The 230,686-nt window shown below is 43.2% G+C and carries 204 protein-coding genes, 1 tRNA gene, 1 other RNA gene, 1 pseudogene, 2 riboswitches and 1 other annotated feature (1 of these 210 cut by a window edge); of the genes and pseudogenes, 81 read left to right on the forward strand and 126 right to left on the reverse strand.

From position 1 onward, the window contains the following. The first annotated feature begins 105 nt into the window (after positions 1-105). Both ACOSVQ_RS03000 and ACOSVQ_RS03005 read left to right on the forward strand, forming a co-directional pair. Positions 106-789 carry a TVP38/TMEM64 family protein gene (locus ACOSVQ_RS03000; protein ID WP_491981119.1) on the forward strand — a complete coding sequence of 228 codons (684 nt, stop codon included), beginning with the start codon at positions 106-108 and terminating at the stop codon, positions 787-789. A gap of 1 nt (position 790) precedes the next feature. Continuing rightward, entirely contained in the window at positions 791-1,102 is a 312-nt protein-coding gene (locus ACOSVQ_RS03005) for a DUF7577 domain-containing protein (protein ID WP_491981120.1), read from the forward strand. A gap of 7 nt (positions 1,103-1,109) precedes the next feature. On the opposite strand, the gene ACOSVQ_RS03010 is transcribed toward ACOSVQ_RS03005, so the two are convergent. The 4 genes from ACOSVQ_RS03010 to topA form a co-directional block, all read right to left on the reverse strand. Then, complete coding sequence (locus ACOSVQ_RS03010; protein WP_491981121.1) at positions 1,110-1,916, reverse strand: alpha/beta fold hydrolase; 807 nt, start codon at positions 1,914-1,916, stop codon at positions 1,110-1,112. Between the two features lie 148 nt (positions 1,917-2,064). After that, positions 2,065-3,531 carry a glycogen synthase GlgA gene (gene glgA, locus ACOSVQ_RS03015; RefSeq protein ID WP_491981122.1) on the reverse strand — a complete coding sequence of 489 codons (1,467 nt, stop codon included), beginning with the start codon at positions 3,529-3,531 and terminating at the stop codon, positions 2,065-2,067. After that, on the reverse strand, positions 3,521-4,738 hold the full coding sequence (gene glgC / locus ACOSVQ_RS03020; protein ID WP_491981123.1) for a glucose-1-phosphate adenylyltransferase: 1,218 nt from the start codon (positions 4,736-4,738) through the stop codon (positions 3,521-3,523). The genes glgA and glgC overlap by 11 nt, the downstream gene beginning before the upstream one ends. A 330-nt stretch (positions 4,739-5,068) precedes the next feature. Next, on the reverse strand, positions 5,069-7,699 hold the full coding sequence (gene topA, locus ACOSVQ_RS03025; protein ID WP_491981124.1) for a type I DNA topoisomerase: 2,631 nt from the start codon (positions 7,697-7,699) through the stop codon (positions 5,069-5,071). Between the two features lie 417 nt (positions 7,700-8,116). On the opposite strand from topA, the gene ACOSVQ_RS03030 reads away from it, so the two are divergent. Further along, the gene (locus ACOSVQ_RS03030) at positions 8,117-8,365 is read left to right on the forward strand and encodes a DUF2498 family protein (protein WP_491981125.1); all 249 of its coding nucleotides are present in this window, start codon (positions 8,117-8,119) and stop codon (positions 8,363-8,365) included. A 35-nt stretch (positions 8,366-8,400) separates the two neighbouring features. Here the strand turns inward: ACOSVQ_RS03030 and aroA are convergent, their stop codons facing one another. Beyond that, entirely contained in the window at positions 8,401-9,681 is a 1,281-nt protein-coding gene (aroA, locus tag ACOSVQ_RS03035; RefSeq protein WP_491981126.1) for a 3-phosphoshikimate 1-carboxyvinyltransferase, read from the reverse strand. 135 nt (positions 9,682-9,816) lie between these two features. Next, the gene (locus tag ACOSVQ_RS03040) at positions 9,817-10,272 is read right to left on the reverse strand and encodes an outer membrane lipoprotein (RefSeq protein WP_491981127.1); all 456 of its coding nucleotides are present in this window, start codon (positions 10,270-10,272) and stop codon (positions 9,817-9,819) included. 29 nt (positions 10,273-10,301) lie between these two features. Here ACOSVQ_RS03040 and aat point away from each other — a divergent pair, with 29 nt between their 5' ends. From aat to infA, 3 genes are all read left to right on the forward strand, one after another. Then, positions 10,302-11,033, forward strand: a complete 732-nt coding sequence (gene aat / locus ACOSVQ_RS03045; protein WP_491981128.1) for a leucyl/phenylalanyl-tRNA--protein transferase — start codon at positions 10,302-10,304, stop codon at positions 11,031-11,033. A 3-nt stretch (positions 11,034-11,036) separates the two neighbouring features. Then, positions 11,037-11,738 (forward strand): arginyltransferase, encoded by a 702-nt coding sequence (locus tag ACOSVQ_RS03050; protein ID WP_165311690.1) that lies wholly within the window; start codon positions 11,037-11,039, stop codon positions 11,736-11,738. A gap of 80 nt (positions 11,739-11,818) precedes the next feature. Continuing rightward, positions 11,819-12,037 carry a translation initiation factor IF-1 gene (gene infA / locus ACOSVQ_RS03055; protein ID WP_001040192.1) on the forward strand — a complete coding sequence of 73 codons (219 nt, stop codon included), beginning with the start codon at positions 11,819-11,821 and terminating at the stop codon, positions 12,035-12,037. Between the two features lie 142 nt (positions 12,038-12,179). On the opposite strand, the gene clpA is transcribed toward infA, so the two are convergent. After that, the gene (gene clpA / locus ACOSVQ_RS03060) at positions 12,180-14,450 is read right to left on the reverse strand and encodes an ATP-dependent Clp protease ATP-binding subunit ClpA (RefSeq protein WP_491981129.1); all 2,271 of its coding nucleotides are present in this window, start codon (positions 14,448-14,450) and stop codon (positions 12,180-12,182) included. Between the two features lie 35 nt (positions 14,451-14,485). After that, the gene (clpS, locus tag ACOSVQ_RS03065) at positions 14,486-14,806 is read right to left on the reverse strand and encodes an ATP-dependent Clp protease adapter ClpS (protein ID WP_165311692.1); all 321 of its coding nucleotides are present in this window, start codon (positions 14,804-14,806) and stop codon (positions 14,486-14,488) included. A gap of 516 nt (positions 14,807-15,322) precedes the next feature. Here clpS and cspD point away from each other — a divergent pair. After that, a complete protein-coding gene (cspD, locus tag ACOSVQ_RS03070; protein WP_042481960.1) occupies positions 15,323-15,544 on the forward strand; it encodes a cold shock domain-containing protein CspD in 222 nt (73 codons plus the stop codon). A 131-nt stretch (positions 15,545-15,675) separates the two neighbouring features. Here the strand turns inward: cspD and ACOSVQ_RS03075 are convergent, their stop codons facing one another. Further along, positions 15,676-17,904, reverse strand: coding sequence for an NADP-dependent isocitrate dehydrogenase (locus ACOSVQ_RS03075; RefSeq protein WP_491981130.1), 2,229 nt, complete (start codon positions 17,902-17,904; stop codon positions 15,676-15,678). A gap of 315 nt (positions 17,905-18,219) precedes the next feature. Between ACOSVQ_RS03075 and rluE the strand changes: the two genes are divergently transcribed. Then, positions 18,220-18,924 (forward strand): 23S rRNA pseudouridine(2457) synthase RluE, encoded by a 705-nt coding sequence (gene rluE, locus ACOSVQ_RS03080; RefSeq protein WP_491981131.1) that lies wholly within the window; start codon positions 18,220-18,222, stop codon positions 18,922-18,924. A 76-nt stretch (positions 18,925-19,000) separates the two neighbouring features. Further along, positions 19,001-20,188 carry an alginate lyase family protein gene (locus tag ACOSVQ_RS03085; protein WP_491981132.1) on the forward strand — a complete coding sequence of 396 codons (1,188 nt, stop codon included), beginning with the start codon at positions 19,001-19,003 and terminating at the stop codon, positions 20,186-20,188. On the opposite strand, the gene thiD is transcribed toward ACOSVQ_RS03085, so the two are convergent. Continuing rightward, entirely contained in the window at positions 20,180-21,004 is an 825-nt protein-coding gene (gene thiD, locus ACOSVQ_RS03090; protein ID WP_491981133.1) for a bifunctional hydroxymethylpyrimidine kinase/phosphomethylpyrimidine kinase, read from the reverse strand. The genes ACOSVQ_RS03085 and thiD overlap by 9 nt on opposite strands. 82 nt (positions 21,005-21,086) lie before the next feature. Further along, positions 21,087-21,184: riboswitch (TPP riboswitch) on the reverse strand. Between the two features lie 110 nt (positions 21,185-21,294). Here thiD and ACOSVQ_RS03095 point away from each other — a divergent pair. Further along, positions 21,295-21,370, forward strand: a tRNA-Lys gene (locus tag ACOSVQ_RS03095). Positions 21,371-21,401: 31 nt separating this feature from the next. Here ACOSVQ_RS03095 and hisIE read toward each other — a convergent pair. The 9 genes from hisIE to ACOSVQ_RS03140 all read right to left on the reverse strand — a co-directional run bounded on the left by hisIE (position 21,402) and on the right by ACOSVQ_RS03140 (position 30,509). Then, complete coding sequence (gene hisIE, locus ACOSVQ_RS03100) at positions 21,402-22,013, reverse strand: bifunctional phosphoribosyl-AMP cyclohydrolase/phosphoribosyl-ATP diphosphatase HisIE (protein ID WP_042481952.1); 612 nt, start codon at positions 22,011-22,013, stop codon at positions 21,402-21,404. Further along, positions 22,010-22,783 (reverse strand): imidazole glycerol phosphate synthase subunit HisF, encoded by a 774-nt coding sequence (gene hisF / locus ACOSVQ_RS03105; RefSeq protein ID WP_102941652.1) that lies wholly within the window; start codon positions 22,781-22,783, stop codon positions 22,010-22,012. The genes hisIE and hisF overlap by 4 nt, the downstream gene beginning before the upstream one ends. Next, on the reverse strand, positions 22,765-23,502 hold the full coding sequence (hisA, locus tag ACOSVQ_RS03110) for a 1-(5-phosphoribosyl)-5-[(5-phosphoribosylamino)methylideneamino]imidazole-4-carboxamide isomerase (RefSeq protein ID WP_102941651.1): 738 nt from the start codon (positions 23,500-23,502) through the stop codon (positions 22,765-22,767). Before hisA ends, hisF begins: the two co-directional genes overlap by 19 nt. Before the next feature lie 54 nt (positions 23,503-23,556). Continuing rightward, complete coding sequence (hisH, locus tag ACOSVQ_RS03115) at positions 23,557-24,174, reverse strand: imidazole glycerol phosphate synthase subunit HisH (protein ID WP_165311698.1); 618 nt, start codon at positions 24,172-24,174, stop codon at positions 23,557-23,559. After that, positions 24,174-25,247 carry a bifunctional histidinol-phosphatase/imidazoleglycerol-phosphate dehydratase HisB gene (hisB, locus tag ACOSVQ_RS03120; RefSeq protein ID WP_491981134.1) on the reverse strand — a complete coding sequence of 358 codons (1,074 nt, stop codon included), beginning with the start codon at positions 25,245-25,247 and terminating at the stop codon, positions 24,174-24,176. The genes hisH and hisB overlap by 1 nt, the downstream gene beginning before the upstream one ends. A 13-nt stretch (positions 25,248-25,260) precedes the next feature. Next, entirely contained in the window at positions 25,261-26,301 is a 1,041-nt protein-coding gene (gene hisC, locus ACOSVQ_RS03125) for a histidinol-phosphate transaminase (RefSeq protein WP_491981135.1), read from the reverse strand. 5 nt (positions 26,302-26,306) lie between these two features. Then, a complete protein-coding gene (gene hisD / locus ACOSVQ_RS03130) occupies positions 26,307-27,614 on the reverse strand; it encodes a histidinol dehydrogenase (RefSeq protein WP_491981136.1) in 1,308 nt (435 codons plus the stop codon). 5 nt (positions 27,615-27,619) lie between these two features. After that, the gene (hisG, locus tag ACOSVQ_RS03135; RefSeq protein ID WP_491981137.1) at positions 27,620-28,516 is read right to left on the reverse strand and encodes an ATP phosphoribosyltransferase; all 897 of its coding nucleotides are present in this window, start codon (positions 28,514-28,516) and stop codon (positions 27,620-27,622) included. 53 nt (positions 28,517-28,569) lie between these two features. After that, positions 28,570-28,706: a sequence feature (His leader region), on the reverse strand. Positions 28,707-28,907: 201 nt separating this feature from the next. Next, positions 28,908-30,509: a Na+/H+ antiporter NhaC family protein gene (locus ACOSVQ_RS03140; RefSeq protein WP_491981138.1), complete on the reverse strand. Its 1,602-nt coding sequence runs from the start codon at positions 30,507-30,509 to the stop codon at positions 28,908-28,910. A 115-nt stretch (positions 30,510-30,624) separates the two neighbouring features. Beyond that, a riboswitch (Lysine riboswitch) is annotated at positions 30,625-30,807 on the reverse strand. A 402-nt stretch (positions 30,808-31,209) separates the two neighbouring features. Here ACOSVQ_RS03140 and ACOSVQ_RS03145 point away from each other — a divergent pair. After that, the gene (locus ACOSVQ_RS03145; protein WP_491981139.1) at positions 31,210-31,620 is read left to right on the forward strand and encodes an H-NS family histone-like protein; all 411 of its coding nucleotides are present in this window, start codon (positions 31,210-31,212) and stop codon (positions 31,618-31,620) included. Between the two features lie 95 nt (positions 31,621-31,715). Here ACOSVQ_RS03145 and ACOSVQ_RS03150 read toward each other — a convergent pair whose 3' ends face one another. Next, positions 31,716-33,020 (reverse strand): inosine/guanosine kinase, encoded by a 1,305-nt coding sequence (locus ACOSVQ_RS03150; RefSeq protein ID WP_491981426.1) that lies wholly within the window; start codon positions 33,018-33,020, stop codon positions 31,716-31,718. Between the two features lie 284 nt (positions 33,021-33,304). On the opposite strand from ACOSVQ_RS03150, the gene mnmA reads away from it, so the two are divergent. The 3 genes from mnmA to purB all read left to right on the forward strand — a co-directional run bounded on the left by mnmA (position 33,305) and on the right by purB (position 36,579). Continuing rightward, positions 33,305-34,429: a tRNA 2-thiouridine(34) synthase MnmA gene (gene mnmA, locus ACOSVQ_RS03155; protein WP_491981140.1), complete on the forward strand. Its 1,125-nt coding sequence runs from the start codon at positions 33,305-33,307 to the stop codon at positions 34,427-34,429. A gap of 11 nt (positions 34,430-34,440) precedes the next feature. Next, positions 34,441-35,058, forward strand: coding sequence for a high frequency lysogenization protein HflD (gene hflD, locus ACOSVQ_RS03160; protein WP_491981141.1), 618 nt, complete (start codon positions 34,441-34,443; stop codon positions 35,056-35,058). 150 nt (positions 35,059-35,208) lie between these two features. After that, on the forward strand, positions 35,209-36,579 hold the full coding sequence (gene purB, locus ACOSVQ_RS03165) for an adenylosuccinate lyase (RefSeq protein WP_491981142.1): 1,371 nt from the start codon (positions 35,209-35,211) through the stop codon (positions 36,577-36,579). A gap of 56 nt (positions 36,580-36,635) precedes the next feature. Here the strand turns inward: purB and ACOSVQ_RS03170 are convergent, their stop codons facing one another. The 9 genes from ACOSVQ_RS03170 to htpX form a co-directional block, all read right to left on the reverse strand. Next, complete coding sequence (locus tag ACOSVQ_RS03170; RefSeq protein WP_491981143.1) at positions 36,636-37,166, reverse strand: DUF3833 domain-containing protein; 531 nt, start codon at positions 37,164-37,166, stop codon at positions 36,636-36,638. Then, positions 37,163-37,738, reverse strand: coding sequence for a chalcone isomerase family protein (locus ACOSVQ_RS03175; protein ID WP_491981144.1), 576 nt, complete (start codon positions 37,736-37,738; stop codon positions 37,163-37,165). The genes ACOSVQ_RS03170 and ACOSVQ_RS03175 overlap by 4 nt, the downstream gene beginning before the upstream one ends. Further along, positions 37,668-38,213 carry a DUF2878 domain-containing protein gene (locus ACOSVQ_RS03180; RefSeq protein ID WP_491981145.1) on the reverse strand — a complete coding sequence of 182 codons (546 nt, stop codon included), beginning with the start codon at positions 38,211-38,213 and terminating at the stop codon, positions 37,668-37,670. The genes ACOSVQ_RS03175 and ACOSVQ_RS03180 overlap by 71 nt, the downstream gene beginning before the upstream one ends. Positions 38,214-38,215: 2 nt before the next feature. Beyond that, complete coding sequence (locus tag ACOSVQ_RS03185; RefSeq protein WP_491981146.1) at positions 38,216-39,457, reverse strand: class I SAM-dependent methyltransferase; 1,242 nt, start codon at positions 39,455-39,457, stop codon at positions 38,216-38,218. After that, positions 39,451-40,233: a DUF1365 domain-containing protein gene (locus ACOSVQ_RS03190; protein WP_491981147.1), complete on the reverse strand. Its 783-nt coding sequence runs from the start codon at positions 40,231-40,233 to the stop codon at positions 39,451-39,453. The genes ACOSVQ_RS03185 and ACOSVQ_RS03190 overlap by 7 nt, the downstream gene beginning before the upstream one ends. Further along, positions 40,233-41,510, reverse strand: a complete 1,278-nt coding sequence (locus ACOSVQ_RS03195) for an NAD(P)/FAD-dependent oxidoreductase (protein ID WP_491981148.1) — start codon at positions 41,508-41,510, stop codon at positions 40,233-40,235. The genes ACOSVQ_RS03190 and ACOSVQ_RS03195 overlap by 1 nt, the downstream gene beginning before the upstream one ends. 12 nt (positions 41,511-41,522) lie before the next feature. Beyond that, on the reverse strand, positions 41,523-42,248 hold the full coding sequence (locus tag ACOSVQ_RS03200) for an SDR family NAD(P)-dependent oxidoreductase (RefSeq protein ID WP_491981149.1): 726 nt from the start codon (positions 42,246-42,248) through the stop codon (positions 41,523-41,525). After that, positions 42,245-42,664, reverse strand: a complete 420-nt coding sequence (locus ACOSVQ_RS03205; RefSeq protein ID WP_491981150.1) for a nuclear transport factor 2 family protein — start codon at positions 42,662-42,664, stop codon at positions 42,245-42,247. The genes ACOSVQ_RS03200 and ACOSVQ_RS03205 overlap by 4 nt, the downstream gene beginning before the upstream one ends. Positions 42,665-42,867: 203 nt before the next feature. Then, positions 42,868-43,734: a protease HtpX gene (htpX, locus tag ACOSVQ_RS03210; RefSeq protein WP_165311715.1), complete on the reverse strand. Its 867-nt coding sequence runs from the start codon at positions 43,732-43,734 to the stop codon at positions 42,868-42,870. Between the two features lie 280 nt (positions 43,735-44,014). On the opposite strand from htpX, the gene ACOSVQ_RS03215 reads away from it, so the two are divergent. Next, positions 44,015-44,188 (forward strand): hypothetical protein, encoded by a 174-nt coding sequence (locus tag ACOSVQ_RS03215; RefSeq protein WP_165311716.1) that lies wholly within the window; start codon positions 44,015-44,017, stop codon positions 44,186-44,188. 107 nt (positions 44,189-44,295) lie between these two features. Here the strand turns inward: ACOSVQ_RS03215 and bioD are convergent, their stop codons facing one another. The 4 genes from bioD to bioB are packed head-to-tail and all read right to left on the reverse strand — an operon-like array spanning position 44,296 to position 47,978. After that, on the reverse strand, positions 44,296-44,991 hold the full coding sequence (gene bioD, locus ACOSVQ_RS03220; protein WP_491981151.1) for a dethiobiotin synthase: 696 nt from the start codon (positions 44,989-44,991) through the stop codon (positions 44,296-44,298). Further along, entirely contained in the window at positions 44,988-45,791 is an 804-nt protein-coding gene (gene bioC, locus ACOSVQ_RS03225; protein ID WP_491981152.1) for a malonyl-ACP O-methyltransferase BioC, read from the reverse strand. The genes bioD and bioC overlap by 4 nt, the downstream gene beginning before the upstream one ends. Continuing rightward, complete coding sequence (gene bioF / locus ACOSVQ_RS03230) at positions 45,788-46,942, reverse strand: 8-amino-7-oxononanoate synthase (RefSeq protein WP_491981153.1); 1,155 nt, start codon at positions 46,940-46,942, stop codon at positions 45,788-45,790. Before bioF ends, bioC begins: the two co-directional genes overlap by 4 nt. Then, positions 46,926-47,978, reverse strand: a complete 1,053-nt coding sequence (gene bioB / locus ACOSVQ_RS03235; protein ID WP_491981154.1) for a biotin synthase BioB — start codon at positions 47,976-47,978, stop codon at positions 46,926-46,928. The genes bioF and bioB overlap by 17 nt, the downstream gene beginning before the upstream one ends. A 214-nt stretch (positions 47,979-48,192) precedes the next feature. Here bioB and bioA point away from each other — a divergent pair, with 214 nt between their 5' ends. Continuing rightward, positions 48,193-49,473: an adenosylmethionine--8-amino-7-oxononanoate transaminase gene (bioA, locus tag ACOSVQ_RS03240; RefSeq protein WP_491981155.1), complete on the forward strand. Its 1,281-nt coding sequence runs from the start codon at positions 48,193-48,195 to the stop codon at positions 49,471-49,473. A 44-nt stretch (positions 49,474-49,517) separates the two neighbouring features. Here the strand turns inward: bioA and nirD are convergent, their stop codons facing one another. The 14 genes from nirD to ACOSVQ_RS03310 form a co-directional block, all read right to left on the reverse strand. After that, positions 49,518-49,859: a nitrite reductase small subunit NirD gene (gene nirD / locus ACOSVQ_RS03245; RefSeq protein WP_491981156.1), complete on the reverse strand. Its 342-nt coding sequence runs from the start codon at positions 49,857-49,859 to the stop codon at positions 49,518-49,520. Positions 49,860-49,861: 2 nt separating this feature from the next. Further along, positions 49,862-52,342 (reverse strand): nitrite reductase large subunit NirB, encoded by a 2,481-nt coding sequence (nirB, locus tag ACOSVQ_RS03250; RefSeq protein ID WP_491981427.1) that lies wholly within the window; start codon positions 52,340-52,342, stop codon positions 49,862-49,864. A 14-nt stretch (positions 52,343-52,356) separates the two neighbouring features. Continuing rightward, a complete protein-coding gene (locus ACOSVQ_RS03255) occupies positions 52,357-53,184 on the reverse strand; it encodes an ABC transporter ATP-binding protein (RefSeq protein ID WP_165311723.1) in 828 nt (275 codons plus the stop codon). Positions 53,185-53,196: 12 nt separating this feature from the next. Continuing rightward, entirely contained in the window at positions 53,197-54,165 is a 969-nt protein-coding gene (locus ACOSVQ_RS03260) for an ABC transporter permease (RefSeq protein WP_491981157.1), read from the reverse strand. Between the two features lie 93 nt (positions 54,166-54,258). Next, a complete protein-coding gene (locus ACOSVQ_RS03265) occupies positions 54,259-55,641 on the reverse strand; it encodes a CmpA/NrtA family ABC transporter substrate-binding protein (RefSeq protein ID WP_491981158.1) in 1,383 nt (460 codons plus the stop codon). Positions 55,642-55,931: 290 nt separating this feature from the next. Further along, entirely contained in the window at positions 55,932-56,519 is a 588-nt protein-coding gene (locus tag ACOSVQ_RS03270; protein WP_165311726.1) for an ANTAR domain-containing response regulator, read from the reverse strand. A gap of 152 nt (positions 56,520-56,671) precedes the next feature. Beyond that, positions 56,672-57,628: a glycosyl transferase family protein gene (locus ACOSVQ_RS03275; protein WP_491981159.1), complete on the reverse strand. Its 957-nt coding sequence runs from the start codon at positions 57,626-57,628 to the stop codon at positions 56,672-56,674. Between the two features lie 40 nt (positions 57,629-57,668). Beyond that, complete coding sequence (gene cobA, locus ACOSVQ_RS03280) at positions 57,669-58,547, reverse strand: uroporphyrinogen-III C-methyltransferase (protein WP_491981160.1); 879 nt, start codon at positions 58,545-58,547, stop codon at positions 57,669-57,671. Between the two features lie 10 nt (positions 58,548-58,557). After that, positions 58,558-61,179: a nitrate reductase gene (locus ACOSVQ_RS03285; RefSeq protein ID WP_491981161.1), complete on the reverse strand. Its 2,622-nt coding sequence runs from the start codon at positions 61,177-61,179 to the stop codon at positions 58,558-58,560. A gap of 274 nt (positions 61,180-61,453) precedes the next feature. Further along, positions 61,454-65,254 carry a polysaccharide lyase family 8 super-sandwich domain-containing protein gene (locus ACOSVQ_RS03290; RefSeq protein ID WP_491981162.1) on the reverse strand — a complete coding sequence of 1,267 codons (3,801 nt, stop codon included), beginning with the start codon at positions 65,252-65,254 and terminating at the stop codon, positions 61,454-61,456. A gap of 260 nt (positions 65,255-65,514) precedes the next feature. Continuing rightward, a complete protein-coding gene (gene serS / locus ACOSVQ_RS03295) occupies positions 65,515-66,822 on the reverse strand; it encodes a serine--tRNA ligase (RefSeq protein WP_491981163.1) in 1,308 nt (435 codons plus the stop codon). A 102-nt stretch (positions 66,823-66,924) separates the two neighbouring features. Beyond that, positions 66,925-68,274, reverse strand: a complete 1,350-nt coding sequence (locus tag ACOSVQ_RS03300) for a replication-associated recombination protein A (protein ID WP_491981164.1) — start codon at positions 68,272-68,274, stop codon at positions 66,925-66,927. Positions 68,275-68,298: 24 nt separating this feature from the next. After that, complete coding sequence (gene lolA / locus ACOSVQ_RS03305; RefSeq protein WP_491981165.1) at positions 68,299-68,895, reverse strand: outer membrane lipoprotein periplasmic chaperone LolA; 597 nt, start codon at positions 68,893-68,895, stop codon at positions 68,299-68,301. Between the two features lie 124 nt (positions 68,896-69,019). Next, positions 69,020-69,640 carry an SEC-C metal-binding domain-containing protein gene (locus ACOSVQ_RS03310; protein WP_491981166.1) on the reverse strand — a complete coding sequence of 207 codons (621 nt, stop codon included), beginning with the start codon at positions 69,638-69,640 and terminating at the stop codon, positions 69,020-69,022. Between the two features lie 243 nt (positions 69,641-69,883). Between ACOSVQ_RS03310 and dusC the strand changes: the two genes are divergently transcribed. Continuing rightward, positions 69,884-70,834, forward strand: a complete 951-nt coding sequence (gene dusC / locus ACOSVQ_RS03315) for a tRNA dihydrouridine(16) synthase DusC (protein WP_491981167.1) — start codon at positions 69,884-69,886, stop codon at positions 70,832-70,834. 8 nt (positions 70,835-70,842) lie between these two features. On the opposite strand, the gene ACOSVQ_RS03320 is transcribed toward dusC, so the two are convergent. The 6 genes from ACOSVQ_RS03320 to yfbV form a co-directional block, all read right to left on the reverse strand. Continuing rightward, the gene (locus ACOSVQ_RS03320) at positions 70,843-72,306 is read right to left on the reverse strand and encodes a sensor domain-containing diguanylate cyclase (RefSeq protein WP_491981168.1); all 1,464 of its coding nucleotides are present in this window, start codon (positions 72,304-72,306) and stop codon (positions 70,843-70,845) included. Between the two features lie 180 nt (positions 72,307-72,486). After that, positions 72,487-74,337 (reverse strand): maltodextrin glucosidase, encoded by a 1,851-nt coding sequence (gene malZ / locus ACOSVQ_RS03325; RefSeq protein WP_491981169.1) that lies wholly within the window; start codon positions 74,335-74,337, stop codon positions 72,487-72,489. A gap of 133 nt (positions 74,338-74,470) precedes the next feature. Continuing rightward, entirely contained in the window at positions 74,471-75,265 is a 795-nt protein-coding gene (locus tag ACOSVQ_RS03330) for an ABC transporter ATP-binding protein (protein WP_491981170.1), read from the reverse strand. Next, complete coding sequence (locus ACOSVQ_RS03335) at positions 75,262-76,206, reverse strand: ABC transporter permease (protein WP_491981171.1); 945 nt, start codon at positions 76,204-76,206, stop codon at positions 75,262-75,264. The genes ACOSVQ_RS03330 and ACOSVQ_RS03335 overlap by 4 nt, the downstream gene beginning before the upstream one ends. A gap of 64 nt (positions 76,207-76,270) precedes the next feature. Next, positions 76,271-77,236 (reverse strand): ABC transporter substrate-binding protein, encoded by a 966-nt coding sequence (locus tag ACOSVQ_RS03340; RefSeq protein WP_491981172.1) that lies wholly within the window; start codon positions 77,234-77,236, stop codon positions 76,271-76,273. A gap of 330 nt (positions 77,237-77,566) precedes the next feature. Next, the gene (gene yfbV / locus ACOSVQ_RS03345; RefSeq protein WP_491981173.1) at positions 77,567-78,019 is read right to left on the reverse strand and encodes a terminus macrodomain insulation protein YfbV; all 453 of its coding nucleotides are present in this window, start codon (positions 78,017-78,019) and stop codon (positions 77,567-77,569) included. 359 nt (positions 78,020-78,378) lie between these two features. On the opposite strand from yfbV, the gene ACOSVQ_RS03350 reads away from it, so the two are divergent. Beyond that, the gene (locus ACOSVQ_RS03350) at positions 78,379-79,575 is read left to right on the forward strand and encodes an acetate kinase (RefSeq protein ID WP_491981174.1); all 1,197 of its coding nucleotides are present in this window, start codon (positions 78,379-78,381) and stop codon (positions 79,573-79,575) included. Between the two features lie 139 nt (positions 79,576-79,714). Further along, positions 79,715-81,859 (forward strand): phosphate acetyltransferase, encoded by a 2,145-nt coding sequence (gene pta, locus ACOSVQ_RS03355; RefSeq protein WP_491981175.1) that lies wholly within the window; start codon positions 79,715-79,717, stop codon positions 81,857-81,859. Positions 81,860-81,904: 45 nt separating this feature from the next. Here the strand turns inward: pta and ACOSVQ_RS03360 are convergent, their stop codons facing one another. From ACOSVQ_RS03360 to ACOSVQ_RS03405, 10 genes are all read right to left on the reverse strand, one after another. Beyond that, a complete protein-coding gene (locus tag ACOSVQ_RS03360; RefSeq protein WP_491981176.1) occupies positions 81,905-82,849 on the reverse strand; it encodes a glutathione S-transferase family protein in 945 nt (314 codons plus the stop codon). Between the two features lie 118 nt (positions 82,850-82,967). Continuing rightward, complete coding sequence (locus ACOSVQ_RS03365) at positions 82,968-84,356, reverse strand: hypothetical protein (protein ID WP_491981177.1); 1,389 nt, start codon at positions 84,354-84,356, stop codon at positions 82,968-82,970. Positions 84,357-84,507: 151 nt separating this feature from the next. After that, positions 84,508-85,500, reverse strand: a complete 993-nt coding sequence (gene oppF / locus ACOSVQ_RS03370) for a murein tripeptide/oligopeptide ABC transporter ATP binding protein OppF (RefSeq protein WP_491981178.1) — start codon at positions 85,498-85,500, stop codon at positions 84,508-84,510. After that, positions 85,497-86,468 (reverse strand): ABC transporter ATP-binding protein, encoded by a 972-nt coding sequence (locus ACOSVQ_RS03375; protein WP_491981179.1) that lies wholly within the window; start codon positions 86,466-86,468, stop codon positions 85,497-85,499. The genes oppF and ACOSVQ_RS03375 overlap by 4 nt, the downstream gene beginning before the upstream one ends. Positions 86,469-86,485: 17 nt before the next feature. Continuing rightward, positions 86,486-87,388, reverse strand: a complete 903-nt coding sequence (gene oppC, locus ACOSVQ_RS03380; protein ID WP_491981180.1) for an oligopeptide ABC transporter permease OppC — start codon at positions 87,386-87,388, stop codon at positions 86,486-86,488. Between the two features lie 12 nt (positions 87,389-87,400). Further along, entirely contained in the window at positions 87,401-88,321 is a 921-nt protein-coding gene (gene oppB, locus ACOSVQ_RS03385; protein ID WP_102942686.1) for an oligopeptide ABC transporter permease OppB, read from the reverse strand. 115 nt (positions 88,322-88,436) lie between these two features. Continuing rightward, complete coding sequence (locus ACOSVQ_RS03390) at positions 88,437-90,068, reverse strand: ABC transporter substrate-binding protein (protein ID WP_171138743.1); 1,632 nt, start codon at positions 90,066-90,068, stop codon at positions 88,437-88,439. Between the two features lie 533 nt (positions 90,069-90,601). Further along, on the reverse strand, positions 90,602-91,840 hold the full coding sequence (locus tag ACOSVQ_RS03395) for an NAD(P)/FAD-dependent oxidoreductase (protein ID WP_491981181.1): 1,239 nt from the start codon (positions 91,838-91,840) through the stop codon (positions 90,602-90,604). A gap of 25 nt (positions 91,841-91,865) precedes the next feature. Continuing rightward, on the reverse strand, positions 91,866-92,933 hold the full coding sequence (locus ACOSVQ_RS03400; protein ID WP_491981182.1) for a methyltransferase: 1,068 nt from the start codon (positions 92,931-92,933) through the stop codon (positions 91,866-91,868). Positions 92,934-92,961: 28 nt separating this feature from the next. Then, complete coding sequence (locus ACOSVQ_RS03405; protein ID WP_491981183.1) at positions 92,962-93,351, reverse strand: hypothetical protein; 390 nt, start codon at positions 93,349-93,351, stop codon at positions 92,962-92,964. Positions 93,352-93,429: 78 nt separating this feature from the next. Between ACOSVQ_RS03405 and ACOSVQ_RS03410 the strand changes: the two genes are divergently transcribed. The 18 genes from ACOSVQ_RS03410 (at position 93,430) to cscK (ending at position 109,883) form a co-directional block, all read left to right on the forward strand. Beyond that, the gene (locus tag ACOSVQ_RS03410) at positions 93,430-94,155 is read left to right on the forward strand and encodes a beta-ketoacyl synthase chain length factor (RefSeq protein WP_491981184.1); all 726 of its coding nucleotides are present in this window, start codon (positions 93,430-93,432) and stop codon (positions 94,153-94,155) included. Next, positions 94,152-94,922 carry a lysophospholipid acyltransferase family protein gene (locus ACOSVQ_RS03415; protein WP_491981428.1) on the forward strand — a complete coding sequence of 257 codons (771 nt, stop codon included), beginning with the start codon at positions 94,152-94,154 and terminating at the stop codon, positions 94,920-94,922. Before ACOSVQ_RS03410 ends, ACOSVQ_RS03415 begins: the two co-directional genes overlap by 4 nt. 10 nt (positions 94,923-94,932) lie before the next feature. After that, positions 94,933-95,193, forward strand: coding sequence for a phosphopantetheine-binding protein (locus ACOSVQ_RS03420; RefSeq protein ID WP_491981185.1), 261 nt, complete (start codon positions 94,933-94,935; stop codon positions 95,191-95,193). Positions 95,194-95,209: 16 nt separating this feature from the next. Then, positions 95,210-95,467 (forward strand): acyl carrier protein, encoded by a 258-nt coding sequence (locus ACOSVQ_RS03425; RefSeq protein WP_491981186.1) that lies wholly within the window; start codon positions 95,210-95,212, stop codon positions 95,465-95,467. Continuing rightward, entirely contained in the window at positions 95,467-96,024 is a 558-nt protein-coding gene (locus tag ACOSVQ_RS03430) for a COG4648 family protein (RefSeq protein ID WP_491981187.1), read from the forward strand. The genes ACOSVQ_RS03425 and ACOSVQ_RS03430 overlap by 1 nt, the downstream gene beginning before the upstream one ends. Positions 96,025-96,030: 6 nt before the next feature. Further along, positions 96,031-97,395, forward strand: coding sequence for an AMP-binding protein (locus ACOSVQ_RS03435; protein ID WP_491981188.1), 1,365 nt, complete (start codon positions 96,031-96,033; stop codon positions 97,393-97,395). A 25-nt stretch (positions 97,396-97,420) separates the two neighbouring features. Continuing rightward, complete coding sequence (locus ACOSVQ_RS03440; RefSeq protein ID WP_491981429.1) at positions 97,421-97,795, forward strand: ApeI family dehydratase; 375 nt, start codon at positions 97,421-97,423, stop codon at positions 97,793-97,795. After that, positions 97,782-99,491 (forward strand): glycosyltransferase family 2 protein, encoded by a 1,710-nt coding sequence (locus ACOSVQ_RS03445; RefSeq protein WP_491981189.1) that lies wholly within the window; start codon positions 97,782-97,784, stop codon positions 99,489-99,491. The genes ACOSVQ_RS03440 and ACOSVQ_RS03445 overlap by 14 nt, the downstream gene beginning before the upstream one ends. Continuing rightward, positions 99,469-101,013, forward strand: a complete 1,545-nt coding sequence (locus ACOSVQ_RS03450; RefSeq protein ID WP_491981190.1) for an HAL/PAL/TAL family ammonia-lyase — start codon at positions 99,469-99,471, stop codon at positions 101,011-101,013. Before ACOSVQ_RS03445 ends, ACOSVQ_RS03450 begins: the two co-directional genes overlap by 23 nt. An 8-nt stretch (positions 101,014-101,021) precedes the next feature. Then, positions 101,022-101,468, forward strand: a complete 447-nt coding sequence (locus ACOSVQ_RS03455) for an acyl-CoA thioesterase (protein WP_491981191.1) — start codon at positions 101,022-101,024, stop codon at positions 101,466-101,468. After that, a complete protein-coding gene (locus ACOSVQ_RS03460) occupies positions 101,465-102,091 on the forward strand; it encodes an outer membrane lipoprotein carrier protein LolA (RefSeq protein ID WP_491981192.1) in 627 nt (208 codons plus the stop codon). Before ACOSVQ_RS03455 ends, ACOSVQ_RS03460 begins: the two co-directional genes overlap by 4 nt. Next, on the forward strand, positions 102,063-104,447 hold the full coding sequence (locus tag ACOSVQ_RS03465) for an MMPL family transporter (protein ID WP_491981193.1): 2,385 nt from the start codon (positions 102,063-102,065) through the stop codon (positions 104,445-104,447). The genes ACOSVQ_RS03460 and ACOSVQ_RS03465 overlap by 29 nt, the downstream gene beginning before the upstream one ends. Continuing rightward, complete coding sequence (locus ACOSVQ_RS03470; protein WP_491981194.1) at positions 104,444-105,058, forward strand: DUF3261 domain-containing protein; 615 nt, start codon at positions 104,444-104,446, stop codon at positions 105,056-105,058. The genes ACOSVQ_RS03465 and ACOSVQ_RS03470 overlap by 4 nt, the downstream gene beginning before the upstream one ends. Before the next feature lie 10 nt (positions 105,059-105,068). After that, a complete protein-coding gene (locus ACOSVQ_RS03475) occupies positions 105,069-106,256 on the forward strand; it encodes a beta-ketoacyl-[acyl-carrier-protein] synthase family protein (RefSeq protein WP_491981195.1) in 1,188 nt (395 codons plus the stop codon). Further along, positions 106,249-106,713: a hotdog family protein gene (locus ACOSVQ_RS03480; protein ID WP_491981196.1), complete on the forward strand. Its 465-nt coding sequence runs from the start codon at positions 106,249-106,251 to the stop codon at positions 106,711-106,713. The genes ACOSVQ_RS03475 and ACOSVQ_RS03480 overlap by 8 nt, the downstream gene beginning before the upstream one ends. After that, positions 106,710-107,435 carry a 3-oxoacyl-ACP reductase FabG gene (fabG, locus tag ACOSVQ_RS03485; RefSeq protein ID WP_491981197.1) on the forward strand — a complete coding sequence of 242 codons (726 nt, stop codon included), beginning with the start codon at positions 106,710-106,712 and terminating at the stop codon, positions 107,433-107,435. The genes ACOSVQ_RS03480 and fabG overlap by 4 nt, the downstream gene beginning before the upstream one ends. After that, complete coding sequence (locus ACOSVQ_RS03490) at positions 107,432-108,661, forward strand: beta-ketoacyl-ACP synthase (RefSeq protein ID WP_491981198.1); 1,230 nt, start codon at positions 107,432-107,434, stop codon at positions 108,659-108,661. The genes fabG and ACOSVQ_RS03490 overlap by 4 nt, the downstream gene beginning before the upstream one ends. Positions 108,662-108,962: 301 nt before the next feature. Beyond that, the gene (cscK, locus tag ACOSVQ_RS03495; RefSeq protein ID WP_491981199.1) at positions 108,963-109,883 is read left to right on the forward strand and encodes a fructokinase; all 921 of its coding nucleotides are present in this window, start codon (positions 108,963-108,965) and stop codon (positions 109,881-109,883) included. A gap of 144 nt (positions 109,884-110,027) precedes the next feature. On the opposite strand, the gene ACOSVQ_RS03500 is transcribed toward cscK, so the two are convergent. Both ACOSVQ_RS03500 and ACOSVQ_RS03505 read right to left on the reverse strand, forming a co-directional pair. Next, a complete protein-coding gene (locus tag ACOSVQ_RS03500; RefSeq protein ID WP_491981200.1) occupies positions 110,028-111,668 on the reverse strand; it encodes a glycoside hydrolase family 32 protein in 1,641 nt (546 codons plus the stop codon). A 191-nt stretch (positions 111,669-111,859) separates the two neighbouring features. Next, on the reverse strand, positions 111,860-112,846 hold the full coding sequence (locus ACOSVQ_RS03505) for a LacI family DNA-binding transcriptional regulator (protein WP_491981201.1): 987 nt from the start codon (positions 112,844-112,846) through the stop codon (positions 111,860-111,862). 252 nt (positions 112,847-113,098) lie between these two features. On the opposite strand from ACOSVQ_RS03505, the gene ACOSVQ_RS03510 reads away from it, so the two are divergent. Beyond that, on the forward strand, positions 113,099-114,538 hold the full coding sequence (locus ACOSVQ_RS03510; protein ID WP_491981202.1) for a sucrose-specific PTS transporter subunit IIBC: 1,440 nt from the start codon (positions 113,099-113,101) through the stop codon (positions 114,536-114,538). Between the two features lie 76 nt (positions 114,539-114,614). Here the strand turns inward: ACOSVQ_RS03510 and ACOSVQ_RS03515 are convergent, their stop codons facing one another. From ACOSVQ_RS03515 to ACOSVQ_RS03550, 8 genes are all read right to left on the reverse strand, one after another. Then, complete coding sequence (locus ACOSVQ_RS03515; protein WP_491981203.1) at positions 114,615-114,986, reverse strand: DMT family protein; 372 nt, start codon at positions 114,984-114,986, stop codon at positions 114,615-114,617. A gap of 137 nt (positions 114,987-115,123) precedes the next feature. Then, on the reverse strand, positions 115,124-116,392 hold the full coding sequence (locus ACOSVQ_RS03520) for a sensor histidine kinase (protein ID WP_491981204.1): 1,269 nt from the start codon (positions 116,390-116,392) through the stop codon (positions 115,124-115,126). Next, complete coding sequence (locus ACOSVQ_RS03525) at positions 116,389-117,081, reverse strand: response regulator transcription factor (RefSeq protein ID WP_491981205.1); 693 nt, start codon at positions 117,079-117,081, stop codon at positions 116,389-116,391. The genes ACOSVQ_RS03520 and ACOSVQ_RS03525 overlap by 4 nt, the downstream gene beginning before the upstream one ends. Positions 117,082-117,329: 248 nt before the next feature. Beyond that, a complete protein-coding gene (locus tag ACOSVQ_RS03530) occupies positions 117,330-119,465 on the reverse strand; it encodes a TonB-dependent siderophore receptor (protein WP_491981206.1) in 2,136 nt (711 codons plus the stop codon). 120 nt (positions 119,466-119,585) lie between these two features. Continuing rightward, positions 119,586-120,482 carry an AraC family transcriptional regulator gene (locus ACOSVQ_RS03535; RefSeq protein ID WP_491981207.1) on the reverse strand — a complete coding sequence of 299 codons (897 nt, stop codon included), beginning with the start codon at positions 120,480-120,482 and terminating at the stop codon, positions 119,586-119,588. Positions 120,483-120,641: 159 nt separating this feature from the next. Then, positions 120,642-122,177, reverse strand: coding sequence for a multidrug efflux MFS transporter permease subunit VceB (vceB, locus tag ACOSVQ_RS03540; RefSeq protein ID WP_491981208.1), 1,536 nt, complete (start codon positions 122,175-122,177; stop codon positions 120,642-120,644). A gap of 8 nt (positions 122,178-122,185) precedes the next feature. After that, positions 122,186-123,382: an HlyD family secretion protein gene (locus ACOSVQ_RS03545; RefSeq protein ID WP_102942658.1), complete on the reverse strand. Its 1,197-nt coding sequence runs from the start codon at positions 123,380-123,382 to the stop codon at positions 122,186-122,188. A 20-nt stretch (positions 123,383-123,402) separates the two neighbouring features. After that, the gene (locus tag ACOSVQ_RS03550) at positions 123,403-124,791 is read right to left on the reverse strand and encodes an efflux transporter outer membrane subunit (RefSeq protein WP_258004341.1); all 1,389 of its coding nucleotides are present in this window, start codon (positions 124,789-124,791) and stop codon (positions 123,403-123,405) included. Positions 124,792-125,065: 274 nt separating this feature from the next. On the opposite strand from ACOSVQ_RS03550, the gene ACOSVQ_RS03555 reads away from it, so the two are divergent. The 4 genes from ACOSVQ_RS03555 to ACOSVQ_RS03570 all read left to right on the forward strand — a co-directional run bounded on the left by ACOSVQ_RS03555 (position 125,066) and on the right by ACOSVQ_RS03570 (position 129,479). Continuing rightward, positions 125,066-125,668 carry a TetR/AcrR family transcriptional regulator gene (locus ACOSVQ_RS03555; protein WP_102942657.1) on the forward strand — a complete coding sequence of 201 codons (603 nt, stop codon included), beginning with the start codon at positions 125,066-125,068 and terminating at the stop codon, positions 125,666-125,668. A gap of 192 nt (positions 125,669-125,860) precedes the next feature. Next, positions 125,861-126,556 carry a pirin family protein gene (locus tag ACOSVQ_RS03560; RefSeq protein ID WP_112404331.1) on the forward strand — a complete coding sequence of 232 codons (696 nt, stop codon included), beginning with the start codon at positions 125,861-125,863 and terminating at the stop codon, positions 126,554-126,556. A gap of 235 nt (positions 126,557-126,791) precedes the next feature. Next, the gene (locus ACOSVQ_RS03565; RefSeq protein ID WP_491981209.1) at positions 126,792-128,228 is read left to right on the forward strand and encodes a 6-phospho-beta-glucosidase; all 1,437 of its coding nucleotides are present in this window, start codon (positions 126,792-126,794) and stop codon (positions 128,226-128,228) included. Between the two features lie 228 nt (positions 128,229-128,456). Next, a complete protein-coding gene (locus ACOSVQ_RS03570; protein WP_491981210.1) occupies positions 128,457-129,479 on the forward strand; it encodes a LacI family DNA-binding transcriptional regulator in 1,023 nt (340 codons plus the stop codon). A gap of 110 nt (positions 129,480-129,589) precedes the next feature. Here ACOSVQ_RS03570 and ACOSVQ_RS03575 read toward each other — a convergent pair whose 3' ends face one another. The 5 genes from ACOSVQ_RS03575 to ACOSVQ_RS03595 all read right to left on the reverse strand — a co-directional run bounded on the left by ACOSVQ_RS03575 (position 129,590) and on the right by ACOSVQ_RS03595 (position 136,168). Next, entirely contained in the window at positions 129,590-130,768 is a 1,179-nt protein-coding gene (locus tag ACOSVQ_RS03575) for a sugar transporter (protein ID WP_491981211.1), read from the reverse strand. Between the two features lie 202 nt (positions 130,769-130,970). After that, positions 130,971-132,182: an anaerobic glycerol-3-phosphate dehydrogenase subunit GlpC gene (gene glpC, locus ACOSVQ_RS03580; protein ID WP_491981212.1), complete on the reverse strand. Its 1,212-nt coding sequence runs from the start codon at positions 132,180-132,182 to the stop codon at positions 130,971-130,973. Further along, positions 132,179-133,519 (reverse strand): glycerol-3-phosphate dehydrogenase subunit GlpB, encoded by a 1,341-nt coding sequence (glpB, locus tag ACOSVQ_RS03585; protein ID WP_491981213.1) that lies wholly within the window; start codon positions 133,517-133,519, stop codon positions 132,179-132,181. Before glpB ends, glpC begins: the two co-directional genes overlap by 4 nt. Beyond that, entirely contained in the window at positions 133,516-135,186 is a 1,671-nt protein-coding gene (gene glpA / locus ACOSVQ_RS03590) for an anaerobic glycerol-3-phosphate dehydrogenase subunit A (protein ID WP_491981214.1), read from the reverse strand. The genes glpB and glpA overlap by 4 nt, the downstream gene beginning before the upstream one ends. 220 nt (positions 135,187-135,406) lie before the next feature. Further along, complete coding sequence (locus tag ACOSVQ_RS03595) at positions 135,407-136,168, reverse strand: DeoR/GlpR family transcriptional regulator (protein ID WP_491981215.1); 762 nt, start codon at positions 136,166-136,168, stop codon at positions 135,407-135,409. A 469-nt stretch (positions 136,169-136,637) separates the two neighbouring features. On the opposite strand from ACOSVQ_RS03595, the gene glpK reads away from it, so the two are divergent. The 13 genes from glpK to ACOSVQ_RS03660 all read left to right on the forward strand — a co-directional run bounded on the left by glpK (position 136,638) and on the right by ACOSVQ_RS03660 (position 153,805). After that, positions 136,638-138,149, forward strand: a complete 1,512-nt coding sequence (gene glpK, locus ACOSVQ_RS03600) for a glycerol kinase GlpK (protein ID WP_491981216.1) — start codon at positions 136,638-136,640, stop codon at positions 138,147-138,149. 240 nt (positions 138,150-138,389) lie between these two features. Continuing rightward, entirely contained in the window at positions 138,390-138,947 is a 558-nt protein-coding gene (gene ahpC / locus ACOSVQ_RS03605) for an alkyl hydroperoxide reductase subunit C (RefSeq protein ID WP_171138770.1), read from the forward strand. Between the two features lie 199 nt (positions 138,948-139,146). Further along, positions 139,147-140,715: an alkyl hydroperoxide reductase subunit F gene (ahpF, locus tag ACOSVQ_RS03610; protein ID WP_491981217.1), complete on the forward strand. Its 1,569-nt coding sequence runs from the start codon at positions 139,147-139,149 to the stop codon at positions 140,713-140,715. A gap of 257 nt (positions 140,716-140,972) precedes the next feature. Beyond that, positions 140,973-141,695 carry an AzlC family ABC transporter permease gene (locus ACOSVQ_RS03615; RefSeq protein WP_491981218.1) on the forward strand — a complete coding sequence of 241 codons (723 nt, stop codon included), beginning with the start codon at positions 140,973-140,975 and terminating at the stop codon, positions 141,693-141,695. Then, a complete protein-coding gene (locus ACOSVQ_RS03620; protein ID WP_165311789.1) occupies positions 141,685-141,999 on the forward strand; it encodes an AzlD family protein in 315 nt (104 codons plus the stop codon). The genes ACOSVQ_RS03615 and ACOSVQ_RS03620 overlap by 11 nt, the downstream gene beginning before the upstream one ends. 132 nt (positions 142,000-142,131) lie before the next feature. Then, the gene (locus ACOSVQ_RS03625; protein ID WP_491981219.1) at positions 142,132-142,968 is read left to right on the forward strand and encodes a helix-turn-helix domain-containing protein; all 837 of its coding nucleotides are present in this window, start codon (positions 142,132-142,134) and stop codon (positions 142,966-142,968) included. 22 nt (positions 142,969-142,990) lie between these two features. Further along, positions 142,991-143,623, forward strand: a complete 633-nt coding sequence (locus ACOSVQ_RS03630; protein ID WP_491981220.1) for a LysE family translocator — start codon at positions 142,991-142,993, stop codon at positions 143,621-143,623. A 177-nt stretch (positions 143,624-143,800) separates the two neighbouring features. Beyond that, positions 143,801-145,717: a methyl-accepting chemotaxis protein gene (locus ACOSVQ_RS03635; RefSeq protein ID WP_491981221.1), complete on the forward strand. Its 1,917-nt coding sequence runs from the start codon at positions 143,801-143,803 to the stop codon at positions 145,715-145,717. A gap of 299 nt (positions 145,718-146,016) precedes the next feature. Continuing rightward, positions 146,017-147,897 carry a methyl-accepting chemotaxis protein gene (locus tag ACOSVQ_RS03640; protein ID WP_491981222.1) on the forward strand — a complete coding sequence of 627 codons (1,881 nt, stop codon included), beginning with the start codon at positions 146,017-146,019 and terminating at the stop codon, positions 147,895-147,897. Positions 147,898-148,133: 236 nt separating this feature from the next. After that, complete coding sequence (gene tssI / locus ACOSVQ_RS03645) at positions 148,134-150,194, forward strand: type VI secretion system tip protein TssI/VgrG (RefSeq protein WP_491981223.1); 2,061 nt, start codon at positions 148,134-148,136, stop codon at positions 150,192-150,194. Next, the gene (locus ACOSVQ_RS03650; protein WP_491981224.1) at positions 150,191-150,967 is read left to right on the forward strand and encodes a DUF4123 domain-containing protein; all 777 of its coding nucleotides are present in this window, start codon (positions 150,191-150,193) and stop codon (positions 150,965-150,967) included. The genes tssI and ACOSVQ_RS03650 overlap by 4 nt, the downstream gene beginning before the upstream one ends. Next, entirely contained in the window at positions 150,964-153,063 is a 2,100-nt protein-coding gene (locus ACOSVQ_RS03655; RefSeq protein ID WP_491981225.1) for a phospholipase effector Tle1 domain-containing protein, read from the forward strand. Before ACOSVQ_RS03650 ends, ACOSVQ_RS03655 begins: the two co-directional genes overlap by 4 nt. Further along, complete coding sequence (locus tag ACOSVQ_RS03660; protein ID WP_491981226.1) at positions 153,053-153,805, forward strand: DUF2931 family protein; 753 nt, start codon at positions 153,053-153,055, stop codon at positions 153,803-153,805. Before ACOSVQ_RS03655 ends, ACOSVQ_RS03660 begins: the two co-directional genes overlap by 11 nt. Before the next feature lie 165 nt (positions 153,806-153,970). Here ACOSVQ_RS03660 and ACOSVQ_RS03665 read toward each other — a convergent pair whose 3' ends face one another. From ACOSVQ_RS03665 to ACOSVQ_RS03695, 7 genes are all read right to left on the reverse strand, one after another. Next, a complete protein-coding gene (locus tag ACOSVQ_RS03665; RefSeq protein WP_491981227.1) occupies positions 153,971-155,038 on the reverse strand; it encodes a YjhT family mutarotase in 1,068 nt (355 codons plus the stop codon). A gap of 14 nt (positions 155,039-155,052) precedes the next feature. After that, on the reverse strand, positions 155,053-156,210 hold the full coding sequence (locus ACOSVQ_RS03670; protein WP_491981228.1) for an N-acetylneuraminate epimerase: 1,158 nt from the start codon (positions 156,208-156,210) through the stop codon (positions 155,053-155,055). Between the two features lie 201 nt (positions 156,211-156,411). Then, positions 156,412-157,248 carry a MurR/RpiR family transcriptional regulator gene (locus ACOSVQ_RS03675; protein ID WP_491981229.1) on the reverse strand — a complete coding sequence of 279 codons (837 nt, stop codon included), beginning with the start codon at positions 157,246-157,248 and terminating at the stop codon, positions 156,412-156,414. Positions 157,249-157,373: 125 nt separating this feature from the next. Further along, positions 157,374-158,270, reverse strand: a complete 897-nt coding sequence (locus ACOSVQ_RS03680; RefSeq protein WP_491981230.1) for a dihydrodipicolinate synthase family protein — start codon at positions 158,268-158,270, stop codon at positions 157,374-157,376. A gap of 37 nt (positions 158,271-158,307) precedes the next feature. Beyond that, a complete protein-coding gene (gene siaM, locus ACOSVQ_RS03685) occupies positions 158,308-159,591 on the reverse strand; it encodes a sialic acid TRAP transporter large permease SiaM (protein WP_491981231.1) in 1,284 nt (427 codons plus the stop codon). A 5-nt stretch (positions 159,592-159,596) separates the two neighbouring features. Then, on the reverse strand, positions 159,597-160,106 hold the full coding sequence (locus tag ACOSVQ_RS03690; protein ID WP_491981232.1) for a TRAP transporter small permease: 510 nt from the start codon (positions 160,104-160,106) through the stop codon (positions 159,597-159,599). 65 nt (positions 160,107-160,171) lie between these two features. Then, entirely contained in the window at positions 160,172-161,137 is a 966-nt protein-coding gene (locus tag ACOSVQ_RS03695) for a sialic acid TRAP transporter substrate-binding protein SiaP (protein WP_491981233.1), read from the reverse strand. 232 nt (positions 161,138-161,369) lie between these two features. Between ACOSVQ_RS03695 and ACOSVQ_RS03700 the strand changes: the two genes are divergently transcribed. Genes ACOSVQ_RS03700 through nagA form a run of 3 tightly spaced genes read left to right on the forward strand, consistent with a single transcriptional unit; the run spans position 161,370 to position 164,080 of the window. Further along, positions 161,370-162,092, forward strand: a complete 723-nt coding sequence (locus ACOSVQ_RS03700; protein WP_491981234.1) for a putative N-acetylmannosamine-6-phosphate 2-epimerase — start codon at positions 161,370-161,372, stop codon at positions 162,090-162,092. Further along, on the forward strand, positions 162,080-162,943 hold the full coding sequence (locus ACOSVQ_RS03705; RefSeq protein ID WP_491981235.1) for an N-acetylmannosamine kinase: 864 nt from the start codon (positions 162,080-162,082) through the stop codon (positions 162,941-162,943). Before ACOSVQ_RS03700 ends, ACOSVQ_RS03705 begins: the two co-directional genes overlap by 13 nt. 3 nt (positions 162,944-162,946) lie before the next feature. Continuing rightward, positions 162,947-164,080, forward strand: a complete 1,134-nt coding sequence (gene nagA / locus ACOSVQ_RS03710; RefSeq protein WP_491981236.1) for an N-acetylglucosamine-6-phosphate deacetylase — start codon at positions 162,947-162,949, stop codon at positions 164,078-164,080. Positions 164,081-164,194: 114 nt separating this feature from the next. Here the strand turns inward: nagA and ACOSVQ_RS03715 are convergent, their stop codons facing one another. The 3 genes from ACOSVQ_RS03715 to ACOSVQ_RS03725 form a co-directional block, all read right to left on the reverse strand. Beyond that, complete coding sequence (locus tag ACOSVQ_RS03715; RefSeq protein ID WP_491981237.1) at positions 164,195-164,848, reverse strand: peptidoglycan DD-metalloendopeptidase family protein; 654 nt, start codon at positions 164,846-164,848, stop codon at positions 164,195-164,197. 516 nt (positions 164,849-165,364) lie between these two features. Further along, positions 165,365-167,584: a nuclease-related domain-containing protein gene (locus ACOSVQ_RS03720; RefSeq protein ID WP_491981238.1), complete on the reverse strand. Its 2,220-nt coding sequence runs from the start codon at positions 167,582-167,584 to the stop codon at positions 165,365-165,367. Positions 167,585-167,943: 359 nt separating this feature from the next. Beyond that, a complete protein-coding gene (locus tag ACOSVQ_RS03725) occupies positions 167,944-168,867 on the reverse strand; it encodes a LysR family transcriptional regulator (protein ID WP_491981239.1) in 924 nt (307 codons plus the stop codon). Positions 168,868-168,987: 120 nt separating this feature from the next. Here ACOSVQ_RS03725 and ACOSVQ_RS03730 point away from each other — a divergent pair, with 120 nt between their 5' ends. From ACOSVQ_RS03730 to ACOSVQ_RS03740, 3 genes are all read left to right on the forward strand, one after another. After that, on the forward strand, positions 168,988-169,440 hold the full coding sequence (locus ACOSVQ_RS03730; RefSeq protein ID WP_491981240.1) for a nuclear transport factor 2 family protein: 453 nt from the start codon (positions 168,988-168,990) through the stop codon (positions 169,438-169,440). A gap of 29 nt (positions 169,441-169,469) precedes the next feature. Beyond that, positions 169,470-170,426, forward strand: a complete 957-nt coding sequence (locus ACOSVQ_RS03735) for an LLM class oxidoreductase (protein WP_491981241.1) — start codon at positions 169,470-169,472, stop codon at positions 170,424-170,426. Positions 170,427-170,530: 104 nt separating this feature from the next. Beyond that, a complete protein-coding gene (locus ACOSVQ_RS03740; protein ID WP_491981242.1) occupies positions 170,531-171,112 on the forward strand; it encodes a DapH/DapD/GlmU-related protein in 582 nt (193 codons plus the stop codon). Positions 171,113-171,425: 313 nt separating this feature from the next. Here ACOSVQ_RS03740 and ACOSVQ_RS03745 read toward each other — a convergent pair whose 3' ends face one another. The 7 genes from ACOSVQ_RS03745 to ACOSVQ_RS03775 form a co-directional block, all read right to left on the reverse strand. Beyond that, positions 171,426-172,631, reverse strand: a complete 1,206-nt coding sequence (locus tag ACOSVQ_RS03745) for an EAL and HDOD domain-containing protein (RefSeq protein ID WP_491981243.1) — start codon at positions 172,629-172,631, stop codon at positions 171,426-171,428. Between the two features lie 798 nt (positions 172,632-173,429). Beyond that, the gene (locus ACOSVQ_RS03750; RefSeq protein ID WP_491981244.1) at positions 173,430-174,026 is read right to left on the reverse strand and encodes a tyrosine-type recombinase/integrase; all 597 of its coding nucleotides are present in this window, start codon (positions 174,024-174,026) and stop codon (positions 173,430-173,432) included. 426 nt (positions 174,027-174,452) lie between these two features. Further along, a complete protein-coding gene (locus ACOSVQ_RS03755; protein WP_165310238.1) occupies positions 174,453-174,653 on the reverse strand; it encodes a hypothetical protein in 201 nt (66 codons plus the stop codon). 535 nt (positions 174,654-175,188) lie between these two features. Beyond that, the gene (gene cspE, locus ACOSVQ_RS03760; protein ID WP_099079008.1) at positions 175,189-175,401 is read right to left on the reverse strand and encodes a transcription antiterminator/RNA stability regulator CspE; all 213 of its coding nucleotides are present in this window, start codon (positions 175,399-175,401) and stop codon (positions 175,189-175,191) included. Positions 175,402-175,799: 398 nt separating this feature from the next. Then, the gene (locus ACOSVQ_RS03765) at positions 175,800-176,699 is read right to left on the reverse strand and encodes an NAD(P)-dependent oxidoreductase (RefSeq protein WP_491981245.1); all 900 of its coding nucleotides are present in this window, start codon (positions 176,697-176,699) and stop codon (positions 175,800-175,802) included. Between the two features lie 80 nt (positions 176,700-176,779). After that, entirely contained in the window at positions 176,780-177,316 is a 537-nt protein-coding gene (locus ACOSVQ_RS03770; RefSeq protein WP_491981246.1) for a Crp/Fnr family transcriptional regulator, read from the reverse strand. A 237-nt stretch (positions 177,317-177,553) separates the two neighbouring features. Then, positions 177,554-178,171, reverse strand: a complete 618-nt coding sequence (locus ACOSVQ_RS03775; RefSeq protein ID WP_491981247.1) for a LysE family translocator — start codon at positions 178,169-178,171, stop codon at positions 177,554-177,556. 166 nt (positions 178,172-178,337) lie between these two features. On the opposite strand from ACOSVQ_RS03775, the gene ACOSVQ_RS03780 reads away from it, so the two are divergent. Next, positions 178,338-179,261, forward strand: a complete 924-nt coding sequence (locus ACOSVQ_RS03780; protein WP_491981248.1) for a GlxA family transcriptional regulator — start codon at positions 178,338-178,340, stop codon at positions 179,259-179,261. A 543-nt stretch (positions 179,262-179,804) separates the two neighbouring features. Here the strand turns inward: ACOSVQ_RS03780 and ACOSVQ_RS03785 are convergent. The 4 genes and pseudogenes from ACOSVQ_RS03785 to ACOSVQ_RS03800 form a co-directional block, all read right to left on the reverse strand. Continuing rightward, positions 179,805-179,897, reverse strand: a pseudogene (locus ACOSVQ_RS03785) (TnsA endonuclease N-terminal domain-containing protein); the annotation flags it as partial. Between the two features lie 121 nt (positions 179,898-180,018). Further along, positions 180,019-180,115, reverse strand: an RNA gene (gene ffs / locus ACOSVQ_RS03790) — signal recognition particle sRNA small type. A 146-nt stretch (positions 180,116-180,261) separates the two neighbouring features. After that, the gene (locus ACOSVQ_RS03795) at positions 180,262-182,268 is read right to left on the reverse strand and encodes a diguanylate cyclase domain-containing protein (protein WP_491981249.1); all 2,007 of its coding nucleotides are present in this window, start codon (positions 182,266-182,268) and stop codon (positions 180,262-180,264) included. Between the two features lie 129 nt (positions 182,269-182,397). Continuing rightward, entirely contained in the window at positions 182,398-183,135 is a 738-nt protein-coding gene (locus tag ACOSVQ_RS03800) for a VP0952 family biofilm-associated protein (RefSeq protein ID WP_491981250.1), read from the reverse strand. Positions 183,136-183,188: 53 nt separating this feature from the next. On the opposite strand from ACOSVQ_RS03800, the gene ACOSVQ_RS03805 reads away from it, so the two are divergent. Then, entirely contained in the window at positions 183,189-183,491 is a 303-nt protein-coding gene (locus tag ACOSVQ_RS03805; protein WP_491981251.1) for a DNA base-flipping protein, read from the forward strand. A 38-nt stretch (positions 183,492-183,529) separates the two neighbouring features. Here ACOSVQ_RS03805 and ACOSVQ_RS03810 read toward each other — a convergent pair whose 3' ends face one another. Then, positions 183,530-183,964: a YbaY family lipoprotein gene (locus ACOSVQ_RS03810; RefSeq protein ID WP_491981252.1), complete on the reverse strand. Its 435-nt coding sequence runs from the start codon at positions 183,962-183,964 to the stop codon at positions 183,530-183,532. Between the two features lie 267 nt (positions 183,965-184,231). Here ACOSVQ_RS03810 and tesB point away from each other — a divergent pair, with 267 nt between their 5' ends. After that, positions 184,232-185,092 (forward strand): acyl-CoA thioesterase II, encoded by an 861-nt coding sequence (tesB, locus tag ACOSVQ_RS03815; RefSeq protein WP_491981253.1) that lies wholly within the window; start codon positions 184,232-184,234, stop codon positions 185,090-185,092. A gap of 215 nt (positions 185,093-185,307) precedes the next feature. On the opposite strand, the gene ACOSVQ_RS03820 is transcribed toward tesB, so the two are convergent. After that, positions 185,308-185,772 (reverse strand): Lrp/AsnC family transcriptional regulator, encoded by a 465-nt coding sequence (locus ACOSVQ_RS03820; RefSeq protein ID WP_491981254.1) that lies wholly within the window; start codon positions 185,770-185,772, stop codon positions 185,308-185,310. Between the two features lie 119 nt (positions 185,773-185,891). Between ACOSVQ_RS03820 and ACOSVQ_RS03825 the strand changes: the two genes are divergently transcribed. After that, entirely contained in the window at positions 185,892-186,959 is a 1,068-nt protein-coding gene (locus ACOSVQ_RS03825; RefSeq protein ID WP_491981255.1) for a PLP-dependent cysteine synthase family protein, read from the forward strand. A 145-nt stretch (positions 186,960-187,104) separates the two neighbouring features. Then, complete coding sequence (locus tag ACOSVQ_RS03830; protein ID WP_491981256.1) at positions 187,105-187,572, forward strand: AraC family transcriptional regulator; 468 nt, start codon at positions 187,105-187,107, stop codon at positions 187,570-187,572. A gap of 115 nt (positions 187,573-187,687) precedes the next feature. Here ACOSVQ_RS03830 and ACOSVQ_RS03835 read toward each other — a convergent pair whose 3' ends face one another. Next, positions 187,688-188,002 (reverse strand): DUF1244 domain-containing protein, encoded by a 315-nt coding sequence (locus tag ACOSVQ_RS03835; protein WP_491981257.1) that lies wholly within the window; start codon positions 188,000-188,002, stop codon positions 187,688-187,690. Between the two features lie 136 nt (positions 188,003-188,138). Continuing rightward, positions 188,139-189,011: a Tim44 domain-containing protein gene (locus ACOSVQ_RS03840; RefSeq protein ID WP_491981258.1), complete on the reverse strand. Its 873-nt coding sequence runs from the start codon at positions 189,009-189,011 to the stop codon at positions 188,139-188,141. A gap of 196 nt (positions 189,012-189,207) precedes the next feature. On the opposite strand from ACOSVQ_RS03840, the gene ACOSVQ_RS03845 reads away from it, so the two are divergent. From ACOSVQ_RS03845 to ACOSVQ_RS03855, 3 genes are all read left to right on the forward strand, one after another. Beyond that, positions 189,208-189,807: a TetR/AcrR family transcriptional regulator gene (locus tag ACOSVQ_RS03845; protein ID WP_491981259.1), complete on the forward strand. Its 600-nt coding sequence runs from the start codon at positions 189,208-189,210 to the stop codon at positions 189,805-189,807. A 9-nt stretch (positions 189,808-189,816) separates the two neighbouring features. Continuing rightward, positions 189,817-191,688, forward strand: a complete 1,872-nt coding sequence (locus ACOSVQ_RS03850; RefSeq protein ID WP_491981260.1) for an MFS transporter — start codon at positions 189,817-189,819, stop codon at positions 191,686-191,688. Between the two features lie 129 nt (positions 191,689-191,817). Continuing rightward, positions 191,818-192,744, forward strand: coding sequence for a YeiH family protein (locus tag ACOSVQ_RS03855; RefSeq protein ID WP_491981261.1), 927 nt, complete (start codon positions 191,818-191,820; stop codon positions 192,742-192,744). 68 nt (positions 192,745-192,812) lie between these two features. On the opposite strand, the gene ACOSVQ_RS03860 is transcribed toward ACOSVQ_RS03855, so the two are convergent. From ACOSVQ_RS03860 to ACOSVQ_RS03890, 7 genes are all read right to left on the reverse strand, one after another. After that, on the reverse strand, positions 192,813-192,980 hold the full coding sequence (locus ACOSVQ_RS03860; RefSeq protein ID WP_491981262.1) for a hypothetical protein: 168 nt from the start codon (positions 192,978-192,980) through the stop codon (positions 192,813-192,815). A gap of 151 nt (positions 192,981-193,131) precedes the next feature. Continuing rightward, positions 193,132-194,574: an o-succinylbenzoate--CoA ligase gene (menE, locus tag ACOSVQ_RS03865; protein WP_491981263.1), complete on the reverse strand. Its 1,443-nt coding sequence runs from the start codon at positions 194,572-194,574 to the stop codon at positions 193,132-193,134. After that, positions 194,571-195,566, reverse strand: coding sequence for an o-succinylbenzoate synthase (gene menC / locus ACOSVQ_RS03870; protein ID WP_491981264.1), 996 nt, complete (start codon positions 195,564-195,566; stop codon positions 194,571-194,573). Before menC ends, menE begins: the two co-directional genes overlap by 4 nt. Before the next feature lie 129 nt (positions 195,567-195,695). Next, on the reverse strand, positions 195,696-196,562 hold the full coding sequence (gene menB, locus ACOSVQ_RS03875) for a 1,4-dihydroxy-2-naphthoyl-CoA synthase (RefSeq protein ID WP_491981265.1): 867 nt from the start codon (positions 196,560-196,562) through the stop codon (positions 195,696-195,698). Next, a complete protein-coding gene (gene menH, locus ACOSVQ_RS03880; protein ID WP_491981266.1) occupies positions 196,555-197,373 on the reverse strand; it encodes a 2-succinyl-6-hydroxy-2,4-cyclohexadiene-1-carboxylate synthase in 819 nt (272 codons plus the stop codon). Before menH ends, menB begins: the two co-directional genes overlap by 8 nt. Next, positions 197,363-199,075 carry a 2-succinyl-5-enolpyruvyl-6-hydroxy-3-cyclohexene-1-carboxylic-acid synthase gene (gene menD / locus ACOSVQ_RS03885; protein ID WP_491981267.1) on the reverse strand — a complete coding sequence of 571 codons (1,713 nt, stop codon included), beginning with the start codon at positions 199,073-199,075 and terminating at the stop codon, positions 197,363-197,365. The genes menH and menD overlap by 11 nt, the downstream gene beginning before the upstream one ends. After that, complete coding sequence (locus ACOSVQ_RS03890; RefSeq protein WP_491981268.1) at positions 199,072-200,379, reverse strand: isochorismate synthase; 1,308 nt, start codon at positions 200,377-200,379, stop codon at positions 199,072-199,074. Before ACOSVQ_RS03890 ends, menD begins: the two co-directional genes overlap by 4 nt. A gap of 215 nt (positions 200,380-200,594) precedes the next feature. Between ACOSVQ_RS03890 and ACOSVQ_RS03895 the strand changes: the two genes are divergently transcribed. The 4 genes from ACOSVQ_RS03895 (at position 200,595) to ACOSVQ_RS03910 (ending at position 204,930) form a co-directional block, all read left to right on the forward strand. Continuing rightward, positions 200,595-201,809, forward strand: coding sequence for a pyridoxal phosphate-dependent aminotransferase (locus ACOSVQ_RS03895; RefSeq protein ID WP_491981269.1), 1,215 nt, complete (start codon positions 200,595-200,597; stop codon positions 201,807-201,809). A 154-nt stretch (positions 201,810-201,963) separates the two neighbouring features. Then, positions 201,964-202,548, forward strand: a complete 585-nt coding sequence (yfbR, locus tag ACOSVQ_RS03900; RefSeq protein WP_491981270.1) for a 5'-deoxynucleotidase — start codon at positions 201,964-201,966, stop codon at positions 202,546-202,548. A 178-nt stretch (positions 202,549-202,726) separates the two neighbouring features. Beyond that, complete coding sequence (locus tag ACOSVQ_RS03905; RefSeq protein WP_491981271.1) at positions 202,727-203,497, forward strand: substrate-binding periplasmic protein; 771 nt, start codon at positions 202,727-202,729, stop codon at positions 203,495-203,497. A gap of 83 nt (positions 203,498-203,580) precedes the next feature. Then, positions 203,581-204,930 (forward strand): anti-phage deoxyguanosine triphosphatase, encoded by a 1,350-nt coding sequence (locus ACOSVQ_RS03910; protein WP_491981272.1) that lies wholly within the window; start codon positions 203,581-203,583, stop codon positions 204,928-204,930. Positions 204,931-204,934: 4 nt separating this feature from the next. On the opposite strand, the gene ACOSVQ_RS03915 is transcribed toward ACOSVQ_RS03910, so the two are convergent. Beyond that, complete coding sequence (locus ACOSVQ_RS03915) at positions 204,935-205,537, reverse strand: tRNA-uridine aminocarboxypropyltransferase (protein ID WP_491981273.1); 603 nt, start codon at positions 205,535-205,537, stop codon at positions 204,935-204,937. A gap of 2 nt (positions 205,538-205,539) precedes the next feature. Here ACOSVQ_RS03915 and rrtA point away from each other — a divergent pair, with 2 nt between their 5' ends. After that, a complete protein-coding gene (gene rrtA / locus ACOSVQ_RS03920) occupies positions 205,540-206,106 on the forward strand; it encodes a rhombosortase (protein WP_491981274.1) in 567 nt (188 codons plus the stop codon). A 14-nt stretch (positions 206,107-206,120) separates the two neighbouring features. On the opposite strand, the gene ACOSVQ_RS03925 is transcribed toward rrtA, so the two are convergent. Further along, positions 206,121-207,422, reverse strand: coding sequence for an NtaA/DmoA family FMN-dependent monooxygenase (locus ACOSVQ_RS03925; RefSeq protein ID WP_491981275.1), 1,302 nt, complete (start codon positions 207,420-207,422; stop codon positions 206,121-206,123). A gap of 163 nt (positions 207,423-207,585) precedes the next feature. Then, the gene (gene sohB, locus ACOSVQ_RS03930; RefSeq protein WP_491981276.1) at positions 207,586-208,644 is read right to left on the reverse strand and encodes a protease SohB; all 1,059 of its coding nucleotides are present in this window, start codon (positions 208,642-208,644) and stop codon (positions 207,586-207,588) included. 89 nt (positions 208,645-208,733) lie between these two features. Between sohB and ACOSVQ_RS03935 the strand changes: the two genes are divergently transcribed. The 4 genes from ACOSVQ_RS03935 (at position 208,734) to ACOSVQ_RS03950 (ending at position 214,829) form a co-directional block, all read left to right on the forward strand. Next, the gene (locus ACOSVQ_RS03935; RefSeq protein ID WP_491981277.1) at positions 208,734-209,477 is read left to right on the forward strand and encodes a YciK family oxidoreductase; all 744 of its coding nucleotides are present in this window, start codon (positions 208,734-208,736) and stop codon (positions 209,475-209,477) included. Between the two features lie 132 nt (positions 209,478-209,609). Further along, positions 209,610-210,296, forward strand: a complete 687-nt coding sequence (gene imuA / locus ACOSVQ_RS03940) for a translesion DNA synthesis-associated protein ImuA (protein ID WP_491981278.1) — start codon at positions 209,610-209,612, stop codon at positions 210,294-210,296. A gap of 2 nt (positions 210,297-210,298) precedes the next feature. After that, positions 210,299-211,696: a Y-family DNA polymerase gene (locus ACOSVQ_RS03945; RefSeq protein WP_491981279.1), complete on the forward strand. Its 1,398-nt coding sequence runs from the start codon at positions 210,299-210,301 to the stop codon at positions 211,694-211,696. A gap of 61 nt (positions 211,697-211,757) precedes the next feature. After that, positions 211,758-214,829 (forward strand): error-prone DNA polymerase, encoded by a 3,072-nt coding sequence (locus ACOSVQ_RS03950; protein WP_491981280.1) that lies wholly within the window; start codon positions 211,758-211,760, stop codon positions 214,827-214,829. An 86-nt stretch (positions 214,830-214,915) separates the two neighbouring features. Here ACOSVQ_RS03950 and ACOSVQ_RS03955 read toward each other — a convergent pair whose 3' ends face one another. Then, a complete protein-coding gene (locus tag ACOSVQ_RS03955) occupies positions 214,916-215,857 on the reverse strand; it encodes a chemotaxis protein CheV (RefSeq protein ID WP_491981281.1) in 942 nt (313 codons plus the stop codon). Between the two features lie 86 nt (positions 215,858-215,943). Further along, a complete protein-coding gene (gene mlc, locus ACOSVQ_RS03960; RefSeq protein WP_491981282.1) occupies positions 215,944-217,161 on the reverse strand; it encodes a sugar metabolism global transcriptional regulator Mlc in 1,218 nt (405 codons plus the stop codon). 333 nt (positions 217,162-217,494) lie between these two features. Here mlc and pyk point away from each other — a divergent pair, with 333 nt between their 5' ends. Continuing rightward, positions 217,495-218,940, forward strand: coding sequence for a pyruvate kinase (gene pyk / locus ACOSVQ_RS03965; protein ID WP_491981283.1), 1,446 nt, complete (start codon positions 217,495-217,497; stop codon positions 218,938-218,940). Positions 218,941-219,012: 72 nt separating this feature from the next. Here pyk and ACOSVQ_RS03970 read toward each other — a convergent pair whose 3' ends face one another. Then, on the reverse strand, positions 219,013-220,197 hold the full coding sequence (locus ACOSVQ_RS03970; protein ID WP_491981284.1) for a patatin-like phospholipase family protein: 1,185 nt from the start codon (positions 220,195-220,197) through the stop codon (positions 219,013-219,015). 18 nt (positions 220,198-220,215) lie between these two features. Beyond that, a complete protein-coding gene (gene cydH / locus ACOSVQ_RS03975; protein WP_491981285.1) occupies positions 220,216-220,305 on the reverse strand; it encodes a cytochrome bd-I oxidase subunit CydH in 90 nt (29 codons plus the stop codon). Positions 220,306-220,988: 683 nt separating this feature from the next. Here cydH and ACOSVQ_RS03980 point away from each other — a divergent pair. Both ACOSVQ_RS03980 and ACOSVQ_RS03985 read left to right on the forward strand, forming a co-directional pair. Further along, the gene (locus tag ACOSVQ_RS03980; RefSeq protein ID WP_392479643.1) at positions 220,989-222,449 is read left to right on the forward strand and encodes a sodium-dependent transporter; all 1,461 of its coding nucleotides are present in this window, start codon (positions 220,989-220,991) and stop codon (positions 222,447-222,449) included. After that, entirely contained in the window at positions 222,449-222,541 is a 93-nt protein-coding gene (locus ACOSVQ_RS03985; protein WP_112403926.1) for a MetS family NSS transporter small subunit, read from the forward strand. Before ACOSVQ_RS03980 ends, ACOSVQ_RS03985 begins: the two co-directional genes overlap by 1 nt. Positions 222,542-222,610: 69 nt before the next feature. Here ACOSVQ_RS03985 and ACOSVQ_RS03990 read toward each other — a convergent pair whose 3' ends face one another. From ACOSVQ_RS03990 to fabF, 9 genes are all read right to left on the reverse strand, one after another. Continuing rightward, positions 222,611-223,327, reverse strand: a complete 717-nt coding sequence (locus tag ACOSVQ_RS03990) for an SDR family oxidoreductase (protein WP_491981286.1) — start codon at positions 223,325-223,327, stop codon at positions 222,611-222,613. A 138-nt stretch (positions 223,328-223,465) separates the two neighbouring features. Next, entirely contained in the window at positions 223,466-223,870 is a 405-nt protein-coding gene (locus tag ACOSVQ_RS03995; protein ID WP_491981287.1) for a hypothetical protein, read from the reverse strand. A gap of 164 nt (positions 223,871-224,034) precedes the next feature. After that, on the reverse strand, positions 224,035-225,465 hold the full coding sequence (ptsG, locus tag ACOSVQ_RS04000; RefSeq protein ID WP_491981288.1) for a PTS glucose transporter subunit IIBC: 1,431 nt from the start codon (positions 225,463-225,465) through the stop codon (positions 224,035-224,037). 444 nt (positions 225,466-225,909) lie between these two features. Next, positions 225,910-226,677, reverse strand: coding sequence for a TatD family hydrolase (locus tag ACOSVQ_RS04005; RefSeq protein WP_491981289.1), 768 nt, complete (start codon positions 226,675-226,677; stop codon positions 225,910-225,912). Next, the gene (gene holB / locus ACOSVQ_RS04010; protein WP_491981290.1) at positions 226,668-227,648 is read right to left on the reverse strand and encodes a DNA polymerase III subunit delta'; all 981 of its coding nucleotides are present in this window, start codon (positions 227,646-227,648) and stop codon (positions 226,668-226,670) included. Before holB ends, ACOSVQ_RS04005 begins: the two co-directional genes overlap by 10 nt. Positions 227,649-227,684: 36 nt before the next feature. After that, the gene (gene tmk, locus ACOSVQ_RS04015; RefSeq protein ID WP_491981291.1) at positions 227,685-228,320 is read right to left on the reverse strand and encodes a dTMP kinase; all 636 of its coding nucleotides are present in this window, start codon (positions 228,318-228,320) and stop codon (positions 227,685-227,687) included. Continuing rightward, positions 228,320-229,333 (reverse strand): endolytic transglycosylase MltG, encoded by a 1,014-nt coding sequence (gene mltG, locus ACOSVQ_RS04020; protein ID WP_491981292.1) that lies wholly within the window; start codon positions 229,331-229,333, stop codon positions 228,320-228,322. The genes tmk and mltG overlap by 1 nt, the downstream gene beginning before the upstream one ends. Further along, complete coding sequence (gene pabC / locus ACOSVQ_RS04025) at positions 229,330-230,133, reverse strand: aminodeoxychorismate lyase (protein ID WP_491981293.1); 804 nt, start codon at positions 230,131-230,133, stop codon at positions 229,330-229,332. Before pabC ends, mltG begins: the two co-directional genes overlap by 4 nt. Before the next feature lie 79 nt (positions 230,134-230,212). Next, on the reverse strand, positions 230,213-230,686 hold the 3' portion of the coding sequence (gene fabF, locus ACOSVQ_RS04030) for a beta-ketoacyl-ACP synthase II (protein WP_491981294.1). Its footprint extends 771 nt past the window's final position; only the last 474 of its 1,245 coding nucleotides appear in the window; its start codon lies off the right edge, out of view; its stop codon occupies positions 230,213-230,215.

Here is a 230,686-nt window from a genome sequence, read left to right on the forward strand (position 1 = left end):
ACCAGTGAAAACCAAAGTGAAATTTAAAATCGACTTTGCGTGTCTTATTCTTCATATATGAAGAAGGATTAAATCAAAATTTGTCCGTCAATGTTGGAGCGAAAGATGAGTCGTAAACTTTTACTGGGTTTGATGTTAGTAGCCTTGGTCGTAGTACTTGGAATAGAGTTTAGTCAATATTTGACACTCGAATATGCAAAAGCTCAACAAGCGTCACTATCTCAGTTTATCGACGAAAACTTAGTTTTATCGGCGTTAATTTACTTTTTTGCTTATGTCGCTATTACTGCATTTTCTATTCCCGGCGCTGCTGTCGTTACTCTTCTCGGTGCAGCTCTGTTCGGATTCTGGTTTAGCTTGCTCTTGGTGTCATTTGCGAGCACGTTAGGCGCTACTCTTGCCTTTCTTAGTAGCCGCTATTTGCTTCGTAGTTGGGTGCAACAGAAATTCAGTGACAAACTCACAGCGATAAATGCAGGAGTTAAAAAAGACGGTGCCTTTTATCTTTTTACACTGAGACTCATTCCGGTATTCCCGTTTTTCCTCATAAATCTTCTAATGGGACTAATGCCGATTTCAACCGCTCGTTATTATCTCGTGAGTCAGTTAGGTATGCTCCCTGGAACGGCAGTTTATCTGAATGCTGGCACTCAACTAGCAGAAATAAACACACTGGCAGGGATCGTTTCACCTACCGTATTGCTCTCATTTGCATTGTTGGGTGTGTTTCCATTTCTAGCCAAATGGGGACTATCTAAATTCCAGAAAACGACGGTAACTAACGAGTAATATGAAGATATTCATAGCTCAGCACCCTGCCGAAGCACATATTGTTTGCGATTTATTACGCCAGCAAGACATACGCTGTGAAGTGCGTGGGGACACGCTTTTTAGTGTTCACGGAGAAATTCCTTTTGATGAGGCCTCTTCACCTTATGTTTGGCTACTGGATCTGAACTGCATTGAGCTGTCAAAAAGCATCGTAAATGACTTTTTGAAACCAACACATCAAAATCAGCCTGATTGGCTCTGTAAGCATTGTGGAGAGTATAATGGGCCACAATTCGGACTGTGTTGGAATTGTGGCTCAGAGAGTGAATAGAAAGGTTTTAAGCGTTAATCATTAATTGCTTGTTGATAAACTCAATGGAAACTCGGTTAAACACCTCTGGCTGTTCGATATTGCAGACATGACCGCAGTTGGGGATTTCCCATAACTCGCTTTTCTCATGTAGTGCCACCATATCTTTCACCGGTTGGATGAACATGTAATCACGCTCCCCCATCAAATACAGGGTGGGTATCGGCAATTCTTTGTCACGAAAGTAACGCATCATAGGATTGATTTCGGCAGTCAACGTAAACCAACGTTTGAACTCTTTCTGACAGAGCTTCTTAGCTTCTCTCACAAACAAGTTACGTGATTGCTTTTGGCTTCTTTGAGGCATAACGATGTAGGCAAACAGGCGATAAAGCCACATGTACGGTACAAAGTTTTTACTCATATGTCCGAGCTTAACCAAAATTTGCGAACGCACATTTAGCCGAGTTACAGCGCCGCCTAAAACCATAGAACTCACTCGTTCGGTAGCAAGTTCAGCAAGATTACGCACAATGATGGTTCCAAGGGACATCCCAACAAAATGGGCTGATTGAATCTTTAAGTGATCGAGCACTTTCAATACATCTAATGTTACTGACTTAAATGTATATTTATTGCTGATTAAATCTTTGATGAGCTGTGGGGATTTACCATGCCCACGTAAATCGACAAACAACAAATTAAAATGCTGCTTATACGCTTTAATTTGCTTGAACCAAATGGATGAACTGCCTCCTGCACCATGAACAAATACCACCCACTCCTGACTGGTTGGGTGATGGTAAGTTTTATGAAAAAGCATGCTTTGGGGCATCGATACCACTTAATGTTGTATGAAACTGATGCGCGAAGGGTATCACAAACCGACCTTCCAAGGAGATTAGAGTTGTTAAAAAATGCCACTCTACCTCGACTGGATCAAAAACAGAGCGCTAAGGCTCTGTTTTTATTAATCGACATATCTAGTCAAAAATTGCGTAGTTATACATTTTCACGTATTCCAGTGCAGATTCTTTCCAACTGAAGTCACATCTCATCGCGCGCTGCTGAACTTCTAACAACAAATCTGGATGCTGCAGATAAAACAGTAATGCTCGTTGCATAGTGATCAGCAAAGCCTCTGGAGACGGCTCTTGAAAGCCAAAACCGGTCGCCTCATTTGGATATTTGTCATAGTCCAAGACAGTATCTTTAAGTCCACCGACTTCACGCACAATCGGCAACGTTCCATAAGCCATACTGTAGATTTGGTTTAAACCACAAGCTTCAAACTCCGACGGCATTAAGAAGAAATCTGATCCCGCTTCTACAAGGTGAGCAAAGCGGTTGCTGTATGCTTCAACAAATGCAAATTGCGTTGAATGTGAGCTCGCGATCTTATGTAACTGAGCAGCAACTTCCGGTTCCCCTGTTCCCACAATCACGAGCTGAACATCGTTACGTAGAAACTTCTCCAAAATTGGAAGGATGTAATGAAACCCTTTTTGATGAGTAAGTCGACACACCATACCGAATAACGGAACATCGCGTTGCGGAAGCTGTAACTCTTCTTGCAATACTTTCTTGCTCGCAGACTTACCCTTCTTCAATGATTTCGCTTCATCAGAGTAGACTTCAGGCAAGTAGATATCTGTTCTTGGGTTCCACTCGCTATAATCACAGCCGTTAACGATGCCATGTAAATCACGGGCACGACGCACAAAGTCATCAACCAAACCATGAGAGCCAAGAGGAGTAAGAAGCTCTGACGCGTAATTCGGGCTTACCGCATTGACTTTATCTGCAAATGCAATACCTGCTCTAAGCATACTGATATGGTCGTGACCATACTCAAGAAACTCCATTCCCGATAAATTAAGTTCTGGAATGACTTCTAGCTGATGATGAGAAAATATGCCTTTAAACATCGCATTGTGAATCGTGATTACACTTTTCACACCAGTGAAGTAAGGGTCGTTTCTAAAACGAGTTTTAAGAAGAAAAGGAACCAATCCCGTATGCCAGTCATTGGCATGGATAATATCTGGTCTAATTCCTAACTTGGGCAATACATCTAAACAGGCTGCTGAGAAAAAACCAAAGCGTTCTCCGTTATCCGGATAAGCTTGGTTGTGTTCAGCATAGAGTTCAGGGCGGTCAAAATACGTATCGCAATCAATAAGGTAGACTGGCACACCCTCAAGTTCTCTTTGACGAACTTGATAGCGAATATGTGGCCAATGAGTAAGCTCAGTTTCGAGAATCACTGGCGAAGAGTCTTTTTCTGGCACGCTACGGTAACCAGGCAAAACTATAGCGACTTGGTGGCCGAGTTCCAGCAGAGCTTTAGGCAGAGCCTTGGCTACATCAGCCAAGCCTCCACTTTTTACTAATCCTTGAGCTTCTGAAACGGTGAACCACACATTGAGTTGTTCCTTTCTAGAATCCAACTTTCGTTCCTTTTGCAATGACAACGATTCCGTCGTCAGACACGTGGAATCGTTGTCGGTCCAATTCTAAATTTTCACCAATGATAGTGCCGGGAGCGATTTCAACGTGTTTGTCGATGATCGTGCGCTTGATTGAGCACCCCGCTCCTATTTTCACATCACCCAAGATAACAGATTCACTAATCAAAGAGCCAGCCGCAATATTACTTCTGAATCCTAAAACTGATTTGTAAATGGTTGATCCTTGTATATAACTACCGCCGGAAATCAAACTGTCAGTGATTTTAACTCTACGCTCACCAGAATCAACAAATGTCGCGGGTGGTAGAGGAGGATAATAAGTATGCAACGGCCAACTACGGTTATACAACGAGAAAGGTGGATTTTTATCTAGCAAATCCATATGTGCTGCCCAATAGGAATCGATCGTACCGACATCTCGCCAATAAGTTGTTTGTATTTCACCTTTGATTTTGTTTTGAGAGAAGTCGTATACATACACTCCTCCATTTGGAAACATCTTAGGAATGATGTCCTTACCGAAGTCATGACTTGACGCAGTATTGGCAGCGTCATCACGCAGTTCAGCGCAAAGCACACACGATTTGAAGATGTAATTGCCCATTGAAACCAAACACCACTCAGGTTCGCCCGGTATGGATTTAGGATTGGCAGGCTTCTCTTCAAAGCCAATCATTTTGCCGTCGCTATCGACTTCAATAACACCAAATTTGGAAGCTTCACTTCGTGGCATTCGCAATGCAGCCACAGTCAATTTAGCTTCCTTTTGACGATGGAAATCCAACATTTGACGAATGTCCATTTTGTACACGTGGTCAGAACCAAAAATACAGACATCTTCAGCGCCCGATTGCTCAACAAACACAATGTTTTGGTAAATAGCATCTGCCGTGCCTTCATACCAACGTTTACCATCACGCATTTGTGCCGGAATTATGTCTATAAAGCGGTTAGTAATGCCGGTGACATTCCAACCTTTTTTCATATGCAGATAAAGCGACTGAGACTTAAACTGAGTTAAAACATAGATTCTCATTAAGTCTGCATTAACAAAATTATTTAGGGCAAAATCGATCAGCCGGTAGCTGCCACCGAAAGGCACTGAAGGTTTCGAACGCGTTTCAGTTAATGGCATCAGGCGAGCTCCTTCGCCGCCAGCCAAAATCATTCCTAATACACCAAACATATATAACTCTCCATTTTATAATATTGACGTCTACCTTGATTATTTGGGGGGGACAAGGCAGCGTTGTCGACAAGCACGTTTGCGATGCATGGTCTGACCACATACAGCAACAGGTTACATATCGATGATTCATTTATATCAGGAGATGGTGATTAAAAGATGACACTCTCATACATTAGTTAAGAGTAATATTCTAAAATATGATTACACGCACATGTCACAAGGTTTTTATTACACAAACTAGACAATAACCTTTCCACGACCTATCTGTCCCGTAAAGAAAAAGGGTAGCTTTCGCTACCCTTTTTGGTTTTGTTCCAAAGACATCAACTAAGCATTTTTACGCTTATCTGTTATGTCCCATTTGCCATCGATATAAAGCGCAGTCCAACCAGATGGCTTACCATCATTTTCAGTTCGAACGTAGTGCTCTTTGCTCTTACGGCTAAAACGAACCACCGCAGGACGGCCATCCGGATCTTTCGCTGGCGCTGTTGCTAAATAGTGGAATTTCTCTGGAAGACGTTCTTTATACTTAGCCAGTTCTTCAACTAGTGGTGCGCGAGTTTCGCGAGATTTAGGGAAGTTACTTGCCGCAAAGAACAGACCAGAAGCACCGTCTCGAAGAACGAAGTAAGCATCCGAGTTTTCACATGGTAATTCAGGGAAATGCACTGGTTCTTCTTTTGGTGGAGCAACTTCACCATTACGAAGAATCTTACGAGTGTTTTTACACTCGTCGTTTGTACAACCCATGTACTTACCAAAGCGACCGTTCTTAAGCACCATGTCTGAGCCACACTTATCACACTCAACCACAGGGCCATCATAGCCTTTAACTTTGAACTCGCCTTCTTCGACGATATAACCATCACAGTTCGGGTTGTTACCACAAACATGAAGTTTACGTTTATCGTCAATCAGGTAAGCATCCATTGCTGTTTCACAAATCGGACAACGTTTCTTCGCACGAAGAGCTGCCGTTTCCACGTCCTCTTCAAGAACATTGATTATGCCTTCTTCGCTGCCTAAGTTAATCGTTGTCTTACAACGTTCTTTTGGTGCTAGTGCATAACCAGAACAACCAAGGAATACACCTGTAGACGCTGTACGGATACCCATTGGGCGCGAACAAGTTGGGCAAAGAATGCTGGTTTCCACGATATGATTTGGTTTCATACCGCCATGGTCTTCTTCTTGCTCTGCTTTTTCTAAATCTGTGCTGAAATCGTTAAAGAAGCTATCAAGCACTTCTTTCCAGCTGGTTTCACCTACCGCGATTTGGTCGAGTTTCTCTTCCATGCGTGCGGTGAAATCATAGTTCATCAGGTCGTCAAAACTCTCATCTAGACGGTCAGTAACTATCTCGCCCATTTTTTCTGCGTAGAAACGACGCTGTTCAACCTTTACATAACCACGGTCTTGAATGGTTGAGATGATTGAAGCGTAAGTCGATGGACGTCCAATGCCACGTTTCTCAAGTTCTTTAACCAGTGCAGCTTCGGTATAACGAGCTGGCGGCTTAGTAAATTGCTGTCTTGGGTCTAGTTTTTCAAGTGCAAGTTTATCGCCGACTTTTACAGCAGGAAGAATCTGATCTTCGTTTTTGCCCATAGGACGTTGAACACGAGTCCAACCGTCAAATTTTAGAATACGACCTTTCGCTTTAAGCGTGTACTCAGCAGCTTTTACACTCACTGTCGTTGAATCGTATTGAGCATCCGTCATTTGACAAGCAACAAACTGGTTCCAAATCAGTGCATACAGTTTATGAGCGTCCGCTTCCATACCTTCTAGGTCTTCAGCTTTTACATCCACACTTGAAGGACGAATGGCTTCGTGCGCTTCTTGAGCACCTTCTTTGCTACCGTATACTTTTGCTTGAGCCGGAAGATATTGCGCACCAAATTCTGAATCAATATAAGCACGAACTGCATCCACAGCTTCTGTACTCAAGTTGGTTGAGTCAGTACGCATATAAGTGATGTAACCCGCTTCATAGAGACGCTGAGCCAACATCATGGTCTTCTTAACACCATAACCTAAGCGAGTACTTGCCGCTTGTTGCAGAGTCGATGTAATGAATGGTGCGCTCGCCTTACTGCTTGTAGGACGATCTTCACGTTTACAGACTTCATAAACCGCTTTTTGTAACGTCGCCACAGACGCCATTGCGTCGGCTTCGTTTGTTGGTCTGAACGCGACACCGTCTTTCTGCGCTACTTCAAGACGGAACTCTTCTTTGGTCGGCGTTGTGGTGTCCGCGTGAATATCCCAGAACTCCTCTGGAACGAATGCCTTAATCGCACGCTCACGCTCAACAAGCAGCTTTACAGCTACTGACTGTACGCGACCAGCAGACAAACCACGAGCCACTTTCTTCCACAACAAAGGTGAGACCATAAAGCCCACTACACGGTCCATAAAGCGGCGTGCTTGCTGCGCATTTACGCCATCCATGTTCAGGTCTCCCGGTTTTTGGAAGGCTTGTTGGATCGCGTTCTTAGTAATTTCGTTAAACACTACACGTTTGTATCGCTCTTCATCGCCACCGATGATCTCACGAAGGTGCCAAGCGATAGCCTCTCCCTCGCGGTCCAAATCGGTTGCGAGATAGACGTGGTCTGCATCTTTCGCAAGTTTTTGTAGCTCAGCTACGACTTTCTCTTTACCTGGCAGAATTTGGTAATTTGCTTCCCAATCATGGTAAGGGTCGATACCCATTTTTTTGATTAGGGCGCTACGCTCTTTCTCCTTTTTAAGGCGAGCTTTTTCTTCTACGCTGATATTTTTTGATACCGCGGCAGCTTTTTTGGCAGCAGTTGTTGCAGTACTTTGACCTGCAGTTGGTAGATCGCGGACATGACCGACACTAGACTTAACAATGAAGTCTTTACCAAGGTATTTATTAATTGTTTTCGCCTTGGCTGGTGATTCCACTATAACGAGTGATTTACCCATAATTTGACTCAAATGCCCTTAATCACTATGAAAACGCTCTTTCAAACGGCGTTCTACATGGTTGCTTCTTTTTTTACTATCGAGCCGAACAACAAGAAGATCAACTTGTTTTTTTAAAATCCTTTTTATTTGCTCGACAAATCGACGAATTGTGCTTCTACGTTCAAAAACCCGCACATACTAGAATGGCTTGTTGCTAGGTGCGACTGTAAACGAATTAAATATGGAGCAAATCACAAAAAGTGCAATTTCACAAATCCAACCATTTCTGTTTTTGATCATGGAATTGAGCGCTTGTCACATTAGACTTCCAGACAAGTGAGCAGCAACTTGCTGAGTTGACAACTGGCAGTTGTTCGCCATTTAATGCCCAGCAGCAACTCAGCTTTAGATTTCGTTTTATGAGGTAACACACTAATGAATGACAAAAAAACCGTCAGTGAGTTTGAGCTTTTGCTTATCGCGAACCAGTTAATCCAAGACCATGAACAGTATTTCGAAGGATTACGGGCAGACAGCGTTGTAGAAAAAGATGATGTACTAGTCTTCAAAGGTAACTACTTTCTCGATGAGAAAGGTTTACCAACAGAAAAAACGACAGTGGTATTTAATATGTTCAAATACCTAGCTCATCAGCTTTCTAAAGAGTTCAGCGTTGAAAAATAATAAAAGCCTCTAAGGAGGCTTTTATTTCAATGAGTTTAATGACTCAGACTTGCAAACTTCTCGAAGTAATCAGGGAAAGTTTTCGAAGTACATTTCGGGTCATTAATTGTCACAGGTGTATCACTCAGTGCAACTAGTGAGAAGCACATCGCCATACGATGATCGTCATAAGTGTCAATCGCGGCGTGGGTTAGCTTAGCTGGAGGAGTGATAATGATGTAATCCTCACCCTCTTCCACTTCTGCCCCCACTTTACGTAGTTCTGTAGCCATAGCTGACAGACGATCTGTCTCTTTGACACGCCAGTTATATACGTTGCGAATCGCTGTGGTACCTTTTGCAAACAAAGCGGTGGTAGCAATCGTCATCGCAGCATCAGGGATATGGTTGAAGTCGAGGTCAACTGCATTGAGTTCACCGCGACGAGAGATAACGTAATCATCACCCCACTCAATTTCTGCACCCATTTTTTCCAGAGCATCAGCAAACTGAATATCGCCCTGAATACTCTTCTTGCCAATCCCAGTAACTTTAATTTCACCACCTTTAATCGCGGCAGCAGCAAGGAAGTAAGACGCCGAAGATGCGTCGCCTTCCACTAAAAAGTTACCCGGTGATACGTAAGTTTGGCCTGCTGGAATCAGGAACTCTTGATAATCACGGTTTTCCACCTTAACACCAAACTGCTCCATAATGTGCAATGTGATATCGATATACGGTTTTGAAACCAATTCACCAATAATCTTGATGGTAATGTCGCCTTTCGCAAGCGGTGCTGACATCAGAAATGCTGTTAAAAACTGACTTGAAATTGAACCATCAATTTCAACAGTACCCGAATCTAAACCTGTGCCTTTAATTCGTAATGGCGGAAAGTTTTCATTCTCCAAATATTCAATACTTGCACCAGCTTGACGCAGAGCATCCACTAGATGACCTATTGGACGCTCCTTCATGCGAGGCTCGCCAGTCAATACATAGTCACCAGCGCCTAAACACAGTGCAGCTGCTAACGGGCGCATTGCGGTTCCCGCGTTACCCAAAAACAGTTCTTGTGCTTGATCTACAGTAAACGGCTTACCAAGACCTTCCACTTCACACACTGTTTTATCGTCTGATAGACGATATTGAACGCCGAGTTTAGTGAGAGCGTTCAACATATGACGAATATCGTCACTGTCGAGCAAATTAGTGAGACGCGTTGTACCTTGAGCTAATGCAGCCAATAACAATGCGCGGTTTGATACACTTTTCGAACCTGGGAGATTCACTTCTCCACTGATTTTTTGAATCGGTTGTAACGTAAGGCTTTCCATTAATGCTGTGTTTCCTTGCACCGCTCTCATATCTCTATTTATTTGGAGCGATGTAAAATTCTTCGTATTGGCAGACTAACGAAATTCAACCATGAAAACTAGCCTAAATCTGCCGTCTCAGTGAATTTTTAGCCATCACATTTCTTTGTCCACCCGAACACCATCATCGAAGTATAGGATTCGGACTTTATCATCTTTGGAAAACAGCATTTTAGGGTCAACATCTTGGATAACGTCTATCCATTTTCCCTCTTTGGTTTCTATGAGTAATTCGACCAAGCGATACTCAATACTGTATGAACGATTAGCACTATGATGGGCAATGCTTCCTCCGGCTATTGCACCAACCGCAGTTGCTACTTCTCGTCCATGTCCATCTCCAAATTGATTACCGATGACTCCACCCACAACAGCACCAAGTAGTGTTTCCCAGCCGTTGGCTTTTGATTGAAAGATATCTTGCTGACTGATGTAGCGAACACTCTCTACGGTTCCAAATACCACCTCGTTCACAGCCCGTGCTTGATTACGTTGATAAGCAGCATTGGCAAACAAGGGAAAAATCAATATGATCCATAACCACTTTTTCATTTTTTCTCCTAAATAACGATGGGGTTTCAATGACGATCTATCTCCCTGAGCTGGCTCCTAATGATTTCAGTTTCCCTTCTCCTTACGAAGCATTAGAAGATCCAAATGGTTTGCTCGCTTTTGGAGGAGATCTCAACCCAAACCGAATTTATAACGCATATAAAAATGGGATTTTTCCTTGGTATGGTCCCGGAGAACCCATCCTCTGGTGGAGCCCTTCACCGCGAGCCGTGTTTAATCCTAAGACATTCAAACCCGCTAAAAGTGTGAAAAAATTTCAACGCAAGCAACAATATTCCGTCAGCATCAACCACGCCACTCAACAAGTCATTGATCTCTGTGCTGCAACTCGCTCTGCTGATCAAACGTGGATTCACCCTGAAATGAGAGCGGCATATGGAATGCTAGCGCAACAGGGTAAATGCCACTCCGTTGAAGTATGGCAAAATGATGCGCTTGTAGGCGGATTATACGGCATCCAGATGGGGCAAATTTTTTGCGGCGAATCGATGTTCAGCATTCAAACAAACGCTTCCAAAATCGCTTTATGGTACTTCTGCGAACACTTTGCAAAGAACAAAGGACAGCTCATTGATTGCCAAGTAATGAACCCACATCTCGCTTCGTTAGGCGCATTTGAATTGCCACGTGACGAATTCATCAATTCATTGCTATCTTTTAGAGATAAAACAGTAAAACAAGAGTGTTTCAAACGCCAGTGGCTCAGCATTACAGATAATCCTGAGTCTGTTGAGGAGTGAAGCGTGAGTTCTGATATACACCAAATTAGAATTGGCCTAACCAACAACCATCCATGCAGTTATCTTAAAGATCGTATGGAACGTGTGGCTGTAGCGCTGGATAGCAGCATGCAGTCCGATGAAAATTACGAAATTCTTCTTGCCAATGGTTTTCGCCGAAGTGGCGACACAATATATAAACCTCATTGTGACACGTGTAGCGCCTGCCACGCATTACGAGTGTCAGTTCCTGGCTTCACGCCAACCAAAAGCCAGAAACGGTTGATCAACAAAATCAAACAGCATTTGACATGGGAACTCAAACCGAAGCTAGATGAAAACTGGTTTTCGCTCTATGCCAAATACATAAAGGCACGCCATAGCGATGGAACCATGTATCCACCACAAAAGGATGAGTTTGATAAATTCGCTAATTCTCAGTGGCTGAATACCCAATTTCTTCATGTCTATGAAGATAAACGCCTCATAGCCGTCGCTGTCACGGATATTCTCCCTAATAGTGCGAGTGCGTTTTATACTTTTTTTGACCCAACTTCTCCGTTGTCTATCGGTACTCTTGCGATTCTGATTCAATTGGAATACTGCAAAAGTAATCATAAACAATGGCTTTATTTGGGCTATCAAATCGATGAATGCCCTGCAATGAACTATAAAGTACGCTTCCAACGCCATCAAAGGCTAGTAAATCAGCGTTGGCAAGGGTAGAATACGCCCCAACTTTACTTATTTAACATTCAACGGTGAGATATGCCGTTGATTTGCGCCACATTTCTAAAGAGGATTAAATGGCTAAAGAAGACGTAATTGAGATGCAAGGCACTGTCCTTGATACTCTTCCAAACACAATGTTCCGTGTTGAGCTTGAAAACGGTCACGTAGTAACGGCTCACATCTCAGGTAAAATGCGTAAAAACTACATTCGTATTCTAACGGGTGACAAAGTTACTGTTGAGATGACTCCATACGACCTATCGAAAGGCCGCATCGTCTTCCGTGCTCGTTAATCTCTGATTTTCGAATACAACAAAAAGCGGAGCTAAATGCTCCGTTTTTTGTTGCTGTTCTTAGATTCAATTAGCTGTAAAACAGTAATAAAAAAGCGCATTTAAAATGCGCTTTTCTGTATCTAAAAATAATTACTCGGTTCTAGTGTAGAACTTCCTCTTTAGCGCCCAAGTATTCAAACGTTAGATGGTCATCTTTCAGAGCGACTTTCACTGTACCGCCGTCAACCAATGCGCCAAACAATAACTCATTAGCCAATGGTTTCTTCAACTGTTCTTGAATCACTCGTCCCATAGGACGTGCCCCCATTTCACGGTCATAGCCTTTCACAGCTAACCAGTGACGAGCATCTTCTGAAACTTCCAGCGATACACCGCGAGCATCCAACTGAACTTGCAGTTCAACAATAAATTTATCAACTACTTGGTGAATCACACTTTCATCCAAACTGTTAAACCAAATAGTGTGGTCTAAACGGTTACGGAACTCAGGAGTAAACACTTTCTTAATCGCTGCCATGGCGTCGTGGCTGTGATCCTGTTGAATCAAGCCAATGGATTTCTTAACTGTTTCTGCAACCCCCGCATTGGTTGTCATCACGAGGATGATGTTACGAAAATCAGCTTTACGACCATTGTTATCAGTAAGTGTACCGTTATCCATTACCTGCAGTAGCAAGTTGAAGATATCAGGGTGCGCTTTTTCGATTTCATCAAGAAGCACAACAGCATGTGGATTCTTAATAACCGCATCCGTTAGCAAACCGCCTTGGTCATAACCAACGTAACCTGGAGGTGCACCAATCAAGCGGCTCACCGAGTGACGTTCACCATATTCAGACATATCAAAACGTAGTAGCTCAATGCCTAATAGTTTAGAAAGCTGAACCGTAACCTCTGTTTTACCAACCCCTGTTGGCCCAGCAAATAAGAATGAACCGACAGGTCGGTTGTCTGCACCCAATCCCGCACGAGTAAGCTTGATGGATTCAGTCAATACATCAATGGCATCGTTTTGTCCGAATACCAACATCTTCATTTTCTGATCAAGATTTTTCAGAATGTCTTTATCAGATGAAGAAACGGATTTCTCTGGGATACGAGCCATTTTTGCAACCATGGATTCGATCTCAGCCACACCGACGGTTTTCTTACGTTTGCTTGCTGGCATCAAACGAACACGAGCACCTGCTTCATCGATGACATCAATCGCTTTGTCAGGTAAGTGACGTTCATTTATGTACTTAGCAGACAATTCTACCGCTGCACGAAGTGCTTTGTTGGTATAACGAACATCATGGTGAGCTTCGTATTTTGGTTTCAAACCCATCAAAATTTTGGTGGTATCGTCCAACGAAGGTTCTACAACGTCAATTTTTTGGAATCGACGAGACAGTGCTCGTTCCTTTTCAAAAATATTGCTGTATTCCTGATAAGTGGTTGAACCGATACAACGTAATTTACCGCTACTTAGTAGAGGCTTAATCAAGTTCGCAGCATCCACTTGACCACCAGACGCAGCACCTGCACCGATAATGGTATGAATTTCATCGATAAAGAGAATTGCATCTTTCTCTTTTTCTAGCTGTTTGAGAATGGTTTTAAAACGCTTCTCGAAATCACCACGATATTTGGTTCCCGCTAATAGCGAGCCGATATCCAATGAGTAGATAACGCTGTTCTGAATCACTTCAGGAACCTGACCTTCAACGATTCTCCAAGCTAAGCCTTCTGCAATTGCAGTTTTACCAACACCAGCTTCACCTACTAACAATGGGTTGTTCTTGCGGCGACGGCACAGCACTTGAATCGTACGTTCGAGTTCTTTGTCACGCCCAATCAAAGGATCAATCTGACCTTGCCCCGCTAACTGGTTCAAGTTAGTTGCAAAACTCTCTAATCTTTCATCTGCTGGTGAATCTTCTGAACTTTCGGTACCGAATGAATCAGAAGACGAATCTTCGCCTGAACTACTCGATGCTTTCGTGATTCCGTGGGAAATGTAGTTAACGATATCCAAACGACTAATGTCGTTCTTTTTCAATAGATATGCTGCGTGAGATTCCTGCTCGCTGAAAATGGCTACCAGCACGTTTGCACCAGTGACTTCACTACGACCGGAAGATTGAACATGGAACACTGCACGTTGCAGCACGCGTTGGAAACTGAGCGTTGGCTGAGTTTCTCGGGTTTCGTCGTTATCTGGGATGAGAGGGGTTGTTTGATCAATAAATACGTCAAGCTCTCGACGCAAAACGTCAATGTCTGCCTGACAGGCCAATAATGCTTCCTTCGCTGCATCGTTTTCTAACAATGCAAGTAGGAGGTGCTCGACGGTCATGAATTCATGTCTTTTGTCTCGCGCTCGAGCGAACGCGCCGTTTAGACTAGACTCTAGTTCTTTGTTAAGCATAAGGCCTCCTTAAAGAACAACCACGTCTGCGAATGTTACGCTTTTTCCATCGTACAAAGCAGTGGATGCTCGTTTTCCCGTGCGTACATTGTCACCTGAGCAACTTTCGTCTCTGCAACTTCTGCAGTAAACGTGCCACAAATTGCTTTCCCTTCATAATGAACTCTGAGCATCACTTGTGTCGCTTTTTCTATGTCCATAGAGAAGAAGCGTTCAAGGATTTCTATCACAAAATCCATCGGCGTGTAGTCGTCATTATTCAGTATAACGTTATACATCGACGGTGGTTTTGTTGCTGTTTTCTCTAGCTCCAGTAGATCTGAGTCTGGAGTTACCCATTCGAAGTTTTTACTCATGATGGCCGTATTTAGGAGTGTTTCTCTTAAAAATGTCTCTTCTCTTAAAAAGTCATCACTTACTGATAACCTAAGGTGCTGTCAGTGAAGGTGAAAAACAATCCTTACTTAGAGACTAATGCAGCAATTGTATCGCTGCAAATAAAACATTGCTATTCACAATCGAGTTTATTCTAAACGTTCAAAAACTCGTCACCTTTCTGTAACACTATTCGTACTAAAGTCTAAAATCGAGCCAATCATAAGTGGCACAAATACTTGTCGCACGATTGATATCAAATGGAATAGGGTTATCTTAAAAGTGATTTGCTTATAAAAGTATGCATTTTTATACCATTATCCTATTGACTGTGCTCAATCATTGACTACATTGGTCAAATAGTGACTAAAAATTTGGCAGCGGCTGAATCGATATTCACTAATAGGAGTGATCACCATCAGATTTTCTGATAATGGATATTAGAGTGAATTTCTCCGTAACAACATCAGTAACAAAATGCATGAGGGACGTATAGCATGGCTACAGGTACAGTAAAATGGTTCAATAACGCCAAAGGATTCGGATTCATCTGTCCAGAAGGCGAAGATGGAGACATTTTTGCTCATTATTCTACTATCCAAATGGATGGCTACCGCACACTTAAAGCGGGACAGCAAGTAGCGTATGAAGTTGAACAAGGACCTAAAGGTTACCACGCTAGTAGTGTCGTACCTATTGAAGGGCAACAATCTAAATAGTTCGCTGCCGAATAAATCATTACCGATAATTGACCTGATGGTTGCTTAAAAGATAAAGATTTATTAATTAATAGATATGAAAAACCCGCCAATCGGCGGGTTTTGTATTTTCATTTGAATCGCTTTGAATATTACACGCGATCTACAATACTATTTAGTGTTGCACTTGGGCGCATTAAGCTAGAAACCAATGCATCATTAAGTGCATAGTAACCACCTAAATCACCCGCTACACCTTGTGCACCGTTTAGTTCAGCCACAATCTTCTCTTCGTTAGACAGTAGCTTCTCAGCAACAGGAGTAAACTCAGCTGCTAGATCTGCATCTTGAGTTTGTGCTGCTAGAGCTTCAGCCCAGTACGCCGCCAAGTAGTAATGGCTACCACGGTTATCCAGTTCACCCACTTTACGAGAAGGTGATTTGTTCAGGTCTAGGAATTTACCCGTGGCTTTGTCCAGAGAGTCAGCCAGCACTTGCGCTTTCGTATTGCCAGTCACCACACTTAGATGCTCCAAAGAAGCAGCAAGCGCTAAGAATTCACCAAGAGAGTCCCAACGTAAGTGGTTCTCTTTTTGAACTTGTTGAACGTGCTTAGGAGCTGAGCCACCAGCGCCCGTTTCAAACAGACCACCACCATTCATTAGTGGAACGATTGAAAGCATCTTAGCTGAAGTACCTAGCTCAAGAATTGGGAACAAGTCTGTTAGGTAGTCGCGTAGTACGTTACCTGTAACAGAAATAGTGTCTTTACCTTCTTTAATACGAGCTAGAGAGTATAGCGTTGCGTCTACTGGAGAAAGGATCTTGATCTCTAGACCAGAAGTATCGTGATCAGGTAGATACTGATTCACTTTCTTAATCAGTTCCGCGTCATGAGCACGAGCTTCATCTAACCAGAATACCGCTGGGGTTTTGGTTGCACGTGCACGGTTTACCGCAAGCTTAACCCAGTCTTGGATTGGAGCATCTTTAACCTGACACATGCGGAAGATGTCACCAGCTTCAACTTCTTGCTCTAGAAGCACTTTACCTGCTGCATCAACAACACGTACCGCACCATCGGCGTCTAAAATGAATGTTTTATCGTGTGAGCCGTATTCTTCCGCTTTTTGCGCCATTAGACCTACGTTAGGTACGCTACCCATTGTTGTAGGGTCAAATGCGCCATGTTCTTTACAGAACTCGATAACTGCTTGGTATACACCTGCGTAACAACGATCTGGGATCATCGCTTTGGTATCTTTCTGCTTGCCATCGGGACCCCACATTTGACCAGATGAACGAATCATTGCAGGCATAGATGCATCAACGATAATGTCACTTGGTACGTGTAGGTTCGTGATACCGCGGTCAGAATCAACCATCGCTAGTGGCGGTTGGTTTGCATAAACCGCTTGTAGTGCAGCTTCAATTTCATCGCGTTGAGCTTCTGGCAATGCTTGGATTTTTGCGTAAACATCACCTAGACCGTTATTTACATCAACACCTAGTTTCTCAAATACTTCACCGTATTTGTCGAATACTTCTTTGTAGTAAACCTTAACTGCATGACCAAAAATAACAGGGTCTGATACTTTCATCATGGTCGCTTTCATATGAAGAGAAAGCAGCACGTCTTGTTGTTTTGCGTCAGCAATTTCTTTTTCGAAAAACTCAACTAGCGCTTTCTTGTTCAGTACGCTTGCATCGATTATTTCTTTGTCTTTCAGTGCAAAAGGTTTTTTCAGTTCTTTAGTTGAACCGTCTTTACCTACGAACTGAATAGAAACCTGCGTTGCTCCGTCAACAGTGACTGATTTCTCGCTACCGAAGAAATCTTTATCACTCATGCTAGCAACGTGAGATTTAGAATCTGCAGACCAAGCACCCATTGAGTGTGGGTTCTTCTTCGCATAGTTTTTCACTGATGCTGGCGCACGACGGTCAGAGTTACCTTCACGTAGTACTGGGTTTACCGCACTACCTTTGATTTTGTCGTAAGTTGCTTTAATTGCTTCTTCTTCGTAAGTCGCAGGCTCTTCTGGGTAATTCGGAAGTGCAAAACCTTTATCTTGAAGTTCTTTGATAGCTGCTTTTAGCTGAGGAACAGATGCCGAAATGTTTGGCAGTTTGATGATGTTCGCTTCAGGAGTTTGAGCAAGTTCACCGAGTTCCGTTAGAGCATCACCAATACGCTGATCTTCTTTCAAATGCTCTGGGAAGTTAGCAAGAATACGTCCTGCTAAAGAAATATCGCGAGTTTCGATCTCAATGCCCGACGATGCTGTAAATGATTGGATAATTGGCAGCAATGAATATGTAGCAAGTGCTGGGGCTTCGTCAGTGATTGTATAAATAATTGTAGGTTTATTTGTTGGCATGAACTTTCCCTATTTGTTCTAACAACACACGGGCATGTGTTGTGTGAATGTACGGCTCAAGCGGGAAACATCCCAAACTTGGGCACGATAGTCTCACTCTTTCCTTTTTGTGTTCGAATAACTTCTATGTGCGAACAACCATAATGAGTCTTCGATGCAGTCCTTGAGTGAAGATCGTTATAATTAAACAAAATTAGGATAATAGTCTATCATCTTGTCGTTTATCCTATTTCTGGGCGCGCAAATGATAGCGCAAAACCGAGTTTCAGAAAACTTTCAAATACACTTCATTTACATTTTTGCAAGGTAGTTAACATGTCATCCAGCTCGCGTAGAAGCCCTGCTAACGCTTCTCACCCGACAAGCTCTCACTCAAAGAAGCCGCGTTTTAAACAAAGTAATCGCACAGCGTCTGGTCGCCCTGCAAATCAACAGCGAACACGTAAAGCTACCGACCAAAAACCTAAAGTGAGCCCAGAAGATCGTAAAGTCATTGTTTTTAATAAACCTTATGACACATTAAGCCAGTTTACCGATGGTGAAGGTCGTAAAACGTTGGCGGATTTCATCCCTGTAAAGGACGTGTATGCCGCGGGCAGACTGGATCGAGACAGTGAAGGTTTGATGGTGTTAACCAACGATGGAATCTTACAGGCAAAGCTCACTCAACCGGAATCCAAATCAGCAAAAACTTATTGGGTGCAAGTTGAAGGGGCGCCTTCTGAGTCAGATTTAGAAAAGCTTAGACATGGCGTCACTCTGAAAGATGGACCAACTCTTCCTGCAAAAGTGATGGTAATGGATGAGCCGCAACTTTGGGAACGAAATCCCCCAGTACGTTTTCGTGCAGCTATTCCAACGACTTGGTTAGCCATTACGATTATTGAAGGTAGAAATCGTCAGGTAAGGCGCATGACCGCGCACATCGGCTTCCCTACCCTTCGTTTGATTCGTTATTCCATGGGTAATATTGAACTTGATGATCTTCAACCCGGTGAGTGGAAAGAGATTCGTTTATAACGGCTTGAAAAAGTCTCTCTGACAGTCTGTTCAATCAAAATCAACAAACCCGAAATCGAAAGGAAGAGGATATAAGATGTTTAAACGCTTGGCTTTGCTTTGTGTACTTGTATTCTCTTCCACTGTTCAAAGTACGGTTTCCGAGAACACTCTTACCCCTATCAGCTACGATATTCAGGTTCTTGAGAACAACAAGAAAGACTTGCAACACCTAAATCAACCTTTCACCACTCTTATTCGCAGAGCCGATAAAGCATTAGCTAATCCCGTTGACCCTGTGACTAACAAGACGTCGATGCCTGCCAGTGGCGATATACACGACTACTACAGTTTTGCTCCTTATTGGTGGCCAAACCCAGACACCGAATCTGGTTTGCCTTACATCCGCAAAGATGGCGAATTCAATTTGGAAACCAAGAGCTCTGCTACCGATATGCAAAGGCTCACCACTTTTGCTAACAATGTAAAGTTATTCGGATTGGCTTACTACTTCACCGACGATCAAAAATACGCAGATAAAGCGATTGAACAGCTCCGAGCATGGTTCATCAACTCGCAAACCAGAATGAATCCCAATATGAATCATGCACAAGCGATACCCGGTCGAGTTAACGGGCGTGGTATTGGCATCATTGATAGTCGCGTGTTAATTGGCGTTGTTGACGCTGTTGAATTGATAAAACCAGCGCTCAAAGAAAAAGATTATCAAAGCATTGTTGCTTGGTTTACAGAGTTCAATCACTGGTTGGTGTCTAGTGCTAATGGTATGGATGAAGAAAAGCAGCACAACAATCACGGAACTTGGTATGACGCTCAAGTAGTAGCGTTTTCTTTGTTTACCCACCAACCCGATATCGCCAAACAACGTTTGCAAATTACGAAAGCCAAGCGAATTGCAAACCAATTTGACCAAGACGGAAAACAAGATGCGGAACTCGCACGCACTCGCCCTTGGCACTATTCCAATTTCAACTTGCAGGCATACAGCTTACTCGGTATCTATGGAGAAAAGCTTGGGGTAGATATTTGGGGTTATCAGACAAATGGTATCGCTCTTGAAAATGGCTATCGGTACATAGCCCAATACGCCATTGCACCTGAACTATGGAGCCTAAAAGAGTTCAAAAACATCAACCCAAGCATATCGTATTCGAACATGCTGTATGCCAGCCATGCTTATGCTGACCCAATATTTAAAAAAGCGGTCACTAAGCTCAGCCAATCCAAAGAGAACCAATCAGACATAGCGAATTTACTATTTTGATTGATGCAACATAAAGAAATGATCCACAGGACCTCGCCCCTGACCAACACTTAACTTATCTGCGCTTGCTATGGTTTGAATGATGTATTGTTTAGCATGAGATACCGATTGCTGAAGGTCATACCCCTGCGCAAGAAACGAAGCAATTGCCGATGACAAAGTGCAACCCGTCCCGTGCGTATTGATGGTATCAATTCTCTCTGCGCTTAATTGATGAATCTTCTTCTGAGTGATAAGCAGGTCATCACTGTAAGATGACTGCTCTAAATGCCCACCTTTTAGTAATACTGCTGAAGTACCTAACTGCCGTAGAGACAAAACCATATCGTTAATTTCATCAGCATTATTAGGTTCGTCTAGACCAGTCAAAGCAGCCGCTTCAGGAAGATTAGGGGTAATAATGTCTGCAATAGGCAGCAGACATTCTTTCAGACTGGATATCGCGCTTTGTTTCAGCAACAGGTCACCGCTGGTTGCCACCATGACTGGGTCTAACACGATAAATTGTGGTCTGTATTGACGAAGCTTATCTGCAACCAAATGGATGATGTCGCTATCCGCTAACATACCAATCTTAACAGCGACAATATTTAGGTCTCCAAACACCGCATCTAGTTGGCTCTCTATATGTGCTAGAGGAATGGGTAGAATGTCAGTAACACCTAAGGTGTTTTGCGAAGTGATAGCCGTGATAACGGATGCCGCATAAGCACCTGTAGCAGAAATGGCTTTAATATCGGCTTGAATGCCCGCTCCGCCGCCACTATCTGAACCAGCAATGGTAAGAACGACAGGAATTAAACTGGATTTATACATAACTGTTCCTTCGGGGTATGACATACAGGAACAGACTCGCGCGCTCACATCTGAAGAAGATGGCAACACGAGAAATTCAATCGGGATGATTGGATTAGTTCCCTACGTCAGTATTAACTGAATCAGGTTCAACGGGTCTCGCAATGCGATCTCAGCCTTATGGCTCCCCGACTAATGGCGGACAGAATAACAATTATTTTGTCAGTTATGCAATTTATTACGAGCGCAGAGAATAAGTTACGTAATAGCGTCTATACTTTGCTGAGTAGAATTACACCGTGAGAACAAGTAGGCCGTTAACTCAGTTGGTAGAGTAGTTGACTCTTAATCAATCGGTCGCGGGTTCGAGCCCCGCACGGCCTACCAAAACGTTCTCTTCAGCTAATTAAAGCTACCCTTACTTGTGACGCTCTTTGAGCTTATTAATCACATCACTCATTGATAAACCTTGGTCTTGAAGTAAGACGAGCAAGTGATAGATCAAGTCCGCAGACTCACAAACTAATTCCGCCTTATCGCCCGACGTCGCCGCAAGTGCGACTTCAACGCCTTCTTCGCCCACTTTCTGCGAAATGCGTTTGGTGCCACGCGCATAAAGACTAGCGGTGTAAGAGGAGTCTGGATCGGCACTCTTGCGGGCAGCCAATAGCTGCTCAAGTTGATGAAGCCACACCATTTGTGACTCCTCTTGTGCATCACCATCCCAACAAGTTGTTGTGCCAGTGTGACACGTTGGGCCAATCGGATTTACTTTTACCAGCAAGGTATCTTGGTCGCAGTCCAAAGCAATATTTTTCAATTGCAACACGTTGCCAGAGGTTTCTCCTTTGGTCCATAGACGCTGCTTGGTGCGCGAATAGAAAGTGACTTGTTCTGTTTCCAATGTTTTCGCTAGTGCTTCTTGGTTCATGTACCCCATCATCAGCACTTGGCTTGAACCAAAGTCCTGCACAATCGCAGGAACAAGACCATCAACCTTTTCCCAATTAATTCGTTCCGCTAGGCTCATAGTCTCACCTCAACCGCTTGTTGTTTTAAATATTGCTTGAGTTCACCAATATTGATGATTTGTTTGTGGAATACCGACGCTGCTAACGCACCATCAACATTCGCTAATTTAAACGCATCTGCGAAATGCTCCATAGCACCCGCACCACCAGACGCAATCAAAGGTACGCGACATACAGATCGAACCATATTCAGTTGCTCTAGGTCGTAACCGTTACGTACACCGTCTTGGTTCATCATATTTAATACGATTTCACCCGCGCCACGTTTTTGCACTTCTTGAACCCAATCTTTGGTTTCCCACTTGGTTGCTTTAGTACGCGCTTCATCACCAGTGAACTGGTAAACCTGATACTTGCCCGTCTCTTTATCAAAATAGGAGTCGATACCTACAACGATACATTGCACACCAAACTTATCCGCTAGATTGGTGATCAGGTCTGGATTCGCTAATGCTGGCGAGTTAATCGATACTTTGTCCGCTCCGAATTCGAGGATGCGAGCAGCATCTTCGGCTGATTTAATACCACCAGCGACACAGAAAGGAATGTCAATTACCTCTGCAACTCGCGCAACCCAGCTTTTATCCACCACACGACCATCACTGGATGCGGTGATATCGTAAAACACCAACTCATCTGCGCCCTCTTCCGCATAACGTTTTGCTAGCGGAACGATGTCTCCGATGATTTCGTGATTGCGGAACTGCACGCCTTTCACAACCTGTCCGTCACGAACGTCCAAACAAGGGATTATACGTTTTGCCAACATGCGAACGCCTCCTCAGTGGTGAATTTACCATCCAGTAACGCACGACCAACAATCACGCCAGCCACACCACTACCTTTCAGCGCTTCAATATCCGCTAAACTACCGATACCGCCTGAAGATTGGAACTGAACCTGTGGGTATTGTTTGCAAAGGTCAACATACAGCTCAACGTTAGAACCGGCTAGCGTGCCGTCACGGGAAATGTCTGTGCAGAGTACATGTTTCAAACCGACGGTTAGATAATCGTCAATCAGTGCTTCGATGGTGACACCTGAATCTTCCTGCCAACCGGAAATCGCCACTTTGCGTGTACCGTCAGCATCGATGTTAATATCCAGCGCTAGCACAATTTTTTCTGCGCCGTATTTGGTCATCCAACCTTTCACTAGTTCAGGTTGTTTAACAGCCGTTGAACCAACCACAACACGCTGCGCGCCTGCTTCGAGCAGGTCAACCACGTCTTGCTCGCTGCGTACACCGCCACCAATTTGAATATTGGCTGGCGTACCTGCCAGTAATTTTGCAATCAGGTCTAACTGGCGAGCACTGGTATCTTTTGCGCCCGTTAAATCCACAAGGTGTAGCCAGTCAGCGCCAGCTTTGTTGTATAAATTGAATTGTTCAACTGGGTCGACTTTATATTCTGTCACTTGGCCGTAATCACCCTGATAGAGGCGTACAACCTGACCTTCAATTAAATCTAATGCGGGAATAATCATTTCTGTTCCTTATTCGACTTGCCGCTTTATCGCTTACAGCTTCCGTCTATTTTTTTAGAGCTCTAGGAAGTTCTGAATTAACTTAGAACCGGCTTTTGATGAACGCTCTGGGTGGAACTGAACACCGTAATAATTGCCATTTTGAATCGCTGCGCTAAATGGATTTCCGTAGTCACATTCAGCAATGGTGTAGTCACCTACAGGCATTGCAAAGCTGTGTACAAAATAGAAGTACTCGCCCTCTTCAATATCTTTGAAAAGAGGGTTGCCAGCTTTAGCCGAAACGGTATTCCAGCCCATGTGAGGCAATGGCAAATCACCGGTTTGCATTAAACGAACTTCACCTTCAACCAAGCCCAGACATTCAACGATATCATCCGCTTTCTGTCCTTTCTCTTCAGATAATTTACCTAGTAACTGCATACCTAAACAGATCCCTAGTAGCGGTTTATCTACCTTTGCCACCAGCTCAATAAGGTTACGCTCTTCAAGGTTCTTCATCGCTTCGCTGGCTGTTCCTACACCCGGTAAGAACAGCTTATCCGCAGCAAGAACCACTGCTGGGTCTTTTGAAATCGTCACTGGATAGCCCAAACGTTCAATGGCAAATTTCACTGAAGAAACGTTGGCACAACCCGTATCGATAATGACAACTTTTTGTTCATTCGCCATTAGAGAACCCCTTTGCTGCTTGGCAACTCATTTCCTTGTACTTGAATAGCCTGACGCAGTGTACGACCAAACGCCTTAAATAAGCTTTCAATGATGTGGTGGTCATTCTCACCAGTAGAAGACAAGTGCAGAGTGCACGCGAGTGTGTCAGTCAAAGAACGGAAGAAGTGGTAAACCATCTCTGTGGATAAATCGCCTACTTCTGGGCGACTGAACTCAGCGTCGAATTTCAAATATGGGCGACCTGACAGGTCTAATGCACATTGCGCCAAACATTCGTCCATTGGCAGTGTAAAACCAAAACGACCAATACCACGCTTATCGCCTAAGGCTTCTTTAATCGCCTGACCAAGTGCCAAAGCGGTATCTTCAACGGTGTGGTGGTCATCGATGTGCAAGTCACCATCCACTTTGAGCTTCAATTGGAAACCGCCGTGAGTCGCGATTTGATCAAGCATGTGGTCAAAGAAACCTAAACCCGTTTCGATTTGGTTACCGCCAGTCTCATCAAGATTAACTGCAACCTGAATGTCCGTTTCTTTGGTTTTGCGAACCACTTTTGCAGTGCGAGCTTTTACTGTTAGGTCTTTGACGATTTGTGGCCAGTTCATCGTTTCTGGATTGTACTGAATACCACGAATAGCCATGTTCTCTGCTAACTGTAGATCTGTAAGACGGTCACCAATCACAACCGATGATTTAAAGTCAACTTTGCCGCCTTGAAGGTAATCTTTCACCATACCTAATTTAGGCTTACGGCAAGAGCAGTTGTCTTTTTCAAAGTGAGGGCAAATCAACACATCATCAAACTTCACCCCTTGAGACGAAAAGATATCCATCATCATGTTGTGTGGAGCATCGAAGTCTTCTTGCGGGTAGCTGCTTGTGCCTAAACCATCTTGGTTAGTCACCATTACCAAACGGTAGCCTGCATCTTGCAGAGTCAACAAACTTGGGATAACAAAAGGTTCCAGTTTAAGTTTATCTAAACGGTCAACCTGAAAATCCACCGGTGGCTCAACAATCAAAGTGCCATCACGGTCGATAAAGAGAATTTTCTGTTGGGTGCTCATTGTAGAATCCTTTCTATTGGTAGTAGTTACGAATAAACGCGACGGTCTTTTCGCACTCTTCTCTATTGCCTACGCTAATACGCACACAATCTTCAATCGGTGAATTACGTAAAATAATGCCTGAATCCCATGCTGCTTTGAACAAAGCATCACCGTCTGGGAACTTAACTAACAAGTAGTTACCCCACCCTTCAAACACTTGCACACCACTTATCATGGACAGACCCACTTGCATATATGCACGGTTAGCGTTTAGGTCGAGCACTTGGTATTTTGCACGAGCAAGTCCTGCTTCAGACAATGCTTGAGTAGCGATTTCCGCAACAGGTACAGGTACTGGGTATGGTGCGATAACTTTTAGCAGCACATTGATCAACTCTTCATTAGCAAGAGTAAAACCACAGCGAAGACCTGCAAGAGCAAACGCTTTGGATAGCGTACGTAGGATCGCTAAGTTTGGATACTGTGCCAGCAAATCAACCGTAGATGCTTCTGGGCAGAAATCGATATAAGCCTCATCCATCACGACAATCGCGCGGTCTTTGGTCATCTCTAACAAAGAAACAATATCTTCACGTTTAACGAGATTGCCAGTTGGGTTATTTGGGCTACAAACAAACACCAACTTAACGTTTTCTAGGTTGGCTTCAATGTTGGCTAAATCTAGCTGCCACTCTGCAGTCAGTGGTACTTTCTTACGTTCAACACCAATAGTTTCTGCGCTGATTGCGTACATACCGTATGTCGGCGGGCAGAACAAAATCGCATCTTGGTTTGGTTCGCAAAATGCACGCACCAATAATTCAATGCCTTCATCAGCACCACGAGAAGTTAACACTTGCTCTGGTTTTACACCTGCGTATGACGCATACGCGTTGATGAGTTCAGGTGGCTGGCATTCGCTATAACGGTTTAAGCGAGCAAAATTTGTTTTGTATTCGTTGTTGAATGGCGATTCGTTAGCGTTTAGCCACACATCACCGCTTCCGCCAATGCGACGAGCAGAAAGATAAGGCGTTAATTGCTGAATTTGTTTACGAGCGAGTTTTTCCATGATGATTACGCCTTTTGTCCTTTATCAGTAAGGAGTTTCTCTATGCGGATAGTAACGGCACGTTTGTGTGCGTCTAAACCTTCCGCTTCTGCCATTTTTACAACTGTTGGAGCCAGTGATTTCAGACCGTCTGCGCTTAGCTCTTGAACTGTCATACGCTTACTAAAATCTGCCAAACCTAAGCTAGAATATGTGCGAGTGTAACCGTAAGTTGGTAGTACGTGGTTAGTACCTGATGCATAGTCACCTACCGATTCTGGAGACCAGTCGCCCAAGAAGATAGAACCTGCATTATCTAACAATGGAACAAGCTCACGAGGGTTCTTAGTCTGAACAATCAAATGTTCAGGACCGTAATAGTTAGAAATTGAAACTGCTTGGGTCAATGACTCTGCAATAATGATTAAGCTTGAAGCAAGCGCCTTTTGTGCAGTATCTGCGCGCGATAGCGACTTCAGTTGTTTCTGAACAGCATCCGCTACTTTATCGGCAACCACAGGTGATGGAGTCACTAGCACTACCTGAGAATCCGGACCGTGCTCAGCTTGGCTTAGTAAGTCAGCTGCAATGAAATCTGCGTCCGCAGTGTCGTCTGCAATCACTAATACTTCTGATGGACCTGCTGGCATGTCAATCGCAGCGCCACGGAAATCCTTGCTCACTTGACGTTTAGCTTCCGTTACATACGCATTGCCTGGACCAAAAATCTTATCCACTTTCGCTACGCTTTCAGTACCATAAGCCATCGCAGCAATCGCCTGACCACCGCCGACATTGTAAACTTCATCGATTTTACAAAGCTTAGCGACATAAAGAATTTCATCAGCGATTGGAGGTGGTGAGCAAAGAACCACTTTGCGACAGCCTGCAATTTGCGCTGGCACACCAAGCATCAATACGGTTGATGGTAATGGCGCGCTACCACCTGGAATGTACAAACCCACTTTATTGATAGCGCGAGTCACTTGCTCGCATACCACGCCAGGCATAGTTTCAACTTTAATAGGAGCCGGCTTTTGAGCCTTATGGAACTTGGTAATGTTGTTATAAGCCACTTCTAACGCTTGCTTCATTTCGTCATCAAGACGCTCACAAGCAGCATCGATTTCTTCCGCAGAGACGCGAATCGATTCTGGCTTACATTTATCAAATTTTTCAGTCAACTCTAACAGAGCCGAGTCACCTTCCGCGCGAACCTTTGCAATAACCTCTGCCACTGCCGCTGTGATGTTTGCACCTTCAGCGATAGCTGGGCGTTCCAATACAGAATCTTGCTGAGTTTCACTTAGCGATTGCCAAACGATCGTTCTCATCAGGGTTACTCCATCATCTTTTCAATTGGTAATACAAGAATAGAACTTGCACCAAGCGCTTTTAGCTTTTCCATTGTTTCCCAGAACAAGTTTTCAGCACTGACTAGGTGTACCGCTACGCGGGTTTTATCTGCAGAAAGTGGTAGTACGGTTGGGTCTTCCGCTCCAGGCAATAGCGCTGTGATTTGAGGCAACTTCTCTACTGGTGCGTGTAGCATGATGTATTTCGATTCTTTCGCTTGCTGCACGCCATTCATACGAGTTAATAGACGGTCAATCAAGGCTGCTTTATCAGGTGCAAATTCACCAGTACGTTGAATCAGTTTCGCTTTCGATTGGAAAATCACTTCCACTTCTTTCAAACCGTTTGCTTCAAGTGTAGCGCCTGTTGAAACTAAATCTGCAATCGCGTCTGCAAGGCCTGCACGAGGAGCAACTTCCACCGAACCTGTAAGCATACAAGTGCTGAAATCAATGCCACGCTCAGCCATGTACGCTTTGAGAAGTTGAGGGTAAGTGGTTGCAATACGTTTGCCTTTAAGATCCTGTGGTCCGTTGTATTCCACATCTTTATCAATGGCGATAGAAAGACGACAGCCGCCAAAGTCCATACGACGAAGGTCAACGAAATCGCTTGGTTGGTTTAAAGCAATACGGTCGTAGCGAGTTTCTTCTAACACGTTCTCACCAACAAAACCTAAATCAACCACACCATCCATGATTAAACCTGGGATATCGTCATCACGAACAAGAAGCAGGTCAATTGGCATATTTAGTGAGTGAACCACTAAGCGCTCACCCATCACGTTAAACTTAACACCACACTTTTTCAGTAAGTCTTGGCATTCGTCACTCAAACGACCTTTCTTCTGGACGGCAATTCTTAGGCGTTGTGTTTGCATTACATTCTTCCTTCGTAAAATATTGAAATCTTTAAGTTTTAATTAAGCTAGATAGTAAAAAACCCTTGGGAGATTGGTCTCCCAAGGGTCTAAAATCTTAAAAATACTTTGATTTAACCACCGGGAGATTCCTGTCTCCCGGGTATGCGTACATCTCCCGAAAGACTCTTAGGGATGATGGTGATGATGAATGTTCATTACAAAATTACGCATACTTAATTACACCGAATGTGTTCACTGGATTGCTTTCAACACTATCTAAGCTCGTCTCATTTTTCAACAAAAAATTTCACTTTTTGTCATCTTTTTCTTACTGCCGTTTTTTAAGCGTAAAAAAGGAGGCCTAAGCCTCCTTCAATCAATCGATATATCAGCTATCTGCTATCAACGATCAAGCCGCTTTACAGCTCAACATCTTTGATTTCGCTAGTGTGCTGAAAACAAAGCACACTGCAATGAATGCTGCCGTAGAAGCTGCTAGAGAAGCTAGCACAGATAGAGTCATACCAAGAACAACGAAACCAACACAAGATACACCAGCAACTGCTAAGGCATATGGAAGCTGAGTAGAAACGTGGTCAATGTGATTACAACGAGCACCCGTTGAAGACAAAATGGTTGTATCTGAAATTGGTGAACAGTGATCACCAAATACTGAACCCGCTAATACCGCACTCAACATTGGCAGCATTAATGCGATTTCAGTTGCACCAGCCATGTCGCCTGCAATTGGTAACATGATACCAAACGTACCCCATGACGTACCTGTTGAGAACGCCATAATGCCTGACAGTAGGAACAAAATAACTGGCAGCCAGTGTGGGTCAATATTGCCTTGAGCTAGAGATGAAAGGTACGCGCCCGTTTTCATGTCACCGATAACTGAACCAATTGTCCACGCGAAAACAAGAATTAATATCGCACCAAACATCGACTTAGCACCAATCCAAAGCGTACGTGCAATTTCAGTGATAGCGATTCCTTGTTTAACCACAGTGAATAGAGCAACCGCTAAACCAACTAAACCACCGTAAATCAGTGACGTACCAACATCGGTATTTTCAAACGCACCAAGCACATTGAACGCTTTACCATCGGCTGCCAGTGATTGGCCACCTGTGTAAAGCATAGAGCCGATGGTTGCGATAATAAGTAACACGATAGGGTAAATAAGGTCTGACACTTTACCCTTTTCGCTTTCACGGATATCAAGTTCATCGTTTAAATCACGAGCTTGCTCGTCATTCTCAGACATATCATCATCGAAACCTTGGCCCTGAGAAGCATTGATTTCGTGTTGGCGCATCTGACCAATATCCATTTGGAACCAAACAACGGCGAACACCATTAATAGTGCAAATACCGCATAGAAGTTCATAGGAACCAAACGAAGGTAAGCACCAAGCGCAGAATACTCAGTGATACCGTGTGATACTAGAATGCCACCAATGATGGTCATAATGTACGCGCCCCAGCTTGAAGCAGGCATAACAACACACATTGGTGCAGCAGTAGAATCTAGGATGTAAGCCAGTTTAGCGCGTGAGACGTAAAAACGGTCAGTAACAGGGCGAGAAATTGAGCCAACCGCTAAGCTGTTGAAGTAGTCATCAACAAAAATGAAAACACCTAAGAATGCAGCCAATAGCTTAGAACCACGCTTGCTTTTTACGCGAACCTGAGCCCATTCTGCAAATGCTCGAGTACCGCCAGAAAGCGTCAACAACGCAGTCATCATACCCAACAGCAATAAGAAGCCAACGATACTCATGTTCCAAGTATTCAGACCGCCATCTTCAATGAAGACGTTTGTAACTTTTGTGCCGATATAACCAATCGCATCACCTACTGAATAATCAGCAAGCAATAAAGCACCAAGTGCGATACCCATACCTAAAGACACCAGTACGCGGCGAGTAATAATAGCGAGGCTCAACGCCACTAATGCTGGGATTAGCGACAAAGGAGACGATGCAAAATCTAATAAATTCATGATCTTCAAAAACCAGTAATATTTCGGTTAGAGATCTACTGCAGACAAATCACATCGAAAAAATCAATGCGATTAATGTTGAACTAAGCGAAAGGGAAGTGAACACTCCACCCAACCCTACAGTAGCGCTCCATAGTTTAACAACAATATAGACTATGGCAGTGTTGCCCCTATTCGATGACAACCCCAGCTAGCAGCTTGATGGACGCACTAACTTCGGCGATATGGCCTTTCTCCGGTATTCATTGGCATCACCCCAATACTGGATACTTATCAATATCGCTCCTCTACGTCGGAGATAGAACAATTACCTACGCAATCTAGAAACTGCGTGATTATTAAACATACTCCGCTTTAGGTGTGACGTATTGTACTTAACAAAACTGTCAATGCAACATAGAATTTCATTTTTCATTACAACTAATATTCACAACATCAATGAATGCTATTTCATAAAGTAAATAGATACATTTTCAACTGAGATAAGCATTAATTGTATACATACGTTTTTAACCTGTTACTCTCTGCATCCAATATTTCCTTTCTCTTTATAAGGCTTAGATAAATCAAACTAAGCTTATTACCACTACAGTGGTATTTTTTTTATTATTTACATTAATATTGCGTTAATTTTATTGTAAGAATAAATCACACGGTTTATTATTAAGCCGTTAATTATTTAATTAAACAGGATTAAGAAATGTCGGAAATCACTAAAACTCTATTAAATATTCGTAGTCTACGTGCATTTTCACGCGATCTAACTTTAGAGCAACTTGAAGAAGCGCTTGATAAATTAACGATCGTTGTTGAAGAGCGCAGAGAATCTGAAGAACAAGAACAAGCGGCTCAAGCTGAACAAGAAGCAAAATTAGCAGCAATTGCTGAACAAATTGCTAATGACGGTATTGATGTTGAAGCGTTAATTTCTGCTCTTGCTGGCGAAACAAAATCTAAATCAAAAGCAAAAGGCAAACGCGCACCACGTCCAGCAAAATATAAATACATGGACAACGGCGTAGAAAAAACTTGGACAGGCCAAGGCCGTACACCTTCTGCAATTCAAAAAGCATTAGATGAAGGTAAATCTCTAGAACAATTCGAAATTTAATTTTCTAGTTTCTTAAAAAAAGGCTCCGATATCGGAGCCTTTTTTATTAGCATTATTCAATCCAATGAAAGAATAATGCTATTTAACGAATACCGTTATCTTTCCCAGTATGCTTCTTCTAAGCTGTCTTCACGTTCTGGAAGACCTCGTGATAAGCGAGGAGAATGCTGAGCTAGCACTTCATAACTTACACGGTTTGCGTATTTACATACTTGTGAAAAAGAAGAATACGTTAAGAAATTATGCTGATGTTTACTTGAGTTTGGCACATTACCTTTATGGTATTTATTCGCAGCCATATCATGAAGTAAAGCTGACAACGCAGCATCACCTGCACCATTGGTGTTCTTAATTTTTTCTGGTCCACCCATATAAGGCGATATATGAGAATAAACCCGTGTCGGATTTTCGCAGCTAATTCTTGTTGCTGGTCGGCTAAATTCGAAGCGATTAAACTCAGGAATTGAACCAGGTAATAATGGTAAAGAAGTCTCTCTTTTACTTTCTTCTTCTGTATAGCCCGCCATATATAAACCAATTGGTCCAGCAGTACATAAAACTAAATCAACCCAATCTAATGCTTTGTCTGATGCCATTAATGGATCTGTTTCACCGGTTAATGCTTCCGCTTCATCTTCATTCATTGCAACAACAGAAACATGTTCACGTAAGAATTCTTGCCAATATTGAGGATCATCTTGAATTACAAATTTTGTTCCTAATGTTAATACCACTGGAACGTCATATTTTTTTGCATATTCAATTGCACGCATTGTTGCTTGCGGCATAGGGTCACCTTCTTTACAACGAACCAAATATGCAGTGATCACCAATGCTGAAGCATTTTTAAATATTTTTTCTGGGATATTGTCAGGGTGAAGTTTATTCATTTGGCCTTCACTAATTGCAAAAGTACGTTCTCCGTCTTCTGTAATTAATGCAAAACAACGCCCAATTGCGCCATCTACACCTTGCAGATAATTTAAATCCATGCGGCTAGAGGTATTACACAAATAGCGATAACCGTAGCTGCCGATTTTAATATCTTGGCTCATCACACCGAGTAGCGTAGAACGGTCGTCCGCTAGCACGGAATAATTGTGCAACGTATTACCAATAGTTCCGCCCGCGAACTCATTCTTGATCAGTCCGTTTTGCTTTAGTTCGTTGTATAAAGCTTCAGCTGTCTCATCATCTATAACTAGTGAATGTCCTTTGCTTAAGCCAAAACGTTCAATAAGTTCAGAATCCACTCTTGCTTCAATATCAACCAATGTTTGATCAATACCGATAATGTGTGTACGCGATAACTTCTTATTATCTTGCGCTTGGATGACTAATGGATCGCGTGCATTAACTGGAAAGTAATGCTTTGACTTACGTTGGCCAGGAAATTTCATAACGTTTAAATAGGTGCGTGAGAAGAAAAGAGCCGGAATTTTACCTTGCGTGCAATAAGGCAGCAACTCAACTAAAGATAGCAAACGTTTTCGTTGAAAAGTTTTTTACACAACTCTTTTTACAACGAAAGTAGATAACGATTACATTTCGATTTAGCACATCAATAAACCGAGATTGCTGTTTAATTGCACCAATTTAGAAGTGTGATTGCAGTCTCGGATCTGTCCTCAAAAAAGTCTTTCTGTTAGAATCTGCGTCCAAGTCAATCAAGTGGTATTAAGTCATGTCAGATAACCGCAACGCAAACAGCCAAAAGAAAGTCATAGTAGGCATGTCAGGTGGCGTTGATTCTTCCGTTTCAGCATATCTTCTTCAACAGCAAGGCTACCAAGTAGAAGGCCTTTTCATGAAGAACTGGGAAGAAGATGATAACGAAGAATATTGTACAGCAGCAGAAGATCTTGCTGATGCTCAGGCTGTCTGTGACAAACTTGGTATCTATTTGCACACCATTAATTTCGCGGCGGAATATTGGGACAATGTATTCGAATATTTCCTAGAGGAATACAAAGCAGGTCGTACTCCGAACCCAGATATCCTTTGTAACAAAGAAATTAAGTTCAAAGCATTTTTAGAGTTTGCAGATGAAGTGTTAGATGCAGACTACATTGCTATGGGTCACTATGTTCGTCGCACCTTCACAGAAGACGGTGAAAAGCCACAAATGCTACGTGGTAAAGACAACAACAAAGACCAAAGCTACTTCTTATATACACTGAGCCACGAACAAGTTGCACGTAGTTTATTCCCAGTGGGTGAGTTAGAAAAACCTGAAGTTCGCCGTATTGCGGAAGAACAAGGTTTAATCACTGCGAAGAAAAAAGATTCAACCGGTATCTGTTTTATCGGTGAGCGCAAATTTACAGACTTCTTGTCTCGCTATTTACCTGCTCAACCGGGTAAAATCGAAACCCCTGAAGGTAAAGTTATTGGTGAACATCAAGGCCTTATGTACCACACACTAGGTCAACGTAAAGGCTTACATATTGGCGGTCAAAAAGGCGGCGGCGGTAACGAAGACCCATGGTACGTAGCAGAGAAAGATCTCAAACGTAACGTGCTAATTGCAGTACAAGGCGCAGACCATCCTCTATTGAAGTCTTACGGTTTGATGGCGTCGCAACTACATTGGGTAGATCGTACTCCGGTTAAAGAGGCGTTCCGCTGCTCAGTGAAGACACGTTATCGTCAAACTGACATCCCTTGTACCGTTATCCCCGTTGATGACAACAACATCAAGGTGATGTTTGATGACCCACAAGTAGCAGTTACCCCAGGACAGTCTGCTGTTTTCTACCAAGGCGAAGTATGTCTAGGTGGCGGCATTATTGAACAACGTATTTGTTAAGGAGTATTTACGTGGCTAACACAATTTATGACCGAACTATCGCATTTGCTGGAATTTGCCAAGCTGTCGCTTTAGTGCAAAAAGTAGCGAAAGACGGTTACTGTGATTCAGACGCGTTTGAAACTTCACTGCGTGCCATTTTGGCAACTAATCCAAGTAACACTATTGGTGTTTTCGGTAGCGAAGCCGATTTGAAAGTTGGCCTTGAATGTCTAGTCAATGGTATCGATAGCACGCCAACAGGCAGTGCTATTACTCGTTATATCATTAGTTTGTTGGCTCTTGAGCGTAAACTTACTAGCCGCAGAGATGCTATGTCTCAACTTGGCGATCGTATCCAAATGATTGAACGTCAAGTAGAGCACTTTGATTTGCTTGATGAGCAGATGATTAGCAACTTAGCGAGCGTGTATCTAGACGTGATCAGCCCAATTGGTCCTCGCATTCAAGTTGCTGGTACACCAGCAGTACTACAACAAACATCTAACCAACAAAAAGTTCGTGCACTACTATTATCTGGTATTCGTTGCGCGGTACTTTGGCGCCAAGTAGGCGGTCGACGCCTCCACCTTGTCTTCGGACGTAAGAAAATGGTGGATCAGGCCAAGATTCTGCTGGCCAGAATGTAATCATTAGCTCGCACATTGCGAGCTAATTTTTTTGCTCCTCATTTTAGAGTAGAACAGACCTTGCGCAAACGTTTGCGCAATATTCGTGACAATTGCCATTGATACTGGTATAAAGCACACGAAATTTAGAAACCAATTCAGGAGAACATCATGGAACTGTCAGCATTGACTGCTGTTTCACCAGTAGACGGCCGTTACGGCAGTAAAACTATTGCATTACGCAGTATTTTTAGTGAATTTGGCTTACTTAAATACCGTACTATCGTTGAAATCCGCTGGTTACAGAAGCTTGCAGCAACAGCTGAGATTGCAGAAGTTCCTGCATTCAGTGAAGAAGCAAACCAATTCCTTGATAGCGTTGCAGCAAACTTCAGCGAAGCAGATGCACAACGAATCAAAGATATCGAACGCACAACTAACCACGACGTAAAAGCGGTTGAGTATTTCTTAAAAGAGAAAGTTGCTGGCGTTCCTGAGCTTCACGCAGTTAATGAGTTCATTCACTTTGCATGTACTTCTGAAGACATCAACAACACTTCTCACGCTCTGATGCTTAAAGAAGCACGTGATACGGTTATTCTTCCTGAAATCCGTAACATTATTGATGCAATTCGTGGTCTAGCGGTTGAATACCGTGACATCCCTCTTCTGTCTCGTACACATGGTCAACCAGCGTCTCCGTCGACTATGGGTAAAGAGATGGCGAACGTTGCATACCGTATGGAACGTCAGTACAAGCAGATCGCGAACGTTGAAATTCTTGCGAAAATCAACGGTGCAGTTGGTAACTACAACGCTCACCTTTCTGCATACCCAACACTTGATTGGCACAAATTCAGCGAAGAGTTCATCACTGAATCTCTTGGCGTAACTTGGAACCCGTACACAACTCAAATCGAACCTCACGATTACATCGCTGAGCTATTTGATGCTGTAGCGCGTTTCAACACAATCCTTATCGACTTTGACCGTGACGTTTGGGGCTATATCGCTCTAGGCCACTTCAAGCAAAGAACGATTGCAGGCGAAATTGGTTCTTCAACTATGCCGCACAAAGTTAACCCAATCGACTTCGAAAACTCAGAAGGTAACTTGGGTCTAGCTAACGCTGTATTTACACACCTTGCACAAAAACTGCCTATTTCTCGCTGGCAACGTGACCTTACGGACTCAACAGTACTACGCAACCTAGGTGTAGGCGTTGGTTATGCAATCATTGCGTACACGTCTACTCTGAAAGGTATTAGCAAGCTTGAAGTTAACCGCGAAGCGTTATTGGCTGAGCTTGATAAGAACTGGGAAGTTCTCGCTGAGCCAGTACAAACGGTTATGCGTCGTTACGGTATTGAGAAACCATATGAGAAGCTAAAAGAGCTGACTCGTGGTAAGCGTGTAGATGGCGAAGCAATGCGTAACTTTATCGATGGTCTAGAACTGCCTGAAGAAGAGAAAGCGCGTTTAAAAGAAATGACGCCAGCAAGTTACATCGGTCAAGCAATCGAGCTAACTGATAAGCTATAAGCTGTAATTCGATTAAGTAAGGGAGGCTCTGCCTCCCTTTTTATTTACTATGCGTTTTATTGACTCTTTTCGAAGAACAGCGTTACCTGCCCCACTTCTATGCCAAACTTTTTAATCTTGGTGATGTTAAAAACCCGAGTCGCATCTTGTCTATATAGCCAATCATCAAAAGTGACTTCAATTTCACCATCGTCGGTTTTCAACAAGAAGTCATATCGCCACTGAAGTGCATTCCCCACTTCCTGTCCTATCGCATCACCAATCACATCATCGGCGCGTCCAATATAAAAACCGTTTGAAGAGCGTTGAATAGTCCACACTCGCTGGCTCTGTTCACCATCGGCAAAGATAAAATCCTCCGTCAGTGTTAGCGTATTGCCCAGTACCTTTCCCTCGATGTCGACTTCAAAGCGACGAGTCTGTTTATCGGTGTAATCTTGGACCATACCCCAAGCTTTGGTTGTTCCGTTGAAGTAACCGAACAAGTCAAAACTAGGCTCATTTTGCTTGTAATCTTCAAGCTCGGCACTGCAACCAACCAATGTCGCCAACATTGCCGTAAAGAAAAACACTCTTATCGGTTTCATGGTCTGTTCATCCCTAACAATTGCTCTCTCAGATGTTGATATTCCGTCTTAGGCGACAGCCAAATTGCCAAAAATGCATCGTTGAGCGACTCATCTGAAATAGTACCAACCACATGTTGCTCTCCATTTTGAGCAATATAGGTAAACTCTCCTGCACTTCCATCAGTGACGTAAACCAACTTCTCGCCTGTTTTTACACTCGGGAAGATTGCACTTAGCATCGGAATCCAAACATCAACTTGACCTTGGCTATAGCCTTGTTTTTGCCACTGTTCTTCAGTTGCTTCGATTAATTGTTGGCTGCTGATGTCTCTCAAATATCGAATTTCAAGCGCAATAGGATGAGGAGAAATATCCCCGACCTGCTGATACACACCATTGGGCGAACGAAGCTGAGAAGAGTAAATATCGAGCCACAACCATGATAAGGTCGCCTGCCCGACAATAGGCCATTGTTGCCACTGACCCATCACCTCTTTTGAAAGACCCGCCGCGTTTGCGTTAACGCTGACGAGTACTGTTTGCGTCAGGAGTGCTGACGTCAGAAACATTGTTCGAAGTTGAGTAATCATTAGCAAACATCCTCATGATTAACCAAGTTACACCACACCATTGCAGGGCAATAAACAACAAAGCCCCAGCCAGAGGTAATGAAAATTCAACAGCTGAAAATCGATATCCAGCCCAATAGCTTAGTGCTCCACCTAAGCCAACCAAAAACATGACCCAAACTTTCGGGTATTGCGCTAATTTAGGCACCCACTCTCTTGCATACCAGACGAATACAAACCAAAGCACCGCTAGCCATAAGGGGACGTGGGCGCTTTTGAACACTAGCAACCCTACTGCGCTGTTAAACGAGTCGAGTGCGACTCCTCCAATCCCCAGCAGAAGAATTTTGCCAATGTCCTCTTGCCTGCTATATGCCGCGTAACACAACGTGACCACACCGAACCCCAGAGTCAGCCACTGCCAGCTCTCTTGTCCTAGCACCGCCAGAAACCAGATGAGCTGGAACCAGAGTGAAACGACAAATAGGCGGTTCAAAATTAGCCTCGTTGAAGCGTCATGTGGATTGTGCTTATAGAGCGAGCATTAAAGCCGCCCTCGCAATAACAGAAGTAATAACGCCACATACGAATAAAACGTTCGTCATACCCCAAGAGTGATACTTGCTCTAAAGACTGTTCAAAGCGCAATCGCCAATCTTTTAACGTCTGGGCATAATCCAAACCCATGTCGAACACATCTCTGGTTATAAAATCACTGTGCTGTGTAGCCGTTTGAGTGAGAACCGTCACCGATGGTAAGAAGCCGCCCGGAAAGATGTATTTCTGAATAAAATCAACGTTATTGCTGTAATAATCATAACGTTGGTCTGCGATAGTTATCGCCTGTATTGCCATCAGTCCTTTCGGCTTCAAAAGTGACTGACACTTTTTGATGTATGACTTGAGATATTGTTTCCCAACCGCTTCAATCATCTCAATTGACACCAATTTATCGTACTGCCCTTCCAACAAGCGATAGTCTTGTTTTAACAAGGTGACGCGGTCACCTAATCCAGTTCGTTCTATTTGCTCTTTCGCATAACTGAATTGTTCTTCAGATATGGTGGTAGTAGTAACCTTACAGCCATAGGTTTGTGCCATGTATATCGCCATCGCCCCCCAACCCGTGCCAATTTCTATCACGTGGTCAGTTGGCTGTAGTTCTAACTGCTGACAGAGACGTTCCATTTTATTGAGCTGAGCTTGCTCTAGAGAGTCATTTGGCGAGGTGTATAAAGCACTTGAATAGAGCATTCTCTTATCAAGAAAGGTTTTATACAGCTCATTGCCCAGATCGTAATGTGCTTCGATGTTTTCTTTCGCTTGATCGATCGAGTTTCGATTAAACCAGTGTCCCAATTTATACGCCCATTGAGTCAACCAACTGCTGCGTTTTTCAATTCTGTCCAACGCAGTCATGTTTCTTCCCATCAACTCCATTAATGCCGTTAAGTTAGGGCTATCCCACCAGCCGTCCATATACGCTTCTGCCGCTGCAATGCTGCCTCCTTTCAATAGGCGAGCATAAAAATCTGGATGTTTAACCCAAATAACCCCATGTGGCTCGTCTTGTTTTTTATGACCAAAGTTCTGCTGATTTGAGGTCTGTTCGGTAAAAGACTCCACAATCGTTAAACTACCAACATCCAAGTACTGCAAACATTTAAATGCAACGTTACGAGCGCTTTTCTGCCACGCAGATAAGCTGATTGGCATATCCATGGAAGTCACATTTAGCATTGCGTATTCTCCTTACTACGATTGTTCTCTTTCTTATTGAATGTGTTCGGATGGTCGTAAATTGGTACACCCTTGACCCACAGTTTTAGTGCGTGCCAATAAATTCCTAATGTCACTTTTACCGCCATGATTGGCGTTTGAACTAACAACGAAAGTAAGCGTTTGGTTGAAAAATCTTTAGCCTTCATCGCCAAGGTGGCATCGAACGCTTTTTCTTCCCGATGACACTCTAAATGCACCATTAACGACTCATTTAACGGTTTCAATTTCCAATGATATTGCTGATCTATTGGGTTGAACGGCGACACATGAAATGCTTTGTCATGCTGCCAGTTTTTTCCATCATTTCCTGTCTCTACGGGAATTGCGTAGTAATGGCGTTCATTCCATGGCGTATTGCTTACTTCCGCTAGCAGATAACGCCATTCTCCTTTCATGTCATAAAGATAGTAAAAATTTACTGGGCTGAAATAGATACCCATATATCTCAGGTGAACAACTGCGAAAACTTTTCCTTCTACGCGCTCGCCCGTTAACTCATAGACTTTGTTCTGTACCGACTGTTTGAAGTCACCATCACCCAGATAATCTTCACGGCGCAACCTCGCCCAATGCCACCATTTTTCTCCAAGTCCCCATACCTTTTGAGATAGATCTTTCCATTCGTCCAAATCAATGCATGGCATAAACAAGGAATAGGTCAGCTCATGTCTCTTAGGTGTATAACGTCTGTGTCTTACACTCCCGACCAGTAGCCGACTGTTAAGCGCTGACATTATGCTGCCCCTTTCATCTTAGCTTGATTGGCTTGTTCGATATTGGTTACCACGTCCAACGCACTTCGTACGCCATCCTCATGGAAGCCATTGTGCCAATAAGCGCCGCAGAACCATGTATGATTCGCTCCACTGATTTCTGACTTACGTTGCTGAGCTTGTATCGATTCTTCAGTAAATACAGGGTGGTGGTATACAAAACTGCGCAGAATCTTAGTTGGGTCTATATAATTCCCACTGTTTAGAGACACACAGAACGTCTCTGGCGCGTCAATATGCTGCAATATATTCATGTTGTAAGTGAGTGAAGGTAAATGAGAGTCTTGCCCTTCATCACCTCTTAGCCAGTAGTTCCATGATGCCCATGCCGCTTTTCGCTTCGGCAATAATCTCGTATCTGTATGAAGAATGACTTCATTAGCTTGATAACCAAGCTGAGACAGAATTTGCTGTTCTGGTTCGCTTGCATCTTCCAGCATGGAAAGTGCCTGATCACTGTGACAAGCAAAAATTACTTCATCAAACCACTCCGTTTTCCCCAAACTTGTCACTTCAACGCCACCAGCCACACGCTTAACTTTGTCCACTGGCGAACTGGTGCGAATTTTTTCTTTGAACCCTTTGGTTAAAGGTTCTATGTAAGAGCGAGATCCACCTTGAATGACATTCCATTTCGGGCGATTACTAATATCCAATAAACCATGATTGAGGAAAAAACGAAGGAAAAACGTTAAGGGAAAAGCTCGCATATCCGCTAAAGACGATGACCAAATTGCTGCGCCCATAGGAAGAATATAGTTTTCACAGAAGTAGTGAGAAAAACCGTGATAGTTAAGAAACTGCCCAAGTGTTTGTAAATTTATTTCCGAGTCTTTGGCTTCTTGCTTTGCCAATTTATTAAAACGAAGGATCTCCGAAATGAAGTGATAGAAACGAGGGTTCAACCAGTTACGCTTTTGGGCGAACAATGTCATTACCGTATGACCGTTGTACTCAAGACCCGTTGCATCATTGCGCACACTGAAACTCATCTCGGTAGGCGTTGTTTCCACACCCAACTCACTCATCAACTGAATAAAATTGGGATAAGTGCGATCGTTATAAACAATAAAACCAGTATCGACGGCGTATGTTTCGCCGTTTAGCTCAATATCCACAGTCGCTGTATGCCCGCCAATATAGTCATTAGCTTCAAATACGGTAATGTCATGTTGCTGGTGTAAGTAGTAGCCGCAAGATAAACCAGAAATACCAGTGCCGATAATCGCAATCTTCATCTTATTTTCCTTTTAAGACTTAAACAGCAAACCCGTAATAGCGTGTTGCCATGAGTAAGGTAGTGCACCTAGTGCTCTTAAAATCCACGTAAATCGTTTGGGGAAATAAATATTCGCTAGACCTTTATCTAAACCATTTTGAATCGCTTTCGATGCTTGTTCCACGGTGATGAGCATAGGCATCGAAAAAGTGTTCTTTGCCGTAAGAGGCGTATCGACAAAACCAGGGAAAATGGTGGACACTTCTACTCCTCTCTCACGCCAATCCAGACGCAAAGAACGGGCGATGTATCCTGCTGCGGCTTTTGACGCACCATAAGCTTCGGCTCTTGGCAAAGCGAGCTCACTGGCAATAGAACTCACTATGGCGACTCGTTGACCTGACATTAAGTGGGGCTCAATAGCTTCGATTATGTTTGTTAAACCAAACACATTGGTTTGAAAAACCCGCTCCACCAATTTGGCGTCCATTTTCCCGTTATCGATGTACTCGCAATTACCCGCGTTCAAAATCCAGAGTGAAGGTATCCAAGGTAATGTTCGTAATGTATTCACTGTTTGCACTCGGTCTGTCACATCGAAGTCGCAGCTGTCGATATTTACGAACTTTTCAGATAACTCTGTCAGCACATCTTTGTTACGACCACAAGCGATCACATTCCAACCTCGCGTTGCATAATCTATGGCTAGCTGTCGACCAATTCCTGATGTGGCACCCGTAATCAAAACAGAAGTCATTTTCCTAGCCTCCGTTTAATGGTACGTATGAGCCCACCTAACAAAGGCAAATGCTCGTAGAGCATCTCACCGAGATCAAAATAATCCCTGTGATAAATCACCTTGTGTTCGGAAAATTGCAGATGCGTCATCCCTCTCACATCTATTTGTTTGCCACCAGATAGCTTGGGATGCTGAAAATGCATCGTCCACGTGAGAAAGCCATCGCCATCGGCTTGGTGCATGGTATGGATAGTAAATTGGCAACGTTCTACATTTTCATAGAGGCTATGAAAGTAATCTTCCAGCAACGCGAGACCTTCGATGCGATGCGCAGCATCTTCAAACACCACATCGTGGTGATACACCTCCGCCAGCAAATGCAGATTATTTTTATCGAGCTTTTGATAGAACTGAGCGACAACCTGAATATCCATACCCACAAAACCTGTACAAAATATTTTTCCGTATAAGTTAAGAGTTAGAATAGCGCACAAAGGAAAGTTGTACAAAAAAATATTTGTACAACTTTTTGTAAGAATTTTTTAGCGTCGTTTTTGTAATGGGGAAAAGTGAACCAAACTAAAGACGTAAAAAAGCCAGCTTGAAAGCTGGCTTAAAGTATTAGTTCATTTGCAGATTAAGAATTGCGTAGCGCCGCAATACGTTTATCCAATGGTGGATGACTCATCAACAGCTCAGTCATAGTGCGCTTGCCGTTGATACCAAACGCCATCATTGAACCTTCTAATTGAGGTTCATAGCTCATTTTTAGACGTTCTAAAGCAGCAATCATCTTATGTTTACCCACAAGCTTCGCTGCGCCTGCGTCTGCATGGAACTCACGATGACGGCTATACCACATGGTAATAAAGCTTGCTAGGAAGCCTAACACCAGTTCAAGGAACATAGACACCCCGAAGTACACCATCATATTGCTGCCTTGCCCTTCTTCATCACTGTTACGTGAAGCAATGATATTAGCAATAAAGCGAGACAGGAAGATGACGAAGGTGTTCACTACGCCCTGCATCAGAGTCATGGTCACCATATCACCGTTGGCAATGTGGCTCACTTCATGCGCGAGTACCGCTTCCGCTTCATCACGCGTCATATTGTGTAGCAGCCCAGTAGACACAGCCACTAATGAATCGTCACGCTTTGCACCGGTCGCGAAAGCATTCATGTCTGGAGAGTCATAAATGGCAACCGTAGGCATACCAATACCCGCTTGTTGTGACTGACGTTTCACTGTTTCTAGCAGCCAGTGCTCCATTTCGTTACGTGGGTTTTCAATAACAACACCACCCACAGAACTCAGAGCCATCCTCTTAGACATCAAGAGTGAAATAAATGAACCGCCGAAACCAAACACGGCTGCCATAACGAGCAGTCCAGATAAACTACCCGGCTGCATTCCTGTAGTGGCATAAACAATATTCAAAACAACACTCAGAACCATTACGACCGCTAGGTTCGTTGCCAAGAATAACAATATTCGCTTCATTAATTATCTCCGTTGAGGAAAGCTGTTCATAAACCCAAAACGCTTAGACTTAATTCAAAGGTTTTAGGAGTTTTCTAATACTAGGTTTTTTCTAATAGATAGTGTCTGCGATTTAAAAATCAAGGTTAAGCGCTAAATTGAAACATTTAATGTCAGTGATGTGTTAAGGATGTAAACAGATCCGATCACTACAAAGTTAGACTTTTGTCGTATTGAGGTGAATGTCGAAAGAGACTAAATTTCGAGCCGTGAGAGAGGCATCATAACGAAGGATATCATCATGGCTGAAGCTCAAAGCTACAAAATGGCAATCGACTTACTACGCTGCCACTTAGGTCTAACTGAAGAAGAAGCGAAGTTGCAATTGGGTATTGGTCAAGAACAATCAATCCAACAACATATCGCTGAAACTCAACAAGCATTTGCGATGCTTGGCTTGGGTCAAGACATGTAAGCAAACAGAATTCATCTATCTGATTAGGTGTATTAGTTCAGACTAGATAAAAGAAAGGCTGCATAATGCAGCCTTTCTTGTTTTCAATTTCTGCTTATTGAGCAACGTTAATAAACCAGTTCTTTTTCCATCAAAGGTTCAAGATTAATGTATTTACCTAGTTCGCTACGTTTAGCACTCGGTACATATGGAATCTCACCCAATTTAGGTGCTTTGATTCGAGACTCCAGTATCTCAATAATTTCAGCGTAATGTTCGGTACCTGGGTTAATGCGGTTCGCTACCCAGCCAACAATATTTAAACCATCAGCTTCAATGCTTTCTGCTGTCAAAATGGCGTGGCTAAGGCAGCCTAGTTTTACGCCGACAACAAGCACGACTGGCAGTTTTTCTTGTTTAACCCAAGATGACAAACAATCTGTATCGGATACTGGCACTCTCCAGCCACCCGCACCTTCAACCAAAACTGTATCAGCTTTGGTTTTCAGGTAATCCAGTTTGTCACTCAGCACCTTGTAGTCGATAGTCAAGTGTTCGTGTTTTGCTGCTATGTGTGGAGATGCAGCAAGTTCTAACGCGTATGGATTGACGTCTTCATACGGCATTTCTTGTGTTGCCACTTTCATAAGGTGCAGCGCATCTGAGTTTCGTAACCCTTGCTCTGTTCTCTCACATCCTGCGGCTACTGGCTTATAGCCAATGGTTGTAAAGCCTTTACTGGCAATTGCTTGCAATATCGCTTTTGAAGCCACTGTTTTACCAACATCGGTATCCGTACCCGCAATAAATAATGCATTTATCATCGATAAATTACCCCTAAACAAACCTGATACGTTGCAGGTAAAGAACCTTGCTGACTTCGAAATTGCTCATAGGCCTGCTCTACTCGAGTCAGTGCCCGCCTCCCCGTCAACCCCTGAGTTCTTGAATGAATATGATTCGCTCCAATGCCCTTTAAATCGCGCATTAATTCAAAAGCAGTGTCATACCAAACAATCATTGAAGGTGAGTTTAAGTGATGCTTTGAGATCTCGGCTTGCGCTAACGCAATTTTTACCTGATTGAATGAGATGAAGTCGTTAACATGTTGATGAGAATCAATTTTCGCCCACGACCGTTTAAGTTCAATCAATGAACCATCAAGTAAAGTCGAAAAATAGGCTCGACCTAATGGTTTGAGCACTCGGCGTATTTCACTAAGCGGAACAGACAAGTCATCACACCACTGCAAAGCTAAGCTAGAAAAAACAATGTCAAAGTCACCATCGCTAAACGGCAAAGACTCCGCATCTGCGAGTACGTAAGTCATAGCATCATCGCCACAACGCAGTTGAGCTTGTTCTAACATCGCTGGCGAGAGATCAGCACAAACAACAGTTGCGCCTAAACGCTTTAATTGATGCGAGAAATACCCTGTCCCGCAACCAAGGTCGAGAGCAGTAAGCCCAGTTAAGTCCAGTGGTAACTTTTGCAAGAGACGATGACCGACATCGCGCTGAAATGCAGCATGTTTGTCATAGCTAGCCGCAGCCTTGCTAAAGGCTTGTGATATGGCGCTTTTGTCTTTGATTTCAAATTCAGGTTTAAAAGCCAGTTCGCTCATAACGTCGACTCCATGGTCTTGATCAAAGCACTAGCTAACTTCGAAACATCTTGGACACTGTGATTCGCTGTTAACGTAATACGAAGTCTTGCTGATCCTTCAGGTACAGTAGGTGGGCGGATAGCCGTCATCCAAAATCCCTCATTTTTTAATTGGCGTGAGGCGTTTATAGCCTTCTCAGCCGTACCTAAGATGAAAGGTTTGATCGGAGTAGCGTTTTTCACATAGCCTTCTACAGACTGAAGCTGTTCGTCATACACGATAGAAAGCTCTCTCAGTTTTTCTCGACGCCACTCTTGCGTTTGTATCATGCCAATAGCATGAGTGATCGCGAACGCCTGAGAAGGAGGAATGGCTGTTGAATAAACGTGGTGACGAGCAAACTGCGTGAGGTAGTTACCTAATTCTGCGCTACATAAAATAGCGGCTCCAGACAGCCCGAAAGCCTTGCCAAAAGTCACCACTAATATTTCTGGTTTGATACCCATGCAATCACAACTGCCTGCACCGTATTCACCGAGAACGCCAACGCCGTGAGCATCATCAACCATCAACCATGCGTTTTCACGAGTGATGTGATGGATATAGGTAAGCGGCGACAAATCGCCATCCATGCTAAACACCCCTTCCGTTACCACCAGTGTATTTTCATCACCCGAAAGTAGCTTAGAGAGGTGTTGAACATCGTTGTGCTTGAAGCGCTTCATTGTTGCTTCAGACAGCATTCCAGCTTCCATTAAAGATGCATGATTCAGCTTATCTTGCAGTAACAGGTCGCCTTTGCGCATCAGAGTAAAAAGCAACGCTTGATTGGCGCTAAACCCCGAACCAAACAACACTGCTCTTTCAAACCCTAGCCATTCACAAAGCGCACTCTCCAAACTGGCGTGTGCCGGAGAAAAACCTGTAACCAAAGAGGATGCACCACTACCTGCGCCGTAAATATCCAAGCCTTTTTGCCACGCTTCCACCAGCGCTTTATCCGAAGCTAAACCCAGATAATCGTTGCTGGAGAAGTTAACAAACTTGGCACCACCACAACGAGTCGAAACTTGATTACCAGCATCTAACACATTCAGTGAGCGCGTTAGTCCCAAGTTTTGCCTTTCCAGCAATGCCCCTTGAACGCGAGATTTAAACTGTAGCGTCATAGAATAAATCGTCTGCCGTAGGGCGAGACGCTACACGTTCGACAACACGATCCAACAGTTCGTTTTCAGCAATCTCATCAGGCTTTTGAACGACTTGCTGACTATTAATGCCCAGCTTTTTAAATAGCAACATATCGCTGTCTTCGGCTGGGTTTGGTGTCGTTAACAACTTGCAGCCATAGAAAATTGAGTTAGCTCCCGCCATAAAACACAGAGCTTGCATTTGCTCATTCATTTTCTCACGACCCGCAGACAGTCGAACTGCCGACTTAGGCATCATGATACGAGCCACAGCAATGAGGCGGATGAAATCAAAAGGTTCTACATCCTCCACATCTTCAAGCGGTGTGCCTTTCACTTTCACCAACATGTTAATTGGCACACTTTCTGGCTGAACCGATAAGTTAGCCAGTTCGACCAACAAACCAGCCCTGTCGTTAGTGCTTTCACCCATGCCGATGATGCCACCAGAACAGATCTTCATTCCCGCATCACGAACATGTGAAAGGGTATCTAAGCGGTCTTGATAGGTTCGGGTAGTAATGATGTTTCCGTAGTATTCAGGCGAGGTATCGAGGTTATGGTTATAGTAATCAAGCCCAGCTTCAGCCAGTTCATTAGCTTGTTCCGCATTCAGCATGCCAAGTGTCATACAGGTTTCTAATCCCATATTCTTAACGCCAGAAATCATCTCCTTCAGATAAGGCATATCTCTGCTCTTTGGATTTTTCCAAGCCGCACCCATACAGAATCGAGTCGAGCCTGAATTTTTCGCCTTACGCGCTGCATCAAGCACACGCTCTACTTCCATTAAACGCTCTTTTTCTACGTCGGTGCGGTAATGCGCACTTTGAGGGCAATATTTACAATCTTCCGGACAAGCACCTGTTTTGATGGAAAGCAGAGTACTTACTTGGACATAGTTGTGAGGCTGATAGTGACGATGAACCAACTGAGCTTCAAACAGCAGATCCATGAATGGTTTTTCAAGCAGTGCCTTTACTTCAGACACAGTCCAGTTATGACGAACTTCCACGTGTAATCCTTATCAAAATTATTGTTGTTTGCCTGACTGCGCGTGGCACCTATTTACTTAGCGAGAATCCACTTACCTGCTCGAATAAAATCCGAACATATCTAGGCATTTATGCTTGGTTAGTCTAACGACACACGATAGACTGTCAACACAACAAAGATCACAAAGTTTACGATAGATTATTTATTAATCATTTTATTTGCGAGTTTATAGCATGGATTTAGCCTTTGATCGCCAGCACATCTGGCATCCCTATACTTCAACTCTCACGCCTCTGACCTGCTATCCTGTCAGTCATGCACAAGGTGTTTACTTGTATTTAGAAGATGAAACGGCACTGGTGGATGGTATGTCTTCGTGGTGGTCGGCAATTCATGGCTACAATCATCCAGAGCTCAATCAAGCAGCCCATAACCAAATCAATAAAATGTCACATGTGATGTTCGGCGGAATTACTCATCAACCTGCGATTGATGTATGTAAAAAGTTGCTTGCCATAGCGCCTAACAACTTGCAGCACGTTTTTCTGGCTGATTCTGGTTCAGTTGCGGTCGAAGTAAGCCTAAAAATGGCGTTGCAGTATTGGCACGCCAAAGGTGAAAGCCGCTCAAAATTCCTTACGCTGCGTCATGGTTATCATGGTGATACCTTTGCCGCTATGTCGGTGACTGATCCTGATAATTCGATGCACAACCTCTATAAAGGTTTTCTGCCACAACATATCTTTGCTCAGTCACCTCAAGGTGGTTTTTGGCAGCCTTGGGATGAATCCGACATCGATGATTTTCGGGAGAAAATAGCCCAGCATCACTCACAGCTAGCCGCTGTGATATTAGAGCCAATCGTGCAAGGTGCAGGGGGCATGCGTATCTATCACCCTGAATTTCTACGCCGAGTTAGACAGCTTTGTGACGAACACAACTTACTGTTGATACTGGATGAAATCGCGACCGGCTTTGGTCGTACTGGAAAACTGTTTGCGTGTGAACATGCAGAGATCCAACCGGACATTTTGTGCGTAGGTAAAGCACTAACGGGGGGTTACATGACACTTTCCGCGACCCTCACAACCAAGAAAGTCGCCGATACGGTTTGTGGTGGCGAAGCGGGTTGCTTTATGCACGGACCCACTTTTATGGGCAATCCCCTAGCCTGTGCAGTGGCTTCTGCCAGCCTAGATATCATCGCAAGCGGGAAATGGAAGCAGCAGGTGCAACAGATCGAATCCTTCTTTGCTGAGGAATTGGTGAAGTTCGAAGCCTTTGAGCAAGTGAAACAGGTGCGATATTTAGGCGCGATTGGTGTGATAGAGACACATCACTCAGTCAATATGGAAATCATACAGGCGCTGTTTGTCGAATTGGGAGTATGGATTCGACCTTTCGGACGCCTGATTTACATCATGCCACCTTACATTAGTCAGCCTGAGCATCTTAATAAATTGCTCACGGCGATTAAGTCTGCGCTAAATACACCCGAGTGTTTTAATCAATAAAAAACGCCATGTGTTTGAATCCATGGCGTTTAACCAAGGTGTGGTTAAGCAGCAGCAACATTTGAGCTTGCTAGATACACTTCTCCTTCTTTGATAAACACGGACCACGTTTTTAACTGAAATTCTGGTTTTTCAACGCACTCACCGGTTTCAAGTTTAAAGTGCTGCTTGTAAAGAGGAGAAGCCACACAGAGCTCTCCTTTTACATCACCCACAATTCCTCGGCTAATTACGTTTGCCTGTCCAATTGGGTCCCAGTTTTGTACCACAAAGACTTGCTGCTCCGTATGGGGAACAAAAAACAGCGCGACTTGTTCACCACCAATCAAAGCGCCACACCCTTGCAAAGGCATTAAGTCATCCAGTTTACAAATACGTTCCATCATGATTAAAGCTCCTGAACTACTGGGATGCGCTGTTCGCGTATGCGTTGATATGGCAGAGCCATGCTTCCCTCTTGGTGGTTAATAAATGGGCGGAATTTACGCAATTTTTCTTCGGATTCCACCGTACTCTTCCACTCACATTGGTAAGAATTGATCACATGGGACATCTGCTGCTCTAACTGTTCACACAACTCTAGAGAATCATCAATGACCACTTGTTTTAGGTAGTCCAATCCACCCTCTAAGTTCTCCAGCCATACCGATGTACGTTGCAATTTATCGGCAGTACGAACATAGAACATAAGGACACGGTCAATCAGTGCAATTAGCTGCTCTTTTGAAAGGTCGGATGCAAGTAAGTCTGCGTGACGTGGACGCATACCACCGTTACCGCAAACGTAAAGGTTCCAGCCATTTTCAGTTGCTATCACACCAATATCTTTGCTTTGTGCTTCGGCACATTCACGAGTACAACCCGATACAGCGAATTTGAGTTTGTGTGGTGAACGTAGACCCTTGTAACGGTTTTCTAGCTCAATCGCCAAGCCGACGGAATCGTCCACACCGTAGCGACACCATGTTGAACCAACGCAAGACTTCACAGTACGTAGTGATTTACCGTAGGCATGTCCAGTTTCAAAACCTGCGTTAATCAGTTCACGCCAGATTTCAGGTAACTGTTCCATTTGCGCACCAAACAGGTCGACCCTCTGTCCACCAGTGATCTTAGTGTAAAGGTCGTATTTCTTAGCCACTTCACCCAACACAATCAGTTTGTCCGGTGTTATTTCACCACCTGGAACACGAGGAACAATCGAGTAAGATCCGTCTTTTTGCATGTTTGCCATGAACGCATCATTGGTGTCCTGCAAACGGCTCAACTGAGGTTCCATAATGTGTTCATTCCACAAGGAAGCGAAAATAGATGCCGCTGTTGGTTTACATAAATCACACCCTAAACCATGACCATGTTTTTCCAGCAAGGTGTCGAAGTCTTTAATCTCTTCAACCTGACAGATGTGGAAGAGCTCTTGGCGCGAATACTCAAAATGCTCACAAACGTGATTGTTCACTTCCATACCCATAGCGACCAACTCTGCATCGAGAACGGATTTCACCATGCTAGAACAGCCGCCACAGCCAGTACCTGCTTTGGTTACCGCTTTCAAGTCATTCAGTTCAACGGCGCCTGCATGAATGGCTTTAACTAGCGTACCTTTCGTCACGTTATGACATGAACAGATCATAGTATCGTCTGATACTTCGCCACTGAGCGATGAAGTATCAAACAACAAATAAGCCGGATGCTCTGGCAATACCGTTTTGTTTAAGTACGCTTGTAATAGCGCGTCGTAATCAGAGTTATCACCGACAAGAATTGCACCTAAAAGCTGAGTACCACTTTGGTCAACCACCAGCTTTTTGTAACTACCGCTACAGGTATCTTGAAGTACTAACTCTTGAGCACCTTCGGTTTGCATTTGCGCATCGCCAATTGAAGCAACATCTACACCCAGAAGTTTGAGTTTGGTACTCATATCTGCGCCAGTGAAATCACCGCCTTGCCCCATAATTTGTCCAGCAACCGCGCGCGCCATTGCATATCCCGGTGCAACCAGACCGAAGATACGTTGTTGCCAAAGTGCACATTCACCAATCGCGTAAACGTTTGCATCACTGGTTTGGCAGCTGTCATTAATGACGATACCACCGCGCTCTCCGATCTCGAGTCCAGACTGACGAGCAAGAGTATCCTGCGGGCGGATGCCTGCTGAGAAGACAATCACATCCACTTCAAGAGGTTGTGCATCTTTAAACACCATACGGTGTTTCGCTGTTTCACCATCAATGATCTTTTCTGTTGCCGTTGATGTGTGCACTTTTAGACCCAGCTTTTCGATTTTCTCTTTCAGAACCGAACCTGCGCCATCGTCTAGCTGAACAGGCATTAAGCGAGGTGCGAATTCAATAACGTGTGTTTCCACACCGAGAAGACGCAATGCGTTCGCCGCTTCAAGACCAAGCAAACCACCACCAATCACCGCGCCAGTTTTTGCTTTGTCACAAGCACTGCGGATCGATGACAAATCATCGAGTGTACGATAGACAAAGATACCGTCACGCTCATGACCCGGCACTGGTGGTACAAATGGGTAAGAACCCGTGGCTAGCACAAGCGTGTCATAACCCAACACATCATCACCATCTAAGATGATGCTTTTCTGTACACGGTTAATTGCGGTAACTTCACTGCCCAAAATCAAATTGATGCCGTGTTTTTGATACCACTCTTCGCTGCTCAGCATTAAGTCTTCGTGTGACTTGCCAGAGAACAGCGATGACAGTTGAACTCGGTCATAAGCGATGAAACGCTCTTCACCAATAACCGTAATACGTTTTTCCAAGTGAGCTTGCTGCTCGACCAATTTGGCAACTAGGTGATGTCCAACCATTCCATTGCCGACAATAACGATATGTTCCATCATGAGATTCTTCCTTAAGCCGTTTTTGCCATAGGAGCAGCAACCTTTTGAGCTGCCTCAGTTTTCGTTTGCTTTTCATACAAAAAGCGCAGTACAGATTGACGATATTTTTGATACGTCGGGTTGTCCGCTAATGCCACTCGATCACGAGGTCTTGGTAGTTCTATCTCAAGCACTTCGCCCACAGTTGCAGCAGGACCATTAGTCATCATGATGATCTTGTCTGATAGCAGTACCGCTTCATCCACATCGTGAGTAATCATGATGACGGTGTTGTTCAATTCAGCCTGAATTTCCATAGTGGCGTCTTGTAGACGAGCACGTGTTAACGCATCCAAAGCACCAAACGGCTCGTCCATAAGCAACACTTTTGGCTGTAAAGCCAAGGCTCTGGCAATACCTACGCGCTGTTTCATGCCGCCTGAAATTTCATCAGGTTTTTTATCTGCTGCGTGATCCATTTGAATCAGATTCAGATAGTGGTCCACCTGCTCTTTGACCCAGCTTTTTGACTTACCCTTAGCGATTTGCTTAACAGCCAGCTCAACGTTTTGATACACGGTTAGCCAAGGCAATAAAGAGTGGTTCTGGAACACAACGGCACGCTCTGGCCCTGGGCCATCGACTTCACGTCCATCCAGAATTACCCCCCCATCGGTCGGGTTATGCAGCCCAGCAACGAGGTTTAACACGGTTGACTTACCGCAGCCTGAATGCCCGATTAATGATACAAACTCGCCCTTTTGAATCTGAAGATTGACGTTTTTCAGAGCCACAAATTCACCTTGTGGCGTTGGGAAACGCATGCCGAGTTGTGATAAATCTAAAAATGCTTTTGACATGAGAATTCTCCCTTAGCGAAGCTCTTGTTGTTTGTTCCAAGACAGGCGTTTTTGCAGTTTGAGCATGCCTCTGTCGAGTAGCAGACCGATAAAACCAATCACAAATACCGCCACCATGATTCTGCCCAGAGAAGCTGAGCTGCCATTTTGGAATTCATCCCACACAAATTTTCCTAAGCCTGGGTTTTGCGCCAACATTTCAGCGGCGATCAAAACCATCCAAGCGATACCAAGAGAGAGACGTAATCCGGTGAAAATCATTGGAATGGCTGACGGCAGTACGATAGTACGAATGTGTGCCCACCAAGAAAGGCGTAACACCTTACTTACGTTCAGTAGGTCTTTATCCACACTGGTCACGCCCACAGCAGTGTTGATCAGCGTTGGCCACAAACTACAAAGCGCGACGGTAAATAGAGAGTTCACAAAAGATTTCGCAAACAACGGGTCATCACTGACGTATGTCGCACTCACCACCATGGTCACAATAGGCAACCAAGCGAGTGGTGATACTGGTTTAAGCAGTTGAATAATTGGGTTAAACGCTTGATACATCCCCTGGTTAAGACCCAGTACGATGCCAAGCGGAATGGCGATAACCGAAGCCAACATAAATCCCGCCGCCACAGTTACAAGGCTGGTACCGATCTGGTCAAAAAAGGTTGGTTTACCTGTGTACGGGCGAATCTTCACTTCTGCATTTGGATCCTTCGCCAGTTTGGCTTCATTGCGCTTCTGTTGTTTTTCGATAAAAGCGTGCTCTTTTTCACGCTCCTGTAAATGTTCATCAATCAAGTTGGTAAACTGAGTAAAAGTTTGCACCGGCCCAGGCAGAGCGCCCAATGAGGTCTCAACCTGTTTGGCAGCCAAATGCCAGAACATCAGAAAAAAGCAGATTCCCAGTAATGGCCATAGCAACATTTTGCTGCGGCTGACAACCTGTGTGCGGCTCGGAATCAGTGAAATAACATTGCTCGACATAGCAAACTCCTTGGCTTTTAGGGTCTGTTCGCCCTACGACTTCCATGTGAATCTTTTTGCTTGGAGACACCTAAGTGCCTCCAAGACTGACACTTAAACTTTGTCTTTACCTTTCAAGCCAATAGAGAACTTCTCTAGATATGCATTTGGCTGATGACCGTCATAAACGATGTTGTCGATAAAGTGTTTTTGCGGCTCGCGGAACCCATCCATTTTGTTGAAATCAGGAAAATCTTTCGTAGTTAGGGTGCCATCTTCAATCAGAGATTGAGCGGCCTGTTGATAGATGTCTGGACGATAAACTTCCTTAGCAACTTGCATGTACCAATCATCCGTTTTCTGCTCTGGAATTTGTCCCCAGCGGCGCATCTGTGTTAGATACCAAATTGCATCGCTGTAATATGGGTAAGTTGCGTTGTGGCGGAAGAATACGTTGAAATCTGGCACTTCACGCTTATCGCCTTTCTCGTACTCAAACGTACCTGTCATTGAGTTGGCAATCACTTCTGCATCCGCACCTACGTATTGGCTTTTCGCTAACAGATTCACAGCTGCTTGGCGGTTGGCGTTGTTGTTTTCGTCCAACCAATACGCCGCACGAATTAGCGCTCTTACTACACGTAAATGGGTATTCGGGTACTTTTCAGCCCAAGCTTTTGATACACCGAAAACTTTCTCTGGGTTGTTTTTCCAGATCTCGTAATCCGTGACAACAGGAACACCGATACCTTTGAACACTGCTTGTTGGTTCCAAGGTTCACCAACGCAGTAACCTTCAATGGTGCCCGCTTCCATCGTTGATGGCATTTGAGGAGGTGGTGTCACACTCAGCAAAACATCCGCTTTTAGCTGACCACTGTTATCACCTGTAGCCGGAGCGTAATAGCCTGGATTGATGCCACCAGCGGCTAGCCAGTAACGTAACTCATAGTTATGTGTAGAAACTGGGAATACCATACCCATATTGAACGATTTGCCTTGGTCACGATATTTCGTCACTACCGGCTTTAAAGCATCCGCTTTAATTGGGTGAGCAATTTTTCCATCACTTTCTTTAGCAAGAAATGGCTTCATCTGCTCCCAAGTGTTGTTGGATACGGTAATGGCATTGCCATTCAAATCCATGCTAAATGCGGTAACAACTTCTGCCTTGGTCCCAATACCAATAGTGGCGCCTAGAGGCTGACCCGCCAGCATGTGAGCGCCATCTAACTCACCGTCAATGACGCGATCCAATAACACTTTCCAGTTTGCTTGAGCTTCCAAAGTAACGTACAAGCCTTCATCTTCGAAAAAGCCTTGCTCATAAGCCACAGCAAGTGGAGCCATATCCGTCAGCTTAATAAAGCCAAATTTTAAATCTTCAATTTCAGGCTCACCGATTTGTGCGTACGCATGGGTACTGATCAGTGAAGCTGAAGTTGCAAGTGAAGCGCCTAGCACTAAAGTGCGCATCCATGGCTTGATATATTGCATAGCAATACTCCCTTTCCTTATAACGAACCCAAAAACAAAAAGGCGCTACTGCCCGAATGAGCAGTAGCGCCTTTGCTATTTCTTTCATCACCGCCGTTGATGATGTCAGAACATAAGTTTCACAACTTACACCAAATTTTGTCTAAAAATAGTAATCCAATTTATATGCCAATTTTTATAGTTACTACTTTTCAATCACTTAAAACACAACACTTATTTTTATGAGGATTAATCTGCATTTCTAAGTGCAACCTGCACCAAATGAACAATTTTCCTCTACCCCCAAAGTATTAATTAGCACTAATACTATCAAAGGTATGAATCACATTCTTTGCTACTTGCGCCATAGTTAGGCTCGATTGCATCGCTGAACTTCTTAATACGCGGTAAGCATTCTCTTCATCAAGAGCATGCATTCTCATCAATAGTCCTTTGGCTTTTTCAATCCATTTTCTCTCTTCTAACTTAGAAGTGAGCTGATGAATTTCTTTTTGCAGCGCTATGCTTTTTTCGCGAACCTGAACGGAATACTCTATCCAAGGCTTTAGGTCAAAAGATGAATCAAAAGGCAGGATAACGAAGTCGTTAGACTCTGGCAGTCTATTGATATCATTAGAATTTAGTTGTTTAAGAATCACAAGAAGAGGAACTTGTTTATCCTTGCAAAATTCAACAATCAAACGTAATTCAGCGGTTGGCTGGCGCCAAGATACAACCACGGTTGAGCGTTTTTCACGCCCAACCATTTGCTCTAGTTGTACCAACTGACACGCAACAATATGGTCATAATGAAGAGCAAGTTTAGCGCTGAGACCCGCTTGATCACTGATGCTATCACTACAAACTATCACTGGTTGAGACGTTGTTGAAAGAGACATAACCATTCCCTGTATTCATTGAACCCTATATTCAATTGAGCAAAGAATGTACCAGTTTTAAATTTGATATTTATTTAATTAAAAACAATGCGTTACAGGCATTAAATGAAAATATATACCACTTTGTGGGTATAGAATACTGAGCAGAGAGATTATACGTGAGATAGCACATAAGCCTTCCAGTATGTGTACGCACTTTCAAACGCCTTCTCTCTGTCATGAAACTCGGCAAAGAGTACCGCCGCCATAGTGGATACCACAGTATTTGCCATCATCGACATCTCTTCAGAGGGCGTTTTCATCGGGCATACCGCTAAAGTTTCGATTTCCGAGATGTACTGTTCAGGCCAATAAAAAGACTCAACGCCTGTTGGCTGACTCAACCAAACAGTTTGACTCACTTTAGGATTGTATTCGGACTCTCCAGAGACGCCTTTAAACGAAATAACGGCGTGTGATGTCTTACCAATCACATGCTCCACTTCAGCGTGCAATTGTTGAAAACCTGGATGAAAGCTTCCTCGAATCCCAATCTTGCCACCGCCAGGGTTTAGAGCGCGCACTACTGTGTTAATTGGCGTTCTTAAACCATAACGGTTTTTCCAACTGATCATCAGTTCGGCTTGAGGTGCAAAAGCGTTCAGCGGCAGATAAGCAATACCGACTGTTTGAAGTAAAAGCTGTGCATGTTCAGTATCTGATGCCATTGGAATACCGAAAGTAGGCAGGTAATCTTCCGCGTGCTCTCGGGATGCAGGTTTGTCGTTATAACCATGAAGAAGTACTTTGAATCCGTTGTCGGCAAGAATTTTCGCAGCTAATAAATGCCATGGTTTACCCGCCGATGCTCGTTTACCAGCGTAGCAAGGCCAGTCGATATCAGCGCCCAAATTAGGAACACGAGACTGAAAGGCTTTCACGAATCCTGCAATTTCATCATTGGTTTCGTTCTGCACTCGTATCAGCATGAGTAACATCGCCATCTGATCATCGTCGAATTCGCCACTGAGATATTCGTCCATCACCTGAAATGCTTGATCAAATGAAAGCGGCTTTCTTCCTCGCTCTCCTCGTCCAACGGTTCGAATACACTCTTTAATTATGCTCATGACAACCTCATCGCTTACTGATCATTAGTAACAGGACAGTTTATAAATACGCAGATTCCGCTTGCATACGTGTCGTTTGCGCGGTCTGAATTAACTGCTCTCTAAGCTTGACGACATCGCCCATAATAATCAATGCCGGACTTAAACCTTTTAGGTCTTCAGCCGTTTGTGTAAGTTGATGAAGCTCAAAAGTCACCACAGTTTGATTTGCAGAACAGCCTTGGCCAACCACAGCAACCGGAGTTTCCGCCGATAGACCGTGCTGCATTAAGCCTTTTTGAATCGAACTCGCATTTTCAAGTCCCATATAGAAAACCAGCGTTTGACCACTGGCTACCAGCCCAGCCCAAGCAGGCAAAGCCCCTGTCACAACCTGACCTGTAATTAAAGTAACGCTGCGAGCAACCTGACGGTGCGTGAGGGGAATAAGCGCGCTGGACGAACAGCCGATAGCTGCAGTAATCCCCGGAATCACCTGATAAGCGATATTGTGCTTAACCAATTCCAGCGCTTCTTCACCTCCACGACCGAATATAAATGGGTCTCCACCTTTTAAACGCACAACTTGCAATCCTTTCTGTGCAAACTCTACCAGCAAGCGGTTGGTTTCCTCCTGCTTAAGACTTGGTAATCCACAGCGCTTGCCGACATAAACCATCTCCGCGTCAGGATTAACAAGGTCGAGAATGTCACGCCCAACCAATCGGTCATAAACGACAACATCGGCTGTTTGAATCACTTTCAGCGCTTTCACCGTTAATAAATCAGGATCATTCGGCCCTGCTCCAACAAGATAAACAAAGCCTTGTTTGTCACTCGAAGAACTGCGGCGAGTCAAAGTAGGCGTTTCACAGTAATGACGTTCATGTACAGTAAAGCTTTCTGGTGTACGAACGGTTGTGTTGGATCGCATTTTCATCGCAAACTCCTTATGCCTTGCTCACAGCAATTGTTTGATAACTTTTAAGAATCTTGTTCACTTCGGGCACACATGAGCCGCAATTTGAGCCGCATTTCAGTTTGGATTGCAGCTGATTTAACGTTACGCAGCCATCCTGCTCAATGGCATTTTGTATCTGCTTATCTGTGACCCGAAAACAGCTGCACACCAACTGACTTTGTGCTTTTTCACCCGCTATGGAGATGATGGAATTGAGGCTAAGGGGCTGACCGATAAGCGATGTGATGGCGTTGTAGTCTTGTTCCAATGGTTGAGGAGAAACAAGCACCACACCGGTTACTGTCATTAGCGGCTGATTGCCCGTTTGACGACCAACCACCATCATCCAACCATCAGGCAGATCCCAGCTGAAAACTTTCTCTCCTTGGTTAATCGCAAACATGGATTTGTCTAAAGCTGTCAGGTTTGCAAAACGGACCACAATGCCGCCGTCATCCACCTGACAACTACGATAGTCGCTGCAAGGTAAGTCCCTCTCTTGTCCGACATACAGACCGAAGCTTTGCATTTGCACAGGAGCTATGTGAACGTTCGAAGACTTGAATGCCGGTTGACCTGAAATAGGGTCAACAATGCTTGAAACCGTGCGGTTAACTTGAGACTGCGCGCTGTAGCGCCCAGCCCAATGCATTGACATGAATAGCTGCTTGCCAGACAGACCGTCGTCAAACTTCACCTTAGCGAAAATGCACGAGTCTGATTCATCAGAAACGCTGCGAAGTGCTGCGCAATTGCCTTCTTTTAAACCTATTGTCTCCGCGCTGAGTTTATTGACATAAATCGTTGGCTCAACTTCACCGGCAGCTAGTTTGGCAACATGACCTGTACGAGTCATGGTGTGCCATTGGTCACGCTGCCTACCCGTATTTAGCCACCAGCCATGATTAGCTTCCACAAGTGCCTTTACCGCTACAAATTGGGCTTTACCTGAAGCGGTAGAAAATACGCCATCACGATAAGGCGCTTCGCTATCTAGTGGCCACTGCGTCGGCTGCCAAGTTGCGTATTCTTCATCTGAAATCGAAGCGAACTTAGACAGATCGAACAGGTAATGTGAATGGGTGTTGATCGAGCTTAACCCTGCAAACTCACGGAAAACATCAGCTTCACTCTTAAACTCAAAACCTGACTCACAATCGAGTTTTTCACAAAGTTTCTGGCCCACTTGGGTAATTGCCCACCAGTCTGGTTTTGCTTCACCCGGAGCAGGTAAAAAGGCGCGTTGACGAGACAAGCGACGTTCTGAGTTCGTCACCATACCCTGCTTTTCTCCCCAACCTGCGGCAGGTAATACAAGATCTGCATACGCTGCCACATCACTCTGCTCCGTGATATCGGAAACCACAACAAACTCACATTGCTCAAGGGCTCTGCGCACTTGGTCACTATTAGGCAAAGAAACCACAGGGTTCGTTGCCATCACCCAAAGCACTTTGATTTTCCCTGCTTCGACCGCTTCAAAGAGATCTACAGCCTTCAAGCCCGGTTTGTTAGCAATCGATGGTGACTGCCAAAATTCTTGAACCAAACGTACCGATTCAGAATCAAAACCACGATGCACAGCGAGCTGGTTTGCTAGCCCTCCAACCTCTCTTCCGCCCATCGCATTGGGTTGTCCGGTCAGTGAAAATGGACCGCTTCCTTGCTTACCAATTTTTCCGCAGGCAAGGTGTGCATTGATAATTGCGTTACCTTTATCAACGCCGGTTTCTGACTGATTCACACCCTGACAAAATAGAGTCAGCGCTTTTGGCTTGTTGCTAAACCAGCGATAAAAAGTTCCGACATCACTCACATTCAAACCGAGTGAACGAGCAACACTTTCTAAGGTATAACGCTCAGATTTCACTTCATTGAACAGCTCGGAAAAGCCTTCCGTAGACGCATCGATAAAGCTTTCGTCCAGCGCATCGTTATCAATCAAAAAGCGCATTAAACCGTTGTATAGCAGGACATCGCCATCGTTTTCGATCGCAAGGTGCAAGTCTGCCTGTTCAGCGGTCACGGTTCTTCTTGGGTCAATGACCACCAGTTTTAATTCGGGATTGTTTTCACGGGCTTGTTGAATACGACGAAACAATACAGGGTGTGTCCAAGCCGTATTCGCACCAACGAGCACCAACAAATCTGTGTGCATGATGTCGTCGTAGTTGACCGGTACAACATCTTCACCGAACGCTCTCACATGGGCGGCTACCGCCGAAGACATACAGAGACGGGAGTTGGTGTCGATGTTTGCGCTCCCCACGTAGCCTTTCATCAATTTGTTCGCTACGTAGTAATCTTCCGTCAGAATCTGTCCGGAAACATACATCGCCACTGAGTCTGGACCGTGGTTAATCACGGCTTGATGGATTCTGAATGCGATCTCATCACTTGCCTGATCCCAAGAAATTTCTCTGCCCTTCATTTTTGGATACAGAAGGCGAGATGGCATGGCTAAGCTTTCTTTTAACGCTGAGCCTTTAACACATAAAGCGCCCTGATTCGCAGGATGTTGCTTATCACCCACAATCGAATCTTTGTTCGCCGTCACTCCGCAACCGACACCACAATAGGGGCATGTGGATTGAATTTTGTTTACTGCCATCATCACTTCCCTGCTCTTATGACAAATAAAAAGGCGCCTTACTTCTTTAAGAAGTAAGGCGCCTTTGCCTATAACCATTAACTTGGGCAAGTTAACTATAATCAGATTTGGTTGATTTCTTTATAGCAATACCGATGCCAAAAGTTTTACCTATATAAATCATTTACTTAGTTTTATTGAGTGAATCTGTAGCGCACTAACTGTGTGCAAACCTGCTCCAAACAGTAACGAACACACTAACCCCAAAGAAGTATCCATCCACTTCCAGCACACGTTATTCCAAAATTAGCTGCGGACCTTTGTAGCCAAATTCTCTTGTAGCAAAACTTACATAGTCACCCGCATAATCTTCTGTTAAATCAGCAAGTTCAAAAACTAGGTTGTTCTTCTGCTCCGGCTGAACGGCAAGCACCAAATCTGTCACATCGATATCAACCCACTGTCCTTCTGCCTCCTCGCCTAAATAAGTCGCTGGAGACTCAATTATCCAAGTCACATGGGGGAATGAACTATAAGTAGTGTTGACCTCATTCCAATCAGTCGTATGAACTGTTCTAGCAACGATTGCACGTTTGAACTCCCACTTGTTCTCAATACCTCGAACGAACAGGCGCAATGTCGCTCTACTATACGCTTGCTCGTTCACTTGGTTTAGGTCATAGCGAATAAGTATTTTGCGGTCGTTAACTCCAACCCCATTTTTTACTTGCATGTAACCACTTTGTCCGTAGTGATCATAGTCACGCGGCGTACCTTGAACAAACAGGTCTTCGGTGGGCAACAGCGTCATATAAGCTCGCTTTTCGTCCGGCTTATCAATTACCGATGGATCTTGACCCACTTCAAAATCGAACGACACACTACTTCCCATATGAGACTCACCACCTGGTGTGACAACCCGTTGAGTTTTCAACTCGCTACCATCAATTACAGTTATTGTTACTGCGCCATAGAATTTACCCGGTGTTGATACCGTAGCTTGTATAGTCGGTCCACTCCTATCGAGGATAAGCACACACGGGTGATCAACTTTTATTTTTACTCCATCAGGTACATTCAATTCACCAGCTGAAAAGAACACTGCACTGACTATTTTTCTTTTGGTATCTTCTACCGCTTGAATCCGGATGGTATTTGACAGCACAACGACAGGCATAGACTGCTGATAATCTATAACCTCTTGTTCAGTCCTTTTAGGCAAAACAATATACTGATAACTAGCGGAGCTAGGCTTTGTGCCGTGAGGGATTGTAAGAGTAAATACGTCTTTTGATAGTATCTCTCTGGATGCATGTTTATTGATGTCTGACCAAGCACCTAATCGAGTCTTTAATGATGCATTTCGAGGTGAGTCGTCAAAGAAAACATACCCAACACCGTCGTGATGTAACCATCGGCTATTCAAAACCTTATGTTCTCCGTTCGCTAAACCGGCTGAATTCTGAGTACTTACTATCCCATTTAACAATGTCTGATTAATGGTAGTATTTACATCTTCCGCATGTGTGGAGCTAATTCCCGCCCCTAAAGCGACAATCTGGTCTTCAAAACTAAACCACGATTTATGAGCATGTGTCTTACCAATTGCCGAGCCTAATTTGATACGTTCAGACCGTTCAGGTGTAACATCCGTTTTTTCTTTATGGTCAATGGTCATATCCATGATCATTGTGGAGACACCAATTCTCTGATTGCTGGCTGCCCCGACAAATTCAACATTTTGCATTGGCTTGCCGCCGAAATAAGGTGCTTCCTTATATTCAGGAGCCGTCACTCCGGGGATTTTTGTCCAATCCATAACAGGGAAAATGTTGTGATACTCCTGACCCGTTTGCATAAGAAACGTACTGCCAAAACCTAACCAGTAACCAAGTAAGTTTTCTCCATTGCTATTTTCTGTTGGAGATGTCCGATTTGAGTTCATTTTTATTCCGAACATAAAATCATCTGTCGCCGTCACAGTGTAATCACTGCGCCAGAAATGTTTAAACCCTCTCACATAAGGAAAATTTGTTTGACCATCATGGCCCATTTTCTCCTGAGCTAAGGTCTTTATTTTCTCTAGGTTTGAGAGTGGATCTTGTGAGGCGGAAAATGGTGTTCCTAGATCAGGTTTGACATGTGCGATACCTTTACCAATTACGTTGTAATCTAACTGTCCATTTCTGTTCGCCCAACGTAATCCTTCTAAATAGAAGCTTGCCAATATGCCGATTTTTTCAGATGAGAATTCCCACTCCAAGCCTTGAACCTTGTATGCCCAATCTAAAGCCGTAGTTAAGAAATCCTCTCCATAAACACCAAAGTACAATTGCGGTCCGTTTTGATGAAAAGACCAATCGGGCTGGATCCCATCTAGAGTCGTTACCTCAATCGCACTCTCTACCTCATACAACGCAGTTTTAATTTGTAGGCTTTGATTTGTTAAAAGGCCGTTGAAAATCATACCAATGACCAAATCATGATATTCGGCAGAATATTTTTCAGCCTTCAATTGAGTTGGTAACCTCGCTGCTATTTTGTCTCTTACTTCCTGTGAAAGAGCATCCCCCATGAATAACGCAACTTCACTAAGAACATGTGATATTCCTTGTTTCGTCCACCACTGATGTTCCTTTGAATTATCGTCCAGCAAGTGATTGAGTAGCTTCGTTATAACTTCCTGATATTGATTAATACCGGTCTCGAAATAAGCAGCTGCGATGATTTTCATGTCATTTGGGTTTATTTGGGTCAGTCCATTGCTTGGATCAAAAGAGTCTTGGCTGCTCCCCAATTCACTACCATTATTGTCCATCGCTGCTAAAAGTTTATCGGCTAGCAAAATGATCGAACTATTCAGCCTTACTGCCTCGACTGCTTGTTTTGATATCAAATCAGACACGATTCTCTGTTGAAGCAGCTCCAAATCTGTCAGCGGTTTTATCTCTGCTTTTTTCCTTTCATCACTATCACGTTGAGTTTTAAAATCTTGTAATGCAGAAGCCTCAGCTTGGCGGATTTTTTCAATCACCAAGTGTATTTTCTCACCGGGTCCAACGTCTGCGTCATGGTTTATAGCCATACGCTCTATTTTCTCTCTCAGCTTTTTGACAGCGATGTATTTGCTTTGTAGTTGGATTGCTGACGGCAATGAAAAACTTTCTGCATGTCGATTTGGCTCCTTAGGAGCGATATCTAAAGTGTCACCAATACCATCCAAATCACTGTCTTCAGATTCTGTCGCGTTTCTTGGCATGTCATCAAGTTCATCCAAGATGCCATCACCATCATCATCGGAGTCTTCCCCATCAGTGATGCCATCCTCATCAGTGTCACGCTCTTCAAAGAATAAAGAGAGGAGATCACTATCTCCGATTATTAGCTTATCGTTTGCAATGCTGTTGAGCTCCAAAGCATCAAAGTCGACATACACTGAACTCAGCTCTTTTCTCTTTTTATATTTCATTAATGCTAAAACAACGGACTCAAATCCTTGATGATATTCTTTCAGCACGATAGGCTCTGATATTGGGAACAAATCGGGTATCACTGTGGTTAAGTTGCGCGCTACTGCATGCATCTCTTTGTTTTGTTGCTCGACGTAATCTTCAAATAAATCTTCGGAGTCTTCTTGTTCCATTAGTGTGGCAATTTCTAGAGACGCTTGTTCAAAAGACAAGCCTTCTGAAAGCTGCTTTGAATAGACAAGGTGAGACAGAGGTGTGATGTTTCTGATTCCAGGAGGAGCAATCAATAGATAACTATTGTTGATACGCTCACCATGGTCTTCGTCGATGGTTTGATATTTTTGAGCCAGTGCAACTAGAGGATAATGTGTCGGGTCAAGACCCAGCTCACTGACATCTAATTCAACGTTTCCAAATTCACTTGAATATGCTGAAGGTTCATTGGCATCTCGCTGGTAATCACCATCCAAGTCTAGCCAAACCAAAGCATTGCGAAGATAACCATCAATAACTTTTGCCGTATAACTTCCATCCTCTTGCTGGGCATTGTTAATTGTATTTTCTTCGTGACAGCCAACAATCATAGTAATAGAAATGGCGAGCATCGATAGTCTAAGTGTTTTCACAATCGCTCCTTATCAAAACATCGTCCGTGCAACTTTTTGCACAAAGATCACATTCCGAAGAGGGTATTGAGTCACTTAGTATGCGTAAACTTAGGAACCAATTTGCATCGGCACAGTTCTAGTTATTTAAGTTTAATTGTTTAAAACCAAGAACCTATTCGCAAATTTTTGAAAACCAGTCTCGATTTTATCCCATAAAAAAACACCGAACTCTTTCGAATTCGGTGTTTAGTAAGCATCGCTTAATCAGTTAATAATCATTAACCAATATGTGTAGCGCCACCCATGTACTTCTGAAGAACTGCTGGAACTTCGATACGGCCGTCTGCAAGTTGGTTGTTTTCAAGAATTGCAACCATTGTACGTCCCACAGCTAGACCCGAACCGTTTAGCGTGTGTACAAGTTCAGGTTTCTTTTCGCCTTTACGACGGAAACGAGCTTGCATACGACGCGCTTGGAAATCCCACATGTTTGAACATGAAGAGATCTCACGGTAAGTCTGTTGTGCTGGAACCCAAACTTCTAAATCGTAAGTTTTACGAGAACCGAAGCCCATATCACCTGCACAAAGAACCACTTTACGGTAAGGAAGTTCTAGAAGCTGAAGTACTTTTTCAGCGTGCGCAGTTAGCTCTTCTAGTGCATCCATTGAATCTTCAGGTCGAGTGATTTGAACCAACTCTACTTTGTCAAATTGGTGCATACGGATCAGACCACGAGTATCACGACCATACGAGCCAGCTTCAGAACGGAAACATGGTGTATGAGCTGTCATCTTCAATGGAAGATCAGCTTCGTCAGTAATAGTGTCACGAACTAGGTTTGTTACTGGTACCTCAGCCGTTGGAATTAGAGAGAATTTACGTGGTTCTTCGTCATTCACTTTTTCAGTTAGAGGTTCTGTATGGAATAGGTCTTTGCCAAACTTAGGAAGCTGACCAGTACCAAACAAACTTTCAGCATTGACTAAGTAAGGCACATACATTTCTGTATAACCGTGCTCTTCAGTGTGAAGATCCAACATGAACTGAGCAATCGCACGGTGTAGACGTGCAAATTGGCCTTTCATCACGATAAAACGTGCACCAGTAATTTTGGTTGCGCTAGCGAAATCAAGACCGCCGCCCATTTCACCAAGGTCAACGTGATCTTTTAATTCAAAGTCGTAAGTTTTTGGTTCACCCCAACGCGCAACTTCTACGTTATCGTTCTCATCCTTGCCGTCTGGCACAGAATCATCTGGTACGTTTGGCACAGTTTGAGTAATAGTTTCAAGCTGAGCTTGCACAGCATCTAACTCAGCTTTCTTTGCGTCTAAGTCGTCACCCAAAGAGCCAATTTGTTTTTTAATCTCTTCAGCGCCATCTTTGTCGCCTTGAGCCATCAATTGGCCGATTTGCTTAGAGATCGAATTACGCGAGGATTGTAAATTTTCAACTTCTACTTGAATGGACTTACGTTGTTCTTCAAGTGTACGAATAGTATCGACGTCGAGTTTAAAACCGCGACGTGCCAGTTTTGCAGCTGTTTCATCCAGCTCTGTACGAAGTAATTTAGAATCCAGCATTGTTAATCCTATGCTTTTGAGTATCGAGAAGACGTATGTGCTTGCTTTTTAAGCAGGCCATACGTATTGAATTTTTAACTTGTCAAAGATAACGAAAAGACACTATTTTTCATAGCGCTTTTGTGGGCTTTTTGCGTCTAAATCCGCCAGATAATCTAACTTTTCACCAATCTTAGTCTCTAGGCCTCGATTAGTTGGCTGATAATAGCGAGTTCCTGTCATCTCAGGGGGTAAATAGCGTTCACCGGCAGCATAGGCGCCTGGCTCATTGTGGGCATAACGATATTCAGCGCCGTAGCCCAAATCCTTCATCAAGCTGGTTGGCGCATTTCGCAAATGATGAGGTACTTCATATTCAGGAAGGTTATGAGCATCAGAGAGCGCCTGCTTCCACGCCGAATACACCGCATTACTTTTTGGAGCGCAAGCGAGATAGACGATAGCTTGAGCAATCGCTCGTTCACCTTCTGCCGGACCCACTCGGGTGAAGCAATCCCATGCAGATAAAGCCACTTGCATAGCGCGAGGATCGGCGTTGCCGATGTCTTCCGATGCAATCGCCAATAAACGGCGAGCGATATATAGCGGATCACATCCAGCCGAGATCATACGGGCAGCCCAATACAATGCGCCATCAGGGTTTGAACCACGGATAGATTTGTGAACCGCAGAGATTAAGTCGTACCAAATATCGCCTTTGTTATCAAAGCGAGAAACTTTCTCTCCGGCGACTTCAGCAAGTAGGCTCAATGTAATCAGCTTCTGTCCTTCGCTATCTTCGTCAGCCATATCGTAAAGCAGCTCAAGATAGTTGAGTGACATTCGAGCATCACCATTAACCAGCTCTGATAAACGCTCCAAAACGTTATCTTTAAACAGCGCTTTGGTTTTGCCTAAGCCTCGCTCAGAATCATTCACCGCCTGATCCAGAGCCTGATGAATTTCATCTTTGCTCAGAGAAGTCAGCTTATAAACACGTGCTCGCGACAGCAAAGCGTTGTTAAGTTCAAAGGATGGATTTTCGGTCGTGGCGCCAATAAAAGTCACGGTGCCATCTTCAATGTGCGGCAAGAAAGCGTCTTGCTGTGACTTGTTAAATCTGTGCACCTCATCCACGAACAAGATGGTTCTGCGACCAGTGAGTTTGTTCTCTCTCGCTTTTTCTATTGCTAAGCGGATCTCTTTGACGCCAGACGTCACCGCAGAAACTCGCTCAACTTCTGCATTCGCGTAGTTTGCGGCGACTTCAGCAAGTGTGGTTTTTCCGGTCCCCGGAGGTCCCCAAAGAATCATTGAATGGATTTGCCCAGCTTCCAACGCTTTGCGCAATGGCTTGCCGACACCCAAAATGTGTTGCTGACCAATATACTGGTCAACGGTTTGCGGACGCATACGTGCAGCAAGGGGACGAAAATCTTCGTCCCCTGAAAAATCTAAAGAGTAGTTACTCACTGTACCAATTACCTAGATCCATCGTTAGTTACGTTGGTCATCAACTTCCACGCCTTCAGGAACATTAAATGTGAATCGATTCATTTCAGGCTTTTGCTGTTTTACGTCATTAAAACTAAACAGGCTCTTTTGACCATCTTGTTCTAATACATTAAAACCTTTTACCACACCTTTTACATCAATCGTAATTTGGAATTGACCTTGATTCGATTCTACAGCTGTTGGCGTTAACGTAAAAACATCGTTGTCCTGCTCAACTTTATAAGCATCCCAGTCGCTTGAACGATTCCTTGTTAGCAATACAAATGGCGTTTGTTCCATTGCTTGCTCTTGGTTGTATATGGTTACTTGCTCGATAAACGGACTGTAATACCAGAGTGATTTACCATCGGAAACCAGTAAATTTTCATCTGGGTTAAGGGTCTCCCAGCGGAAAAGACTTGGACGAGCAATATCCACAACGCCACTGCCATCCATTACAATTTCGCCATCTGGGCTGACAACTTGTTGTTGGAATTTCGCACTGAAACCATCGGTTAATGCGAGACGCTCACTTAAATTCTCTTTCGGTGTCGCCAATACAGAGAAACTACACATTAAAAGAGCAAACCATTTCTTCATTGCTTTTCGGCTCCTAGCCATTTGATGTAAGGATGTTATATCTGAGTTTGTTCCTAGTTATGTCAACCTTGTGTGGAAAAAGTTCGAAACTCGCCACTTTTAAAAAAGTACCACAGAAAAAAGCTTAGTTCCCGCAACAGTGCTTAAACTTTTTACCGCTTCCACATGGGCAGATTTCGTTACGACCGATACTTTTATAGGGATTAACGTTTTGGCTTTTAGCACCAATCATAGCTTCATCCGCCGCTAAAGCGACTTCATGAATCATCAAATCAAGTTGTTTCACCATGTTTTCAAGCTTAGGCACATCAGTAAAGCCAGCTTCTTTCATCTGTTGATGCGTCTGCTCTTCATCAATTGCAAGCATCAAGGTTGTCAGCAGTGCTTGGAGCATTCGAATAGAGCCATCAGACGTGACAACTTCTTGCCAAAACGGTTCGATGGTAGGCCACAACGTCATGAAGCCTTCGGCAAAATCCGCTAACGATTCATCGAAGCCTGACTCTTGCTGTTCTAACTTTGCATGCAAGCCATATTCGTTAAGCTTTAGCTCATGATATTGTGCGTTGATTTGATCAGTAATGAGCGTCTTAAGGTTTTCAGCTTGCTCTCCAAAAACCGAACTCAGCCACGATTCAGGATCTAAAGGCTTGGTGGCTAAATTAGCAGCCAGAACAACACCCTCGATAAATGCAGGTGATTCACTGCATTCTATTGAACTCAAATTCACAAATTGATAAGTCATTTAAACTCTTTTAGCTTCTGATAGTTTTGATTATTGGCGCATTATAACCTGAACTGCACGATAAGTTCTTGTGCGGATATCCCTAAGTTGTTTCTCGACGATATGCTGCAGAGCAAGATGAGCCAATTTAGTGCTTTTTCATCACGTCGATTACAAAAGGTATAGTCCGGTTTTCGTGACATTTCTTCGCTATACCACTACAATCTCGCCTCCATTTTTGACGGTAGTAAAAAGATCCTAAGTATGCGAGTTGTTTTAGGCCCTATGGAGGGCGTATTAGATAGCCTGATGCGCGAAATGCTGACAGAAATTAATGACTATGATTTCTGTGTTACTGAGTTTGTGCGTGTTATCGACCAAACGCTACCTGATCATATGTTCTATCGTCTTTGTCCTGAACTTAAGCAAGATTCTGCGACGAAATCTGGCGTGCCTGTCAAAGTTCAATTGCTTGGCCAAGAGCCTGTATGGATGGCAGAAAATGCCGTTCGCGCGGCTAGCCTCGGCGCATATGGCATCGACCTAAACTTCGGTTGCCCAGCGAAAACCGTCAATAAAAGCAAAGGCGGCGCTGCATTATTACAACAACCTGAGCTTATTTACCAAGTTGTAAAAGCCTGCCGAGAGGCAGTTCCAGCTCATATTCCTGTCTCAGCAAAAATTCGTCTTGGTTGGGAAAATCCTGATGACTGCTTTGAAATTGTCGATGCCGTATCCCAAGCTAAAGCTGATGAATTAACGGTTCACGCCAGAACCAAGATGGGTGGATACAAGGCAAGTGAAATCAAGTGGGAATATATTGATAAAATCCGCCAGAAGACGTCTGTTCCTCTCATTGCTAATGGTGAAGTGTGGAGCTATCAAGATGGTCAGGATTGCATAAAGACCACAGGTGTCGATTCACTTATGGTTTGCCGTGGTGCGTTAAACATTCCGAACTTAGGCAATATGGTCAAACACAACCATGAAGCTATGTCTTGGAATGAGGTTGTGGAGCTACTGATTAAATACTCTGAATTCGAAGTCAACGGCGATAAAGCCAAATACTACCCAAACCGAGTGAAACAGTGGTTTTCATACTTGCGCCAGGCTTACCCTGACGCAGCAGACTTATTTAGAGAAATACGCGTCAAAAATGACGTTGAAGCCATGGTTGATCATTTAAGACGCTATAGAGATTCACTTTACGCATAACAGTTTACCTAAAACACCAGCTTGTTTTTGCCGGTAGTTTTAGCTTCATAAAGTTTCTCATCTGCGATTTTGAATAGCTTATCGAAATCGCAGCCTTCCGCACTTTCAATAATCTCAACACCGCCAGACACTGTGAAGCCTCGCTCCACTACACCAGAAGATTTTTCTGTTATGGCATCTTTAACGCGTAACATGATTTTCTTGAGCACGTCTCGGTCGTCACCCGTTAGATAAATCACAAATTCTTCACCGCCAAATCGTGCAACAGCATCAGTACTGCGGATGCTCTTTTCTATCTGCTCACCCAAATAGCAAATCACGTTATCACCGATATCGTGACCATAGGTGTCGTTGATGGATTTAAAATTATCGATATCAAATACGGCGATAGACAGATAGGTGTTGTGTTCTCTGTCCTTCAAAAATTCTTCCATACCGCGACGATTCAAAACACCAGTCATCGGATCGTGGGATGCTAAGTTCTCGTAATAGTTTTTTTCTACTCTCGTACCAAGATGTAATGCACCTATGACAGTCACTAAATACGCAAGGAATACGACGGTAATCCCCATACTCATTTCACTGACAAATTGGCTTAGCTCATTTTTCCAATCCCAGTGGTAGTAAAGATAGTGATCCATGTTGGTATAACTGACATTCAGTTTATGGGGGAGATAAACCGAGCTATCTAAAGGCAAAGACTCAGAGCGAACAAGCCTTAGTTTGCCAGCTACTGGAGATAAATCTCCGATTAGCTTATCAACACTGACATCCAGAACAACTACACCTTGGAACTCTTTATTCTCAAACACAGGCATTGCGAGTGTCATGTTGTTACGTTGCATCAATACTTCGCTAAATGCACTAGGCCCAATAACAGATATAACATCGGGATTTTGCGCGGCCTCTTGCCAAAACGTCTTTAGGCGAATGGTATTCAACTGCTCTTGAGTGATACCTTGGATTGCTTCCTTCGGAGAAGAAATGATAAATCCATGGTCATCAAGATAGTGAACGCCGATAACATAGTCGTCGAGGTCATGCAGGAATGAAATGATTGGCGCCAGAGTCACTTTTCTTAACGCAAGCTCTGTCACATCACTTTCGACATTACAGTATTTTTCGTCGCCCACCATCATATAACTGATGTTAATTGGCGGGGATGAGTGAGCGAGATTTTGTGTCAACATCAACGATTCTTTCGGAGATAACTGGCACACGCCTTCAACCACTTCGATGTTGAAATCTGCGCTCGCAGTTAGAGAGGTTTCATAGTAACTGGTGAAACCATAGTCAAGTGCCACCAGAATCTTGCCAGCTCTTTGTAGCATGACGTTGACGTTTCGGTACTCGGTTCGAATCTGTTGATTGAGCACCATCAGATAGGAATAAGCCATCACTGCAATAACTGCAATAACCAAAACTAAAGGGACAAAAATGACTGTTTTTTTATAGTTTTTTTTGGGTTTCATATACTTTTCTTCGTCTTAAAACAAAGTAAGGAAATTCGTTTAAGCAATAGATTAGTACACTTCACACCATTTATATATGCATATTGTATCGTTATCAAAACTCACTGTGACTGTTTGATATTTATCTCAATAATACAACATACAAAAACTAGTCATTCTCTCATCAGACGCTGAAATTTCTTAAATGTCATCCAAAGATAACAATGCAAATAATTGATAATTTTTACTTTTCATTTCTAGCTCCAGCATTCCGTCGACAACATCAAATTCATCGGTTGACGTAACACTTTGTGCTTTGACGCTCTCCAAACCTAGCTTCCAAACAGGTATTGATACGCGAATAGAAGTGTTCGCCGCATTCACTACAACTACGAACACGTCATCACCATAAACACGCGCGTATACAATGCAGCTCGCTTCAACATGCAGAATTTGTAAAGCACCCTGTTGTAATGCCAAATGTTTCCGTCTCAACGCAACCAACTTCTTGAATCGGCCAAGTTGCGCTGAATTTTCAATTTCTTGCCATGGGAAGCAACGACGGTTGTCGGGGTCTAATCCACCTTGCAACCCAACCTCAGTCCCATAGTAAACACAAGGTGTGCCAACCATCGTCATCAGAAATACGAGTCCGATATCCATCAGAGCTTCGTTACCATCCACTAAGGTTGCCCAACGCATGGTATCGTGACTGTCTAGTTGGTTCAGTTGAGTCAATTGATTCGACCAAGGCACTTTTGCTTGTGCTTCTAAAATCCACTCAACAAATTCGTTAGCACTTATTGCGATTGGGTCATACGCAATATCTTTTCCGGTTAACCAAGCGCGTACAGGGTGGGCAAACCCATAGTAGTTCATCGCACCATCTTCTTGGTCGCCTTGTAACCATTGCGTCGCTTCAAAGAAGTGTTCACCTAAGACATAGGCTTGTTGATTTTCACTCTTTGCTGCTTGGCGAAATTCTTTCACGTAATAAGCGTTGTTGACGGCCCCAGCACCTTCCCCAAGCATATGAATCACATCGAAACGCCAGCCATCGATTGAATATGGTGGGCGCAACCAATGTTTAATAACAGAGTCGTTCCCCTGATAGATATACTCACGCACTTTTGGGTTGAGAAAATTCAAAACAGGTAAATTCTCTACACCTTTCCAGCAAGCATAGTGATTATTCTGATCAAACAAATAGTAGTCACGATAAGGTGAACTTTCCGAAGAGTACGCACCATTAACATAGTGGTTAAAACGGTCAAACCAAGGATGTTCAGCTGATGTGTGATTAAAAACCGCGTCCAAAACCACCTTCATTCCGCGCCGATGAATCTCTTCACATAGCTGAGCAAACTCTTCGTTGGTTCCAAGATGTGGATCGACATTGAAGTAATCCGTAGTGTCATATTTATGGTTACTTAGTGAGGTAAATATCGGATTAAGGTAGACAGTGGTAATACCTAGCTTCTGTAGATAGTCTAATTTGCTACGAACTCCCGCTAAGTCACCACCATAAAATTCCAACGAACCATGAGAATCGTGTGAGCTAACTGGATCTCCCCACTGTTTGGCTATCACAGTACGTTTGCCACCTCTAACCGGATACTCGTTTGTTTTTACACTAATATCAGGGTTACCGTTGCAGAAGCGGTCAGGAAATATTTGATAAAATATCTGTTCTTTCACCCACTCAGGAGGCTGGTGAAGCGCGTCATATTTGAAATGATATTCACGAGGCGGGATCCTGCTTTGAACCCCTCTCGCATCAAGCCAATGTTGCTTATCCACTTGCAGCATCTTAAACACATAGTGCGTTAGTGATTTATCAGGATTAACAGGGATTGTCGCGATCCACTGAGTTAACCGGCCTTTTTTCGCAAAGGGCTTCATTTCAACTAGAGATTCTTCATTGTCAGGCTCATGGCGAACATAAACCTTATTAAACAAATCAGACTCCGTATTTAAGATGAGAGTAAGTTGGCCATCTCCATAGGTAAGACCATCAGATGTTTGAGAGTGAAAAGCGTAAGGTAAGGACATGATTTTTCCCTGATCTATAAATCTAGTTGTTAGTTAACTTACCTCGTTGTTTAAAAAGAAAAATCCTCCTTACACAAATTGCGATTTACGCATAATGTAAGGAGGATCACGTTTAGTAGGATGAGCTTAGGAATTAGTTCAGTAGCAGGCTATCGTCAGATAATTCTTCACCACGAACTTTTGAGAACATCTCAAGCAAATCTGGAACCTGCATATTGGCACGTTGTTCACCTGAAACATCCAGAACGATTTCACCTTGGTGCAACATCACCGTTCTGTCACCGCACGCTAACGCATCTTTCATTGAGTGCGTCACCATCATTACAGTTAGGTTAAACTCTTTAACGATCTTTTTAGTTAAGTCGATAATGAATGCCGCCATACGTGGGTCGAGTGCTGCCGTGTGTTCATCGAGTAACAATAGTTTACTGTCAGAAAGAGTTGCCATCACAAGGCTTACTGCCTGACGTTGACCACCAGACAACAAACCGATGTTATCACCAAGACGATCTTCCAAACCTAAGCCAAGAATACTGATTCGCTCTTGAAACAGTTTACGGCGATTGGTTGAAAGAGAATGTTTCCAACCACGACGTTTACCACGCATGTAAGCAAGCGCCATGTTTTCTTCAATCGTCAACGCGCCACAAGTACCCGCAAGTGGGTCCTGGAATACACGAGCACATAAACTCGCACGTTGATCGACACTGCGGCGAGTTACGTCAATATCATCAATGTTGACTTTACCGCCAACCATCGGAGTTTCGCCAGTTACAGCACCTAATAGCGTTGATTTACCTGCACCATTTGAGCCGATAACAGTAAGAAACTGGTGTTCTGGCACTTGCAGATTCACGCTTCTTAACGCACGGTTCTCAAGGATAGTGCCAGGATTAAATGTAACTTGAATATCTTCTAAACGGATCATAATACTTCTCCTGACGCCTTTACCTGCTTAGATACAACCGACTTCTCAGCAGGTGCACTACCCTTTTTTGGCTTTCGGTTCCTTTTCATTCTTGGCATGATTAAAGCCAAAGCAACGAGCACTGCTGTAACCAAGTTCAAATCAGATGCTTGTAAACCAAACATTCCAGAACTTAGTGCAAACGCTACTGCTAAACGATAAAGAACAGAACCAACAATAACTGCCGTTACTGCCACCCAAATTTTACGACCAGGAATCAGTGTCTGACCAAGGATTACAGCCGCCAAACCAACGACGATTGTACCCACGCCAGAAGTTACGTCAGCGAAACTGTTTGTTTGTGCAAACAAAGCGCCAGCGAAACCAACAAAACCGTTTGAAAGTGCTAAACAAAAATAAGTGTAAAAGGCAGTGCTTGCACCTTGCGCTGCAACCATGCGAGCGTTAACACCCGTTGCACGAAGACCCAAACCAAAGTCACTGTTCAACAAACGAACAACAAACAACGCCGAAATCAGTACTAATACCGCAACAACCAGAGGACGAATCAACATAGGATCACCCATGGATTCGAATGGTGTCAGGATAGTATCTTCACCTAATAGAGCTAAGTTGGGGCGTCCCATAATGCGGATATTGATTGAGAACGCAGCAATCATGGTCAGAATTGAAGCTAACAGGTGAAGTATTCCACAACGAACCGTTAGGAATGCAGTAACCCAACCTGTTGCCGCACCAGCGATAATCGCTAAGCCGGTTGCAATCCATGGGTCGATGCCAGCAACAATCGCTGTTGCGGCTACAGCAGCGCCCATAGGGAAACTACCGTCAACACTCAGATCTGGGAAATCAAGAACTCGGAAAGTCAGGTAAACACCCAGTGCCACCAGACCGTAGATAAGGCCAACCTCTAAGGCGCCAAAAAAGGCAAAAGCAGACATACAAACTCCCTTCTCTGCTTAATGAAGTTGGCGTATTACTACGCCAACTCTTTTAACAATGGTTCTATTTAACGCTTGTTGCGCGATCCATAACAGATTTAGGAATTTCTAGACCTAGCTTGTCTGCCGCAGTCTTGTTGATAACTAAATCAGAACCTTTAGCAACTTTAACGTCTAGAGAGCCAGGAGCAGCACCTTCCAAGATTGCCGCTACATAATCTGCAGTTTGAACACCAATTTGGTAGTAGTCGAAACCAAGGCTTGCTACCGCACCACGTTCTACATATGAAGTCGCAGCGCCAAACACTGGCGTTTTAGCTTGGTTTGCAGCAACGATCATACCTTCGATTGCACTTGCAACTGTATTGTCGATAAGTGCATAAATAACGTCAGATTTAGCAGAGATAGCTTGTGTTGCTGACTGAACATCAGCACTTTTCAGTGCAGTTGCTTCTACTAGAGTGATGCCATGTTTTTGTGTTGAAGCTTTTAACAGTTCCATCAAACTCACTGCATTTGCTTCACCTGGGTTGTAAACCACACCGATAGATTTCACGTTTGGCATAATTTCTTTAATTAGCTCAACGTGTTGCTCAACTGGAGAAAGATCAGAAAGACCAGTAACGTTCTTTCCTGGTTGTTCCATTGTAGAAACTAGTTTAGCGCCTACTGGATCTGTAACCGCAGTAAATACCACTGGGATAGTTTTAGTTGCCGACACTAGCGCTTGAGCAGTTGGCGTTGCAATACCAACAAGCACATCAGGATTTTCACCAACAAATTGACGAGCAATTTGTACTGCAATAGCAGGGTTACCTTGTGCTGTTTTGAAATCAAATTCTAGGTTTTTGCCCTCTTCATAGCCTTTTGCTTTTAGGCCATCAAGTAGACCTTGACGTGTTGCATCGAGTGCTGGGTGTTCAACGATTTGCGAAACCGCAACTTTAGCGGTTTTAGCCATAATGCTGTGGGAAGAAAGTAATGCAGCTCCGGCTAGAACGGCGGTAGCAATGACCTTGCTTGCTTTCATCTTAACTCCTTGATTTAAAGCATATTGTTATTTGATGTTGTGTGATGTTTTTTTAGTTAGTGTGCAATTAGCATGCACTTACCAACATTATTACCAGTAAGTATGCGTAAAGGGAAGAAACATTTAACAGCGAAATAACAAAAAGAGAGGAAGAAACAGTATCTTGAGTTCACTAGGGAAATGAACATAAACGGTGAGTAATTTTTAGTCATTGTAACGAGAGAAAAACTGCAACGCCTTATCTTTATAAAAGCTAGGCAAACAGAAACGAAAAAGCTCTAGTGCAAAATTATTTAGATTTTGCACTAGAGCTTTTCAACTATTTCTTAATTAGAACCAGCGTTCTAACGCGGTTTTATCAAGCTGACGGAATGCTCTGTTAAGAACCATCGCCAACTCTTTATATCTAGGTTTGGATTTTATCGGTTCTAGAGCCGAACCGGTTTCAATAATCTTTGCATGTATTTCGCGATACCAACCAGCAAGAGCAGGAGGCAACTGGGTATTCGCTCTGTGTCCTAGCCACCACATACCTTGTAAAGGAAGACTGATAGCAAATAAAGCTACAACAACAGCTTGTGGCATAGCTTGAACATTGTGGAAACTCATCTGAGTTAACACGCTAATCGCAGCAACAGCTGGCATCACTTTGATACCAAAGCGCGTGGCTTTAATGATTCGCGCCTCCGGAAATAGGAGGTTTAACTCTTTCCGCATAGGCCAAACTTGCATGTACTTTTGACCATCTTTCAAGCTGTGGATGATACTGACACGATTACTCATACCACTTCCTCACTCTCTTGTTATCGCCTCTTTTGGGCGAATTCGCTAAAAAATAGTTGAATAGTTCAACGAATAACGTAAAAATTTGATAAAAGCTAATATTGTTTCAAATTTTTTTTGTTATATTACCCCATTATCGCTATCCTTTGCGGACTCTCAATCTCATTGTTGCCGTTATTTACAATTTAGGCAACTTTCAGACTAATCTGCAAGGAAAGCAGCAGACGATTTCAATGACGAAGTCTCGTCTCAAGATAGGGAAGTTAAAGCTTTATTGATTAAGATTAGTACCAATTGCTTATGCATCTACTATTCTTGTCATTGATTTTGTCCTAACCGATTATTACAGGTAGTCACTCATGTCTAAGCTAGTTTTAGTTTTAAACTGCGGTAGTTCTTCACTTAAATTCGCTGTTGTCGATGCACAAAACGGCGACGAGCATCTTTCTGGTCTTGCAGAATGTTTACACCTTCCAGAAGCACGTATCAAGTGGAAACTTGATGGTAAGCACGAAGCACAACTAGGTGAAGGCGCAGCACACGATGAAGCTCTATCTTTCATCGTAGAAACTATTCTTGCTTCTAAGCCAGAACTTGCTGCACAACTTAAAGCTATCGGTCACCGTGTTGTACACGGCGGCGAGAAGTTTACTAAATCTGCTCTGATCGACGATGCAGTACTTAAAGGTATCGAAGACTGCTCAACACTAGCACCTCTTCACAACCCAGCACACATCATCGGTATTAAAGCGGCACAGAAAGCGTTCCCAGCACTGAAAAACGTTGCTGTATTTGACACAGCTTTCCACCAAACGATGCCTGAAGAAGCGTTCTTATACGCACTTCCATACAAACTTTACAAAGAGCACGGTGTTCGTCGTTACGGCATGCACGGTACTTCTCACCTATTTATCGCTCGCGAAGCAGCTGAGCGTCTAGGTAAGCCAGCTAACGAACTAAACATCATTAACTGTCACCTAGGTAACGGCGCATCTGTATGTGCAATTAAAAACGGTGAATCAGTAGACACTTCAATGGGTATGACTCCTCTTGAAGGTCTTGTGATGGGTACTCGTTGTGGTGACATCGATCCTGCAATCATTTTCCACCTACACGACGCTCTAGGTTACTCAGTTGAGCAAATCAACAACATGCTAACTAAAGAGTCTGGTCTTCTAGGTCTAACTGAAGTGACTTCTGACTGTCGTTTCGTTGAAGACAACTACGGTACTAAAGAAGAAGCAACGCGTGCGATGGATGTATTCTGCCACCGTCTAGCTAAATACGTAGCTGGTTACACTGCAAGCCTAGACGGTCGTCTAGACGCTATCGTGTTCACTGGTGGTATCGGTGAAAACTCTGCACCAATCCGTGAAATGGTTCTTAACCGTCTAGCTATCTTTGGTATCAAAGTAGACAGCGAAGGTAACCTAAAAGCTCGCTTCGGTGGTGAAGGTGTTATCACTACAGCTGACAGCCGCATCCCAGCGATGGTTATTTCTACTAACGAAGAGTTAGTAATTGCTGAAGATACCGCAGCTCTAGCAGGTCTTTAAGTTTCAAACTGGCTAACCAAACGGTTAGCCAGATTTCTATAGGGGCCTAGCTTTTATTCTCGCTTGAATCATTAACTAGGCTTTATATCAATCCAATCTATATCTTAGATTGCATCCAATAGTTTGAGGTACCTTACAGATGTCCCGTACTATTATGCTTATCCCAATCAGTGCTGGTGTGGGTTTAACCAGTGTGAGCATGGGTATTTTACGCGCTATGGAGCGTAAAGGCGTAAACGTTTCTTTCTACAAGCCTATTGCCCAACCACGCAGTGGTGAAGATCAACCAGATCTAACTTCTACTATCATCGGTCGTAACAGCGATCTCAAAATTGCTGAACCTCTAGCAATGTCTACAGCTGAGACTCTAATCGGCTCTGAGAAAATGGACGAGCTACTTGAGACTATCGTTGAGCGTTACAACCAAATCAACAGCGATTCAGAAGTTACTCTAATTGAAGGTCTAGTACCTACTCGTAAGCACCCATTCGCTAACCAAGTGAACGCTGAGATTGCGGCTACACTTGGCGCTGAAATCGTGTTCGTTGCGACTCCTGGTACAAATAACCCAACACAGTTGAAAGAGCGTATTGAAATCGCTTGTTCAAACTTTGGCGGTACTAAGAACAAGAACATTAAAGGTGTAATCATCAACAAGCTTAACGCTCCTGTTGATGAAGCTGGCCGTACTCGTCCAGATCTATCAGAAATGTTCGATGATGCAGATAGTGCGATTCAAACTAATCTTGAAGTGATGCAGATCTTCAATACTAGCCCTATCCGTGTTCTAGGCTGTGTGCCATGGAACATCGAATTGATCGCGACACGCGCAATCGATATGGCTAAGCACCTAAATGCTGAAGTCATTAACGCAGGTGAAATCAAAACTCGCCGTATCAAGAGCATCACTTTCTGTGCGCGTTCAATTCCTCACATGATTGAACACTTCAAACCTGGTTCTCTATTAGTAACTTCAGCAGACCGTCCTGACGTAATCGTTGCAGCATCTCTAGCAGCAATGAACGGTGTTGAAATCGGTGCGGTACTTCTTACTGGCGGTTACGATATCCCTTCAGAAATCGTTGACCTATGTAAACCTGCCTTTGATTCTGGTCTACCAATTTTCAAAGCACAGGGTAACACTTGGCAGACTTCTCTGAACCTACAAAGCTTCAGCCTAGAAGTACCTGCTGACGATAAAGAGCGTATCGAGTTCATCAGTGAACACGTAGCAAGCCACATTGATGGCCCTTGGATCGACTCTCTATCTGAAGGCACTCAAGGTATCCGTCGTCTAAGCCCACCAGCATTCCGTTACCAGTTAACAGAATTTGCTCGTCGTGCAGGTAAGCGTATCGTTCTTCCTGAAGGTGATGAGCCACGTACAGTAAAAGCTGCGGCTATCTGTGCTGAGCGCGGTATCGCAACGTGTGTACTATTAGGTAACCCTGACGAAATCCGTCGCGTTGCAGCGCAACAAGGCGTTGAGCTAGGTGCTGGCGTTGAAATCATTGACGCAGATTCAGTTCGTGAAAACTACGTTGCTCGTCTTGTAGAGCTGCGTGGCTCGAAAGGTATGACAGAAGTTGTTGCTCGTGAAAAACTGGAAGATTCAGTTTTCCTAGGCACAATGATGCTTGAAGCTAACGAAGTTGACGGTCTAGTGTCTGGTGCTGTGCACACAACAGCGAACACTATCGTTCCTCCGTTCCAAATCATCAAGACTGCACCAAATGCGTCTATCGTATCTTCAATCTTCTTCATGCTATTGCCTGATCAAGTATTGGTATACGGTGACTGTGCAATCAACCCAGATCCAACAGCTGAACAACTTGCTGAAATCGCTATCCAATCTGCTGACTCTGCAGCAGCATTTGGTATCGACCCACGTGTTGCAATGATTTCATACTCTACTGGTGAATCTGGTAAGGGTGCTGACGTTGATAAAGTACGTGAAGCAACTCGTATTGCTCAAGAGAAACGCCCTGATCTAATGATCGATGGTCCTCTACAGTACGACGCAGCAATCATGGAAAACGTAGCAGCTTCTAAAGCTCCTAACTCTCCAGTTGCAGGTAAAGCTACTGTATTCGTATTCCCAGACCTAAACACGGGTAACACGACTTATAAAGCGGTACAACGTTCTGCGGATCTAGTCTCTATCGGTCCAATGCTACAAGGTATGCGTAAGCCTGTTAACGACCTATCTCGTGGTGCGCTAGTGGACGACATCGTGTACACAATCGCTCTTACAGCTATCCAAGCAGACCAAGAAGCAAAATAGTCTTCACTGTCTGATAGTTAAGCCGCGACATATGTCGCGGCTTTTTTATATCTGGTTTCGACCATGAGGTGACTCCAAATCCAAATCAGGGCCTACTGGCACGACTTGTGTAGGATTAATACTGGTATGGCTAAAATAGTAGTGGCGCTTAATATGATAGAAATCGGTAGTTCCTTTTACACCTGGAACTTGGTATAGCTCTTTCAGATAACCATTCAAATTCGGATAGTCTGAGATTCTTTTCTTGTTACACTTGAAGTGACCAACATATACCGCATCAAATCGGACAAGTGTGGTAAACAGACGCCAGTCCGCTTCTGTAATACTCGTGCCAGCAAGATATCTATTACGCGATAAATGTTCATCTACCTTATCTAAAGCTTCAAACAATGACTCGTAAGCCTCTTCATATGCTTCCTGAGTAGTAGCAAAGCCACATCGATAAACACCATTATTGATATTCGGGTAAATATAGTCATTCCACTCATCGATAACACTACGTAACGAATCGGGATAATAGTCTTCTTGGTTACCGGTTAGTTCGTTAAATGAGCGGTTAAACATACGAATAATTTCAGACGATTCATTGCTGACAATAGTTTGATACTTTTTGTCCCACAATACAGGTACTGTCACGCGTCCTGTATAATCAGGCTTAGCTTGTGTATAGATTTGGTGAAGTTTGGTATGCCCGAAAAGAGGTTCAGGAATGCCGAACTTCCAGCCTTCATGGAGCATATCAGGGCAAACAATCGTCACGTCGATAATATCTTGCAGCTGCTTCAGCTCTCTGAATATCAGCGTACGGTGTGCCCAAGGACAAGCAAGAGAGACATATAAGTGATAACGACCAGCTTCAGGTTGAAACTGAGAGTTGGGTCTGCTGTCTATCCAATCTCGAAATCCTGCGTCTTCTCGAATGAATTTTCCGCCATTACTTTTGGTGTCATACCACACATCTTGCCAGACACCTTCAACCAATCTACCCATCACTCACCCCATCTCTATTTTTAACTTCTGGGTCATTATAGTTGATAGGGTACAACACTCACCCGAAGGGTTTTGGCTTAGTCATTCGAATTTTTTGAAGGTTTATTGGGCTTTCTGATTATCTTAAACAACTGTACCCAATCCAATTTTCAACCGTTAATCTCTCAGTTTTGAAAAGCTCATAAATGTCTTCATTTTGGTAAAAAACGATTCGTTCATACGAAATATAAATTGTCGATGCAAGTACCCCACTTGCCATTACAATAAGCAAAATTTTTTGCCATATTGGCACATCAGCACATGCTTTTGATTGTGATTTGTAAGACGCCCAATAAACCCCAAAGGACATGACAGCCATAAGTTGGCTCAACGGCATGACAAAAACTCCGGAAAGCAAACTATATAGAAGGCCAGTTAATAGACTCACACCTAAAATGCGATTCAATCGAAATTGGCTTTTACACACCTTGTAAAGCAGCATTAAAGATAAGCTAATGTAAATAATCGTCGGAAGCACACCCCAGTGATATAACACAGTAAGTATTGAATTGTGTGGATGCCCAAAAGCAAATCCATCACAAACGAAGCTGCCTCCACCATTACCCCAAAAATTACTGCCGAATAAAGCACTCTCCCATAGCTCCAATCGATCTGATGTCGATGTTCTTATTTCAGGAAGACCTAGTTGTTGCCCTAAAACATAAATTGGCAAAAATTTAAAGAATACGAGCGATATCGATGCACCACTCGTAATAGATACGATAAATAGTCTTAACCAAACTAATCGATTCTTTTTTTCAAGTAGTAATATTAATAGAAACCCGCTAAGAATTGATAATAATAATCCTCTAGCATCAAGTGTGAATGCAATAGAGATATTCAGGACTAACAATATTGTATAGAAACGGCTACTTTTCTGTCTTAGTTGTTTTATCACGGACACATAAGCTAATGGGATAATCAACCAAACTTGAACTTGGTTAATAAACCTTGGATTCACGAAGCTCAGTATTGTGTGATAATTAACCTCCAAATCCAGCTTTACACGATAGTAGAATGCAACCGACACACTCAAAAACAATCCAATCGTTATGATTTGCCCGATAAAGAAATAACCACTTTTGTCTTTGCGATAACAACGCAAAAAGAAAAACATTAGGAAAATCATTCCAAAAAAATAAAAGTCGTATACGAATGAACTTCCCCATGAACCCGAGTTAAATGCATCCGATAACAAAACTAGTATTAAGAATAGAATAATCATCCACTTTGTATTTCCACTTAAAAGGGAAAAACTGCTTGATATGGATTGTCGAAGACTAGGCAGAAGAAGTATTAACAGTGAGAAAATTGCGACAGCAGATAAGTTAAAAAAACGCTTAGCATCATATAACATTACTGCGTTATCTATCGGCATTACAATATTGAAACACAATATGCCGAAACCAATATAGATAGTAGATAGCAGTATTTTTTCGATAACAGTTGGTGCAAACGTATTATTCATCAAACGACACAATCCTTATGTAGTTTCAATGAATTAAAGTATTGCTCACTTATTCACTATTAGCGATGTTTGCTATTTAAATCAGTTAAATAGAGCACAAAAAAAGCGCGACTCAAAAAGAAGCCGCGCTTATGCCCGTCACAGGCTGAATTTACATCTCAACGTGTAGACACGAAACTGCATGGGTATCACTACCCTGAATTTGTGGCTTCGTTTGAGCACAGATCTCTGTTGCCTGTGGGCAACGAGTTCTGAAAACACACCCTGATGGTGGGTTGATTGGTGAAGGCAGATCCCCTTCAAGCATTTGAATAGTCTTAGAACGTTCCAGCTTTGGATCTGGAATAGGAACCGCAGACATCAATGCTTTGGTGTACGGATGTTTAGGGTTTGCAAATAGTGCTTCAGATTCGCCTAGCTCTACTGCATTACCTAAATACATTACCAATACACGATCAGAAATATGTTTCACTACAGACAAGTCATGCGCGATAAATACCAGGCTTAAACCTAGTTCACGTTGTAGTTCCTGTAGAAGGTTCACAACTTGAGCCTGAATTGACACATCAAGCGCCGACACAGGTTCATCACAGATGATCATCTTAGGCTTAAGAATCAACGCACGTGCGATACCAATACGCTGACATTGACCACCAGAGAACTCGTGTGGATAACGGTTGATCACGTTAGGTAACAAGCCCACTTTTGCCATCATCTCTTTTACACGATCTTTTACTTCCTGCTTGGAAAGCTGCGGATAGAAAGTCTGTAAAGGCTCAGCAATAATGTCGCCAACTGTCATACGTGGGTTCAATGATGCTAGAGGGTCTTGGAAGATCATCTGAATCTCTTTACGAGTTTCACGACGCTTCACTTCCTGCATACGAGTTAAATCTTGACCAAGCCAAACGACTTCGCCTTCAGTCGCTTGCACTAAACCAATAATGGCACGTGCAAATGTCGACTTACCACAACCAGATTCACCCACAACACCTAGCGTTTCACCTTCATAAAGGCGAACGTTAACACCATCAACCGCTTTCAGTTTTAGAGGCTTAGCCCAAGGCCATGCTGATTTTGTTGCTATGTCAAAGTGTACTTTGAGCTCTTTAACATCTAACAGTAATTTTTTATCTACACTCATTTCGTCCAAGTCTCCCAGTCAGAAAAACATGCGCGTTGACGACCATTTCCAAATGGAGTCAGGATCGGCGCTTCACGTTTACAGCGATCCATCACGCGATGACAACGCTCTTGATATGGACAGCCTGTTGGTAGACGAAGCAAGTTTGGCGGGTTTCCAGGAATCGTTGGTAACACATCACCTTCTGTATCCAAACGAGGAATCGCTTTTAGCAGACCTTCCGCGTAAGGATGGCTTGGTTGATAGAAAATTTCATCAACCGTGCCATATTCCATAGTACGACCTGCGTACATCACTAGCACTTTGTCACAAGAACCAGCGACAACACCTAAGTCGTGAGTAATCATGATAATCGCTGTGTTGAACTCAGTTTTCAGTTCATTCAGCAGTTCCATAATTTGTGCCTGTACTGTTACATCTAGCGCTGTAGTCGGTTCGTCTGCGATCAGCAGTTTAGGACGACATAACAGAGCCATAGCAATCATTACACGCTGGCGCATACCACCTGAGAACTCGTGTGGGTACATAGTGATACGCTTACGAGCTTCTGGTATTTTAACCGCTTCAAGCATGCGCACAGACTCTTCGAACGCCTGAGCTTTGCTCATGCCTTTGTGCAGCATCAACACTTCCATTAACTGATCGCTAACTTTCATGTATGGGTTAAGCGACGTCATTGGATCTTGGAAAATCATCGCAATTTGTTCTGCGCGAACTTTGTTCAGTTCTTTCTCTGGCAAGTTCAAAATCTCCTTGCCTTCGAATTTTGCGCTTCCTGAAATGATACCGTTCTTAGCCAAAAGGCCCATGATAGCGAATACAGTCTGAGATTTGCCCGAGCCTGATTCACCAACGATACCTAATGTCTCACCTTGTTTTAGTGAGAAGTTCAAATCGTTAACTGCGGTAACAATACCATCTTGGGTAGTAAACTCTACACGCAGGTCTTTGACATCTAATAAAGCCATTAGTACTTCCTCAATTCTTATCTGTCTTTTGGATCCAGCGCGTCACGTAGACCGTCACCCACATAGTTAAAGCAGAACAGTGTTACCACCATGAATGCCGCAGGGAAGCCAAGCTGCCAAATAGCGATTTCCATTGTGTTTGCACCTTCTTGCAACAGTGCTCCCCAGCTTGTCATAGGCTCTTGAACACCTAAACCAAGGAAAGATAAGAACGATTCAGTCAGAATCATGCTTGGAATCAATAGCGTAGAGTATACAGCTACGATACCTAGTACGTTTGGTACGATATGACGAGTAATGATTTTCCAGTTACTGACACCACATACGTGCGCAGCTTCAATAAACTCTTTACTACGTAGGCTTAATGTTTGACCACGTACGATACGTGCCATATCAAGCCACGCAATAGCACCAATAGCGACGAAGATCAGAACGATATTACGCCCAAAGAAGGTTACCAATACGATAACCAAGAACATGAATGGTACTGCGTATAGGATTTCAAGAATACGCATCATGATACGGTCAACACGACCACCGATGAAACCAGACGCCGCGCCGTAAAGCGTACCGATCAACACTGCAACCAGTGCGCCCATGACACCAACCATCAGCGAGATTCGGCCACCGATCAAAGTACGAACGTAGATATCACGACCTAGACTGTCAGTACCAAACCAATGCTCTGCATTTGGTGCAACGTGCATTGCATACCAGTCAGTATCGTCATAAGTAAAAGGAGCAATCATTGGCAAGAAAATAACCGCCAACGTCATCAGCATGAGAATAAATAAACTCACCATCGCTGCTTTATTTCGCATAAAGCGGATACGAGCGTCCTGCCACAGGCTGCGACCCTCGATTTCAAGATTTTCGGAAAACTTTTCAATCGCTTCCAGATTTTCTTTTTTCGTCAACATAGTAATACTTCCTTAGTAACGAATTTTCGGGTCAATCGCTGCCAACAAGATATCTACAATTGCGTTGAACAGGATAAATAAGAAACCAATAAGAATGGTTACACCCATTACCAGAGAGTAGTCACGGTTAAATGCCGCGTTTACGAACAACTTACCAATACCCGGAAGACCAAAGATGGTTTCAATAACAACCGAACCAGTAATGATACCTACGAACGCAGGTCCCATATAAGAAACAACAGGCAACATAGCAGGTTTCAGTGCGTGCTTAACAACGATGTATGGATAGCTCAACCCTTTTGCTCGCGCAGTTCGAATGAAGTTACTGTTTAGAGTTTCAATCATCGAACCACGTGTAATACGTGCAAACGTTGCTACGTATAGCAGAGACATACCAAGAACTGGCAGAGCCATATACTTGAAGGACCCGTCTAACCAGCCCCCAGCAGGGAACCAACCTAAATTAATAGAGAAAATGTAAATTAACACTGGTGCGAGAACGAATGAAGGCATTACGACACCAATCATAGCCGTGGCCATAATTGAGTAGTCTAGCCAAGTGTTTTGCCTTAATGCGGCAAGTGTCCCGACCGTTACACCCATAATTACTGTGAAGATGAAAGCGGCAAAACCCACTTTCGCTGACACAGGAAGGGCTGCAAAAATCAGCTCGTTTACCGAGTAATCAAGGTACTTAAATGAAGGACCGAAATCGCCTTGTAAAACGTTGGTCAGATAAGTGGTGTACTGCTCTAATACAGGCTTATCAAGTCCATATTTCGCTTCGATGTTCGCCATTACTTCTGGCGGTAAAGCGCGCTCGCTTGAGAAAGGGTTTCCTGGTGCGAAACGCATGAGAAAAAACGATACTGTAATCAACACCAACATAGTAGGGATTGCTTCCAGAACTCGTCTAATAATGAATTTAAACATAAACTCACTCTTCCAGTCTGTGACTATTTAAAACAAAAAAATACTGCATGTACCATCCACGAACCTCAAGCACATGCAGAATATTACTTAATTATAGTTTTATAGCTTTGCTAATTTATTCAGCTTTGATGTACAGATCTTTTGAGTAGATCTTTTCTTCTGCGTTGTTCGCAGGGAAACCGCCTACTTTTGGAGATAGTAAACGAGTCTTAACATACTGATAAATTGGAGCGATTGGCATTTCTTTCGCCATTAGAGCTTCTGCATCTGCGTAAAGCTTTTGACGTTCTTCTTCAGAAGTAGAAGTCAGAGCTTTATCGATGATTGCATCGTACTCTTTGTTGCCCCAGTGTTGACCACCAGTAGTGTTGTTACTTGTCATCAAAGTTAGGAATGAAGACGCTTCGTTGTAGTCACCACACCAACCGGCACGAGCAACTTCGAAGTCACCTTGGTCTTTAGAAGATAGGTAAGTTTTCCACTCTTGGTTTTCTAGAGTGACATCTAGACCCAAAGTTTTCTTCCACATAGAACCAATCGCTACAGCAACCTTCTTGTGGTTTTCTGAAGTGTTGTATAGAAGAGTGAACTTAAGTGGGTTGTCTTTACCGTAACCAGCTTCAGCAAGTAGACGAGCTGCTTCTTCGTTACGCTCTTTCTGAGTCATTTTGCCGTAAGCAGGCATTACTGGGTTGAAACCAGAAGTGATCTCAGGCGTTAGGAAGTATGCTGGTTTCTGACCTTGACCCATGATTGCATCGCTAACGATGTTACGGTCAATCGCGTAAGAAATCGCTTTACGAACACGAACGTCATCAAATGGCTTTTTCTTGGTGTTGAAAGAGTAGTAGTAAGAACATAGGTTACCCACTACAGAAACAAATTCAGGGTGCTCTTTCTTAAGACGACGGAAATGCTCTACTGGCACTTCATAGCTGATATCGATCTCACCTGCTAGGAAGCGGTTCATTTCAGCAACTTGGTTTTCGATCGGAAGGAAAGTTACTTTATTGATAACAGTGTGCTCGTTATCCCAGTATTGTTCGTTACGTTTAAGAACTAAACGCTCGTTCACAACCCAGTTTTCAACTACATAAGCACCGTTACCAACGAAGTTTTCAGGTTTGGTCCATTGATCACCAAACTTCTCAACTGTCGCTTGATTAACTGGTTTCATTGTTGTGTGACCAGTCATCATAACGAAATATGGAACTGCAGAGTCTAATTCCACAACAAGAGTGTTTGCGTCTTTAGCGTATACGCCTAGCTCACTCTTGTCTTTTTTCCCTGCTACGATGTCCGCTGCATTCTTCATCTGGGTCATTTCCATGTACCAAGAGTATGGAGAAGCAGTTGCTGGATCAACAGCACGTTGCCAGCTGTATACGAAATCTTGTGCAGTTACAGGTTCGCCGTTAGACCACTTAGCCCCTTCACGAATATGGAAAGTGAACGTTTTGTTGTCTGAAGTTTCCCAGCGGTCTGCAACACCAGGAATAACCTTACCGTCAGCATCTTGGTTTACCAAGCCTTCTAGTAGGTCACGAATAACGTGTGATTCTGGAACACCTTGAGATTTGTGCGGGTCGATGGTCGCTACTTCTGTACCGTTACCACGAACGATCTCTTGCACTGGAGCTAGCTTAGTACCTGCTGGTACATTCGCAGCAAAAGCTGTAAGAGAAGTTGTTGCCACCGCTAGACCAGCACCTAGTAAAAGTGCTTGTGTGATTTTGTTCTTATACATCTGTATAAACTCCAAGTTTTAATTTTGCATCCATGACTTCTTTGCATTTCGGCTAGAACGGCTAACCTAAAAGACTTCGGAATTGACTGAATATCGCCATTTTCCTTACAAAGAATGCGGCAAACATTATCAAGCATTGAAGCAATTTGCCATAAAATCAGAATAAAAAGAGATTATATTCTTATCAATACTGAATAATTAGAGAGAAAAGCCAATCTAAACTAAACTTACAGGACAACAATGGAAAGTAATCCTTTACATCAGATTTAAATATCGATTTATCTAACTAAGACCGCATTCTCAGCATCTTGCACTAGAAAATAACAACATATTTAACATTTCGTGCACAAAATTAGGGAGGTTGTGTGATTTTTATCTCATCAGACAAGAAGGATTTGTGAGCAACCTCACTCACCTGCACTAAGATAGACGCAAATGCCCAAATTCAGCGCATATGAAACATGAGGTTCAGTACTAAATAGTTATGCAGAACCTCACTCTGCAACCATATGCGCCTTTGTATTGTTAGTTTCTTAACTACTTCGAATGAGTTCCGCCAGACTGGTTAAGCGGCGTTTTGAATCCTTAACATACGGATTATTGGTGTCCCAAGCATAACCAGCGAGTATCGAACAGATCATCTGCTTAATACGTGCGTTCGGCTTTTCATAATAGATGACGTCTTGTAGCGTGCTGTCATACCAGCCTTCAACGTAAGTTCTAAAAGCATTCACGCCTATCATCAATGGTGTTTCGTAATCGCGCTTCCAATCAACACTTTCACCTTCTAACTGACGAATTACACACTGCGCAGCGAATTGTGCTGATTTCATGGCGATCGTCACTCCAGATGAAAACACTGGATCCAAAAACTCTCCTGCATTACCCAATAATGCATAGTGCTGAGTAGCTAAATGTTTCACATTGGCGGAATAGCCTTTCAGCTCTCCAGCCGCATTCGGAAACTCTGCATTCTCCAACAATAGTGAAAGATGCTGCTCTTCTTTTACTAATTGTTTGATAGCTTCTATTTTGTCCTCGTTGTAACCGTCAAAAAATTCAGGTTTTGCAACAACACCAATTGAACAAATGCCATTAGAAAATGGAATTAGCCAATACCAGACATCAGAATGTTTAGGATGGACAGAAATCAGAATTTTATTTCGGTCATATAGGTGTTTTTCAGAATCGATATGATCAATCGTGTGGGTAAATATCGCTTTTCGAGCGGGTAAACAGGATGGTTCTTCAATATCCAACAATTTGGGTAATACACGCCCAAAGCCACTTGCATCTAAAACATACGACGCTTGAAGGGTGTAACATTCTCCTTTTTCGTCCGCGACAGTAATAAGCGAACTGGAACCTTCAAACTCAATACTTCTCACTTCATGCTGATAGCGGATTTCTACACCTTGTTGTTCTGCACTGTCTGCGAGAACTTTGTCGAAATTAGCACGCTGAACCTGAAAAGTCGTTCCTGGCCCTGGCGTAAACTTATCGCAAAAATCAAATTCGGTATAAACGCCATTTTTTCGAAAAGCTGCACCATTCTTAAATTGAAAGCCTGCCGCTTCTACCGCTGGTAGCATTCCCGCCTCCATTACGACTTCCATACATGCTGGAAGTAGGCTCTCGCCGATGGAGAAACGCGGAAACTGCAACTTTTCAATCACAAGAACATCGATACCTTGCTTATTTAGCAAAGCGGCGGCTGTCGACCCTGACGGCCCTGCGCCAATAATAACGACTTGACGTTGCTGTATATCCATTACAATTATTCTCTGATTATTATTTTTACTTTGCTTTTAGTTCTAACAACGTATGCCCCAGACCAATGTGATCTGTACGTTCCACCACTTCTAAGCCAGCTGCATCAATGATCTCAAGAAAATCATCACTGCGATAAAAACGGCTATTACCATTTGCTAGGCAGGTAAAATAAAGCGAGGTAGCGTTCAAGCTGTAGGAAGCCGCATCATATTTCTGCGCATCCCAGAATAGCTCCAAAATATACACTTTTGAATCTGGTTTTAGCTGCTGTTTGACTCTTTGTAGAATGCTTAGAATTTCCATTGGCGAAAAACAGTCTAAAAACTGACTCATCCACCACACATCGGCTTGTTCTGGCAAAGATTGGCTCTTATCCAACATGTTGGCTGGATAACCCTTTATACGTTGCGAAAAACCATTTTCTTCGGCATTTTTTAGTGCCATTTCGAGCTGTTGAGGAAGGTCAACAATCGTCACTTGAACATCTTTATCGTAGTGACAGCACTGCATCGCCCATTTACCTGTGTTGCCACCAATATCAACCAAAGTTTTAGGCTTGGAAGCAAAAACACGCTCAAGAAGGATCGGAAACGAACGATCTGAGTAAAAATGGTCGAATTGGAACCAGCTCTGCTTTGCTTTTTCAGGCAAACGAGAAAGACCTTGATAAATGGTTTCCCATTCGCCCAGCTCTTTAAGACCAGCGGGTTTACCTTCGGTAATCGACTCGGTTAAATGCATCATAGCGGCGTAACAAACATCTGCGGTGAAATCCATGTTTGCCTGAGTCATGCCGTCATGAAGAATGAAATGACCCAGATTTGCCAATATGTAATTGGGCTTCTGCCACAACACGATGTTCGCACTAATCGCCATATCCAGAAGGACTTTGACACCGTACTCAGATACACCCGTGGCTTTGGAAAGAGATTCAGCGCTCGCGCCTTGCGAACCCGCTTTATCCAACTCCATTAAAATACCTAAATCACGTAATGTACGTGCGGTATGAAAAATAATTGGCGCAAAAGATAACTTTTGCGCCTCAGTTTTCGCCTCTAGAGCGTTATAAGGATCTTGTTTTTGTTCAAACACGAAAAAGCCTAATTGTATTTATTTAGAATTATTTTACTGACGCTCTAGCCAACTGCTTCTGAATATCAACGTTCAGATTATTAACCCAGCGATTGTAGTTACGGTGAATACTTCCATCACTTGCTTTTAGATTCACAGAACTTACATAAATGATGGAATAATATTTGTCACTATAAGGAATACGAATTTCAGCGCTATGATCTCGAGCCAGAAGTTTAGCAGTTAATTCTGTAGCAGTGCTGTTGGCAATCACCCAACCACGATTTGTAGCAGCAACAACAATAGCGGCTTTTACTTCATCGCTGGTAAGAGTATAAGCAACTGGCGTGTTCTCAACATTCATGATTGGCTGCACGCGTCCACAGCCTGCTAAAAGTACAACTAACAAAATCGAAATCGTGTATTTTATTGCTTTCATTGCATTTCCTTGCTTTGATTGGGGAATATTAATAAACGAGCATAGTATTTAATGTGCTCAACAACAAATCAATACGTTATGTCAAATCAGTTGCAATTAATCTCATTTAATATCGATATGTGGTCAGCCAATAGCTTAGGTCTTAGTGACCAAACAAGTTGGGAACAGTGGGCACAACATGAAAACTGGCCAGAAGAAGAAACCATCGATGCTGCGTTGATTCCCGCTATGATGCGCCGCCGTATGAGCACATTAAGTAAGCTCGCTGTACAAACGGCAATTCATCTAATGAGCGATCAACAGATAGACTATTTGGTTTTTTCGAGCCGTCATGGTGAACTGCATCGCAGCGCTGAATTAATCCGCCATATATTAGCCGGTGAAGAAGCCTCACCAATGAACTTCTCGCAGTCAGTCCACAATACGGCGGCAGGTCTCTCAACCATAGCAACCAAACAAGCCATTCCCGTGACATCAATTGCTGGCGGAGAAAATACATTTCATAGCGCACTCATTGAAGCATGGCTTTATCTGAACCAATATCCAAAAGCTAAGGTCTTGTTAGTCGACTTTGATGAGCCGTTACCCTCGGATTATGCTGAATATGAAGACAAAAATTTTAAAGGCTACGCTTTAGGACTCATTTTGTCTTCTGGTGATAAGTGGCAAGTTGCACAATACAAAAAAACAGATACTATCAGTCACCTACCGCAAGCTTTGAGCTTTTTGGCACACTATCTACGCAAAGAATCTGATTGGATAATTGCTGGTGAAAGGAATTCATGGGAATGGCAGCAAGCATGAATGCTGTAAATAAATATTGGCGTATTTTTGCAACAGGACTTTGTTTTGCAATTTTTGGTTTAGGGGGTTTGACACTCAGTTTCGTTATTATTCCTCTAATTCGACTGACTACACCAAATACTATCCAACGAGAATACCGCGTACAAAACGTCATTCGCATTACGTTTCACTTTTTTTGCCGATTGATGAAGTTTACTGGAGCGATTGACTACCGAATCGACGGTGCTGACATTCTCGCCAACGATAAGAACTGCCTTATTGTTGCAAACCACCCTAGCCTTATCGACTACGTTTTAGTGGCATCTCAGCTTAAGCAATGTGATTGCTTAGTAAAGGCCGCCATCTGGTCAAACCCGTTCATGAAACACATTGTTAAAGCTGCGGGTTACATTCCTAATGAAACGCCAGATGACTTACTTGATTTGTGTGAAGAAAGATTTGAGCGAGACAATGTTTTACTGGTATTTCCTGAGGGAACTCGAACTACACCAGGTGTTGTCTCCAAACTGCAACGTGGTGCAGCTCAAATTGCGATACGCACTCAAAGAGACCTACGCATAATACATATTTCCGTTTCTCCTAGCTTTCTTACAAAGGAAAAAAAATGGTATCAAGTTCCCGATACCAAGCCTTTTTTCCATGTTGAAGTTAAGGATAAAGTTGAGGTCATGCCTTTTATAAAGCAAACTAATAACCCAACATCAGCAGCAAGAAGGCTTAATAGCTATCTTGCTGAAGCTATTTTTCCAACTATCAATAATAACTAAGTAGGTTCCCGTGGAAGTACTACATAACGAAATTAAGCAGTTGATTATCGACGCATTAAACCTTGAAGACATCTCTGTTGATGAGATTGAAACAGAAGCACCACTATTTGGGGACGGACTGGGGCTTGACTCTATTGATGCACTTGAACTTGGCTTAGCCATTAAAAAGAAATATAACATTGTCATCGATGCTGATGATTCTAATACGCGCCAACACTTCGCATCAGTGGCTAACTTAGCAGCGTATATCTCATCTCAAACTAGCAACTAATTTGTAGACAACGAATATGACAGAATTAAATAAGCAACAGGTTTTCGACCAAGTAAAAGACGCTTTGGTTGAACTATTCGAAATCGATGAAGCAGATATCCAGCCAGAGGCTCACCTATACCAAGACCTTGATTTGGACAGTATCGACGCTGTTGATCTTGTTGTTCACCTGCAGAATGTGACAGGCAAAAAGATTAAGCCAGAAGAATTCAAAATGGTTCGTACCGTCGATGACGTAGTTGAATCGGTAGTAGAACTGCTTAAGGAAGCCTAATGCGCCATTTGCTGACAGGTTTGTCTGCAATTGTTCTACTTGCGTATCCATTTGCCATTTACTACGGCATAGATAAATTTGGTTTAAGTGTCTTAGGTGCATTCCTTGCTGTCTTTTTTGTTTTACGCATTTTCACAGCAAGTAAAACCAAATTAAAAGAATTCAAACAGTTAGCAATTATAAGTGGTCTCATTGGGATCACTTTAATTGTTTTAGGGATTCTATTTCGTAGTAAAGGTTGGCTGCTGTTTTACCCTGTGGTTGTCAATGCATGCATGCTGATGGCTTTTGCAAGCAGTTTGAAGCAACCTCAAACCATTATCGAGAGACTCGCGAGGCTCCAAGAGCCAGATCTCCCTCAAAGTGGTATTCAATACACGAGAAAAGTAACCCAAGTGTGGTGTCTGTTTTTCTTGTTCAACGGCATAACAGCGCTTTACACCTGTTTCTTACCGATTGAAGTTTGGACGTTATACAACGGACTCATTAGCTACATACTCATCGGTGCTTTGTTTGCTATTGAATGGGTGGTGCGTCAATTTGTTCGCAAGGATTAGAATTTAATGACATCAAGTAGTACCAACCTTAGCCCGCTATCTCACCTTCTATTAGAACATCGTCCCAGCACTGTTGTTGCGTTTGGTTCTGAAGGCGAAATCAACTGGTCGCAGTTTGTTGCTGATATCAGTTATTACACCGAATTCCTTAACCAACTGAAATATCAAAACATCGCACTGTGTGCTCGCGACAGCTACTTATTCACGGTCGGGCTATTTGCACTATTTCATGCTAAAAAAACAGTAATTCTTCCGGGCAACTACCAACCGGAAGCGTTGGAAGAGTTGAGTAGTCAATTTGAATTTTTGCTTTGCGATGATGCTATTTCACTCTTGCGCACGACACCTAGCGAGCGCCTAACAAACGGACACGCTAAGAACGACCTGCCCCTTCAGCCATTAGAACTCGACAATATCCATCTGATTTTATTTACATCCGGTTCAAGCGGTACACCTAAAGCGATCCACAAAACGTTGCACCAACTTAGTGTTGAAGTGGAAATTCTGCACTCTCTTTGGGGAGACAAAACGCACAATTGTCGAATCGAGAGTACGGTTTCCCACCAGCACATCTATGGATTATTGTTCAGAGTGCTTTGGCCACTCTGCGCAGGTAATCCCTTTGCTCGGCACAGTTTAGAGTTTCCCGAACAAATTGCTCATCACGCCAATAAAGACACCGTGTTGATCAGTAGCCCTGCGCTTCTGAAACGTTTGACAGAGGAACATCAAGCCACCGAGTTGAGAGCGCTTTTTTCATCAGGTGGACCTCTACCATTCACGGCAGCGAACCATGCACACGAGCTATTTAGCTTTAGACCGATAGAGGTTTTTGGTAGTACAGAAACAGGCGGTATCGCTTTTCGTCAGCAGACCACAGAACAAGTACCGTGGCAGCTATTTCCAAAAGTCGCAGCACAATTGAACCAAGAGAATTGCCTGCGTTTGCGCTCCGTACATATCGACCCAAATGGCTGGTATCAAACGGCTGACGAATGTGAATTTGTCTCTGAAAATCAGTTTATTTTGAAAGGTCGCACGGATCGGATAATCAAAGTTGAAGAAAAACGGGTATCACTGGTAGAAGTAGAGAAACGCGTTGACCAACTCAGCTACGTTCAAGAATGCGCTGTAATTCCAGTTCAACAAAGAGAACGGTTAATTTTGGCGGCAGCGATAGTATTGACAGAGACCGGCGAAAAGCAGCTTGCTGAACTTGGCAAAGGTAAATTTTGGCTGTTGCTTCGAAATGAACTTAGAAACTGGTTAGAACCCATTGCTGTACCACGCAGTTTTAGAGTGGTAAAAGAGATCCCATTGAACAGTCAAGGTAAGCGCCAAGTCGCTGAACTTGAAAAATTATTCCAATAAAAACGAAGAAAATGCCGACACTATGATGGCTAAAAGAAAACCAACGTTACTGGCTTGCGAGCAATCCGAACACCACGTGCTACTGACTTTTAAGGTAGACGCAGATATCGAAGACTTTAAGGGGCATTTTAACCACTTTCCCCTACTTCCCGGCGTCACCCAAATTGATTGGGCGATCTTCTACGCTCGTCAATATTTGAACACACCTGCTCATTTCAAAGGCATGGAAGTCATTAAGTTCCAAGAACCCATTTTGCCCAATGCGGAAGTCACTTTGAGTCTAACGTGGGATGAAAGCAAACAGAAACTGGCGTTTCACTACCAATCTCAGAGAGAAGGTCAACCAGTAACTCATTCATCAGGCAAAATGAAACTGGGAGATGCCAGTGAGCAAGCTTGATTATCACCCGTGTTTTTTAATCCCTTGCTTTAACCATGGCGGAACTGTCGCGGCTGTGATTGATTCTCTGGCTGACTTCGATTTTCTCGTGTTTCTTGTGGATGACGGTAGCAATAAAGAGACAAAATTTGCTCTTTCGGAAGCAGCCAAACGCGATAACGTTTCACTGATTACTTTGCCTAAAAACCAAGGCAAAGGTGGTGCAGTAATGGCGGGACTACGCCATGCACATTGGCTTGGTTACAGTCATGTGATTCAAATTGATGCCGACGGTCAGCATGACATCACCGCATTGCCAAATCTGATTGAGACTTCAAGAAACAATCCGAATCATCTAATTTCAGGGCAACCCGTTTACGACGAAAGTGTTCCTAAAGCCCGACTCTACGGTCGTTATGTCACACATGTTTGGGTATGGATTGAAACGCTCTCACTAGAAATCAAAGACAGCATGTGTGGCTTCCGCGCTTATCCGGTACAGGCGGCGATTGATGTGATGAATCACAACGACATCGGCAGTCGCATGGATTTCGATACCGAGATCTTTGTTCGTATGTTCTGGAATGGCGTGCAGTTCAAGTTCGTCAATACCCGCGTCATTTACCCAGAAGGTGGAATTTCTCATTTCGATTCGCTATGGGATAACGTCAAAATCAGTTGGATGCATACTCGACTGTTTTTCGGTATGTTGCCGCGAATTCCAAAACTATTGCTTCGTAAACGTTCAACCGGTAGCGACGAACATTGGTCCAAACGACAAGAACGTGGAACGGTACTTGGTATTAAAGTCCTTATGGCAATCTACAAGCTGTTGGGAAGAACGGTCTTTCGCGCCATTTTGAAACTGGTCATGGGTTATTACCACTTAACTGGTAAACAGGCGAAAACCTCTTCAGAGCAGTTTTTGCAGCAAGTGAAAACCTATGCCGAGCAGCAACAGCTTCCACTGGCTAAAAACCTCTCTAGCTACAAGCATCTATTGTCCTTTGGCGAAACCATGCTGGATAAACTGGCAGCTTGGCGAGGCGATTTTAACGTAGACAATCTTACCGTACATGGTCAAGAACAGCTAAAGCCATTAATCGACCAAAAACGCGGTGTACTTTTATTAGGCTCTCATTTAGGCAACATTGAGTTGTGCCGCGCCTTAAGTCGACGCCACACACATTTAAAGATAAACGCTTTGGTGTTTACCGAACATGCAGAGCGCTTTAACGCGGTAATGAAAGCGGTGAATCCGAAGTCAGAGCTGAATCTAATTCAGGTCAGCAAAATCGGTCCTGACACTGCGATTATGCTACAGCAAATGATAGAACAAGGTGAATGGGTCGTTATCGTTGGCGACAGGACCTCAACCAGTGTAGAAAGTCGCGTCGTGTGGGCAGATTTCCTCGGAAAGCCAGCTCCGTTTCCTCAAGGACCGTTTATGCTGGCTTCAGTATTGTCCGCTCCGGTCTACCTGATTTTCGGATTACGTGACGATCAGAGTAAGCAGCCACATTTTGATGTCTACTTTGAACATTTTAGTGATGGTATCGAACTACCGCGCGCAACAAGGCAAGAGTCTTTGCAACAAGTGGTACAGCAATATGCTGACCGCTTACAACACTACACAATGAAAGCACCACTGCAGTGGTACAACTTCTTCAACTTCTGGGAATTAAGCAAAAGCCATGACGAAGACAAACGACAATAAGATTTTATTCGGCGCACAGCGTCTGACCATTGAGGACGTTGTTTCAATCGCACAAGGCGCGAGTGCTTCGATTAACTCTTCTGCTGAATTCACAGCGAAGATTGACCGTGGTGTCGCGTTTTTAGAACGTCTATTAAAAGAAGAAGGCGTGATCTACGGCGTTACAACCGGCTATGGTGATTCATGTACTGTGGCAATTCCAGCCAACTTAGTTGAAGAACTACCACTTCACTTAACACGTTTTCATGGCTGTGGTTTGGGCGAAGTGCTCACTCACCAACAATCTCGTGCGGTTTTAGCAACGCGCCTGTGTTCACTCGCGCAGGGTGTATCTGGTGTCTCTCATGATGTATTGAATCAAATCATCAATCTGATCAATCACGATATCGCGCCGCGTATTCCGCAAGAAGGTTCTGTTGGTGCAAGTGGTGACTTAACACCACTTTCCTACGTGGCAGCAACGTTGATTGGTGAACGTGAAGTACTTTACAAAGGTGAAGTTCGCTCAACTCAAGAAGTGTTCGCAGAACTTGGTTTAACGCCAATCAAACTCAAGCCGAAAGAAGGCTTAGCGTTGATGAACGGTACGTCGGTCATGACAGCGCTAGCTTGTTTGGCTTATCAGCGCGCTGAATATCTGGCTCAGCTGTGCACCAAAATCACCGCACTGGTTTCGATTGGTATGCAAGGCAACGATTTCCATTTTGATGAAGCGTTATTTGCGGTGAAACCTCACCCTGGTCAGCAACAGATTGCCGCTTGGTTACGTGCTGATCTCCAAGCCGAGAGACCACCTCGCAATAGTGACCGCTTACAAGACCGCTATTCACTGCGCTGTGCTCCGCATGTCATTGGCACAGTACAAGACGCTCTACCTTGGTTACGTCAGCTTATCGAAAATGAACTCAACAGCGCGAACGACAACCCTATTATTGATGGCGATAACGAGCGCGTGCTTCACGGTGGTCATTTCTATGGCGGTCATATTGCCATGGCAATGGACACTCTTAAAACCTGTGTGGCTAATCTTGCTGACCTTCTGGATCGTCAAATGGCGCAGTTGATGGATTATAAATTCAACAACGGTCTGCCATTTAACCTAACAGGCGCTGAAGGCGAACGTAAGCCAATCAACCACGGCTTTAAAGCGGTACAAATTGGCATTTCAGCTTGGACGGCAGAAGCACTGAAACACACGATGCCAGCGAGCGTGTTCTCGCGCTCTACTGAATGTCACAACCAAGACAAAGTGAGCATGGGGACAATCGCGGCGCGCGACTGCTTACGCGTATTGCAATTAACCGAGCAAGTGGCGGCTGCCTCTTTGTTAGCTTCTGTTCAAGCCATTGAACTACGTAAACGCCACAATGAGATTTATGAGCGTCATATGAGTGCCAGCGTGAATCAGATTGTGGCGCATGTTCAACAAGACTTTAAGTTTGTGGTAGAAGATCGTCCGCTGGAAGCTGACCTTCGTTTATGTATTGATCGTATCCAATCGCAACACTGGACGCTGTACTAGGAGCCGCAATGGAAAACATTATTTTTCCTTTAGAGACTGAAGTGACAGTGACCACTTCGTTTCAAGATGCCGATCCTATGGGCGTAATCTATCACGGCAACTACTTCCGCTACTTTGAAGAAGCGCGTCGAGTGTTGCTGGATAAAATCGCCTACGGTTACATTGCGATGAGTGAATCAGGCCACATGTGGCCTGTCATTGACACTCGAGTAAAATACGTCAAAGCCATTCCGTTTAACCATGAGATCCGCATCAGTGCCAAACTGACTGAGTGGGAGAACCGCCTTCGTATTGATTACGTAATTTTTGATGCGAAAACGGGGCAAAGAATGTGTAAAGCACATACTACCCAAGTTGCGGTCAGTATTGCCGATCAAGAAATGTGCTTTGTTTCACCAAAACGTTTTTTGGACAAAGTCGAACATTGGCATCAAACCGGAGAATGCTTGCAATGATTAAGGCTGTTAAAAACATCGCCCTATCCTTCTGTCTGAGCCTAGTCAGTGTCACTGGCGTTTGGGCTCAAGTGACGGACTTGACCTCATTGCAAACCCAATTGCAGCAGCATCCCATTGTGCGTGGCGATTTTTCCCAAAGCCGCACATTAGCTATGTTTGATCAGCCGTTAGTATCTGAAGGCTCGTTTCTACTTGAAAAGCAACATGGATTACTGTGGCAGCAAAGCACACCGTTTCCGGTGAATTTGGTATTAACACAGGACAAACTGCGTCAAACCTTCGCCAACCAACCTGCTCAAGTCATTACAGCCAAAGAAAACCCGATGGCTTTTTACTTCAGCAAAATATTTTTGTCCGTTTTCCACGGCGATACAGAGCAACTAAAAAGCCAGTTTGACCTGCAATTTACGCCTCAAAATGGTCACTGGCAGTTAGTACTGACACCTAAGGAAGCACCACTGAATGCGGTGTTCAAATTCATCGTATTGCAAGGCAACGAAGATATTGATTCCTTAGTTTTAGAAGAAATCAGAGGCGACAAAACCGAAATCACCTTCACGAATCAAACGCACCAACCAGAGAATTTAACGGATGCTGAACAAACTCAGTTCCAGTTTTAATCATTCTAAGCTGGCCATTATCTGGCTTGTTTTGGTCCTACTAAGCTGCGCCCTACTGGTTAAACAGTGGGGTTTTAGCTCAGCTGTACCCATTGAAACTGACATCATGAAATTGCTTCCGCAGAGTCGCCAAGACCCGCTGGCTCAAGTGGCGTTTGATCGAGTAACTAATAGTGTCAGTGACAAGATAGTGTTCGTTCTGAAAGGCAACAATGAGCAACAACTATTTGCCGCTGCACAATCATTTCAAGATTCGTTGTTGAATCTTGGTGAATTAAAGCAAGTGACTGGCAAAATTGACCAACAACAGCAAAATGCATGGAGCCGTTACTACTTCTCCCATCGCTTTCAATTTCTGACTGATGAGCAGCGCTCACGCTTGCAAAACGCACCTGAACAACAAGTGCAAAAAGTCATTCAAACCCTCTACAACCCATTTTCGGGCGTCACTGGTTCAGAGTTATCTAGTGACCCATTTTTGCTGTTTCGTGATTATTTAAGTCACTTAAACCAACTGACAACGCAATTTCAAATTCAACAAGGCTTCCTCACTACACAATTTCAAAACGATACTTATGTGTTGATAACCGCGACTCTGGCTGATTCCCCTTACAGCATGTCGACACAGCAAGTTGTACCCAAATTGAAGAGCTTAGAGCAGACGCTAAAAACACAATACGATGTGGAAAGCGCACACACCGGCGTACTCTTTTATGCAGATTTTGGTACACAAAGTGCGAAATCAGAAATCAGCACCATTGGTCTTTTCTCGCTGCTGGGCGTTGTTGTTATCGTGCTGTTTGTGTTCCGCAGTGCTGCGCCTTTGGTGTTAGCTTTGCTCTCTATCAGCGTTGGGCTTTTGGTTGCGCTTGTTACTACCACAGCCATTTTCGGCAAAGTCCATCTGTTTAGTTTGGTATTTGGCGCAAGCTTGATTGGTGTTTCGATCGACTACGCGTTCCACTACCTCACTGACCGCCTTGCTGCACAAGACAAATGGGACAGCGTCAAAGGGCTGCAACATATTTTCACAGCAATCACACTTGGGCTGATCACCAGCCTAATTGGCTACTTAGGTTTGCTCATTGCGCCATTTCCCGGCTTACAGCAACTGGCGCTGTTCTCCGCAATTGGATTAATCGCTGCCTATGCCACTGTCGTCGCGTGGTATCCCGTTCTTGCTCGTAAAGCGACGCCTCATCGAACACTGCCGGGCGACATGCTTTGGCAGTGGTGGTTAGCGCAATGGCAAAAACGCAGCGTAAGAGCCACACTACCACTACTGCTTTTGGTCTTTGGCGCAGTTCAAATGACACGAGTGAACTACGATGATGACATTCGTCAGCTTCAAGCAATGCCTTTAGATCTTAAGCAGCAAGAAGAGCTCATTAACCAAGTTTCGGGAGTGAAATCATCTCAACAAATGCTGGTTGTTAGCGCGGCAAGTGATGAAGATTTACTGCTGAGACTTGAGCAGTTGCAGAGCACGCTTGATGAGTGGAAAAAGCAACAAGTACTGGGTGGATATCAAAGTCTGAGTCAGTACTTACCCTCGTTATCCAGACAAGCAGCCAACTACCAATTGGTACAAAACCTCTATGTGAATTATGGCGCTATGTTGGCTCAGTCGCTAAAGCTGTCAGCACAGCCGTCCTTAGATACTAATCTAGAGCCTGTCACTGTTAGTGAATACCTGACTCAAAACGTTTCAGAACCAGTGCAATTCCTTTATCTGGGTAAAGTCGGAGAAAATGTCGCATCCGTTATCATGCTTAGAGATGTGCATAACGCCGATGACATAAAAGACTTCGCCAATCAAAACGCCGATATCAGCTATTTGGATAAAGCAGGCGAAATCTCCGCCTTGTTTGGAGAATACCGAACCAAAGTAATGGAGCTGTTAGCTGCGGCTTTGATAGGTATATCGCTTCTACTGGCAAAACGTTACGGAATATCCCATACGCTGCGAATTGTATTCCCGTGTGTGGTGGCTTGCCTAGTCGGTATCGCAGTAACAACATTGACTGGTTCAACACTCAACCTGTTTAACTTACTCGCTTTGGTACTTGTGGTCGGTATTGGTATCGACTACACGCTGTTTTTTGCCGAACAGTCTATTACCGAGCGATCTTTTACTGAGAAGTCTATTACCGAGAAGCCTTTAACCAAGCCGTCACAAAGCCGCAGTACTTTGCTGGCAATTACTTTGTCCGCAATGACTACTCTACTTTCATTTGGTCTGCTGTCACTGAGTGAGACCCACGCCATTCACAGTTTCGGCTTAACGACGCTAAGCGGTATTTTTGTCGCTTGGCTACTTTCTCCGTTAGCAATTAAGGGGCAAACAAATCAATGAAATGGATAACCACGCTCTTTGTTTGTCTATGGTTGATTGGTTGTAGTTTGCAGCCACAGTCTTCTTCAACCAGCGTAGAAATCGCTCGTGATGTATGGGTTGAGCTGCCATTACCAAACCAACTCGGACTATCGCTTAACGCGACACAATTGATATCTGCACAGTGGCAAGATGAGCAAGGCAATATGCAGACTCAGCAATTGCCAGTGCAGTTACAAATCGATGCTCAGCATATCGTATTAGCGGGATTTTCTTCATGGGGAACTCGCTTGCTGTCGTTGGATTACGATGGCGAAACGATTTCAACGCAAGTTATGAGTGGACTAGAAAACACCCTACCGAAACCGGAACAAGTGTTATTTAATCTGATGATCACCCTATGGCCTCGAAGTGCTTGGGAAGCACCATTAAATAAGGTAAGGTGGTCCATTATTGATGACCAACATCAACGCATTATTTACAACGAGGCTGGAGAATCGGTATTGATCATTCGCTACGCTGGTGAATCACCTCTTGAAGGCGATATTCACTTTGAAAACAAGCCGTTGAATTATTCAATTACTATCCAGACATTAAGTCATCAAGAAAAATTAACAACGTCAAAACAGTAGAAAAACCTAGATGAATTCTTCAACTTCATTTCCAGTGTTTATTCATGATTGTGGTTTTCACTCTGCTCTAGGGAGTGAAGAGGTTGCTATTCATCAAGCGCTGCAATCAGGGCATTCAAAAGGCATGCTCATAGACAATGAAATCCTCAATACTCACACGTCGACCGTTATTGGACGCGTCACAGAGGCGCTGCCGGAAATTCCTCAGTCATTGTCTAAATATGCAACACGTAATAACCAGCTTGCTTTGTCTGCACTGCTACAAATAAAGCCGAGTGTTGATAAAGCGATCGAACAATTTGGATCAGATCGAATTGCTGTGATTGTTGGTACCAGCACGTCTGGAATTTCCGATGGTGAAGCAGCCTACGCACAAAAAATCAACCAAGGTGCATTCCCAGAAGACTATCACTACACCAAGCAAGAACTCGGTGACAGTGCCAATTTCGTAGCCGATTTCTTCGGTATCACTGGTCCTTGCTATACGATTTCAACTGCATGCTCGTCAAGTGGTCGCGTGTTTATCAGTGCAAAACGTATGCTTCGCACAGGCATTGTCGATGCTGTGGTTGTAGGTGGTGTCGATTCCATTTGTAAACTGACACTGAACGGGTTCAACGGCTTAGAAGCACTGTCGAACGAGCTATGTCAGCCATTTAGTGCGCAACGTTCAGGTATTAATATCGGTGAATCAGCGGCATTTATGTTGTTGAGCACAGAAACCAGCGACATCGCTTTATTAGGCGCAGGTGATAGCTCTGATGCCCACCATATTTCCGCACCTCATCCGGAAGGTAATGGTGCTGAACAAGCTATGCGAGCAGCACTTAATGACGCAGGACTTACCGCTGACGATATCGGTTATATCAATGCTCACGGCACTGCCACGCCCCTGAACGACAGCATGGAAAGTAAAGCCATCTATCGTGTATTTGGCAGCGGCGTGCCAGTCAGCTCTACCAAACCATTAACGGGTCACACCCTTGGCGCAGCAAGTGCGACTGAAGCGGCGATCGCTTGGCACATTTTGCGTCATCAGTTACCGCTTCCTATGCAGCGCTGTGTAGACAAGGCTGAGGATATTGAAATTACTCTGGTTGAAAATGAACAATATCTTGGCAAAAAAGCGATTCTCAGCAACTCTTTTGCCTTTGGCGGTAACAACATTAGCTTAATTTTTGGATACTCTCATGACTGAATTACCTGCAATCGCAACACTGCTGCCTCATGATAATCCAATGATTTTGGTTGATCGCGCTTTGTCTATTGGCGCCACTTCCATTCACAGCCAAGTGGATATCGACAAACACCTGATGTTTTTTAATCCTGAAACCAACATCGTTCCTGCCTATGTCGGCATTGAATTTATGGCGCAGTCCATCGCGGCTTGGTCTGGATATCAAGCATTACTAAAAGGGGAAGAACCGCCTATCGGTTTCCTACTCGGCAGCCGCCGTTACACCACAGAGTATGACCAATTTACGCAAGGTCAGACTCTCGATATCTTCGCAGATCAAGTGATGGAAGATAATGGCATGGCGGTGTTTTCAGGCCGCATAGAATTTCAAGGGAATATCATCGCTCAGTGCCAACTGAATGTTTATGTTCCTACAAAAGAAAAATTACAAGAAATGAAAATTAGGAGTCATGCATGACCCGACAAGTCCTCGTCACGGGTGCCAGCAAAGGCATAGGCAAAGCGATTGCTATTGCGCTAGGTAAAGATGGCTTTCACGTCATTGTTCACTACATGGGAGACCAAAATGGTGCCCAATCAACACTTGATACCATTGTTGAAAACGGCGGCTCAGGTAGATTAATCAAATTCGATATTAGCAATCGTGCAGAATGCAAGAGCAACATTGAATCAGACATTGAGCAGCACGGTGCTTACTACGGTGTTGTGAACAATGCGGGTATCACACGTGATACTGCGTTCCCAGCAATGACAGAAGAAGAATGGGATGGGGTCATCCATACCAACTTAGACAGTTTCTATAACGTTCTGCACCCTTGCGTCATGCCAATGGTACAGCTACGTAAAGGTGGGCGAATAGTTACTCTGGCGTCTGTTTCCGGTATTGCCGGTAACCGCGGTCAAACCAACTACAGCGCAGCGAAAGCGGGCGTCATTGGCGCGACCAAATCTCTGGCGTTGGAGCTGGCAAAACGCAAAATCACAGTAAACTGTGTTGCTCCTGGTCTAATTGATACAGGCATGGTCGATGAACATGTAAAAGAACATGCACTCCCTCTTGTACCACTACGCCGTATGGGTGAACCAGAAGAAGTGGCAGGTCTGGTTAGCTACCTAATGTCAGACATTGCAGGGTATGTCACTCGCCAAGTTATTTCTGTTAACGGAGGTCTCGTATGAGCCGCAGAGTTGTTGTAACCGGTATGTCCGGTGTTACTGCGTTTGGTAACGACTGGGCGAGTATTGAACCTCGTTTGCGTGCTTGCGAAAACGCCACACAATACATGCCTTCCTACGAGCAATATGATGGTCTGAACACAAAGCTCGCAGCTCCCGTGAATGATTTCGAATTGCCAAAGCACTACAAACGTAAGCAAGTACGCGGTATGGGTCGTGTTTCTATGCTGGCAACAGTCGCGACTGAAAACGCACTGATTCAAGCAGGCTTAATTGGTAACGAAGTGCTTACTAACGGTCAAACCGGTATTGCTTACGGCTCTTCGACGGGCAGTACTGATGCCGTGGGTGCGTTTGGTGTGATGCTCAATGAGAAAACCACCAGAGCGATTACTGCAACGACTTATGTGCAAATGATGCCGCACACCACAGCGGTCAACGTAGGGCTGTTTTTCGGTCTTCGTGGTCGCGTAATCCCAACCAGTAGTGCCTGTACTTCAGGAAGCCAAGCCATTGGTTATGCCTATGAAGCGATTAAGCACGGATACCAAACCGTAATGGTCGCAGGTGGCGGTGAAGAGCTGTGCCCGACCGAATCTGCGGTGTTCGATACCCTATTCGCAACCAGTCTGAAAAATGATGCTCCGAAAACCACACCTAGCCCATACGATAAAGATCGTGATGGTCTGGTGATTGGTGAAGGTGCTGGCACTCTGGTGCTTGAAGAGTACGAACATGCAAAAGCTCGCGGCGCAAAAATTTTTGCCGAGATCGTTGGTTTTGCCAGCAACTGCGATGCAGCACACGTTACTCAGCCACAAATGGAAACCATGCAAATTTGTATGGAACTGGCTCTTAAAGACGCCAGCCTGTCGCCAGACAAAATTGGCTATGTTTCAGCACATGGTACAGCAACTGACCGCGGTGATATTGCTGAAAGCAATGCCACTGAGAAAGCCGTCGGCAAAGTGCCAATTAGCTCCCTAAAGAGTTATTTTGGGCATACCCTTGGCGCATGTGGCGCTGTAGAAGCTTGGCTGAGTTTAGAAATGATGCATACAGGTTGGTTTAGCCCTACTCTCAATCTGAATAACTTAGACCCTGAGTGTGGTGACCTTGATTACATCACAGGCTCTGGTCGTGACATGCAGATTGACTATCTGATGAGCAATAACTTTGCGTTCGGTGGCATCAACACGTCAATCATCTTCAAGCGTATCGCAGAGTAAACCTCACGAGGTATTCTGAAGCCGTCTTATTTCATGATAAAGGCGGCTTTTTAATGCCCTGCGTTTTTATCTCCGTTTGCTTACCTCATCCTTGTTCACTTTTCTACTTCGACTATTTATCGGTTTGCTTTATATCCCTTGAGTGAATTACTCAAATTTGTTAACTCAATTAAAGATTTCAATCATTTTCGGGAACGTTACCGAAAACCGAATTATACTAGCGGCATTTTAAGTGTATTATCCTTCCTACTTGGCGCTGCAGCTTCAATTAAGAAGGGGATAGATTCAACGGAGAAACACAATGAGTACAGTTTGGGTGACGGGCGACGCTGTCGTTGATTTGATTCCTGACGGTGAAAACCATTACCTCAAATGCCCAGGCGGCGCTCCTGCAAACGTTGCAGTAGCGATTTCTCGCTTAGCGGGCAAAGCCGCTTTCTTTGGTCGAGTAGGTAATGACCCGTTAGGAAGATTTATGGAACAAACCCTGACGCAAGAGCAAGTGGATTGCGAATATCTGGTACTGGACAGTGAGCAACGAACCTCAACAGTCATCGTCGATTTGGACGACACTGGCGAGCGTAGTTTTACCTTTATGGTCAAACCCAGTGCCGACCAATTCTTGCATTTGAGTGATATCCCTAACTTCAGCCAAGACGATTGGCTACACGTGTGTTCTATTGCATTGGCAAATGAACCTAGCCGTAGTAGTACATTTGAAGCTATTGAACGCATTAAACGCTCTAGTGGCTACTTCAGTTTTGACCCGAACCTACGCCCTGAAGTGTGGCAAAAACCGCAAGAACTGGTTGAGACTGTCATGAAAGCAGTCGCAAAAGCAGATGTGGTGAAGTTCTCTGAAGAGGAATTAACCTTGTTAACGAATACTGATTCTATCGAGCAAGGCATCATAGCGATTCAAGCTTTGAATATTCCTCTAGTGATCATCACCCAAGGTTCTAAAGGCGCACTTGTGGTGACACAAGATGGTCAAACGCTAGTTAGTGGAAAAGTGGTAAAACCTATTGATACCACTGGAGCTGGCGATGCCTTTGTAGGTGGCTTGCTTTACCAGTTATCACAGTCGCCAAATTGGCAGAGTAAAGAGAACATTGCTCTTGCGGTAGAAACGGCACACGGCTGTGGCGCTCTAGCGACAACCCAGAAAGGCGCAATGACAGCTCTACCTAATCAGCAAGCGCTCAAAGCATTCCTGCTATAGTCTTAAAACCAATTAAATACGGAAAAGCCACCTTTGATTCGGTGGCTTTTTGTTTTTGACTCTTTTGGGTATACAGAGCGTGTTTGGATAAACGGAGTGTGTTTGGCTAGACGAAGTGTGCTTTGGAACCAACAAACTCTAAAGTTACGGTATAGGTGCAAACGTTGAAGCGACTACCGATTTTAGCGCAGCGAACTCTGCGTTGGCACAAGCACCATTTAACGCAATACGTGTTGCACTCGCAGGTGTAAACACTCGTCCTGTCATAACGTGTTCACCGTGATTAATAAACACCTCTAGCGATGAACTATCGGCGAGTATTTGCAAGTGGACATCTTTTTCAGTATCTAAAGGCATCTCACGAATGACATCGCCTTGACGAATCTCGGTTTTGGTACGGTCAAAACGCAATACGCCAAGCGCTTTATCAAGCTCCAATAGCACACCAAATTCATCGCCTGACATCAATTTCAATGCACTTCCCCAAGGTAAAGTAACATTAAGCTCGTAGCTCTTCGTGGATAAGTCGATACCATGCTCATCCAAACTCAGTTTCGTTTGGGATTCTCTCAACTCAGCTAGCTCGCGAATTGGGCTTTGCACGATTCTACCGCCCTGCCATTTCAGCTCACGCAAAGCCGTGAATTGATGTATCCAGCCATTGTCACAGCTCGGTTGTTCAACTTCATCAGGAAGCCCCATCCAACCCACCATGACTCTTCGCCCATCTTCAGTCTCCATGGTCTGCGGAGCGTAGAAATCAAAACCCGCATCCAGTTGCCAACCTTCAATGAAATGAAACTTGCCTTGGTTGTCCTGCTCAATATTGAAAATGCGGTTTTGGTGTTCAATGGTGTGATTCGGGTTTTGTGACTTAATCCCTTGCGGGCCAAACACAAAAAACAGTTGGCCGCTGAGTTCGAACATATCCGGGCATTCCCACATATAGCCAAAAGGCGCAATGTCGTCCCCATAAAGGGAATCAAACGACCAGTGCATCAAATCATTTGAATGATAAACCGCTAAGCGTCCTTGAAGATCAGTCGTCTGAGCGCCCAGTAACATATGCCACTTATCTTGACGGAAAAGGATTTTCGGATCACGGAAGTGCTCCGTCACACCTTCTGGCAAAGTGCGAATAACCGGCCCTAGCTTATCCTCAGAATTATCCGCGTTTAGGCGCGCGACACATTGCATCGTTTGTCTTTGACGATCATGCCCTAATCGAGTGTTACCTGTGTAAAACAGCAACAACTCGCCTTCATGGCTGACAGCATGACCTGAAAATACGCCATGGCTATCAAACCAATCTGAAGGTGTGAGTGCGATGGATTGCCAATTCCAGTTAACCAAGTCTCGGCTTTTTAGAAGAACCCAGTACTTGTCCTTGTGCTCACAAGCATAGGGATACCACTGGTAGAACAGATGATATTCACCATTGTGAAAGATAAATCCATTCGGGTCGTTTAATAAGCCTTGCGGAGGAGAGATATGCCATTGAGGGCGATATGGACAATCCGTAGGTTTTAGGTAGTTTTGCGCGAAAGCTTTCTGTTGCTTCGCGATTAAACGGCCTAGAGTCGCTAAATCCTCGTCACTGATACTGCTGCATCTTGGCATTGAAAGTTGCCATTCGCCCAAAACGGACTCTTCAACAACAAAATCGGGTGTTGGCAGTACTTGCTTAGCATCTCGAACAGCAACGACAACACGCCCTTCAGGCGCCAAAATGCGTGAAATGTTGTCTACACCACCAGCAAGTTCAATGAGGAATTGTAATGACATGGTCTTACCTAGCTAAATTGTAGCGAAAACTAAAATAGTGTTTTCCGCAAATTATTTCGGGAACGTTCTCAAAATATAAAACAACCACTCAATTAGCAAGTATTTAAGCGACTAAGAAGGCATAGAGTATGGTTTGTGTGAAGCTGGGCACAAAGCCCAGCGTGTTATAAGTGCTCAATGAATATGTTGAGCTAGCAGGTTTCGCGATCAATTTTTTGGAAGGTCAGTACAACTTTGCTCATCTCTTGTCCTTTACCTGCTATACGTTCAAGGAGCATCTTGGCGGCATTTTCTCCCGCTTTATCAAAGGCATAATTGAATGTTGATAAGCTTGGTGTGCTAACAGAAGAAAGCTCATCATTACCAACGCCTAACACTTTGATTTGTTTGCCCACTTTAACACCCTGCTCTTGCAGTGCTCTTATGGCGCCTAGAGCCAATCGGTCTGTGGCACAAAACAGACCATCTAATTTTGGATGTGCTTTTAACTGCTCTTTGGCTAAACGATAGCCCGATTCTATGGAAAAATCGCCGTGTGCATGGAACAAAAGTGACTGATTATGAAAGCTTAATGAGTGCTCTAAGCCCTGTGAACGTTGAACATCAACTGCAATATCATCGCTTTGTACGCCAATAAAACCAACGTGTTTACAACCCGCAGCCACTAATCGGTTACCTGCCTCGAAGCCAACACGCGAATCGTCATGAACCACACTTGGAATGTTATAGAGCGATCCATCTTGCCCCACCAGTACGACAGGCACCTGTGAACTCTGAATGGCTTTCACTAATGGCGCATCCAAATGCGTAGCGTAGAAAATAATACCTTCGACTCGTTTTTGGTTAAATATTTGAATATATTCAAGTTCCTTTTCATGAACCTGATGAGTGTTAGCCAACAACACATGTTTTCCAGCTTGCTCAAAAATCGCGGTTAAGCCATCCACACCTTGTGCAGTTGCATGGGAACTCACACGTGGAACGATCACTCCGACTAAGTTAGTCTTCTGTGACTTCAAGTCTTTTGCAACCTGATTGACCACATAGCCACACTCTTCAACAGCCTTTAATACTCTGATTTTTGTTGATTTTTTTACACCATACTCGTTGTTAATAACACGAGATACTGTCGATTTCGATACACCAGATAATCTAGCGACATCGTGCAAACTTGCCATACTGCTCCCTATTCATAGCAAATTGGGATTGTTTGCAAACTTCTCTGCATCCGTCCCATGTATTTATCGTGATTTTACCCTTGTTTTTATCATTTCCCCCCTTTCTTTTGGCGATCATCTTCACAATATTCACTGTTTGCTTTTGACCATAAGAAAATTTTTCACAAGAATCCACTTTGCAAACGTTCCCAAAAATACAATTAAGAACCAAATTTTAACTATACTGATTATTAACATGAACCGGGGTGAGTTATGGACTATCCAGTCATAGCAAAACAACTTCTCGACCATTTAGGCGGACAATCCAATATCCAAGCTTTAGCACACTGTGCTACACGCTTACGCTTAGCATTGAAAGACGATGCGTTAATTGATGAAGCCGCAATTGAGTCGCTTGAAGGCGTTAAAGGACAATTTAAAGTTGCTGGCCAGTACCAGATTATTTTCGGTTCTGGCATCGTAAACCAAGTTTACGCTGAGATGGCGAAACTGACTGGCTTGGCAGAAATGTCGACCAATGATGTCGCAACGGCTGGCGCAGAAAAACAAAACCTTTTACAACGTGCAGTTAAAGGCCTATCGGATATTTTCGTGCCGATTATCCCTGCTATCGTTGCTGGCGGTCTGTTGATGGGTTTGTTCAACGTACTAACAGCGCAAGGTCTGTTTATCGATGGACAATCGCTGATTGATGCAAACCCTGGTTTGGCCGATCTCGCTAGCATGATTAACACTTTTGCCAACGCCCCTTTTGTATACCTTCCGGTATTGCTAGCGTTCTCAGCTTCCCGCAAATTTGGCGGTAACCCTTTCCTTGGTGCAGCTCTTGGTATGCTCATGGTGCACCCTGACCTGCTCAATGGCTGGGGATTCGGTAGTGCGTCAGTTTCTGGCACAGTTCCAACATGGAATATTCTTGGCCTGGAAATTCAAAAGGTTGGTTACCAAGGCTCAGTTCTGCCTGTTCTGGTATCGGCATTTATCCTTGCCAAAGTAGAAAATGGTCTTCGTAAGTTTATCCCTTCGGTATTGGATAATCTTCTTACGCCAATGCTGGCAATCTTCATCACTGGTTTCCTAACCTTCACATTAGTTGGCCCTATCACTCGTGATGTTGGCTTCATGCTAGGTGATGGACTGAACTGGCTTTACGATTCAGCAGGTTTTATTGGTGGCGCACTGTTTGGTTTTATCTATGCTCCATTTGTTATTACCGGTATGCACCACAGCTTCATCGCTATCGAAACCCAACTTTTAGCTGATATTGCAGTTACTGGTGGTACTTTCATCTTCCCTATCGCTGCAATGTCTAACGTCGCTCAAGGTGCAGCATCATTAGCTGTCGGTTTCACAACCAAAGACATAAAACTGAAAGGTATTGCTATGCCTTCTGGCATCACAGCACTACTGGGTATTACAGAACCAGCAATGTTCGGTGTGAACTTAAAACTTCGTTATCCATTTATCGCGGCAATCACTGGCGCAGCAGTATCTAGTGCATTTATCACGTTGTTTAACGTAAAAGCACAAGCACTAGGTGCAGCAGGCTTACCGGGTATTATTTCTATCACTCCAGATAAAATCAGCTATTACATCGTAGGTATGGTGATTTCATTTGCAGTGGCATTCGGTATGACAGTCGCTCTTGGCATTCGTGAAAAAGCTAAACAGAGTACCCAAGCCCTAGCGTAATCCCCCTCAACGTTTACGCTTTGTATTGCCCACTACACTTTGTAGTGGGCATTTTTTATGACTGAAAAACAAGGGACTAAGATAACGCAGCAAGGATCTGTGGGCGGAAAATGAAGAACACTGCGCCAAGAAGACACAATCCTGCCCATACGAAATCCATACGGAATGGTTCTTTCATATAAATCAGTGCAAAAGGTACAAACACAGTCAGAGTAATGACTTCTTGCAGTATTTTTAGCTGACCAAGGTTTAATACCGTGTAACCGATGCGGTTTGCGGGTACTTGAAACAGATACTCAAATAAGGCGATGCCCCAGCTAACCAACGCCGCAACAATCCACGGCTTATGCCCTAACTCTCGTAAATGGGCATACCAAGCAAAAGTCATGAACACGTTGCTGATCAGCAGTAAGCCAATGGTGATTAACATAGGTGGGACGGCGAACATTCAATAAAACTCCACGCAAACTAATACTCAAACGAATTGGAGTTGCAGGTAGGCAACAAGTAGGCAGAGTATAGCGACATTATTTGCGCGGAGTGTGCACCTAACGCTCTGTATTAGCAATAACAATCGCTGAGTATTTATGGTCTAAAGTTAATACGCACATCTCGTCCATCTAGGTATTCTTCGATGACACAATCCCAGTGGTAGTGGCGGATGATCCTATGAGTTAACTCCAATCCTAAGCCGAACCCAAGTTGTTCTTGTGTATCTCCACAACTGATATCGCGATTTTTAATTGTCACTTCTGAACCGACTTGGCTAATTACCACAGTGCCACGTAGAGTGTGCTGATAAGCGTTACGAATAAGGTTGCTCAGGACGATACGGCATAATGTTGTTGGCAGTTCAAATACCCCGCCTTCAACACTCATCTCAACCTGCACATCTTTATCTCGAATCAGATATTTGAGCTCTTGGCTTAACTGTTTTAGCAGTTCACCCAGATTAAGCTGAGACAGCGGCAACTGATTATGTTGCCCTCGATTTAGCCACAGCAAAGTCTCACAAAGATCGGTCATGGTGACACCCGCTCGCAAGATACGTTCTAATACCTCTTTTTGCTTCTCGATAGAATTGGGTTTATCAACCAACTTTGCCATTAGTTCGGTATTACTTCTCACAACGGCGATAGGCGTTCTCAGTTCGTGGCTCGCATGCGCAAGGAACTTATGTTCACGGCGCAAACTGTCTTCCACCGACGACAAGCTGTTTTTCACAATCGTCGCCAAACGATTAAGTTCGTTGTAATGGAAGTCAGGCAAAGGGTAATTAAGCTGACAAGGGGTCAATGTTTTCGCCCATTTGGCAAGACGTTCTATCGGCTTGGCGACCAGCTGCATTACGAAGTACATGCACACAGCAAACATCGCCAAGGCTATCGTTGCATAGCCTAAGATCTGACATAAGTGAGGTAGTTCATTTTTATTTAGACGAGCACTCAGATCAGCCGATTCAATGTCATCGATAATGCGAGAAATATAGAGAACTTCATCATTATCACGCTCATATCTGAGTAAGAATAACGCTCGGTTAGGTTCTGAATACCAGTGGTCACGATACACTTTTTTGTTGAATTCGAGATGTTTAGTTGGCTGAGCAAACACCTCTCTGATTTCAGGAGTAACATCGTGCCATTGATGGACAATTTGAAAACCTAGCACAGATTGCGCGTGACTAGACTGCACAGGCGAAAATCGTCCAATCTCCTGCATGGTCATCCGAAGACCACCATCCAGTCCTTTTTCAAAATAGTTTGCAGTAAGTGTTGCAAAACCAGCAACAGTGATTGTTGCCATGCCCATAATGGCGCAAACAATAAATATTTTAAGACTGCGGCGAATCTTCATGACTTATCCTGAGAAGAGCTTTCCTGCAAGCGGATACCGAAACCGAAACCTGCAATAGTTTGAATCATTGGCTTCCACTCATTCTGATCAACCTGTTTACGCAAGTTGAAGATGTGTACTTTCAAACTGTTGCTGTCGGGTTGTTCATCACCCCAGACCATTTGCACAATTTTCTCTCGGGAGACAGCCGATGGGTATTCTCGCATCAAGACTTCAAGAATTTTCAGAGAAATAGGAGAAAGTTTGAGTAAGACGCCTGCACGTGTTGCTTGGCGATGACTAAGATCCAGTTCGAGATCAGCGATAGTCAGTTTAGACACTTGCCCGCTACGACGTTTTGCTAAAACTTTCATACGTACGAGTAGTTCTTCCATCGCAAAAGGTTTAACTAGATAATCATCTGCGCCACGGCTAAAACCTTCTAACTTATCGTCAAGCGTATCGCGGGCTGTCAGCATAAGAACAGGCGTTTCTACCCCGTTATTGCGAATGCGTTCACACACCGCTAAACCTTCAATTTTAGGTAAGTTTAAGTCGAGAATAATCACATCGTAGCGATTAGACATAATCAGGTTATAGCCCACCTGACCATCTGCAGCATAGTCGCAATCAATGTCTTCCAGAGACATATAATCAATTAATGCCGTCGCAAGATCCAAATCGTCTTCTACTAATAATGCCTTTAACATTTCCCAAACCTAACCTTTTTCACGGCATTGTCAGCCGCTTGCCCTCGAAACAGACGCGCCAAGGATACTATTTTCATTCATCCCAGTATAACGATTCGGCGTGTCCAATTTCACAAATACACTTCTCACTTATATCAGGCTAGATCATAAGCAGTTAAGGAAAGGTTAATATAAAAATGCCCAACACTTGTTGGGCATTTCGAAAGTAATTACATCAAATTGGGCAAAAACGTCATTAAGTGACAGGCTTAAAACTCATAGTTAAGTTTTAGCTCGATAGTACGTTCAGCACCATACCAGCAGTTCGTTTTGTCGTAGCAAGTGTAATACTCTTCATCAAACAAGTTACTACTAATAAGGTCTGCACTCGCACCAGCTAGTGAATCGCTGATCTCTGATAAATCATAGCCTAGAGACAAGTCAGCTACGATGTAGCTTGGTACTTTACCTTGGGTATTGGTTGCGTCCATATACATCTGACCAACATAACGTCCGCCTGCACTAACTCTCACACCACTAAGTGCACCCTGTTCAACATTATAGGTAGACCATAACGTCGCGCTGTGCTTCGGAACATAGATAGGAGTCGTGCCTTGTAAACCATTCGCACTGTCTTCGGTGACTTCGACATCAGCGTATGTGTAGCTCGCTGATACGTCCCAATTTGGCATCAGCCACCAACGACCTTCAACTTCAACCCCTTGGGAACGAACTTCACCTACCTGAACTTCATCTTGATAGTTAGCCGATGTAGGGTCTGTCACCACCATATTGCTCTTTATGATACGGTAAAGTGACGTTGTCAGCTGTTTACTCATGTCCGCAGAGACATACTTAACACCCACTTCAACCTGCTCACCTACTTCTGGTTCAAAAGGCTTACCAAATTTCGAATCAACACCCGCAACAGGCGAGAAGCTTGTAGCAAAGTTCACAAACGGCGAAATTCCTGAATCAAACTGATATAACGCACCTAAACGATAAGAGAACTCATTATGGTCTGCTTGTGAATTACTCCCAGAAAAATTATTGGTGCTTTTATAGTTATCAAATCGACCACCAGCGATAAACACCCATTGGTTCCAAAGTAGCTGGTCTTGAAAATACGTGCCAAGTTGTTCTACCGACACTTCATCGTTGCCTGCGTAGACTTCGCTGACATTGGAGCGATTCAACAAATGATTATTGGCGTTGTAGATATTAAATTGATAGAAACCGCTGTCACTGGTTGAGTACTCTTTGTAAGCAGAATCTCCGCTAAGAGTTTGATAATCGAGACCTAGGAGGAGGTTATGCTCTACGCTTCCCCAGTTCACAATCCCCGAAAGCTGGTTATCTACCACGAGACCTTCATAGTCTTCTTCAGTGGTATAGATATTACGACTTAACGTCCCTGTACTCTCATTAAAACCCGATGCTGAGTGATACGTGTTTTCCTGATAGAGCGATGCATCTGTATAACGAAGGTTTTGCAAAAAGCGCCAATCATCATTGAATTGATGTTGGATTTTATAACCCAGCATCATGATTTCGCGCTCGAAATGACTCCAGTTAGTATCACCAGCAAAGGTTGAAGCTGACGTTGTACCGTTGGTTATCGCAGCAAGCGGCAGCGAAGAGTTCATCCCCATTGCCGGATCATTCTGATAGTACATATTAAGATTTATTAGCGTGTTCTCGGTCGCTTGCCAATCAATAGATGGGGCGATGAGATATCGTTCTTCTTCCGTGCCATCCACCTGACCATCTTGTTTACGAGCTTTTGCAATCAAACGATAGGAGACATTGCTGTCACCGAACTGGCCAGTGGTATCCAACGTTGCTTGTGTTAAGTTGCGAGAGCCTGTAGAAGCGGACACTTCTGTGTGGTTTTCACTTTGTGGTGACTTAGCAATGGTGTTAACCATACCGCCCGGAGGCATAGAGCCGTACAAAACCGATGTCGGCCCTTTGAACACCTCTACCCTTTGTATCGCTAATGGGTCAATTTGTGGCTGTAAGTTCCAGCCTTTTAAATATTGAAGTACCAAACCATCGTAATACGTCTGATCAATTCGAAAACCGCGAATGTAGAAGTTATCGTACATAGTGACCGCACCACCTTTGGTTTCAGTCACAACCCCTGACGCATATCGCAATGCCTGGCCAAGTGATGTTACACCGCGTTGCTCAAGTTCTTCTTGTTCAATCACTGAAATAGCTTGCGGCGTTTCTTCTGGCTCCAACGCCGTTTTGGTTGCGGTGTTTCGGTAGGTTTTTCCTAGGATGGTTACCGTTTCGACAGAATCAGAACTCTTTTCTTGAGCGAACGCTAGCGGAGCACAAAAAGCCGCTAGTAATCCCAACGCAATCGGCGAAAAATGCATTTGTTTTTTTCTATCCATAATGTTTCAAATACCCTGCTTTCTTTATAAGAATAAATATCATTTGCATCTTACTCATCAATACAGAGAAAAAGTTAACAATTTGGAGCATCTTGCATCTCAGAGAAAAAGGTTAAAGGCTTAAACGGGTAAAATTGGCAACCAGTATTCCATTTCGGCGTCTTGTTTCTCACAATCATAGCCTTGTGGATAACGTTCTAATTCAAAGCCGTCTACGCCTCGATAGTCTGACTGAGGTAGCCAATGAAAAATGAACCATTCCAAAGTTTGTGCGAGTGCCGAGACAGGCCCCCTATGTTTGATTACCGCATAAGTCTGCGCAGGTATTGTTAGCTGTTCAATATCGACAGCCGATATTGGGATGCTTTCCGTTACACCTGCCAAGTAGCGAAGATTGTTGCCATTAGAACTGGCACAAGTGACATCAATCACTCCCGTTAATGGGTACTGCTTAACATCTGGGACAATGTGATACAAACGTTGCCAAAGCTCAGGAACTTGCTGAGAAAAGTTTGGTTGTGAAGACAAAATGCCACGAATATTGCCAATCACACCATAACAGTGAAAATCACTATAAGTTTCCACTCTGACTTCAATCAACTGTGGCGAAAGATGATGTTCTGGTTGATGCGCTTCGAGCGATGAAAAGGAGGTTAGCAAGGGTGTTCTCAATCCATATCGCTTACCCTGCTTGCGATACACTCTCGGGCTGACACCAAAATGCTGTTTAAAGGCACGGCTAAAACTCATTTCTGAACTAAAGCCCAAACCTATCCCAATATCGATGATTCTTTCCGAGCCAGCAAGAAGAGATTCGGCTGCGGCACTGAGCTTTATGTCTCTCACATAGTGAGCAACAGAGATGCCTGTTTCGCTTTGAAATACACGTTGCAACTGCCAACGAGACCAACAACTTTGTTGTGCTAACTCATCCAGACTGAATGCCTGTTCCATATTGGAGTGAATATAGTTAAGTAGTTTGCAGACTCGCTGAAAAGACGCGCTGGAACGGTTCATGACTCAAAACTAACAGTATAAAAAGATGGCGTATTGTCGCACACAATCGATACAAATAAGAACTATTATCACTAACGGGCAACAAAAAAGGGGCATCAGCAAAAAAGAGTTCCTTCTCTTCGCTTTAGCCCCGTGGATTAAAGGTAAAATCTTTAAAAATTAATGTGCTGCACCTGGGTCAACGGCATGTTGAGGTTTAGGTGCAAACCAGATGATGCATGCTGCGACAGCAAAGATAACAGCGATAACCATGAACAACTGATTGGTTGCCACCATGACGCTTTGTTTTTGCAGTAGCCAGTCCATAGAAGAACGTATCTGCCCTATTTCCATACCTGAGCTTTGCATCGCATGTGTCGCAACACCTGCTCTGTCGGTTAAACCTGCTAGCTCCGCATGGACATACCGAGTCTGATGCTCCCAAGAGGTATTGATCATTGATGTCGCAAACGCACCTGACAAAGTCCGAATGAAGTTCATCAAACCCGCAGCTGACTCCATCTCGCTAGGCTTCACACAACCTAGTGCAATCGCCGTTAGCGGTACGAAGAACAATGGCATACCAATACCTTGCAAGAACAGCGGATAACTCACTTGTTCAAAGGTCATATCCAAACTGCCAAAGCTACGCAGGAAGGTCCAAAGACCTAACCACATTACCCCGACAAACACGAATGGCCTCGGGTCAAACTTAGATGACAGATTGGCAATAATTGGCGCAAGGAATACAGCTAAAATCCCCATTGTTGCAGTCGCATAACCCGAGATCGTTGCGGTGTAACCCATATAGATTTGCAACCACAACGGCGTGATAACCGAGATACTAAAGAACGCACCAAACGCCAACGATAAGGTCATCATACTCATGGTGTACCCACGATGGCGGAACACTTTCAAGTCAACAACTGGGTCTCTTTCTGTCAGTTCCCAAATCAAGAAGGCAACAAACCCAATTACAGCAATGACAGCCAAGACAACAATTCGGCTTGATTCAAACCAATCGTGGTCTTTACCTTCATCTAGCATGATTTGCAGTGCTGCGACCCAAATAACCAATAGTGCCAAACCCACTTTATCGATTTTCGAACGTACGGTTTTGGTTTCAAACTGTTGAAGCAGTTTCCAACACAGTATCGCGGCAACAATAGCAAAAGGTGTTTTGACGAAGAAAATGTACGGCCAACTGAATTGGTCACACAGTACACCGCCTAAAATCGGTCCCATGATTGGCGCAACTAACGTTGTCATACTCCAGATACCGATCGCAGCATGACTCTTATCTTTCGGGAAGATTCGAATCATCAGCGTTTGCGATAAAGGCATCAATGGGCCACCCGCTAAACCTAAGAATACGCGGAAAGCCACAAGCATCGTCATGCTTGTCGCCAGTCCACATAATATTGAGAAGACACCAAACAGCACGAAACAGGTAACGAATACACGAATTGAACCAAAGCGTCTGGATAACCATCCGGTCAGTGGTACCGAAATCGCCTCTGCCACCGCATAAGAGGTGATCACATAGGTACCTTGGCTGGTTGATGTACCCAAACTGCCTGCAATACTTGAAACCGAAACGTTAGCAATGGTGGTATCTAGAATGGCGAGAAAGTTCGCCATTGCCAGACACAGAGCGCCAATGAATAACGCTCCACCAGTCAAAGGTTTGATGTCATTGTCTGATGAATGACTCATGATCCACCTTAACCTTGTTCAGATTGCTTAGATGCACGGTATTGAGCGATGGTTTGCTTGTTCACGTCCGCTTTGGTATCAATTTCTACTTGCATAGAAAGACCCACTTGCAGCGGATGAGCTTGCAAATCTTCTGGATCAAGTTCGATACGAACAGGAAGACGTTGAACCACTTTAATCCAGTTACCCGTTGCATTTTGTGCAGGGATCATAGAGAACGCAGAACCCGTACCACCGGAAACACCCGCAACCACACCGTGATAAATGACTTCATCACCGTAAAGGTCAGCAGTAATTGACACTGGTAAACCGATCTTCACATCACGTAATTCAACTTCTTTGAAGTTTGCATCTACATAGATGTTTTGAACTGGCACAACCGTCATTAGCGGTGTACCCATTTGAACTTGGCGACCAACCTGTACCTGACGTTTCGCGACCACACCTGAGATCGGTGCGCGAATAATGGTACGTTCTAGGTTAATTTTTGCCTGTTGTAGACGTGCTTTCGCTGCCAATACTTCAGGGTTATTTTCAACGGTTGTGTTGTCTGTCATCGCGGCATTCGCTTTTTGCGCACCGATAGTTGATAGACGGTTTGCTTGTGCCTGAGCCAATGCTGCTTTTGCTGCATTTAGGTTTGCTTGCGACTGCTCGAATGCTGTTTTTGCGTTTGTCAGTTCTTCACCTGATACTGAACCAGAACGCACTAAGTCTTCGCGGCGAGCTAAATCGATTTTCGCACGATCAAAATCGGCTTTCGCTGCATTCAGCTGAGCTTTCGCACGAGTTTCGTTTGATTTCTGTGCTTCAACTTGAGCAGTAAGACCTTCATCATTTGCTAAGTAGCTACGTACACGACGCTCAGCCAGTGCCAAATTTGCTTGTGCTTGGTCTACAGCAATTTGCGCATCAGTATCTTCGATCTGCACAAGTACATCACCTTTGTTGACGTACTGTGTATCAACCACATTAACACTCGCGATGATACCGCCAACCGCTGGCGTGACTTCTGCAATTTCAGCTGCGGTGTACGCGTTATCGGTAGAAATGTAACGCGAACCTACTAAATACCAGTAAGAACCGTAGCTGCCACCCGCAACAATAATCGCCGCGGCTAACGCTAAGAAACCTTTTTTACGTGACTTGTTTGCACCAGACGCATCGAATTCTGCAGCGTCGTTTTGTGATGGATTTGAACTCATGAATAGAAACCTTTTAAAAATTAAGACTCTGTGGTCTGGAAACCACCGCCTAAAGCGTGAATAAGAGCAAGATCAAGACTGAATGCGCGTGACTGTAAGTTAACCAACGCTCGTTGGTTATTGAGTAGCGACTCTTCAGCAACAAGCACATCTAGGTAAGTTGCCAAACCACCCTGATAGCGGTTAGAAGCAATCTTCAATGCTTGTTCTGCCGCATCCACCGCTTCTTGCGTTTTCGCAATACGAGCATCAAGTGCTTGAGTGCTAGTCACAACGTCCGCCACTTCATGAAGAGCCTGAGTCAGTGTCGCGTTATAGCCACTTACTGCTTCCTCATAACGCGCTTCTGCTGATGTCAGTTGCCCATCAAGACGACCACCCGTAAACAACGGCAAATACAGGGCTGGACCAATGCTGCCCGCATCATTGCCGCTCTCAAATAAGTCATTAAGACCAAAAGCCTGATATCCGATGAACGCAGAAATGCTCAAGTCTGGGTAGTACATCGCTTCTGCAATGCCCACACGTTCTGCAGCTGCCTCTGCGCGCCAGCGAGCGGCAGTAATATCTGCGCGGTGACCAAGCAAACCAACACCCGCGTCTTGCGGCAAACCGTAGCGCGTATCCAATTGAATGTTAGGTTCTGAAATTGTTAATGCTCTATCTGGCCCTTGGCCTACTAGGGCTGCAAGCGCATTTTTCTGCAGTGCAATCGACTCATTAATGCCCAGCATTTCAGCTTCAACATTGGCTGCAATCGCTTTTGCTTGATTCACAGAGCCCAGTGTTTCTAAGCCGTTTTCATATCGCTTAGTCAACAGCTCTACCGTTTTATGGCGAATATCCAACGCGGTTTCTACCGTATGCTTATTCGCATACAAACGAGACAGTTCTGCATAAGCGTTTGATACCGCAGTTGCCAGCATCAAGCGAGCCGACACAGCTTCTGCTTCAGCCGCTGCGAGTTCGGAAGTTGCCGCAGCAACCGATGCACGATTCTTACCCCAAAAATCAAAATCGTATTGGAAGTTGAGTGTCAACGTTCCATAGTCATTCCAACCACGAGGCGGCGTTGCTGCCTGATATTGGTAACTCACTTTGGTTTCAGAAGCACTAGCGGCTAATCCCACATTAACCGAGCGGCTCGCGCCTGCTTGCTCTGCGATACCTTGAGCGTTTTTCAGTCTGGCTTCAGCCATTTTCAAACTTGGCGCGCCAGTAAAAGCGTCATTGATAAGTTGGTTTAACTGAGGATCTTGGTAGCGATACCACCAGTCCTGAGTTGGCCACGCCATGGTTTCTGCGGCAGACAGACTTTGCTTAAACGCGTAGTCATTGGCTTGCGAAATTTCAGGCAAGTTTTCATTTTTCGAAACAGAGCAGCCCGCCAAAAGCGCTGCGCTGATCAGAGTTAGAGCGAAGTAAGGAACATTTTTGTTTCCGTTTTTTGAAAACTTTGAGTTAGAAAACCGTAAGTTAGAGAACCGTAAGTTAGAGAACCGTAAGTTAGAGAACCGTAAGTTAGAGAACCGTAAGTTAGAGAACCCAAGTTCGTTCCTTTGGATAGATCTTTTCACATTAGACAACCTTATAACTAAACCGTACAGTACAGTTATACTCTTGACAGAAAGATTTCGTCAAGCGAAACTTACCCACAATTTCCTCAAGGACTACAAAATATTCATGCGAGTTAAAAGCGACGAAAAACGACAAGCGATTATAGATATTGCAAAAGAATGCTTTTCACAACAGGGAGTTAGTGGAACTTCCATGTCTCAACTGGCAAAGCAAGTGGGGGGTTCTAAGGCGACTCTTTATAACTATTTCAGCTCTAAAGAAGAAATATTCGCCGAGGTGATGCAGTCATCTGCAACAGAGCAAATCTCTAATTCTTTTCTCTCTTTGGACGTAAATCGTGATGTTCGAACGTCTCTTTTAGAATTTGGTTACAATTTCCTAGACTCAATTTTAACCCCCGATGCTATCTCCATTTATCGCATGGCAGTCGCTGAAGCAGACCGGTCTGATATAGGTCGCCATTTCTACAACAATGGCCCTAAGAAAGGCTGGAAACACTTAAGTGAGTACATCGAAAAGCAGTCGCTAAAAGGTGAATTAAGCCAGTGCAATCCATGGATCGCTGCTATGCAATTCAAAGCTTTGTTGTCGTCAGAATATGTTGAACAATATGCGTTTGCCGCCATCGATAAACCAAGCCAGCAGCAGATCAAAACCACTGTCGAGCAGGCTGTGAATGCATTTATGAAGCTTTACGGAAACGAATAGACCACTTGCATCCCCTCTCACAATCTTTTCTACATACAGCGATCTTGCCCTCATTCTAATTTTTCGAATAAGGGCAACAAATTCAGCGGCTGTGATCGCAGCGTCTAAAGCTCTAACATCTCTTCCATAGATTGGCATTGCTATTAATGACCCTGTCGTTAGTTAGCCAACAAGCCAAGTGAGGAGAACACTATGATTGAAATTAGAAAAGCATCTCAACGCGGCCGAGCGAACTTTGGCTGGTTAGACAGCAAACACACATTTTCTTTTGGTAGCTACTTTGATCCTAAGCACATGGGATTTTCAGAGCTTAGAGTGATTAACGATGACACTGTTGCTCCTAGTGCTGGCTTTGAAACACACAGCCATCGTGACATGGAGATCATCAGTTACGTTCTTCAAGGCACCATCGCGCACAAAGACAGCGAAGGAAATGTTGAAACGCTTCCAGCGGGAGAATTTCAATTGATGTCCGCTGGTCGTGGAATTGCTCACAGTGAATTCAATGCGTCTAGCACGGAAACGTTGAAGTTTTTGCAAATCTGGATTCAACCAAATAGCTATGGCGGTAAACCGGGATATCAGCAAAAAGATTTTGGTCAAGAGGCAGGTCTAACGACGATTGCAACGCCAACGGGTGAAAACGGTACATTGCAAATCAAACAGGATGCGATGTTGCACCAACTCATTTTGGAGCCTCATACCGAGCTGAGCTATCAAGTCACTGAAGGTCGCCGCGTGTATGTTCACCAAATCACCAGCGAACTGTTTGTTAACGATACACAACTGACTCCGGGAGATGGCGCAAAGATCGTTTCTCAAGAGTATTTGAGCTTCTACAACAACAGCGATACACGTGCCATAGCGCTAGTGTTTGACCTACCATAACGTTCTTATAGTTTTTCGTTCCTTCCCTTTTCGCCATGAGCATTTCACTCGTGGCTTTTTTCTTTTAATTCGAACATTTTGTCTGTCTTTCATCACCATCTGAATCAGATTCATAATGGTAAATTAGTAAAAAATCATTTTGTAACCGGTTTCATTTTGTTTTTTTCTGGATTAGAATGCAGCTAACTCACCTATTCTTATTAGGCTCACTTACTTTATTTGAGAAGGTATCACTATGTCACAACAAGGTTTTCCAAAAGATTTTCTCTGGGGCGGAGCGGTCGCAGCGCACCAAGTTGAAGGTGGTTGGAACAAAGATGGAAAAGGTCCTAGCGTCGTCGATGTACTTACGAAAGGTGCTCATGGTGTGCCTCGCGTCATCACAGAAACTGTTGAAGCCGATAAATTTTACCCAAACCACGAAGCGGTTGATTTCTACGGTCACTTCAAAGGTGACGTGGCTCTGTTTGCAGAAATGGGCTTTAAATGTTTCCGTACTTCCATCGCTTGGACACGTATTTTCCCAAATGGTGATGAAGAGACACCAAACGAAGCAGGTCTTCAGTATTACGATGATCTTTTTGATGAACTGTTGAAATATGGCATTGAACCTGTCATTACCCTTTCTCACTTCGAAATGCCAAACCATTTAGTGAAAGAGTACGGCAGTTGGAAGAACCGTCAGGTAATGGATTTCTTTGTGAAGTTCAGCTTAACCGTGATGGAACGCTACAAAAACAAAGTGAAATACTGGATCACGTTCAACGAAATTAACAACCAACGTAACTGGAAACTTCCAATCTGGGGTTACTGTAACTCTGGGATGATTTACAGCGACTACGAAAATCCTGAACAAATGCTGTATCAAGTGCTTCACCACCAGTTCCTTGCAAGCGCACTCGTCGTTAAGCAAGGTCATGCTATCAACCCAGATTTTAAAATTGGCAGCATGATCCATATGATGCCTCTCTACCCCGCTTCATGCCGACCTGAAGATATGCTGCTTGCACAGGAAATGATGCGCGAGAAGTACCAATTCAGTGACGTGCAAGTTCGTGGTTACTACCCAAGTTACCTACTCAAAGAGTGGGAACGTAAAGGGATTACCGTCGACATGCAGCCAGGTGACGATGTTATTCTGCGAGAAGGTTGTGCAGATTACTTAGCGATCAGCTACTACATGACCAACATCGTTTCAGTAAAAATCGATGAAGCGACCAACACGCCTTCACTTTTCGAAGGTAGCCGCCTAAATCCATATTTACCAGCGTCTGACTGGGAATGGCAAATTGACCCAGACGGTCTTCGCTATGCGCTTTCTGAACTTTACGAGCGTTACCAAAAGCCAATCTTCATTGTAGAGAATGGCCTTGGAGCATTAGATAAAGTTGAACAAGACGGTTCAATCAACGATGACTATCGCATTGACTACCTTGGTTCACACATAAAAGCAGTGAAACAAGCGATCAGCTATGACGGTGTTGATGTCATGGGTTATACACCATGGGGTTGTATTGACTGTGTATCTTTCACCACCGGTGAATACCGTAAACGTTACGGCTTTATCTACGTCGATAAACACGATGATGGCAGCGGCACAATGGCACGTTCGAAGAAGAAGAGCTTCCATTGGTACAAGACGGTTATTGAAACCAACGGCGTAGTTATCTAATCCTCGTAATTACGGTTAGCTATCTAAGAATAGTCACTGATAAGCCCCCCACCGATAGGCAGCCCCTCCGAGCCATGAAAGGCTCGGTGTAACGTCAAGGATGAACTCATTCGTGTTTGAGTTCTGTGACTATTCATTGCCATACAACTATTTAAGAAGATTATATTTTTAGCTAGACTTGTCTACCTCTGACACAGCTACCCTGTCGTTGGATAGATAAGGAATTGTATGGCAACCATAAATGATGTGTGTAAAGCCGCTGGCGTTTCGAAAGCTACGGTCTCACGAGTACTCAATAACAGTCCTCAGGTAAAAGAAGTTACCCGAAATGCGGTACTGTCGGTAATGAAAGAGCTTGGATATCAACCCAATACGCTCGCACAAGCTTTAGCCACTAATACATCCAATTCCATCGGTTTAGTACTTCCTGAATTTCAAAGTAACTATTTTGGTAGTGTGCTTCACCACGCAGGTCAAGCAGCCTTACAGGCAGGTAAAAAGTTACTGGTTATTCGCAGCAAAAATAGCGCGGAAGGTGAACGTGAATCGGTTGAAACCATCGCCAACCAACGCTGTGATGCCATTTTGCTTTATAGCCGTCATCTATCCGAGTCAGAATTGGTCGAGCTGCAGCAAAAAATAGCCCAGCCACTGGTCATTCTAAATCGCCAGTTGAATGCTGAATCCTTATCAAGCTTCGGCTTAGAACAAACTCAGTTAGCTACATTGGCGATGGATCATCTGATCCAATTAGGTCATAAAAATATCGCCTGTATTACATCACCACTTAATAGTGAAACAGGACGATTACGTTTAAAAGCGTACCAACATCAGCTCAAACTGGCACAAGTTTCTGAGAACAAAAACTGGATTGTAGAAGGTGACAACACCTTAGAAGGAGGTTATAAAGGCGCGCAAATCCTGCTGCAAACTGGCGACAAATTCACTGCTGTTTTTGCCTGTAACGATGACATGGCGATTGGCGCTATTCGTGCGTTACACGATCACGGTTTGAGAGTACCTCAGGATGTGTCGGTTATCGGTATCGATAACGAACCCGCCGCGGCTTACGCTATTCCAAGCCTTTCTACAGTGTCGCTTCCTATCGTTCGCTTAACGCAAGATGCCACCGCACTCGCCTTGGCTCAGGCAAATAAGCAAGGACATCTTCCAAGTCATCAGTCTTATCACGGAGAACTGGTTGCACGCGAGTCAACACAAGATATTCGTAACCGTTCAGAAGATATTTGAAGCAGTTCTAGCTATACATAATCGAAATAGACACAATCGAACTAGTTAAAAGGCAGCCGAGGCTGCCTTTTGTCATTAATGCGAACGATGAACAAGATACCGTTAACGTATTAACGAATCGCACTGTAGCGCTTCATCATAAACATAATCCAGAGTAGTGATAGCAGTGCAAACAATGCACTCACGTAGCCAATGCCTTCAAGCGACATAAACAGGATGACTTTACCACCAATCAACGCGCCTGCGCCGATACCCAAGTTAATGATGCCGGAGAACATCGACATGATCATATCCGATGCATTGGAATCGATGTTAAGCACTTTAACCTGCATCACGAGGCTCACAATCATCAACGCTGCACTCCAGACAACCAGCAAAATACTGATTGACCATAGATGAGGTACTGCAAAGTAGATTAACGCGGTACAAACCATTACGGTTGCCGTACATCCAACTAAGATTGGCGTATTTGGACGGTCACCTAAGTTACCAAAAATGACACTGCCCAAAATACCCGCAGCGCCAAACAGTAGCAGTAAGAAGGTTGTGAAGTTTTCAGACAATGAGCCAATCACTTTCAAGAAAGGCTCAATGTAGCTGTATGCAGTGTAATGAGCGGTGAAGATCATAAAGATGAACAGATACAAGCCCATCAGTGCAGGATTCTTCAATAGCTCTGGCAGTTTCTTCATTGAACCCGTAAACAAGCTTGGCATCACTGGCAATAGGCGGTAGAGGCTAAACATGATCATTAACGCGGTAATAGCGATAACGCCAAAAGTTACGCGCCATCCCAACCACTGACCAATAATTCGTCCTAGCGGAACACCCAATACCATCGCAAGTGACGTACCCGTTGCTAGAATGCTTAATGCAAAAGTCTTTTTACCCGGAGGAGCTACACGTATTGCAATTGAGGCAGTAATCGACCAAAACACCGCATGCGCAAAGGCAATGCCAATCCTACTGGCGACAAGAACTTCGAAGCTCCAAGCAAATACAGAGAAACAATGGCTGACAATAAACAGTGCAAACAAACCAAGCAGCAATTTCTTGCGCTCAATTCGGCTGGTGATCATCATCATTGGCAATGACATCGATGCGACTATCCAAGCATAGATAGTCAGCATCCAACCAACGGAAGCCGTCGATATCGAGAAATCATTCGCGATATCAGAAAGCAGCCCGACAGGTACGAATTCAGTGGTATTGAATATAAAGCCGCTGAAACCTAAAGCAAATACGCGTAAGTATTGTGAACGACGAGAATTGTCGTTCGTTGCGGACATGGTTTGTGTCATATAACCGTGTAAAAGAGGATAAATAAATGTGCGTATATTGTGATTTATTTCACAATTAATGCAAACTGTTTATACAACTTTTTTAATACTTTTCAGAGCATTTTATTTTCTATTAACAGCAAAAACCTCTGTATCTATTTCCTCTTTTTCACGGCTATTTTTGTTGTGATGAGACATGAACGAAATGCAGCTAAGCCAAGGCTTCCGCAATCAAACTCACAGGGTGAATACACTCTAACTGGGTGTTTTCCTCAATTTGCCATTTACAAGTTTCGCAATCGGTAATCGCATAGTCGGCATTTGAACGTCTAATCTTGGTAAACAAGTCGTCTCCTATTTTCATGGAAACTTCATAGTTTTCCTCTTTAAAGCCATAAGTGCCGGCAAGACCACAGCATTCGCTATCGAGCACAATCACTTCTAGTCCTGGGATCATTTTCAACACTTCAATGGTAAACACAGCACCACCACTTCTTTCGAGGTGACAAGGCGTGTGGTAGACGATTTTCTTATTCAGTGGCTTCATTTTCGGAAGGTTTCCGCTCATGAACTCTTTCAATAGAAAACGACTGACATAGAGAATCTTACTCGCCACATGTTCATTCTCTACACCAAGCACATGGGGATATTCTTCTTGTAAAGTGAATGAGCAGGTCGATGACGTGGACAGTACCGCTACGCTGTTGTTGTCGATCGCTTTACCCACGTGTTCGATATTGAACTCAGCATTCTTTTTCGCTTTATCGTGAAAACCGTTGGCGATCATAGCCACACCACAGCACTTTTCTTTTTCGAGCAGACGTACGCCAATATTCATGGCGTTCATCACCCGAATAAAATCTTTACCCAATTGTGGGTGGTTATAGTTCACATAGCAGCCATGGTAATAGCTGACCGCACGTGGATAATTCGACTGTTCGATCACATTGCTTTTGAACCAACTTCTGAAAGTGCCATGAGAGTATTTAGGAAGCGATTTGTGCTCATGCACACCAATAGTCTTGTGCATGATTTTCTTAACCAACGGCAGCTGTGTCGCCGCATTGACTATTGGTGCAAATGGGGTAGCAAGTGAGCCAAACAAATCGGTATGACTTAGCACAAAGTCACGCACCAACTTAGGGTTCATCGGGCGTTTACCAAATTTCCCTCTCGCTACAGCAATAATATCGCCAATACGAACCCCTGAAGGACACGCCGTTTCACAACGCTTGCAGTTAGTGCAATGCTTTAACATATCATCATAAAATTCTGGGCTTTTTATACGCAGCCTTTCACCGTCTGGTCCGCACTGCTTTGGTCCGGGAAAATCTGGATTTGCCTTCGCTACCGGACAATACACGGTACATACGGTGCATTTGATGCACTGGTCGAAGGTGGTATCTCTGCTTGCAACTGTCATGCACTGACCTCCTTCATCAATAACTCACTTCGTAAACTCGAGACTATTTGCTCTACAACCCAGTAAGCGGTGCTTATCGCTACACCGCCGCCACAGCCGTGAGATATCGGGTTATATCCACTTAAAATCGCACCAATGCAATGGAGGTTGTTGACCTTATTACCGCTGATTGATGGCGTAAAACGTTTATCAGTGACCACCCCAAAAGATAAGAACGGATGGGGTTTGCCGCTAAAGAAATCATGCTGATGCCACTCGTTTCTCGCACCAGAAACTTCGGTGTCTAAATCAAAAATAGGCTCTTTAATCGCATTTTGATTGGCGATCAAACCCTTACTGAAAAAGCTCCCTGACGCGAGAATGTAATGTTTCGCTATCAGATCCATGTCACCCATTTTCTTGGTCTGAATTGAGGTTAAATTCAGACTATCGCCAAGATCCTCAAACTGCCCTCCTAGAACTTCATCGCCTTTGTGCAGCACTCCCCCCTTGTTGATGAATGTTCGCATCATCACATCTTCGATACGAATACCCAGCAACGATGGGGGCATGGTTGGTACTTCATGCAGTTTTAGTCCGGTGTAACGGCTGAGTTTATGCATCAACTCTAAACCATCGCCATTTCCCATGATCGACGGTAACACCACGAGATCTTCTGGCGAGACGACTTTTAACAACTGATTGGCAAATTCGTTAAACTGGTTTTCTTCACGCAACAGTCTGGATATGTCGATTGATCTTAAATCGTAAGGATTGCGATTGAGCTGCCCAAAAGCCGTTAAACTGACTTTTGCCGTTTTGATTGGGATATCTTTAAACGCTGGATTTAGCTGCAAATTACCAAGAGCAATATGAGGTTGAAAATCTCTGAATCCGTCCACGGCTATCATTACAATACGTTTAATTTCAGCAAGATTTGAAAAATCCTGTTCTATTTTTTCGACATAGGGTTGTGAAAGCCAAGTCGATTTCAATGTGCCCAACGTAGTGATTCGAAAGTGATTATTCTCAGAAACAAGCGTATTCATTGGCAATCCGTTCGATGCCAACATCTGTTGATACCAGTGCATCGCTGCACGAATATTCTTGCTTCCTACTTTTGCATAAGGGTGTTCTGGAAGCGCTTTGACTAAAGCCTCAATTTCCTTCCAAGGGTTATCAATCAACTGGTGGTTTAAAGGCGAATGAGAAAGCAAGTCGATGGAGCCTGAAGAAAAATGCAAAGCGCTCTGTCCACTGCTTACAACCGCCGTTTTCAACCCATGCTCTAAGCACTTAATGGCAGCCGAGTAACCTGCGATACCGCTACCAATCACTATCACATCGTAATTCATCATGGCTGCTCTTGCTCCTGAGTTGGTGTCGCAATGGTAGGTTTATCGATACGAGCTGATTCAATGTCGCTACAACCAAATAAGCCTTCATAAATCCAGTAACTGAATTCTGCTTCTCTTAATGCATCTCCCCAGAAAATCGGTTTGATTCCCTTCCAGCGCTCTTCCAAAAACTCTTTGAGCAACAGTGCTGACTCATGCCCGCCAATGTCTCCATATTCTTGAAACAAGCTGGCAGCACGATAAGCACAAAGCTCTCCCTGACAAGGTCCCATACCTAAGCGAGTACGACGGCGTAAATCGACAAGGTTTCTTACATCCAATTTTTTAATCGCGTACTCAATTTCCCCTGCAGTCACCATCTCACACTCACACACGATGGCTTGGCTTTGCGGTTTCTCGGAAAGGAAGGCTTCCGCTCGTTCTCCATGGCGATAAATTGCGGACTCATAAACAGGCTTGGCAATACTGGCGGTTTTTCTGAGTACTTTAGGTGATTCAACCGAGCCAGGTAACGGCTTGGTGTGGGTTGAACAAGGCGTGGTATTACCCAGTTTACTCGCGACGAGATCCGTTGCTTGCTCAGCCATTAGGCGATATGTCATTAGCTTACCGCCTGTAATCGTGGTAAATCCTTTAAGACCATCTCGTTCTTGGTGATCCAGCAACACAATTCCGCGGCTGATATTCCGACCAGAACTGTCACCGCTGAGCGATACCAAAGGTCTAACACCTGCGTAAGCTCTTAGCACACGTGTATTTTTCATCACAGGCGCAAGTTTGATACCTTCTTCAAGCAACAAATCCACTTCAGCCGCCGTTACGTGCAAGTCATCAATCATGTCGTAATCAATGTGTTCTGAGGTTGTGCCAATCAAGGAAATGGTGTCTCCCGGCACTAGGATGTCGGCATCGGAAGGTTTACGACAGCGGTTTATCACTAAATTATTAATGCGGTAGTCGAGAATCAATAACGAACCTTTGGCGGGGAACATCTTGATATCCAGCTCTGCGTATTCACAGATACCCTGTCCCCAAATACCCGCAGCATTAATCACTTGCTGAGCGATGACCTCAAACGGCTGATTGGTTTGTGTGTTAATGCATTTCACGCCCAAGACTGTATCGCCTTGACGAATAAGAGATACCACGCGCGAATGATTGAAAAGTCGAGCGCCATGCTCTTTTGCATCCAGTACGTTGGATGAACACAAGCGGAAAGGGTCAAGCGTACCATCTGGTACTTTGACTGCACCAATAAGCGCGGGATTAGTGTTTGGTTCTAGGCGTAAAGCATCTTTTGGCGACAAGGTTTCAACATCAATATCAGCGGCTTGGCATTGTTCGATAAAGATTTTTTGAAAATCCAAATCATCTTCTGGCAGGGTGATGAACAGACCGCCTGTATCTTCAATACAATGGCGAGCTATCTTCTTTAATATGCGATTTTCTTGGATACACTCTTTGGCTGAATGTTGATCGGTGACAGCATAACGAGCACCTGAATGTAATAAGCCGTGATTACGTCCCGTTGTTCCAGAAGCCAAATCATCCTTTTCGAGCAAAATGCAGTTAATGCCCCTAAGAGCACAATCACGCATAATCCCTGTACCTGTCGCACCTCCGCCGATAATGACGACATCGGTTTCAAATCGCACAATTGATTTCATCTCTAATCCACTCGCCCCAAATGTGAGTTTTAGTGTGGCTTAAAAAATAACAGATGTTCGAGATCTTGATCATAAATGCTCGTTCGAGCATAAAAAGAACAATAATTTCACATTAACGAGCAAATATATTTATAAGAAACTGATGACATTTATATGAAACACAAAAAAGCCAGCGATGAACGCTGGCTTTAACTGGTGAATTAAGGTTGAGGAAAATCAGTTAAACAATATCTAATTGAATATCATGCTCTTTGATTAACTTGCAGATCGATTCTGGTGGTCTTTGGTCGGTAATAATTAGGTCGACCTCTTCAATACCACCAAGTTTGACCATTGCATTACGACCAAATTTTGAATGGTCAACACCTAAATAAACACTACGGCTGTTCTCAATAATTGCTTTCTTCACTCTAACTTCATGATAGTCAAAGTCTAATAGCGAACCGTCGAAGTCGATACCACTGATGCCTAGAATACCAAAGTCCAAGCGAAACTGAGAGATGAAGTCCATTGTTGCCTCACCAGTTACACCGCCATCTCTGCTGCGAACTTCACCGCCTGCGAGTATCACTTTGAAATCAGGCTTGGTCATCAATAGCGAAGCAACATTAATGTTGTTCGTCACTATTCTTAAATTCTGGTGGTTTTTCAGTAAGGCTCTCGCCACCGCTTCAGGTGTCGTACCAATATCGATAAACAAGGTTGCACCGTCAGGAATATGCTCAACCAACTTTAGTGCAATACGTTGTTTTTCTTCCTGATTTGACACTTGTCGCATTTGATAAGACGAATTTTCAGAGCTGGTGACTATGGTTGCGCCACCGTGGTTACGCTTGATTTTGTCCAACTCGGCTAGCTCGTTGAGATCACGCCGTATCGTCTGAGGGCTGACATTAAATCGCTCAACTAGGTCTTCCGTGCTGACATAGCCTTGAGTCTTAACCAACTCAATAATTTCTTGATGACGTTTATTGGCTTTCAAAATATGTCCTGATGTCCCCATGTCTTTATGGGTTTAGTCTACTCAGTGGCGCGCGTTTGTTGAATGACTGTTTGAGTAGAGTGCTGAATATGTCACTTTTCTTAGCGTTTTTTAGTCACATTAAGCACTAAAAAGTCATCATACGACTGTTGAAAACACTAAAACTGAGAAAAAACGTGCACTATTTAACAGTTTGAATTCGAGATAGATTACTTTTTTGCTCGTTTGCTCATTTCGAGAGCGAAAACTATTTTCCGGCTTCCATCATCATCTACCATTAGCCCATGAAATAAATAAGGGTAATTGTGTTTCCAAAAACACCATCGCCGGATTTGTGACAAATGTGATGTCTTTGATAGCACTAAAGCCCATAAAATAAATCCAATATCCAAGCACTTGAGTCAATTGCCTTCTTTTTGTTAGGCGCTGTCAGGTAGGCGGATAGATAACGTGAATAGGACCGCTACTTATGAATAACAAATATGTCGTCGCTCTGGATCAGGGAACCACCAGCTCTCGTGCTGTGGTACTCGATCATGACGCAAACATCGTCAGTGTATCTCAACGTGAGTTTACCCAAATTTATCCTGAGTCTGGCTGGGTAGAACATGACCCACTTGAAATCTACGCGACTCAAAGCTCTGTACTGGTTGAAGCATTAGGCAAAAAAGGTATCCGCTCTGATCAAGTAGCCGCTATTGGTATAACTAACCAACGTGAAACCACCATTGTCTGGAACAAAGAGACTGGCGAGCCTGTTTATAACGCGATTGTTTGGCAGTGCCGTCGTACTGCCGATATTTGTGTACAGTTAAAAACGATTGAAGGTTTTGAAACCTACGTGCGTGAAAATACAGGGTTATTGCTAGACCCATACTTCTCAGGTACCAAAGTAAAATGGATCCTCGACAATGTTGCAGGCGCACGCGAACTAGCACAACAAGGCAAGCTTCTGTTTGGTACTGTTGATACATGGTTAGTGTGGAAGATGACTCAAGGTCGTGTCCATGTCACTGACTATACCAACGCATCGCGCACCCTACTGTTTAATATCAACTCTCTTCAGTGGGATGAAAAAATCCTTAAAGAGCTCGATATCCCACTATCGATGATGCCTGAAGTGAAAGCCTCTTCTGAAGTGTATGGCGAAACCAATATCGGTGGTAAGGGCGGTACTCGTATTCCTATTTCGGGTATTGCGGGCGACCAACAAGCGGCGCTCTTCGGTCAAATGTGTGTTCAACCGGGTCAAGCTAAAAACACTTATGGCACTGGCTGCTTCCTTCTTATGAACACTGGCAAAGAGAAAGTTACTTCGAAAAATGGTTTGTTAACAACGCTAGCGTGTGGACCTAAAGGTGAAGTTTCTTACGCACTAGAAGGGTCGGTCTTTATTGGTGGCGCAGCAATTCAGTGGCTTCGTGATGAAATGAAGCTCATCACCGAAGCAAAAGATTCTGAATATTTTGCGACCAAAGTTGACTCTTCTAACGGAGTTTATGTGGTTCCTGCATTTACAGGCTTAGGCGCACCTTATTGGGATGCTTATGCTCGGGGCACTATTGTGGGTATGAGCCGAGGTACGGGCATAAACCATATCATTCGTGCAACGTTGGAGAGTATTGCATACCAAAGCCGTGATGTTATTGATGCAATGCAAGCGGATTCCGGTATCAAGCTAGCAACACTGCGTGTTGACGGCGGAGCTGTGGCAAATAATTTCTTAATGCAATTCCAATCAGACATCCTGAATACTGATGTTCAACGACCTAAGGTTACAGAAGTTACCGCATTAGGCGCAGCTTACTTAGCGGGTCTTGCGGTTGGATATTGGGATTCGTTGGATGAAGTGGCGGATAAAGCAGAAATCGACCGCGTCTTCGTGCCAGCACAAGACGAGCAGAAACGAGCTCAACGCTACAATGGCTGGAAACGTGCAGTACGAGGTGTGCTGGCTGTTTCTCACGTCGATGACGAGTAACTTGTTATCAGTCCCAACATTACTCGATACATCAAACGTTAAAGGGACGCTCAGCGTCCCTTTTTATTTGCAGAGTCCCGTTCAAATAGTTGAAGCATGCAAAATCATCCAATAGGTTTTGCCGATTGATTCAATAAGAACAAGCAATTTTTATAAACCATGACTTCATGTGAATATACATCTCGAAGGCAAGAGACAGAGATTGCCTAATCAAAAAAACTCTTAGGAAGGTAAAAAAACATGATTAACACTACTATCAAACCATTTAACGCAACGGCATTTAAAGACGGCAAGTTTGTAGAAATTTCTGAAAAAGACGTACTAGGCAAATGGGCAGTATTCTTCTTTTACCCAGCTGACTTCACATTCGTATGTCCAACTGAGCTAGGCGACCTAGCTGACCACTACGAAGAGCTTCAATCTCGTGGCGTAGAAGTTTACTCAGTATCAACTGACACTCACTTCACTCACAAAGCATGGCACGATAGCTCAGAAACAATCGGTAAGATCAACTACTTCATGGTTGGCGACCAAACTGGCAACATCACTAACAACTTCGGTGTTATGCGTGAAGGCCAAGGTCTAGCAGACCGCGCTACTTTCGTTATCGACCCACAAGGTGTTATCCAAGCTGTAGAAATCACAGCTGAAGGCATCGGTCGTGACGCAGAAGACCTACTACGTAAGATCAAAGCTGCACAATACGTTGCTTCTCACCCAGGTGAAGTATGTCCAGCTAAATGGAAAGAAGGCGAAGAAACTCTAGCTCCTTCTCTAGACCTAGTAGGCAAAATCTAAGCATAAAGCTTAAAACCTAATCCATTTGAAGTCGTTTAGCGGCTTCAAATAGGAAGGTTGCTGAATTAGAGAGCTGGTCAGGCAATGTACCTAACGACCTACGAGCTTGACTGGCTCTCCCCCTCAGCAAAATAAAAGAATTGAATTTATCCAGAGTGACCGCTCTCTTTAATAGAAATACGAATAGGTATAACAAAAAATGTTAGATCAGGCGATTAAACAACAATTAAAACAATATCTTAGCAACCTTAAAGAAGAAGTTCAGTTAGTGGTCAGCCTAGATGAAAGCAAGGCAGCAAATGATATCCAATCACTAGCTAACGAAATTGCAGAGCTAAGCGATTTAGTGACTGTGACTCGCGATGATGCAGCAAGCTCTCGCCGTCCAGTGATGACAGTGACAAACCCTAAGAAAGGTACTCAGCTACGTTTTGCTGGTCTTCCAATGGGACACGAGTTTACTTCTCTAGTATTGGCTCTACTTCACTCAGGTGGTCACCCAATTAAGCTAGAAGCTGAAACTATCGAACAAATTGCTAAATTAAACAAAAAGCTAGATGTAGAAATCTTTATTTCTCTATCTTGCCAAAACTGTCCTGACGTAGTGCAAGCGTTCAACATGATGTCGGCGATTAACCCTGACATTCGTACTACGATGATCGACGGTGCTCTGTTCCAAGATGAAGTGAAATCTCGCGACATCATGGCTGTACCAAGCGTATTCGTAAATGGCGAACTCTTTGGTCAAGGTCGTATGTCACTGACTGAAATCTTGAACAAGATTGATGATGGCGCAGCTGAAAAAGCAGCAGCAAGCCTAAACGAAAAAGAACCTTATGATGTTCTTGTTATCGGCGGTGGCCCTGGTGGTAGTGCAGCTGCGGTATACGCTGCTCGTAAAGGCATCCGTACAGGTGTTGTAGCTAAGCGTTTGGGCGGTCAAGTAATGGATACAATGGCAATCGAAAACTTTATTTCGGTTAAGCATACTGAAGGTCCAAAACTTGCGCATGATTTAGGTGAACACCTAAAAGAGTACGGTGTAGACATCATCACTGAGCAACAAGCTGACAGGCTAATGGGTGCTACTTACACAGAAGATGGTTACATCCACGTAAACCTTGAAAGCGGTGCGACACTTAAGAGTAAGAGTGTCATCCTAAGCCCAGGTGCACGTTGGAGAGAAATGAACGTTCCTGGTGAACAAGAATACCGTAACAAAGGCGTTGCTTACTGCCCACACTGTGACGGCCCACTATTCAAAGGCAAGAAAACAGCGGTAATTGGTGGCGGTAACTCAGGTATCGAAGCGGCAATTGACCTAGCTGGTATCGTTGAACATGTTACTGTTCTTGAGTTCGCTGACACTCTACGCGCAGACCAAGTGTTGATTAACAAGGCAAACTCTCTGCCAAACGTTGAAATCATCACAATGGCACAAACGACTGAAGTTGTTGGTGACGGTAAACGCGTAACAAGTTTGAAATACAAAGATCGCAATACAGACGAAATCAAAGAAATTGAATTGTCGGGTATCTTTGTACAAATCGGCCTTGTACCAAACACTGAATGGTTAAAGGATTCTGAAGTTAAGTTGTCTGCTCGTGGTGAAATCGAAGTGGGCAACCGTGGCGAAACTAGCATGGAAGGTGTCTTTGCTGCTGGTGACGCAACTACCGTACCTTACAAGCAAATCATTATTGCTATGGGCGAAGGTGCAAAAGCGAGTCTAGGTGCGTTTGATTACCTAATTCGAAAACAAGCTTAAATCATACATTTTATCTCCTATTAACGACAAAGGGCTCTACTTCGGTAGGGCTCTTTTTTTGTTTTATTTCTGTTATTGGATTGAAAAACTCATGCGATAACGCCACATAGGAAAACATAACCTAGGCTTGCACCTGCCCTATTGTTCCGTTATTGGAATTAATGCAGCCTACTTTTATATTTACCATTTTTTAATATGTTAACCATTTTTAAGTTTGCCACTTTTATGTTCACCACTTTACCGCTAAGGAACTTCCTTTGTCTGAAACGGATTTAAACGATATCAAGTTTACTGCGCATCACTTTTATTCTGGTGTCCGCAAGTTTCTTCCCATCTCACTTTTCGTAGCTATTTTCGGTGCCGCTTTCGGATTGGCGGCTTCACAAACTGGTTTAGACGACGTTTCCACTGTATTGATGAGTGCCGCGGTTTTTGCTGGTGCCTCTCAGTTTGGTAGTTTGGATTTATGGGGTACTGAAGTGCCTATTCTTCCGCTGGTTGTCACGGTCTTTGCTATTAACGCCAGACACTTATTGATGGGCGCATCGCTTTATCCTTGGTTAAAACATCTCAATCCGTTAAAGCGTTACGGCGTGATGATGGTGGCGTCAGATTCAAACTGGGCAATGTCATTACAGGCATTTAATAGCAGAGAATATGGGAAAGCATTGGGCATATTGCTTGGTGGCGGACTCACCATGTGGGTGTTTTGGATCGTCGGTACTTGGCTCGGTCTTTACTTCGGTAATTCTATCAGTGACCCAAAAGCCTTTGGTCTTGATATGGTGATGTCGTGCTTTCTGCTCACCATGGTTCTAGAAGGTAAAAAAGACCAGCGTACGATGATAATTTGGGGTGGCGCTGCCGTGGCGTCGGTTTTAGCTTATTTATATCTACCAGAAAACAGTCATGTTTTTGCTGGCGCCTTGGTCGGTGGTTTACTGGGAATTATTCTAAAGGAAGAAAAACATGAGCATTGATACCGCAGGTTCAGGCACCCTTTTCATTATTCTTATCATGGCACTGGTCACATTGGTGACTCGCTGGGGCGGTGTATTTGTCATGAGTTTTGTGCCGATTAATCACAAAGTACAACAGTTCATCGCGGCAATGTCTGGCTCAGTGTTGGTTGCGATTATTGCACCTTTGTTTATTCAAGGTGATATGGGAGCAAAACTTGCACTCGCGATGACCGCAATATTCGCTTTAACAACCAAGCGACCATTAACCGCAATTGCATTGGGTATTGCGATGGCCGCAGTAACAAGACAGATGCCTATTTGAATCATAGATTCCCCGAAATCCTATCGGTTTTTCTTGGCACCCAAAATTAACAATGAGCAATTTTGTTCAAGTTTTCGATTCAGCGACTAACTATACTGAGAACTATAGGAATCACACGATAAGGAAACAGTTTTGAGTGCCAATCAAGAAAATCGCTTTCACTTTAGCAGTAGTCATCAGCAACTAGTTACCACACTAGAAGCAACGATGAGCGATTTTTCTTATGCAAAACACGCCCATGAAGAGTATTCGATTGGTGTCACTTTGAAAGGACGCCAAGACTTCTTCTGCCAAAAGGCTTTTCATAAAAGTCCATCTGGTGGTGTATTACTCTTCAATCCTGAAGATGTTCACGATGGTCATTCTGGAGGCAGTGAAAATCTTGAATACGTCATGCTCTATATCCATCCCAATGAATTGAAACCTCTATTTCAAGCTCTGGGTTATGGAAAAGACACGACGCTTAGACTAGATAGTCCGCTAATGGATGATGCTGTGCTGAGACATCAGATCTTGTCCATGCACCAACTCGTCAGCGAACCGAATCACTCAACAATAGAGTTTGAAAGTGGACTGTTTCATATTGCTCAGTCACTGGTGGCTAAAGCAGGCAAACTAGACCAAGAATACTCTACCCCCTTGTCTCGAAAAGACAGCCTGCTGACTCGGGCAAAAGACTTCATCATTGGTCATATCGACCAAGATATATCTATTGATGATGTCGCGAACGCCGCCACTATGTCTAAATATCACTTTATCCGGCTATTTCATCGTCAGTTCGGTATCACACCTCACCAGTATGTATTGAACTGTCGCATTAACGCCGCACGTAAATATTTGGAGACTGGCTTACCTTCTAGCCATGTCGCGCAACTCTCTGGTTTTGCGGATAACAGCCATCTCAATCGTCATTTCAAAAGAACGTTTGGCATGACACCTAAACAATACCAGCTACAACTCTGTTCTTAATTCCATACATTTGGAGCTTTCAATGTTAGAAATTCTCGCTTATGCCATTGGTGTAATGTACACCCCTGGCCCGATCAACCTATTGGGTTTACACAGTGGATTAAACGGCAAAACCCGTGAACATATTGGCTTTTTCGCTGGTGTGGGATGCGCGATGTTGATCCTGTTTGTGTTTCTCGGCTTTCTTGGGCTTAAATTTATTAACCCTTCTCTACTGCCATACATCAGCCTGATTGGTTGCAGTTACATTGTTTATATTGCTTGGAAAGTGTTGCATGCAAACGTCAATGTTTCTGATAACAAAGCCATTGTCTCTGAGAAAACAGCTAGTGTGTCGATATTAAGTTTTACAAATGGCCTGATCATGCAACTGCTTAATCCGAAAGCACTGGTGGCAACAATGCCTATTTCAACCATTCAGTTTCCAGCCGCGGGTATCAGTGGCAGCTCTATTGTTGTTTGGTCAATTGGCTTAGCGATTCTCGCGTTCGGCGCTCCAAGCAGTTACTCATTGGTGGGAATGTTAATGGGCAAACGAATTGAGAATCCAATGTATTTCAAAACCTTCAATGTTTTGATGTCTGCGCTACTAATTTTTGTTGCAGCAAGTATCGGCTACGAGCACGTCTACATTAAGCTCATCCAACAGGTGTAATGCTATAAAAATGTGACTCTTATTACTCATTGTTTTTATTTAGGTTAACTAAACGTTGATACATTTTGATTCAAAAAAGCCTTTTCAGATCTAGCCAACTGATCAAAATATCGTCAATATTGAATGATAATTCTAAAAGTAAAACACTTTTTCATTTGGTAGTTTCAAAGGAAGTTTATGAGTATTAATAAGAAATTCATTTTTAGCATATCCCTGTTGATATGTTTATTTGCTGCGGTACTTGTGATATTTCAGGTCACTCATACCATTGCAACTGTTCATCAAACGGCGCAACAACATCAGGAAGAAGCCGTTGAAGATATCACTCGATTGCTCGATACAACCGACAGCATCATGTTGCAACGTGTTCAAAGTAGTATGAACTTGTTGAAAGAACGTAGTCTTGAGCTAGGTTCTCCAAGCCTTAAAGATACAGATAACGTTTCTGGTAAAACAGCTGCAAATCTATATTTCGGTGATAGTAAACAAACCAACCAATACGAATTGGTCGATAGCCTCACCAATGTGATGGGGGGAACAGCAACGTTGTTTTCTCGCACTAACGATGAATATGTCCGCATTTCAACCAATGTTAAGAAGGATGGGCAACGTGCAACAGGTACAATCCTTGCTCCTACTGGCAAAGCAATGCAAGCGATTAGCAAAGGGCAAAGCTTTTACGGCGAAGTTGATATCCTTGGGCAGCCATATATAGCGGGTTACGAGCCTATTATTGACAGTGGTAAAATAATTGGTATCTGGTATGTCGGTTATTCAGCGGACATGAAAGCGATTGCCGATGCGGTAAATAACGCAAGCGTGTTAGAGCAAGGCTTCGTTGCTTTGCTTGATGGCAAAGGCCAGCTTCGAATGTTTTCGGGGAATACCAATAAAGATGTCATAACAAAAGCGTTGGACGACAAAGACAACTGGAACATATCTCGTTCAACTTATACACCTTGGGGATATGAAATAGTCTCTGCTTATCCGAACGCAGAAGTGAGTGCCATGATTTGGAGTGCTTCCATCCAAAGCGTTTCGATAGTCTTAGGTATAGGTGTCATCCTGATTGCGTTCATTTCGCTTATGGTTCACAAAATCGTTGGCAAGCCACTCAAAGTCTACGTCGATGCTATTCACAACTTAGCAGACGGTGAAGGTGACCTTACCAAACGTTTTGAACAGCTCAGTAAAGATGAGTTAGGCGAGATGGCCTCAGGTTTCAACAGTCTTCTTGAGCGAATACATGAGACGATTAAACACTCCAAGGCAGCAGCAGAGAATGTCAATCAGTCTGCAAATCAATTACTAGCATTAGCAAACCAATCTTTGAACTCGATTACTTCTCAAAACAAAGATACAGAGCAAGTTGCTGCTGCGTCGCATGAAATGAGTATTTCAGCGCTCGACATCGCAAAAAACACGGTTGATGCTGAAAATAACGCCAATCAGGCTAATCAAGATGTCTATAAAGTAGGAGAAACACTGACTGCAACCATAGACAGTATCGAACATCAAGCAAGTAACATCGAAAGCTCAAGCCTTGTTGTACAAGAGCTGGTTGATGCCAGCGACAGTATCAGTAAGGTACTGACCGTTATTCGCGACATTGCTGAGCAAACGAACTTGTTAGCACTTAACGCAGCTATTGAAGCTGCTCGAGCTGGCGAGCAGGGTCGCGGTTTTGCGGTTGTTGCAGACGAAGTACGATTACTGGCGAGTAGAACTCAAACCTCTACGGAAGAGATTCGCAAGATGGTTGAGCGTTTACAGCACAGTGGAAAACAGGCTTCAGATCAGATGAACAACAGCCGTAAGGTAGCAGAGAGTAACGTTGCTCAGGCCAAAGCTGCAGATGAGGTGCTTAGAACAGTACTCTCTTCTGTCCATAACATCTCACAGTTGAATGCTGAGATAGCGAGCGCAGTAGAGCAACAACGATTCGTGGCTGAAGATGTGAGCAAAAACATAAACCTTATCCGAGAAGCTAGCGATCAAAACTTAACTTACAGCAGTGAAACTACACAAGCATGTAAAAGATTGCATGGGTTGGCTGCCGACCTGAGTTCACAACTGTCCCACTATAAAGTGTAAATATCATCACGCCGGTCATGCTCTATGACTGGCGTGAACCTCTTCTCTCGTGTTCTTTACTGACCTCATTTGCATTTCATCCCGCTTTAATACAATCCACTGCATTCAGAGAAAAACAGAAACATAAACACCGTGTTTCATATCATTTGTAACCCGAAATTGACTCAAAATATGTTTTGGGGATTCTATGTAAATTTTACCTACCGAAATAAATTTAAAGAATATATAGTCGGCGCAAATAGATTAATTATTCATATTGTTTATATTTTAAAGATTGCACATTGTCGGATGAGGGAGTCATGAATAAATTCAAATTACAAACTATCGGCACACTGAGCCTTCTCATTGCCGTCATTGTAGTTCTAATTGCTGCGCTAGATTATCGAGCTTTTAGAAACGAAAGCATTGCCCAACATAAAGAAATGTTAAGGGAACAGAATGCGACGATGGAGGCAACACTTCACTCCAAATTTGAAAGTTATCGCAGTGAACTGGCAGCACTAAGCACTTTTGAAGGCGATACCGAAGGTGGCAGTTTAGCCACACATGTTATTCGTCAGCTAAGAACTCTACAAAGGGTGCAGCAAGACGTCAGTGAAGCCGTATCAATTGTGACTAAAGATGGCAGTTTGTTTAATTCAGATGGTGAAAAACTCCCATTCAACGCGAAAGATATGAACCGCTCCTACTACAATGCAGTATTTAACGATGGCAAAGCGTTTTACGTTTCTGAGCCATTTAAATCTGCAACCAGCGGTAATTTTGTCATCGCTGTTATCTATAAATTGAATGACGAAACTGCAATTACCGCTAACATCAAAGCCAGTTCCGTATTAGGTACTTTTGCTGGCAAAACGGACATGTTCCTCTATGCTCACGACGGTACCATTTTACACTCGCCTTACCCTGAGTTGATTGGTAAAAATATCTTTAATGAACGTCCGCTTTATAAAGAGTTCAACGCTTCAAACCCTGAGCTAAGTTACAGCGCAGTTGTAAATGGTAAAAATACAGATTTCACCGCTTTCTGGACAAACTTAGAGATCAGCGGTTGGAGTTTCGTCACCTTTACGCCAAACAGCGAAATCGAACAAGGTGCTAACGACCAACTCGTCTATGCAGCTCTTACTGGCATCATCTGCATTATTTTAGCTAGCGCAATATTAATGGTGATTATCAATAAGCTTGTGCTAAGACCTGTAGGTGGCGCTCCAGATGAAATTGCTGCACTAATGAAAGAGATGGCAACGGGTGACCTTTCTCATAAGTTCACCCAAACGGGCAAAGAGACAGGGATTTATCTGTCACTAGTTAATCTTTCTGCTCAATTGTCGACTTTGATTAAAAACTCTTTAAGCATTTCAGAAAACGTATCATCTGCTGCGCAAGAGCTGAATGTTGTGATGAACGAAACCCAAAGCAACGCTCAAGATGAACTGCAACAAATGGAGCAAGTTTCTACCGCGATCAATGAGTTGTCTTCAACCTCTCAAGAAGTCAGTAACAAAGCAGTAATGGCAGAAGACGAAGCACGTAAGACTCAAAACAGCGTTGTAAGTGGCAAACAAACTCTTGAACAGAACATCAATTTAACCGATAAAATCAGCCAGTCAGTCACCAACACAGCGAGCATCGTTAGTGAGCTTGGTCAGTTGGTCTTGGAGATTGGTAGCGTTACTGAGGTGATCAACAACATTTCTGAGCAAACCAATTTGCTCGCGTTGAACGCGGCAATTGAAGCGGCTCGCGCCGGTGAACAAGGTCGTGGTTTCTCCGTTGTTGCGGATGAGGTTCGTGTCCTGGCAACACGAACTCAAGAATCCACAGTTAGTATTCAAAAGATTATTGAAAGACTGCGCGGTCAGTCCGACAAAGCGAATAAAAATATGATGGAAAACGTTGATCTGATTGAAGAATCAGTAGCACTTGCAGATCAAATCAAAGCCGCATTTGAAGAAATCGCATCAGCATCTCAATCGATTTCTGACATTAATACCTTGGTGGCAACGGCTTCTCAGCAACAGTTCGCGGTAACAGAAGAGATTTCTCAGTCTATTACCAACACATTTGACTTGGTGAACCGAAACGTATCAGCAATTCACCAAACGCTGCAAGCTTCTGCTGAACTTGCACAACTCGCAGAAGCTCAAACTAACGAGCTGGAGTATTTTAAAGTCTAGGTCGTTAATAACTCCTCTTCCCATCACTCAGTGATAGGAATGAGGAGATTGTTTCTTCTAAATACAGTCGGGTAATAATTGGCACAGTGCGTAACTTATTACCCGATTACTTGTTAAAAATTGCTCCCTTTCAAAATACCTACCTTTAATTAACTGAAAAATTTAGTTTTTCTTATTGGCACTTCCTTTGCCTACGCCTTTTACTCATATGCAATTTGCAGTGTTTAGAGGGTTAAATGGCAAAGCTTAATTTCACGTTAAATGTTGATGGACTACCGGATGAAACATTTGTCGTACGCGAATATACGGGCTATGAATCACTTTCAAATGTAGTTTTGGAGAACGGGGATTACTGCCATGGGTTTCGCTATTACATTGAGTTAGCCAGCAGGCATCCAAACATTTCTGCTGAGAAGGTGGTTGACCGAACTGCACATTTAACTCTCTTTAGGAACGGAGTTCCTGCGCAGCATGTAAACGGGATTGTCCGCTGTTTCAGTCAAGGTGATACAGGACACTCTCATTCCTATTATTCACTCACACTAGTCCCTTCACTAGAACGACTGTCACTGCGTCACAATAGCAGGATATTTCAATTTAAAACCGTGCCTGAAATCATCACAGTGTTATTAAAAGAGATGGGTATTCACGACGGAGTATTTTCATTAAAACGTCAGTGCAAAAAACGTGAGTTTTGCGTCCAATACCGTGAAAGTGATTTGGCTTTTATACAACGACTCTCTGCTGAAGAAGGTATCATTTACCACTATGTTCATAAGGATGGAAAACACGCGTTATTTTTTAGCGATAGCAGTAACAGTCAACCAAAGTTAAATGCACCAATAGCCTACAATGCTTCCTCGGGAGGGGTCGCTGATACTACATTCCTTTTTTCTCTCATAAAGAGCTATCAATCAGAGGTTGCCGAGGCTCAGCTTTGTGACTATAGCTTCAAAAAGCCCAATTATCTTTTCAGCCAAATGGGTGTAGGCACTGAATTAGATTACCAGTTTGATACCTACCAGCACTTTGATTTCCCAGGACGATTCAAAGACAACGAAAATGGTAAAACATACACGAACACGCGCTTAAGCTATTTGCGAAGGGAGGCACAAACCGCCATTGCTAAAAGTAATGAGCCAGCCCTCCAAGCCGGATATAGATTCGATTTAAATGAACATTTAGACGAAACCAATAATCGTGACTGGCTAGTCGTCTCTGTCAAACATTCTGGCACGCAGCCTCAAGCACTGGAAGAAGCTGGAGGACATGGCGCAACAACTTATACAAATACTCTAAAACTGATCCCTGCTCATTTAAGCTGGCAAGCAACACCGGTCGCTAAACCTCAGGTGGATGGCCCATGTATTGCGACTGTTGTCGGCCCAAAAGACGAAGAGATTTTCTGTGATGAACACGGACGTGTAAAGCTTCACTTCCCTTGGGATCGATACTCTAATGGTGACGAACACAGTTCGTGTTGGGTTCGAGTATCTCAAAGCTGGGCTGGAAGCCAATACGGTTTCATGGCTATACCTCGCGTGGGGCATGAGGTGATTGTGTCATTCTTAAATGGTGACCCTGACCAACCTATCGTTACAGGACGAACCTACCACGCAACAAACACACCTCCCTATCCGCTGCCGGATCACAAATCAAAAACGGTCATCCGGACAGAGACCCACAAAGGCAAGGGATTCAACGAACTGAGCTTCGAAGACCAGTCTGATAAAGAAAAGATCTACCTTCATGCACAAAAAGATTATGAAGCCGATGTGCTCAATGACCACTCAACTCATATAAAACACGATCAACATTTAACGGTCGATAACGACCAATTTATCCAAATAAAAAACAATCAACACACCACTATTGATGGCGAAAGCAGAATAAAGGTCACTCATGATTGCACTCAAATTGTTGATGGTAGCTACCATCATAAAATCAGAAATCTCTACGCACTCAGTACCGGGAATGAAGTTCATATCAAGAGCGGAGCCAAAATCGTCATTGAAGCTGGAGCTGAAATAACACTTAAAGCAGCAGGAAGTTTCGTAAAAATCGACGCCTCTGGCGTAAGTGTTGTAGGTCCATCAATAAATCTTAACTCTGGTGGTAGCGCTGGAAATGGAAGTGGGTTTAGAGGTCAAAAACCTATACTCCCAAACAGCGTTGAAGAGCGAAATCCACCTCGAGAAACTATCACTCGTGTGGCTTATCAACCATTACTTAATGCCGAAAATCGTCATGTCCCATCCGTCAAAACCTGCCCTAATGATAAAGGGAAAGTCATATGAACGAATGGATGTTGAATCACTCCGATAGCTCTTACTGGTTAGCGACTGCTGATTTATTTGAGCAAGCTATCAAAACTGGCTTGCCCGCAGATGGCTCTATTCCATTGTTCCATGGCGATTCATACCAAGATGTTATGCCATTGTCACCGTGGTTGGTCCCTAGCAAAGCTCTGGTTGTAATCAATGAGCAGCTTATACAACAAGGGATTTTATTAGAGTCCGATTACTCCGTCATAGATGTATTAGATCATCTACGCAGCTTACTTCTTGCTGGATTAGACGGTGAAGAAGTTCTATTTAGATTTTATGACCCTCGAGTTATCGCACCGATGTTAAACCTGATGCAAGAGTCCGAAAAATACTCATTTATGGGGAACATTAGAACCTTACTCTATTGGGATTCTGAAACTGTTATGACCTTGATTAACCCTCTAAACCATGATTACAAAAAAAATGACGAACCTTGGTGGGTTATTAAACCAAATCACTTGACTAACTTGTATCAATTGGACACTCATTGTCGGGTTTTAGAAAGGCGATTCTGGAGTGTTATTCCTGAAGTGATGGAAAAACACTTCTCATCGAATCAAATCATAAAAGATGCACTTTCCTACTCTAGCGAAAATCATTGGTCTCTGGAAAAAGCAGAGCTTTATGCGCTTTCTCAGCTACTCACATCTGTAAACGCTTCCATTGAAGACATCGCGTCAAAATTTCGCTTATCGATTAATGAAACTTCTACGCTCACAAAGTTTAGTAAGGTGGAAGCATGAGTTCATTAGGTGTAAACCCATATTGCATTAACTGTGAGCAGAAAAATCACTGGATAGAAATTGTCATTCGTGATGAACACAATCGTGCATTCTCTAATATAAAAGGGATATTGGTTGATGGTAGTGGAGAAGCGTATCCGATAACTGTTGGTGAAAAACCAATATTAATTAGTTCACTTGCCGCTGGTCGCGTATCAATAACTTTTGACACCAATTTATGGGTAAATGAAACTCAAAAACGTCTGCCTGCAGAGGACAAGAGAAAAGCGTTTAGTGAATGGAGTAAAGAGCATCCAAATGGATATAATAACTCACCATGGATACATCAGACCCTAGCTTTAGGGGATTTCGTTGAGGACGACCCAACGTTGACTATCCCTACTCGCCATCAAGCAAATGCATGTGGCAAGCCAAATCTAGTAACAGACAAGAGCTACTATGTAACCATTCAAGGATGCCGCTATATTACATTACGCTTTGGTGTTTTTTTTGATGGCACAGCAAACAATACTTACAGCGCAAAATGGGGAAAACAAAAACTCGATGAACATGCCAATGTTTGGCGAGCATCCTATGACGCATCGAAAGCTATTCTAATCAAGAAAGGGATTCATAAGGAACAATTGGCCGCCATTGATCTCATTGATAAGTGTTTTGAATACCCGCCGGAAGTAGAAAAGCAAGAATGCGTCAGTGCAAAAAACGAACTTACCAACATCCAAAAGTTATTTGATTTATACACACATAACGAATTTAACGATGATGAGACCACCTATTATCACGCTCAATATGTGACAGGAATCGGTACTGGAAACAGTACAGAAATAGCTCCTGCTGATGAAGATAAAGCAAGTGGTCAAGGTATGGGGATTGGTAAGTATGGCGTTTTGGAAAAAGTAAAAACTGGAATAGAGCAAATTTGCAGTCAAGTAGAGCTTATTGTTTCAGATATAAAAAGAAAGTTTGCTGTTGACGGCTTTAGTAGCGTTGAATTCGATGTGTTTGGTTTCAGTCGAGGCGCGGCAGCGGCAAGACACTTTATAAATACAGTACTAGATAGCAAAGATAAATTATTCCAAGAACCGTTCACTCAAGCATGTAAATCCCATGGGATCTATTTAACTCATAATTTCAACTGGAACAGCAATGATAACTGTTACATAACCTTTGCAGGATTGTTTGATACTGTTGCTGCCGTTGCGAATTTGTGGGATTTGGACATTTCAGCCCATGATAATGATAACGACCCAATTAAGCTTTGGATAAATCCAGAACGCGTGAAAAGAGCTGTTCATTTAATAGCAAACAGACAAACTGAATACCGCCACAACTTCAGTGTTAACTTATTAAATAAAGCACCACACTTTGACGAGATAATAGTGCCAGGGGCACATTCAGATATAGGCGGTGGCTACTATTCAAGACAGTCTTTTAGTGACAAGGATTACTTATTACCTATTCTTGAAAACCAATTAATTAAGTCAATTTCTGAACACAACATTCCTCGTTTTGAAGAAAAACGCATTATTAAATCTATCTCTACAAGGCTAGAAAAGGTCATCGAGTTTGACGCATCACATGGCTGGAGTAAAGGCAGGTATCTGGTTCTAAAACCTCAAATACGCTTTACTGGGAAAGACAAAAAATTTGCAAAAATGGATTTACTCTACCGCAGCTGCACAGAAGGAGATTTATCTCGATTGTACTTAAGAGTGATGTTCGGACTTGCAGTGCATCATGGTGTCCCTTTCGATGATTCGGAAGGTAGTAACGTGGTATGGAACAAGTCCAATGATAGTAATATTGGTAAAGTGCAATACTACACAATCCCTACGAGTCTGTATCATCCAAACAAAAATGCTCCCCGTTTCCCTTTTGGTGAATTTTGCCAACGCGCTATGGACATAGCCAAATCAGGTAACATTATTGAATTGCAAGAGACTCTCCGTTCTCCAAAACTCACAGAACTCTTCCAGTCTCTTAACCTTATACATCATTCCTCAAATGAAAGCTTGAGTAGCGGAATAATCAAACCATTTAAACCTAATTTGAAAGATAACCGCTATTTTAGAGAGGAGTACGAATGTGAAGTGTAACTTTAAGATTGTTGCAATACTTGCACTAATCCCTGCAATTACAGCTTGCTCAGCCAAAGCAGATTTCCCTAGCGACGAACGTTTTCATCCATGGAGAATAGGAGTCGCGATACCATGGGTCTATGTATCCGGTGTAACTGAAGCCTATGGAGTAAATGAAAAGAATGATTGGACAAGTTTAATGCTGCCATACAGTCAGCTACTGTTAAGCGATGGCAGAAGGAACATAAATAAAATTAGGAAAGACCTCCAGCAGCAAGATTACCAAGGATACGGTATTGCACTCGGACATTCAGATTTCACTCCAAGTCAAATGGGGCTGGGCTACAAGACTCTACCAGATGAAATATATATCTACTGGAACTCAAGTTTTACTAACAGTCATTACGCAACTGTAGTCAAAGTTACTCAACAAATGAAAACAGCGATGAAAAAGCCTTATCCTCATACTTGGCTTGAAGGACAAAACTGCTATCAAACCACTTTTAAGTTTGGATTGTTACCCGATGGACGAGCAAAACTTTGGCTAGAAGGCTGCAATATATATACGTATGTCGGAGTTTTTGATCCTGTTCGAGCCCAACTAAGAAGTAAAAACTGGACGAAAGAAACGTCAAACGCCTATATAGCGGCACAACAGGAAGGCTTGAACATTGACCCTATTCCTTGGGAGAAAGTAGACAAAGTTTGGTACAACGAAAAACGAGATAAAATGCAAACGCTTGAAGAGGCTCTCAGATAATCAATCAATATGATTGCTGTTATTTCAACTATTTTGGAGCAGCGAAGACTTTCTATTGATAGTGTTACAAATAAACCATTTGTACTTTAAGCATTCTTTACGTATCAAAAATCTTTAACTAATAGCCTCAACTAACAATTATTAATTGAGGCTATTACTAAAAAGTTATTGTACACAAAGGGTATAACAACGTGTTTGAGCTTCACCTAAACTGTTTTCACCACCTATGATGTACATTCGTCGATCAATAGAAACGCACAACCCATAGGCCAGTCCATCACCAAATTCACCTGAAAAATGCCAGTTTGAACCGTCATATTTCCAGATCTTATTTGTATAGTGCTTGGTCAAACCTTTATGAGCATACAGTTTACCTTCTTTAAAGTTTGATTGACTGCCAATAAAGTAGGCTCCACCGTAAACATAAATTTCTTTATTAATGCTCGCGGAAAAATGCCCCGCTAAACCTTCATGCTCATAATCAACATCACAGATAGCGGCACATAAAACACTTTTAGTAACTAAATCACCATCAAACTCAAATTGTTTAGTATCTAAACTTCTGAGGCCTGGTTTCATTTCGCCCTCTATTAACGTGATCGTATTGCCCTCTTTAGAGATTGCTGACCCACAATTAGCATGAAAAGAGTTTCGCCCAACGACTATCCAGCGGTTATGTGTGGGAGAATAACGCCATATATCTTGATTCCATCCATAGTCATCGACTCGTTGCGTCATAAACTCAGTTAGCACTTGTCTATGTTTTTCCGGTTCTTCAAGAGAATTTATCTCGGAGATTTCTAATACGAAGTTGTCGAATGTTTCTTTACCATATCCACCAAAAAAGACGATTTCACCCGTATCTAAACTACAACAAGAAGCTCCTAACAAACCAACTGGTACGTCACCTCCCAATTGGCGCCAAGTATTTGTGTCACTATCAAAAACATAACTATCCAGTAATACACTAGGAATGTTCTTTCCTGCTTCAATACCTGCACCAGAAAACACATACAACTTATGGTTACTTACCGTAAACGCTGCATCATCCCTCGGGCATCCCGGAAACTCAGGTGCAGATTGCCAACCTTTACTAGGACAGTCCAAGTCAAAGACAAACAGTTGTCTTCCAGCACTTCCAAGCCCTATGTATATCTTTCGTCCTAACACACCGCCGACACCGTGTTTAATGCCAATGGGTAAATTTGCAATTGAGTCGATCACTAACGACATTTTTCCCTCTTTGATTAATCGGTAATAGACACTTTTGAACCATCCCAAGCCAACAAATATACTTTATTGCTCTGGGTTCTATCACTCTTCTCACCACCAGCGATGAGAACGCCTTTTGTCGTAGTAAATGAAGCGCCATAAGCTAACCCTTCAGATAAGCTATTGGTTCTTGACCACACTCCGTCTTTTTCAATATACATTTCAGGGTTGAATGCTTTAGGAAGGCCTTCATGAGCAAACATTTTTCCTCTCTCGAAGGCCGCTTTTGCACCGTGGAAGTTGGCACCACCCGCAACAATCGTTACACCATTACTTTTGCCTGCAAATGCACCTGCTACTCCTTCTTGAATAGTTGATCCATCAGGTGCAGGTAAAGAATGTAAACTACTCCATGGCTGAGCTTGTCCATAGCTGAACTGTTTGACTTCAGCAGTTCTCAAGCCGGGTTTAATCTCGCCACTGATTAATGTGGCTGCACCACCATCTGCAACTATTGCGGCACCGCAATTTGCAAAATATGGTGAAATGCCGACTACACTCCAAGTCTGATTTTGAGGGTCAAAACTCAGCACTTTTTGATTCCAATTGTAATCAGCTGGCTTCATGCCCATGTAATCATTTACTATTTTTTGCCAAACTTCGGGATTGGTTTTTTGATCAGTTGTGGAGATATTGTGCAGATAGCTATCGAAGTACTTTTTGTTGTATCCACCAAAGAAAATGATTTTCTTGTCGTCAGGCGAATAAGAAGACGCTCCTAACAATCCCACCGGTGATGTACTTTGCATCTGTTTCCATGTATTGCTGTTTGAGTCATATTTGAAGATAGAATCGAAAAGCACTGGTGATACATCTGAATCACTCGTTTTCCCCGAACCTCCAAATACGTATACATCGCTACCTACAGCCGATGCGGTTGCTCCGCTTCTTGGCGCTCCAATAAACTCTGCCTGCTTTTGCCAACCTCTGGAAACGTTATTCAAGTCCAACATATAAAACTCTTTACCCGCAGAACCGAGCCCCACAAATACTCGGTCCCCTATCTGGGCGCTAATTCCATCTTTAAATCCAAACGGCAGATCTGGCCATTGATTGTCCGCATAGGCCTGTGTACTGAAAGCCATAGTTGCAGCCAGTAGTGAAGTACAAATTAAGCGTATTTTCATAGTCATATTTATTTCCTAGTTAGATACTTAGCCGTACTGCGTGAGGCATCTCACTAGCCAGATTGATTGTTCAGAGAAACTAATTATCGATCAATGAAAAAATATTTCTTTGATTGATGTACCAATAAAAATTATTTTTATTTAAATATATTAAAAAAGCCCATTTAGATATGGGCTTTAGAAATTATGTGTAACTTCAGAAGGGTGTTAGCTATTCATCAGAGGTAGAACAACTTCTGCGGTTTCGAACACTGACTCAGAATACTCTGGATAGATGTCTAATAACGTATTGATGAGTGCATCAACCAAGAGCAACGCTCCCACTTTAGAAGAGAAAGCTCCGCCAGTAAGCGGACCTTCTGGACGAGCTGCCACTAACATCTCATCGGAAATCGACGATAGAGGACTATGACTAATGTTGGTCAGCGACACAACAGGCACGCCGCGTCGATGAGCTTGGCTAGCTGCATGGATGACCTCTTTCGTAGAACCGGAACTTGATACCGAGAACCATAAGTCACCTTTTGTACTGCGTCCCGCGCTCATAGAGGCCAAATGAGTGTCTTCGTACATAATAGCTTTCTTACCAATACGTACGAGCCGATAAGCTAAATAACGACCAACAATGCTAGAAGCCCCCACACCTACACATCCAATAAACTGGGAGGTATGAACCAGTTCACAGATACGTTTAAGTGAAGCTCGGTCAATCAATTTCGCTGTATCTAAAAGACTATCGACGGCACTTTGTGCAGAGATATCACAGATATCTCCGTCCATGATTGGCTGCGTTGCACTTGCTGTTTGGCTAAGGTCAACTGCTAATGCCATTCTGAAATCAGAGTAGCCTTTATAGCCCAAATCCCTACACAAACGAACAACTGTTGCTTCACTCGTTTTAGTATTTCGCGCTAAATCTGTAATAGTTTGATACTGAACGTCATGTGCATTTTCCAACACATAGTCAGCGACCAATCTAAGTTTTTTACTTAACGGTTCAATATTGGAACGCAACCGAACCAGTAAGTTTTTAGGCAAATTCACGGGGCATCCTTAACAATAATTTGGCTCCCAATAAAGTATCAAAGACCTATATCTATTAATACACTAACGAGATGATTTGTTTCTAAATTCTAAAGTTTGGGGGAGATTTACTCCCCCACGTGCCATTATAAAAACATAAATCCAGCATCTTTCATTTTTGCAAGTACGTCTGATTTTTGTTTATCCGTTAAAGAGCGGATTGGCTGGCGAGGATTACCAGCGTCAATTCCATGCAGTTGCATAGCGACTTTACCCGCAGCGACACCGCCGTATTCAACCAGTACTCGGATGATGGCAATAACTTTATCCATAAGCGAAGCAACTTCATCTTGTTTCCCTTGATTAAAGGCATCGATGATTTTTAGATATAAAGGAGCAGCATAATTATAAGTGCTACCTACAGCACCCACCGCTCCTACAGCCAATCCCGCTGGCAAAAATTCATCGACACCAAAGGGAACGTCAAATTTGCCATTCGAAACGCGAATACAGCGTTGGTACTCGTAAAGATCAGAATTATTGAACTTTGCTCCAGATAAGTTAGGGATACGTTGTTCACCCTTAATTAAAAACTGCTCAAGATCCAGATTCACACCAGACATACCAGAGTGATAGTAATAGAAACCTTTTGACGGAGCTGCCGCTGCAATTTGCGCGCAATATTCTACAAGATCGTCAACATTTCCAGGTCTAAAGAAACAAGGGCCAATTGCAGAAGTCGCTAGAATATCGAGAGTTTCCGCGTGCTCTGTTAAATTAATTGAATCAACAATACTTAGAGCACCTGTATGGAGGATCAAATCTAGCTTACCGTCTGCAGCTTTTACCCAGCGCTCAGCAATTGCTTTACGCTCTTCTACCGAGCAATGGATACCCTCGCCTGTCGTACCACAAACGTATGCACCTTTTACACCCTGAGCAATCAACAGTTCAGCAATTTGGTCAATCGCAGCAAAGTTAACCTTGTTGTCCGCAGTAAACGGAGTATGAGGAGCAGCAATCAGGCCAGTTAATTTTTTCATTTCATTTACCTTAAATATTTAATATGCACTCGCCAAACTACTGTCCGTAACCTAAGAATATTTCAGGTAGTAGTAGGGTGAATTGTGGGAAAACGGCAACAAGAGCCAAAACAATAAACAGAGGAACCAACAACGGCATCACACCTCGAGTCAGCGTATGGAACGGAATGTCACCAACACGTGAAACAACATATAAAGCCATACCCATCGGTGGTGTTAGGATACCTATCATCAGGTTAAGAATTGCCATTACACCAAAATGAACAGGATCGATACCAACAGCTGAGGCCACTGGAACCAAGAATGGCACCAAGAGTAAAAGCAGAGCTAATGACTCGATAAACGTACCTAAAAACAACAACAGTAAGTTGATAAGTAATAGCAATACCAACGGGTTATCGCTGATGGTCAAAAAGTAATCGGCCAGCATCTGTGGTAATTGCTCACGTGCAACAATCCAACCAAACACCGTCACGCCCATAACCATTAGCGCTACAACTGCTGTTGTATTAACCGTTTCTTTTAAGATTTCAACTAAGCCACTGATAGTTAACTGCTTATAGACCACAGTACCGAGAAACAACGCGTAAAGTGATGACACGACAGCCGCTTCGGTCGGTGTGAATTTACCTGAGAAGATACCGCCGATAATGATTACTGGCGTCAGCAAAGATAGAAACGCTTCTTTAAATGACTTCAACTGTTCGCGACATGTTGCTTTTGGCAGAGTCATGTAGCCGCGCTTTTTACAGATGAAATAGCTCATCACCATCAAAGCAATACAACATAGAATTCCCGGAATTGCCCCTGCCAAAAATAAAGCTCCGATGGATGTATTCGACACTACGCCATAAATGACCAATGGAACTGAAGGGGGAACTAAAGGACCAATAATACAAGAGGCAGCCGTCAATCCACCGGCAAAATCGTCGTGGTACTTTGCATCACGCATTGACTTAATTTCTAGCTGTCCTAAGCCACCAGCATCTGCTAAAGCAGATCCAGACATACCAGAAAACAACAAGCTCGCCATTATATTCACATGGCCCAAACTACCTGTGATATGACCAACGAGAGACTTGGCGAAATTAAAGATACGTTCAGTGATACCTGCGCTGTTCATCAAGTGTCCGGTTAACACGAAAAATGGCACGGCTAGCAAAGTGAAATTATCAATACCACCGATCATCTGTTGAGCAGCAAAGTTGATACCTGTGCTGTTGGTTAAAACCAAAAATACAAGTGCAACAAAAATTAATGAGAAACCAACCGGCATACCAGCAAATAGCAGAGCTAGCCAGCCAAATATTGAACCAACCATAGTCACTACCTCTCCAGTACTTGCGAGTCAGATATAGAGGCTGAATTTGCGCATCCACATAACTCTTTTGAAATATTAAACATTTTTTCCAGCTGTCTGAGAACCATGAACACACCGCCTAATGGAAGACTGTAGTTCATCCAACTGCTTGAGACTCCGAGAGTGATCAATTCAAAGAATGCGTTTCTTTGAACATGCTGATACCCAAGATAGATAATCGCAGCGATAGAAACTAACACGGCGAATTCCAACGACAGAACTAGGCACAGACGTACCTTTTCCGGTAGCTTGTCTGAAAAGAAACTAATGTTTACGTGAGTACTACGCTTAATTGCGATTGCACACCCGACTAACGACATATACATAAAGAGAACTCTTGCGAGTTCTTCACTCCACAAAGAAGGGTCATTCAGTAGCCAGCGAGTGCCTATTTGCCAAGTTAGTACAACCAGCAACGCCGCCATCAAAGGTACAGTAATGATTTCTTCTAAATTATTGACTATCTTACGTAACATCTTGAACTCCATAGCTGGCCAAATATGGCCAGCTAAAACATTGAGAGATCGACAAATCAATCCATTTACATTGCAGCAAGTTTCTCAACGATAGGTTGACCTATTTTGCTTTCAAACTCTTTGTAGAGAGGCTGCATAGCTTGACGGAACGGAGTCAGATCTGGATATGTCACGTTTACACCTTCACTTTGGAAGAATGAAACCAGTTCTTCTTCCTGCTTTTTCACTGATGCTGTATGCGCAGCACCCGCTTTCTTAACTGCTTTTTGAACCAACTCTTTGTCCTCATCAGACAGTTTTTGCCAAGTTGCGTCTGCAATAATCACCATCTGATCGTTCACAATATGGTTAGTCATTGCCAAGTTCTTTTGGACTTCATAAAACTTCATTGTCTTGATTGTTGGTAGAGGGTTTTCTTGACCGTCTACCGCATTGGTTTGAAGTGCTAGGTAAACTTCCGAGAAAGCCATAGGTGTCGGTGACGCACCAGAAAGCTTGGCGTAATTGAGGTTAGGTTTTGCATTAGGTACACGTAATTTCAGACCTTTGAAGTCTTCAATTGAATTAAGTGGGCGATTAGAAGTTGTTTCACGTGTACCGTTATACCAAGTGTCCAGCGCTCGCCAGTTAAACTTAGTCAACATTTCTTCACGGATACCCTGACCAAATTCAGAGTCAAACATACGGCGTAAATGTTCAAAATCACGAGCAACATATGGCAGAGTAACGGCTTCCGCACGAGGGATCCAAAGTCCCATACGACCAAACTCCGCATAAGTGATATCAAGGTCACCCATACTGAGCTGTTGCAGCATTGCGCGGTCATCACCAAGTTGAGCACTTGGATACAGAGCCAGTTTAATTTCACCCTTACTCATTTCTTCAAGAGTGTCTGCTAGCATTTTTGCAGAAGTGTATTCCACAGAGCCTACAGAAGCCTGCATACCCATTTTCAATGTAGTAGCAGCTTGTGCTGAAACGGCACACCCCAAAGTTAGCATTGCGATAGTAATCTTATTAATGGCTTTCATGTTATTCCCTTTATTTTTCGTGTTACACCTTACTTCACCATTTTCAAAAAAAAATTTTATTTTGTTTGAAAAAAATCTTCGTTATGAATTATCATTGCCATGAAGATTATTTTCAAACCACCTTTTTTCAAAATGTGATCGCGGACAATAATTGATTATTTCTGCCCTTTTGCGAATAACGCAAAAATTAATTCTGCCTACTGGATAGGTCGTTCGCCCGCAGTAAAAACAAATGAGGCCTGTTGTGAGAACTAAAAACTTAACGATCGATGAACTAAAAAAAACTTTACAAGGTCAAACTGTAGTTTCCATACAGCCGGTGACCGATAGTCCTTTAGACAAAACAGAGTTCATCGTTGCAATGGCAGTCGCCGCTGAGCAAGCTGGTGCAAAAGCACTTCGTATCGAAGGAGCTAACAATGTCGCTGCGGTTTCGGCTGCAGTAGGTATACCTATTATTGGTATCGTCAAACGTGATTTGGCAGATAGCCCAGTACGAATTACACCATTTGTTTCAGATGTTGATGCACTTGCCAATGCAGGAGCGACCATAATCGCATTTGACGCAACTAATCGCCCTCGTCCTGAAAGTCGTGAACATATTGCTCAGGCCATAAAAAATACTGGCTGCTTTTCAATGGCGGACAGTTCATGCTTCGAAGATGGCGAGTGGGCACACTCACAGGGAGTTGAAATTATTGGATCAACTCTGTCAGGATACGTCGGAGATACAGAACCTACAGAGCCAGACTTCCAATTGGTGCATGCATTCTCTAATGCTGGTTATTTCACTATGGCGGAAGGAAGATTTAACACTCCAGAACTTGCAGCTAAAGCAATCGAAGCCGGTGCTGTAGCCGTTACTGTTGGTTCTGCGATAACTAGGTTGGAAATCGTGACACAGTGGTTTAACAAAGCAACCCAAGCTGCAGGAGAAAGGAAATGCGCACGCTAGCAATTGATATCGGCGGAACGAAAGTCGCGTTAGGTATAGTTAAAGGCGGGACTCTTATTGAACGTCATCAGATTGAGACGCCTGAATCAACGAATGTTGCCCATTTCACCGAGTCTATTTTAAAAGATATCCGGAGCTGGATTAACGATATCGATAATATCGGTGTATCTACAACAGGCTTTGTAACTAAAGATGGTATTACAGCCATTAATCCTGACACGCTTAATTTCCCAACACCTTTCCCTTTTGCTCAAGAGTTAGAAAAGCAAACAGGAAAGCCGGTAGCAATATTGAACGATGCTCAAGCAGCTGCTTGGTATGAATTTGTTCAGTTGAATGATATCTCACTAAATATGGCGTTCATTACCGTTTCTACAGGTGTAGGGGGCGGTATCATCATTGACGGAAAGCTTCACCAAGGACATAGCGGATTGGCCGGGCATATTGGTCATATGTCTATTGATGTCAACGGCAAAAAATGTGGTTGTGGGCAAATAGGGTGTGTTGAATCGATAGCTTCAGGCACAGCTATTAAGAAAGCCAGTGATGAACTATTTTCAGTTCCACTGACGAATATCGAATTGTTTGAACAAGCGAAAACTAATGGCGTTGCTGAGCAGATTATTGCTAATAGCGCGCGAGCTATTGCTACTCTATGCTGCAATTTGAAGGCTGGTTTGGATCTGGATGTTATTGTACTCGGCGGCGGAATTGGCTTCGCAGAAGGATATTTAGCAAGAGTGAACGAGGCTATCCAACGTCGGCCAAAAGTATTCCAAGTGCCAGTTTTAGCAGCCAAAGGCAATTATGATGCATGTTTACTTGGGGCTGCATTTCAATTTAAGGAATAGAATATGACCACAAAAGCAATCTCTGCCACACGGCTTTTTGATGGCGTTAATTACCATGAAGATGCAGCTTTAGTATGGGAAGGCACATCAATTAAATCCGTTGTTCCTATCTCTCAGCTCCCTGATGATATCGAACGTCACCATTTTGAAGACGCCACCATTGCTCCAGGTTTTATAGACATTCAAGTAAATGGTGGTGGCGATGTCATGTTCAACAATGACATATCCACATCTGCGGTGGATACGATTTGTCGAGCACATCGTACCCACGGCACTGCTTACTTGCTGCCGACGCTTATCAGCACCACTCCCAAGGACATACAAAAAGCACTCTCCACTATAGAAAATGCAATTAAAGAAGGTGTTGCCGGTGTTTTAGGTATTCATCTAGAAGGACCTTGGTTAAATCAAGAGAAAAGAGGGGCACATAATCCCGAGTTGTTTTATTCACCTTCACCGCATGAGCTTTCGGAGTTCGATTGGCTCACAAAAGGCAAGATTCTCGTTACTGCCGCAGTGGAGAACATGTCCGTCGAATCCTTACAATGGCTAAAAAACAAAGCGATTGTCGTGTCATGCGGTCATAGCAATGCAAAGGCTACTCAACTTACTGAAGATAAAATGTGTTTAGTGGACGGTTTCACACATCTTTATAACGCTATGTCAGCATTAGAAGGACGCGAGCCAGGGACGGTCGGAATAGCAATGCTTAATGACCACGCTTGGTGCTCCATCATCACCGACGGTATTCATGTACATCCAAAGAGTTTTTTACTGGCGCATAAAGTAAAACCTAAAGGCAAACTTCTTATCGTGACCGATGCAATGGCAAGCCTTGGCAGCGTAACCAATCAATTCGAACTCGATGGTGAAACCATACGAGTGGTTGACAATAAACTAGTCAACAGTAGAGGTAATCTTGCAGGCGCCCATATAGGTATGGATGAATCTGTAGCCAACGTCATCCGATGGGGAATACCAGAAGAAGAAGCTCTAAAAATGGCTTCAACCTATCCTGCTCTTGCGATGAAATGTGATGATCTAGGATTCCTTAAACCTGATTATCGCTCAGCAGCCACAGTGCTTAACTCACGTTACCAAACACAAGCTGTACTGGTTGATGGAGTCCTGTACTGACGAGAAATACTGATATGATGAACAAAATATCGAGGAAGCTAACACTAGTACTATTAGCAAAATAGTCTTTCAAATGCCCTCGATTTTTGTTTTGCTTCAATTATTGATTAGCATTTATAAACCCAGTAAGAATGACGGATCTGGGCAATTACTAAAAAACTTCTGCTTGTCTTCTTCAGACGTTGCGCCAAAAAAGTCACCCTTTAAGCCATACATATCAAACATGACTTGTAGATGTAAGTGTGGTGGCCAGCCGCCGTTGACATCCCTATTGCCTACATACGCAAAAACATCCCCTTGTTGAATCTTCATTCCTTCAACTAAACCATCAAGAGAATCTAACGATAGATGACCATATAGAGAGTAGAAAACCTTACCTGCATCTTGGTGTTCCAAAATAATGGTTGGCCCATAATCAAACGGCAAGTCATTACGTTGGAAACTATGCACAACTCCATCTAGCGGTGCATAGATTTTTGTTCCCGCTTCTACCCATAGATCAATGCCTAAATGTAAATCTCGTGCTTTTTCTGGTTCTTGATTCGAGAAATGGGGTGCAGCTCTATAGGTAGCTCTTTTTTCTCTATAACCCCCTATAGCGACTGTATTTTGGGCTGATAGCTGAGATTGAATAAATGCTTCGAGATAGTTCGAATCACTTGTTCTGTTGAAATCAAGCTCGGGATTACCCTCTGACAAATCAATCGCAATCCAGTTATCGCTGGGATGTGCATCGCCAAATATCGGAAAATAACTCTCTACTTTCATTTTCATCCTTGAAACGTAGCAACTTGCTGAAAATTAACTATTCCATAGATACCAGTTTATAGTCAGAAAGTTGGTTTAATACAATCATCTCACCTTCACAGGCAAACACTGAGCAAACTAATTTTTGATAAATATGAATAGAGATCATGCCGTGTCGAAACACAGAAACATTATTTGAAATTTGATGATTTAAGAAGAAAAGAAACTTGCGAGATTTAGATGGTGATACGTGCAGCATAAGTCAGCATATTCGCGAACGTATGATCAATAAGTTATAGTCAAAATTGCAATATATAACAGCATAAAATTGCAGCATAAGTTAGCAAGTTTCTACTTTAACCCAAATGCAGCGTAAGAAACTTTCCTACATGTTAAGCTCGAAATAAATCATGCCTCCTCGGCGATTCACTCTAATTCTATTGGCTTTAAACATCACAATCACCTGTAACTCACTTTTGGACAAAAGTGAGTTACAGGTGAACCGTAAATTGATAGCCTAGAAATTATCTAGGTTCCTCAGGACTTACCACAATTAAAATGGTCTGCACTTTTCCAGACTCTAGAATGCTCTATAACTTCTAGAAATTCTTTGCCACTAAACCCATTTTCGTACAATGAGTGCGCTTCGGAAACAAGGTTCACCTGTTCACCTGACGCTAGTGATGACGAGAATTTTTGTTCTTGGTTACATAAGAAGTGAGCATTGTCGGCTAATGCAATAAGAAGCTCTTCTATTGTTACCTTCATAAAACCTGAAAAATACTCATGGTCAAATTCAATGGATGTATCGGCAATCAACCCAACTACGTTGGGAGTATCGGTAGATAACTTTAAAGTTTTCCTAAGCTGATCATCTACTTGAATCTCCCTTATTATTGCATCAACTTTCTTCCTCACTTGCATACCTGCTTTGCGTAAAGTTTTATCTCGATGATAAAAGATTTCAGACTTGGTCGTTCTGCAAAACGTAGATTTAACTTCGATAACAATCACGATGTTATCTATTACACAAATTAAATCTATTTCGCCAGCTTCTGATCCCCCACAGCTTTTAACGGTAAAGTTTTTTAACACTGAGAACCCTCTGAGCTTGAATTCATCACCCAACTGGTTTTCGATTCTTGTTGTCTCATCCTTCAATGAGCTACGTTGATTTGCAAATCGGCGTAGATTATTTACAGCATTAACTGAACTTATTTGAGCTGACATTAGCCAAGGGAGTTGAACACAATAACTACCGATTTTAAAGACAGGTTTTTCGGTTAGTTGTTGAAGTTCACTGGTCGGTGAGGCTTTCAAAAGCGCACTGCGCTTTTTCAAATCAAGGCACCAGAAATCTAAAATTGCTTTAGCTGCATTGATATTGCCATTAGGAAAATCATCCGATACCGTCCAGCCGACAATATTATTGACCTTATCTTTCCAAAGCGACCATGTGATGGGGAATCGATTTTGTCCTGTCGCTAGTCCTTGTATGGTAACTAATCCAATGGCTTTCTTCCAATCACCTACCTCTGCATACTCTCGATCAAATGCTTCGATATACTCCTTTGAATAAAAAGATATCATTAGCTCTTGAGCTAATAGTGCCTGGAACAGATTGACGTTGAATCCTGAACTAATGGTCACGGACGATGTAAATCCATACACCTTCTGAAGTTCGAGTGAACTTGCTATTGCTTTGACGTAAGCGAGTTGGTTACGTTCATGGTTCTCACTTGTTCCAATTTGTTTGGATGCCATACCAGAACTTATGAACTCATTTACTGCTAAGTTAAACCAATAACCCCTAAGCATTTTTTGTCGATTTCCATTCCGCTCCCATGTATCGTCTAAACCACTATCTAAATGCGTCAATGTTAAACGTTCATTTTTGACCGAAAAAAGAAGCGAATCATCAAAACAGAATGGATAAACACTCTGAGATATAAACTCATCGAGTTCCACTTGAGCTTGCACTAATTGGCTGAAAATTTCTAAAAAAGCCTCTGCTCTAGAATTATCTTCATCTGAAGGAAAAATTAGAGGAACATGATATTTCTTTAAAGACTGTGAAATCTTAATATCGTTTAAGGTAAAACTTTCATTTGATACATGTCTCAGCTTCCATTGCATTAACTCTGTTAACGCTCTTAACTGTGAATCTGCACTTATAAGCCCACCGTCAAACGAAACAGCCTGTTCCTTTAAGTGTTTAAATGAGTAAGCAGCAGATAATGACATCAACTCAAACAAAGTTAAAGGCTGTAACGGTTTGCTGAATTCCTTTACTAAATTTAGCCTGTCTTTATGTGCTGATTGGAATGCTTCGCATGTGGTGATGAGTTCTACCAGTTCATGTGGGTTTTGATTGGCTAGTGTTCTAATCTCGTTCCACTTTGCATGCTCTTTCTTTAAAACCAATTGAGAACGACGAATTGCAGTGCGAATAGTCACTGGAGACTCTGCGTAAATCTTAGTCATTAAGTTGAAATTTTTGGCGATATCCTGTGCGAAGTAGCGTGTTAACGCGAGTATGAAAATATCAGTTTTATACGTTGATAGTGGAATGTCAAAAACGAACTTTGAGTTCCAAAAGGATTCATCTCGGTTGGGCTGGGGTTTCATTTTCCTTTTCTGTGAAGGATTTCTGTAAAGATATGCCTCGATCACAAGCTTGTATGGACAATAACTATGCTCTCTCTCCTTTAAATCTAAGAAAAGCTTATCAAAGTAATTAAGTTCACAATCTAACATCAAGGATTCCATTCACTATATAGTGTTATGCCATTTCACTAACCTAAACAATTGCACAATAAAGAGGAATCGGTATGCCCCGTGATTCCCTAGACACACTTATGGTATAAGCAGAAATAGGGAAATACTACCACTCCTCGTTACTATCTGAGCTAGCTCAAACACGTTTTGGGGCAGAACCGAGCTAGCCACAGTTGCTAGCTCAGCGTTGGACAAAACCTTGTCAGCGACTTTTCTAAATTAGCAGAATCCGGATTAGTTTGAGTCTGGCAAACGTACTCACAATAACTTTGCCAGTATCTTAAAATGAAACACAATGAGTTACAGCTAAAGCAATGCATTTAGGGGAGAATACTAAGTCATAATTGATAAATCGAACCTGTTTTTTCAGCGTCTTCTACCAATGCATCAATCACTACTCGTTGTCTCGGCTTTAAATATCGTGAACGCGGCCATACCGCATGTATTGGCATTTCGGCACCGGCATATTCATCTAAGATAGTCACTAACGCACCTGTCGCAAGATGTTCATTGATCAACCAAGTTGGCAACTGAGATATACCCACACCTTCTAAGACCGCAGAGAGCATTGCGTCACCATCGCTAAAACAATACCGACCATGAACTATCTGTGTGAAACTTTCACCGTTTTCACGCCTAAACAACCATGCGGGTTGAAAACTTCTTTGCCCGCCGACAATACAGTCATGTTCTGTCAATTCTGTCACTAGCTTAGGAGTCCCCTTCTTTTCAAGATATTTGGGACTGGCACACAAAACTAATCGTTGGCACCCTAATCGTCTTGCAATTAAATCCGCATCATCAGCCAGTGTCCCTATGCGTACAACGAGGTCAACACCTTCATCAATCAAATTGATACGCCTTTCACTAAATGCAACCGACAAATCGAGATTCGGGTATTTCTTAGTTAATTCCAGCAAAACTGGCATCACGTGCCTTCTCCCGAATGCTGCTGGGAGATGGACATTCAAGCTTCCGGAAACCTGAATACTTCCTGCGACAATACCTTGCTCCAAACTGTCGATTTCATCCAGTATACCAATCCAACCTTCAAAATAACGTTGCCCCTCTGGTGTCGGCGTTAAGCTGCGTGTAGTTCGATGCAGTAATTTCGTACCTAATTTTTTTTCTAACCGGGTAACGCTTTTACCAATTGCAGAACCAGTAAGCCCTAAACGTTCACCAGCAGCAGTAAATGAACCCGTTCGTAGCGTTTCAACGTATTCAATCACGCCTGAGAATTGAGTATCGATAATCTTCATTGTGGAACTGTGGGATGCAATAAATGGAATTTAAACTGTATTATCATTTTATAACAAGTCAATACAATATCTCCTATTAGATGAGACAACCTGACCTATGTCATTAACTGGAGATACACTATGTCCGATAACAACCAACGTATTAAGGCCTTTCTTGACCGCGAAGATATTCGAGCATTAAGACTACGTTACAGCCAGCTACTTGATGGTGGCGAAGCTGAAAAAATGGGAGAAATCTTTACAGAAGATGCCGAAGTTAAAGTTACCGTAGGCTCAATGAAAGGTTTAACTGAAATCAAACAAAGCCTAAAAGAGGCTTACCACACATTCGATACAAGAAACCGTGCACATTTTCCTTTCGTTCACGCGGTAACTAATCACGATATAACTTTAATCGACGAAAACAATGCGTCAGGTAGCTGTTACTTACTGGATTTCGTTACTGACCGCGACCAATCCCAACATCCGTTTTTGCTCTTAGGACATTACGTAGATCAATATGTTCGTGTAAACGGAGAATGGAGAATTTCACACAGTGAGTTAGATGTTTTATGGCCGGATGAGTCTCATTAATATCCTAGAAAAATAAGAGACCAGAAACGATGAATAATAGCAAACTGTCATTGCCAGCCAGTTTTCAGCGCGTGTTTTCCGACAATAAGTTAACTGTTGGGTTATTAACTCCGCTAGAAGCTTACCCGAGTACACCATTCCCGACTCTAAAGGACCATCTAAGAATTGCTCAACAAGCTGAAAGAGCAGGTTTTTCCAGTATTTGGGCACGTGATGTCCCATTTTACGACCCTAATTTTGGAGACGCGGCCCAAATCATAGACCCATTTGTCTATGCTGGATACCTCTCAGCGGTAACAAATGAGATAACCCTTGGGACAGCAGGTATCGTATTACCATTACGTGACCCAATTTCAGTAGCTAAAGAATCCGCGTCAATAGATTTTCTCACTGGCGGACGTTTTGTACTAGGTCTATCAACAGGTGATCGTCCTGTCGAGTATCCGGCATTCGGAATTGATTTTGATAAACGTGCAGAACTGTATCGTGAGTCTATTGACGTCATTAACCGTTTACACAGTGATCATTTCCCACAAATGGCGACCCAACATTATGGCACCTTAAAAGGCAATCTCGATCTCCATCCTAAACCTGTACATGGGCATATCCCCATGATGGCAGTTGGCCGATCTCGACAACCGATTGAATGGTTGGCAAACAATGTAGACGCCTGGATATGGTCTGTTGATGATGAACATGCAATTAAACAACTTATTTCACAACTAAAAACTGCTGCTGGTGATAATCCAGCACCTAAGTACGGATATGCAACGTTTTTCGACCTCGATGCAAACCCCGATGCCCCTTATCAACGTTTTTATAACGTAGTCAGGATCGGACGCAACGCGCTTATAGAGCGTCTAATCAAACATAAAAAGTTAGGGGTTAATCATATTGCTCTTAATCTAAAACCTTCTCGCAGACCAGCAGATGAAATTATCGACGAAATGGGACAATACGTACTTCCCGTTCTAGGTGAAGATTAAGCATTGATAAACAAAAGAAACAATCCATAAAGCTAAAACTTGACCTCAATGTTCTACACCTCCATGATTTGGAATTACTCTATTCACAAAGTTAAGGAAACATAGTGACTCTGGAAGAATGTTTACAATACATGCGTGAAGGTGGTGTGATAGAAGGAAATTCAGAAATACACCAGCAATGCTATGAACTCGCAATGGAAGCTCTAAAAATAACCGCGAAACTTAATGGGAGCTACCATCCACCAGAGGAAATCCGAGAGATTATGTCTCAACTAATCGGAAAACCTATCGACAACTCTTTTATGGTGTTTCCACCATTCAATACCGATTGCGGTAAAAACATTAGCTTTGGTAAGAACGTTTTCATCAATTCCGGTTGCTGTTTTCAGGATCAGGGAGGGATTACTGTTGGTGATGGCGTCCTCATCGGCCACAATGTGGTGTTAGCAACCCTCAATCATGAATTGGCTCCTCATAAACGAGGCACTACAATTCCTAAACCCATTGTTATTGGTAATAACGTATGGATAGGTTCTAATGCAACCATATTACAAGGAGTCATCATTGGTGATGGAGCTGTAGTTACTGCCGGTTCGGTAGTAAACAGAGATGTGATTCCCAATACTGTTGTAGGAGGAGTACCAGCAAAGCTTATTAAACACATAGACTCAGCAAGTGGTACGTAATGCAGTAATATACATATGTGAAGCGTTGCCAACCGATAAATCCGATTTAAAACAAAAGTCGAGACTACCGTGATTTCTGCGTGAATAGCGACCATATTACTAGACTCAACAATTACGTACATGAATCACTACTTTAGAGTGACCAAAAGTATGTCAAATCACCACTCACTGAATTATTAAACATCGGGGAATAACAACGACCGGGGCAAAAGCATGTAATACCTGATGTTCTAAAATGCTTATGTCAGATTAAGAGATCCTATATTGACTTCTTGGACATTTAGAACTTGATATGACTGGTATGGCAGCCCCTTCAATCAATATTCTTATTTACATAAGCAATCGTATCGATAAATCGTTTTGACATTGAAGGTGAAATTTTGTTGTGCCTCAACTGAAACTTGTCTACATAGCTCCAATTACCTTCTTCTAAGGATTTAACCAAAAACAACAAATCCCCGAGATCCCCTTTGTACTCCAAAATAGCGTCAGTGATGTCTCGGTCCAGGTTTAAACTGGAAAGAATCTCGGGCATCTGCATGTCCATTAACGCATCAATAAGCGATAACATGCCTGTGATATATGCTTTTCCAGCTACAGCTCCTCCATGGAGTTCCAACGCTAACGATTGAAGCAGATGCGCACGATATAATGAGTTAAGAAACAATTGTTTAGGTTTATTCTTCGGGCACATAGATATTATCAGATGCGATGAAAATCGCTTAAGCCTTTCTTTACCTAGATAACTCACGGCTTGACTGATTGAACTGATTTCTGCACGCACAGAAACTTGACTATTAACATAATTGAACAATCGAATCGTAAGCGATGGACTTTTAGCGATAATTTTTTCAATAGTGTTAACAGAAAACTCGGTCTTACTGATTTCTTGCAGAAGCTCTATGTTTGCTTTGAACACTTCATCAAGCTTATTGTGCTTAATTAATTGCGGCTTAGAGAAAAAATAGCCTTGGAAGAAATCAAAGCTTAACCTCTTAGCTTCTTCGTATTCTTCATACGTTTCAACTTTTTCTGCCAATAACTTTTTATTGCGCTGTTTCAGCTCTATGGCAAAGTGTTTAATTTGGTTTAACGGACAGGCTCGTATATCGAACTTTATGATATCTGCAACATCAATAAACGGACTCCAACGTTTATCGCTAAAACAGAAATCATCAAGTGCAACAATGTAATCATTCTCTTTAAGAGACTGTAAAGCATGCAAAAGTTCTGCGTCAGGCACACAGGTTTCCAATACCTCAACGATATACTGGTTGTTTGGGAACTCTAACGGCAGTTCATTAATGAGATCATCGTAATCAAAGTTCACAAACCCCAACTTTTGGTCAAGTAATACCCCTTGATACGTCAAATGCTGTTCAACAAATAGGCGTTCGGTGATGCCATAGGTCATCCCATTCGGAAAGGCATTATTTGGCCCATCACGATAGAGTAATTCATAGCCGTAAATGTCTAAATTTCTGTCAAAAATGGGTTGCCTTGCTACATAACTGAACATAGTTCCCTACACCTTACACACGCTGATGCTGCTCACTTATGAGATGTAACTCGAAGAAAACACAAAAACCAACCAGAAGTTTTGAATACTATGAAGCAAAGCTATCTCATGCCATTTTCGCGTGATTAATGCCGCTTAAAGTTGGCGAGTATTTCATCGTTTACAATATGCCATACAAAATCCTTAGCGTTCGTCTCTATTGTGATTAAAACAGAAACCATATAAAGACATTTGGGATATCCACCAAATAATGAACCTCATTAGGATTGGTTGCCATAAACGTACTACACTCACATTTGATTTCAGTCGTTACCTTTAGTTATGAGGCCACATTAAATGTCAAAAAAACACAGCATAAGTGACCATGTAGAACTGAGTAACCCTTTTAGCGAAAGACTGTTTTAAATTACTGACAAAATGGATAAATCTGACGCCATTTATGAGCAGCGTATTGATGAACTAAAAAGTGGTTATTCAGAAATTGAAAAGACTTTAGTTGAGTGATCTGAAGCGACAAAATTTACGAAATCCGTTCTGAGCAATAATCAACTTCAATCTCAAGATACCGTTGGTATATCGATAGAGGAGCTAGATAAAATCGAGGCTCTCCTCATCCAGTTAGCGCATGCTATAGGCAAAGAAACCTTGTACCATTGAATAGCCACCAATATAGTAGCCACTTCTAGTATGACCAAAAGTATGTCAAATCACTGCTAGGTAAAATAATATATCAACTAGGCGTAACTCCGAATGAGGCACAGGCTTTTCAACGGTAGAGAAAAGCCTGTATGAATGTCTCTAGCAGTCAGTTTGCTCTGAAAGCCTCAAAGCATCTTCCAGTTCAACACCAAGGTAACGAATCGTATTATCCAGCTTTGAATGCCCAAGTAAAAGCTGTACCGCCCTGATGTTTTTTGTTCTGGCATAGATCAAAGTAGCTTTGGTACGACGCATTGAATGAGTCCCATAATAGTCTGCATTCAACCCAAGTTTTACAACCCAACGCCTGATAATCGAACGATAAAATGAGTAACTGATAGGTCGCCCTTTGCGTCGACAACTTGGAAACAAAAATCTGCTGGCTTCTAGGGATGCAGCGTGAATCCATCGACTTATACTTTGCTGTGTTCTAGGCGTTATTTCATAATGCACAGCAATGCCCGTTTTTTGCTGGATGCATTGAACCCTTTCGTAAATCACGCCTTGCGAAGAAACATCGTATACGTGCAGTTTAAGTAGATCACTCGCTCTTAACTTACTATCAATGGCTAGGTTTAGCAGAGCTAGCTGCATCAAGTCATTCTCAAGCTCAAGTCTGGTTCTGATTCGCCAGATTTCTTCAAGCTTAAATGGCCTTTTTATGCCGCTACATTTTCCTGAAGATAGCTTTCTCATGTTGACCTCCTTTTAGGTGCTATTGGTCAACATAAAGTTTGGCTATGGACTACAACGATTACAGTTTGGTTCACAACTGGACAGGGTGTGTTTGGACACTCAGGGATTTTCGTGCATCAGGGATATTCTAAATTAGATAAGCACGGATTAAGCCAGCTATTACGAATTTCTATGACACAGGCTTTGTCTGAATAAAGAAGAGCCAGCTCAGAACTTAGCAATCTGTTTATTCTGATAGCCTGAGAGCATCTTTTAGTTGTACAACGTCTTAATATGACGAGACTGGTTTCCCCTCTTGCATAACTGTGTATTTAACAGCAGCGTTACACTTAATACATTGATACTAAGTGAGTAAGAGAGGTAGCAGTTTTTAGTAGAAAAAGTTTGGATGCAATTTATATCTAGTAGAAGAAATTTTTAGAATGGCTAATTTCTATTAATATATCGTTCAGCACTTGCAAATAGTTTATCGCATACTTTTTTCTGAGTTATATACTCTGATGAACCTAATGTCATAGTTTCCAGAATTTCTTTTGCTTCTTGATATTCTTTGACCATAACAGCAAATCGTTCTTCGAAGTTATTTTTCTGAGTTTTTTTACTTGATTTTTTTACTGGTTTTCTCATATCACTACTTACCTTATAGATCCCAAAGTTTTTTTTCTTCTCGTTCTAACAAAATGTTTTCTATTTTTTTTCTAATCTTATGAATACTATTAGAACTTTCATCTGTAATAGAACTCTTACTTTTGTCCGTTTTGGACTCAGTCTTCGTCGATGGCTTTTTCAAAGTTCAGGCTCCTTCTTTAGTTTTGATATGAAAATTCCCCAAAACATTTCCGTATGAGTCTTTAATTTGACCAGAGTTTTCAAGTTCACAAAATGAAAAATTGAGGTCAAACTGACTGGCATGCAATTTAGGAAGAATATGGCGTTTTAGAACATCACTGTTTAACTGATGTATGGTAGCAGACCAAGAAATATCGCCATGATGAAGAGAGTATTTTATAACGAACAATTAATTTTTTGTCCTTTGGTTATTCTCTGTTCACGCAGAACATAATACCAATATATCTTTCGATTATTTTTATGCGTCATCGGACTCCTTATTAAACTTAAAGAAAAAAGATCTCTCCTAACGAAGAGATCTTTTAAATAATCATTATACTAAAGTAACGTTGCCAGCTTGTGGTCCTTTGTTACCTTGTTCAACATTAAAAGAAACCTTTTGGCCTTCAGCTAATGTTTTGAAACCTTCGCTAGCAATTGATCGGAAATGAACGAATAGGTCAGCACCACCGTTATCTGGAGTGATAAATCCAAAGCCTTTAGTTTCGTTAAACCATTTTACTGAGCCAGTTGTTTTATTTGACATAATATATCTCGATACATTGAATGAATTAAAAAGAAAGCTACTAAATAAGGAATGAAGAAAAAGGTATCGCAGGATAGATATGACGAAATTAATCGAATAAAAACTGAGAAGATCTTGAACTAAATATATTACTAATAGCTCACCGTTTGAGCTGACGTCACTATACACTATGTGCACATAATAGATAGATTTTTCTTCATTAAAATTTATTATTCATTAAATCAATTGGTTAAATGAAATTTTTATTAAGTGCAAAGTTAAATCAAACTAAAATCAACAGTATTATTAGAATAATTATTGTAAAACCGACATTCTATACAAGAGCGATAACTGTTCTAAATGCGAATGTAGAACAACTACGTTAGACGGACTGCGCTAACGTAGTTAAGGTATACACATTAATCAGTTAATCCCGCGAGTTGGCGAGATATCTCAGTCAATGCGCTCCAGTCTTTTTGCCCAAGTCCATTTGCATTTGCTGTTACTAAGTTATCTTTGGCCCCCAGAATTGCTGACGGATTTACGCCACAAGCAGTGAACGCGGTTTCAAATATTAATGCGTCTTTTAAACCCGCTGTAAGATCGAAGCCAACCGTATCAAAATCTCTAGCCGCGATTTTTTCAGCATAAGAACTCATGGCTTCATTTCCTGCAAAAAACATCTGAGCAACAGCCAACACTTGTCTTTTATCTAGCTGACTTTTCTCTGCAAATGTAAAGACTTCACCCAGCATTGCCAGTTGCGCCATAGCCATGTAATTCACACATATTTTCATTCCATTAGCTGAGCCAGCGGTGTTGCCAACAGGTACTTGTTTCACTGTGTACGACTCTATTATCGGTTGAGCGGATTCTATAGCGAACGATTCGCCTGCTAGGAAGGTAATAAGCTTACCCGCCGCCGCTGCATCAGGGCGCCCAACAACAGGGGCTGCTATATATTGGCAACCACGTTTTTCATGCTCTGACTTTAGATGGTCTGCTGTTGAGGGTTGAATTGTCGTTAATCCAACATGGATTTTCCCCGTTGTCATCGAATCAAGAATGCCATCTTTAGCAAGAGATAACTCAATAATGGAATTGTCATCTAACAAGCTGGTAAAAATGATATCGGATTGCTCAACGAGTTCCTTGATACTGTAAGCGACCATTGCACCTCGCGCCTGAAACGGCTGAGTCTTCGATATCGTTCTGTTGTAAACCGTTAATTGGTATCCCGCTTTTTGAATATTTTCACAGATACCCGAACCCATTTTACCAAGACCGATAAAACCTACTTTCAGATTTTTTGTATTCATTTTGTGTTCACCTTTTATTGTCATAAGTTGGGAACACTTTATCGATAGACAGATTTACAGCCTTAACAATTGTTAACGGATCACTTATTTTTTGCTTTGATTCGACTTAACGACACAGGTGTCATACCTAAGTATGTCGCTATGTAGTGATGAGGAACTTTATCAAAGATATCGGGTTGAAGGTTGAGTAGCTCTTCATATCTTTGCTGTGGATTATTCTTTATCCGAGAGATGAACAGCGCTTGGTAGTGGTACAAACGCTCTGCAATGTAGTCATCAACCGCCTGTTTTATTCTGCTATCGTTATCGAGTAATTGAACTAGCTCATTCTTAGACATAACGCGTAAACGAGCCTCTGTAATAGTTTCAATATTGTACAAAGCAGGAAGGTTGCGCTTAAGGCTTTCGAAAGAAGTGACTATATCCCCTTCAAAGAAGAACTGAAAAGTCACATCATGACCATCACCATTAAACCAAGACCTCACGCAACCCTTCTCGATAATATAGACCGAATCGCAGATATCACCTTCATTGAGCAACGTCTCTTTCTTTTTAAAATGATGAACATGTCCAACTCGAATAAGACTCGGAAACCTTGAGATGATCGAAGCAGTCATTACATGGCTCACTAAAAGTAGAAGAAAACTATGAGGGATTTAGGCTACCACATTGTAAACGTTGTCGTCTTTAAGGACGGTTTTGTCTTCGTGTATACATGAGAATAATTTAGTCAAAATAGCAGCTATCATCGGACGTCAGTATGTGGCCTCACACGGGAAGGGGCAAAGGTGTTGCGATTAAAGTAAGCGCAATACTCCAATATTAATGCCCTAGAGTTCAGCTTAGCTATTCAGTTAAGCTAGGCTTTTTACAACAGCTACTGTGGCTAACAGCAAGAAAACCGCACCACAACACTGATTGAAGGTTCGCCCATTGGCTAAGAGCAGTGTTTTAACCTTATCCGCCAATCTTGCCACGATATACTCTACGGCGAATTCAATACAAAGAAAGCTGAATGTTATTACCAGAAATTGGGGGATAAACGCCTCATCGGGGTTAATAAACTGAGCAAGAAAAGCAGTAAAGAATAGCAAGACTTTCGGGTTAGACAATGCAGCGAAATAGCCTTGCTTAAATAGCTCTTTAGGCAGAACAGACACTACAGTGGTTGTTTGCTCAATACTAATTGCAGACGCGAAGAACAGTTTGAAGCCTAACCATGCAAGATATAAAGCTCCCAGCCATTGAAGACCTACCATCAATTCAGGTTTTGCTTCTAGGATAGTACCTAAACCTAGCATAGCTACCGTAATCAAGATGAAAAAGCCACTCACGCCACCACATATTGTCCAAATTGTCTTCTTATAGCCATATCGTGCACCGTGGCTGAGTGCTAAAAGCGAGTTAGGACCTGGGACACAAGCAAGACCCAGCGCAGACAAAGCAAAGACACACCAAATTTCAAACATCATAACCAACCAGCAAATTGAGAACTTAAGGGAGATTAGTATCACTCAGTTCTCAGTTTATCTATGGTATATTCTGGACGTAAAACATGAATATTTAGACAAAGGTTCAATACAAATGAATGAAAACAATGGTGTCCGATTCTTATTGATACCTCTAAATAACTTTAACATGCTTCCGTTTGGAGGCTTCTTAGATAAACTCCGATTCTCCGCAGATGAAGCGGATCACAGTCAACAACGATATTGCTCATGGAAAGTTGTGTCTCACAGCAAAGGATTAGTCATTTCTAGTAGCGGAATCCCCATCAGAGTTGACCTCGATTTTAGTGACGTTAAGCCTGCGAATTTTGACTATGTGGTTTTCTTTGGTAGCCGCACAGCAACTGAATCTCAGCAGCAAGCCGCTTATTATCGTTCTTTTGTTCGAAATGTTGTCGCCAATGGAATACCAATCGTCAGCATTGATAACGCTTGCTTTACTCTAGCTGAGTTAGGACTACTTAACCGTCATCAAATTGTGGTTCATTGGCGGCACCATAGCGAGTTCAAAGCAACCTACCCTAAAGTAATTGTAAGAGATGAGCAGCTTTATCATTTTGATAAAAAGCTAATCAGTTGCACTGGAGGAAGTGCCACTATCGACCTTGCGGTGGCAATTTTGCAAAAGCATGTCGGTCAAACAAAGGCAGAAAAAGGGTTAGCGGATATGCTGGTTGATGAAAATCGTAGTATGCAACACCGTCTAAAGTCGTCAGAGCAAGGAATACACAGGAATAGTCATATGGACAGAGCGATTTCTTTGATGCAAGAAAACTTGGAACAGACAATGACCGTAGAACAGGTTGCCGCACTCATCGGGATTAGTCGACGACAATTAGACCGCTTATTTCAGCAAAAGCTCAGTATTTCAGCGCGTCATTATTGGCAAGAATTACGTTTACAACATGTGTACTGGCGATTGAAGCATTCTAGTCATGACCTTGTACAACTTGCAGATGAAGTGGGCGTTCGGGACATCAGCTATCTATGCAAGATTTTCAGGAAAAGATTTGGCATAACCCCAGGGCAATGCCGTCGCAATCCGATAGCGTGATGACTATGTGTGTCTAGCGAGCGACCTTTCAACATTCAATGGCCTTCAATATCTGACTCATTATAAAAATTGGGGCATGTACGATTTTAAGAAGGTGTGATGGGCATTAGCTATAAATGGTTTTGGTGCAAACCTGTGCTAGCTAGAAAACTTATAAACGTTTTTGTTTGCTGAAGGTTTTCGAAGATTACGAACGTACATAACCTGTCCTTTTTTTCGTTGTAAAAAACAACCAAAATAAGTTTAGGACACTTTATGGGTTTTATTGGGACGCTTTATGGTTTCAGCGACAAGATGTGATATGTGCAAAATAAGTCAGCATAACCGCGCACTTACGATCAATGAGTTATAGTCAAAATTGCAATATATAACAGCATAAAATTGCAGCATAAGTTAGCAAATTTTTACTTTAATCCAAATGCAGCGTAAGAAACTTTCCTACATTTAGCCCCGAAGTAAATTATGCCCTCTCGGCGTCATACTCTGACGCAGTTAGCTTTAGACATCACACATCACAAACATTATCTGCAACTCACTTTTGGACACCGACATCGTTCTTACAACGGCGTCATTCTTCAAGCTCATAAACTTGCGGATGTTGTGTACATGAGATGATTTTTTTGTTTGGTCATACATAGTGAAAGCACTTTTGTTGTAAACCTACAACAAAAAATAGTCTATGCTGACTTATTGTGCAAATATGCTGGGTTAGTTTGCAATTTATGCTAACTTATTTTGCAGATATCAAGATGGGTGGAAGCCCCAGCCACATCCCGGCACACACGTCATTCGCTGTGGCTGCTTCCTTCCGGACCTGACCAGGTTTACGAACTAGTGTTGCGGGAGGACCAGGGCCCCCATAGAGCATCTTTGGTTCGTGCCAAAGAGTGGGAAGGATTATCAAGCATCGACTGCAGCATTGCAAGTCTAAATCCTAGTAAAGTCTTTGATTGCGAACCAATTGAACATCAAATAAACAAATCGAGTAAATCTGTCTCGATTATCGATGTTTCATTCGAATCGGTGTAACCACGCTTCTTTGGTGTTTAGTCTCATACATAGCTTGGTCAGTTTGGTGTAAAACCTCCTGTAGAGACATATAACCTTCACGCCCCGTTGATACACCCACAGCAACAGTCACGTCAAAACTTACATCACGTTCAACATCCACGAACACAAAACGTTGCAGATAGGCTTGGATTTCTTCTAGTTGATCACGTTTAATATTACCAACCAAGATGAACTCATCTCCACCTATTCGATACGCATGCCCTTTCCATACTTGTTGAATACGTTGTGCAAGTTGCTTGAGTACCTTATCGCCAATCTCATGACCATAGTTATCATTGATCTGTTTAAAGTGATTGAGGTCGAGATAGACAAGCGATATTTTGCCAGCTAACCCTCTGCTGTATCTACGATACAACGCTCGGCGATTACGCAGCTTCGTGAGATTGTCGGTATTGGATTGTTTGTGTAGATACAAAGCAACGATGATGAGAAAGCCAAGTGCAGTAGCAAACAGCCACTGGCTATGACGAGTAAAGCGCTTTTCAACCACTAATGTTGCTCGCCAATCTGGCTGATAGTCATACGTTTTTATGATTTTCTGAGCATCCATCATTTTGATGGCACGGCTAAACAGTGATGCCAATGACTCACCCAGAGGTGATTTGGTAAACCCGATAGCAATATCAAACTTATAGAACCCACCAATCATAGAATCTTCAACAAAAGGCAATAGCTCATCCGATTCTCGCAAGAAGAGATTGAAGTTACCTCGGCTCATCACAATGTAATCCACTTGATGAGTTAAAAGTGCTTCAATCATCTCTTCTTGAGTTAGGAAAGCATCGAGCTCTTTTCGCGGCAACATACGGTGTAACAGTTCTTCAAAGAAGTCATCTTTAATGACACCAACCCGCTCTGCAACAAGTTCAGATACGTTGCTGTAAACAAAATCTTTATACCCTTCTCTTTTCACCATTATCGCTTCAGGATGGTAATAACTCTCGCTGAAATTAACGATGCTTTTACGCTGCTCTGTAATGGTCAAAGGCGCAATAATATCAATGTGTTGATGGCGAATATCGTTATACATGCTCTCCCATGTTTCGTTCGCTTTACTCACTAACTCACACTTCAAAAGCAAAATATCACATGCTCGAAACACCACGTCTGCACTGATACCGCTAACATTACCATCCTGATGATAGGTGGAATAAGGACTGACGTTTTCCAGCTTAACTTTAAGCGGACGCTGAATATTCAAACCACTGTCGATTACCGCTTGGCGTAGAGCATGTTTGCGAATGTCGAATTGATATTTCTGGATAGATTCACGCAGCAGTTTCTGTACTCGCGCAGAATGTACGTAACTTTCTATTTCACTTAATAATTCCGCGTTTTCACCCTTTGGCGTCACTATCGACACAGGCTGAATTGAAATTCTGTCATTAAGGAGTTGGGCGTCAAAACCAGCAAGCAACATAGGTTTGAGTTGGTTGATGGCATCGACAACCCCATCCACTTTGGAACTTTGAAGTAACTGCTTGGCTTCTATGGAACCGTAGTAATCAATGAGCTCGATCTCTGGATAGTTCTGACGAATCAACTCACCATAAATTGTGCCAGCAGGAACACCTACTTTCTTCATGTCTTCCAAATGGCCATTGGTTTTGCTGAATAAATAGGTGTACTCAATATTGGTAGGACGAGAAAAGTCGAAACGGTCAGCTCGCTCTGGTGTAAAAGTTACGTTTGCGGCAAAGTCGCTTATTCCCGCTTCAACGGATTTGAGAATAGCGTCAAAGCTCGAAAAGTTTACGTATTCGATATCAATATTAAAGTGATAGGACACATCGTCGAAAATGACGCGTGAAACGACATCATCGGCTTCAGTCGCGACAAAATAGACTTTATGTTGGGCATCTGCTTCAGCGGCCAGTACTTGCGATGAACATAACAGTACCAACAGCCAATTGCAGATGTGCATGACTCTAGACATAGACGTTGTTATAAGTTTTTTTTATTTTTTGTGTTGAACAATAGTATCGAAGCTGACTTTGATTGCATAAAGATTTTGCAATCCGTACAGCATATTTTTGCACTGTATTTGATTTTTATTGCCGTTTTTTCATTCAACCTGCTCCTGAGAACTGCGCAATATATAATCCGTCAGCCAAGCCGTGGCTAACAGGCATACCCAAACCACCAGCACAAAGTTAGGTACTACTGTATTTGGATTAACCAAAATGGCCGTAAAAGCAATGGTTGGAACACCCCAACAAAGAAGCTTTCCCCACTTAAAATTTGCCACTCTTTGCAGATTTTCCATCGTGGCTATCATGCCGGTACTTGATAGCGATACTAAAGCAGCAATCGAAAGGTCTGCCATAATCATGGGAACGACGAATCCTAATGCCCACCAGTAGTTCTTGTAACCGGGTTTCCAACTGTTTACGACCCACCAAGCAATCAAAACACTTGCCATCTGAATAGCGGTTAACCACGGTGTGCCATCTACTCTTCCATCGGATTGCATAAACATCACACCCACTAACAAGGTCACCACAATCAATCCACAAATGATCACTACACGTCGGTTGCTATAACGAGAGAATGCAACCATACAAATCGGGAAAAGCATCCACATACAAATGGAAAGAGCCGCGGGTTGGGAAGATAAGGTGAAACCGTAGACGAGCAGCGCAATTAATAGAGTAAATCGGGAAATCCCTCCTTTCGGAAGCATCCATAATGCGGGAATCAAGAGTGTGATGAGCGGAAGTTCTCCGTCACTAACACCTATAGCTTGAGCACATATTACCGCCAGTACCATTGTGATAATGAACAGAAAAGTTGAAAATAACACCCCCACTCCTTATACCGATCCTTTGGTAAAGTTTGAACTAGGACTCACTCAGTATGGACCAATTTTTGTCACATATCTTCACTGTGATTTATCAAATCCCAGAAGGGAAAGTCTCTACCTATGGTGAGATAGCAAAGATGGCAGGCTACCCGGGATATGCTCGTCATGTAGGTAAAGCATTAGGAAACCTTCCTGAAGGCAGCAAAATTCCTTGGTTTAGAGTAATTAACAGCAAAGGTGAGATTTCATTGACTGGCCCAGACTGGGATAGACAGAGAGAACGGTTAGTTGCAGAGGGAATTGCTGTGAGCAGCAACGGAAAAATTTCACTCAGAAAATACAAATGGCAGCCTTAATGCTGCCATTTCACTTTAATTGGTGATGAGTTACAAACTTACTTCGCTCCAACGCCGATTAAGCGTAAGTCAACATGTTTAGTTGCATTATCATCGGTGATCACTGCGTATTGTGTATCAGTAATAAAGCGCAGTTTACCGTTCACTTCAATACGTGCTGAAACACTGTAACGATGATTTTCTACAATCTTTGTGCTGTCATAAGCTAAATCAAAGGTCAGTGGGACTTGATGACCATTAGTGATGAATTGCTGCTTCGCAATCTCAACAGCTGCAGTATCCATTTTCGACACATCTTGCAGAACCACCGTTACTTTTGCATCGTCTGGCAGTGCAATTCGCTCACGATAAGCCACCGTACCAGTTACTGATTGGATTTTCTGTTGGGACATTGGCGCCTCTGAGCTTTGACAACCGACGATGAATAAAGCACCCATTATTAATGATGCAACCAACTGCATTGTTTTTTTCATTTTGCCTCTCTTATAAGGTCTCTCGACCGAGCTAATTTCATACAAATCAGTATAGATTCAGTGTCCTAGGCTGTCATATCGCTTAAGTTACCACTAATATACTTAGTACTCATTCAATAGCTGTGTTTTTAAATCAACACGTTAACTGAATTTTAGCCGATGTTGGCAATACAGGTCACGGCATTAGGGCAGCTATTGACAAACAATTGACTCAATAAACAAACTAGCAACGTCAGATAAAGAACTTTAAGAAAAGGGTAACAAGCTATGAGTAAACCTCTGCAAGAGTTATTAAACTTGCTGCAATTAGAAAAACTAGAAGAAGGCTTATTTCGTGGAGAAAGTGAGAACTTAGGGTTACCTCAAGTTTATGGCGGACAAGTGATAGGACAAGCTCTCTCCGCAGCCCATTATACAGTCGACCCTGACCGTACCGTGCACTCATTTCATAGCTATTTCCTGTATCCGGGTGATTCAGAAAAGCCGATTATCTATGACGTAGAAAACCTTCGTGACGGAAAAAGTTTTAGCACTCGACGTGTGAAAGCAATTCAAAATGGGCGACCTATTTTTTACCTCACTGCCTCTTATCATGGAGAAGCTCCGGGGTTTGAGCATCAGAACACCATGCCCAACATTCCGGGGCCTGAAAACTTTGCTTCCGAATCGCAACTAGCAGAACAAGTAGCGCACTTGCTTCCAGAAAAACTGAAAAAAATGCTGTGTGGTGAGAAACCTATTGAGATTCGTCCCGTCACTGTCATCAATCCTTTGAAGCCACAAAAAGCGGAACCTAAGCAGTACCTATGGATGAGAGCAAACGGGCAAATGCCAGATAACCAACTTATTCATCAATATATTTTGGGCTACGCCTCTGACTGGGGATTTTTAGTGACAGCGTTACATCCCCATGAAGTCTCACTGCTTACTCCGAAGTTCCAAGTAGCGACTATTGATCATTCGATTTGGTATCACCGACCATTCAAAATGGACGAGTGGTTGCTGTTTGCTATTGAGAGCCCAACGGCAAGTAATACTCGTGGTTTGGTTCGTGGTGAAATTTACAACCAACAAGGTCATTTGGTCGCAACAGCAGTTCAAGAAGGGGTTATGCGCTTTAAACCTTAACTTTTCGCTTTACTCTTCCCTTAGGTTAAGGATTAGAGTGGTATTCTATCCCTAACCTAATCGGAGAAATCTATGGGCTGCTGCAATCAGCCACCGAAAGGCGGCACTACTGAAATTAAACCACTGCTCAAAGCCTTCGCCGCTTTGCTTGCATTCATCTTGCTTATCGCTTGGGTGTTTGGTTAATTACGCCAATCTCAACAATATTCTTGCTCTTAGTTGCCCAATGGCAACTCGGTGGTGTATTTCAACGATTCCATGGCGAACGTTGATGTTACATTGTTAAGCCCTGCGACACTGTTAACCAGTTTTTTATAGAACTGGTCATAGTCTTTCATGTCTTTAACTAGCACTTTCATCATATAGTCGTACTCACCCGCCATACGATAAAACTCCATCACTTCTGGAAACTCTTCAACCGCTGCGACAAATTTTCGGTACCACTCATGGGAGTGATCGCTTGTCTGAACCAGCACAAAAACCGTAAAGCATAATCCCAATGATTCAGGGTTGAGCAGGGCAACACGCTTTGCAATGACTCCCGCCTCTTCAAGTTTTTTAAGACGCTTCCAACATGGCGTCGTGGTCAGGTTCACCGCATCGGCCAAATCATTAAGTGAAACGGTGCTGTCTTGTTGAAGTATTGCCAAAATTTTGCGGTCAATCTTATCTAGAGTCATACCAAAGCCAATCTAAAGAGAATTATTTTCTACAAAACTAATAAAACATGAAAAATTTAGCAAAGTTTTTCTCCTAACAAATCGCTAGATTATGAATATCAATTTAGGGAGAAAAAAGCATGTGTACCGATCATCAATGGATAAATAGCGCAATTCGAAAAATCGAAGCTGACTACCAACGCTCCGCAGACACTCATTTGATCAAACTTGATTTGCCGTGTTTACAGGGTATTGATATTTATCTGAAAGATGAAAGTACCCACCCTACCGGTTCGTTAAAGCATCGTCTTGCGCGTTCACTGTTTCTCTATGCCATTTGTAATGGATGGATTGGGCCAGAGACGCCAATCATTGAATCATCCTCTGGCAGTACTGCGGTATCAGAAGCCTACTTTGCTCGCCTACTCGGATTACCCTTCATTGCCGTCATGCCCAAATGCACTGCAATCAAAAAGATAGAGCAAATTGAGTTCTATGGCGGTAGAGCACATTTGGTGGATCGCTCAGATCAAATCTATGCTGAGTCACGTCGTTTAGCATCTGAACTAAATGGTCACTACATGGATCAATTCACTTATGCAGAACGTGCGACAGACTGGCGTGGCAACAGTAATATCGCCGACAGCATCTATAGTCAGATGAAAATGGAAGATCACCCTATCCCAACATGGATTGTAATGAGCCCAGGTACAGGTGGTACTTCTGCAACCATCGGACGTTTTATTCGATACCAGCAACACAACACTAAGTTGTGTGTGGTTGACCCGCAGAATTCTGTGTTTTTCGACTTCTACAAAACGCGTAACCCTGATTTACGCGTAGATTGTGGCAGCAAAATTGAAGGTATTGGTCGTCCGCGAGTAGAGCCAAGTTTTATTCCCAACGTCGTTGATGAAATGCTACAAATACCCGATGCAGCAAGCGTTGCAACCATTCATTGGTTAGAAGGCATTCTAGGAAGAAAAGCAGGTGCCTCGACAGGTACAAACCTATACGGAGCATTGCAACTGGCAAGCGAGATGAAGCGCAAATGTGAAACAGGCTCGATTGTCACCTTGCTATGCGACAGTGGCGAGCGATATTTGGACACTTACTATAATGTTGACTGGGTAGCAAACAACATCGGCGATCTTTCTCCCTATTTATCCAAACTAGAAGTTTTCTCTAAAACTGGCGAATTAGAGTAATCCCATGTTTATTTAATGGAATAAGAATCTAATAACATAACATTCGGATTAAATAACAATCGGATGAAATAAGAAGCGGATGACAGACTCTTTGTCACTTTTCTTTTATAGTCTTGTCGAATAAATGAAAGTGTGGGGAACCAGAGTGAACGTTCGTATTGTTGAATTTATGCCGAGAAAAGTCGCTATTTACAGTCATCAGGGTGCACCCGAGCAATTGATGAATAGTGTTGAGAAATTCGTTGAATGGCGTAAAGAAACGGGGTTATCGCCTATAGCTACCAGCGACACATTCGGTATTCCGTATAGCGACCCGAATGAAACAGACAAGAAGACGTTTCGTTTCGACATTGCAGGTAGCGTTGAGGAAGATATTCCACAAAATCAATTTGGCGTAGTAAATGGAGTTCTCACAGGCGGGAAATGCGCGGTATTAAGACACTACGGTAATTTGGATCTGATCAGCCAGACTGTACACGCGTTATATCGCAACTGGCTACCTACCAGCGGTGAGCGACCAAGTGGTGAACCCTGCTTTTTTCATTATCTGAATATTGGACCAAATACTGAAAAGAGCGCACTACAAACTGATATCTATCTTCCTCTGAAGTAATTTTCGAGTTCATCAGATTTATAAAGGCAAAAGCCGCTTTTTGTTCAACTTCGTTAACCAATTTCAGGTTTTCAAAGAGCGAACAAAAAGCGGCTTTTGTTTATCTCGTTTTTAATTATTTCTGTTTTGCTTCAAACGCAGCCAGCTGCTCAGGTGTCGCTGGAGGCTGATGATTTGCTTTCCACTCATCGTAAGTCATACCGTATACGCGCTCACGAGCATCATCAATGGTGAGATCTTTACCTGCATTTTCCGCTTCAGCTTGATACCACTTACAGAAACAGTTTCGGCAGAAGCCAGCAAGTATCATTAAATCAATGTTTTGCACGTCTTTGTTTTCGTCCAAATGCGCTAATAGACGACGAAATACAGCTGCATCGAGCTTATCCTGTTCTTCTTGGCTTAGGTTTTTGTATTTGAATTCGGCCATGATATTTCCCTTTCTTGTTTGACTTTACCACTCAACTTTACGTTGTTCGGTTTAATTATTCCTTATGATGCCAATAACAAAACGCCCAAGACAAGCTCGGGCGTTATATAAAAGCAATTTTGTGACTTAATGGATATTAAGCTTGGATACCAACGATTAACCAAGGTGAGTTTGGCAAAGTTAGGTCACGCTCTAAGTGCCAGATATCTTCGATGTTCTCTTCAATACCTTCTACCGCATCACGGTAGCGACCACTGAACTGAAGGCTAAGTTGGCCTTTAGTTGCATCGTAGTCTGCACGAACGATTTCTGCATCCACATACATTACGTCAGTGTGTTGATCACCTTCCAGTTTCGCACGCTCTTCTTTTAGATCAGCGAACAGACTTGGTGACACATATTCTTCAATGGTTTCAAGTTGATTGAAGTTCCAAGCACCTTGCAGGATTCGGTAGTGTTCACGAGCACCACTAATGAAAGCCGCTTGATCAAAACCCGGTGGGTAGTTGTGTGGAACATCGCTAGCTGCCATTGTTCCAAAACCACCTGCAGCTTGTGGCTGCTCAAAGTTGTGTACGTTTGGCTGCTCATGCATGTTACGGTTCATACCGCCAAACGCTGGTTGCTGCTGGCTCTGATTCATGCTGCCTTGTTTTGCTCCCAACATACCGCGCAAGAATTTAAATGCGAAGTAAGCAATTAAACCCATGATTAGGATGTCTAGGAACTGGATACCCTCGAATGCACCTCCGAAGAAGGCTGCTAACAAACCACCCGCGAGTAGACCACCTAGCAAACCACCCATCAGACCTTTCTTGCCTGCGTTTGGCGCAGCTTTGGTTGCGTCTTTGTTGATAGTGCTATTGTTTTGACTTTGCTGTTTAGGAGCAGGAGCCGTTTTAAAGCTACTACCGAATGACTTACCGCCACCAAATTTTTTGGCTTCAGCTATCGGAGTGACAGCAACAGAAACCATCAGAAGTGCGATCAGCGAGAACAAACGTTTCATACTTATCCTTCACGTTATAGTTTTACGAGGGTGTTATAGAGACTATCTATATTTGTGACACATCATATCCACTTCACTCTGACAATAAAACGCTTTTGCAGTGAGGACTTGTATCAGAATATTGCAAACCTAGTAATTGACGCTCCAGAACATGCTTATTAGAATATCGAACGATGTTCATTATATTATTCCGGTTATGGCGAGACGAAACGATCACACAAGAGAAGAATTAATTTCTCTCACACTCAGTTCCGTGAAGGATTTTCTAACTGAACACTCCTATCACGAACTTAGCTTACGTAAAGTAGCTAACATGATTGGCTATGTACCGAGCACCCTAGTCAACGTGTTTGGTAACTACAATCTTTTGTTGTTACACGTCGTTGCTGAGACGCTCGATGAGCTGGCTTTAGAATCGAAAAACGTGGTGAGTCAATGCTCCGATTCTGAACAGGCTCTCTATCAACTTGCGTATTGCTATCACGATTTCGCGCAAAAAAACCCTTACCGTTGGCAACTTATTTTTGAGCACAAGATGAACGGTGAAGATCTTCCACAGTGGCAAGCTGAACGTATCGATAATATGACGAGCATGCTGGAAGATTTGCTTACAATCATTGCCCCTCATCGATCACCTCGCGACGTTTTACAAGCGAGCCGAGTACTTTGGTCTGGCGTTCACGGCATTACCTTATTGAGCGTTGATGATAAGTTTTTCGCCAACGAACCAGTGGATGGCAAGAAACTGATTCAAAACCTACTCTCTAACTACCTGAGTAATTGGTCTCATTCATAAGGACATAGGATGTCACAACATCAAACACCGTTGCTTACGCAACGACGTTTTCTTCCCTATTTTGTGACGCAATTTTTTGGCGCATTCAACGACAACATATTTAAAAATGTTTTGTTACTTTTCGTTGCCTTCTCAGGCAGTGCCATTCTTCCTATTTCCAGTCACTTGTTCATCAATTTAGCAGCTGGACTGTTTATCCTTCCGTTTTTTCTCTTTTCTGCTTCCGCAGGTGTGCTCGCGGATAAATATGAAAAGTCTTGGTTTATACGCAAAGTTAAACTGATTGAAATAGCCATTATGTGCTTGGGTGCAATCGGCTTTATCACTGAAAGTTATCTTGTGTTGCTTTTAATGCTGTTTTTGATGGGTACACAGTCTGCATTTTTCGGTCCGGTAAAATATGCGTTACTGCCGCAGCAGTTAAAAGCAAATGAGTTGGTTTCGGGTAATGCATTAGTTGAAGCTGGTACTTTTCTTGCCATATTGTTCGGAACAATTGGAGCGGGTGTCATAGCATCGCTCGATGATGCGAAATACATAGCTGCCGTTTGTGTGGTGATCTTTTCTGTTTGTGGTTACGTAGCAAGTCGTTTTATACCCAAAGCTCCCGCTGGTAACCCACAGATCCATTTTAGTTGGCACCCGATACGCCAGACACGCCATACGTTGTCTATTGCGAAAAGCGATCGCACCATATTCCTTTGTATAATGGCGATTAGCTGGTTCTGGTTCTTAGGAGCAACCTATTTAACCCAGTTTCCAAACTTTACTAAGCTACATCTCAACGGCACGGAAAGTGCGGTTTCTTTCCTGCTTGCGCTTTTCTCGGTTGGTATCGCTGTTGGTTCACTAAGCTGTGACAAACTGTCTAATCATCGAATTGAAATCGGCATTGTGCCAATTGGTAGTTTAGGTATTACTGTGTTTGGCTATTTGATGGCGACCAGCGTCCCAGATACTCTGCCAATCTTCCATCAGTTTAGTGAGTTCGCACTCCATAAACCGCTTTGGCCATTGTTCTGCTATTTGCTTCTTTTAGGCGCATCTGGCGGCATCTTTATCGTTCCTCTCTATGCTCTAATGCAGCAACGTGCTAAAGAGAGTCAGCGAGCACAAGTGATTGCAGCTTTAAATATCTATAACTCGTTGTTCATGGTCGGCAGTGCCATACTCGGAATTATTTGTTTGTCCGTATTAGAACTATCGATCACTCAGCTCTTTGTCGTTATCTCTGTTATTAATCTTTTAATGGCTGCATTTGTGTTCTTACAAGTGCCTATTTTTGCTGTTCGGCTGCTGGTTTGGGCATTGACGCATACTATCTACCGAGTCAAGCACACCAACCTTAAGCACATACCAGAACACGGTGGCGCTCTGATTGTCTGCAACCACGTCAGCTATATGGATGCGCTGCTACTCAGTGCCGCCAGCCCTCGCCTCATCCGCTTTGTGATGGAAGAAGATTACGCAAACTTGCCAGTAGTGCGCGGCTTTTTAAAACGTGCTGGTGTTATTCCTATTTGCGCTCGTAATAGACGCTCTATACTTCGTGCGTTCAATGAAGTTGAACAAGCATTGAATGAAGGACATCTGGTTTGTATTTTCCCTGAAGGTCGCCTCACGTCAGACGGTGAAATGAACGAATTCATGCGAGGTCTAGATATCATTCTAAAACGCAGCCCTGTTCCTGTTATCCCTATGGCACTAAAAGGCTTATGGGGCAGCTACTTTAGTCGATGTAAAGGCCGAGCTTGTAAAGGTCTACCAAGTCGCTTCTGGTCACGGTTAGAAATTGAAGCGGGCCCAGCGATTGATTCTAAAGATGCCTCTTCCGAATTGATGTTCGAAAAAGTTGCTAAATTGCGCGGCAATTGGCGATAAGTGATCGTTAAAACAACTTGTTCAATTTATCTAAACAGATGTTCAATACATTAAGATTTTCTGACCGATAACTTATGGTTACAATGCCTCTCCATACTGATTAGAGAACGTTGTTTTAAGGTCGTCACTATGAACATCAAACCTATACACCTCCCATTTTGGTTCGGTGGTTTACTATGCCTATCTCCTTGGATTACCTCTCCGAGTGCATTAGTTATGGGTTTTTTAGTAGCGTCCTTGGGCTGGGTTCCGGCACATATTCCTATTGCTAAACTCACAAAAAAATTACTGGCTTACTCGATCGTCGGTTTGGGCTTTGGCATTCCACTACAGCAAGCATTAGCTGTCACCGGTGATGGTATCGGTCTCATTTTGGCAACGATTTGTGGCACTCTTGTTATTGGGACTGTTGTTGCCAAAGCGATGGGATTAGAGAAGAAAACGGGCCATTTAATTGCATCGGGAACGGCAATTTGCGGTGGTAGTGCAATAGCCGCAGTCGCTCCTGCAATCAATGCTGATGATGATCAAACTGGTTTGGCTTTAGGTACGGTATTCGTACTTAACTCTGTTGCTTTGTTCATTTTCCCGATGATTGGTCATGCGTTGTCACTTGACCAGCATACCTTTGGCACATGGGCAGCAATCGCTATTCATGATACGTCATCAGTGGTGGGTGCAGCTTCCGCTTACGGCGAAGAAGCATTAAAGACCGCAACCACACTGAAACTGGCAAGAGCGCTTTGGATTGTGCCTGCCGCACTGGTCAGTGCTTGGATGTTTAAAAGTCAGTCACGAAAACTGACCATACCTTACTTTATTCTTTTCTACTGTTTAGCAATCGGTTTTAGCGACGTATTTCCTCAATGGCAGCAAATCTACCAAGGTGTGTTTTCAATCGCTAAACAAGCTCTGGTGGTCTGTTTGTTTCTGATTGGTTGCAGCATCTCTCCAGCTCGACTAAAAGCTTCAGGGCCTAAGCCACTGCTGTTTGGTGTGATTCTATGGATTGCGATATCAGTATCGTCTTTAAGCTGGTTACTTTTGGTTGGCTAGCTTGCGTGACGCTAGGCAGTTTGAATGGTGCTAGTTAGTTTGAGGGGCGTTAGTTCGAACTAAGTTGTTTAGTTGGTATTTTGCTGCGAATTCGCTTGCACTTGTTTGAATGAAAAACTGAGTAATACCACCAGCAAAAATGCGCTCAGTTCTGCGACCGAACGTATCCAACCCGCTTGAGTCAGTGCAATCAGCAACTGCAATCCGATGGTGATGACTAAAAGTCCTTTAAACATAAAAGCCCCTGAACACAGACTCTATAGTCTGAAATGCTAAAAAATCTCAGACTATTATGCTCATGAGTTATAAGAAGCGAAATTCTGTTTTGGACTAACTCATAACCACAACTTTTAATTCAGGCTTGAGTTTTTTATTTCAAGCTTCGCTTTACTGCGGGATAAATTGATTTTGATGATCCGCCAGCCAATCTTTAACGGCTCTGCGCGAGACCTTGATGCCGCTTTCTGTAAGCTCATCAGGCATCTGGAAGTAAGCAATTGGCCACTTAAATTTTTCAAGTTTACCTTGCAAACAAGCATCACCATCAGACTTAGAAAATCTCTTACCACTACGGATCACCGCCACTGGGCGAGCGCCAAACTCCTCATCTTTGACAGGCACAACCATCGCAAACTGAACCTGCGGGTGCTGATTTAATATGGCTTCAATTTCCTCACAGTGGATATTCTCTCCACCGGAGATAAATAGGTTGTCTGCTCGTCCAATAATTACCAGTTCATCTTCAAGCCATTGGCCTAAATCTTTACTGTCATACCAACCTTGTTCATCGACGATTGGCGTAACCTCACCTTGGAAATAATAACCTTGAGCTAAGGTGTTACCACCAATGTAGATGCGATTCCCTTCGATCTTAACTTTTCTTTGGGACAAAACCTTTCCAGTTGTCGACGTCTCATCAACTCGCTTAGCTGTCACTGTCGAAGCCGCTTCCGTCATGCCGTATCCCAGCCAAGTTTCAATACCCTGCTTTGCAGCTTGCAAACTTAACTCATGTGGAATGTGGCTGCCCCCAAGTAACACATGGCTAAGAGTAAGTACCTGCTTACTCTCAAGAAGACGCTTTAACTGTGTAGGAACAAGAGAGGCATGAGTAACGCCTTGGATATCTGTAGCAACGTCACCAGTACCGATTTTCAAACAAGCACCAGAGTACAACCAGCGATAAATGATGGCTAAACCAGAGACGTGATACATAGGTAAACTCAGTAACCAACTATCACCGGATTGAAAACGAAATACTTCCAACAGCCCTTGCGCCGAAGCGAAATGCTGTTCATGGCTATGCGCTACCGCTTTAGGTGTCCCCGTAGAACCTGAAGTAAAAATGATGCTGGCTAGTTTGCTGCTTCGATACTGAGTCTGTTCTTGAGTAATCGGAAGTTCGTTATGCTTGGGAACACACTCGATAAACTCAATATTTCGTCCAATATTTTTGAGTTCTTCCGCCAAACACGAGGCTGTTTCGGCTAACCATACATACGAGGTTTGTGACGCACCATAAAGCGTATTCAATTTTTCTGACAACAGAGCAGCCGACTGAGGCATCGCGAAAGCACAGATAATGCCCGATTGCTGCGCGGCTAACGCCCACATCAGCATCTGAACGTGGTTCTTACCGACAAGAGTCAGTACATCCCCGACTTTCATACCATGAGACAACAAAGAAGCTTGGTATTGCTCGATGTGACAGCAAAGTTGTTGCCAAGTGAAGGTTTGCTCCTCATCTTGAGGACTGCAAAAGCGCAGTGCCACCCTATCAGGATGACACTGTTGATGGTGATGCCAAGGTGTCTGATACCAAGGAGTCATAGCGACGCCGATGACCAAATCAACTCTTGGTCATTGAGGTTTGCAACTGGAATTTCACACCCCGGCCATGAAGTAACAAGCTGCGATTTGAATAAACCGACGGTATCTAGCCCTGGAATTTCATCGGGCAGCCACCATTTAGACAAACGAGCCAGTTGCGTCAAACCCAAACTCGATTCAATGCTTGAGCTGACTACCGCTTGGATTTTTAGAGCTTTAGCTTTCTCAATCAAAGTCTTACAACGTTCAACTGAACCCACGAGTGTCGGTTTAATAATAATCGCCTTTGCTCCAACCATTTGCTCAAGCTTAAAATCTGCACTTCGGACAGCATGCTGCAACGTCTCATCCCACGCGATAGCAATGCCAGTATCAATAGCAAAAGCCAAACTTTCACTAGGAGAAGCACAGGGCTCTTCGAGATAGGCAATTCGGCTGCGTCGCGAAGGCGCTACATAGTGAGCAAACTTAGCAGCTTTTTCTTTTGTCCAAGCGCGGTTTGCGTCCAAGCGAAGATAGAGATCTGGCATCGACTCTAAGAATAGATTGACCAGCATGCCATCACGAATGGGCTCGTACAAACCGACTTTGATTTTCGCGACTTTTCTTCCTGGCATGTTATTCAGCGTTGGAATGAGATCGTCTGGATCACCGGTACATAAAGGAGCCGCATTGTACTCACCTTCTTGAGGCAAACCGCCAGCCAACTCCAGTTCTGCCATCGAAATACCGAAAGCAACCGATGGAAACAGCTCATCATAATTGAGCGCATGCCCTTGAACCCAAAGTTCAAGTTGTTCTTTTGCCAACGCACCAGCTTCATCAGGCGTTTCGACACTAAATCCTTTCAAAGGGGCTATTTCCCCTAGACCTACTTTCCCATCTTCACGAAGTTCAACCACATAGCCTTCACGTACGGTCAGTTTCTCTTCACGAAGAATCACTCCGCTATCCATTGGTAGGGCATAGCGGTACAGTTTTGCACTGCGCATATAAAACCTAATTTTGTTCTCTATGAGCCAGCGCCATTCAATCGCTGACCACAACATTCACACATCGATTTCATAAAACAGATAGCACAAAGGCTATCTGTTATTCGATATTATTTGCACTCTTTTAAATCAAGGGTTACGAGGGAACTTGTTAAAGTCTGGACGACGCTTTTCGTTAAACGCGTTACGCCCTTCTTGTCCTTCGTCTGTCATGTAGAACAGCATGGTTGCGTTGCCAGCCAGTTCTTGAAGACCCGCCTGACCATCACAGTCTGCATTCAATGCCGCTTTTAGACAGCGAAGCGCCATTGGGCTGTGTTGAAGGACTTCACGACACCAGCGAACCGTCTCTTTTTCAAGATCAGCCAGTGGAACAACCGTGTTTACCAATCCCATATCCAATGCTTCTTTCGCATCGTAGAAGCGACATAAGAACCAAATCTCGCGCGCCTTTTTCTGACCAACAATACGAGCCATATACGACGCGCCCCAACCACCATCAAAAGAGCCCACTTTTGGACCCGTTTGACCAAACTGTGCATTTTCCGCAGCGATGGTTAAGTCACACATCATGTGTAGTACATGACCGCCACCAACAGCCCAACCCGCAACAGATGCAATAACTGGCTTAGGACAAGTACGGATTTGGCGTTGGAAATCCAATACGTTTAAGTGATGAGTACCTGTGTCATCTTTGTAGCCACCGTAATCACCACGAATTTTCTGGTCACCACCAGAGCAGAACGCATCTTCGCCGAGACCAGTTAGAATGATGACACCCACACCTTCGTCGTAACGAGCGTCGGCCAATGCATTAATCATCTCTTTTACAGTTTGAGGACGGAATGCATTACGCACCTGAGGACGTGCGATTGTGATTTTGGCGATACCATCAGCTGACTTATGGTAATGAATATCTTCAAAACTGCCGCTGCAATCGTGCCACGCCACTGGTGCGTAAAGTTCTTCTTCTGAAATGCCTACTGTTTTAGCCATGGTGATTCCCAATATCGTTGTCTCTCACTTCTTTTTGGAGTGAGTCTATGTATCGCTGAATAGTCTGAGCAAAAGCGGCAGGCTGTTCCTGATGAACATTATGCCCTGCTCTTTCGATCTGACTGTAAGTTAATCCGCTTTGTTCCGCGAGTTGACGAAATTTTTGATCGTTTGCTCCACACACATAATGCACAGGCAGTACTAGGCGCTGCAATGCAGGTAATAAGTATGGTTGATGAGCCAACGAAGTCGATAACAACATACTTGCTATATTGTCCCCAAGGTTAGCACTGCGCTTTGTGATCAGAGTTTGTCTTTGCTCATCATTTAGTGAACTAAATACTGCTTGCTGATACCAATCGCTCAATACCTGTGCAATTGGTTCAGTTCTAAAACGCTTTGCCCAATGGCTATCATTTTGCCAGCGATCTTTTTTCTCTTGCTCGTTCTGCAAACCAAAATTACCACCTTCGATAATCAAACCGACTAGGTTGAGATTGGAAAACTGTTTGAGAGCTGCACCAAGCATTGCGATGCGCCCCCCTAACGAGTATCCAATCAAAATTATCGGTGTATTCGGTTCTAATAGAGAAAGTATGGTGTGAGAAATCTGTTGGCAGCAATGCTCGAAATCATCGCAGCAATGTTCATTACTCTGTCCATGCCCGGGAAGGTCTATGGTGATCCAATTACTGTTAGGAAGATGTTCTAGCGTCGGCTGCCAATCTTCGCCACTGCCAAGCAAACCATGCAAAAAGACCAGCACAGGCTCGCCTTGGTTCATGGTCTGGCTGGAGTGACTATAAAGCATGGATTTGCGCGGTCAGTTGCTTGATTTGCTGAGAAGCTTGCTGAGGTGGAGTGATGACTTCTACCACTAGACAACCTTCGCCAGACTTCAAATGCTCTTGCACTGCGCTCTGATACGCGGGCAGTGTTTCTGGTTGCGCATAGAGTAAACCAAACTGCTCTGCGGCTGCTTTGAAGTTCATACCGTGAGGCATTTGATAAAGCGCTTCTCGTTTCTCAGTAGGAACAGGCAGCAGATCAAAAATCGCTCCGCCATCATTGTTGCAGACCACAATAACAAGTGGATGTTTACTAGTGCGAACCAACGCTAACGAGTTGAGATCGTAGAGCAGTGAAGTATCACCCAAGATCATCAGCATCGGTTTATCAATAGCACGATGAACACCCGCTGCGGTTGCCACCAGACCATCAATGCCAGATGCACCTCGATTCGAGTACACATCTCGCTGATCAATCACGCTGAACATATCTGCCAGTCGTACAATCAGGCTATTACCTAAGAAGAGAGCGGCATCGCTTTCAACATTACCCAAGTCAAGCGCAAGTGCTATTTCCGTCAAGCTCTGTTGAGACAAATGCAACTGAGCGAGTTGCGAAACACCTGTTGAATATGCTGCGAGCGAGTCCCCCCAACCTGACTGAACAGGCGTCAAAGCTGTCCACTGTTCTAGTGCTGAATCTACCCAAGCGGATATATCAGAGACCCAGTGCAGTTGAGGAAGATGTGCTGCGTTATTTCTGTCTGCACTTGGTGACACATAACCATACTGACAACCACGTTGGCTTACTTGCTCTTTTAGCCACTGATTTAAGCGTTTAGAAACAATGCGTGAGCCAAACTGAATGATTTGTTCGCATTGGTTCATCTGCTCTTTGGCTGTGGCATTTTGCAGCCACAAATCAAAATGAGCCCATGGGCTATTGATACCAGATTGCGGATCACACAGCAGCGGCCAACCCAATTTCTGCGCAAATTTCTTTGCTGCCAAAGCCTCATGTTGATTCACTGAGCCAACAATCACGACGCCTTTTTTGCCCAACATCTCTTGAGATATTTGAACTACCGAAGAAGCAGAAAAGTAACGAGGGCTATAAACCGCTTCGCTTTGCAACCAACCATTAATAGGATTTAGGTAATCTTTATACTGTGAAATATCACCGTTGGAATACAGTGGTTCTGGAAATGGGCAGTTAATGTGGATAGCACTGCCTAATTGTTGCTGTAAATGGCACGCGTCGTCGACCGTGGTCAGCAACCAGTTAAGTGATAAACGCTCTTCAGGACTTGGAAGGTAAACCGCTTTAGTCACATGCGCAGAAAAAATGTCATTTTGCACGATTGCTTGATTGGCACCACAACCCACCAATTCAACAGGGCGGTCCGCAGTAAGTACAATCAATTTTTCGCCAGTTAATTTTGCTTCAGCAATAGCAGGAAGCAAGTTGGCAACCGCGGTACCTGAGGTAACAATCACAGCGACTGGATTATTGCTCGCTTTCGCTAACCCTAGAGCGAGAAAGCCCAGTCCACGTTCATCATAATGAGTGTGAAGATTTAACTTAGTGTTTAAATCTGCTTCGAGTGTTAACGGCGTAGAACGAGATCCGGGCGCAACACAAATGTCTGTTACACCAAAGCGTGTCAGCTCTTCCAAAATCACCTTACACCAAATTCGGTTAAGGACAGCTTGATCTCGGCTCATGAAGCCACTCCCAAAGGAAGATTGTCGGAAATTAGGCTCAACAAAGTCGACATCTTTTTATCCAACTCTTGCCATTCATGCTCAGCTACCGAGCCAGGAACAATACCCGCGCCTGCAAAAAGCTGCACTTCTTTTTCCAAAACCAACGCGCTACGAATCGCGACACAAAACTCTGCTTTTTGGTGGCTAAAGTACCCCATAGAACCGGCATACCATCCGCGCGCGAAAGGTTCGTTATGAGTAATAAAATCCAATGCCTCTTTACGCGGTAAACCTGCAACCGCTGCCGTCGGCTGTAAGGCGCTTAACAATTGAATACCGTTGATACCGTCTTTGAGCTCCGCTCGTATTGAACGTTTCAAATGCTGAACTTTGCGTAGACGGACCAATCTTGCTTCTTCTTCAACAAATACTTGGTGAGAGTGAGGCTGTAAGCGTTCAACAATATCATCAACAACCAACTGGTTTTCATTAAGATTTTTGGTATCTTGCGTCAACCAATTCGCCAGTTCTAAGTCTTGAGTGGCATTCTGACCACGACCAATAGTTCCAGCCAGAGCTTCAGTCTGTAGTTCACTGCCTTGACGATAATACAAACGTTCTGGCGTAGACCCCATAAAACTGTGTTTTGTGTCAATGGAAAGCAGAAAGTGGAAACTGTGATGATTTTGCGCATAACTTGCTTTTAATAACTGCGCGGCACTTAAATTACTGTCTAATTGCAAACTGGTTTTTCTTGCCAGAACCACTTTTTTGAATTCCTGTTGCTCAATACCTGTCAGTACTTTTTCAACAAGTTGATTCCAACCATTTTCATCGGGTGAATGCGAAACATGTACTATTTCACTTTGCAATGAACGAATCGGAGACACATCCACCAGCAATTTGTTTAGCGTAGCTAAAGTGCGATGTTTTTCGTGGCTGACGTTCGCCGCAAGAGACCATCTATCATCAAAGCGGATCAATTCAATCTGTGGCAAAAAGAAGAACGAAGCCATGCAATAGCGGTTTTTTTCAGTACGACCATCAAAAGATCGTCCACCCCATACTCTCTGACCTTCGCCGAGAATGGCATAAGCAGGCTCTGGCTCGGAAAAAGTGTATAACTGACCGAGCGCGACGACTTCGTCACGCGTATCGCGCGATTGCCAATAGAATTTAGGGAAAATAGGTTGGGCTTCAAGCCAATCTATAAACGCGAACGGTGGCTTTTCTGCCAGCTCTTGGACAAAACGAACATCGTTTTCTCTCGCGTTTGTTACTTGCTCAATTAACTGAGCAACGGCTTGATAAAATTTAGACAAAACAACCTCGTAGTTAAGGAGATTTGGTATACCTCTGGCTACTCTATTGAGAGAACTTATTTAAATCAAGGTTATGCTCTATCTTTTACAACGCCTCAACAAATTCACCTTCTGCACGTTCACCATAAAGCAGACTTTTTACAGATTTTTATTCTAAAAAATTTCTATTTGAGTTAGTTTAATAAAGAAATTCAACCATTTTCAGGAATAAAAAAATGCAAAATATCGGGATGTCGTCAAAACTCGATAATGTCTGCTACGACATTAGGGGTCCTGTACTCAAACATGCTAAACGCATGGAGGAAGAGGGGCATAAAATACTGAAGCTAAATATCGGTAACCCGGCCCCATTTGGCTTCGACGCCCCAGACGAAATCCTGGTTGACGTAATTCGTAATATGCCGACTTCACAAGGCTATTGTGATTCAAAAGGTATTTATTCCGCTCGTAAAGCCGTTGTTCAACACTATCAGAAAAAAGGTATCCGCAGCCTAGACGTAGAAGACGTGTATTTGGGCAACGGTGTATCTGAACTGATTGTAATGGCGATGCAAGCCTTACTGAATAATGGCGACGAAATGTTAGTACCAGCCCCTGACTATCCACTATGGACAGCAGCGGTGTCTCTTTCTGGCGGTAATGCTGTGCATTACATTTGCGATGAAGAATCTGACTGGTATCCAGATCTGGATGACATTAAAAAGAAAATCACACCTAAAACTCGCGGTATCGTTCTGATTAACCCGAACAACCCAACCGGTGCAGTTTATAGTCGTGATTTTCTATTAGAAGTGATCGAGATTGCGCGTCAGCATAAGTTGATGATATTTGCTGATGAAATTTACGACAAAGTCCTTTACGACGGAGCAACGCATACTCCAGTAGCAAGTCTGACGGAAGATGTACTGGTTGTGACCTTTAACGGTCTGTCTAAAGCTTACCGTGTTTGTGGATTCCGTAGCGGCTGGATGTTCCTGACGGGTCCTAAGCATTATGCTAAAGGCTATATCGCAGGTCTTGAAATGCTCTCATCAATGCGTTTGTGTGCAAACGTTCCTATGCAGCATGCAATCCAAACGGCATTGGGTGGATATCAAAGTATTAACGAACTGATCCTTCCTGGCGGTCGTTTATTGGAACAACGTGACCGTGCTTGGGAGTTGGTTAACCAAATTCCTGGTGTTTCGTGTGTGAAACCAAAAGGCGCCATGTACTTGTTCCCGAAAATTGACACTAAGATGTACAACATCAAAGATGACCAAAAAATGGTGCTGGATTTCTTAGTACAAGAGAAAGTACTGCTGGTTCAAGGTACTGGCTTCAACTGGCCAAAACCAGACCATTTCCGTATCGTAACCTTGCCACACGTTGAAGATTTGGAAACAGCTATCGGACGCTTTGAACGTTTCCTAAGCACCTATAGTCAGTAAACTGTGACTCTGAATACTCAAAGCGCTGCCACTTAAAGTTTGAAAGTAAAAGTTTAAAGGTAAGTAACGAGTATTAAATAAAACAGAAACATACGGGCTCTCTTTGTGTAAACTGAAGAGAGCCCGTTTTTTATGCTGAACAAGTTGGAATGTTATGCAAGAGAGTCATTTTTTCGCCCACCTCGCCCGTATGAAGCTGATTCAACGTTGGCCATTAATGCGTTCAATTTCTAAGGAAAACATCTCAGAGCACAGCCTACAAGTAGCCTTTGTGGCTCATGCTTTAGCTGTCATCAAAAACAAAAAATTTGGCGGTAATCTCAACCCTGAGCGTATTGCGATCCTCGCCATGTACCACGATAGTAGCGAAGTGCTGACGGGGGATTTACCAACGCCTATCAAGTACTACAATCCTGATATCGCTAAGGAATACAAAAAGATAGAAGCCGCAGCAGAAAAGCGCTTGCTATCGATGCTGCCAGAAGAATTTCATGAAGATTTTGCTCCGTTTTTAGTCTCAGACGCCTCTCACCCAGACGACGCCGCCATCGTTAAGCAAGCAGACTGTATTTGCGCTTATTTGAAGTGTTTAGAAGAGCTCAGCGCGGGCAATCATGAATACGCTCTAGCCAAAAAGCGTCTAGATGTAACACTCAAAGAACGCTATTCGCAAGAGATGGAATACTTCCTTGAAACCTTTGCTCCAAGTTTTGAATTAACATTGGATGAAATCAGCTAACATCCGAACCCAACAAGCATGTTTGATTCAACTTCAAGCATGCTTATTTATTGCAAACCCTCAGTGATTGTTATCAAGCCCTCGTGAGCCAAATAAGTTATCAACCTGACTTACGACAATAGAAAACTGGCGCTTCAAATATCGCCTATAATCATACCGTTAACCACGGAGACGATTTATGCTTTGGTGCTTCAAGCGCATATTGATTTCAATTTCACTGATGCTGTCCTGTTCCATCCCGTTGAGTTACGCCAATACGGTAAACTTATCTGCCATGGAATGGCCTCCATTCTATGGTAAAAATCTGCCCGAGAATGGATTTATCGCGGCATTAACAAGAGAAGCATTTCATCGCTCTGGCTATACCGTAAAACTCACTTTTATGCCTTGGAAACGTGCACTCAGCAGTGCGCAAAACGGGCTGGTCGATGGTGTACTGGGACTCTATTACTCACCAGAAAGAGAACAGACGCTATCGTATTCGACGAGTATTTATAAAAATGAGCAAGTGTTCATTAGGAAAAGAAATTCTCAACTTCAACCTAGCCAATTCAATAACTTCAAGAGTTTTTTGATTGCCGCTCAGTTAGGCACACTCCAAGCGGATGACGCTCAATTAGCAGGACTTAATATCTACACAACCAACTCTAACTTAGTCAGTTTGGCAATGTTGGACAAACAAAGAGTCGAACTTGCATTGATGGCTCGGGAATATTTTCGATTTGTTCAAAACTCAGAAGTCGAACCCAATTATTCCCCTGAACATCTAGAGATTCTCTCTCCGCCATTTCGTACCTATGAGATTTACAACGCCTTTAGCCGAAAATTTACACGACATATTGAACTCACAGAGGCATTCAACAACGGGATTTCAGCAATGAAACAAGATGGGACCTATGACGAAATACTCACGCGTTTTGGCATACTGAGCCCCGCTATATCGGACTAGAGCGCTAAAGTAATTAAAAGTTATATCTAGACGAAACTAGCTAAGTCACTATAAGTTATAGAAAGACCTTGTAGGAGTTATGAATGCAATCATCTTTCGATCTCGCGCAAAGCGACCAATGCAGCGCCGAATGGCAAGAGCGTAAAAACGACGAACATAAAATTCGCCGCAATGATCATCGCAGCCCTTTCCAGAGAGACAGAGCACGCATACTCCACTCCGCCGCTTTTCGCCGCTTGCAAGCCAAAACGCAGGTTCACGGAACCAGCCTGAATGATTTTCACCGCACTCGCCTTACTCATTCATTAGAAGCTGCGCAGATTGGTACCGGTATCGTGGCACAGCTCAAACTGAAACAACCCGAATTTAGCAAGTTATTAGGCAGTGACACCTTAATTGATTCGCTTTGTTTAGCTCATGACATTGGTCATCCACCATACGGGCATGGTGGCGAAGTCGCCCTAAACTACATGATGCGTGAACATGGTGGCTTTGAAGGCAATGCTCAAACGTTTCGTATTGTGACCTGCTTAGAACCTTATACCGAGCATCACGGTATGAATCTCTCTCGACGCACGCTTTTAGGACTTCTGAAATACCCTGCGCTGCTCAGTGACACCCGCGCAGAAAAATTGCCGGAGTCGGTTCCCCATCAGCGCCAACTCAAAGCAAAAGATTGGGCGCCCGCTAAAGGTATCTATAACTGCGACAGCTTCGTTTTCGATTGGGTATTAGAGCCTCTAGACTCACATGATAGAGCTATGATCAGCCAAATGCGTGACTGTGCAAGGTCTCCTTATCAACATCAGAAAACGCGCTTTAAATCTCTGGATTGCTCAATCATGGAGCTTGCTGATGATATTGCTTATGGTGTTCACGATTTAGAAGATGCGATTGTACTTGGCATGGTGACTCGCCAGCAGTGGGACGAAGCAGCAATTCAATTGGAAAAATGCGGAGATCCTTGGTTTGGAGAAAACACGGCTAAGCTGAGTGATATGCTATTTTCCGGCAAACACCATGTACGCAAAGATGCAATTGGCGGCATTGTGAATGCGCTGCTCACCAGCATCAGCATTCAACCCGTCGATGCGCCTTTTCACAGTGAATTACTCGCACTGAATGCCTATCTAGAACCTCATATGGCGAGTGTTTTAGAAGTTCTCAAACACTTTGTGAGTCAGTACGTTATCCAGATCCCTGAAGTGCAGCGGTTTGAGTACAAAGGTCAGCAAATCATCATGGATTTGTTTGAAGCGTTAGCCGCTGACCCAGAGCGATTGCTTCCATCCGCCACTAAAGAGAAATGGCTCAACGCAGAACAGACTTCAGGTGATGGGCTACGTGTTATCTGCGATTACATTTCTGCGATGACCGATGCCTATGCACAGCGGCTGCATCAACAGCTGTTCTCGGCACATACTCATTACTAATTGATTAGGAAGAGTAGTTTCGCTCAAAGACACCTGCGGGCATTTGCTGGATCTGATAATCGATCATGGATTCAAAGGTAGCTAAAAGTGGCAAAAAATCATTTTCTGGCTGCAAAAGATTAAGCACATGATAGCCAGCTTCTACCGTTGACAGCGCGTTTTCGCTCGGCGCTTTACGAATACGGTAGTTGCCTTTTAAGTCTTCAGGCAAATGCAGACACGGTAATGAGTGTAGCTGTGTATTCAACTGCCACATTTTGAAGGCTTTTTTCCATGTTCCATCCAACAAAATGATGCGTATTTTTTGCTCTTTAGACGGTTCTATTTCTGAAACGGAGCGTGAAACATCATTCGGATACAGAACAAAATGTTTAACATCAGGCTCAGCCAGAAGCTGGTTCAGTTCCTCATGCTCACGAAAATCTTCCCCGATTAGCAAACGGCTGTTTGCCAACGACAGACTTAAAATTCGCGCCGTACCCATAGGACGGTGTTCTTCAGTTGGATGTTGAAGAATGATAAGCTCGACCTGTGATTCCAGAGCAACGATGCTGTCACAGATACACGCTTTACGTGCTTTCCCACACTGAGAACAATAACGAGACATTTGTGAATATTTACCTGTTTTTATCTTTAGTCACAGCAGTTTGCTTTGGGCTGCAATTTGAGCCTGCCAGTCATTTAATGATATGGCAAGCCGATGCTATAGCAAGTGGCGAATGGTGGCGGATCGTAACAGGAAACTTCACTCATACCAACTTTGCTCATTTGGCGATGAATCTATTAGGTTTGTGGGTTATAGGTTATCTCTTTCAACCTAAATCTCGTCACTTCGCCACGCTCATTTTAGTGATCAGCACATGGATAGGCTTGAGCCTGTTATTGACCAATATGAGTAGTTATGTCGGTCTATCAGGCACTCTGCATGGCTTATTTGCTTTTTATGCTTTAAAGGAAGCATTAGGTGGACGAAAAAGCAGTTGGTTACTAGTACTTGGCGTGATTTTAAAAATCGCCAGTGAGCAGCTATTTGGAGCTTCCGATAGCACAGCAGTCATGATTCATGCTCGAGTCGCTATCGAAGCTCACTTATCAGGACTCGTTGCGGGCATCCTGTTTGTTCTCATCCAACGCTTATTCTCTAAGAGTGGATACATAACTAAAAGACACAGTTAGTTCTCTGTGTTTTCTTAAGTCAGTAGATAATCAACTAGCCCACCATCTCGGTAATTTTTTTTAGCCAGACCTATGTCTCGTAACTTCGGCATAACTTGAGTAAAGAACAACTCGACCGATTCCATTGAGCCGCCAGGAATGGCAATCAATCCGTCAATAGCCCCCTTCTCAACATGCTCCACGATAGAATCAACCGCATCTTGAGCTGTGCCAACCACCAACCAGTGGGCCGAACCCATCACTTCTGGTGTTGTGAGTAGTTCTTTTAATGGCATTGGTTCACGCTCTAAACGTCGACGAATCAAATTAGCGTGCGTGATGCTGCGACTGGAAGATAAATCTTGTGGAATATCGTCACTGTGTACCATTTTCTCTAAAGGCCAGTCAGCGAAATCCACGACAACCGTTTTACTTAAGTGAGAGACCATTCTCTGCAAATTAGTTTGACTATGCGTTTCTCTAAATAACACTTCAGCTTCAGCTCGAGTATTCGCAAGAAAAAGACTTAAGCCCGGAAACACCTTGGTCGACTGGGGTTCAACACCCAGCTTTTGAGCACGTTCAAGAAAATCATTTTTTAGTTCGTATGCAGCATCACAGTCTGGAGTTGCCGCAAAAATGGCATCGGCATTTTTAACCGCGAAGTCTCGACCTGACTCAGATGAACCCGCCTGAAAAAAGGCAATTCGCCGGTTATGACTTGGCAAATTCAAAGGCCCTTCAACGGAGAAATGCTCACCTTTGTGGTGAATTGCCTTTACCATTTCTGCATCTGCATAAATACCTTGCTGTCGATTTGCAACAATGGCCTCTGCCGGATAGCTATTCCAAAGCTTCTGCACGACATCAACAAACTCTTGTGCAATTTGATATCTCTCCTCTGATGAAGGTAAAGACTCTTGTCCAAAGTTGTTGCCGCCTTCTAAAGCCGTCACTATGTTCCAGCCAGCTCTGCCTTTGCTAATCCACTGCAAGGATTGAAGCTGTCTTGCAGCAATATAAGGAGGAAAGAAACTGGTTGATACTGTCGCCACCAAACCAATTTTTTGAGTATGAACAGCAATTGCACTGAGTAAGCTAATTGGCTCAAGACTCGAAAAGCCCGGCTCGACAGCAATACCATGTTGATTGAGAAATAAAACATCCGGACGGAAAAGAAAATCTAACTTCTGCTGTTCTGCCTTTTGAGCCAGCTCTATGTAAATATCAGGAGAATACATCTCCTCTACACAGCTATCTTCCCGACGCCAACCACTCTTGCTAACCCAACTCGCCGCCAACGCCATACCGATACAAATAGGTCGTTCAAACTGCATCGCTTATCCCTAAATATAAAAATACTTTGGGTAGGATAGCACCACGCATTAAATGCGAATAGTTATTAATAATGTTTGAGAAGTTAAATTCCTGACAATTAGGCATATATACCCAAACAAAAAAACCTGCCGAAGCAGGTTTTGTAAACGTTGATTTATCAGCTTAAACGATTGGTCGTTGACCTCGGCTGATCAGTTTTAGTAGAACACTATCTGCAGCTTCACCAGCAACACCTGCCAATTTATCAGTCAGCTTTTTCTTTTGAACGTAGCGAAGGGAGAGTACCGTTTTTTCTTTGCACGCTTCTACAATCAAATCATCTGAGGTTTTAATTTCATCAACCAAACCTAACTCTTTCGCTTGCGTACCAAACCAGTGCTCGCCAGTTGCGACTTTTTCGAGGTCTAATTCTGGACGACGTTCGCGGATGAAGTCTTTAAACAATACATGCGTTTCTTCCAGCTCTTGCTTGAATTTTTCACGCGCTTTATCTGTGTTTTCACCAAACATTGTCAATGTACGTTTGTATTCGCCAGCGGTTAACTGTTCAAATTCAATGTCGTGCTTTTTAAGCAGTTTATTGAAGTTCGGTAGCTGTGCGACCACACCGATAGAGCCAACAATGGCAAACGGTGCAGAAACAATCTTGTCGGCAATACATGCCATCATGTAGCCACCGCTCGCTGCCACTTTATCAACCGAAATAGTCAGCGGTAAGCCAGCTGCTTTAATACGATCAAGTTGTGAAGACGCTAAGCCATAGCCGTGAACCATACCGCCACCGGTTTCAAGGCGCAGTAATACTTCGTCACCTTTTTGCGCGACAGCCAGAATCGCCGTCACCTCTTGGCGCAGTGAAGCCACTTCTTTAGCATCAATACTGCCGTGGAAATCAAGAACAAACAGGTGAGGTTCACGTTCTTCTTTTAAATCACCCGCTTTTGCTGCCTTCTTAACGGCTTTTTCGCGTTCTTTATGTTTTTCTTTCTCGCTTTTCGCTTCCGCTTTATGACGAGCTTTCAAAAAAGATTCATCGTGTAAATGTGCTTCTAAATGTTCAGCATTTTCTTTGTTCTGCTTAGTTAAGTTGATGACTTCCAACTCACCTTTAGCTGCACCTTTTCCGCCAACGGATTTAACAATGACTAGCAACACAACGATCGCAACCACAACTGTCGCGATCTTGGCTAAAAATAAGCCGTAGTCCAACAAAAATTCCAATGTACTCATCCTCTTCAATGCGAATTGGTGTATTGTAACCACCTTGTCATCATGACTTAAAGTAAATCATAACAATAAGGATACGTAACGTGGATTATTCAGTGTCTGCAAACGCCCTAAAAGATAAAGTAATTTTAGTTACAGGTGCTGGTGACGGCATTGGTAAACAAGCAGCCATCACTTATGCCGCACAAGGCGCGACAGTGATTTTGCTTGGGCGCACTGTAAAGAAGTTAGAACAAACCTACGATGAAATTGAAGCCGCTGGCTATCCTCTGCCGGCTATTGTTCCTTTAGATATGAAGGGCGCGACCAAGCAAAACTATCTGGATATGGTAGATACCATTGAAGGTCAGTTTGGTCGTTTAGACGGTGTACTGCACAACGCAAGTATTTTGGGTGTACTTAGCCCGTTTGATCAAATCGGTGAAGACTCTTATGACGATGTAATGCAAGTCAACGTCAAAGCACAGTTCCTGATGACTCAAGCTCTGTTGCCTCTATTGCATAAATCTGACGATGCTCGCATTATCTTTACCAGTTCAACCGTTGGTCATTCTGGCCGCGCGTTTTGGGGTACTTATGCAATGTCTAAGTTTGCAACAGAAGGCATGATGCAAGTACTCGCAGATGAGCTTAGCGATAGCAATATTCGCGTTAATGCGATTAATCCAGGTGGTACTCGTACTGGCATGCGTGCAAAAGCTTTCCCAGCAGAAGATGCTGGACTACTGAAAACACCAAAAGACATTATGCCGCTGTATCTGTATTTGATGGCGCCTGAAAGCAAAGCCGTTAATGGTCAGTGCATTGATGCTCAACCGAAGAAATAATTAAAAACTGATTATTCATCGATGATTCAAAGCCTTGCTTCTTTAGCGAGGCTTTGTTGTTTCTAAATCTTACTTTTTTCTTGAATGTTCTAATTAACAAAATATACTGTACATATATACAGGTAAATTGTTATGTATGAACTAATCGAACACCTCAAAAACAAACATTGGCTGTGGCAAGGCTCTGAAACAAAGTATGAGCTGAGCACCCACTCGACTGGATTTAATGCGCTGGATGAAAAACTTGCCGGAGGCTTTCCTCCGCATGGTGTAGTCGAAATTCAATCGCAGTCTGGTATTGGTGAATTACGTCTTATCTATCCTTATCTGAAACAACATGATAAGCGCTTAACTGTGTTCATTAATCCTCCGGGCATAGTACAGGCGGAAAGCTTAAAGTTTGAAGGTATCGAACTTGATAAAGTGCTGGTGGTGACAGCTAGAAACCACAAAGAGTCATTGTGGGCAGCGGAGCAATGCTTAAAAAGCGGCGCGTGCAGCCAAGTATTGTTATGGCAAGATAACCTTGAAGTTCATCAAATTCGTCGTTTGAATGTGGCGAGTGAAACAGGAAATTGTCTGCAATTTTTCTTCCGTTCACCTCAAGAAAGTGCGTTTTCACTGCCGGTTTCATTAAGCATTTCGCTACAACCTCATTCGCAGGGACTACAAATTAGTGTGCCCAAACGCAAAGGAGGCTGGCCTTTAAGTGCATTTAAGCTATCTATGCATGAACGCTGGCCAAACTTGGTGATATCACCATCGTATTCGGAGCAATCTTCACAAGTTATTGCCTTCCCTCAGCGTATGCAGGGGTAACGATGACACTTTGGATCTATCTCCATTTTCCAGCATTACAGTTGGATGCCTTATACGCAGAACAAGAGCACCCTCTGGTTATCATCGACGGCCGTGATAACCATGTTGTTCAAGCGAGCACGTCTGCATTAAAGCAAGGCATAAAAATGGGAATGGGATTAGGCAGCGCAGCGTCTATGTGCAGCGAGCTACAAGTGTATCCTTATGATGAAAGTGTTGAAACACAATCCATCGAAGAAATCGCTCAGTGGTTATACTTGGTGACTTCCGACATCGTATTGCTGCCACCGAAGGGTATTCTGCTAAGAGCCACAAATATGCTTTCGCTATATTCAGGCTTGGAGAATTATTGGCACACCCTCAAAGCTCACCTTGCATTACGTAAAACACGTTACTGGTATGGCTCGGGTTTCTCACCACTTTCAGCGATTTTGCTCGGTAAAAGCGGCTCGAACATGATTGTTGATGATAAAGACCAAATCCGCACGACCATTGACGATTACCCTCTCTCGGCAACAGAGCTGAATACTAAGCAGATCGAAAAACTCGCCAGAGTTGGGGTTCGAGACATCAAAGCGCTTCTTGCTTTACCTATTCAAGATCTCGCAAGACGGTTTGATATCGATTTGGTCAACTATGTGGGTAAGCTTTTAGGGCAGTTTAAGCATCCTGTCAGTTTTTACCATCCGCCAGAAGCTTTCAGTAGTCACTTACAACTGCTGTATGAAATAGAGAATGTTCAGTGGCTTGAAAAACCTTTATCACGACTACTGAATCGCTTAGAGCAGTTTTTAACGTTACGAAATCAAGTTGCCTTTGAGTTGGAGTTAATACTGACTCAGCGAGATAACATCCCCAATAGCCTGTATTTTACGTCAGCACAGGGGGAATATTCTTGTGTTAAGTGGGCGAGACTCTGCCAGCTCACTCTGGAATCAGTACAACTCTCTCAACCAGTGTTAGAAATGACCTTAAAGGTGGTTCGTTCCGGTGAAATGAATTCAAACGCAACTGATATTTTTGACGGTGAAAAAGGTCAAACAACCGCCCTTGAGATCATCACGCTACTACAAGCAAAACTGGGACAGACACAAGTCCATAAACCGAGCCTCAGTGACGACCCCCGCCCAGAAAAGCGCTGCCAATACATCTCAGCAACAGAGCAAACGCCGCCAATATTACGAAAAGCCGAGCTACGCCCTAGCCTACTGCTTCCAGAGCCGGAACCTTTATGTGAAATAGTATCGCTAATCCATGGCCCCGAAAGAATCGTCACAGGATGGTGGGATAACCAACCGATCACTCGAGACTACTTTATTGCTCACAGCGAACAAGGCAGATGGCTATGGGTATTTCGCAACCAAGATAAACAATGGTTTTTGCATGGGCAGTTTAGTTAAAACTTCCACTATCGAATAACCCCTGTTTCTTGCAAAAACCAATTTATATAAGAGTAGTGATATGGCTTACGCTGAACTATTTTGCCAGAGCAATTTCTCATTTCTGACGGGTGCTTCTCATGCTGAAGAGCTTATTCAGCATGCGGATTTTCTGCGCTACCAAGCACTAGCCATTACAGACGAGTGCTCTATTGCAGGCATCGTGAGAGCCCATACTGCGATTAAAGATCGCAAGCTCGGAATAAAACAAATTGTTGGCAGTATGTTTTGGCTCAATGATGAATGCCAAGTGGTACTATTGTGTCCAAACCGTCAATCATACGCAGAGCTTTGTCGTATCATCACCAATGCTCGCAGGCGCAGTGAAAAAGGCTGCTATCAACTTTCTGAGTGGGATTTGATGTCTGCCAAACACTGCTTTGTTCTATGGCTTCCGGCAGATGAAAACAAGAATTCCTATTGGGGAAGTTGGCTCAAGCAGTACCATCAAGGACGATTATGGGTGGCGGTTCAGCGTCACCTGAGCGCTAACGACCATCAATATGTATCGCATTGCAAAGAACTGGCTCAAGAATTAAGTCTCCCGATTACAGCTTGTGGCGGCGTTTTGATGCACACAGCCACACGCCTTCCGCTGCAGCATGTACTAACAGCCATCAAGCATATCCAGAGTGTCGAACACATTCAGGCTCATCTTATTTGCAACACTGAACGAGCACTGCGCAGCAAAACAAAGCTCGCCAAAATATTCCCAAGTGAATGGTTAGAAGAGAGTGTGCGAATAGCGCAGCAATGCCATTTCAAACTGAGCGATCTGAAATACGAATACCCAAGCGAATTGATACCGAACGGTTCTAAGCCGATGGAACATCTACGTCTATTAGTTGAAAAAGGAAAACAACTTCGCTTTCCAGAAGGTGTTCCTGTCAATATCCAAGCAACCATTGAGAAAGAGCTCTCTCTGATTGAAGAACTGAATTATCCGTTCTATTTTCTTACCATTCACGACATCGTCATGTTCGCCAAAAGCAGGGGTATTCTCTATCAAGGACGGGGATCTGCGGCTAACTCTGTCGTCTGCTACTGCTTGGAAATTACAGCGGTAGATCCCCGCCAAGTGGCGGTTCTGTTTGAACGATTTATCAGTAAAGAACGTCAAGAACCACCAGATATCGATGTGGATTTCGAACATGAACGACGCGAAGAAGTGATTCAATACCTGTATCAAAAATATGGCAGAGAGCGTGCAGCATTAGCCGCCACAGTTATTACTTATCGTTTAAAAAGCGCCATTCGGGACGTCGGTAAAGCATTAGGCATTAGCGAAACTCAGCTCGATTTCTTTATTAAGAATATTAATCGCAGAGACCGAAATCTTGGTTGGCAAGCTCAAATCATTGAGCTTGGGCTACAACCACAATCCCATAAAGGGCAACTGTTTATCGATCTAGTGAACGAGATACAGTCGTTTCCACGCCATCTCTCCCAGCATGTGGGTGGTTTTGTCATTTCCGCAGGTCCGCTATACGAACTCATTGCTGTGGAAAATGCGGCTATGCCTGAGCGAACGATTATTCAATGGGATAAAGATGATTTAGAAAGTCTGGGGCTAATGAAAGTCGATGTATTAGCGTTGGGTATGCTAACGGCTATTCGTAAATGCTTCACCATGATTGACCGCCACCACCAACGAAAGCTCAGCATCGCAGGCATCACTCGTCTAAAAGATGACGAAAACGTCTATGGAATGATACAGCGCGCAGATACCGTAGGCGTGTTTCAAATAGAGTCTCGTGCACAAATGAGTATGTTACCTCGTTTAAAACCTCGCACTTATTATGATCTAGTTATTCAAATCGCTATTGTTCGCCCCGGTCCGATTCAGGGTGATATGGTGCACCCATTCCTTAAACGAAGGAATGGTATTGAGGAGCCGTCTTTCCCATCTCAAGAAGTGAAAGAGGTTTTAGAACGGACGATGGGCGTTCCTATCTTTCAAGAACAAGTTATTAAAATTGCTATGGTTGCGGCAGGTTTTAGCGGTGGAGAAGCGGACCAGCTTCGCCGAGCAATGGCGTCTTGGAAAAAGAGCGGTGAGCTGGACAAATTCAGACCTAAATTGATTGATGGCATGCTGGCTAGAGGCTATGAGAGAGCATTTGCAGAGCGCATTTACGAACAGATCTGTGGCTTTGGTGAATACGGTTTTCCGGAGAGTCACTCCGCATCCTTTGCTGTTCTAGCTTATTGCTCTGCTTGGCTGAAATATTACTATCCAGAAATCTTCTATACTTCGTTGCTTAATAGTTTACCGATGGGTTTCTATAGTCCATCTCAACTTATTCAGGATGCTCAAAGACATGGCATTGTCGTTTTGCCTGTTTGTGTAAATCAATCTGATATTGAGCATCAAGTTGTGCGCCACCAGCAAGGCTATGCCATTCAACTCGGTCTTCGGCTGGTGAAAGGATTGAGCAATTCTGGATGTGAACAGCTGCTAAGTACTCGCCCTACTTACGGATTTCAGCATGTTAATCAGCTAAAAAATGCAGGCATTAATCAGAGAGATATGGAATCTCTTGCTTCTGCGAATGCTTTGCACCGTTTAACCAATAATCGCTACGACACTCGCTGGGCAATCATGGATTCTCTTTCCGATCTGCCTCTGTTTGAAAACTATCAAGAAGAAAAGCGTCAGATTCAAACACCACCATCTGCGATGGAAGATCTGATTGAAGATTATGCATCCTTAGGACTTTCTCTCGATCAACATCCGATAACCTTATTAGACAAAGCCGGAGTATTAGGAAAGTTTACTCGCCAGAAAGATCTACTTAATCTTCCTCATAAGTCACTCGTCACTGTCGCGGGAGTCGTTACCGGACGCCAAGCGCCAGGTACTGCTGCTGGCGTTACGTTTTTCACCTTAGAAGACGACACTGGAAATATTAATACTGTGGTGTGGCAAGCTACAGCCCGAGCACAAAAAAGTGCTTACATAAGCGCAAAAGTATTGATGGTTAAAGGGATTGTCGAAAAAGAAGAGAATGTGGTGCATGTCATCGCAGGAAAGCTGATTGATATCACCGAACATTTAACGCAACTTCAAAGTCGCTCTCGAGATTTTCATTGAGCCAGCTACAAATAAATAATTGAGATAAAATCTTAAGAGACAAAAAAGCGCTGATTATTCAGCGCTTTTCTAATAGAAGTTCACTTTTATAAAACTTCTCGAAGTCTTTCTTGAGCCACTTGCACCAACAGATCTGGCTGGAACTTAGAAATGAATCGGTTACAACCCACCTTCTGCACCATCGCCTCGTTAAAGCTACCACTCAGAGAGGTATTCAAAGTGATAAACAAATCTTTCATACGAGGATCATTACGCACTTCATGCGTTAAACGATAGCCGTCCATTTCAGGCATCTCGGCATCGGTAATCATCATCAGAAGTTCATCATTGATTTTTTTGCCCGCATCACACCAAGATTTCAATAAATTCAGTGCTTCTAGACCGTCACGACATTCAATGATATTCAAACCAAGTTGTGAAAGCGTATCTTTAATCTGGTTTCTTGCGGTTGAAGAGTCATCAACAATCAACACATTACGACCCGCCATTTCACCCAAGATATCGTGATCAAGTAGTTCTTCAGAAATTGAGACGTCGTAATCAATGATCTCTGCAAGAACCTTCTCAACATCAATAATCTCAACGATGTTGGTTTGGTTTTGATCTTTAATTTGAGTAATAGCAGTCAAGTAGTTTGAACGACCTGCAGATTTTGGCGGCGGCTCAATTTCAGTCCATGCTGTGTTAACGATATTACGAACTTGCCCAACAAGGAAACCTTGGGTAGTACGGTTGTACTCTGTAATAATCAGGTTCTGTTCAGGCTTCTCTAGACGAGACGGTGGAAAACCGATCGCTTGTCGCAAGTCGATAATAGGAACAGGTACACCACGAAGTGTTGCAACACCTGTAATATTTGGATGAGAGCCCGGCATCTTAGTTAGATGTGGTACTTTTATCACTTCTCTAACTTTAAATACGTTAATAGCAAACAGTTGACGGCTGTTTAAGCTAAAAAGCAATAACTCAAGTCGGTTCTCGCCAACCAAGTTCGTACGTTGATCGACCGAATTTAAAACACCTGACATAGAAAATTCCGCAAACTACTAAAACCCAATAACAGTATAGCTACAAAGGATAAATGTAAATGATAGTACTACAGGTAATATGAAAATTATCCTTCTACCACTTTCATCAGCAGCAGACCATCATATAAAGCTTGTTTCACAAGCGCGGCACCCGGCATCGTCGCTTGTTTATAAAAGCGAGATTCGACAAGTTTTAAATCTTGGTGGTAAACAGGCAAGCTCTGCTGCTCGATACAGTGCTGGATAGCAGGATATAGAACGTTCTTCGCTTGGTTAATGACACCACCGATAAGAATTTTTTCTGGGTTAAATAGGTTAATGACTATAGCGATCGCGGAACCTAGATAGGCACCAAGCTGTTCGATCACCTCCACAGCCAGTGGATCACCTTCAGCTGCTGCAGAGCAAATATCTTCTATAGTGATTTCAGGAATTTCGCTCAAACTTGAAGTTTCGCCGTTAGCGATACGCTCCGCGACTTGTTCACGAATTGCTTGCGAACTGGCCACTGTCTCAAGACAACCAATATTGCCACATTGGCAACGCTTACCGTTGCGATCAATCTGAATGTGCCCTAGTTCCCCGATGTTACCATTGCGACCTTGTAACACTCGTCCATCGAGAATAATGCCAGCACCCAAACCATGGTGGATCGAAATCAGAATAGAGTTATCAACGTCTTGTGAATGACCGAATAACTTCTCAGCCAGCGCCCATGCGCGAGTATCGTTAGCAATAAATACTGGCAGACCTGTCGCTTTATAGATTTCAGGGCCTAATGCAAGATTACTCACATTGTAGTGAGGCATCTGTAACACGATGCCTTTTTCAGAGTTCACTAACCCTGGCAAAGTAATCGCAATACTTGTCACGCGATCAAGTTGAGCTGCGTAAGTCTGGAAGAACTCTTCAATTTCAAATAGAAGACGCTGAAGCACATCGTCTTGGTCGATTTCATGAATCTCAATCTTGGTATCAATCAATACTTCGCCACCCAGTTCATGAAGGGCGATGGTTAAATACCCACGTCCGAGACGCATAGAAAGGAATTGCCAGCCTTCATTATTCGTTTGCAAACCGACTGCAGGACGACCACGGCTGATAGCTTCTTGAACCGTTGTTTCATGAATTAGGTGCGCATCAATAAGCTCGCGAGTAATTTTAGTAATACTTGCAGGCGCGAGTTCGCTCTCTTTCGATAAATCGATACGAGAGATAGGACCTTTTTGGTCAATCAATTTATATACACGACCAGCATTGACCTGCTTGATATGGTCAATATGGCCTGGTTGAGCCATGTACATGGTACGCTCCAGAAAACAACAACCTGCCAATTTTTTTACTTTGCGAACTAATTGTGAAGGGCTTTGGTAAATACCCGTGACCAGCGTCACGTATATACTCGGAACTTTGTGTATTCAGTCAAATTGTCGAGTTTGTGTTGCCTAGATATACATATTTAGAAAACTTAATTTCAAAGCAAAAATATTTTGAAGCATGAGCGCATACAGCCAAATTCCTACATTTTACTCAGACTTATGTAACAATTTTATAACCATCACAACGTGTATTATGGGTGTTGTTTATACTTAAAAATCATCGATACCTTATCTGCCCGATCACTGTAGGAGATCTCCATGAGTTCAGGTCAAAGACGCACAAAAATAGTTACCACACTCGGCCCATCCACAGATAAAGAAAACGTACTAGAACAAATCATCAAATCAGGGGCAAACGTAGTCAGAATGAATTTCTCTCATGGTTCTGCAGAGGATCATAAATTGAGAGCGCAGAAAGTTCGCGAAATAGCAGCCAAACTAGGCAAACACGTTGCCATCTTAGGAGATTTGCAAGGTCCTAAAATTCGCGTCTCTACGTTTAAAGATGGACCAATACAACTCAATGAAGGTGACCGATTCATCCTTGATGCCGAGTTAACTCCGGGCATGGGAGACCAAGATTCCGTGGGTATCGACTATAAAGCGCTGCCTAAGGATGTGAAAAGAGATGACATCCTTCTGCTTGACGACGGAAGAGTACAACTGCAGGTGTTATCGGTTGAAAATGAAAAAATATACACCTCTGTTCTTATCGGAGGCCCACTCTCCAATAATAAAGGCATCAACAAAAAAGGCGGAGGACTCTCTGCAGATGCTCTAACGGCAAAAGACAAGCGGGATATTCTTCTCGCTGCCGAGATTAACGTTGATTACCTTGCCGTATCCTTCCCTCGCAATGGCGAAGATATGAATTACGCCCGCCGTTTGGCTCGAGACGCAGGATTAGAAGCTCGTTTGGTAGCGAAAGTAGAGCGAGCAGAAACCGTCTCATGCGACGAGAACATTGACGATATCATTATGGCATCAGACGTCATCATGGTTGCCCGTGGTGACCTAGGAGTGGAAATCGGTGACCCAGAACTTGTTGGTGTGCAAAAGAAATTGATCCATAGAGCAAAAGCCCTCAACAGAGTCGTGATTACCGCAACGCAAATGATGGAATCGATGATCACAAATCCAATGCCAACCCGTGCAGAGGTCATGGACGTAGCCAACGCCGTACTGGATGGCACTGATGCGGTAATGTTGTCAGGAGAAACCGCCGCTGGTAAATACCCCGTTGAAACGGTTAAAGCCATGGCTGAAGTTTGCATAGGCGCGGAGAAAACCATTGAATCTAACCAGCAAAACTATCGTATAGACCGTTCTTTCGCCACGTCGGAAGAAACCATTGCTATGTCGACCATTTACGCAGCAAACCATTTAGAAGGCGTAAAGGCCATGGTGACATTAACGGAATCCGGACGCACAGCCTTGATGACCTCACGCTTAAATTCTGTGTTACCAATTTTCGCGATGTCACGTAATGAGCGAGCACTCAACCGCTGCGCGTTATACCGAGGCGTTACGCCTTACTATTTTGATAGTAAGCAAGAAGAAGGTTTTACAGCGGCTCAATCTGCTTTGGAATCGCTAAAAGAGAAAAAGCTGTTGGAATTTGGTGACCTCGTCATCATAACGCAAGGCGATGTCATGGAAGTTGAAGGCTCTACGAACTGCATGCGTATATTGCCTGTTCTTTAGCTAGAACTGGTTAAGGAAAATAACTCACTTTGAAGACGCTTCAGAGTGAGTTATTCAACCATCCACTATGAGCTAAAAATCTAAAGAGCTGAAATCAGCGCGAATGATACGCTCCGCTTTGATCTCTTCGGCCTGTAAAAACAAGTTAATAAATCGATTACCGGCCTCTACACCCAGCTCATAATCGTGCAACAAGTCTTCCTTATTGCTCATTAGTGAAGTCGATTTGAGCGGACTGTTTGGCACGATTTGCACAATAAACACATCATCAGGTGGCATATTTAAAAACTCTCTCGTCAACGAGTAGGTTTGATAGTGCACCATGAGCAAGTCTGCTAGCCCAGAATCAAATTTATCTCCCAATAAATGACTCAGCCGATAGATATCATCAGCGCCAAACAGCCAACGGCCTCCATTTAAAGTCTGGAGATGCTTTTGCTCATTTTTGAGTTCTTTGGAACGGGCAATCTGCTGTTGGAAAAAACGGTTCCAGTCTTGTTTCCACTGATCTAATCGATTTTGCCATTGGTTTTGAATGCTATTAAATGAATCTCTGAACCACTTAATTTCATCCTGCTTCGCTTTTTCAGCAGGAGTCAGTAAATCCGCTTCTGCATCCACTTCCTCTGTTCTAATCACAGTAATAAAACGAGCTTCACGCCGCCAAGCTTCTTGCACTGGAATGGATGCTGATACGCCACCATCGACATACAGTTTGTTGTTTAACTTCACTTCTTTGGGATACAAACGAGGGATAGCGCAAGTCGCACGCATCACATCTTTCCAATTACTGCCAAGCATCGGAAAATATTCATCACTGAGCGTTAATGAAGAAGTCACAGCAGCATAAGCTTTTCTCGCACCCAGTGCTCTGCGTCCCATGTCGACGTCCATTTGAAATGGGAAGTCACAGATTTTCTCCAATGCCCAATCCAAATCCATATATTGTTTTCTACGGATATAGCTGAAAAGGTGAAAGAATTGAGGAGTGGTAGTTAATTCTGTGATGAACGCTTTGCCTAACCCATGTTGACGACAGAGATAAGCGCTAATGTTTAGAGCACCTGCAGAGGTACCGTAAAATTCATCGAAAGGGTCAAAATTGGCGAGATTGAAGGCATCTAACACACCGGCAGTAAATATTCCTCGTTGTCCACCACCTTGGGCGACTAGAGCATTTTTACCGCCGATGAATTTGGATAGTCGAATAGCATCGACTTTGCTATCTGCATTTGAAACAGTTCCACTATTAGGCATAAGTAGAACCCTTATCGGTTAGTGTGTTACAGCAATTAATCCAAAACCGACAAGCACAGTGAAAATAACTACAGTAGAAATCACTGCAAACTTTAGATCATTTTCCATAGGAACCTCCTTTTGCTTAACAAATTAATAACATCGGTAAAGGAAGCCATCAAGGATTGTCGATTTTTCACGTACAATTATGCAATTGCCCTCACAATAACTCAATCGCCTTATCGCTTATTCAACAAGGCTTGAGGACAAAAACTAAAGCTTCTACTCCAACGTCATGCCCAGCCTTATACGCTTTTATCTGCATATTTTAGTTATTCAGTTAAAGGTGGAGGTATTCACTGTTGATTGTATATTTTTCAGTCATACACACTATTAGTTTCAACAGTGATATCCGTTAAAAATATCAACAATGCATACCAAATGACCCGCACATAAACTACATGCCGATATTTTAAACCAATAACCAACACCATAAACGACCGATAAAACTATCATAATACAAAAAACTAACATTTATGATCTATTGCTATTAACAGCACAAAACTGTAGTCTCAGTACCACGCGTAGCTGATTATTTCAGATTTCGCAAACACACATCAGATAATAAAGAATAAAACTCTGAGTTTTCTTGCGGCAAACAAAATTTAATACTAACTTTTCACCGATTCATGGACGATAGATAAAAGATAAGGCAGTTCTATAGAACGCTAAAAAATATCGACAATATCCATGTTCGTCTGTGATAGCCGCAGAGAAGCTTCATACCTCAGAGAGTTGTAAAGGAGTTAAACATGAAGCGAGAACAATGGGGATCCCGAGTTGGGTTTATCCTAGCAGCGGTAGGTTCTGCAATCGGTCTTGGGAACATTTGGCGTTTCCCTTACATGGCATATGAAAACGGCGGCGGTGCATTTTTCATTCCTTATATCTTCGCACTACTTACTGCGGGTATTCCATTCATGATCCTTGAGTTCAGCATGGGTCAAAAGAACCGCGGTTCAGCGCCATCTACTCTAGCAAAAATCAATTCTAAATTTGAATGGTTAGGCTGGTTCCAAGTAGGTATCGCTGCCGTTATCGCTGTTTACTACGTTGCTGTTATTGGCTGGGCTATCTCTTACTTTGGTATGTCGTTTACTCAAAGCTGGGGCACAGATACTAACGCATTCTTCTTTAGCGAGTACTTAGCACTAGGTGACAACTCGCCAACGAATCTTGGTGACATCCAATGGAACATCGCATTCGCTATGTTCATTGCTTGGGCAGTTACTTATGCAGCTATCGTAGGTGGTGTAAAAGCAGGTATCGAGCGTGCATCTAAGATCATGATGCCGATCCTATTCATCATGGTATTGTTCCTAATTGCTCGTATGATTTTCCTTCCTGGTGCTCTTGATGGTGTGAACTACATGTTCCAACCTGACTTCAGCAAAATTTGGGACGTGAAAGTTTGGGCTGCTGCTTATGGTCAGATCTTCTTCACTCTAAGTATTGGTTTTGCAATCATGCTTGCATATTCAAGCTACCTGCCAGAAAAATCAGACATCACAAACAACGCGTTTATGACTGTGTTGATCAACTGTGGTTTCTCAATCCTTGCAGGTATCATGATTTTCTCTGTGTTGGGTTACATGGCGCAAGAGCAAGGCAAACCACTAACAGAAGTTGTTTCTGCAGGTGTAGGTCTAGCATTCGTAACGATTCCAGCGGCTATTAACCTTCTACCAATTCCTTACATCTTAGGTCCAATATTCTTCCTAGCATTGGTTGTAGCAGGTCTAAGCTCGCATATTTCAATCATGGAAGCAGTAACTTCAGCGGTTATCGACAAGCTGAAATGGAGCCGTAAGAAAGCAGCGAACGTTGTTATCGGTTCTGGTCTAGTTATCTCAATGGCGTTTGCAACTAACGGCGGTCTATTGCTACTTGACCTAGTTGACCACTTCGCAAACAACGTGGGTATCATGGCAAGCTGTTTCGTTGAAATCGCACTAATGACATGGTTGCTAAAAGTATCTGACGTACGTAAATACGTGAACAGCATTTCTGATTTCAGCGTAGGCGTATGGTTCGATATCTGTTTACGTTTTATCACTCCAGTGATGCTAGCTATCATCATTGCAACAAAACTTATTGCACTGTTCACTGAAGGCTACGGCGGTTACGACCTGACTCTAGGTTGGGCAATCATTATCGTTCTACTTGTATTTGGTGTACTGGTTAACCTATTAAGCCGTAAGGAGGCAAAATAATGACTGCTAGCGCAATTATTATGATGATCATTGGTCTTGGTATTACTTGGGGTGGCGCTGCTATCTGTATCAAGAAAGCGATGAACAAATAATTCATCCATAAAACCAAAAGCCGGCTTATTGCCGGCTTTTTGATTGGTTTCAATATCAAATCGAACAATCTAACAATAATTCTTTTCAATCAAAGGGCGAATAACTAACTCGTCTACGCTAGAAATACCATTTTGACTTGCCATGAATAAAATAGAGTCAACCACTTGCTGTGGATGCAAATATTCAGGGCGATCAGCCGCTCTGAAAGGAGTATCTACTCCACCCGGGTAAATAGCGCAAACCTTAACTCCGTGCTCCCTTGCTTCTTTACGAAATACTTTCGCTAAAGCATCCATACCTGCTTTTGATGCTGTGTAGGCTCCGATCCCTTCATTTGAAAAACCACATACTGTAGATAGGACGTTGATGATAATGCCCTCTCCACGAGGTTTCATCGAAGTATTATAGGCTTGCTGCATAAACACGAATGGAGACATCATATTCAACTGGACTAAGCTCATGAGATCATCAACGGGTAAATCAGCAATGGCGCTTCTAGATGTATTTGCACCCGCACAATTAACCAACACATCGATTTTGCCAAGCCTCTCGATAGAAGAGGAAACAAAGTGTTCAATCAATTCAAAGTTGGTTGCATCAAACGCTTCATAATACGTTTGTTTATCAAAATGAGAGAGTTCAGTAACTAACTCATTCAGTTTGCTTTCTGAGCGTCCGCAAAAAGATACATTCGCACCCAACTCTAACAATCGAATAGTCAGGAGACGCCCAATTCCAGAAGTAGCGCCAGTGACAATAAAGTTTTTATTTTTTACATCCAGCATTAAGTATCAGAACTCACTTTAAGTAAGAAGACATTCAGCCATGCTATGCATGGCTGGAACAATTGACTTACATGATACGTTTAACTGTATTTGGGTAAAAAGGTGGGTTATCACATAACTGATTAAATAATTTAGATATTAGAAATGATACGTCAACCCAAGTGCTGCACCGATTTGCAATTCGGGACCACCATAGAAATTGATTTCTGGATGAACCTGACCATAAAGATTAAAACGATTATTAAACTGCCAATTGATACCTAACGGTAAGCGAGCACCGAAATCATCTTCCCACTCAGCCCATGCGCCACCGCCAACATACCAGTCAAAAGGCACATCAGGACTGTTAAAACTTCCTTGAGCAAAAATGTAGTCAAATGCTGCACCATCGTTGCCTAAGATAAAGCGATACTGGTCATCAATTTCGAACACAACACTTAACTGTTGGTCGACTGCCATACCAATTTCGAAACCTTTATTTTGCTGCGCATAAACATTTGAAGATGCGCCAATAAGTAAGGCGACCATTGCTAAATTTTTCATAAGTAAATCCAGATACCATTGCTATACAAAAGTATAGACGGTAGCGAATCACGGTAGTGCCTGTGTCATCCTACGGTAAAGCAACTTTAAGAGTTTGTAGGAATTCGCACACAAAAAAAGGAGACCGAAGTCTCCTTTTCCATAGGGGAAGAGATGTCTGAGGATTAACCGTTGTTACGGATCCACTCATCCATATCAGTTTTAAGGTTGTCAGACTTAGTACCGAAGATAGCTTGAACGCCACCAGATACTACAACTACGCCTGCTGCACCAAGTTTTTTCAGTTTGTCTTGGTCAACGATTTCAGTATCAGCTACTGATACACGTAGACGAGTGATACATGCGTCTAGGTTAGTGATGTTAGCTTTACCGCCGAATGCAGCAACTAGTTCACCAGCCATTTCAGTACCTGCAGCTACTGTTGTACCTTCAGCTTCATCTTCACGACCAGGAGTTTTAAGGTCCATAGCACGGATAACGAAAGTGAATACTACGTAGTAAAGAACTGCGTAAGCGATACCTAGACCAACTAGTAGCAGCATGTTCTCAGCACGTGGAGATTGAACCACGAAATCGATGAAACCGTTAGAGAACGTGTGACCGTGAACAACACCTAGAGAGTTCGTTAGCATGTATGCAACGCCAGCTAGTACTGCGTGAATTGCGTATAGTACTGGAGCGATGAATAGGAATGAGAACTCAATTGGTTCAGTGATACCAGTTAGGAATGAAGTCAATGCTGCTGAAGCCATGATACCCATTACTTTTGCACGGTTTTCTGGTTTAGCGCTGTGTGCAATAGCAATAGCAGCTGCTGGAAGACCGAACATCTTGAATAGGTAACCACCCGCTAGCTGACCGAAACCGTTACCAGCTGCGCGAGTAGCGTCATCAGCTGTAAGGAAACAAGTCATAATACCGTGAGCTACTTGACCAGCCGCGTTTGTACAAGTACCTGCTTCGTAGAAGAATGGTACGTTCCAAATGTGGTGTAGACCGAATGGGATTAGAGAACGCTCAACAACACCGTAGATACCGAATGCAGTAACAGGGTTTTGGTTCGCAGCCCAATCAGAGAAAGAAGCAATTACGCTACCAATTGGTGGCCAAATAATAGAAAGGATTACACCAAGACCAATTGATAGGAAACCAGTAATGATTGGCACTGCGCGTTTACCCGCGAAGAAGCCTAGGTACTCTGGAAGTTGAATTTTGTAGAAACGGTTGAATGCCCAAGCAGCAACACCACCCGCTAGGATACCACCTAGAACACCAGTTTCGATGTGATCAACACCCATTACAGTTGCCATTACGTTTAGCGTAGCAACCATGATACCGTAACCAACGATAGCAGACAGACCTGAAACACCATCGTTGTTAGTGAAACCTAAAGATACACCGACAGCGAAAAGAAGTGCCATTTGGCCGAAAACAGAACCGCCAGCTTGTTCCATTAGGTGTGATACTACTTCTGGTAGCCAGCTAAAGTTCGCCGCACCCACACCAAGCAAAATACCTGCAACTGGAAGTACTGATACTGGAAGCATCAGAGACTTACCAACTTTTTGCAGGTTAGCAAAAGCGTTTTTAAACATGTTTATGCTCCTGATTAAGTTATTAGAATGTTTGGGTTCTAACGGCACACCCCCGTAGCCTAAATGTTAGCACCCAATGAAAATGTAACCACAAAATGCATTATATTTTCCGCCTCTAAATATATCTTGATGCTCCTCATGGTTTCTACTTAGTTACGAAATTAAGTTTCAAAGTATTAGACAGATCACAATCAGATCTGACCTCTGAAAAGCATTACACCAACCATATCCTATTGTTTTATATATCATTAAAAGTTCAAAACAATAATTTCACTGCGTAAATAAAATTGGACATGATGTTATTTCATGTAACAAAATTACATTGGGTTGTTTTGCTCTCTCAAAATCAACATATTTAGTAAACAATAGAATATTTTTTACAATCGTCCTTTTTTAACAATAAAAAAAGGAGCAAATGCTCCTTTTTAAACCAGATGTTGTTTTCTATCGCAAAAAAAGATCTTTGTAATTTTTGGTCGTTTTCTCTGCAATTTCAGAGAGTGAACACCCTTTTAGCTGAGCAATGTATGCCGCTACCTCGACGACATACGCCGGCTGATTCTCTTTGCCGCGATGAGGGACTGGAGCTAAATACGGTGAATCAGTCTCGATGAGTAGACGCTCGATTGGTAATGCTTTCACGACCTCTTTAAGTTCAGTCGCCTGTCTAAACGTCACTATTCCAGAAATAGAAATATAGAACCCCAAGTCTATTGCTGCTTCGGCAAATGCCAGATCCTCAGTAAAACAATGAATCACCCCACCACAACGTTCAGCTCCGCCTTGCTTTAACATCGCCAAGGTATCTGCACGTGCATTTCGAGTGTGAATAATCAATGGTTTATTAAGTGCAACTGCAGTTTCAATTTGCTGTGAAAAACGCAGTTTCTGCAATTCTGCTGTTTCTGGTTGGTAATGATAATCTAGACCCGTTTCACCAATTGCAACAACTTTTGGATGTTTAGCGTATTCGTGAAATTTATCTAGAGCGAATTCACTTTCAACATCTAGTGGGTGTACACCACATGAAGCATGCACGTTGTCAAATGGTGCGATCATCTCGATCATGTCTGGAAACGAATCGAGCGTAACACCTACTGAAAGCAACTGCTTTACATTCGCTTGAGCCGCTTTTTTCACTACATCCGATATGTCAGTGTGTAAATCTTGATAGTCCAGCTTATCCAGATGGCAGTGGGAATCTACAAACATGTTTCCTCGTTAAATTTAAAAATCCAATCCGTAATTAAAAGCTCAGTATTCAATCCGGTGAAATGCCTGAGTTTTTCGATTAAAGCGGCTAACTCTGAACTCTGCTTCTCTAGAACAACATAGCTCACTATTTGAGATAAAGTATGACTTCCGGGAGTAAAGTTGGGCTGAACGACACCGAATTGAACTTTCTGAGCATCGGTAAGCAAATACCAGAGCCAAGTTAGGCGCGAGATCGGAGACTCATTCAACTTGCTTGTACACTTGAGTACAGATTCGATATCTCCTTGGATAGCGGCAATCAGGCTGTCTTCAATCAATTTATACGAATCGATGTCTCCGGATTGCATAAAGGCTTTAGTCTGCACAGGCGTATTGCCATTGATGTGAGATGCGAAAGCAGGAACATCAACACCGAGTTCTTTTTTCAACCATTGAGTTACAACAGCTGAGTGTGGGTCTGGAATAGAAACTTGTTGGCATCGACTAACAATCGTTGGTAGCAATGCACTTGCCTTGGAAGCAATCAGTACAAACACACACTTCTCAGACGGATCTTCAAGCGTCTTTAATAAAGCATTAGCTGCAGATTCATTCATCGCTTCAGCCGGTTCGATAACAAAAAGACGATAACCGGATAACTGGGAAGACTCTTGGGCGATACGGTTGCACTGACGGATCTGCTCAACCGTAATAGCCTTGCCTTCTTTCTCCGGCTTAACAACATGATAATCTGGATGGTTGCCCGATTGCATCAAATCACAGCCGTGACAAAATCCACATGGTTCACTGGTAGAAGTGTTGCACATTAACGATCGTGCAAAGTGTTCAGCTAACCGAAAAGTATCTAAACCAGGCGAAGAAAAAAGCAAAGTAGCAGAAGCAAAGCTGTTGTTGTCTAGCTGCTGTTTCCAGTTGTTCCAAGTGCCTTGAAGCCAAGAATGAAGTTCTTGAACATTATTTACTAACATAAAGCTTCCTAGATGCTTGTCAGCCATTGAATCTGCTTAACCATCGCATTTTTTTAACCAAAGCAGCAAAACAGATTTAATATCTTGCGCTACTTTATCAATGCTTTGCTCAGCATCAACGACAATAACTGAGTCATCCCCTTTAGCAATCTCAAGGTATCGCGCTCTTGTGCGCTCGAAGAAACTAATGTCCATTTTCTCGATTCGGTCAAGTTCACCTCGACCACGAGCTCTCTCTAAGCCGACTTTAGGGTCAATGTCTAAGTAGAGAGTTAGATCCGGCTTAAAATCACCTAGTGTCGTCTGCTTTAAACTTTGCATCGTTTGACTAGAGATCTGACGACCACCGCCTTGATAAGCCTGAGAAGACATATCATGACGATCTCCTACAACCCAATGACCTTGCGTAAGAGCTGGTTTAATCACGTTTTCGACCAATTGAACACGCGCGGCATACATTAGAAGCAGTTCGGTCATATCTTGCAGAACTTCACCTTCGTGTTCTTGTTTCACAAGTTCACGCATCTTTTCTGCAAGGACAGTACCGCCAGGTTCACGCGTGCGGGTTATTTGTTCGATACCAAAGTCATGCAGCGTTTCTACAATTGCTTGGATAGCAGTACTTTTGCCAGCCCCTTCTAGGCCTTCTACAACGATAAATTTTGATTTCATTATTTATTACGTATCTGTTTTAGATAAGCGCGAACTGCGCGGTTATGCTCTGTCAGTGTTTTCGAAAACACATGTCCACCGTTACCGCTGGCAACGAAGTACAAGTAATTGCTTTGGTCTGGATTAAGAGCTGCCTTGATTGATGCTGGGCCAGCCATAGCAATTGGTGTCGGTGGTAAGCCAAAAATGACATAAGTATTGTATGGTGTCGGTGCTTTTAGGTCTTTCTTGCGGATATTACCGTCATAGTTTTCACCCATACCATAAATAACCGTCGGGTCTGTTTGCAAACGCATACGTTTATTTAGACGATTGACGAACACAGACGAAATCTGGGTTCTTTCATCTTCAACCGCAGTTTCTTTTTCGATAATCGAAGCCAAAATCAACGCTTCGTAGGATGATTTTAGCGGCAAATCGCTTTGGCGTTTATCCCACTCTTCAGAGAGTATATTGTTGAGTTTAACGTGGGCACGTTTAAGAATATCTAAGTCACTAACACCATTAGTGAAGTGATAAGTTTCTGCAAGAAACAGCCCTTCCAACTTTTCTCTTTCGATCCCCAATTTTTGCGCGATTTCTTTTTCTGAAAAGCCATCTAACGTATGTTTAAGATTAATGTTGCTAGCAAGAATATCTCGCCACTCAGAGAATCGACTGCCTTCAACGAAGGTAATCGCAAACTGATGCTCCTTTCCTGAAATAAACAGCATTAGCGCTTGATTCAAATCCATATCAGGTGTGATTTGATACGTACCAGCCTTTAAACCGGCTAACTCTGGATGTAATCGATGAATGAAAGAAGAAAACGAGGTTGGTTCAATCCATGTCTTTTCTGCCAAAAGTGACATCGCACGGTTGAGACTAGTACCACTCTGAATAGTGATGATCTGTGGTTCTTCTATTTTTAATGGTTGGTTAAGATAACTGTTTACCTGGCTTTGGATATAGAAATACGCACCAGCAACACTGACAATAAGAACGACCAATAAAAAAGATAACTTTTTAATCACGAATTAAATTTCTCCTGAATTCGTAGCGTCTGCGGTCCAATTGAGTACTTATGTTCTGAAATTTGGACAACAGGTGCTACCTCTAACAGTGAGTTAGAGATAAAAACTTCTTCCGCGTTATCAAGATGATCGAGTTCGAAATCACCTTTAACGACTTTCAAATTAAGATGGCGGGCATATTCTAATATATTTCTGCGCGCAACTCCTGCCACACCGGCATTTTTTAACGAAGGCGTGTATAAAGTTCTACCTTTTACCCAAAAAATATTTGCTGCCGTAGTCTCTACGATATGGCCATGAATATCCAAACATACTCCATCGAGATATCCTGCTTGGTCCATTTCGCCTTTAAACAATACCTGTTCTAAACGGTTGTTGTGTTTGTGTCCTGCAAGTAATGGGTTCAACCCCATACGTTTGGTACAAACACCAAGCGGCAAACCTTCTAGTTGCCACTGAGTATAATGAGATGGGAAAGCAAAATTGCTGATCGTTATGTTTGGCTCCGTGAGGTTTGTGGGACTATATCCTCTTCCTCCGACACCCCTACTGATATGAATCTTTATACCTGCTTTCGCATCTTGAAGAATTGCAGATTGCAGCCACTGTTCAACTTGCTGCCAATTCGGTTGGGATATACCCAGCACTTTAAGGCACGCTTCCATACGCTCAATGTGATACGCCCAATGCTGAATAGCGCCTTGTTTTGTGAGTATGGTTGTAAAGCATCCATCACCGTATTGAAAGGAGCGATCACCCGCGGAGATTAGGTCATTCAACTCGCCATTTATCCATAACATATTTCCGCTCCCTGAAAATAAAGAAACGGCTTAATGCTAAGCATCAAGCCGTTTCAAAACAAGTACAGTTCAATGAATCTTATACGCGCTTAAAGATTAATGATCCGTTTGTGCCACCAAAACCAAATGAGTTACACATTGCATATTCCATACCTTCTACTTTGCGAGCAGTGTTTGGAACAAGATCAACGTCTAGACCTTCTTCTTGGTCTTCAAGGTTAATTGTTGGTGGAACCATTTGGTCTACAAGAGACATAACAGTAATGATAGCTTCAACAGAACCAGCGGCACCTAGTAGGTGACCAGTCATCGACTTAGTTGAAGAAATTAGAACTTGTTTAGAACCCGCTTCACCAAGTGCACGTTTAATGCCTTTCACTTCTGCTACATCGCCTGCTGGCGTAGATGTGCCGTGAGCGTTCACATAACCGATTTGTTCACCAGTTAGACCTGCATCACGCATCGCAGCTTCCATCGCTAATGCACCACCAGAACCATCTTCACTAGGTGAAGTCATGTGGTAAGCATCGCCAGACATACCGAAGCCAACGAT

The organism is Vibrio sp. HM8-C (assembly GCF_058630515.1).

What these genes read in the sequence shown, in the direction of transcription:
- serS (WP_491981163.1), bottom strand. Translation starts at nt 66,822, where the DNA reads ATGCTGGATTCTAAATTACTTCGTACAGAGCTGGATGAAACAGCTGCA.
- tssI (WP_491981223.1), top strand. Translation starts at nt 148,134, where the DNA reads ATGGCAAAGCTTAATTTCACGTTAAATGTTGATGGACTACCGGATGAA.
- glpC (WP_491981212.1), bottom strand. Translation starts at nt 132,182, where the DNA reads ATGACAGTTGCAAGCAGAGATACCACCTTCGACCAGTGCATCAAATGC.
- ACOSVQ_RS03575 (WP_491981211.1), bottom strand. Translation starts at nt 130,768, where the DNA reads ATGTCCGCAACGAACGACAATTCTCGTCGTTCACAATACTTACGCGTA.
- ACOSVQ_RS03525 (WP_491981205.1), bottom strand. Translation starts at nt 117,081, where the DNA reads ATGTTAAAGGCATTATTAGTAGAAGACGATTTGGATCTTGCGACGGCA.
- ACOSVQ_RS03655 (WP_491981225.1), top strand. Translation starts at nt 150,964, where the DNA reads ATGAGTTCATTAGGTGTAAACCCATATTGCATTAACTGTGAGCAGAAA.
- ACOSVQ_RS03335 (WP_491981171.1), bottom strand. Translation starts at nt 76,206, where the DNA reads ATGTCTGCTTTTGCCTTTTTTGGCGCCTTAGAGGTTGGCCTTATCTAC.
- ACOSVQ_RS03635 (WP_491981221.1), top strand. Translation starts at nt 143,801, where the DNA reads ATGAGTATTAATAAGAAATTCATTTTTAGCATATCCCTGTTGATATGT.
- ACOSVQ_RS03700 (WP_491981234.1), top strand. Translation starts at nt 161,370, where the DNA reads ATGAGGCCTGTTGTGAGAACTAAAAACTTAACGATCGATGAACTAAAA.
- ACOSVQ_RS03170 (WP_491981143.1), bottom strand. Translation starts at nt 37,166, where the DNA reads ATGAAACCGATAAGAGTGTTTTTCTTTACGGCAATGTTGGCGACATTG.
- pabC (WP_491981293.1), bottom strand. Translation starts at nt 230,133, where the DNA reads ATGTTATGGATAAATGGCGAGTTGAATGACCTAATCTCCGCGGGTGAT.
- ACOSVQ_RS03820 (WP_491981254.1), bottom strand. Translation starts at nt 185,772, where the DNA reads ATGACTCTAGATAAGATTGACCGCAAAATTTTGGCAATACTTCAACAA.
- ACOSVQ_RS03265 (WP_491981158.1), bottom strand. Translation starts at nt 55,641, where the DNA reads ATGCAATATATCAAGCCATGGATGCGCACTTTAGTGCTAGGCGCTTCA.
- ACOSVQ_RS03005 (WP_491981120.1), top strand. Translation starts at nt 791, where the DNA reads ATGAAGATATTCATAGCTCAGCACCCTGCCGAAGCACATATTGTTTGC.
- ACOSVQ_RS03215 (WP_165311716.1), top strand. Translation starts at nt 44,015, where the DNA reads ATGGCTGAAGCTCAAAGCTACAAAATGGCAATCGACTTACTACGCTGC.
- ACOSVQ_RS03730 (WP_491981240.1), top strand. Translation starts at nt 168,988, where the DNA reads ATGTCCGATAACAACCAACGTATTAAGGCCTTTCTTGACCGCGAAGAT.
- ACOSVQ_RS03565 (WP_491981209.1), top strand. Translation starts at nt 126,792, where the DNA reads ATGTCACAACAAGGTTTTCCAAAAGATTTTCTCTGGGGCGGAGCGGTC.
- glpA (WP_491981214.1), bottom strand. Translation starts at nt 135,186, where the DNA reads ATGAAATCAATTGTGCGATTTGAAACCGATGTCGTCATTATCGGCGGA.
- ACOSVQ_RS03845 (WP_491981259.1), top strand. Translation starts at nt 189,208, where the DNA reads ATGGCGAGACGAAACGATCACACAAGAGAAGAATTAATTTCTCTCACA.
- ACOSVQ_RS03415 (WP_491981428.1), top strand. Translation starts at nt 94,152, where the DNA reads ATGAATGCTGTAAATAAATATTGGCGTATTTTTGCAACAGGACTTTGT.
- hisF (WP_102941652.1), bottom strand. Translation starts at nt 22,783, where the DNA reads ATGTTGGCAAAACGTATAATCCCTTGTTTGGACGTTCGTGACGGACAG.
- ACOSVQ_RS03665 (WP_491981227.1), bottom strand. Translation starts at nt 155,038, where the DNA reads ATGTCGTTAGTGATCGACTCAATTGCAAATTTACCCATTGGCATTAAA.
- ACOSVQ_RS03690 (WP_491981232.1), bottom strand. Translation starts at nt 160,106, where the DNA reads ATGTTACGTAAGATAGTCAATAATTTAGAAGAAATCATTACTGTACCT.
- cydH (WP_491981285.1), bottom strand. Translation starts at nt 220,305, where the DNA reads ATGGAAAATGATCTAAAGTTTGCAGTGATTTCTACTGTAGTTATTTTC.
- imuA (WP_491981278.1), top strand. Translation starts at nt 209,610, where the DNA reads ATGTATGAACTAATCGAACACCTCAAAAACAAACATTGGCTGTGGCAA.
- thiD (WP_491981133.1), bottom strand. Translation starts at nt 21,004, where the DNA reads ATGTATAAATCCAGTTTAATTCCTGTCGTTCTTACCATTGCTGGTTCA.
- ACOSVQ_RS03750 (WP_491981244.1), bottom strand. Translation starts at nt 174,026, where the DNA reads ATGAGAAAGCTATCTTCAGGAAAATGTAGCGGCATAAAAAGGCCATTT.
- purB (WP_491981142.1), top strand. Translation starts at nt 35,209, where the DNA reads ATGGAACTGTCAGCATTGACTGCTGTTTCACCAGTAGACGGCCGTTAC.
- ACOSVQ_RS03715 (WP_491981237.1), bottom strand. Translation starts at nt 164,848, where the DNA reads ATGAAAGTAGAGAGTTATTTTCCGATATTTGGCGATGCACATCCCAGC.
- ACOSVQ_RS03145 (WP_491981139.1), top strand. Translation starts at nt 31,210, where the DNA reads ATGTCGGAAATCACTAAAACTCTATTAAATATTCGTAGTCTACGTGCA.
- ACOSVQ_RS03085 (WP_491981132.1), top strand. Translation starts at nt 19,001, where the DNA reads ATGTTTAAACGCTTGGCTTTGCTTTGTGTACTTGTATTCTCTTCCACT.
- ACOSVQ_RS03745 (WP_491981243.1), bottom strand. Translation starts at nt 172,631, where the DNA reads ATGTTCAGTTATGTAGCAAGGCAACCCATTTTTGACAGAAATTTAGAC.
- ACOSVQ_RS03500 (WP_491981200.1), bottom strand. Translation starts at nt 111,668, where the DNA reads ATGTCATTACAATTCCTCATTGAACTTGCTGGTGGTGTAGACAACATT.
- ACOSVQ_RS03530 (WP_491981206.1), bottom strand. Translation starts at nt 119,465, where the DNA reads ATGGATAGAAAAAAACAAATGCATTTTTCGCCGATTGCGTTGGGATTA.
- oppF (WP_491981178.1), bottom strand. Translation starts at nt 85,500, where the DNA reads ATGAGTGTAGATAAAAAATTACTGTTAGATGTTAAAGAGCTCAAAGTA.
- ACOSVQ_RS03945 (WP_491981279.1), top strand. Translation starts at nt 210,299, where the DNA reads ATGACACTTTGGATCTATCTCCATTTTCCAGCATTACAGTTGGATGCC.
- ACOSVQ_RS03895 (WP_491981269.1), top strand. Translation starts at nt 200,595, where the DNA reads ATGCAAAATATCGGGATGTCGTCAAAACTCGATAATGTCTGCTACGAC.
- ACOSVQ_RS03255 (WP_165311723.1), bottom strand. Translation starts at nt 53,184, where the DNA reads ATGTCAAAAGCATTTTTAGATTTATCACAACTCGGCATGCGTTTCCCA.
- menB (WP_491981265.1), bottom strand. Translation starts at nt 196,562, where the DNA reads ATGGCTAAAACAGTAGGCATTTCAGAAGAAGAACTTTACGCACCAGTG.
- ACOSVQ_RS03505 (WP_491981201.1), bottom strand. Translation starts at nt 112,846, where the DNA reads ATGGCAAGTTTGCACGATGTCGCTAGATTATCTGGTGTATCGAAATCG.
- ACOSVQ_RS03950 (WP_491981280.1), top strand. Translation starts at nt 211,758, where the DNA reads ATGGCTTACGCTGAACTATTTTGCCAGAGCAATTTCTCATTTCTGACG.
- ACOSVQ_RS03375 (WP_491981179.1), bottom strand. Translation starts at nt 86,468, where the DNA reads ATGGCTTTATTAGATGTCAAAGACCTGCGTGTAGAGTTTACTACCCAA.
- cobA (WP_491981160.1), bottom strand. Translation starts at nt 58,547, where the DNA reads ATGAAAATGCGATCCAACACAACCGTTCGTACACCAGAAAGCTTTACT.
- ACOSVQ_RS03850 (WP_491981260.1), top strand. Translation starts at nt 189,817, where the DNA reads ATGTCACAACATCAAACACCGTTGCTTACGCAACGACGTTTTCTTCCC.
- ACOSVQ_RS03990 (WP_491981286.1), bottom strand. Translation starts at nt 223,327, where the DNA reads ATGCTGGATGTAAAAAATAAAAACTTTATTGTCACTGGCGCTACTTCT.
- ACOSVQ_RS03030 (WP_491981125.1), top strand. Translation starts at nt 8,117, where the DNA reads ATGAATGACAAAAAAACCGTCAGTGAGTTTGAGCTTTTGCTTATCGCG.
- ACOSVQ_RS03075 (WP_491981130.1), bottom strand. Translation starts at nt 17,904, where the DNA reads ATGCCAACAAATAAACCTACAATTATTTATACAATCACTGACGAAGCC.
- yfbR (WP_491981270.1), top strand. Translation starts at nt 201,964, where the DNA reads ATGCAAGAGAGTCATTTTTTCGCCCACCTCGCCCGTATGAAGCTGATT.
- ACOSVQ_RS03620 (WP_165311789.1), top strand. Translation starts at nt 141,685, where the DNA reads ATGAGCATTGATACCGCAGGTTCAGGCACCCTTTTCATTATTCTTATC.
- ACOSVQ_RS03460 (WP_491981192.1), top strand. Translation starts at nt 101,465, where the DNA reads ATGATTAAGGCTGTTAAAAACATCGCCCTATCCTTCTGTCTGAGCCTA.
- ACOSVQ_RS03270 (WP_165311726.1), bottom strand. Translation starts at nt 56,519, where the DNA reads ATGTCTCTTTCAACAACGTCTCAACCAGTGATAGTTTGTAGTGATAGC.
- ACOSVQ_RS03840 (WP_491981258.1), bottom strand. Translation starts at nt 189,011, where the DNA reads ATGAAACGTTTGTTCTCGCTGATCGCACTTCTGATGGTTTCTGTTGCT.
- aat (WP_491981128.1), top strand. Translation starts at nt 10,302, where the DNA reads ATGACGATCTATCTCCCTGAGCTGGCTCCTAATGATTTCAGTTTCCCT.
- hisD (WP_491981136.1), bottom strand. Translation starts at nt 27,614, where the DNA reads ATGAGAACGATCGTTTGGCAATCGCTAAGTGAAACTCAGCAAGATTCT.
- yfbV (WP_491981173.1), bottom strand. Translation starts at nt 78,019, where the DNA reads ATGAGTAATCGTGTCAGTATCATCCACAGCTTGAAAGATGGTCAAAAG.
- ACOSVQ_RS03985 (WP_112403926.1), top strand. Translation starts at nt 222,449, where the DNA reads ATGACTGCTAGCGCAATTATTATGATGATCATTGGTCTTGGTATTACT.
- ACOSVQ_RS03925 (WP_491981275.1), bottom strand. Translation starts at nt 207,422, where the DNA reads ATGCAGTTTGAACGACCTATTTGTATCGGTATGGCGTTGGCGGCGAGT.
- ahpF (WP_491981217.1), top strand. Translation starts at nt 139,147, where the DNA reads ATGTTAGATCAGGCGATTAAACAACAATTAAAACAATATCTTAGCAAC.
- menH (WP_491981266.1), bottom strand. Translation starts at nt 197,373, where the DNA reads ATGCTTTATAGTCACTCCAGCCAGACCATGAACCAAGGCGAGCCTGTG.
- ACOSVQ_RS03275 (WP_491981159.1), bottom strand. Translation starts at nt 57,628, where the DNA reads ATGAGCATAATTAAAGAGTGTATTCGAACCGTTGGACGAGGAGAGCGA.
- ACOSVQ_RS03955 (WP_491981281.1), bottom strand. Translation starts at nt 215,857, where the DNA reads ATGTCAGGTGTTTTAAATTCGGTCGATCAACGTACGAACTTGGTTGGC.
- ACOSVQ_RS03755 (WP_165310238.1), bottom strand. Translation starts at nt 174,653, where the DNA reads ATGAGAAAACCAGTAAAAAAATCAAGTAAAAAAACTCAGAAAAATAAC.
- holB (WP_491981290.1), bottom strand. Translation starts at nt 227,648, where the DNA reads ATGTTAGTAAATAATGTTCAAGAACTTCATTCTTGGCTTCAAGGCACT.
- oppC (WP_491981180.1), bottom strand. Translation starts at nt 87,388, where the DNA reads ATGTTGACGAAAAAAGAAAATCTGGAAGCGATTGAAAAGTTTTCCGAA.
- ACOSVQ_RS03670 (WP_491981228.1), bottom strand. Translation starts at nt 156,210, where the DNA reads ATGACTATGAAAATACGCTTAATTTGTACTTCACTACTGGCTGCAACT.
- ACOSVQ_RS03360 (WP_491981176.1), bottom strand. Translation starts at nt 82,849, where the DNA reads ATGGGTAGATTGGTTGAAGGTGTCTGGCAAGATGTGTGGTATGACACC.
- siaM (WP_491981231.1), bottom strand. Translation starts at nt 159,591, where the DNA reads ATGGTTGGTTCAATATTTGGCTGGCTAGCTCTGCTATTTGCTGGTATG.
- bioA (WP_491981155.1), top strand. Translation starts at nt 48,193, where the DNA reads ATGGATTTAGCCTTTGATCGCCAGCACATCTGGCATCCCTATACTTCA.
- hisG (WP_491981137.1), bottom strand. Translation starts at nt 28,516, where the DNA reads ATGCAAACACAACGCCTAAGAATTGCCGTCCAGAAGAAAGGTCGTTTG.
- fabG (WP_491981197.1), top strand. Translation starts at nt 106,710, where the DNA reads ATGACCCGACAAGTCCTCGTCACGGGTGCCAGCAAAGGCATAGGCAAA.
- rluE (WP_491981131.1), top strand. Translation starts at nt 18,220, where the DNA reads ATGTCATCCAGCTCGCGTAGAAGCCCTGCTAACGCTTCTCACCCGACA.
- ACOSVQ_RS03140 (WP_491981138.1), bottom strand. Translation starts at nt 30,509, where the DNA reads ATGAATTTATTAGATTTTGCATCGTCTCCTTTGTCGCTAATCCCAGCA.
- ACOSVQ_RS03555 (WP_102942657.1), top strand. Translation starts at nt 125,066, where the DNA reads ATGCGAGTTAAAAGCGACGAAAAACGACAAGCGATTATAGATATTGCA.
- ACOSVQ_RS03440 (WP_491981429.1), top strand. Translation starts at nt 97,421, where the DNA reads ATGGCTAAAAGAAAACCAACGTTACTGGCTTGCGAGCAATCCGAACAC.
- ACOSVQ_RS03185 (WP_491981146.1), bottom strand. Translation starts at nt 39,457, where the DNA reads ATGCTAAATGTGACTTCCATGGATATGCCAATCAGCTTATCTGCGTGG.
- bioF (WP_491981153.1), bottom strand. Translation starts at nt 46,942, where the DNA reads ATGACGCTACAGTTTAAATCTCGCGTTCAAGGGGCATTGCTGGAAAGG.
- ACOSVQ_RS03770 (WP_491981246.1), bottom strand. Translation starts at nt 177,316, where the DNA reads ATGACTGCTTCGATCATCTCAAGGTTTCCGAGTCTTATTCGAGTTGGA.
- ACOSVQ_RS03175 (WP_491981144.1), bottom strand. Translation starts at nt 37,738, where the DNA reads ATGATTACTCAACTTCGAACAATGTTTCTGACGTCAGCACTCCTGACG.
- ACOSVQ_RS03995 (WP_491981287.1), bottom strand. Translation starts at nt 223,870, where the DNA reads ATGAAAAATTTAGCAATGGTCGCCTTACTTATTGGCGCATCTTCAAAT.
- ACOSVQ_RS03330 (WP_491981170.1), bottom strand. Translation starts at nt 75,265, where the DNA reads ATGATCCGTTTAGAAGATATTCAAGTTACATTTAATCCTGGCACTATC.
- ACOSVQ_RS03520 (WP_491981204.1), bottom strand. Translation starts at nt 116,392, where the DNA reads ATGAAGATTCGCCGCAGTCTTAAAATATTTATTGTTTGCGCCATTATG.
- cspE (WP_099079008.1), bottom strand. Translation starts at nt 175,401, where the DNA reads ATGTCAAATAAAACAACTGGCTCAGTAAAATGGTTTAACGAAACTAAA.
- ACOSVQ_RS03650 (WP_491981224.1), top strand. Translation starts at nt 150,191, where the DNA reads ATGAACGAATGGATGTTGAATCACTCCGATAGCTCTTACTGGTTAGCG.
- ACOSVQ_RS03705 (WP_491981235.1), top strand. Translation starts at nt 162,080, where the DNA reads ATGCGCACGCTAGCAATTGATATCGGCGGAACGAAAGTCGCGTTAGGT.
- ACOSVQ_RS03340 (WP_491981172.1), bottom strand. Translation starts at nt 77,236, where the DNA reads ATGAAAGCAAGCAAGGTCATTGCTACCGCCGTTCTAGCCGGAGCTGCA.
- ACOSVQ_RS03795 (WP_491981249.1), bottom strand. Translation starts at nt 182,268, where the DNA reads ATGTCTAGAGTCATGCACATCTGCAATTGGCTGTTGGTACTGTTATGT.
- ACOSVQ_RS03190 (WP_491981147.1), bottom strand. Translation starts at nt 40,233, where the DNA reads ATGTCAGCGCTTAACAGTCGGCTACTGGTCGGGAGTGTAAGACACAGA.
- ACOSVQ_RS03320 (WP_491981168.1), bottom strand. Translation starts at nt 72,306, where the DNA reads ATGAAACCCAAAAAAAACTATAAAAAAACAGTCATTTTTGTCCCTTTA.
- ACOSVQ_RS03390 (WP_171138743.1), bottom strand. Translation starts at nt 90,068, where the DNA reads ATGTATAAGAACAAAATCACACAAGCACTTTTACTAGGTGCTGGTCTA.
- ACOSVQ_RS03810 (WP_491981252.1), bottom strand. Translation starts at nt 183,964, where the DNA reads ATGAAAAAAACAATGCAGTTGGTTGCATCATTAATAATGGGTGCTTTA.
- ACOSVQ_RS03805 (WP_491981251.1), top strand. Translation starts at nt 183,189, where the DNA reads ATGGACCAATTTTTGTCACATATCTTCACTGTGATTTATCAAATCCCA.
- mnmA (WP_491981140.1), top strand. Translation starts at nt 33,305, where the DNA reads ATGTCAGATAACCGCAACGCAAACAGCCAAAAGAAAGTCATAGTAGGC.
- menE (WP_491981263.1), bottom strand. Translation starts at nt 194,574, where the DNA reads ATGACTCCTTGGTATCAGACACCTTGGCATCACCATCAACAGTGTCAT.
- ACOSVQ_RS04005 (WP_491981289.1), bottom strand. Translation starts at nt 226,677, where the DNA reads ATGTTTGTAGATTCCCACTGCCATCTGGATAAGCTGGACTATCAAGAT.
- malZ (WP_491981169.1), bottom strand. Translation starts at nt 74,337, where the DNA reads ATGTCCTTACCTTACGCTTTTCACTCTCAAACATCTGATGGTCTTACC.
- ahpC (WP_171138770.1), top strand. Translation starts at nt 138,390, where the DNA reads ATGATTAACACTACTATCAAACCATTTAACGCAACGGCATTTAAAGAC.
- ACOSVQ_RS03350 (WP_491981174.1), top strand. Translation starts at nt 78,379, where the DNA reads ATGTCTAAGCTAGTTTTAGTTTTAAACTGCGGTAGTTCTTCACTTAAA.
- ACOSVQ_RS03545 (WP_102942658.1), bottom strand. Translation starts at nt 123,382, where the DNA reads ATGAGTTCAAATCCATCACAAAACGACGCTGCAGAATTCGATGCGTCT.
- ACOSVQ_RS03510 (WP_491981202.1), top strand. Translation starts at nt 113,099, where the DNA reads ATGGACTATCCAGTCATAGCAAAACAACTTCTCGACCATTTAGGCGGA.
- ACOSVQ_RS03150 (WP_491981426.1), bottom strand. Translation starts at nt 33,020, where the DNA reads ATGAAATTTCCTGGCCAACGTAAGTCAAAGCATTACTTTCCAGTTAAT.
- ACOSVQ_RS03430 (WP_491981187.1), top strand. Translation starts at nt 95,467, where the DNA reads ATGCGCCATTTGCTGACAGGTTTGTCTGCAATTGTTCTACTTGCGTAT.
- hisA (WP_102941651.1), bottom strand. Translation starts at nt 23,502, where the DNA reads ATGATTATTCCCGCATTAGATTTAATTGAAGGTCAGGTTGTACGCCTC.
- bioC (WP_491981152.1), bottom strand. Translation starts at nt 45,791, where the DNA reads ATGAGCGAACTGGCTTTTAAACCTGAATTTGAAATCAAAGACAAAAGC.
- ACOSVQ_RS03260 (WP_491981157.1), bottom strand. Translation starts at nt 54,165, where the DNA reads ATGTCGAGCAATGTTATTTCACTGATTCCGAGCCGCACACAGGTTGTC.
- ACOSVQ_RS03695 (WP_491981233.1), bottom strand. Translation starts at nt 161,137, where the DNA reads ATGAAAGCCATTAATAAGATTACTATCGCAATGCTAACTTTGGGGTGT.
- ACOSVQ_RS03910 (WP_491981272.1), top strand. Translation starts at nt 203,581, where the DNA reads ATGCAATCATCTTTCGATCTCGCGCAAAGCGACCAATGCAGCGCCGAA.
- ACOSVQ_RS03455 (WP_491981191.1), top strand. Translation starts at nt 101,022, where the DNA reads ATGGAAAACATTATTTTTCCTTTAGAGACTGAAGTGACAGTGACCACT.
- tmk (WP_491981291.1), bottom strand. Translation starts at nt 228,320, where the DNA reads ATGAAATCAAAATTTATCGTTGTAGAAGGCCTAGAAGGGGCTGGCAAA.
- menD (WP_491981267.1), bottom strand. Translation starts at nt 199,075, where the DNA reads ATGAGCCGAGATCAAGCTGTCCTTAACCGAATTTGGTGTAAGGTGATT.
- ACOSVQ_RS03570 (WP_491981210.1), top strand. Translation starts at nt 128,457, where the DNA reads ATGGCAACCATAAATGATGTGTGTAAAGCCGCTGGCGTTTCGAAAGCT.
- ACOSVQ_RS03425 (WP_491981186.1), top strand. Translation starts at nt 95,210, where the DNA reads ATGACAGAATTAAATAAGCAACAGGTTTTCGACCAAGTAAAAGACGCT.
- mlc (WP_491981282.1), bottom strand. Translation starts at nt 217,161, where the DNA reads ATGTACATGGCTCAACCAGGCCATATTGACCATATCAAGCAGGTCAAT.
- ACOSVQ_RS03310 (WP_491981166.1), bottom strand. Translation starts at nt 69,640, where the DNA reads ATGACTTATCAATTTGTGAATTTGAGTTCAATAGAATGCAGTGAATCA.
- ACOSVQ_RS03465 (WP_491981193.1), top strand. Translation starts at nt 102,063, where the DNA reads ATGCTGAACAAACTCAGTTCCAGTTTTAATCATTCTAAGCTGGCCATT.
- ACOSVQ_RS03200 (WP_491981149.1), bottom strand. Translation starts at nt 42,248, where the DNA reads ATGACTTCTGTTTTGATTACGGGTGCCACATCAGGAATTGGTCGACAG.
- ACOSVQ_RS03475 (WP_491981195.1), top strand. Translation starts at nt 105,069, where the DNA reads ATGAATTCTTCAACTTCATTTCCAGTGTTTATTCATGATTGTGGTTTT.
- ACOSVQ_RS03855 (WP_491981261.1), top strand. Translation starts at nt 191,818, where the DNA reads ATGAACATCAAACCTATACACCTCCCATTTTGGTTCGGTGGTTTACTA.
- dusC (WP_491981167.1), top strand. Translation starts at nt 69,884, where the DNA reads ATGCGAGTTGTTTTAGGCCCTATGGAGGGCGTATTAGATAGCCTGATG.
- aroA (WP_491981126.1), bottom strand. Translation starts at nt 9,681, where the DNA reads ATGGAAAGCCTTACGTTACAACCGATTCAAAAAATCAGTGGAGAAGTG.
- hisB (WP_491981134.1), bottom strand. Translation starts at nt 25,247, where the DNA reads ATGAGCACCCAACAGAAAATTCTCTTTATCGACCGTGATGGCACTTTG.
- menC (WP_491981264.1), bottom strand. Translation starts at nt 195,566, where the DNA reads ATGCGCAGTGCAAAACTGTACCGCTATGCCCTACCAATGGATAGCGGA.
- vceB (WP_491981208.1), bottom strand. Translation starts at nt 122,177, where the DNA reads ATGAGTCATTCATCAGACAATGACATCAAACCTTTGACTGGTGGAGCG.
- ACOSVQ_RS03640 (WP_491981222.1), top strand. Translation starts at nt 146,017, where the DNA reads ATGAATAAATTCAAATTACAAACTATCGGCACACTGAGCCTTCTCATT.
- infA (WP_001040192.1), top strand. Translation starts at nt 11,819, where the DNA reads ATGGCTAAAGAAGACGTAATTGAGATGCAAGGCACTGTCCTTGATACT.
- ACOSVQ_RS03915 (WP_491981273.1), bottom strand. Translation starts at nt 205,537, where the DNA reads ATGTCTCGTTATTGTTCTCAGTGTGGGAAAGCACGTAAAGCGTGTATC.
- ACOSVQ_RS03040 (WP_491981127.1), bottom strand. Translation starts at nt 10,272, where the DNA reads ATGAAAAAGTGGTTATGGATCATATTGATTTTTCCCTTGTTTGCCAAT.
- ACOSVQ_RS03365 (WP_491981177.1), bottom strand. Translation starts at nt 84,356, where the DNA reads ATGAATAATACGTTTGCACCAACTGTTATCGAAAAAATACTGCTATCT.
- hisH (WP_165311698.1), bottom strand. Translation starts at nt 24,174, where the DNA reads ATGGCGAATGAACAAAAAGTTGTCATTATCGATACGGGTTGTGCCAAC.
- ACOSVQ_RS03905 (WP_491981271.1), top strand. Translation starts at nt 202,727, where the DNA reads ATGCTTTGGTGCTTCAAGCGCATATTGATTTCAATTTCACTGATGCTG.
- ACOSVQ_RS03195 (WP_491981148.1), bottom strand. Translation starts at nt 41,510, where the DNA reads ATGAAGATTGCGATTATCGGCACTGGTATTTCTGGTTTATCTTGCGGC.
- ACOSVQ_RS03780 (WP_491981248.1), top strand. Translation starts at nt 178,338, where the DNA reads ATGCTTCCGTTTGGAGGCTTCTTAGATAAACTCCGATTCTCCGCAGAT.
- ACOSVQ_RS03970 (WP_491981284.1), bottom strand. Translation starts at nt 220,197, where the DNA reads ATGCCTAATAGTGGAACTGTTTCAAATGCAGATAGCAAAGTCGATGCT.
- ACOSVQ_RS03515 (WP_491981203.1), bottom strand. Translation starts at nt 114,986, where the DNA reads ATGTTCGCCGTCCCACCTATGTTAATCACCATTGGCTTACTGCTGATC.
- ACOSVQ_RS03480 (WP_491981196.1), top strand. Translation starts at nt 106,249, where the DNA reads ATGACTGAATTACCTGCAATCGCAACACTGCTGCCTCATGATAATCCA.
- clpS (WP_165311692.1), bottom strand. Translation starts at nt 14,806, where the DNA reads ATGAGTAAAAACTTCGAATGGGTAACTCCAGACTCAGATCTACTGGAG.
- topA (WP_491981124.1), bottom strand. Translation starts at nt 7,699, where the DNA reads ATGGGTAAATCACTCGTTATAGTGGAATCACCAGCCAAGGCGAAAACA.
- glgC (WP_491981123.1), bottom strand. Translation starts at nt 4,738, where the DNA reads ATGTTTGGTGTATTAGGAATGATTTTGGCTGGCGGCGAAGGAGCTCGC.
- ACOSVQ_RS03490 (WP_491981198.1), top strand. Translation starts at nt 107,432, where the DNA reads ATGAGCCGCAGAGTTGTTGTAACCGGTATGTCCGGTGTTACTGCGTTT.
- htpX (WP_165311715.1), bottom strand. Translation starts at nt 43,734, where the DNA reads ATGAAGCGAATATTGTTATTCTTGGCAACGAACCTAGCGGTCGTAATG.
- ACOSVQ_RS03450 (WP_491981190.1), top strand. Translation starts at nt 99,469, where the DNA reads ATGACGAAGACAAACGACAATAAGATTTTATTCGGCGCACAGCGTCTG.
- tesB (WP_491981253.1), top strand. Translation starts at nt 184,232, where the DNA reads ATGAGTAAACCTCTGCAAGAGTTATTAAACTTGCTGCAATTAGAAAAA.
- nagA (WP_491981236.1), top strand. Translation starts at nt 162,947, where the DNA reads ATGACCACAAAAGCAATCTCTGCCACACGGCTTTTTGATGGCGTTAAT.
- ACOSVQ_RS03630 (WP_491981220.1), top strand. Translation starts at nt 142,991, where the DNA reads ATGTTAGAAATTCTCGCTTATGCCATTGGTGTAATGTACACCCCTGGC.
- ACOSVQ_RS03735 (WP_491981241.1), top strand. Translation starts at nt 169,470, where the DNA reads ATGAATAATAGCAAACTGTCATTGCCAGCCAGTTTTCAGCGCGTGTTT.
- ACOSVQ_RS03980 (WP_392479643.1), top strand. Translation starts at nt 220,989, where the DNA reads ATGAAGCGAGAACAATGGGGATCCCGAGTTGGGTTTATCCTAGCAGCG.
- ACOSVQ_RS03405 (WP_491981183.1), bottom strand. Translation starts at nt 93,351, where the DNA reads ATGAAAGCAATAAAATACACGATTTCGATTTTGTTAGTTGTACTTTTA.
- ptsG (WP_491981288.1), bottom strand. Translation starts at nt 225,465, where the DNA reads ATGTTTAAAAACGCTTTTGCTAACCTGCAAAAAGTTGGTAAGTCTCTG.
- ACOSVQ_RS03205 (WP_491981150.1), bottom strand. Translation starts at nt 42,664, where the DNA reads ATGGATATTCAGGTTGTCGCTCAGTTCTATCAAAAGCTCGATAAAAAT.
- nirD (WP_491981156.1), bottom strand. Translation starts at nt 49,859, where the DNA reads ATGATGGAACGTATTTGTAAACTGGATGACTTAATGCCTTTGCAAGGG.
- bioD (WP_491981151.1), bottom strand. Translation starts at nt 44,991, where the DNA reads ATGATAAATGCATTATTTATTGCGGGTACGGATACCGATGTTGGTAAA.
- ACOSVQ_RS03765 (WP_491981245.1), bottom strand. Translation starts at nt 176,699, where the DNA reads ATGAATACAAAAAATCTGAAAGTAGGTTTTATCGGTCTTGGTAAAATG.
- nirB (WP_491981427.1), bottom strand. Translation starts at nt 52,342, where the DNA reads ATGGAACATATCGTTATTGTCGGCAATGGAATGGTTGGACATCACCTA.
- pta (WP_491981175.1), top strand. Translation starts at nt 79,715, where the DNA reads ATGTCCCGTACTATTATGCTTATCCCAATCAGTGCTGGTGTGGGTTTA.
- hisIE (WP_042481952.1), bottom strand. Translation starts at nt 22,013, where the DNA reads ATGAGCCTAGCGGAACGAATTAATTGGGAAAAGGTTGATGGTCTTGTT.
- ACOSVQ_RS03285 (WP_491981161.1), bottom strand. Translation starts at nt 61,179, where the DNA reads ATGGCAGTAAACAAAATTCAATCCACATGCCCCTATTGTGGTGTCGGT.
- ACOSVQ_RS03835 (WP_491981257.1), bottom strand. Translation starts at nt 188,002, where the DNA reads ATGGCCGAATTCAAATACAAAAACCTAAGCCAAGAAGAACAGGATAAG.
- hisC (WP_491981135.1), bottom strand. Translation starts at nt 26,301, where the DNA reads ATGGAAAAACTCGCTCGTAAACAAATTCAGCAATTAACGCCTTATCTT.
- oppB (WP_102942686.1), bottom strand. Translation starts at nt 88,321, where the DNA reads ATGTTTAAATTCATTATTAGACGAGTTCTGGAAGCAATCCCTACTATG.
- ACOSVQ_RS03720 (WP_491981238.1), bottom strand. Translation starts at nt 167,584, where the DNA reads ATGTTAGATTGTGAACTTAATTACTTTGATAAGCTTTTCTTAGATTTA.
- cscK (WP_491981199.1), top strand. Translation starts at nt 108,963, where the DNA reads ATGAGTACAGTTTGGGTGACGGGCGACGCTGTCGTTGATTTGATTCCT.
- clpA (WP_491981129.1), bottom strand. Translation starts at nt 14,450, where the DNA reads ATGCTTAACAAAGAACTAGAGTCTAGTCTAAACGGCGCGTTCGCTCGA.
- ACOSVQ_RS03435 (WP_491981188.1), top strand. Translation starts at nt 96,031, where the DNA reads ATGACATCAAGTAGTACCAACCTTAGCCCGCTATCTCACCTTCTATTA.
- ACOSVQ_RS03535 (WP_491981207.1), bottom strand. Translation starts at nt 120,482, where the DNA reads ATGAACCGTTCCAGCGCGTCTTTTCAGCGAGTCTGCAAACTACTTAAC.
- ACOSVQ_RS03000 (WP_491981119.1), top strand. Translation starts at nt 106, where the DNA reads ATGAGTCGTAAACTTTTACTGGGTTTGATGTTAGTAGCCTTGGTCGTA.
- ACOSVQ_RS03825 (WP_491981255.1), top strand. Translation starts at nt 185,892, where the DNA reads ATGTGTACCGATCATCAATGGATAAATAGCGCAATTCGAAAAATCGAA.
- glpK (WP_491981216.1), top strand. Translation starts at nt 136,638, where the DNA reads ATGAATAACAAATATGTCGTCGCTCTGGATCAGGGAACCACCAGCTCT.
- ACOSVQ_RS03010 (WP_491981121.1), bottom strand. Translation starts at nt 1,916, where the DNA reads ATGCCCCAAAGCATGCTTTTTCATAAAACTTACCATCACCCAACCAGT.
- ACOSVQ_RS03725 (WP_491981239.1), bottom strand. Translation starts at nt 168,867, where the DNA reads ATGAAGATTATCGATACTCAATTCTCAGGCGTGATTGAATACGTTGAA.
- ACOSVQ_RS03410 (WP_491981184.1), top strand. Translation starts at nt 93,430, where the DNA reads ATGTCAAATCAGTTGCAATTAATCTCATTTAATATCGATATGTGGTCA.
- ACOSVQ_RS03470 (WP_491981194.1), top strand. Translation starts at nt 104,444, where the DNA reads ATGAAATGGATAACCACGCTCTTTGTTTGTCTATGGTTGATTGGTTGT.
- ACOSVQ_RS03395 (WP_491981181.1), bottom strand. Translation starts at nt 91,840, where the DNA reads ATGGATATACAGCAACGTCAAGTCGTTATTATTGGCGCAGGGCCGTCA.
- cspD (WP_042481960.1), top strand. Translation starts at nt 15,323, where the DNA reads ATGGCTACAGGTACAGTAAAATGGTTCAATAACGCCAAAGGATTCGGA.
- pyk (WP_491981283.1), top strand. Translation starts at nt 217,495, where the DNA reads ATGAGTTCAGGTCAAAGACGCACAAAAATAGTTACCACACTCGGCCCA.
- glpB (WP_491981213.1), bottom strand. Translation starts at nt 133,519, where the DNA reads ATGATGAATTACGATGTGATAGTGATTGGTAGCGGTATCGCAGGTTAC.
- ACOSVQ_RS03680 (WP_491981230.1), bottom strand. Translation starts at nt 158,270, where the DNA reads ATGAAAAAATTAACTGGCCTGATTGCTGCTCCTCATACTCCGTTTACT.
- ACOSVQ_RS03860 (WP_491981262.1), bottom strand. Translation starts at nt 192,980, where the DNA reads ATGTTTAAAGGACTTTTAGTCATCACCATCGGATTGCAGTTGCTGATT.
- ACOSVQ_RS03560 (WP_112404331.1), top strand. Translation starts at nt 125,861, where the DNA reads ATGATTGAAATTAGAAAAGCATCTCAACGCGGCCGAGCGAACTTTGGC.
- ACOSVQ_RS03775 (WP_491981247.1), bottom strand. Translation starts at nt 178,171, where the DNA reads ATGATGTTTGAAATTTGGTGTGTCTTTGCTTTGTCTGCGCTGGGTCTT.
- lolA (WP_491981165.1), bottom strand. Translation starts at nt 68,895, where the DNA reads ATGAAGAAATGGTTTGCTCTTTTAATGTGTAGTTTCTCTGTATTGGCG.